The 220,634-nt window shown below is 63.0% G+C and carries 233 protein-coding genes, 2 tRNA genes, 1 pseudogene and 1 riboswitch (2 of these 237 running past the window's edge); of the genes and pseudogenes, 95 read left to right on the top strand and 141 right to left on the bottom strand.

The features are described 5' to 3' along the window. Positions 1-1,797, bottom strand: the 5' portion of a protein-coding gene (locus ACLGL5_RS20440) for an oxidoreductase (RefSeq protein WP_069091907.1). It extends 249 nt beyond the left edge of the window; only the first 1,797 of its 2,046 coding nucleotides appear in the window; its start codon is at positions 1,795-1,797; the stop codon falls past the left edge of the window. A gap of 139 nt (positions 1,798-1,936) precedes the next feature. Here ACLGL5_RS20440 and queF point away from each other — a divergent pair, with 139 nt between their 5' ends. Beyond that, complete coding sequence (queF, locus tag ACLGL5_RS20435) at positions 1,937-2,398, top strand: preQ(1) synthase (RefSeq protein ID WP_010915503.1); 462 nt, start codon at positions 1,937-1,939, stop codon at positions 2,396-2,398. A gap of 6 nt (positions 2,399-2,404) precedes the next feature. On the opposite strand, the gene ACLGL5_RS20430 is transcribed toward queF, so the two are convergent. Continuing rightward, positions 2,405-2,989: a YqhG/Tai3 family protein gene (locus tag ACLGL5_RS20430; RefSeq protein WP_038646147.1), complete on the bottom strand. Its 585-nt coding sequence runs from the start codon at positions 2,987-2,989 to the stop codon at positions 2,405-2,407. 45 nt (positions 2,990-3,034) lie between these two features. Here ACLGL5_RS20430 and ACLGL5_RS20425 point away from each other — a divergent pair, with 45 nt between their 5' ends. Further along, a complete protein-coding gene (locus tag ACLGL5_RS20425) occupies positions 3,035-4,900 on the top strand; it encodes a class I SAM-dependent methyltransferase (protein ID WP_083246713.1) in 1,866 nt (621 codons plus the stop codon). Between the two features lie 342 nt (positions 4,901-5,242). Here ACLGL5_RS20425 and ACLGL5_RS20420 read toward each other — a convergent pair whose 3' ends face one another. The 4 genes from ACLGL5_RS20420 to ACLGL5_RS20405 all read right to left on the bottom strand — a co-directional run bounded on the left by ACLGL5_RS20420 (position 5,243) and on the right by ACLGL5_RS20405 (position 10,342). After that, entirely contained in the window at positions 5,243-6,226 is a 984-nt protein-coding gene (locus tag ACLGL5_RS20420) for a right-handed parallel beta-helix repeat-containing protein (RefSeq protein ID WP_083246711.1), read from the bottom strand. 296 nt (positions 6,227-6,522) lie between these two features. After that, positions 6,523-7,002, bottom strand: a complete 480-nt coding sequence (locus tag ACLGL5_RS20415; protein ID WP_019857504.1) for a DUF3828 domain-containing protein — start codon at positions 7,000-7,002, stop codon at positions 6,523-6,525. A gap of 96 nt (positions 7,003-7,098) precedes the next feature. Beyond that, positions 7,099-8,748, bottom strand: coding sequence for an ABC transporter substrate-binding protein (locus ACLGL5_RS20410; RefSeq protein WP_494372753.1), 1,650 nt, complete (start codon positions 8,746-8,748; stop codon positions 7,099-7,101). A 43-nt stretch (positions 8,749-8,791) separates the two neighbouring features. Next, complete coding sequence (locus tag ACLGL5_RS20405) at positions 8,792-10,342, bottom strand: trimethylamine methyltransferase family protein (RefSeq protein WP_494372752.1); 1,551 nt, start codon at positions 10,340-10,342, stop codon at positions 8,792-8,794. Positions 10,343-10,430: 88 nt separating this feature from the next. Between ACLGL5_RS20405 and ACLGL5_RS20400 the strand changes: the two genes are divergently transcribed. The 3 genes from ACLGL5_RS20400 to ACLGL5_RS20390 all read left to right on the top strand — a co-directional run bounded on the left by ACLGL5_RS20400 (position 10,431) and on the right by ACLGL5_RS20390 (position 13,608). Next, positions 10,431-11,333 (top strand): LysR substrate-binding domain-containing protein, encoded by a 903-nt coding sequence (locus ACLGL5_RS20400; RefSeq protein ID WP_019857500.1) that lies wholly within the window; start codon positions 10,431-10,433, stop codon positions 11,331-11,333. A gap of 66 nt (positions 11,334-11,399) precedes the next feature. Beyond that, the gene (gene mutL / locus ACLGL5_RS20395; RefSeq protein WP_069091905.1) at positions 11,400-13,289 is read left to right on the top strand and encodes a DNA mismatch repair endonuclease MutL; all 1,890 of its coding nucleotides are present in this window, start codon (positions 11,400-11,402) and stop codon (positions 13,287-13,289) included. A 4-nt stretch (positions 13,290-13,293) separates the two neighbouring features. Beyond that, positions 13,294-13,608 (top strand): DUF1905 domain-containing protein, encoded by a 315-nt coding sequence (locus ACLGL5_RS20390; RefSeq protein ID WP_069091904.1) that lies wholly within the window; start codon positions 13,294-13,296, stop codon positions 13,606-13,608. A gap of 81 nt (positions 13,609-13,689) precedes the next feature. On the opposite strand, the gene ACLGL5_RS20385 is transcribed toward ACLGL5_RS20390, so the two are convergent. Beyond that, complete coding sequence (locus tag ACLGL5_RS20385) at positions 13,690-14,583, bottom strand: DMT family transporter (protein ID WP_064984811.1); 894 nt, start codon at positions 14,581-14,583, stop codon at positions 13,690-13,692. 92 nt (positions 14,584-14,675) lie between these two features. Between ACLGL5_RS20385 and ACLGL5_RS20380 the strand changes: the two genes are divergently transcribed. Beyond that, entirely contained in the window at positions 14,676-15,602 is a 927-nt protein-coding gene (locus tag ACLGL5_RS20380) for a LysR substrate-binding domain-containing protein (protein WP_038646136.1), read from the top strand. Positions 15,603-15,627: 25 nt separating this feature from the next. Here ACLGL5_RS20380 and ACLGL5_RS20375 read toward each other — a convergent pair whose 3' ends face one another. Then, positions 15,628-16,032: a hypothetical protein gene (locus tag ACLGL5_RS20375; RefSeq protein ID WP_236952083.1), complete on the bottom strand. Its 405-nt coding sequence runs from the start codon at positions 16,030-16,032 to the stop codon at positions 15,628-15,630. Between ACLGL5_RS20375 and ACLGL5_RS20370 the strand changes: the two genes are divergently transcribed. Then, positions 16,022-16,345 (top strand): hypothetical protein, encoded by a 324-nt coding sequence (locus ACLGL5_RS20370; RefSeq protein ID WP_245307126.1) that lies wholly within the window; start codon positions 16,022-16,024, stop codon positions 16,343-16,345. The genes ACLGL5_RS20375 and ACLGL5_RS20370 overlap by 11 nt on opposite strands. Next, complete coding sequence (locus ACLGL5_RS20365) at positions 16,342-16,575, top strand: DUF2093 domain-containing protein (RefSeq protein WP_010915490.1); 234 nt, start codon at positions 16,342-16,344, stop codon at positions 16,573-16,575. Before ACLGL5_RS20370 ends, ACLGL5_RS20365 begins: the two co-directional genes overlap by 4 nt. Here ACLGL5_RS20365 and lpxK read toward each other — a convergent pair. The 6 genes from lpxK to ACLGL5_RS20335 all read right to left on the bottom strand — a co-directional run bounded on the left by lpxK (position 16,572) and on the right by ACLGL5_RS20335 (position 22,170). Next, complete coding sequence (gene lpxK, locus ACLGL5_RS20360; RefSeq protein ID WP_069091903.1) at positions 16,572-17,597, bottom strand: tetraacyldisaccharide 4'-kinase; 1,026 nt, start codon at positions 17,595-17,597, stop codon at positions 16,572-16,574. The two genes, ACLGL5_RS20365 and lpxK, sit on opposite strands and share 4 nt — an antisense overlap. Position 17,598: 1 nt before the next feature. Then, entirely contained in the window at positions 17,599-18,915 is a 1,317-nt protein-coding gene (waaA, locus tag ACLGL5_RS20355) for a lipid IV(A) 3-deoxy-D-manno-octulosonic acid transferase (protein ID WP_019857494.1), read from the bottom strand. Further along, positions 18,912-19,703 carry a lysophospholipid acyltransferase family protein gene (locus tag ACLGL5_RS20350; protein WP_069091902.1) on the bottom strand — a complete coding sequence of 264 codons (792 nt, stop codon included), beginning with the start codon at positions 19,701-19,703 and terminating at the stop codon, positions 18,912-18,914. The genes waaA and ACLGL5_RS20350 overlap by 4 nt, the downstream gene beginning before the upstream one ends. Before the next feature lie 5 nt (positions 19,704-19,708). Next, positions 19,709-19,954 (bottom strand): DUF4170 domain-containing protein, encoded by a 246-nt coding sequence (locus ACLGL5_RS20345; RefSeq protein WP_019857491.1) that lies wholly within the window; start codon positions 19,952-19,954, stop codon positions 19,709-19,711. Between the two features lie 76 nt (positions 19,955-20,030). Beyond that, positions 20,031-20,840 (bottom strand): 3'(2'),5'-bisphosphate nucleotidase CysQ, encoded by an 810-nt coding sequence (locus ACLGL5_RS20340; protein WP_069091901.1) that lies wholly within the window; start codon positions 20,838-20,840, stop codon positions 20,031-20,033. Then, positions 20,827-22,170, bottom strand: coding sequence for a TldD/PmbA family protein (locus tag ACLGL5_RS20335; protein WP_069091900.1), 1,344 nt, complete (start codon positions 22,168-22,170; stop codon positions 20,827-20,829). The genes ACLGL5_RS20340 and ACLGL5_RS20335 overlap by 14 nt, the downstream gene beginning before the upstream one ends. A 167-nt stretch (positions 22,171-22,337) precedes the next feature. On the opposite strand from ACLGL5_RS20335, the gene ACLGL5_RS20330 reads away from it, so the two are divergent. Then, positions 22,338-22,754: a VOC family protein gene (locus tag ACLGL5_RS20330; protein WP_069091899.1), complete on the top strand. Its 417-nt coding sequence runs from the start codon at positions 22,338-22,340 to the stop codon at positions 22,752-22,754. A gap of 25 nt (positions 22,755-22,779) precedes the next feature. On the opposite strand, the gene epmA is transcribed toward ACLGL5_RS20330, so the two are convergent. Continuing rightward, entirely contained in the window at positions 22,780-23,826 is a 1,047-nt protein-coding gene (epmA, locus tag ACLGL5_RS20325) for an EF-P lysine aminoacylase EpmA (protein WP_069091898.1), read from the bottom strand. Between the two features lie 129 nt (positions 23,827-23,955). On the opposite strand from epmA, the gene efp reads away from it, so the two are divergent. Next, complete coding sequence (efp, locus tag ACLGL5_RS20320) at positions 23,956-24,525, top strand: elongation factor P (protein ID WP_010915481.1); 570 nt, start codon at positions 23,956-23,958, stop codon at positions 24,523-24,525. A gap of 26 nt (positions 24,526-24,551) precedes the next feature. Here efp and ACLGL5_RS20315 read toward each other — a convergent pair whose 3' ends face one another. Continuing rightward, positions 24,552-25,451: an HNH endonuclease gene (locus ACLGL5_RS20315; protein WP_069091897.1), complete on the bottom strand. Its 900-nt coding sequence runs from the start codon at positions 25,449-25,451 to the stop codon at positions 24,552-24,554. Positions 25,452-25,619: 168 nt separating this feature from the next. Between ACLGL5_RS20315 and ACLGL5_RS20310 the strand changes: the two genes are divergently transcribed. Beyond that, positions 25,620-26,156 (top strand): dihydrofolate reductase family protein, encoded by a 537-nt coding sequence (locus ACLGL5_RS20310; protein WP_069091896.1) that lies wholly within the window; start codon positions 25,620-25,622, stop codon positions 26,154-26,156. Positions 26,157-26,169: 13 nt separating this feature from the next. Here the strand turns inward: ACLGL5_RS20310 and ACLGL5_RS20305 are convergent, their stop codons facing one another. The 5 genes from ACLGL5_RS20305 to ACLGL5_RS20285 all read right to left on the bottom strand — a co-directional run bounded on the left by ACLGL5_RS20305 (position 26,170) and on the right by ACLGL5_RS20285 (position 32,718). Next, positions 26,170-27,039 (bottom strand): patatin-like phospholipase family protein, encoded by an 870-nt coding sequence (locus ACLGL5_RS20305; protein WP_069091895.1) that lies wholly within the window; start codon positions 27,037-27,039, stop codon positions 26,170-26,172. Further along, positions 27,036-28,358 carry a M16 family metallopeptidase gene (locus tag ACLGL5_RS20300; RefSeq protein ID WP_027046715.1) on the bottom strand — a complete coding sequence of 441 codons (1,323 nt, stop codon included), beginning with the start codon at positions 28,356-28,358 and terminating at the stop codon, positions 27,036-27,038. The genes ACLGL5_RS20305 and ACLGL5_RS20300 overlap by 4 nt, the downstream gene beginning before the upstream one ends. 200 nt (positions 28,359-28,558) lie before the next feature. Beyond that, positions 28,559-29,947 carry a M16 family metallopeptidase gene (locus tag ACLGL5_RS20295; protein ID WP_038646121.1) on the bottom strand — a complete coding sequence of 463 codons (1,389 nt, stop codon included), beginning with the start codon at positions 29,945-29,947 and terminating at the stop codon, positions 28,559-28,561. 114 nt (positions 29,948-30,061) lie between these two features. Next, the gene (rsmD, locus tag ACLGL5_RS20290) at positions 30,062-30,616 is read right to left on the bottom strand and encodes a 16S rRNA (guanine(966)-N(2))-methyltransferase RsmD (protein ID WP_069091894.1); all 555 of its coding nucleotides are present in this window, start codon (positions 30,614-30,616) and stop codon (positions 30,062-30,064) included. Continuing rightward, positions 30,613-32,718, bottom strand: a complete 2,106-nt coding sequence (locus ACLGL5_RS20285; protein ID WP_069091893.1) for a pseudouridine synthase — start codon at positions 32,716-32,718, stop codon at positions 30,613-30,615. Before ACLGL5_RS20285 ends, rsmD begins: the two co-directional genes overlap by 4 nt. A gap of 241 nt (positions 32,719-32,959) precedes the next feature. Between ACLGL5_RS20285 and ACLGL5_RS20280 the strand changes: the two genes are divergently transcribed. Further along, a complete protein-coding gene (locus tag ACLGL5_RS20280; RefSeq protein WP_019857481.1) occupies positions 32,960-33,409 on the top strand; it encodes a nucleoside deaminase in 450 nt (149 codons plus the stop codon). 127 nt (positions 33,410-33,536) lie between these two features. On the opposite strand, the gene ACLGL5_RS20275 is transcribed toward ACLGL5_RS20280, so the two are convergent. From ACLGL5_RS20275 to ACLGL5_RS20255, 5 genes are all read right to left on the bottom strand, one after another. Beyond that, positions 33,537-34,214: a metal ABC transporter substrate-binding protein gene (locus ACLGL5_RS20275; protein ID WP_027046714.1), complete on the bottom strand. Its 678-nt coding sequence runs from the start codon at positions 34,212-34,214 to the stop codon at positions 33,537-33,539. A gap of 223 nt (positions 34,215-34,437) precedes the next feature. Beyond that, on the bottom strand, positions 34,438-37,419 hold the full coding sequence (ileS, locus tag ACLGL5_RS20270) for an isoleucine--tRNA ligase (protein ID WP_083246710.1): 2,982 nt from the start codon (positions 37,417-37,419) through the stop codon (positions 34,438-34,440). A gap of 283 nt (positions 37,420-37,702) precedes the next feature. Next, a complete protein-coding gene (locus ACLGL5_RS20265; RefSeq protein WP_069091891.1) occupies positions 37,703-38,506 on the bottom strand; it encodes a MipA/OmpV family protein in 804 nt (267 codons plus the stop codon). A 130-nt stretch (positions 38,507-38,636) separates the two neighbouring features. Further along, positions 38,637-38,849 (bottom strand): hypothetical protein, encoded by a 213-nt coding sequence (locus tag ACLGL5_RS20260; RefSeq protein WP_069091890.1) that lies wholly within the window; start codon positions 38,847-38,849, stop codon positions 38,637-38,639. A gap of 23 nt (positions 38,850-38,872) precedes the next feature. Beyond that, complete coding sequence (locus tag ACLGL5_RS20255) at positions 38,873-40,429, bottom strand: acid phosphatase (RefSeq protein WP_245307124.1); 1,557 nt, start codon at positions 40,427-40,429, stop codon at positions 38,873-38,875. Positions 40,430-40,565: 136 nt separating this feature from the next. Between ACLGL5_RS20255 and ACLGL5_RS20250 the strand changes: the two genes are divergently transcribed. Continuing rightward, complete coding sequence (locus tag ACLGL5_RS20250) at positions 40,566-41,120, top strand: HdeD family acid-resistance protein (protein ID WP_069091888.1); 555 nt, start codon at positions 40,566-40,568, stop codon at positions 41,118-41,120. Between the two features lies 1 nt (position 41,121). On the opposite strand, the gene ACLGL5_RS20245 is transcribed toward ACLGL5_RS20250, so the two are convergent. Together ACLGL5_RS20245 and ACLGL5_RS20240 are read right to left on the bottom strand one after the other, a co-directional pair. After that, entirely contained in the window at positions 41,122-42,102 is a 981-nt protein-coding gene (locus ACLGL5_RS20245) for a bifunctional riboflavin kinase/FAD synthetase (protein ID WP_038652499.1), read from the bottom strand. A 6-nt stretch (positions 42,103-42,108) separates the two neighbouring features. Then, entirely contained in the window at positions 42,109-42,969 is an 861-nt protein-coding gene (locus tag ACLGL5_RS20240) for a TIGR01459 family HAD-type hydrolase (RefSeq protein ID WP_069093381.1), read from the bottom strand. A gap of 296 nt (positions 42,970-43,265) precedes the next feature. Between ACLGL5_RS20240 and ACLGL5_RS20235 the strand changes: the two genes are divergently transcribed. From ACLGL5_RS20235 to ACLGL5_RS20225, 3 genes are all read left to right on the top strand, one after another. Further along, complete coding sequence (locus ACLGL5_RS20235) at positions 43,266-45,218, top strand: TadE/TadG family type IV pilus assembly protein (protein ID WP_019857470.1); 1,953 nt, start codon at positions 43,266-43,268, stop codon at positions 45,216-45,218. 190 nt (positions 45,219-45,408) lie between these two features. After that, positions 45,409-47,394 carry a TadE/TadG family type IV pilus assembly protein gene (locus tag ACLGL5_RS20230; RefSeq protein ID WP_171903279.1) on the top strand — a complete coding sequence of 662 codons (1,986 nt, stop codon included), beginning with the start codon at positions 45,409-45,411 and terminating at the stop codon, positions 47,392-47,394. Between the two features lie 200 nt (positions 47,395-47,594). After that, positions 47,595-48,227, top strand: a complete 633-nt coding sequence (locus tag ACLGL5_RS20225; protein WP_069091886.1) for a LysE family translocator — start codon at positions 47,595-47,597, stop codon at positions 48,225-48,227. 68 nt (positions 48,228-48,295) lie between these two features. On the opposite strand, the gene ACLGL5_RS20220 is transcribed toward ACLGL5_RS20225, so the two are convergent. Both ACLGL5_RS20220 and ACLGL5_RS20215 read right to left on the bottom strand, forming a co-directional pair. Continuing rightward, a complete protein-coding gene (locus tag ACLGL5_RS20220) occupies positions 48,296-49,120 on the bottom strand; it encodes a DUF2189 domain-containing protein (RefSeq protein WP_027046709.1) in 825 nt (274 codons plus the stop codon). Positions 49,121-49,530: 410 nt separating this feature from the next. Then, positions 49,531-49,731, bottom strand: coding sequence for a hypothetical protein (locus tag ACLGL5_RS20215; RefSeq protein WP_019857465.1), 201 nt, complete (start codon positions 49,729-49,731; stop codon positions 49,531-49,533). A 310-nt stretch (positions 49,732-50,041) separates the two neighbouring features. Between ACLGL5_RS20215 and ACLGL5_RS20210 the strand changes: the two genes are divergently transcribed. Together ACLGL5_RS20210 and ACLGL5_RS20205 are read left to right on the top strand one after the other, a co-directional pair. Beyond that, entirely contained in the window at positions 50,042-51,265 is a 1,224-nt protein-coding gene (locus ACLGL5_RS20210; protein WP_069091885.1) for a TadE/TadG family type IV pilus assembly protein, read from the top strand. 78 nt (positions 51,266-51,343) lie between these two features. Further along, positions 51,344-51,859 (top strand): CAP domain-containing protein, encoded by a 516-nt coding sequence (locus tag ACLGL5_RS20205; RefSeq protein ID WP_069091884.1) that lies wholly within the window; start codon positions 51,344-51,346, stop codon positions 51,857-51,859. A 96-nt stretch (positions 51,860-51,955) separates the two neighbouring features. Here the strand turns inward: ACLGL5_RS20205 and ACLGL5_RS20200 are convergent, their stop codons facing one another. From ACLGL5_RS20200 to ACLGL5_RS20190, 3 genes are all read right to left on the bottom strand, one after another. Next, a complete protein-coding gene (locus ACLGL5_RS20200) occupies positions 51,956-53,491 on the bottom strand; it encodes a DHA2 family efflux MFS transporter permease subunit (RefSeq protein WP_019857461.1) in 1,536 nt (511 codons plus the stop codon). A 301-nt stretch (positions 53,492-53,792) separates the two neighbouring features. Next, positions 53,793-54,971 carry an HlyD family secretion protein gene (locus ACLGL5_RS20195; protein WP_069091883.1) on the bottom strand — a complete coding sequence of 393 codons (1,179 nt, stop codon included), beginning with the start codon at positions 54,969-54,971 and terminating at the stop codon, positions 53,793-53,795. Next, positions 54,968-55,441 (bottom strand): MarR family winged helix-turn-helix transcriptional regulator, encoded by a 474-nt coding sequence (locus ACLGL5_RS20190; RefSeq protein WP_019857459.1) that lies wholly within the window; start codon positions 55,439-55,441, stop codon positions 54,968-54,970. Before ACLGL5_RS20190 ends, ACLGL5_RS20195 begins: the two co-directional genes overlap by 4 nt. 182 nt (positions 55,442-55,623) lie before the next feature. Between ACLGL5_RS20190 and ACLGL5_RS20185 the strand changes: the two genes are divergently transcribed. The 6 genes from ACLGL5_RS20185 to ACLGL5_RS20160 are packed head-to-tail and all read left to right on the top strand — an operon-like array spanning position 55,624 to position 61,476. Next, positions 55,624-56,268 (top strand): CDP-alcohol phosphatidyltransferase family protein, encoded by a 645-nt coding sequence (locus tag ACLGL5_RS20185; RefSeq protein ID WP_245307123.1) that lies wholly within the window; start codon positions 55,624-55,626, stop codon positions 56,266-56,268. A 35-nt stretch (positions 56,269-56,303) separates the two neighbouring features. Continuing rightward, complete coding sequence (locus ACLGL5_RS20180; RefSeq protein WP_494372751.1) at positions 56,304-58,088, top strand: bifunctional alpha/beta hydrolase/class I SAM-dependent methyltransferase; 1,785 nt, start codon at positions 56,304-56,306, stop codon at positions 58,086-58,088. Positions 58,089-58,101: 13 nt separating this feature from the next. After that, positions 58,102-59,442, top strand: coding sequence for a phosphatase PAP2/dual specificity phosphatase family protein (locus ACLGL5_RS20175; RefSeq protein ID WP_083246706.1), 1,341 nt, complete (start codon positions 58,102-58,104; stop codon positions 59,440-59,442). Then, positions 59,439-59,882 (top strand): hypothetical protein, encoded by a 444-nt coding sequence (locus ACLGL5_RS20170; RefSeq protein ID WP_069091882.1) that lies wholly within the window; start codon positions 59,439-59,441, stop codon positions 59,880-59,882. The genes ACLGL5_RS20175 and ACLGL5_RS20170 overlap by 4 nt, the downstream gene beginning before the upstream one ends. Then, positions 59,879-60,541: a lysophospholipid acyltransferase family protein gene (locus ACLGL5_RS20165; RefSeq protein WP_019857454.1), complete on the top strand. Its 663-nt coding sequence runs from the start codon at positions 59,879-59,881 to the stop codon at positions 60,539-60,541. The genes ACLGL5_RS20170 and ACLGL5_RS20165 overlap by 4 nt, the downstream gene beginning before the upstream one ends. Beyond that, positions 60,541-61,476, top strand: a complete 936-nt coding sequence (locus tag ACLGL5_RS20160) for a phosphatidate cytidylyltransferase (RefSeq protein ID WP_019857453.1) — start codon at positions 60,541-60,543, stop codon at positions 61,474-61,476. The genes ACLGL5_RS20165 and ACLGL5_RS20160 overlap by 1 nt, the downstream gene beginning before the upstream one ends. 19 nt (positions 61,477-61,495) lie before the next feature. On the opposite strand, the gene ACLGL5_RS20155 is transcribed toward ACLGL5_RS20160, so the two are convergent. From ACLGL5_RS20155 to ACLGL5_RS20135, 5 genes are all read right to left on the bottom strand, one after another. Further along, the gene (locus ACLGL5_RS20155) at positions 61,496-62,545 is read right to left on the bottom strand and encodes a FecCD family ABC transporter permease (protein ID WP_069091881.1); all 1,050 of its coding nucleotides are present in this window, start codon (positions 62,543-62,545) and stop codon (positions 61,496-61,498) included. Then, positions 62,545-63,492, bottom strand: a complete 948-nt coding sequence (locus tag ACLGL5_RS20150) for an ABC transporter substrate-binding protein (protein WP_069091880.1) — start codon at positions 63,490-63,492, stop codon at positions 62,545-62,547. The genes ACLGL5_RS20155 and ACLGL5_RS20150 overlap by 1 nt, the downstream gene beginning before the upstream one ends. Positions 63,493-63,539: 47 nt before the next feature. Beyond that, positions 63,540-64,328, bottom strand: coding sequence for an ABC transporter ATP-binding protein (locus tag ACLGL5_RS20145; RefSeq protein ID WP_069091879.1), 789 nt, complete (start codon positions 64,326-64,328; stop codon positions 63,540-63,542). Further along, the gene (locus ACLGL5_RS20140; protein ID WP_069091878.1) at positions 64,325-64,723 is read right to left on the bottom strand and encodes a DUF1636 family protein; all 399 of its coding nucleotides are present in this window, start codon (positions 64,721-64,723) and stop codon (positions 64,325-64,327) included. Before ACLGL5_RS20140 ends, ACLGL5_RS20145 begins: the two co-directional genes overlap by 4 nt. Before the next feature lie 90 nt (positions 64,724-64,813). Continuing rightward, a riboswitch (cobalamin riboswitch) is annotated at positions 64,814-65,019 on the bottom strand. Positions 65,020-65,230: 211 nt separating this feature from the next. Then, positions 65,231-65,878: a class I SAM-dependent methyltransferase gene (locus tag ACLGL5_RS20135; RefSeq protein ID WP_069091877.1), complete on the bottom strand. Its 648-nt coding sequence runs from the start codon at positions 65,876-65,878 to the stop codon at positions 65,231-65,233. A 287-nt stretch (positions 65,879-66,165) separates the two neighbouring features. On the opposite strand from ACLGL5_RS20135, the gene ACLGL5_RS20130 reads away from it, so the two are divergent. Then, positions 66,166-67,125, top strand: coding sequence for a DMT family transporter (locus tag ACLGL5_RS20130; protein ID WP_069091876.1), 960 nt, complete (start codon positions 66,166-66,168; stop codon positions 67,123-67,125). A 188-nt stretch (positions 67,126-67,313) separates the two neighbouring features. Here the strand turns inward: ACLGL5_RS20130 and ACLGL5_RS20125 are convergent, their stop codons facing one another. The 4 genes from ACLGL5_RS20125 to ACLGL5_RS20110 form a co-directional block, all read right to left on the bottom strand. Beyond that, the gene (locus ACLGL5_RS20125) at positions 67,314-68,303 is read right to left on the bottom strand and encodes a substrate-binding domain-containing protein (RefSeq protein WP_027046704.1); all 990 of its coding nucleotides are present in this window, start codon (positions 68,301-68,303) and stop codon (positions 67,314-67,316) included. Positions 68,304-68,372: 69 nt separating this feature from the next. Next, the gene (locus ACLGL5_RS20120; RefSeq protein ID WP_019857445.1) at positions 68,373-69,428 is read right to left on the bottom strand and encodes an ABC transporter permease; all 1,056 of its coding nucleotides are present in this window, start codon (positions 69,426-69,428) and stop codon (positions 68,373-68,375) included. Next, complete coding sequence (locus tag ACLGL5_RS20115; protein ID WP_064984857.1) at positions 69,428-70,945, bottom strand: sugar ABC transporter ATP-binding protein; 1,518 nt, start codon at positions 70,943-70,945, stop codon at positions 69,428-69,430. Before ACLGL5_RS20115 ends, ACLGL5_RS20120 begins: the two co-directional genes overlap by 1 nt. Continuing rightward, positions 70,942-71,970, bottom strand: coding sequence for a LacI family DNA-binding transcriptional regulator (locus ACLGL5_RS20110; RefSeq protein WP_038646046.1), 1,029 nt, complete (start codon positions 71,968-71,970; stop codon positions 70,942-70,944). The genes ACLGL5_RS20115 and ACLGL5_RS20110 overlap by 4 nt, the downstream gene beginning before the upstream one ends. A 217-nt stretch (positions 71,971-72,187) precedes the next feature. On the opposite strand from ACLGL5_RS20110, the gene ACLGL5_RS20105 reads away from it, so the two are divergent. Next, positions 72,188-73,021 (top strand): AraC family transcriptional regulator, encoded by an 834-nt coding sequence (locus ACLGL5_RS20105; RefSeq protein WP_069091875.1) that lies wholly within the window; start codon positions 72,188-72,190, stop codon positions 73,019-73,021. 153 nt (positions 73,022-73,174) lie between these two features. Here ACLGL5_RS20105 and ACLGL5_RS20100 read toward each other — a convergent pair whose 3' ends face one another. From ACLGL5_RS20100 to ACLGL5_RS20080, 5 genes are all read right to left on the bottom strand, one after another. Continuing rightward, a complete protein-coding gene (locus ACLGL5_RS20100) occupies positions 73,175-73,489 on the bottom strand; it encodes an antibiotic biosynthesis monooxygenase family protein (RefSeq protein WP_069091874.1) in 315 nt (104 codons plus the stop codon). 245 nt (positions 73,490-73,734) lie between these two features. Then, entirely contained in the window at positions 73,735-74,685 is a 951-nt protein-coding gene (locus ACLGL5_RS20095; RefSeq protein WP_027046703.1) for a bifunctional helix-turn-helix transcriptional regulator/GNAT family N-acetyltransferase, read from the bottom strand. A gap of 61 nt (positions 74,686-74,746) precedes the next feature. Then, entirely contained in the window at positions 74,747-75,892 is a 1,146-nt protein-coding gene (locus tag ACLGL5_RS20090) for a DSD1 family PLP-dependent enzyme (RefSeq protein ID WP_069091873.1), read from the bottom strand. Next, on the bottom strand, positions 75,889-77,169 hold the full coding sequence (locus ACLGL5_RS20085; protein ID WP_069091872.1) for a D-arabinono-1,4-lactone oxidase: 1,281 nt from the start codon (positions 77,167-77,169) through the stop codon (positions 75,889-75,891). The genes ACLGL5_RS20090 and ACLGL5_RS20085 overlap by 4 nt, the downstream gene beginning before the upstream one ends. A 12-nt stretch (positions 77,170-77,181) precedes the next feature. Beyond that, on the bottom strand, positions 77,182-78,369 hold the full coding sequence (locus tag ACLGL5_RS20080) for an MFS transporter (protein WP_064984862.1): 1,188 nt from the start codon (positions 78,367-78,369) through the stop codon (positions 77,182-77,184). Positions 78,370-78,493: 124 nt separating this feature from the next. On the opposite strand from ACLGL5_RS20080, the gene ACLGL5_RS20075 reads away from it, so the two are divergent. From ACLGL5_RS20075 to ACLGL5_RS20050, 6 genes are all read left to right on the top strand, one after another. Further along, positions 78,494-79,120, top strand: coding sequence for a TetR/AcrR family transcriptional regulator (locus ACLGL5_RS20075; RefSeq protein ID WP_069091871.1), 627 nt, complete (start codon positions 78,494-78,496; stop codon positions 79,118-79,120). Positions 79,121-79,297: 177 nt separating this feature from the next. Next, a complete protein-coding gene (gene groES / locus ACLGL5_RS20070; protein WP_010915433.1) occupies positions 79,298-79,594 on the top strand; it encodes a co-chaperone GroES in 297 nt (98 codons plus the stop codon). A 61-nt stretch (positions 79,595-79,655) separates the two neighbouring features. After that, a complete protein-coding gene (gene groL / locus ACLGL5_RS20065; RefSeq protein ID WP_441937842.1) occupies positions 79,656-81,311 on the top strand; it encodes a chaperonin GroEL in 1,656 nt (551 codons plus the stop codon). Between the two features lie 355 nt (positions 81,312-81,666). Next, positions 81,667-83,739: a TadE/TadG family type IV pilus assembly protein gene (locus tag ACLGL5_RS20060; RefSeq protein ID WP_245307122.1), complete on the top strand. Its 2,073-nt coding sequence runs from the start codon at positions 81,667-81,669 to the stop codon at positions 83,737-83,739. Then, entirely contained in the window at positions 83,736-84,341 is a 606-nt protein-coding gene (locus ACLGL5_RS20055) for a TadE/TadG family type IV pilus assembly protein (RefSeq protein WP_245307121.1), read from the top strand. Before ACLGL5_RS20060 ends, ACLGL5_RS20055 begins: the two co-directional genes overlap by 4 nt. After that, complete coding sequence (locus ACLGL5_RS20050; protein ID WP_064984863.1) at positions 84,338-84,778, top strand: TadE/TadG family type IV pilus assembly protein; 441 nt, start codon at positions 84,338-84,340, stop codon at positions 84,776-84,778. The genes ACLGL5_RS20055 and ACLGL5_RS20050 overlap by 4 nt, the downstream gene beginning before the upstream one ends. Before the next feature lie 2 nt (positions 84,779-84,780). Here the strand turns inward: ACLGL5_RS20050 and ACLGL5_RS20045 are convergent, their stop codons facing one another. Then, positions 84,781-85,389, bottom strand: a complete 609-nt coding sequence (locus ACLGL5_RS20045) for a TetR/AcrR family transcriptional regulator (protein WP_069091867.1) — start codon at positions 85,387-85,389, stop codon at positions 84,781-84,783. Between the two features lie 98 nt (positions 85,390-85,487). Here ACLGL5_RS20045 and ACLGL5_RS20040 point away from each other — a divergent pair, with 98 nt between their 5' ends. From ACLGL5_RS20040 to ACLGL5_RS20025, 4 genes are all read left to right on the top strand, one after another. Beyond that, entirely contained in the window at positions 85,488-86,216 is a 729-nt protein-coding gene (locus tag ACLGL5_RS20040) for a zinc-dependent alcohol dehydrogenase family protein (RefSeq protein ID WP_245307120.1), read from the top strand. Then, a complete protein-coding gene (locus ACLGL5_RS20035) occupies positions 86,132-86,497 on the top strand; it encodes a zinc-binding dehydrogenase (RefSeq protein ID WP_245307119.1) in 366 nt (121 codons plus the stop codon). The genes ACLGL5_RS20040 and ACLGL5_RS20035 overlap by 85 nt, the downstream gene beginning before the upstream one ends. A gap of 33 nt (positions 86,498-86,530) precedes the next feature. Beyond that, on the top strand, positions 86,531-86,974 hold the full coding sequence (locus ACLGL5_RS20030) for an OsmC family protein (protein WP_069091866.1): 444 nt from the start codon (positions 86,531-86,533) through the stop codon (positions 86,972-86,974). 92 nt (positions 86,975-87,066) lie between these two features. Continuing rightward, positions 87,067-87,372: a nuclear transport factor 2 family protein gene (locus ACLGL5_RS20025; RefSeq protein WP_245307118.1), complete on the top strand. Its 306-nt coding sequence runs from the start codon at positions 87,067-87,069 to the stop codon at positions 87,370-87,372. A gap of 14 nt (positions 87,373-87,386) precedes the next feature. Here ACLGL5_RS20025 and ACLGL5_RS20020 read toward each other — a convergent pair whose 3' ends face one another. The 8 genes from ACLGL5_RS20020 to ACLGL5_RS19985 all read right to left on the bottom strand — a co-directional run bounded on the left by ACLGL5_RS20020 (position 87,387) and on the right by ACLGL5_RS19985 (position 91,345). Then, on the bottom strand, positions 87,387-87,998 hold the full coding sequence (locus ACLGL5_RS20020) for a LysE family translocator (protein ID WP_069091865.1): 612 nt from the start codon (positions 87,996-87,998) through the stop codon (positions 87,387-87,389). A 105-nt stretch (positions 87,999-88,103) separates the two neighbouring features. After that, a complete protein-coding gene (locus ACLGL5_RS20015; protein WP_019857423.1) occupies positions 88,104-88,484 on the bottom strand; it encodes a YkgJ family cysteine cluster protein in 381 nt (126 codons plus the stop codon). A gap of 4 nt (positions 88,485-88,488) precedes the next feature. Then, positions 88,489-88,653, bottom strand: coding sequence for a hypothetical protein (locus tag ACLGL5_RS20010; RefSeq protein WP_083246704.1), 165 nt, complete (start codon positions 88,651-88,653; stop codon positions 88,489-88,491). Between the two features lies 1 nt (position 88,654). After that, positions 88,655-89,062: a hypothetical protein gene (locus ACLGL5_RS20005; RefSeq protein ID WP_010915422.1), complete on the bottom strand. Its 408-nt coding sequence runs from the start codon at positions 89,060-89,062 to the stop codon at positions 88,655-88,657. After that, positions 89,062-89,289, bottom strand: a complete 228-nt coding sequence (locus ACLGL5_RS20000) for a hypothetical protein (RefSeq protein WP_027046702.1) — start codon at positions 89,287-89,289, stop codon at positions 89,062-89,064. Before ACLGL5_RS20000 ends, ACLGL5_RS20005 begins: the two co-directional genes overlap by 1 nt. Positions 89,290-89,633: 344 nt before the next feature. Then, entirely contained in the window at positions 89,634-89,843 is a 210-nt protein-coding gene (locus ACLGL5_RS19995) for a cold-shock protein (protein ID WP_010915421.1), read from the bottom strand. A 458-nt stretch (positions 89,844-90,301) separates the two neighbouring features. Continuing rightward, positions 90,302-90,631, bottom strand: a complete 330-nt coding sequence (locus tag ACLGL5_RS19990; protein WP_019857420.1) for a YciI family protein — start codon at positions 90,629-90,631, stop codon at positions 90,302-90,304. Positions 90,632-90,676: 45 nt separating this feature from the next. Next, complete coding sequence (locus ACLGL5_RS19985; RefSeq protein WP_069091864.1) at positions 90,677-91,345, bottom strand: glutathione S-transferase family protein; 669 nt, start codon at positions 91,343-91,345, stop codon at positions 90,677-90,679. Between the two features lie 166 nt (positions 91,346-91,511). Between ACLGL5_RS19985 and ACLGL5_RS19980 the strand changes: the two genes are divergently transcribed. Continuing rightward, complete coding sequence (locus ACLGL5_RS19980; RefSeq protein ID WP_019857418.1) at positions 91,512-91,700, top strand: CsbD family protein; 189 nt, start codon at positions 91,512-91,514, stop codon at positions 91,698-91,700. A 58-nt stretch (positions 91,701-91,758) separates the two neighbouring features. Here the strand turns inward: ACLGL5_RS19980 and ACLGL5_RS19975 are convergent, their stop codons facing one another. Then, positions 91,759-92,892, bottom strand: coding sequence for a metallophosphoesterase (locus tag ACLGL5_RS19975; protein ID WP_069091863.1), 1,134 nt, complete (start codon positions 92,890-92,892; stop codon positions 91,759-91,761). Positions 92,893-92,952: 60 nt separating this feature from the next. Here ACLGL5_RS19975 and ACLGL5_RS19970 point away from each other — a divergent pair, with 60 nt between their 5' ends. After that, positions 92,953-93,180: a hypothetical protein gene (locus ACLGL5_RS19970; RefSeq protein ID WP_245307117.1), complete on the top strand. Its 228-nt coding sequence runs from the start codon at positions 92,953-92,955 to the stop codon at positions 93,178-93,180. A gap of 29 nt (positions 93,181-93,209) precedes the next feature. Here the strand turns inward: ACLGL5_RS19970 and ACLGL5_RS19965 are convergent, their stop codons facing one another. The 4 genes from ACLGL5_RS19965 to ACLGL5_RS19950 form a co-directional block, all read right to left on the bottom strand. After that, entirely contained in the window at positions 93,210-93,380 is a 171-nt protein-coding gene (locus tag ACLGL5_RS19965) for a hypothetical protein (RefSeq protein WP_245307116.1), read from the bottom strand. A 267-nt stretch (positions 93,381-93,647) separates the two neighbouring features. Further along, positions 93,648-94,769 (bottom strand): NAD(P)/FAD-dependent oxidoreductase, encoded by a 1,122-nt coding sequence (locus tag ACLGL5_RS19960; RefSeq protein WP_069091860.1) that lies wholly within the window; start codon positions 94,767-94,769, stop codon positions 93,648-93,650. A 56-nt stretch (positions 94,770-94,825) separates the two neighbouring features. Further along, entirely contained in the window at positions 94,826-96,367 is a 1,542-nt protein-coding gene (locus ACLGL5_RS19955; RefSeq protein WP_027046698.1) for an amino acid ABC transporter permease/ATP-binding protein, read from the bottom strand. Positions 96,368-96,463: 96 nt separating this feature from the next. Beyond that, positions 96,464-97,303: an ABC transporter substrate-binding protein gene (locus tag ACLGL5_RS19950; protein WP_027046697.1), complete on the bottom strand. Its 840-nt coding sequence runs from the start codon at positions 97,301-97,303 to the stop codon at positions 96,464-96,466. Between the two features lie 225 nt (positions 97,304-97,528). On the opposite strand from ACLGL5_RS19950, the gene ACLGL5_RS19945 reads away from it, so the two are divergent. Next, positions 97,529-98,617 (top strand): LacI family DNA-binding transcriptional regulator, encoded by a 1,089-nt coding sequence (locus ACLGL5_RS19945; RefSeq protein WP_069091859.1) that lies wholly within the window; start codon positions 97,529-97,531, stop codon positions 98,615-98,617. Between the two features lie 7 nt (positions 98,618-98,624). Here ACLGL5_RS19945 and ACLGL5_RS19940 read toward each other — a convergent pair whose 3' ends face one another. Beyond that, positions 98,625-99,233, bottom strand: a complete 609-nt coding sequence (locus tag ACLGL5_RS19940) for a TetR/AcrR family transcriptional regulator (RefSeq protein WP_069091858.1) — start codon at positions 99,231-99,233, stop codon at positions 98,625-98,627. Between the two features lie 94 nt (positions 99,234-99,327). Between ACLGL5_RS19940 and ACLGL5_RS19935 the strand changes: the two genes are divergently transcribed. Continuing rightward, complete coding sequence (locus ACLGL5_RS19935; RefSeq protein WP_069091857.1) at positions 99,328-100,110, top strand: NIPSNAP family protein; 783 nt, start codon at positions 99,328-99,330, stop codon at positions 100,108-100,110. 97 nt (positions 100,111-100,207) lie between these two features. Here the strand turns inward: ACLGL5_RS19935 and ACLGL5_RS19930 are convergent, their stop codons facing one another. Both ACLGL5_RS19930 and choX read right to left on the bottom strand, forming a co-directional pair. Continuing rightward, positions 100,208-101,044: an alpha/beta fold hydrolase gene (locus tag ACLGL5_RS19930; protein WP_069091856.1), complete on the bottom strand. Its 837-nt coding sequence runs from the start codon at positions 101,042-101,044 to the stop codon at positions 100,208-100,210. After that, positions 101,041-101,979: a choline ABC transporter substrate-binding protein gene (choX, locus tag ACLGL5_RS19925; RefSeq protein WP_494372750.1), complete on the bottom strand. Its 939-nt coding sequence runs from the start codon at positions 101,977-101,979 to the stop codon at positions 101,041-101,043. The genes ACLGL5_RS19930 and choX overlap by 4 nt, the downstream gene beginning before the upstream one ends. A gap of 84 nt (positions 101,980-102,063) precedes the next feature. On the opposite strand from choX, the gene betI reads away from it, so the two are divergent. Both betI and ACLGL5_RS19915 read left to right on the top strand, forming a co-directional pair. Further along, complete coding sequence (betI, locus tag ACLGL5_RS19920; protein WP_020628828.1) at positions 102,064-102,702, top strand: choline-binding transcriptional repressor BetI; 639 nt, start codon at positions 102,064-102,066, stop codon at positions 102,700-102,702. Between the two features lie 12 nt (positions 102,703-102,714). Continuing rightward, entirely contained in the window at positions 102,715-102,894 is a 180-nt protein-coding gene (locus ACLGL5_RS19915) for an SDR family oxidoreductase (RefSeq protein WP_494372955.1), read from the top strand. Between the two features lie 12 nt (positions 102,895-102,906). Here the strand turns inward: ACLGL5_RS19915 and ACLGL5_RS19910 are convergent, their stop codons facing one another. Then, complete coding sequence (locus tag ACLGL5_RS19910) at positions 102,907-103,872, bottom strand: LysR family transcriptional regulator (RefSeq protein ID WP_069091855.1); 966 nt, start codon at positions 103,870-103,872, stop codon at positions 102,907-102,909. Between the two features lie 110 nt (positions 103,873-103,982). On the opposite strand from ACLGL5_RS19910, the gene ACLGL5_RS19905 reads away from it, so the two are divergent. The 4 genes from ACLGL5_RS19905 (at position 103,983) to ACLGL5_RS19890 (ending at position 107,326) form a co-directional block, all read left to right on the top strand. Then, positions 103,983-104,483 (top strand): cupin domain-containing protein, encoded by a 501-nt coding sequence (locus ACLGL5_RS19905; protein WP_494372749.1) that lies wholly within the window; start codon positions 103,983-103,985, stop codon positions 104,481-104,483. Between the two features lie 268 nt (positions 104,484-104,751). Beyond that, positions 104,752-106,149: a class II fumarate hydratase gene (gene fumC / locus ACLGL5_RS19900; protein WP_038646004.1), complete on the top strand. Its 1,398-nt coding sequence runs from the start codon at positions 104,752-104,754 to the stop codon at positions 106,147-106,149. 177 nt (positions 106,150-106,326) lie between these two features. Continuing rightward, positions 106,327-106,749 carry a DoxX family protein gene (locus ACLGL5_RS19895; protein ID WP_069091853.1) on the top strand — a complete coding sequence of 141 codons (423 nt, stop codon included), beginning with the start codon at positions 106,327-106,329 and terminating at the stop codon, positions 106,747-106,749. 154 nt (positions 106,750-106,903) lie between these two features. Beyond that, positions 106,904-107,326 carry a DoxX family protein gene (locus tag ACLGL5_RS19890; protein ID WP_038646000.1) on the top strand — a complete coding sequence of 141 codons (423 nt, stop codon included), beginning with the start codon at positions 106,904-106,906 and terminating at the stop codon, positions 107,324-107,326. A gap of 21 nt (positions 107,327-107,347) precedes the next feature. On the opposite strand, the gene ppx is transcribed toward ACLGL5_RS19890, so the two are convergent. Continuing rightward, positions 107,348-108,883, bottom strand: coding sequence for an exopolyphosphatase (ppx, locus tag ACLGL5_RS19885; protein WP_038645997.1), 1,536 nt, complete (start codon positions 108,881-108,883; stop codon positions 107,348-107,350). Beyond that, the gene (locus ACLGL5_RS19880; RefSeq protein WP_494372748.1) at positions 108,883-111,084 is read right to left on the bottom strand and encodes an RNA degradosome polyphosphate kinase; all 2,202 of its coding nucleotides are present in this window, start codon (positions 111,082-111,084) and stop codon (positions 108,883-108,885) included. Before ACLGL5_RS19880 ends, ppx begins: the two co-directional genes overlap by 1 nt. Before the next feature lie 228 nt (positions 111,085-111,312). Between ACLGL5_RS19880 and ACLGL5_RS19875 the strand changes: the two genes are divergently transcribed. The 3 genes and pseudogenes from ACLGL5_RS19875 to ACLGL5_RS19865 form a co-directional block, all read left to right on the top strand. Beyond that, positions 111,313-111,558, top strand: coding sequence for a zinc-finger domain-containing protein (locus tag ACLGL5_RS19875; RefSeq protein ID WP_015318409.1), 246 nt, complete (start codon positions 111,313-111,315; stop codon positions 111,556-111,558). A gap of 19 nt (positions 111,559-111,577) precedes the next feature. Next, positions 111,578-112,816, top strand: a complete 1,239-nt coding sequence (locus tag ACLGL5_RS19870; protein WP_069091852.1) for an FAD-dependent monooxygenase — start codon at positions 111,578-111,580, stop codon at positions 112,814-112,816. A 15-nt stretch (positions 112,817-112,831) separates the two neighbouring features. Beyond that, positions 112,832-112,939 (top strand): annotated as a pseudogene (locus ACLGL5_RS19865) (hypothetical protein); the annotation flags it as partial. On the opposite strand, the gene ACLGL5_RS19860 reads toward ACLGL5_RS19865, so the two are convergent. The 7 genes from ACLGL5_RS19860 to ACLGL5_RS19830 all read right to left on the bottom strand — a co-directional run bounded on the left by ACLGL5_RS19860 (position 112,940) and on the right by ACLGL5_RS19830 (position 119,855). Continuing rightward, entirely contained in the window at positions 112,940-113,605 is a 666-nt protein-coding gene (locus ACLGL5_RS19860; protein ID WP_069091851.1) for a TIGR02117 family protein, read from the bottom strand. 95 nt (positions 113,606-113,700) lie between these two features. Next, positions 113,701-114,450: an amino acid ABC transporter ATP-binding protein gene (locus tag ACLGL5_RS19855; protein ID WP_031240865.1), complete on the bottom strand. Its 750-nt coding sequence runs from the start codon at positions 114,448-114,450 to the stop codon at positions 113,701-113,703. A gap of 76 nt (positions 114,451-114,526) precedes the next feature. Then, positions 114,527-115,684 (bottom strand): amino acid ABC transporter permease, encoded by a 1,158-nt coding sequence (locus tag ACLGL5_RS19850; RefSeq protein ID WP_494372747.1) that lies wholly within the window; start codon positions 115,682-115,684, stop codon positions 114,527-114,529. Positions 115,685-115,688: 4 nt separating this feature from the next. After that, positions 115,689-116,876 carry an amino acid ABC transporter permease gene (locus ACLGL5_RS19845; RefSeq protein WP_038645989.1) on the bottom strand — a complete coding sequence of 396 codons (1,188 nt, stop codon included), beginning with the start codon at positions 116,874-116,876 and terminating at the stop codon, positions 115,689-115,691. A 62-nt stretch (positions 116,877-116,938) separates the two neighbouring features. After that, positions 116,939-117,967: an amino acid ABC transporter substrate-binding protein gene (locus tag ACLGL5_RS19840; RefSeq protein WP_019857395.1), complete on the bottom strand. Its 1,029-nt coding sequence runs from the start codon at positions 117,965-117,967 to the stop codon at positions 116,939-116,941. Positions 117,968-118,349: 382 nt separating this feature from the next. After that, positions 118,350-119,210, bottom strand: coding sequence for a DUF2182 domain-containing protein (locus tag ACLGL5_RS19835; protein WP_069091849.1), 861 nt, complete (start codon positions 119,208-119,210; stop codon positions 118,350-118,352). A gap of 9 nt (positions 119,211-119,219) precedes the next feature. Then, positions 119,220-119,855: a DUF1326 domain-containing protein gene (locus ACLGL5_RS19830; RefSeq protein WP_019857393.1), complete on the bottom strand. Its 636-nt coding sequence runs from the start codon at positions 119,853-119,855 to the stop codon at positions 119,220-119,222. A gap of 351 nt (positions 119,856-120,206) precedes the next feature. On the opposite strand from ACLGL5_RS19830, the gene ACLGL5_RS19825 reads away from it, so the two are divergent. From ACLGL5_RS19825 to ACLGL5_RS19805, 5 genes are all read left to right on the top strand, one after another. Next, positions 120,207-121,388: a cystathionine beta-lyase gene (locus ACLGL5_RS19825; protein WP_494372746.1), complete on the top strand. Its 1,182-nt coding sequence runs from the start codon at positions 120,207-120,209 to the stop codon at positions 121,386-121,388. A gap of 228 nt (positions 121,389-121,616) precedes the next feature. After that, positions 121,617-122,696 carry an HPP family protein gene (locus ACLGL5_RS19820; RefSeq protein ID WP_069091847.1) on the top strand — a complete coding sequence of 360 codons (1,080 nt, stop codon included), beginning with the start codon at positions 121,617-121,619 and terminating at the stop codon, positions 122,694-122,696. A 94-nt stretch (positions 122,697-122,790) separates the two neighbouring features. Further along, positions 122,791-123,477 carry an RNA polymerase sigma factor gene (locus tag ACLGL5_RS19815; protein ID WP_171903278.1) on the top strand — a complete coding sequence of 229 codons (687 nt, stop codon included), beginning with the start codon at positions 122,791-122,793 and terminating at the stop codon, positions 123,475-123,477. A gap of 106 nt (positions 123,478-123,583) precedes the next feature. Continuing rightward, positions 123,584-124,108: a DUF4142 domain-containing protein gene (locus ACLGL5_RS19810; protein ID WP_069091846.1), complete on the top strand. Its 525-nt coding sequence runs from the start codon at positions 123,584-123,586 to the stop codon at positions 124,106-124,108. Next, positions 124,105-124,422 (top strand): cupredoxin domain-containing protein, encoded by a 318-nt coding sequence (locus ACLGL5_RS19805; protein WP_038645980.1) that lies wholly within the window; start codon positions 124,105-124,107, stop codon positions 124,420-124,422. The genes ACLGL5_RS19810 and ACLGL5_RS19805 overlap by 4 nt, the downstream gene beginning before the upstream one ends. Before the next feature lie 73 nt (positions 124,423-124,495). On the opposite strand, the gene ACLGL5_RS19800 is transcribed toward ACLGL5_RS19805, so the two are convergent. Then, on the bottom strand, positions 124,496-125,128 hold the full coding sequence (locus ACLGL5_RS19800; RefSeq protein ID WP_038645978.1) for a CGNR zinc finger domain-containing protein: 633 nt from the start codon (positions 125,126-125,128) through the stop codon (positions 124,496-124,498). Positions 125,129-125,388: 260 nt separating this feature from the next. Between ACLGL5_RS19800 and ACLGL5_RS19795 the strand changes: the two genes are divergently transcribed. From ACLGL5_RS19795 to ACLGL5_RS19785, 3 genes are read left to right on the top strand one after another with little or no spacing between them, the layout of a single operon-like run. After that, the gene (locus ACLGL5_RS19795; protein WP_019857386.1) at positions 125,389-126,231 is read left to right on the top strand and encodes an alpha/beta fold hydrolase; all 843 of its coding nucleotides are present in this window, start codon (positions 125,389-125,391) and stop codon (positions 126,229-126,231) included. A gap of 21 nt (positions 126,232-126,252) precedes the next feature. Beyond that, complete coding sequence (locus tag ACLGL5_RS19790) at positions 126,253-127,023, top strand: SDR family oxidoreductase (RefSeq protein ID WP_069091845.1); 771 nt, start codon at positions 126,253-126,255, stop codon at positions 127,021-127,023. Positions 127,024-127,033: 10 nt separating this feature from the next. Further along, entirely contained in the window at positions 127,034-127,312 is a 279-nt protein-coding gene (locus tag ACLGL5_RS19785; RefSeq protein WP_069091844.1) for a ScoMcrA-related endonuclease, read from the top strand. 39 nt (positions 127,313-127,351) lie between these two features. Here the strand turns inward: ACLGL5_RS19785 and ACLGL5_RS19780 are convergent, their stop codons facing one another. Then, positions 127,352-128,227, bottom strand: coding sequence for a crotonase/enoyl-CoA hydratase family protein (locus ACLGL5_RS19780; protein WP_069091843.1), 876 nt, complete (start codon positions 128,225-128,227; stop codon positions 127,352-127,354). A 79-nt stretch (positions 128,228-128,306) separates the two neighbouring features. On the opposite strand from ACLGL5_RS19780, the gene ACLGL5_RS19775 reads away from it, so the two are divergent. Together ACLGL5_RS19775 and ACLGL5_RS19770 are read left to right on the top strand one after the other, a co-directional pair. After that, positions 128,307-128,891, top strand: a complete 585-nt coding sequence (locus tag ACLGL5_RS19775; RefSeq protein WP_019857382.1) for a TetR/AcrR family transcriptional regulator — start codon at positions 128,307-128,309, stop codon at positions 128,889-128,891. Between the two features lie 59 nt (positions 128,892-128,950). Continuing rightward, a complete protein-coding gene (locus ACLGL5_RS19770) occupies positions 128,951-129,667 on the top strand; it encodes a hypothetical protein (protein WP_069091842.1) in 717 nt (238 codons plus the stop codon). On the opposite strand, the gene ACLGL5_RS19765 is transcribed toward ACLGL5_RS19770, so the two are convergent. From ACLGL5_RS19765 to ACLGL5_RS19730, 8 genes are all read right to left on the bottom strand, one after another. Beyond that, positions 129,605-130,474: a tetratricopeptide repeat protein gene (locus tag ACLGL5_RS19765; protein ID WP_069091841.1), complete on the bottom strand. Its 870-nt coding sequence runs from the start codon at positions 130,472-130,474 to the stop codon at positions 129,605-129,607. The genes ACLGL5_RS19770 and ACLGL5_RS19765 overlap by 63 nt on opposite strands. A 16-nt stretch (positions 130,475-130,490) precedes the next feature. Continuing rightward, the gene (locus ACLGL5_RS19760; protein WP_020628826.1) at positions 130,491-131,717 is read right to left on the bottom strand and encodes an anion transporter; all 1,227 of its coding nucleotides are present in this window, start codon (positions 131,715-131,717) and stop codon (positions 130,491-130,493) included. 128 nt (positions 131,718-131,845) lie between these two features. After that, positions 131,846-132,808, bottom strand: coding sequence for a glycosyltransferase family 4 protein (locus ACLGL5_RS19755; RefSeq protein ID WP_069091840.1), 963 nt, complete (start codon positions 132,806-132,808; stop codon positions 131,846-131,848). Between the two features lie 216 nt (positions 132,809-133,024). Beyond that, positions 133,025-133,813, bottom strand: coding sequence for a GGDEF domain-containing protein (locus ACLGL5_RS19750; RefSeq protein WP_019857376.1), 789 nt, complete (start codon positions 133,811-133,813; stop codon positions 133,025-133,027). A 178-nt stretch (positions 133,814-133,991) separates the two neighbouring features. Next, positions 133,992-134,213, bottom strand: coding sequence for a hypothetical protein (locus ACLGL5_RS19745; RefSeq protein ID WP_027046691.1), 222 nt, complete (start codon positions 134,211-134,213; stop codon positions 133,992-133,994). A 175-nt stretch (positions 134,214-134,388) separates the two neighbouring features. Then, positions 134,389-134,676, bottom strand: a complete 288-nt coding sequence (locus tag ACLGL5_RS19740) for a hypothetical protein (RefSeq protein WP_038645963.1) — start codon at positions 134,674-134,676, stop codon at positions 134,389-134,391. Positions 134,677-134,771: 95 nt separating this feature from the next. Next, positions 134,772-134,848 (bottom strand) — tRNA-Arg (locus tag ACLGL5_RS19735). Between the two features lie 46 nt (positions 134,849-134,894). Continuing rightward, a complete protein-coding gene (locus tag ACLGL5_RS19730; protein ID WP_015318428.1) occupies positions 134,895-135,200 on the bottom strand; it encodes an ETC complex I subunit in 306 nt (101 codons plus the stop codon). Between the two features lie 125 nt (positions 135,201-135,325). Between ACLGL5_RS19730 and ACLGL5_RS19725 the strand changes: the two genes are divergently transcribed. After that, a tRNA-Pro gene (locus ACLGL5_RS19725) sits at positions 135,326-135,402 on the top strand. 403 nt (positions 135,403-135,805) lie between these two features. Here the strand turns inward: ACLGL5_RS19725 and hdaA are convergent. From hdaA to ACLGL5_RS19710, 3 genes are read right to left on the bottom strand one after another with little or no spacing between them, the layout of a single operon-like run. Next, entirely contained in the window at positions 135,806-136,510 is a 705-nt protein-coding gene (gene hdaA, locus ACLGL5_RS19720) for a DnaA regulatory inactivator HdaA (protein WP_069091839.1), read from the bottom strand. Beyond that, complete coding sequence (locus tag ACLGL5_RS19715; protein WP_020628823.1) at positions 136,507-137,715, bottom strand: AI-2E family transporter; 1,209 nt, start codon at positions 137,713-137,715, stop codon at positions 136,507-136,509. Before ACLGL5_RS19715 ends, hdaA begins: the two co-directional genes overlap by 4 nt. Then, a complete protein-coding gene (locus ACLGL5_RS19710; RefSeq protein ID WP_019857371.1) occupies positions 137,687-138,244 on the bottom strand; it encodes a CDP-alcohol phosphatidyltransferase family protein in 558 nt (185 codons plus the stop codon). The genes ACLGL5_RS19715 and ACLGL5_RS19710 overlap by 29 nt, the downstream gene beginning before the upstream one ends. Before the next feature lie 205 nt (positions 138,245-138,449). Here ACLGL5_RS19710 and purM point away from each other — a divergent pair, with 205 nt between their 5' ends. From purM to ACLGL5_RS19690, 4 genes are read left to right on the top strand one after another with little or no spacing between them, the layout of a single operon-like run. Further along, positions 138,450-139,574 carry a phosphoribosylformylglycinamidine cyclo-ligase gene (gene purM / locus ACLGL5_RS19705; protein ID WP_019857370.1) on the top strand — a complete coding sequence of 375 codons (1,125 nt, stop codon included), beginning with the start codon at positions 138,450-138,452 and terminating at the stop codon, positions 139,572-139,574. Next, a complete protein-coding gene (gene purN, locus ACLGL5_RS19700) occupies positions 139,571-140,284 on the top strand; it encodes a phosphoribosylglycinamide formyltransferase (protein ID WP_064984901.1) in 714 nt (237 codons plus the stop codon). The genes purM and purN overlap by 4 nt, the downstream gene beginning before the upstream one ends. A gap of 12 nt (positions 140,285-140,296) precedes the next feature. After that, entirely contained in the window at positions 140,297-140,638 is a 342-nt protein-coding gene (locus ACLGL5_RS19695; RefSeq protein ID WP_019857368.1) for a hypothetical protein, read from the top strand. Beyond that, the gene (locus tag ACLGL5_RS19690; RefSeq protein WP_069091838.1) at positions 140,638-141,147 is read left to right on the top strand and encodes a SixA phosphatase family protein; all 510 of its coding nucleotides are present in this window, start codon (positions 140,638-140,640) and stop codon (positions 141,145-141,147) included. The genes ACLGL5_RS19695 and ACLGL5_RS19690 overlap by 1 nt, the downstream gene beginning before the upstream one ends. A gap of 46 nt (positions 141,148-141,193) precedes the next feature. On the opposite strand, the gene ACLGL5_RS19685 is transcribed toward ACLGL5_RS19690, so the two are convergent. From ACLGL5_RS19685 to ACLGL5_RS19665, 5 genes are all read right to left on the bottom strand, one after another. Further along, positions 141,194-141,433, bottom strand: a complete 240-nt coding sequence (locus ACLGL5_RS19685) for a DUF680 domain-containing protein (RefSeq protein ID WP_019857366.1) — start codon at positions 141,431-141,433, stop codon at positions 141,194-141,196. A 212-nt stretch (positions 141,434-141,645) separates the two neighbouring features. Then, positions 141,646-141,879, bottom strand: coding sequence for a DUF680 domain-containing protein (locus ACLGL5_RS19680; protein ID WP_019857365.1), 234 nt, complete (start codon positions 141,877-141,879; stop codon positions 141,646-141,648). A 386-nt stretch (positions 141,880-142,265) separates the two neighbouring features. Then, on the bottom strand, positions 142,266-142,493 hold the full coding sequence (locus tag ACLGL5_RS19675) for a DUF680 domain-containing protein (RefSeq protein ID WP_019857364.1): 228 nt from the start codon (positions 142,491-142,493) through the stop codon (positions 142,266-142,268). Between the two features lie 48 nt (positions 142,494-142,541). After that, positions 142,542-142,745, bottom strand: coding sequence for a DUF680 domain-containing protein (locus tag ACLGL5_RS19670; RefSeq protein WP_019857363.1), 204 nt, complete (start codon positions 142,743-142,745; stop codon positions 142,542-142,544). Positions 142,746-142,791: 46 nt separating this feature from the next. Then, entirely contained in the window at positions 142,792-142,995 is a 204-nt protein-coding gene (locus ACLGL5_RS19665; RefSeq protein WP_019857363.1) for a DUF680 domain-containing protein, read from the bottom strand. Positions 142,996-143,480: 485 nt separating this feature from the next. On the opposite strand from ACLGL5_RS19665, the gene ACLGL5_RS19660 reads away from it, so the two are divergent. Both ACLGL5_RS19660 and ACLGL5_RS19655 read left to right on the top strand, forming a co-directional pair. Next, a complete protein-coding gene (locus tag ACLGL5_RS19660; protein WP_019857362.1) occupies positions 143,481-144,152 on the top strand; it encodes a response regulator in 672 nt (223 codons plus the stop codon). Further along, a complete protein-coding gene (locus ACLGL5_RS19655; protein ID WP_069091837.1) occupies positions 144,139-145,497 on the top strand; it encodes a sensor histidine kinase in 1,359 nt (452 codons plus the stop codon). The genes ACLGL5_RS19660 and ACLGL5_RS19655 overlap by 14 nt, the downstream gene beginning before the upstream one ends. 13 nt (positions 145,498-145,510) lie before the next feature. On the opposite strand, the gene ACLGL5_RS19650 is transcribed toward ACLGL5_RS19655, so the two are convergent. The 10 genes from ACLGL5_RS19650 to ACLGL5_RS19605 form a co-directional block, all read right to left on the bottom strand. Continuing rightward, positions 145,511-146,389: an ABC transporter permease gene (locus ACLGL5_RS19650; RefSeq protein WP_019857360.1), complete on the bottom strand. Its 879-nt coding sequence runs from the start codon at positions 146,387-146,389 to the stop codon at positions 145,511-145,513. Positions 146,390-146,400: 11 nt separating this feature from the next. After that, on the bottom strand, positions 146,401-147,210 hold the full coding sequence (locus ACLGL5_RS19645; protein WP_038645810.1) for an ABC transporter ATP-binding protein: 810 nt from the start codon (positions 147,208-147,210) through the stop codon (positions 146,401-146,403). Positions 147,211-147,318: 108 nt separating this feature from the next. Next, positions 147,319-148,275: an ABC transporter substrate-binding protein gene (locus ACLGL5_RS19640; protein ID WP_441939346.1), complete on the bottom strand. Its 957-nt coding sequence runs from the start codon at positions 148,273-148,275 to the stop codon at positions 147,319-147,321. 261 nt (positions 148,276-148,536) lie between these two features. Continuing rightward, positions 148,537-149,313 carry a 4-hydroxy-tetrahydrodipicolinate reductase gene (gene dapB, locus ACLGL5_RS19635; protein WP_069091835.1) on the bottom strand — a complete coding sequence of 259 codons (777 nt, stop codon included), beginning with the start codon at positions 149,311-149,313 and terminating at the stop codon, positions 148,537-148,539. Positions 149,314-149,321: 8 nt separating this feature from the next. After that, positions 149,322-151,415: an ATP-dependent helicase gene (locus ACLGL5_RS19630; RefSeq protein WP_069091834.1), complete on the bottom strand. Its 2,094-nt coding sequence runs from the start codon at positions 151,413-151,415 to the stop codon at positions 149,322-149,324. A 111-nt stretch (positions 151,416-151,526) separates the two neighbouring features. Continuing rightward, positions 151,527-151,700, bottom strand: coding sequence for a hypothetical protein (locus tag ACLGL5_RS19625; protein WP_019857355.1), 174 nt, complete (start codon positions 151,698-151,700; stop codon positions 151,527-151,529). A gap of 290 nt (positions 151,701-151,990) precedes the next feature. Continuing rightward, positions 151,991-152,164: a hypothetical protein gene (locus tag ACLGL5_RS19620; RefSeq protein ID WP_236952089.1), complete on the bottom strand. Its 174-nt coding sequence runs from the start codon at positions 152,162-152,164 to the stop codon at positions 151,991-151,993. A 318-nt stretch (positions 152,165-152,482) separates the two neighbouring features. Next, positions 152,483-153,643 carry a M20 aminoacylase family protein gene (locus ACLGL5_RS19615; protein ID WP_069091833.1) on the bottom strand — a complete coding sequence of 387 codons (1,161 nt, stop codon included), beginning with the start codon at positions 153,641-153,643 and terminating at the stop codon, positions 152,483-152,485. Positions 153,644-153,647: 4 nt separating this feature from the next. Continuing rightward, a complete protein-coding gene (locus tag ACLGL5_RS19610) occupies positions 153,648-154,880 on the bottom strand; it encodes a Zn-dependent hydrolase (RefSeq protein ID WP_069091832.1) in 1,233 nt (410 codons plus the stop codon). Then, positions 154,877-156,085, bottom strand: coding sequence for a diaminopropionate ammonia-lyase (locus ACLGL5_RS19605; protein ID WP_069093375.1), 1,209 nt, complete (start codon positions 156,083-156,085; stop codon positions 154,877-154,879). Before ACLGL5_RS19605 ends, ACLGL5_RS19610 begins: the two co-directional genes overlap by 4 nt. Positions 156,086-156,187: 102 nt before the next feature. On the opposite strand from ACLGL5_RS19605, the gene ACLGL5_RS19600 reads away from it, so the two are divergent. After that, positions 156,188-156,667, top strand: a complete 480-nt coding sequence (locus ACLGL5_RS19600) for an Lrp/AsnC family transcriptional regulator (protein WP_019857350.1) — start codon at positions 156,188-156,190, stop codon at positions 156,665-156,667. Positions 156,668-156,695: 28 nt separating this feature from the next. Further along, a complete protein-coding gene (locus tag ACLGL5_RS19595; RefSeq protein ID WP_069091831.1) occupies positions 156,696-157,883 on the top strand; it encodes a flavin-containing monooxygenase in 1,188 nt (395 codons plus the stop codon). 13 nt (positions 157,884-157,896) lie between these two features. Here the strand turns inward: ACLGL5_RS19595 and ACLGL5_RS19590 are convergent, their stop codons facing one another. From ACLGL5_RS19590 to ACLGL5_RS19580, 3 genes are all read right to left on the bottom strand, one after another. Then, positions 157,897-158,700: an arginase family protein gene (locus ACLGL5_RS19590; protein WP_069091830.1), complete on the bottom strand. Its 804-nt coding sequence runs from the start codon at positions 158,698-158,700 to the stop codon at positions 157,897-157,899. A gap of 100 nt (positions 158,701-158,800) precedes the next feature. Continuing rightward, positions 158,801-160,906, bottom strand: coding sequence for a molybdopterin-containing oxidoreductase family protein (locus ACLGL5_RS19585; RefSeq protein WP_069091829.1), 2,106 nt, complete (start codon positions 160,904-160,906; stop codon positions 158,801-158,803). 217 nt (positions 160,907-161,123) lie between these two features. Beyond that, positions 161,124-162,026, bottom strand: coding sequence for a LysR family transcriptional regulator (locus tag ACLGL5_RS19580; protein WP_069091828.1), 903 nt, complete (start codon positions 162,024-162,026; stop codon positions 161,124-161,126). A 178-nt stretch (positions 162,027-162,204) separates the two neighbouring features. On the opposite strand from ACLGL5_RS19580, the gene ACLGL5_RS19575 reads away from it, so the two are divergent. The 3 genes from ACLGL5_RS19575 (at position 162,205) to ACLGL5_RS19565 (ending at position 165,330) form a co-directional block, all read left to right on the top strand. Next, entirely contained in the window at positions 162,205-163,485 is a 1,281-nt protein-coding gene (locus ACLGL5_RS19575; RefSeq protein ID WP_069091827.1) for a serine hydrolase domain-containing protein, read from the top strand. Between the two features lie 38 nt (positions 163,486-163,523). Next, positions 163,524-164,399, top strand: a complete 876-nt coding sequence (locus ACLGL5_RS19570; protein WP_069091826.1) for an NmrA family NAD(P)-binding protein — start codon at positions 163,524-163,526, stop codon at positions 164,397-164,399. Between the two features lie 103 nt (positions 164,400-164,502). Next, positions 164,503-165,330 (top strand): aldo/keto reductase, encoded by an 828-nt coding sequence (locus ACLGL5_RS19565; RefSeq protein WP_027046688.1) that lies wholly within the window; start codon positions 164,503-164,505, stop codon positions 165,328-165,330. 64 nt (positions 165,331-165,394) lie between these two features. On the opposite strand, the gene ACLGL5_RS19560 is transcribed toward ACLGL5_RS19565, so the two are convergent. After that, positions 165,395-167,272: an ABC-F family ATP-binding cassette domain-containing protein gene (locus tag ACLGL5_RS19560; protein ID WP_020628819.1), complete on the bottom strand. Its 1,878-nt coding sequence runs from the start codon at positions 167,270-167,272 to the stop codon at positions 165,395-165,397. 916 nt (positions 167,273-168,188) lie between these two features. On the opposite strand from ACLGL5_RS19560, the gene ACLGL5_RS19555 reads away from it, so the two are divergent. Then, the gene (locus tag ACLGL5_RS19555; protein WP_069091824.1) at positions 168,189-168,860 is read left to right on the top strand and encodes a Crp/Fnr family transcriptional regulator; all 672 of its coding nucleotides are present in this window, start codon (positions 168,189-168,191) and stop codon (positions 168,858-168,860) included. A 75-nt stretch (positions 168,861-168,935) separates the two neighbouring features. On the opposite strand, the gene ACLGL5_RS19550 is transcribed toward ACLGL5_RS19555, so the two are convergent. The 4 genes from ACLGL5_RS19550 to ACLGL5_RS19535 all read right to left on the bottom strand — a co-directional run bounded on the left by ACLGL5_RS19550 (position 168,936) and on the right by ACLGL5_RS19535 (position 171,551). Beyond that, complete coding sequence (locus tag ACLGL5_RS19550; protein ID WP_019857325.1) at positions 168,936-169,394, bottom strand: Ros/MucR family transcriptional regulator; 459 nt, start codon at positions 169,392-169,394, stop codon at positions 168,936-168,938. A gap of 152 nt (positions 169,395-169,546) precedes the next feature. After that, positions 169,547-169,750 (bottom strand): hypothetical protein, encoded by a 204-nt coding sequence (locus ACLGL5_RS19545; RefSeq protein WP_019857323.1) that lies wholly within the window; start codon positions 169,748-169,750, stop codon positions 169,547-169,549. Beyond that, positions 169,743-170,669, bottom strand: coding sequence for a DMT family transporter (locus ACLGL5_RS19540; protein ID WP_019857321.1), 927 nt, complete (start codon positions 170,667-170,669; stop codon positions 169,743-169,745). Before ACLGL5_RS19540 ends, ACLGL5_RS19545 begins: the two co-directional genes overlap by 8 nt. Positions 170,670-170,714: 45 nt before the next feature. Then, the gene (locus tag ACLGL5_RS19535; protein WP_019857320.1) at positions 170,715-171,551 is read right to left on the bottom strand and encodes a hypothetical protein; all 837 of its coding nucleotides are present in this window, start codon (positions 171,549-171,551) and stop codon (positions 170,715-170,717) included. Positions 171,552-171,663: 112 nt separating this feature from the next. On the opposite strand from ACLGL5_RS19535, the gene ACLGL5_RS19530 reads away from it, so the two are divergent. Both ACLGL5_RS19530 and ACLGL5_RS19525 read left to right on the top strand, forming a co-directional pair. Further along, positions 171,664-172,623, top strand: coding sequence for a LysR substrate-binding domain-containing protein (locus tag ACLGL5_RS19530; protein WP_019857319.1), 960 nt, complete (start codon positions 171,664-171,666; stop codon positions 172,621-172,623). An 80-nt stretch (positions 172,624-172,703) separates the two neighbouring features. Beyond that, positions 172,704-173,279, top strand: a complete 576-nt coding sequence (locus ACLGL5_RS19525; protein WP_027046687.1) for a GNAT family N-acetyltransferase — start codon at positions 172,704-172,706, stop codon at positions 173,277-173,279. Positions 173,280-173,302: 23 nt separating this feature from the next. Here the strand turns inward: ACLGL5_RS19525 and ACLGL5_RS19520 are convergent, their stop codons facing one another. Further along, positions 173,303-173,815 carry a DinB family protein gene (locus ACLGL5_RS19520; protein ID WP_019857317.1) on the bottom strand — a complete coding sequence of 171 codons (513 nt, stop codon included), beginning with the start codon at positions 173,813-173,815 and terminating at the stop codon, positions 173,303-173,305. Positions 173,816-173,882: 67 nt separating this feature from the next. Between ACLGL5_RS19520 and ACLGL5_RS19515 the strand changes: the two genes are divergently transcribed. Next, positions 173,883-174,575, top strand: coding sequence for a glutathione S-transferase family protein (locus tag ACLGL5_RS19515; RefSeq protein WP_069091823.1), 693 nt, complete (start codon positions 173,883-173,885; stop codon positions 174,573-174,575). An 83-nt stretch (positions 174,576-174,658) separates the two neighbouring features. On the opposite strand, the gene ACLGL5_RS19510 is transcribed toward ACLGL5_RS19515, so the two are convergent. After that, positions 174,659-174,931 carry a DUF2934 domain-containing protein gene (locus ACLGL5_RS19510; RefSeq protein WP_019857315.1) on the bottom strand — a complete coding sequence of 91 codons (273 nt, stop codon included), beginning with the start codon at positions 174,929-174,931 and terminating at the stop codon, positions 174,659-174,661. A 284-nt stretch (positions 174,932-175,215) separates the two neighbouring features. Between ACLGL5_RS19510 and ndk the strand changes: the two genes are divergently transcribed. After that, positions 175,216-175,638, top strand: coding sequence for a nucleoside-diphosphate kinase (gene ndk / locus ACLGL5_RS19505; RefSeq protein WP_019857314.1), 423 nt, complete (start codon positions 175,216-175,218; stop codon positions 175,636-175,638). Between the two features lie 60 nt (positions 175,639-175,698). Here ndk and ACLGL5_RS19500 read toward each other — a convergent pair whose 3' ends face one another. The 6 genes from ACLGL5_RS19500 to ACLGL5_RS19475 all read right to left on the bottom strand — a co-directional run bounded on the left by ACLGL5_RS19500 (position 175,699) and on the right by ACLGL5_RS19475 (position 180,824). Next, positions 175,699-176,463: a YbaY family lipoprotein gene (locus tag ACLGL5_RS19500; protein WP_069091822.1), complete on the bottom strand. Its 765-nt coding sequence runs from the start codon at positions 176,461-176,463 to the stop codon at positions 175,699-175,701. A gap of 95 nt (positions 176,464-176,558) precedes the next feature. Beyond that, positions 176,559-177,038, bottom strand: a complete 480-nt coding sequence (locus ACLGL5_RS19495; protein WP_069091821.1) for a molybdenum cofactor biosynthesis protein MoaE — start codon at positions 177,036-177,038, stop codon at positions 176,559-176,561. A 5-nt stretch (positions 177,039-177,043) separates the two neighbouring features. Further along, positions 177,044-177,301 carry a molybdopterin converting factor subunit 1 gene (gene moaD, locus ACLGL5_RS19490; RefSeq protein ID WP_019857311.1) on the bottom strand — a complete coding sequence of 86 codons (258 nt, stop codon included), beginning with the start codon at positions 177,299-177,301 and terminating at the stop codon, positions 177,044-177,046. A 1-nt stretch (position 177,302) separates the two neighbouring features. Next, entirely contained in the window at positions 177,303-177,899 is a 597-nt protein-coding gene (gene pgsA / locus ACLGL5_RS19485) for a CDP-diacylglycerol--glycerol-3-phosphate 3-phosphatidyltransferase (protein WP_010915213.1), read from the bottom strand. A gap of 97 nt (positions 177,900-177,996) precedes the next feature. Beyond that, entirely contained in the window at positions 177,997-180,063 is a 2,067-nt protein-coding gene (gene uvrC, locus ACLGL5_RS19480; protein ID WP_494372745.1) for an excinuclease ABC subunit UvrC, read from the bottom strand. After that, positions 180,060-180,824 carry an SDR family oxidoreductase gene (locus tag ACLGL5_RS19475; protein WP_019857309.1) on the bottom strand — a complete coding sequence of 255 codons (765 nt, stop codon included), beginning with the start codon at positions 180,822-180,824 and terminating at the stop codon, positions 180,060-180,062. The genes uvrC and ACLGL5_RS19475 overlap by 4 nt, the downstream gene beginning before the upstream one ends. A gap of 413 nt (positions 180,825-181,237) precedes the next feature. Here ACLGL5_RS19475 and ACLGL5_RS19470 point away from each other — a divergent pair, with 413 nt between their 5' ends. After that, on the top strand, positions 181,238-181,894 hold the full coding sequence (locus ACLGL5_RS19470; protein WP_019857308.1) for an outer membrane protein: 657 nt from the start codon (positions 181,238-181,240) through the stop codon (positions 181,892-181,894). A gap of 61 nt (positions 181,895-181,955) precedes the next feature. On the opposite strand, the gene ACLGL5_RS19465 is transcribed toward ACLGL5_RS19470, so the two are convergent. Next, positions 181,956-182,552, bottom strand: a complete 597-nt coding sequence (locus tag ACLGL5_RS19465) for a glutathione S-transferase family protein (RefSeq protein ID WP_027046685.1) — start codon at positions 182,550-182,552, stop codon at positions 181,956-181,958. Between the two features lie 458 nt (positions 182,553-183,010). On the opposite strand from ACLGL5_RS19465, the gene ACLGL5_RS19460 reads away from it, so the two are divergent. Together ACLGL5_RS19460 and ACLGL5_RS19455 are read left to right on the top strand one after the other, a co-directional pair. Continuing rightward, a complete protein-coding gene (locus ACLGL5_RS19460; protein WP_202360290.1) occupies positions 183,011-183,469 on the top strand; it encodes a hypothetical protein in 459 nt (152 codons plus the stop codon). Between the two features lie 519 nt (positions 183,470-183,988). Beyond that, the gene (locus ACLGL5_RS19455) at positions 183,989-184,300 is read left to right on the top strand and encodes a transcriptional regulator (RefSeq protein WP_038645770.1); all 312 of its coding nucleotides are present in this window, start codon (positions 183,989-183,991) and stop codon (positions 184,298-184,300) included. A gap of 108 nt (positions 184,301-184,408) precedes the next feature. Here ACLGL5_RS19455 and ACLGL5_RS19450 read toward each other — a convergent pair whose 3' ends face one another. From ACLGL5_RS19450 to ACLGL5_RS19425, 6 genes are all read right to left on the bottom strand, one after another. Then, positions 184,409-185,023: a LysE family translocator gene (locus tag ACLGL5_RS19450; protein WP_019857303.1), complete on the bottom strand. Its 615-nt coding sequence runs from the start codon at positions 185,021-185,023 to the stop codon at positions 184,409-184,411. Between the two features lie 238 nt (positions 185,024-185,261). Then, positions 185,262-186,098, bottom strand: coding sequence for a DMT family transporter (locus ACLGL5_RS19445; protein ID WP_069091819.1), 837 nt, complete (start codon positions 186,096-186,098; stop codon positions 185,262-185,264). Further along, positions 186,095-186,676, bottom strand: a complete 582-nt coding sequence (locus tag ACLGL5_RS19440) for a TetR/AcrR family transcriptional regulator (RefSeq protein ID WP_069093374.1) — start codon at positions 186,674-186,676, stop codon at positions 186,095-186,097. The genes ACLGL5_RS19445 and ACLGL5_RS19440 overlap by 4 nt, the downstream gene beginning before the upstream one ends. 134 nt (positions 186,677-186,810) lie before the next feature. After that, positions 186,811-187,263 carry a hypothetical protein gene (locus ACLGL5_RS19435; protein ID WP_069091818.1) on the bottom strand — a complete coding sequence of 151 codons (453 nt, stop codon included), beginning with the start codon at positions 187,261-187,263 and terminating at the stop codon, positions 186,811-186,813. 89 nt (positions 187,264-187,352) lie between these two features. Continuing rightward, positions 187,353-187,715, bottom strand: a complete 363-nt coding sequence (locus ACLGL5_RS19430) for a DoxX family protein (RefSeq protein WP_069091817.1) — start codon at positions 187,713-187,715, stop codon at positions 187,353-187,355. A 30-nt stretch (positions 187,716-187,745) separates the two neighbouring features. Continuing rightward, positions 187,746-188,168, bottom strand: a complete 423-nt coding sequence (locus ACLGL5_RS19425; RefSeq protein WP_019857298.1) for a VOC family protein — start codon at positions 188,166-188,168, stop codon at positions 187,746-187,748. Between the two features lie 205 nt (positions 188,169-188,373). Between ACLGL5_RS19425 and ACLGL5_RS19420 the strand changes: the two genes are divergently transcribed. Further along, positions 188,374-189,147, top strand: a complete 774-nt coding sequence (locus tag ACLGL5_RS19420) for an AraC family transcriptional regulator (protein WP_020628817.1) — start codon at positions 188,374-188,376, stop codon at positions 189,145-189,147. Between the two features lie 34 nt (positions 189,148-189,181). On the opposite strand, the gene ACLGL5_RS19415 is transcribed toward ACLGL5_RS19420, so the two are convergent. The 3 genes from ACLGL5_RS19415 to ACLGL5_RS19405 all read right to left on the bottom strand — a co-directional run bounded on the left by ACLGL5_RS19415 (position 189,182) and on the right by ACLGL5_RS19405 (position 191,368). After that, on the bottom strand, positions 189,182-190,030 hold the full coding sequence (locus ACLGL5_RS19415) for a 23S rRNA (adenine(2030)-N(6))-methyltransferase RlmJ (RefSeq protein ID WP_069091816.1): 849 nt from the start codon (positions 190,028-190,030) through the stop codon (positions 189,182-189,184). A 62-nt stretch (positions 190,031-190,092) separates the two neighbouring features. Next, positions 190,093-190,698: a hypothetical protein gene (locus ACLGL5_RS19410; RefSeq protein ID WP_038645766.1), complete on the bottom strand. Its 606-nt coding sequence runs from the start codon at positions 190,696-190,698 to the stop codon at positions 190,093-190,095. 19 nt (positions 190,699-190,717) lie between these two features. Continuing rightward, positions 190,718-191,368, bottom strand: a complete 651-nt coding sequence (locus tag ACLGL5_RS19405) for a TetR/AcrR family transcriptional regulator (protein WP_245307114.1) — start codon at positions 191,366-191,368, stop codon at positions 190,718-190,720. Between the two features lie 112 nt (positions 191,369-191,480). Here ACLGL5_RS19405 and ACLGL5_RS19400 point away from each other — a divergent pair, with 112 nt between their 5' ends. From ACLGL5_RS19400 to galE, 5 genes are all read left to right on the top strand, one after another. Then, complete coding sequence (locus tag ACLGL5_RS19400) at positions 191,481-191,951, top strand: carboxymuconolactone decarboxylase family protein (RefSeq protein WP_064984947.1); 471 nt, start codon at positions 191,481-191,483, stop codon at positions 191,949-191,951. A 106-nt stretch (positions 191,952-192,057) separates the two neighbouring features. Continuing rightward, on the top strand, positions 192,058-192,231 hold the full coding sequence (locus ACLGL5_RS19395; RefSeq protein ID WP_171903277.1) for a hypothetical protein: 174 nt from the start codon (positions 192,058-192,060) through the stop codon (positions 192,229-192,231). 33 nt (positions 192,232-192,264) lie between these two features. After that, a complete protein-coding gene (locus tag ACLGL5_RS19390; RefSeq protein ID WP_141700921.1) occupies positions 192,265-192,492 on the top strand; it encodes a hypothetical protein in 228 nt (75 codons plus the stop codon). A gap of 527 nt (positions 192,493-193,019) precedes the next feature. Further along, a complete protein-coding gene (locus ACLGL5_RS19385) occupies positions 193,020-194,060 on the top strand; it encodes a UDP-glucuronic acid decarboxylase family protein (protein ID WP_019857288.1) in 1,041 nt (346 codons plus the stop codon). Then, a complete protein-coding gene (gene galE / locus ACLGL5_RS19380) occupies positions 194,057-195,088 on the top strand; it encodes a UDP-glucose 4-epimerase GalE (protein WP_069091814.1) in 1,032 nt (343 codons plus the stop codon). The genes ACLGL5_RS19385 and galE overlap by 4 nt, the downstream gene beginning before the upstream one ends. A 1-nt stretch (position 195,089) precedes the next feature. Here galE and ACLGL5_RS19375 read toward each other — a convergent pair whose 3' ends face one another. The 4 genes from ACLGL5_RS19375 to ACLGL5_RS19360 form a co-directional block, all read right to left on the bottom strand. Further along, positions 195,090-195,503, bottom strand: a complete 414-nt coding sequence (locus ACLGL5_RS19375) for a hypothetical protein (RefSeq protein ID WP_069091813.1) — start codon at positions 195,501-195,503, stop codon at positions 195,090-195,092. 419 nt (positions 195,504-195,922) lie between these two features. Then, positions 195,923-196,522: a DUF995 domain-containing protein gene (locus ACLGL5_RS19370; RefSeq protein WP_083246696.1), complete on the bottom strand. Its 600-nt coding sequence runs from the start codon at positions 196,520-196,522 to the stop codon at positions 195,923-195,925. A gap of 375 nt (positions 196,523-196,897) precedes the next feature. Further along, positions 196,898-197,308, bottom strand: coding sequence for a hypothetical protein (locus ACLGL5_RS19365; RefSeq protein ID WP_223217757.1), 411 nt, complete (start codon positions 197,306-197,308; stop codon positions 196,898-196,900). Between the two features lie 303 nt (positions 197,309-197,611). Then, positions 197,612-199,486, bottom strand: coding sequence for a glycosyltransferase family 2 protein (locus ACLGL5_RS19360; protein WP_069091811.1), 1,875 nt, complete (start codon positions 199,484-199,486; stop codon positions 197,612-197,614). A 619-nt stretch (positions 199,487-200,105) separates the two neighbouring features. Between ACLGL5_RS19360 and ACLGL5_RS19355 the strand changes: the two genes are divergently transcribed. Both ACLGL5_RS19355 and ACLGL5_RS19350 read left to right on the top strand, forming a co-directional pair. Beyond that, complete coding sequence (locus ACLGL5_RS19355) at positions 200,106-201,029, top strand: glycoside hydrolase family 26 protein (protein WP_064985093.1); 924 nt, start codon at positions 200,106-200,108, stop codon at positions 201,027-201,029. A gap of 180 nt (positions 201,030-201,209) precedes the next feature. Beyond that, a complete protein-coding gene (locus tag ACLGL5_RS19350; protein ID WP_245307113.1) occupies positions 201,210-201,614 on the top strand; it encodes a DUF995 domain-containing protein in 405 nt (134 codons plus the stop codon). 78 nt (positions 201,615-201,692) lie between these two features. Here the strand turns inward: ACLGL5_RS19350 and ACLGL5_RS19345 are convergent, their stop codons facing one another. Together ACLGL5_RS19345 and ACLGL5_RS19340 are read right to left on the bottom strand one after the other, a co-directional pair. Further along, positions 201,693-202,142, bottom strand: a complete 450-nt coding sequence (locus ACLGL5_RS19345) for a DNA polymerase III subunit chi (protein ID WP_019857282.1) — start codon at positions 202,140-202,142, stop codon at positions 201,693-201,695. A 9-nt stretch (positions 202,143-202,151) separates the two neighbouring features. Further along, the gene (locus ACLGL5_RS19340) at positions 202,152-203,663 is read right to left on the bottom strand and encodes a leucyl aminopeptidase (RefSeq protein WP_069093373.1); all 1,512 of its coding nucleotides are present in this window, start codon (positions 203,661-203,663) and stop codon (positions 202,152-202,154) included. 355 nt (positions 203,664-204,018) lie between these two features. On the opposite strand from ACLGL5_RS19340, the gene lptF reads away from it, so the two are divergent. The 7 genes from lptF to ACLGL5_RS19305 all read left to right on the top strand — a co-directional run bounded on the left by lptF (position 204,019) and on the right by ACLGL5_RS19305 (position 212,005). Then, a complete protein-coding gene (lptF, locus tag ACLGL5_RS19335; RefSeq protein WP_019857280.1) occupies positions 204,019-205,221 on the top strand; it encodes an LPS export ABC transporter permease LptF in 1,203 nt (400 codons plus the stop codon). Then, positions 205,218-206,303 (top strand): LPS export ABC transporter permease LptG, encoded by a 1,086-nt coding sequence (gene lptG / locus ACLGL5_RS19330; protein ID WP_027046677.1) that lies wholly within the window; start codon positions 205,218-205,220, stop codon positions 206,301-206,303. Before lptF ends, lptG begins: the two co-directional genes overlap by 4 nt. Next, a complete protein-coding gene (locus tag ACLGL5_RS19325; protein WP_494372744.1) occupies positions 206,303-208,729 on the top strand; it encodes an LPS-assembly protein LptD in 2,427 nt (808 codons plus the stop codon). Before lptG ends, ACLGL5_RS19325 begins: the two co-directional genes overlap by 1 nt. 90 nt (positions 208,730-208,819) lie before the next feature. Next, positions 208,820-209,752 carry a peptidylprolyl isomerase gene (locus ACLGL5_RS19320; RefSeq protein ID WP_069091808.1) on the top strand — a complete coding sequence of 311 codons (933 nt, stop codon included), beginning with the start codon at positions 208,820-208,822 and terminating at the stop codon, positions 209,750-209,752. 13 nt (positions 209,753-209,765) lie between these two features. Beyond that, complete coding sequence (pdxA, locus tag ACLGL5_RS19315; protein WP_171903276.1) at positions 209,766-210,782, top strand: 4-hydroxythreonine-4-phosphate dehydrogenase PdxA; 1,017 nt, start codon at positions 209,766-209,768, stop codon at positions 210,780-210,782. Positions 210,783-210,807: 25 nt separating this feature from the next. Then, positions 210,808-211,647 (top strand): 16S rRNA (adenine(1518)-N(6)/adenine(1519)-N(6))-dimethyltransferase RsmA, encoded by an 840-nt coding sequence (gene rsmA / locus ACLGL5_RS19310; RefSeq protein WP_069091806.1) that lies wholly within the window; start codon positions 210,808-210,810, stop codon positions 211,645-211,647. 64 nt (positions 211,648-211,711) lie between these two features. Next, complete coding sequence (locus ACLGL5_RS19305; RefSeq protein WP_069091805.1) at positions 211,712-212,005, top strand: DUF1330 domain-containing protein; 294 nt, start codon at positions 211,712-211,714, stop codon at positions 212,003-212,005. Positions 212,006-212,011: 6 nt separating this feature from the next. Here ACLGL5_RS19305 and gmk read toward each other — a convergent pair whose 3' ends face one another. From gmk to fabD, 7 genes are all read right to left on the bottom strand, one after another. After that, positions 212,012-212,668, bottom strand: coding sequence for a guanylate kinase (gene gmk / locus ACLGL5_RS19300; protein ID WP_027053294.1), 657 nt, complete (start codon positions 212,666-212,668; stop codon positions 212,012-212,014). A 21-nt stretch (positions 212,669-212,689) separates the two neighbouring features. Continuing rightward, on the bottom strand, positions 212,690-213,580 hold the full coding sequence (locus ACLGL5_RS19295) for a YicC/YloC family endoribonuclease (RefSeq protein ID WP_069093372.1): 891 nt from the start codon (positions 213,578-213,580) through the stop codon (positions 212,690-212,692). Between the two features lie 155 nt (positions 213,581-213,735). Next, positions 213,736-215,001 (bottom strand): endolytic transglycosylase MltG, encoded by a 1,266-nt coding sequence (gene mltG, locus ACLGL5_RS19290; protein WP_019857270.1) that lies wholly within the window; start codon positions 214,999-215,001, stop codon positions 213,736-213,738. A gap of 102 nt (positions 215,002-215,103) precedes the next feature. Beyond that, positions 215,104-216,366, bottom strand: coding sequence for a beta-ketoacyl-ACP synthase II (gene fabF / locus ACLGL5_RS19285; RefSeq protein WP_019857269.1), 1,263 nt, complete (start codon positions 216,364-216,366; stop codon positions 215,104-215,106). A 34-nt stretch (positions 216,367-216,400) separates the two neighbouring features. Continuing rightward, positions 216,401-216,637 carry an acyl carrier protein gene (locus ACLGL5_RS19280; RefSeq protein WP_006203723.1) on the bottom strand — a complete coding sequence of 79 codons (237 nt, stop codon included), beginning with the start codon at positions 216,635-216,637 and terminating at the stop codon, positions 216,401-216,403. Positions 216,638-216,836: 199 nt separating this feature from the next. Further along, positions 216,837-217,574, bottom strand: coding sequence for a 3-oxoacyl-[acyl-carrier-protein] reductase (gene fabG / locus ACLGL5_RS19275; RefSeq protein ID WP_019857268.1), 738 nt, complete (start codon positions 217,572-217,574; stop codon positions 216,837-216,839). Between the two features lie 59 nt (positions 217,575-217,633). After that, positions 217,634-218,581, bottom strand: a complete 948-nt coding sequence (gene fabD, locus ACLGL5_RS19270) for an ACP S-malonyltransferase (protein ID WP_064984968.1) — start codon at positions 218,579-218,581, stop codon at positions 217,634-217,636. A gap of 279 nt (positions 218,582-218,860) precedes the next feature. Between fabD and ACLGL5_RS19265 the strand changes: the two genes are divergently transcribed. Beyond that, positions 218,861-220,634: the 5' portion of an LTA synthase family protein gene (locus ACLGL5_RS19265; RefSeq protein WP_069091804.1), read on the top strand. 155 nt of this gene lie beyond the right edge of the window; 1,774 of the gene's 1,929 nt are visible here — the first part of the coding sequence; it begins with the start codon at positions 218,861-218,863; its stop codon lies off the right edge, out of view.

Genomic DNA, 220,634 nt, shown 5'->3' with positions numbered 1-220,634 from the left:
CCCGCGCCAGCCATCGGCAAAATCCGAAGCGAGTTCGGCGACCAGTTGATTGCCCTCGCGCCGCACCGAGCGCAGGCGCGTGTTGATGGTGATGGTGACGCCTTTCTCCTGGAAAGCGCGCATATACGGCACGTGGTTCATGCCGCCCATTTCGGGGGCAAAGAAACGCTCCGGCGAAACCAGTTCCAGCCTCGCACCGCTGTTGGCGATCAGTTCGGCCGCACCCATGCCCTGATGGCCGCCATTGTCGTCAAAGAGCAGCACGTTCTCGGCGGGCTTGACGCTGCCGGCCATGATGTCCCAGCTCGACGTGACGAGATTGTCGCCGGCCGTCAGAGGCGGGTTTTGCGGTAGGCCGCCGGTGGCGACCACCACCACATCGGGCGCCAGTGCCAGAACATCATCCTTTTCCGCCCAGGTGTCGTAGCGGATCTCGACGCCGAGCCGGTCGAGTTCGGCCAGCCGCCAGTCGATGATGCCGATCAGCTCCTTGCGGCGCGGATTCTGCGTTGCCAGACGTACCTGGCCACCCGCTTGCGAGGATGCCTCCAGGATCGTGACTTGGTGGCCGCGCTCGGCTGCGACACGCGCCGCCTCCAGTCCGCCGGCCCCGGCACCGACGACGACGACTTTCCGCTTCGGCCCTTCGGTCTTGACGATGATATGCGGAATCTCAGCCTCGCGGCCGGTCGCCGCGTTGTGGACGCAGAGGGCCTCGCCGCCTTCATAGATGCGATCGAGACAATAGGTGGCGCCGACACAGGGGCGGATCTCGTGCTCGCGGCCCTCCATCACCTTCCTGATGATGTGCGGATCGGCAATATGCGCACGGGTCATGCCAACCATGTCTAGCTTGCCGGTGGCGATCGCATGGCGCGCGGTGGCGACATCGGAGATGCGCGCCGCATGAAAGGTCGGGAACTTCGTCGCCGCCCTCACCTCTCCGGCAAAATCGAGATGTGGCGAAGACCGCATGCCGGTAACCGGAATGACCTTGGTCAATGCCGCGTCGCTCTCGATCGAACCGCGGATGATGTTGAGGAAATCGACCTTGCCGGAGCCAGCCAGCCGCCTGGCGATCTCGATGCCTTCCTCCTTCGACAGGCCTTGCGAAAAGTCCTCGTCGGCGACCATGCGGATGCCGACGACGAATTTCTCGCCAACCGCTCCCCGCACCGCATCCAGCACCATGTTGGTGAAGCGCAGGCGATTTTCGAGCGAGCCGCCATACTCGTCGTCGCGATGATTGGTGGCCGGCGACCAGAAGCCATCCATCAAATGGCCGTAAGCCTCGAACTCGATGCCGTCGAGGCCGGCGGCCTGACAGCGCTGCGCGGCCGACGCATAGTCGGCAACGATGCGTTCGATGTCCCAGTCCTCGATGGTTTTTGGGAAAGCGCGGTGCGCCGGTTCGCGCACCGGCGAGGCCGAGAGCACCGGCAGCCAGTCGGCCTTGTTCCAGCCGGTGCGGCGACCAAGATGGGTGATCTGGATCATCACCTTGCAGTCATGCTCGTGGCAGGCCTCGGCGAGTTCGGCCAGCCAAGGCACGATGCGGTCATCATAGACATGCAGATTGCCGAAGGCAGCGGGACTGTCGCGTGAAACGATCGCCGAGCCGGCGGTCATGGTCAGCGCCATGCCACCTTTGGCCTTCTCGGCATGGTAGAGCCGGTAGCGTTGTTTCGGCATGCCGTCCTCGGAATAGGCCGGCTCGTGGCTGGTCGACATCACCCGGTTCTTCAGCGTCAAATGCTTGAGCTGGTAGGGCTGGAGAAGCGGATCGTTGCTGGTCATCGTCTTCCTGCGGTTTCAAATTGCGCTGGAGCAGCGGAGAGCTGCCGCATTTCCTATTTAAGCATCGGATTCGTCTGAAAACCGCTGCGCACGTTTCGGTCCGATGCTAATGAGCGGCAAATTCGAAGGAACCCCGCCCATGATCGACACCAAAACCCTTACCCAGCTCGGCGCGCACGTCGAGACGCCACAGAGCCCCGAAGCAGCGGTCCTGGAAACCGTGCCGTTTTCGCGCGGCGACGGCCCGCCGGCGATCGTGCGCTTCACCTGCCCCGAGTTCACCTCGCTGTGCCCGGTGACCGGCCAGCCGGATTTCGCCCATATCGTCATCGACTACGCACCCGATGCGGCTTTGGTGGAATCGAAGTCGTTGAAGCTGTTCATGACCTCGTTTCGCAACCACGGCGCCTTCCATGAGGATTGTACCGTCATGATCGGCCGTCGCATCGTGGCAGCAACCAAGCCGCTGTGGTTGCGCATAGGCGGCTATTGGTATCCGCGCGGCGGCATTCCGATCGACGTTTTCTGGCAGACCGGCGCTCCACCTGAAGGCGCCTGGCTGCCGGACACCGGCGTCGCCCCCTATCGCGGGCGCGGCTGAGCCCCCTCATTCGCACTGATACTGGCTGAGCGCCCATTCGCCGGTCACCGACAGAAGATCAGAAATCTTCCAGTCACCGCCAACCTTCTTGAGCTTCCATTCGAGACGGTGCTGGTGACCTTCGACAACGAACGCCACGACCACCTTGGCTTCGTCGTCGTTGACGGCCTCGACCGTGCGCAGGCTCCGGTCGATGGCGAGCTTGTCGTAGTCGGCGTTGTCGAGTGCCATGTTGGGGTCGAGGCATTCGCCCTCACCCGAAGCGCGCAGCGCGTCACTCTTGTCGAGCACGGTTTTCGCTGGATCGATGAAGTTCTTGCGTTCGGCTGGATCGAGTTCCAGCCCGGGATGTTCGTAAAAGGGCTTCACCACCGCCGTCGGCGATCCCGGCAGAACGGGCGCCGCCGGCGGCAACTCGACCGGCTTTTCCTGCGGCGCCGGCGTTGCGGCAGGAGGCGTAGCGTTGTTGTCTGGAGGCTGGCCGCCGGCGGACGGCGCGTTCGGCGGTGGTGAGCCGAACAGACCTTGAGCGGCGGCGGCGCAGGACCCAGTCAAAACGCACACGATCACCAGGGCCATAAGACGGGCCATCGCATCACTCCAGGCTTCGAACGGTCATGCGTTCAGGCCGGCGGAATGTCCAGCCTTTGGTCGTCGAAACCTGGTCACAAAGATGCAGAATTTGAGGAAGCCAACAAGCACGTCGAGGCGCACGGTTCGCGCGGCTGCCCGCGCGGAGCGTTCAAAAACAATCATTTCAGCGGAACCATCGGCGAATCAGGATCATCGGCAACGCAAACGACCCCAAAGCCTGCCGGCACCAAGAAACTTACAGCCATGTCTGGCTGGCGGGTTTGCGTATATTGTGCCAGTACCCTGGCAGGTTCCGTCAACAAGGAAGACCGTCTCTTGAACTATCTAGACGCCTTGGGGCTAACCCATGAAACGCTTCGGCCGGCCAACTATTGCGAGATCGGCTGCAGACTGGGCTATAGCCTGGCTCTGTCAAGAGTCCCGGCCATCGGCATCGATCCCGACTATGAGATCAAGGTCGCGTTGACCGCCCCCACGCGGTTGTTCAACACCACGAGCGACAGTTTCTTCGCACGCGACGACGTGGCGCAAATTCTCGGGGCACCCATCGATTTGGCGTTCATCGACGGGTTGCATCTTGTCGAATTCGCACTGCGCGATTTCATGAATCTGGAGAAGCATGCCAGCCCAGACAGCGTCATTGTCATTGATGACCTGCTGCCCCAGCACATGGATTACGCATCACGGCAACGCAACACAACTATCTGGACTGGTGATGTCTATCGCCTAATACCTATTCTTCGCCACTACCGGCCCGATCTGGACATCCGAGTTTATGATGTCGACATGAAGGGTTTCGGCCTGGTGACCCGGCTCGATCCGTCGTCGAACGTGCTCACCGCCAACTATGGCGCCATCGAAGCCGACATACTGGCTGGGAAGTGGTCATTTCCAACCGTCGCAGCCATCCGCGACCACATGCAACCACGCGCCACGGATCTGTTGGCTAACGATCTTGGGATCGTCGCGGCACAGCGCGCGGCCAAGGCTTCGATGCAATCGGACCGGCGCGCGGCGCCGGCATTGTCGCAGCGCAGGCCGCGCCTCTCGGTCATCATCTGTGCCTACGAGATGGCGCGCGAGGCCCCCCGCACGATCCTGTCCGCGACCGCTCCCTATCAGAAGGGACTGAGGTCGGATGAATACGAAGTCATCGTTGTCGACAACGGTTCAAGCACGCCGCTCACATACGACAATCTGCCGCCAAATGTGCAAATCGTAAGAGCACCAGACCCCAGGCAATCCCCGGTGTTTGCTCTGAATTGGGCTGCCCGCGAAATCGCCAAAGGGGAGATTTTGTTGTTTGCCATCGATGGCGCCCGCATATTCTCCGAACGGCTGATCGAGGAGACTGTAAAAGCTCATGACCGGATGGAGGATGCCTTTGTGTTCTCTCTGGCCTGGCACATTGGTCCTAAGGTGCAAATGGAGTCGGTGCCGGAAGGATATGGGGCAGAGATCGAAGACGGATTGATCCGTGCGGCGCGCTGGCCTGACGAGGCGGACGGGCTGTTCGGGATTTCGGTACTCGCCGGATCCTCAAGCAATGGTTTCTTCGGCGACATCACGGAAAGCAATTCTTTCTCGATAAGCCGCACGTCGTTCGACCGACATGGTGGCTTCGACGAACGTTTCACGTCCCCAGGCGGCGGCTTGGCAAATCTCGAGATATTTCGTCGCTACGTGACGCGCCCTGACGCGCGCAATGTCTGCCTGCTCAGCGAGGGGACGTTTCACCAGGTCCATGATTCGGTGGCGACCTCGGGCAAAAACAGGTGGGAGGCTTTTGCCGGCGAATACGAGGCAATCTTTGGCGGTCCCTATCTCAGACCTTCATATCATTGCTTTTATCAGGGAAAGCCCCGCGCCGGTATGGTTCCATTTATCCTGCAATCGCTTCAGGGTTGATTGCCGGTCGCCTGCGAACGCGATCGATCGGGTTTCAAGATGTTCCGTGCGGCTAAGCAGCCTGAAGGCTGCCAGCGCGGCGCCATGCAGCACCGAAACAAAGTGGCTAGATCTTTTCACCGTTTCACGGAAACGGCGAACTGCTCTAACTCTTTGTTTTGACGCAGTTCCCAGGGGAAAGCGCTACGCGCTTTTCCCAGGAAAACCGCACACACCTTTCCTGGAACTGTTCTCGCTGACGCACGCCCAAAGTCCGTGGAAAGCTTGGTCTTCAGGTCTTACTGCAGTCCACCGGACAGTGAGCACGGCCCGGTGGAATGATCTGTCATGCAACAAGAACGCTTATTGCAGCGGAGCGCCTCCAGGTCCAGGGAATGCCGTCAGCGGCGTGCCATCCGAGACATTTCCGGAAATCATGTTGTTCTTGAACGACTGCACCACACCCGATCCGCTAGCGCCGACACCGGTTAAGTTGGCGAACACGGTCGATCCGCCAAGAGTGACGATCGAACTGCCGGCGCCGCTGGCAGCCGCACCATTGGCATTCACGCCCACGCCGGCATTGGATGACACCGTCGTATTTGTTACCGTGGCGCGGACCGGGGAGGCTGCGGCAACCGTCTTCACGGTCACGCCGTTGCCGCCGTTCCCGCTGACCAGGCTAGCTGTCAACGCCATATTTATGGCCAAGGTGTTACCCGTCCCATCGACGGTGATGCCGGTGCCGTTGTTTGTGACCTCCGTTCGCGTGAACGCAGCGTTTATCCCAACGGCGCCGGTCGTCTTGATCAGAATGCCATTCGTGGCTGCCTCGGATATCCGGGTATTGCTGATATAGACTTCGGTAGGTCCGTTCGGCGCGACTTCCACGCCCTGGCCGGTGACCCGCTGGATGATCGAATCCTCGATATGCAGTTGGCCCTGACCAAGAAAGCGCACGCCATTTACGCCCGTGCCCACGCCATCGATATCCAGCCCCCTGAGATGCACAACGCTTCCAGCCGGAGCGTTGACAACGACGCCATTGGTTCCGGCGGAGAGAACCCCGCCTTCCGTATATACACAGTCGATCGTAATCGACTTGGTGATTGTCACCACACCGAAGCCACCTGGATCGAGGCAGTTGATCTCCCCGCTGACAGCCGTCTTCGAGATCGCGCCGGCAAAGGTCTTGCAAGGCGCCGTGCGGCTGCACGGATTGGCGTCGTCGCCGACGCCGGAAACCCAGGTCCGGGTCGCTTGAGCGGAAGCCGGCGTGGCGATCACCGCCATCGCCAAAGCGAGAAACAGCGATGATAATAGGTAGCCTAGAATTTTCATGATCATTCCCCCTAAATTGAACAAGAGATTCGTTCACAACCAAGCGGAGGAAGTCTAGCGCTTCGCCTTGTCAAAAGCAACGTGACGTCAAAACCGGATCGATGATTTGAATTTCTCGTGCGCGTGGCAATCCGCCAAGCTACGCAACCGCCATCATGCCATTGTTACATCGCCTTCACACTACATTCGAAGCGCTTGGCATTCCACGAAATTTAGAAAACTTCACGCGTCGGAGATGCCGAGCGCGACATGATTCCGCCGTTTCGACGCCCCCCCGGCCGGAACGGCCAACGCCCATGGCATCACTCCGGATCTTGGCCCGCCATGCATTCGAGCTGGCTCAGCGTCCAGCCGCTGGTCTTCGAAGCAATGTCCGATACCTTCCATTTGCCGTCGACCTGCTTCAGCGACCAGCGCATTTCGCGTTGCGAATCGTCTCCGTCCGAAAACAGCTTGAAGCTTGCCACCACTTGTGCCGCGTCGCCATCCACCGTCTCGGACAATTTCAGGGTTTTGGAGACGGTCTTCTGGTCGAAATCCTGCGCATCAAGACCGGGATCGAAGTCGATGCAGGCGACCTGGTCGGGATTCTTCTTGGTCGCCTGGTCGTTGAGATCGAACAGTTTCGTCACCGGCTCGACGAAACGATCCCGGTATTGTGCGTCGGCCTCGAATTTGACCGCCGGAACATAGAAGAACTTCACGGCGTCGGACGCCGGTCCGGCGAAGGCGGCCGCGGGCAAGGCTGTCGCGAGGGCGGCAAGGAGCACTGTCCGTCTCATGCAGGATCTCCGGCTTTTGATGGCTTGAAGCAATCAACACCACGCATCCTGCATACCGGCTTTTTTGCCGCTCATGAAGCCCCTGCCCGGCTCCTTTCAGCCGTCGAGCCAGACGTTCTGGAGGTCCATCTCGAAGGTCTGGTGGACGCCGTAGTTCTTCACCTTCTTGCTGGTGTGGCTATACAGCTTCTGCCAGAACGGCTGGATGATGACTCCGGAGTCCTGCAGGATCTGCTCGACGTCCTTCATCACCTCCTTGCGCTTGGCGACGTCGATCAGCGAGAGCGCCTGTTTGAGCTTGGCGTCGAAATCGGGATTGGAATAGGCCAACTCATTCCACGCCTCACCGCTGCGATAACCCAGCGCCAGCACCTGGACGCCGAGCGGACGCATGTACCAGATGGTCATCGAATAAGGATATTTCGTCCAGTCGTTCCAGAAGGTCGACCCCGGCAGCACCGTGCGCTTCACCTTGATGCCGGCATCGCGCAATTGACCGGCGATGGCGTCGCCGGTGTTCTTCTGCCAATCGTCCTCGATGGTGATCAGTTCGTGCTCGAAGTCGGCCTGACCGGCTTCCGCCATCAGTTTCTTGGCGCCGGCGGCGTCACGCTCCTTCTTGGGCAGGGGATAATATTCCGGATGGATCGGGCTGACATGATGGTTCTCGCCGACCGTGCCGCGCCCGGCATAGCCGAGCTGCAAGACGGCATTGTTGTCGACGGCCATCTGCAGCGCGTTGCGCACCCGCTTGTCGTCATAGGGCTTGTGCGTGATGTTGGTGCGGGCAACCAGTGTCGTTGCCGTCGCGACCTCGGATTTCTGCAGGCCCATCTTGTCGAGAATGTCGATGAAGTCGGCCGGGCTCTCGAAATTGAGGTCGATCTCGCCGGAATCAAAAGCGTTCACCGTGGCATTGAAGTCGGTGCCGTAGTCGACGAATTCGACGCCGTCGAGCGGCGTCTCGCCACCCCACCATTTGCCGTTCTCGCGGCGCTTCACCACCGCCTTCTGGCCTACATCGTAAGAGACGAGTTCGAACGGACCCGTCCCGATCGGCTTCTTGACCGGATCGGCGCCGTCGGCATCGAAGTTGCGGTGGACGACGAGCGCGGGATAATCGGTGAAGTTCGGGATCAGCGAAATGTCGGGTTCACTGAGCTTCAGCTTGACGGTGTGGTCGTCGACCTTGGTGATCGCGCCGTCCCGCGCCTTGCCGGTTTTTGCGTCGATCAGCGCGCCGACGCGTGCGGCCATCGAATTGCCGGCGACGCCTTTTTCGCACCAGCGCGCCAGATTGTAGGCGACGTCATCGGCATTGAAGGCATCGCCATTGTTCCAGGTGATGCCCTTGCGCACATGCAGGACATATTCGGTGGCGTCGTCGTTGATATCCCAGCTTTCGAGCAGCACCGGCTCGAAGGTGAATTGCCTGGTGTAGCGCACCAGCGGCTCCAGCCAGCTGCGCGAAATGTTGGCCAGTTCCACCCAGTCGTAGGTGCGCGGGTCCTTCTGCGCCTTGACCGACATCGAGACGCGCAGCGTGCCGCCCTTCTTCGGCTCCTCGGCCAGGGCCTGTCGCGGCGCGGCAAGGCCGATCATGCCATAGGCAAGAGCCGTCGATGCACCGAAGGCGCTCGCCAGCGCCAGGAACTCACGCCGGTCCATGCGGCCGGCGCGTGCCTCTTGCGCCATGGCCTCGATAGCGCTCGGGACGCGGTCGCCATTGCTTGTGAAAAATGTCATTTTCTTCCTCCCTTATGGTTCCCGTCGGGTCTTCGCCCTTTGGTCAACTCACCGTATCCGGCAGCTTCTCCTCGCGCCGCGCTATCAAATCCCTGAGACCTTCGGCAATACCCACGTCGAGCTTCGGTTCCTCGTAATCGGCAAGCATGTTGCGTGCTTTCTCGCGGCCGCGCGTGTCATGGTCCTTCGCCCCTTCGGCATTCCACTGTTCGTAGGAGTTGAAATCCATGATCGAGGGCATGAAGAAGGCGGACTCGAAATGTTCGAGCGTGTGCTGGGTGCCGAGGAAATGGCCCTGCGGTCCGACCTCGCGGATCGCCGCCATGGCCTCCTTGAAATCGTCGAAGGACACCCCGCCGGCGTATTTGTACCAGCCGACAAGCTGTTCGCAGTCGGTGGCGAATTTCGAATAGCCGCAAGTCAGGCCGGCCTCCAACCAGCCGGCGGAATGCCAGATGTAGTTGGCGCCGGACAGGATGGCGGCATGCATGAGCATGTTCAATTCGTATCCCGCCTGGGCGTCGTTCAGCTTCGAGCCGACATGGAAGCCGGACGTGCGCCACGGCAGCCGGTATTTCCGCGCCAGCGCGCCCATCAGATACATCATCTGGGCGGCTTCCGGCGTGCCGCCCATCGGCGCGCCGGTCTTCATGTCGACCGTGACCATGAACTGGCCGTAGATTTGCGGCGATCCTGGGCGGATAAGCTGGGTCAGCGCCACGCCGGCAAGCGCCTCGGCGTTGACCTGCGCCACCGCGCCGACGGCGGAAGCCGAGGTCGAAGCGCCGCACAGCGCGAAAGGCGCCAGGATCAGCGGCTGGTTGTGGCTCGCGTAGACCCGCATGGCGTCGATCATGGTGGCGTCCCATACCAGCGGCGAATTGCAGTTGGTGATTGCCACCAGCACAGGGTTGTCGCGGACGAACGCCTCGCCGAAGACGATGCCGGCCATTGCCATCGTGTCCTCGGCACGCTCCTTCGACGTCACGATACCCATGAACGGCTTGTCGGAATGCTTGAGCGCCGAGTGGATGATGTGCAGATGCCGTTTCGGCACCGCGATTTCCATCGGCTCGCAGATGACCGAACTCGAGGAATGCAGCGCCGGCGCCATATAGGCCATTTTGTGGAAATTGTTGAGGTCGGCGAGCGTGCCGTAGCGCCTGACATTGTCGAGGTCGCGGACGTAGGGCGCGCCATACATCGGCACGAAAATCGAGTTCTTGCCGCCGACGCGCACCGTGCGCTCGGGGTTGCGCGCATTGAGCGTGAACTCCGACGGAACCTTCGAGACGAGTTCCATCAACAGCGCGCGATCGATGCGGACGCGCGTCTCCCTGACATCGGCACCGGCCGCCTTCCAGAGCTCGATCGCGCCGTCGTCGCGGAATTCGCAGCCCACCTCCTCGAGGATCTTGAGCGATTCCTCGTGGATCAGTTCCACCGCCTCGTCAGGCACGATCTCATAGACGGGGATGTTGCGCACCAAGGTCGGAAAGGAAGCGATCGGTGCGCTTCTGAGCGCCTTGCGGCCAAGACGGCCACCGCCGCGGCGGTGGGTCTGTTCGGTCAATTCGACGGCCGGTACGTTCATGGAGCCTCCTTCTTCCCGCCACCACGTTAGCGACCCGAAATATGGCTGTGACGCTGGAAAATCCTGATCTTCTGTATAAGCTGTGCTTATGCGAAGCCTGCGCCACCTTCTGCCCTCCGCCGGCAGCCTGATCGTCTTCGAGGCGGCCGGCCGGCTGTCGAGCTTCACCGCCGCCGGGCGCGAGCTCGGCATGACGCAGGCCGCCGTCTCCTACGCGGTGCGCGGGCTGGAGGAGCAGCTCGGCGCCAAGCTGTTCCAGCGCCGCCATCGGCAGGTCAGCCTGACCGAAGCCGGCGAACGCTTCCACGCCGATGTCTCGCTGGGGCTATCGCATATCCGCAAGTCGGCCGAGGATCTCCGCCTGCAGGCGACCGGTGGCCATGTGACGCTTGCCGCGTCGACCGCCTTCGGCTCGTTCTGGATGATGCCGCGCCTGCAGCAGTTCCGTGACGAATTGCCGGGCATCGATCTGCGCATCCAGACCGCCGACCGCGACCTCGACATCATCGCCGAAGGCATCCCGCTGGCGGTGCGCGGCGGCGAGCCCCGGGACTGGCCGGACTACCATTCGCTGCCGCTTGCCGATGAGGAGATTTTCCCCGTCGCCGGCACCAGCTACCTGGCCAAGTTCGGCATGCCGAAGACCGTGGGGGAATTGGCGACGCACCGTCTCATCCATCTCGAGGAGCCGTATCGCGAGGCGGCGAGCTGGGACGAATGGTTCCAGTCGGCCGGCGGCAGCCTCGGCGACACCGCACGCGGCCTGCGCATCAATGATTATGGCCTGGTCATCCAGGGCGTGATGGAGGGGCAAGGAATCGCGCTCGGCTGGCGGCACCTTGCCGAGCGGCTGCTGGCGACGGGACTTCTGGTGCAGGTGACGGACCACGTGCTCAAGACCGGCAAAGCCTTCTATATCGTCTGGCCGAAGAACCGGGAACTCAGCGACAATGCCCGCAAGGTCAGGGATTGGCTGGCCGCGCAGGCATAAAACCGTTTCACGGTCCCACGCAGTTCGCCCTCGCCGGCACCACACGAATCCGCCTATACTGTCGCCATGCCCATTCGCCAGCTTTCCGAAACGATGATCAATCAGATCGCCGCCGGCGAAGTCATCGAGCGTCCGGCGAGCGTGGTCAAGGAACTGGTCGAGAATGCACTTGATGCCGGCGCCTCGCGCGTGGAAATCGTCACCTCAGGTGGCGGGCTGAACCTGATCCGCGTCACCGATGACGGCTCCGGCATCCCCCAACAGGAGTTGGCGCTGGCGATTGCGCGCCACTGCACCTCCAAGCTCGCCGAGGATATCAACGACATCCGCTCGCTCGGCTTTCGCGGCGAAGCGTTGCCCTCGATCGGCTCGGTGTCGCGGCTGTCGATTCGGTCGCGCACGGCGTTAGGCGACAGCGCCGCCGAAATCGGCATCGAGGGCGGCCGCGTCCTGCCCGTAAGGCCTGCGGCGGCCAATCGCGGGACCACGGTCGAGGTGCGCGACCTGTTCTTCGCCACGCCGGCGCGGCTCAAATTCATGAAGGGCGAGCGGGCTGAAAGCTCGGCGACCAGCGATGTCGTCAAACGCATCGCCATCGCCTTTCCGGCCGTGCGGTTCACGCTCGCCGGCTCTGACCGCTCGACCCTGGAATTGCCGGCGACCCATGACAGTCCGGAAGGCAGCCTGCGCCGCGTTGCCCAGGTGATGGGGGCGGAATTTCCCGACAATTCCATCGCCATCGACGCGATGCGCGAAGGCGTGCATCTGACCGGCCATGTGTCGATCCCGTCCTTCACCCGCGCCAACGCGCTGCAGCAATATGCCTATGTCAATGGCAGGCCGGTGCGCGACAAGCTGATCGCCGGCGCCATCCGCGGCGCCTTCGCCGATGTGCTGCCGCGCGACCGCCACGCGGTGACGGTGCTGTTTCTTTCGCTCGATCCGGCCATCGTCGACGTCAATGTCCACCCGGCCAAGGCCGATGTGCGCTTCCGCGATCCGGGCCTGGTGCGCGGGCTGATCGTCGGCGCCATACGCCAGGCATTGGCCGATGCCGGCATTCGCTCGGCCACGACGGGAGCCGCAGGCATGATGGCGGCATTCCGGCCGGGTGCCGCACCCTACAGTCATGGCGGCCCGGCCAATGGCCATCGCAGCTACGAAGCAGCATTCCATGCATCCGGCTCCACCGGTTTCGATCCCTCACGCTCACCGCAGCGGCCGCTCGACATGCAATTCGAGGGTGCGGGCTTCGAACGCGCCAGCGCAAAGAATGGCGGTTTTGGCGAACCCGACCAGGCGGCTTTCGATACCGGTCCGCTTGCCAGCGCCGATGCGCGCGCCGGGCAGAGCGAGGCGGCGGAGACGCTGCTCGGCACGGTGCTCGGTGCGGCCCGCGCCCAGGTGCATGAGAACTACATCGTTGCCCAGACCAGGGATTCGCTCGTCATCGTCGACCAGCACGCCGCGCATGAGCGGCTGGTGTACGAAGCGCTGAAGAACGCGCTGCATTCGCGCCCCGTGCCCTCGCAGATGCTGCTTCTGCCTGAGATTATCGACCTGCCGGAAGAGGATGCCGAGCGGCTCGCCATGCATTCCGAAACGCTCGCCCGCTTCGGCCTCGGCATCGAGCGTTTCGGCCCGGGCGCCGTTGCCGTGCGCGAGACGCCGTCGATGCTGGGCGAAACCAATGTCCAGCAATTGGTGCGCGACCTCGCCGACGAGATCGCCGACAACGACACGGTCGAGACGCTCAAGGAGAGGCTGGACAAGATCGCCGCCACCATGGCCTGCCACGGCTCGGTTCGTTCCGGCCGGCTGCTCAAGGCCGAGGAGATGAACGCGCTGCTGCGCCAGATGGAGGCGACGCCCGGTTCCGGCACCTGCAACCACGGGCGGCCGACCTATATCGAGCTGAAGCTGGCCGATATCGAGCGGCTGTTCGGGCGGCGGTAAGCCTGTGGGCGGCGAACAGACGGTCCGGTTCCGGTTCGAAGCCGAGGTGATCCACTGGAGGGGCCCTTCGCCATACTTCTTCGCGCCGATACCCGAGCAGCATTGCGACGAGATCAAGAAAGTCGCGAAGTTCGCGACCTATGGCTGGGGGGTGATACCTGTCGAGGCGACTATTGATGGCTTTATGTTCGCCACATCCCTGTTTCCCAAGGGCGGAAGCTACCTTTTGCCCCTGAAGGACGACGTCCGGCGCCAGTGCAATCTAACGGCAGGCGATTCGATTTCCGCTTCCATCGCGATACACCTTCGCGGCCGATAACGCGGCCCGCGGGCGATCCTCTTGATCGATGGTCTGGCGCGGCTCTCGTCTTGATTCGGGAAAGGCAGCCAACCCTTTGGTCTAACGCTTCAAATTCACTACGATGACGCCGCCGAGTGCCAGCGCGCCGCCGAGGATGCCGAGTAGCGTCGGCACTTCGCCCAGCCAGAAGAAGCCGATCAGGGCAGACATAGGCGAAACCAGATAGAGGAAGTTGGAGGCACGGGCGGCCGGCAGACGCGACAGCGCGGTTGCCCAGGCGGCATAAGCGATCAGGCTGGGCACGATGCCAAGAAAGATGACGGCGCCGAGACCGGCGGTGTTGGCCACGGCTGCCTGCGCGAAACCGCTCGGCAGAAAGGGGGACAGGCAAAGTGCGCCAAGAATCATATTCGAGGCCGAGATGGTCAGCGGGTGATGGCGGGCAAACAGGGGCTTCTGGACGATAGTGTTGACGGCCGAACAGAGCGCGGAGCCAAGCACGAGCAGTGCACCAGCATTGAAATGCAAGCCTTGTCCGTCTGACATTGCTATGACGCCGATGCCGGCGAAGGATATCGCCGTGCCAGCCCAGGCCCACCTTGAAAAGCGCTCGCCGAGCAGCGCCATCGCCATGATGGCGGTGAAGATCGGGCTGACATTGATGATGAAGCCGGCGGCTCCCGCCGAGACGGTCAGCTCGCCGAAATTGAGCATGACAGTGTAGAGCGCGACGAAAATTGCCCCGCCAAAGACGAGGCGCCACACCTCGTCGAGCCTGGGCAGTGCCGGGCGCTTGACGGCAAGGAAGATCGCCGCCGGCACCGCGGCGATGGCAAAGCGCAGGGAGCCCAGTTCCAGCGGCCCGAAGGCGGCAAGGCCGGCGCGGATGGCCGGAAAAGCGGAGGCCCAGCCGACCACCGTCAGCGCCACGGCGATGGCGGCCGTGGTGTCCATCCGCTGTGTCTGATTCAACGTGCCCGTCATCGCGCTCATCTCACCGTCCTCATGCTGTTCCCGTCCTGGAGGCCACAAAACGCCTTTTCCCGCCTGTTGACAAACGACCAAATCGAGGATCACCTGTGACTATGGATCACAGCTCAGACACAATGGTGCCGCTCGAAACCCTGCGTGCCTTCGACGCGGCGGCGCGAACCGGCAGTTTTTCGGCGGCCGCTGAAAAGCTCAACATCACCCATGGAGCCATCAGCCGGCAGATTGCCAAGCTCGAGGACTGGCTGGGCCTGAAAGTGTTCGATCGCGGTGCGCGCGGCGTAACGCTGACGATCGAAGGCAACCGGCTGCATCTGCGCACGTCGGAGGCTTTCGCGCTGATTTCGAGCCATTCCGACCGCTGGGTCGAGCCGCGCGGCACGGCGGTGGTGCGGCTGACCTCGATCCCCTCGGTGAGCGGGCTGTGGCTGATGCCGCGCATGGCGGCACTGGAAAACAATCCCACCAAGCTGCGCATCGTGCTCGATGTCGACATCCGCCAGGCCGACCTTGCCGATGAAGGCATCGATCTGTCGATCCGCTGCGGCCGCGGCGGCATTCCCGGCCGCGTCTCGGTGCAGCTGTTCGAGGAGCATGTCTTTCCTGTCGCGTCACCGGAACTGGCTCGCGAGATCGGTCGCGGCGACCCGGCCCGGTTGCTCAAATTCCCGCTGATCAACGATTCCGACGCCTCCGGCTGGCGCGCCTGGTTCGCCGCGCAAGGCATGGATTATCGCCCACGTCCGCAAGATCGCCGCTTCGAGGACTACAATCTGGTGCTCGACGCTGCCGCCTACGGGCTCGGTATTGCGCTGGCGCGTCCGCCGCTGACCGGGCATCAGTTGCAGTCAGGCCGAATCACCGCGGTCGACGAGCGCACCGCGCTCAATCCAGTGTCCTATTGGCTCGACCGGCCGCTGGGGCGGCCACGCACCGCAGCGGCCGACCTTGCCCGCCGTATCGCGCAGCAGGCCGGATTGGCGCCGGACAAGATCGAGGCGTTCATCGAAGCCGAGCGATAGGTCTGCCGGCCTATCTCCGATTCGTTCAGCGAAGCAGCAGCAGAACGAATCCGAACATCATTGCCAACAAACCGGTTATGATCGAAACAAAGCCGATCCTCACCAGCAGGCCCTCGGGATTGGGTGTCGCGGCGGCGTGAGATTGATTGGCTGGCCTTCGCCGTCCCGACGGCATCCCCATGGCGGCGGCGTTTTGCGGCACCGGAACCTGCTGCGGGATAAACGACAGCAAGGACACCCCGGCGGCCCTGGCGGGTGCGTTGTCATTGGCCGTTACCGAAGGCGGCACGGCGCCGCGCTGCGTTTCGGCTTCGGGCGCTGTTCTCCTCGCCACGGTCGTTGCCAACACCGCCTCGTCGCGTGTGTCGAGTTGGGCCTGATAGGCCTCCACGATGCCGGGAGAAGCAATCTGCTGCGATTTGACGGCCATCGGCGCCGCCGGCATCGCCAACAAAGCGGGCGCCGTGCGTTGGGCGAACAAAGAGGGCGCGGCGGGCTGGACCAGTTCCCTGACCAGCGCCGTCCTGACCGGATCGGCTTTCGCCGACGGCACGGGTTGCGGCGTCATCGCCTCCTTGAGCAAGGAAGCCAGGCGGGCGGAAGAAATATCCATCATGCCCCCGATAAAAGCGCTTTTCGCACCTGTCCTAGCGCCTCAGCATTGTCCGAGGCTTGTCGCAAGCTTGACCTTGGCGGCGATTTGTGGCGATGAAATCTGTATGAACCTCGGCACCACCGCATGATGAACCGTTTCGAAGGCCCGGGCGGCAAGGAAGCCCGCATCCGCTACCTGGATGGCGATTTCCAGGTCACCAGCCCCGGCTCGTTCGTGCGTTGCGCGGTGACCGGGGAAAACATTCCCTTGGATGAGCTGAAATACTGGAGCGTCGCCAGGCAGGAGCCCTACGTCAACGCCACCGCTTCGCTGCGCCGCGAGATCGAGGTGCATCCTGAGCTGCGCAAGCGCAGCTAACCCCTCAGCTTGCGCTGCCGCCAGGCATCGAGCGTTTCCTCGATGATGCGTTCGGGCACATGGTCGAGCTCGAAAACCGTGTCGATTTCCATCACATCGAGCCTGTCGAGAAAGTCCTGTGAGGCGCCGTGGCGCAACCGGGCGGCGTCCTTGGCCGTGGTGATGAGAACCAAGCCTTCGGCGCGCGCCGTCACCGCCAGTTCGGCGAGTTCGTCCTCGGCGTAGAAATGATGGTCCGGAAAGGGTTTTGAGAGGGCCACCTCGCCGCCGGCCTCGCGCACCGTGTCGAAGAATTTGTCGGGATGGCCGATGCCGGCGAAGGCGAGGAACCGTTTGCCGGCAAGCCCGGCCTTGCTGCTGGGCTCGGTATGCGCCTCGAAGATCGGCCGGCCGGCGCGCGCCGCCTGGCGCACCACGGCGTCTGCGGCGGTGCCCTCGCCCATCTTCAACAGCCCGCTGGTGAAGACCAGCTGGTCAACGATCTTTGCCCTCAGCGGACCGCCCGGAATGACGCGGCCATTGCCGATGCCGTAGCGGGCGTCGACCACGATCAGCGCGTAGTCGATATGGATGCGCGCGCTCTGAAAGCCGTCATCCATGATCAGGAAATCGCAGCCGTGCTTCGCCATGAGCAGCCTGGCGCCGGCGGCGCGGTTCGGCGTCACCGCGACCGGCGCGTGTTCGGCCAGAAGCAGCGGCTCGTCGCCGACATGCTTGGCGGCATCGTGATGGGCATCCACGACATGCGGCTCGGCGAAGGAGCCGCCATGGCCGCGCGACAGGAAACCGGGCTTCAGCCGCATGCGCTTGGCCTGTTGGGCGAGCGCGATAGCGACCGGCGTTTTGCCGGTGCCGCCGACGGTGAAATTGCCGACGCATAGGACCGGCGCCTCGATCTTCTCGCGCCTGGCCCGCCGCATGCCGCGCCCGGCGACCATCGCATAGACCGCCGACAGCGGCGACAGCGCCAGGACTTTCCAGTCCGGCTCTTCCCACCAGAATGGTGGTGCTTCGGAGGCCACGCTAGCGCCCGTTGGCGCCCTTCAGGCGCGACTTGACGACCAGCGGCTGGATGTAGGGTTCGAGCGATTTCAGCGTGCGTGCCAGCGCGCCGCGCATCTCGTCCACGGTCGCCACCCCTGCCGCCATCATCTCGTGGCGCGCCACTTCGTTGGTCAAAAGGAAGTTGACGGCGCCGGCCAGCATGTCGCGATCACGCACCAGCTTGGCGCCGCCGCTGTCGATCAGCCGCTGATAGGCCTCGCGGAAATTCTGCACATTGCGGCCCGCCAGAACCGCTGTGTCGAGCATGGCCGGTTCGAGCGGATTCTGCCCGCCCTCGGAGGTCAGCGAGCGGCCGACGAAGGCGATTTCGGTCAACCGCAGATAGAGCCCCATCTCGCCGATCGTGTCGCCGAGCAGGATATCGGTGTCGGGCCCGATACGGTCGCCCTTGCTGCGCCGCGCGACCTTCAGCCCCATGCCGGAAATCTGCGCGGCAAGGCTTTCCGCGCGATCGGGATGGCGCGGAACGACGATCGTCAGCAGGCCGTGGTGACGCTTGTGCAGCGTCGCATGGACTTCCGCCGCGACCACTTCCTCGCCGTCATGGGTCGAGATTGCCGCCCAGGTCGGGCGGCCGCCGATCTGCCGCTGCAAGGAGGCCAATACCCGTTCGTCGACCGGCGGCGGGTTGGTGTCGACCTTGAGGTTGCCGGAAACGGTGACCGGCCGGGCGCCAAGCGCGCGAAAACGCTCGCCGTCGACATCGGACTGGGCAACGACATGGGCGAGATTCTCGAACAGCGCCTCGGCGATGTTGGCGCGTTTCTTCCACGAAGTGAAAGAGCGGTCGGACAGCCTGCCATTGACCAGTACCTGCGGCACGTGGCGCGCGCCAAGCTCGAGGATGGTCATCGGCCAGATCTCGGATTCAGCGATAATCGCCAGGTCCGGCTGCCAGTGATCGAGAAACCGGCTGACCGCCGGCTTAAGATCCAGCGGCACATATTGGTGGATGATGCGGTCGCCGAGCCGTTCGTCGGCGACCTGGGCCGATGTCACCGTGCCGGTTGTCAGCACGATGTTGACGCCGTAGTCGAGAATGCTTTCGACCAGCGGCACCACGGCTATGGTCTCGCCGACGCTCGCGGCATGGATCCAGATCACGGGCCCTTCGGGACGCGGGCGGCCGGCGACGCCGTAGCGCTCGCGGCGACGGTGGCGGTCTTCCTTGCCACGCGAGGTGCGCCAGGCGACATAGGGCCCGACCAGCGGATAGGCTGCGGCACCGGCGAAACGGTATGCCGTCAGCATGGCGCGCGCCCAGCGACCGCTCATCGCCGGCCATCCACGAGACGGTAGGCCTCGGCCGTCGCGGCATTGAGAGCGGTGGTGATTTCCTGGCGCTTGCGCTCCATTTCGGCGTCATCGGCGTCGGCCGCGACAAAGATCGGCGCGCCGATGGTCACGGCGGAACGGCCGAAAGGCAGGTTGATGGTGGTCTTGTCCCAGCTCTTTTGCAGCACCTTGCGACGGCTGGTGGCGATGGCGACAGGCAGCAGCGGCCGGCCAGAGAGGCGCGCCAGGAGAACGATACCGAGCCCTGCGTCGCGCGGCGTGCCATGCGGAATGTCTGCGATCATGGCGACGTTCTTGCCGGCGGTGAGCGACTTTTTGAGGGCAATCAAGGCCTTGGCCCCACCCTTGTCGAGATGCCGGGCATTGTCGCGCCCACCGGAACCGCGCACCGCCTCGATGCCGAATTTCTCCAGCATCAGCGCATTGAGCTCGGCATCGGCGCTGCGCGACACCATGGCGACCAGCGGCTTGCGCTTGGGGTAGTAGGCCGGCGTCAAAAGATGCTGGCCGTGCCACAGGGCGATGATGCCTGGCTCGAATTCGGCATAGGCGCCGCCCGAAAAGCGCGCCGAACCGGCGACCAGGGGACTGGTCAGGCGAACCAGGCGGACGAACTGTGCGAGCAGGCTGGCAATGGCGTTCTTGACGAATCGCGACTGCGCGAGCGGCTCGCGCACCTTGCGCCAGAACGTCTTGGTCGCGCGGCTGCCGCCCCTGCCAGTCGGCGCGGCGTCGCTGGCTGGCCCTTTCGCCAGGTCATGCTCCATCGAAGTCAACCGGCAGCCTTGTTGTCGGGGTCCAGCAGACGGTGCAGATGAACGACGAAATAACGCATATGGGCATTGTCCACGCTGGCTTGCGCCTTGGCCTTCCACGCCGTGTGCGCGGATTGATAATCGGGATAGATACCGACAATGTCGAGCCCGTCGAGATCGCGGAATTCGGTGGTCCCAAGCTTCTTCAGTTCGCCGCCGAACACCAGATGCAAAAGCTGTTTCTTCCCGTCTTCCGCGGTCATGTCGGTCCTTCACATATTGTGAGTTTGTGACAGGTCTAGACCAAAGCCGCCGACTTTGGAACCTGCGAATGTGCTTTCACGCGTCCAGCCCGGCGATGACATCGACGAGCACCGCCAGCAACTCACCGCTGCCGGCCGCGAGCGCGCCGTGGCGGGTCACCTCGCCGGCATAGAGCGGCGCGCGGCCATGCGGGTCGAGCAACTGGCCGCCGGCCTCGCGCAGGATCAGATCGGCGGCGGCGATGTCCCAGTCATGCGCATTCGGCTTGACGAAGGTGGCGTCGAGCGTGCCGTTGGCGATCATCGCCAGGCGATAGGCAAGCGAGGGGCTGTAGGGCGCCCGTACCAGCCGCTTCTGCCAGCCGGCCGGCATCAGGTCGATCAGCTGCTTCACCCCTGAAATCTCGGCCTTGTCGCCAAGCGTACGCACGCCGATGCGCTTGCCGTTGCGGAATGCGCCCTGGCCGGGCAGCGCCCAGTAGGTCTCGTCCATTGCCGGGCATTCGAGCACGCCGGCAAGCGTGCGGCCCTCTTCGACCACGGCAACGCTGACGCACCAAGTGCGCTGTCCCTCGAGGAAGCCGCGCGTGCCGTCGATCGGATCGACGACGAAGGTGCGGCGTGCTGAAAGCCGCGCCGGATCGTCGACTGTCTCTTCCGACAGCCAGCCATAATCCGGCCGCGCCGCCAGCAGCGTGCCGCGCAGATAGGCGTCCGCTGCATGATCGGCTTCGCTGACCGGCGAGGTGCCGCCCTTCATCCAGACCTGTGGGCTGTTGCCGAAGTACTGCATGGCGATCAGGCCCGCCTCGCGGGCGGCATCGCGCAACAGCGGCAGATCCCCAATGGTGCCGGAGGGGGCAGCGGTCAGTTCAGGCTCCGGCAAGGGTCATGCCTTCGATCAGGAGCGTCGGCGCGGCGGTGCCGAAATTGCGGTCGAGGTCATTGGCCGGCACCATGTTGAGGAACATCGTCTTCAGGTTCGAGGCAATGGTGACTTCGGCGACCGGATAGGCCAGTTCACCGTTCTCGATCCAGAAACCGGAAGCGCCACGGCTGTATTCGCCGGTCACCATGTCGACGCCCTGGCCGAACACTTCGGTGACGTAGAAGCCGCTCTTGAGCGACTTGATCAAATCCTCCGGCGAGCGTTCGCCCGGCTCGATGGCGAGATTGGTGGAGGACGGCGAGACGGAAGAGCCGCTGCGTGAGCCGCGGCCGTTGGTGATCAATCCCAGTTCCCGCGCCGCCGAGGTCGACAGGAACCAGTGGTTGAGCACGCCCTTTTCGACCATGAGAAGCTTCTCGCCCTCGACGCCCTCGCCATCGAACGGGCGCGAGGCCTGGCCACGCGGCCTGAGCGGCTCGTCTGTGACGGTGATGGCCGATGCGGCCACCTGCTTGCCCATCATGTCGCGCAGGAACGAGGTCTTGCGCGCAACGGACGCGCCGTTGATGGCGCCGGCAAGATGGCCGGCGATGCCACGCGCCACGCGCGGGTCGAACACCACGTCGACCGGCCCGGTCGTCGCCTTGCGCGCGCCGATGCGGCGCACGGCGCGTTCCCCGGCCTTGCGGCCGATATCTTCCGGCGCGTCGAGATCGGCAAAATGCTGGCGCGAGGAAAATTCATAGTCGCGCTCCATGCCGGTGCCCTCGCCGGCGATGACGCTGGCCGAGCGCGAGAAGCGCGAGCCGACATAGTGGCCGATGAAGCCGTGCGAGGTGGCCAGCACGATACCGCCCAGCCCGGCACTGGCGCCGCTGCCGGCCGAATTGGTCACGCCCTTGACGGCAAGTGCCGCCGCTTCGGCCGCAAGGGCTGCTTCCTTCAACTGGTCGGCCGACACTTCGGTGGCGTCGAACAGGTCGAGATCGCGCATTTGCCTCGCCAGCAGCGCCGGATCGGCCAGACCCTGATTGGGATCCTCGGGCGAGACCTTCGCCATGGCAACGGCGCGCTCGGCCAGTGCGCGCGGGTCGGATGCGGCAGTGGCCGAGACGCTCGCCACTTTCTGGCCGACGAAGACGCGCAGCGAGACATCCTCGGCCTCCGACGATTCGGTGGCCTCGACCTTGCCGAGCCGTACCGACACGCCGGTGGAGCGGCCGCGCACGGCAACCGCATCGGCGGCATCGGCGCCGGCCTTCTTGGCGGCCTCGACCAGCGACGCGACGCGGTCGGTCAGTTTTTTAGCGTCTGATGTATCGGCCATGCCTGTGATCCTGCTTGTCGCGGCCAGCTTGCGGCCGCGCCCCCCATCTATTGTTCCGGTCCGGCTTGTGCAATGGCACAGGCTTCAATCAAAATGCATCGCCACATGGTTCCCGTCGCGAACCCTGTGACGCAAAATCAGCCCGCAGCCCGCACGGAGCATCCTTCATGACGCCTTTCCATCTCGCCTTCCCGGTCCGTGATCTCGATGAAACCCGCACTTTCTATGGCGAAGTGCTGGGCTGCGCGATCGGCCGCTCGTCGGCGACCTGGGTGGACTTCGATCTTTACGGCCATCAGATGTCGGCGCATCTGCGGCCGCAGGCCGCGCAAGCCGCCAGCGACGGCAAGGTCGACGGCATTCTGGTGCCGATCCCGCATTTCGGCGCCGTGCTGCTGATGGACGACTGGCGGCGCCTGGCGACCGGGCTGGAAGCGCGCGACGACATAGACTGGCTGGAACGGCCAATGGTCCGCTTCAAGGGCGAGCCCGGCGAACAGGCGACCCTGTTCATCCGCGACCCCTCCGGCAACGCCCTGGAATTCAAGGGTTTTCGCTCGCTGGAGCAGGTTTTCGCGCACTGAGGTTGGGCACTACGCTGCCTGTGGCTCAAGAGCCGGCGACCGGCGTCCAGATCACGTCCTCTACTTTCTGGGCGCCGGTGGCCAGCATCGCCAGGCGGTCGAAGCCGAGGGCGATGCCGCTGGCCTGCGGCATGATGGCAAGGGCGGCGAGAAAATCCTCGTCCAGCGGATAACGCTCGCCATAGATGCGCTCTTTCTCGTCCATTTCGAGGATGAAGCGACGTCGCTGCTCCTCGGCATCGGTCAGTTCGCCGAAGCCGTTGGCGAGTTCGACGCCGCAGCAATAGAGCTCGAAGCGCTCGGCGACGCGCGGGTCGCGCGGGCTCGGCCGGGCAAGCGCCGCCTCGGCGACCGGGTATTCGCACAGGATGGTGGCGCGGCCGAGGCCGAGATTAGGCTCGATCTTTTCCACCATCACGCGGCTGAACAGGTCGGCCCAGCTGTCGTCGGGCGCCGTGCGCAGGCCGGCCTTGGTCAAGGCGGCGTACAGCGCGTCCCGGTCGGTGCCGACATCGGCGGCGACAGTGGCCAGGAGATCGATGCCGGCGTGGCGAGAAAAGGCGTCCGCCACCGTCAGCCGTTCCGGCTCGGCGAACGGATCGCAGTCGCGGCCCCGGAAGGAAAGGCGCGCCGCCCCTGCCCGCGTCGCGGCCAGCGCCAGCAGATCGGCGCAATCGCGCATCAGGCTCTCATAGGTCTCGCCCACCCGGTACCATTCGAGCATGGTGAATTCGGGATGATGCAAGGGGCCGCGCTCGCGGTTGCGGTAGACCGGACCGAGGCTGAAAATGCGCTGTTCACCTGCGGCGAGCAGCTTCTTGCAGGCGAATTCCGGCGAGGTGTGGAGATAAAGCGGCGCACGCGCGCCGTCCGGCCCGACCGCTTCCGTGGCGAAAGCCGCCAGATGCGCCTCATTGCCGGGCGAGACCTGCAGCGCCGCCGTTTCCACCTCGATGAAATCGTTGCGGGCAAACCAGTCGCGCAGAGCGGCCGTGAGGCCGTTGCGCAGCATCAGGCGCGGGCGCCGGTCGGCGTGAACGTCAGGCGTCCACCAGGGCGAAGCGGCGGTCATGGGCGATTTGAAGGCGTGCGGGCGCGCGCCATGTCAGTTTGCAGTGAGGGCTGGCGGTTCGCGCCAAGATGCGCTACCAGCGCCGCACAAGCCGGCAAACGCCCACTAACTCTCGCAGGATTTAAAACCGTGGTGAAAGTCATCGCCAGTTCGCTCCGCAAAGGCAATGTCGTCGACAAGGACGGCAAGCTTTATGTGATCCTCTTTGCCGAAAACATCCACCCAGGCAAGGGCACGCCCGTGACACAGCTCGACATGCGCCGCATCGGCGACGGGGTGAAGGTTTCGGAGCGCTACCGCACCACCGAGCAGGTGGAGCGCGCCTATGTCGAGGAGCGCGAGCACACCTTCCTCTACGCCGACGGCGAAGGCTTCCACTTCATGAACCCGGAAACCTACGACCAGGTGGCGGTGAGCGAAGCCGTGGTCGGCGACGCAGCACCCTATCTACAGGAAGGCATGCCTGTGCAGGTCTCGCAGTTCAACGGCATCGCGATTTCCCTGGTCCTGCCGCAGCGCGCCACCTTCGAAGTGGTCGAAACCGAGCCGACGACCAAGGGCCAGACGGCATCGTCCTCCTACAAGCCCGCCGTGCTTTCGAATGGCGTGCGCACCGCAGTGCCGCCGCATATCGCGCCGGGTACCCGCGTGGTGGTGATGACGGCGGATGGGTCCTATGTGGAGCGAGCGAAGGACTGAGGGTTACTCGGCGCGTCAGCGAAGCACTACTGCTTGAAGCAATGCTCGCGGTGCCATTGCAAGAAATGAGGATGCGGGCGTTCGAGCGGCCGGCGAGGCGGAAGCGCACGGCGGGTCTTGTTCACGAACCCTTGCACGCTCTCGAGGTCATTGACCTGCCGCGAGATCAGGATTTCCAGATCGTCGGAGAGGCTGATCAATCCGCGATCGAACATCCAATGCGCAGTACCTGATAATGCGAGCCCATTGTTGACGACATCGGGCCCGTTCGCTTCGACGGGTCGAATATGTGCCGCGGCAACTTCTGCCCGACCACCGCCATTTATCAACTTCAGTCCCGTGATCGCGCAGCGCTCATCATAAGCGCGCAAGACGATGCGACGGAAAATGCGGTCTCGCACGATTCGCGATCCAATGTAGCTTATGCGGTCGCGGCTGTGCTCGAACTGGAATGGCGCTTCTTCATCCTGAAACCCGGATGAAATGCCGATTTCATCGACGTGTGGCAGCAACGGCTCGCGGGTGTCAACGCCGAGATCGAGGATGCGGTTGAAGTCGCTCGGACTGATCGGCCGGACGGCCGATTGAGCGCGACCAGAAATCCGTCCTTGTTCGTTAAGCAAACCTCGCTCAACTAGCCCGTCCATCCCGTTGAATGGGACGGGATCGGCAAAATCGAGGTATGATCCCGGCTCAATCAGCGCGAGATACATGCCGGACGCCACAGGATCAGGGATAACCTGTTGGACTTTGGCGAGGGCGAAATAGCCACGGGTATCGTCTACTTTGCTAGGTTCATAGTAGATGATCCAATCGCCGACGCATGCTTCCACACGGCGTAGATACTGGCTGGGGAACTGATATCGCTCAGCAGGGCTGTCATCGTAGATCGAATCTGAGCGATGGATGAAGACCCCGAATCCCATGATCTTCCTGTAGCTTTGGGGATATCCGCTGAGATGTATCACCAAAATTCGACTTTGGACTCTCGTTTAGACCAGAGAAACACCTTCACCGACAAACCACCCCGATTTTTTCAGAGCCTGTAGCAAACGCCCCATGTGGTTCGTCCTTTGGGCGAAGAGGAGAACGCCATGAGAAAACTCATCGTCACCGAATTCATCAGCGTCGACGGCATTGCCGAGGTCGAGAAATTGCCTGGCGTTACCTGGAATGACGAGATGAACAGGTTCAAGGAGGATGAACTTGCCGACAGCGGCGCCATGCTTTTGGGGCGCACGACCTATGAGATCTTTGCCGGTTCATGGCCCAAGGAAACCGGGGATTTTGCCGACCGGTTCAACGCGCTGCCGAAATACGTCGCCTCCACGAGTTTGAAGGCGCTCGACTGGAAACCGGCCGAATTGCTCACAGGCTCGTTACCGGAAGCGGTGAGGACGCTGAAGCAAGGCAGCGGCGGCAACATCTATGTGCATGGCAGCCTCAGCGTCGCGCAGGAATTGCTGCGCCACGGGCTGGTCGACCGCGTCAGGCTGCTCAGCTATCCCGGCGCCGTCGGCCAGGGCAAGCCGCTGTTCCCGCCGGGCGAACAAGTGCCGCTCGAGCTGATCTTGGCCACGCCGTTCAGCAACGGCGTTGTTGCGTTGGAGTATGCGCCGGCGAAGTCTTAGCCGGCCTCACCACTCACCCGGCCTTCTTCCCTCGCCTCCGCTTGATGGCGGCGCCATTGCGCGCCTCCACCACCCGCTCCACCTCGCGCTTCAGCTGATCCTTGATGTCAGCCGTCTCGTTCATCAGCGCATCGATCTTCAGGAAATCCAGCACGCGGTATTTCGACACCGCCGGGCGGACCAGAATGTCGGGGCGGCACTGTTTCAGCTTGTTGGCGATAATCGACTGCATCATCAGCTGCGTGGCGCCGAACATCAGGTCGACGGAGGTGGGGTGCTTGCGGTCGGCCTCTTCCGGCGCACCGACCACGTCGACGCCGATGATGATGTCGGCGTCGTTCTCGATGAGATCGAAGGGCACGGGGTTGTAGATGCCGCCGTCGATCAGCAGCCTGCCGTCGCGCGTCACCGGGCGGAACACGGCGGGAATGGCGGCAGAGGCTGCAAGCGCGGAATGCAGGTCGCCTTCGTCGAACACGGCGAGCTTGTGGCCGAAATAGTCCGTCGCGGTCACCTTCAGCGGGATTTTCAGTTCGGCGAAAGTTTCGGGAATGGCCTCGGGCAGGAATGCCTTGAGGATACGCTCGACATTGAACTGGCTGACCCGGATGCCATTCTGCATGGCCTCCGCGATGGTGCCTGGCCGCGCGCGCCACATGCGGCTCGCCACTTCGGCGCGGCGGCCGAGTATCGAGCGGGCATAGTCGTGGATCTCTTTGCCGGTCATGCCCGCGGCCATGCCGGCGCCCATGATGGCGCCGATCGACGAGCCGGCGATCGCCACCGGCTTGATGCCGAGCTCGTCCAGCGCCTCGATGACATGGATATGCGCCAGGCCGCGCGCGCCGCCGCCGCCGAAGGCTATGCCGAATGTCGGGCTCATCCCTTGCCGGCTCCGGCCAGCGGCGGCCCGACCACCATGATGGTCGGGTCGGCCGTCAGCAGCTTTTTCGCCGCCGCCTTGACCTGGTCGAGGGTCACCGCGTTGATGTAGCCGGCGCGACGCTGCATGTAGTCGATGCCGAGATCGTCGAGCTGCAATTCGACCAGCGTCGCGGCGATGGAACTCGAAGAGTCCAGATTGGTGATGGCATAGGCGCCGATGAGATATTTCTTGGTCGCCGCCAGTTCAGCTTCGGTCGGGCCTTCCTCAGCCAACTGCCTGGCGACGTCGCGCACGATGCCGAGCGTCTCGGACGCGCGGTCCGAACGCGTGCCGGTGGTGACGATCAGCGCGTTGGCATGGTCCTGGTTGACCAGCGAGGAATTGACGCTGTAGGCCAGCCCGCGCTTTTCGCGCACCTCCTCGAACAGGCGCGAGGTGAAGGTGCCGCCGCCCAGGATCTCGTTCATCAGCACGGCGGGGAAGAAATCGGCCGACTTGCGCTTCACGCCCGGCCAGGCGAGCTGCAGCGAGGTCTGCGGCAGGTCGTAATTGACCTCGACGCGCTGCGCCAGCTTCGGCTCGACATCGGAGACCGGGGCGAGCGCCTGGTCCTTCGGCAGATCGCCGAACACCATGTCCAGCTTCTTCTTCAGCGTCTCGGCATCGATGGCGCCGACCACGGCGACATGCAGGCCGCCGCGCGCGAACACCGCCTTGTGCAGGGCCTTCAGATCGTCCTTGGTGATGGCGGCGATGCTCTGCCTTGTGCCTTGGTCGGAGCGCGAATAGGGATGGTCGCCATAGACGGCGCGCGCCCATTTGTTCTGCGCCACCGTGTCGGGATCATTCTCGTTGGCGATGATGCCGGACAGGATCTGGGCGCGGATGCGGTCGATCGGCGCCTGGTCGAAGCGCGGCTCGTTGACCGCCAGCCGCAACAGGTCGAAGGCCTCGTCGCGCTGCTCGGCCAGCATGCGCATGGAGCCATAGACGCCGTCGCGGGTCTCCTCGAAGCTCATCTCGGCGCCGGCATCGTCGAGCCTGACCTGGAAGGCTTCCGAATCGAGGGATCCGGCGCCCTCGTCGAACAGGCCGGTCATCAGATTGGCCAAGCCCTCCTTGCCCACCGGATCCTGCGTCGAGCCGCCGCCGAAGACGAAACGGACGGCGACGATCGGTACGGAATAGTCCTCAACCAGCCATGCGGTGATGCCTTTTGGGGAGGTGACCTGCTGGATATCCATCGCGCGCGCGGCAAGCGCGGGCAGGATCAGGAAAAGGATGGAAAGGAAGAGGGTTGCGAGGGCGGTGGCCACGCGCGGTCTTCCCTTCTCCCCTTGTGGGAGAAGGTGGCCTCGCGAAGCGAGGTCAGATGAGGGGTGTTCCAGCTTGGCAAGGACGGCGATCCGGCACGCACCCCTCCTCCGTCTCGGCGCTGCGCGCCGATCCACCTTCTCCCACAAGGGGAGAAGGGAAGGCGCCGTCACCGCCTCGCGCATATGTGTCGAGTTCATCATCAATTCCCCGCCTGTTGCTGCGGCAAGAGATAGCCTGATGTCGAGCGGGCCAGCACCAGATAGCGCGCGGCGACGGCCTTGACCTCGTCCGCAGTGACCTTGCGGATGCGGTCCGGCCATTGCTGAACATCCTGCACGTTGCCGCCGGTGGCCAGCGTCGAGCCATAGATTTCGGCCATGGAGTCCTGCTTGTCGCGGGCAAAGACCATCGACCTGATATAGCGGTCCTTGGCCTTTTCCAGCTCATCCGGCGTGACGCCGCCGCTGGCGATGCGCGCCACCTCCGCATCGACCGCGGCCTCGACGTCGGCCAGCTTGGCGTCGCCGCGCGGCGCGCCATAGACGGTGAAATTGGTGTCGTCGAGCATGGTGCCCTGGAAATACGCGCCGGCATTGGAAGCGATGCCTTGCTTGACCACCAGCGCCTGGTAGAGCCGGCTGCGGTTGCCGCCGCCGAGGATCTCGGCCAAGAGGTCGAGCGCCTCGGCCTCGCCCGGCTTGGCGGTGTGGTAGGACGGCACCACCCATTGCGTCGAGAAACTCGGCACGCTGACGCGGGCGTCGGTGAGCGTGACCGTGCGCTTGGTGTTCTGCTCCGGCTCGACCGGGCGGATGCGCGGCGGCAGGTCCGGCCCGCGCGCCACCTTGCCATAGGTCTTTTCGGCCAACGCCTTGACCGTCTCCGGCTCGACATCGCCGGCCACGATCAGGACGGCGTTGTTGGGCCGGTAGTATTTGTCATAGAAAGCGACGGCGTCGGTGCGGTTGAGCTGCTCCATCTCCTGCATCCAGCCGATGACCGGAATGCGATAGGGCTGGTTCTGCCACAGCGTGGCATCGACTTCCTCGTCGAGCACCGCCTGCGGATTGTTGTCGATGCGCGAGCGGCGCTCTTCCAGGATGACGTCGCGCTCGGTCTTGATGACGTCGTCGGTGAGGATGAGGTTGCGCATGCGGTCGGCCTCGAAACCCATCATCTGCTCAAGCGCCGAGGGCGCCACCGTCTCGTGGAAAGCGGTGTAGTCGTAGGAGGTGAAGGCGTTGTTGGAGCCGCCAATGTCGGAGACGGCGCGGTCGAACTCGCCGGAGGCGTGATTTGTCGTCGCCTTGAACATCAGATGCTCGAAGAAATGGGCGATGCCGGATTTGCCGGGCGGCTCGTCGGCGCTGCCGATCTTGTACCAGACCATATGGGTGACGATCGGCGCGCGATGGTCGGGAATGACGACCACCTCCATGCCGTTATCGAGCAGGAAATCCGTCACCTTGAATTCGGCCGGCGTCTTGTCGGGCGACGCGCTGCTGTCGGCCAGCACGGGGCCGGTGAGCGTGAAGGCCAGCGAGGTTGCCAGCAGTGTCGTCCGCAGCCATTCAGCCCTGGATGTCATCAATGGCTCCGGTTTTCTCTTCAAGACGATAGGCAAGGTGCTGGCGACAAGCAAAGTGATTTGTTGTTGCCGGCAAAGGCGGCGGCAAAGAGGCCACCGCTCGATGCAGGCGTGTCACGCAGCCTCGATGAAGCGGATGATGGTCTCGCCATAGTTGCGCTCGTCCAGCACCGAAAAGCCGGGACCCGGCTCGAAGGGAGCCGCCGCCGTCTCCTCGACCACGCAGAGCGCGCCGGGGCGCAGCCAGCCGCCGGCTCTGGCAGACTGCAGCGCGCGCTCGCCCAGCCCCTTGCCGTAGGGCGGGTCGGCGAAGACCAGGCCGAACGGCGCCAGCGTGCCCGCCTCGCCAAGGCCGGTGGCGTCGCGGCGAAAGATCTTGGTGCGTCCGGTCAGGCCGAAGGCCTCGACATTGTCGCGGATCAGGCCGCGGCCTTCGGCCGATTCCTCGATGAAAACGCCATAGGATGCGCCGCGCGACAGCGCTTCCAGACCAAGCGCCCCGGTGCCGGCGAACAGGTCCAGGACGCGCGCGCCGTCCAGCTTTTCGGCAAAGCGATGCGCCAGCACGTTGAAGACGGCCTCGCGGGTGCGGTCGGTCGTCGGACGGATGGCGCTGCCGCGGGGCGTCGCCAGTGGACGCCCACGAAACTCACCGCCGACGATCCTCATCTTGTGCGGGGACCCTTGGGACCGCCACGCGGCCGTTCACCGCCAGCCGGACGCTCGCCACGCGGCTTGCCGAACGGCTTTGCGCCGCCTGGTTTGCCAGCGGGCTTGCCATAGGACGGCTTGAACGAGGCCTTGCGCGCCTTGGCCTCCGCCGCCTTGGCGGCGTCGGCTTCCGCCCTGCCCTTGCCGATCGGCCGGGCCCCTGGCGCCATCCAGACATTGGCCTTGCGCTGGCCGGGCGGCTCTATCGGCCGCTGCTCGCGCTCGGATTTCTTGCCGCCAAAACCGCCACGAGGCTTGTCGCCGAAGCCACCGCGCGGTTTGTCGCCGAAACTGCCACGTGGCTTGTCGCCAAAGCCGCCGCGTTCGGGCCGGGACCCGCGTTCGCCAAAGCTCTTTTCCGGCCTCTCGCCTCTGTCGGGACTGGTCGACAGCTTGCCGAGCGCCTCGTCGCGGCTGCCTTCGCGGCGCTTGCGGTTCTTGATCAACCCGCCCTCGCCGATCGGCCGGCGCTCGCCGTCGCGCGTGAATTTCGGCCGCTCGGGTTCCGGCTCGCGAACTTCAGTGCGCCGCACCGGCTTGTTGGAGAACGGTTTTGCTATCTCTGCGTCGAAATTGGCGCCGGACTCCTCCACCAGGCGCTCGCCAAGCTGGTCGCGCAGCACGCGGCCCTTGATCTCCAGCACATGGCCCTCGGGAAGATCCTCGAGCTGGAACGGCCCATAGGAAATGCGGATCAGCCGAGTCACGTCGAGACCGAGCGCGCCGAGGATGTTCTTCACTTCGCGGTTCTTGCCTTCGCGCAGGCCGATCGTCAGCCAGGCATTGGAGCCCTGCTCGCGGTCGAGGCTGGCTTCGATGGCACCGTAGAAGACGCCATCGACGGCAATGCCTTCGCGCAGACCGGTAAGCGCGCTTTCCTCGACCTTGCCGTGGACGCGCACGCGGTAGCGGCGCAGCCAGCCTGTGGCCGGCAGTTCGAGCACGCGCGACAGGCCGCCATCATTGGTCAGCAGCAGCAGGCCTTCGGTGTTGATGTCGAGGCGGCCAATGGTCATCAGCCGCGGCAATTCGGCCGGCAGCACGTCGAAAACGGTCTTGCGGCCTTCGGGGTCACGGTTGGTGGTGACGACGCCGGCCGGCTTGTGGAACAGGAACAGGCGCGTGCGTTCGATCGGCGGGATCTCCATGCCGTCGAGATGGATGATATCGCCAGGCATCACATTGAAGGCCGGCGAAGTCAGAGCGCGGCCGTTGACCTTGACGCGGCCGGCGGCGATCAATTCCTCGGCGTCGCGGCGCGAAGCAAGCCCAGCGCGTGCCAGCCGCTTGGCGATGCGCTCGCCGGCCTCTTCCGTGGCCTCCGCGGGACGCGGGCGCGGCTTGAAGCCGGCCGATGCCCCTTGGGGCCGATCGCTGAAATCACGCTTGGGGCGGTCACCGCCAAAGTCGCGCTTGGGGCGGTCGGCAAAGTCACGCTTCGGGCGATCGCCGAAATCACGCTTGGGACGGTCGAAACGCTTTTCGCCGCCCTCCGCCGATGCGGCAACCGGACGATCGCCGCGCGGCGCATATGGCTTGCGCGGCCCTTCGCGCTTCTCGTAGGGCTTGCGCTCGCCTTCAGCCGCCATGGGACGGTCGCCGCGCGGCGCATAGGGTTTGCGCGGGCCTTCGCGCTTCTCATACGGCTTGCGCTCGCCCTCAGCCGCCATGGGCCGGTCGCCGCGCGGCGCATAGGGTTTGCGCGATCCTTCGCGCTTTTCATAGGGCTTGCGTTCGCCTTCGGCCGCCGTCGGACGGTCGCCGCGCGGCGCATAGGGTTTGCGCGGTCCTTCGCGCTTCTCGTAGGGCTTGCGCTCGCCCTCAGCCGCCGTCGGTCGATCGCCACGCGGTGCGTAAGGCTTGCGTGGGCCTTTGCTGAATGGCTTGTCGCCGCCCTTGAAGTCGCGCTTCGGCCGTTCGCCCTCGGCGGCCATCGGCCGATCGCCGCGCGGCGCATAGGGTTTCTTGGCGCCGAAGGATGGCTTCCTGTCGCCTCGCGGAGCCGCAGGTTTCTTGCCCGGGCCTTTTTGGCGCGGAGATTTCTTGTCGTTGTCGTCCATGTGGCCTTTGTCCGTTTGCGCTGCTACAGCGTGGCGCATCCTTTCGGGCGCGCAACGAACGCTGTAGCACTTTGATTTGGCGCATGATCTTTTCCGAAAATCGAGTCCGATTTTCGGGTTGATGCGCTCCATAACAGGATCGCGGGAGTTTGTCAGGGAAAAGTGGGAACCGGTTTTCCCGGGAAGACAAACGAAAACCAAAAGCCAGGAGTGGCGAGGAGATAATCGGAATGGAAACCGCGTGAAGCGGCCGGATTTCATGGCGCTGGCGCTTGAGGAGGCCGAAGCGGCAGCCTTGCGCGGCGAAGTGCCGGTCGGCGCCGTCGTCGCCAACGGCAGCACCGTCGTTGCAAAAGCCGGCAACCGCACCCGCGAGCTTGCCGACCCGACTGCGCATGCCGAGATGCTGGTCATCCGCGAAGCCTGCGGCAAACTCTCAAGCGAGCGGCTCACCGGCCACGATCTCTATGTGACGCTGGAACCTTGTGCCATGTGCGCCGGCGCAATCGCCTTCGCCAGGCTACGCCGTCTCTACTTCGGCGCCGCCGACGAAAAGGGCGGTGCGGTGGTCAATGGCGTGCGCTTCTTCGCCTCGCCGACCTGCCACCACACGCCCGACATCTATCCGGGTATGGGCGAGACCGAGGCTGCCCTGCTGCTAAAGGATTTTTTCAAGGAACGTCGCGACTGAACCGCGCCGTTCCGCCCGAAAGGGCAGCGTGGCCGTTCTCAGGCTCTTTGTCTTGACGCAACTCCGTAGTGAAAGCGCTACGCGCTTTTCCCGGGAAAACCGCTTCACACTTTTCCTGGAATTGCTCTTACAGGGACGGCAACCAGTCGAACCAGCCGGACTTCTTGCCTTCCGCCTCTTTCTTCAGGCGGCGTTCCTTCTTGTATTCGTCCTCGCCGAGTTCGTTCTGCGGCGCGGTGCCGGCCGCGACACGATAGGCCAATGGCGGCTCGCTCAGATATCTGCGGGTATTGGGGTCGCCCTGCTTGCTCGCGGCAAGACGACGCTGGATCTCGGCGGCGCGGCCCTTGTCGGAATCAGCGGGTGTCCAGGCCGGCGGGTGGCTGGAGCCTGAATCCGCCATCGCCTTCTTGACCGAGGCCGGATCGGTCTGCACATCGTCGACGATCTCAGCCTGATAGTTCGGATCATTCTGGTGGGCGGTGGCGTCGGCGCGCAGGCGCGCGCGGCGCTGCTCGGGCGATTCGGGCCATTCGGCGCTTGCCGTCTCGATGCTTTCCTGAGGCGCAGGCAGCGCTTCCTTCTGTCCGGGAGCGGGCTTCACCAAGGTGGGGCGTGGCTTGTAGTCGATCGGATCCTTGCGCTTCGGCGCGAAGGAAACGGCGCCGGTGAGATCGCCGGCCAGCTGTTCGGCAGCGGTCTTGTCGGTGCCATAGGTCGGAGAACCCATGCAGCCGGATAGAGCGAGGCCCGATGCGACAAGCGGCGCCAGCAGCGCAAGGCGCGCCTTATATCTCTCGGTCATGCCAAAAAGTCCCACTCTAGACAGCCTCTCGATCGCCACCAGTCTTGTGACCGGTCCCCATCGTCCAAGCACTTGCGACGGAAATCCGGCGACAATTTGTCTTCCGGAGTTTCGCGTGTTTACCTCAACCGCTCGTTAAGGGCAACGCACGGGCGGATTTGCACCGCCCGGCGTGGCATTTGTGCACTATTGATCGCGCGGCAAAGTTTCGGGCGACATGCACCTAGAGCCGGCCGAGCGCCTTCAGCTCATGCAGCACGGCGGCATCACGCGCGGAGACATCGGGAAAGGCAGGATCCTGCCCGACATCGGCCGTGTAGCGCCAGGAACGCGCGCATTTGACCAGGCCGCGGTCCTCGGCTTTCTCGACCACCACGGCGACGCCCTTGACATCGTCGAGGGTGAAGGCGCCTTCCGGCGCCTGGCCATGGGCAATGACGAGATCGCTGGTGATCGCCATCTCGGCCATGTCGATGTCCGATATCGCCGCTTCGAGCGCTGCGTCGTTGATGGTGACGACCGGCACCGCTTCCAGTGAGGAGCCGATCACCTTCTGGGCACGCGCGATCTCGAGCGCGCCGGTGACGACGCGGCGCACCTGCCGCACCTTGCGCCACTTTTCCGCCAGCGCCTCATTCTTCCAATCCGCCGGAATTTCCGGGAACTGGTCGAGATGCACCGAAACGGCATCGGGATGACGGTCGAGCCAGGCCTCTTCCATGGTGAAGGGCAGCATCGGCGCCAGCCATTTCACCAGGCAGTCGAAAAGATTGCGCACCACCTGCACCGAGGCCTTGCGCTTCACGCTTGACGGTCCGTCGCAGTAGAGCGCGTCCTTGCGGATGTCGAAATAGAAGGCCGACAGCTCGACCACCATGAAATCGATGAGCGCGCGGGTGATGCGCTTGAACTCGAAGGCGTCGTAGCCCTGGCGCACCACGTCGTCGAGTTCGGCCAGCCGATGCAGCATCAGCCGCTCAAGCTCCGGCATCGCTTCCAGCGGCACGGTCTCGCCATCGTCATGGGCGAGCGTGCCCAGCATCCAGCGAATGGTGTTGCGCAGCTTGCGGTAGGCGTCGATATTGGTCTGCAGCACGTTCTTGCCGAGCCGCTGGTCTTCCCAATAATCCGTCGTCACCACCCATAGGCGCAATATGTCGGCGCCCGACTGCTTGATGACGTCCTGCGGCACCACCGTGTTGCCGAGCGATTTCGACATCTTGCGTCCGTCCTCGTCCATGGTGAAGCCATGGGTGACGACGGTGTCATAAGGCGCCCTGCCCCTGGTGCCGCAGCTTTCGAGCAGCGAAGAGTGGAACCAGCCGCGATGCTGGTCGGACCCTTCGAGATAGACGTCGGCCGGCCATTTCAGGTCAGGGCGATCCTCCAGCGTGAAAACATGCGTCGAGCCCGAATCGAACCAGACGTCGAGGATGTCCATCACCTGCTTCCATTTGGACGCATCGTGATTACCGAGGAAGCGTTCCTTGGCGCCGGCGGCGAACCAGGCGTCGGCGCCCTCTTCCTCGAAGGCGTCCATGATGCGCTGGTTGACCGCCGCGTCCTTCAGAACGTTGCCGTCCTCATCGGCGAAGACGGCGATCGGCACGCCCCAGGCGCGCTGGCGCGACAGCACCCAGTCGGGGCGCTCCTCGATCATGGCGCGGATGCGGTTCTGGCCCGCAGCCGGCACGAAGCGCGTGTCGTCGATGGCCTTCAAGGCGCGGCTGCGCAGTGTCGTGCCGTCGCCGAGGTCCTTGTCCATGTAGACGAACCATTGCGGCGTGTTGCGGAAAATCACCGGCTTCTTCGACCGCCAGGAATGCGGGTAGCTGTGCTTCAGGCGGCCGCGCGCGAAGAGCGCGTTGCGCTTGATCAGCTCGTCGATCACGGCCTGGTTGGCGTTGCCCTTCTTGCCATTGTCGTCGATGACACGCGCGGCCCCGCCCTCGCGATCCGGGCCGAAGCCTGGCGCGTCCCTGGTGAAGAAGCCGGCATCGTCGACAGTAAAGGGGATCACGGTGTCGATGCCACGAGTGCGCAGTTGGGGTGCGGCGTCCATCCAGGCGTCAAAATCCTCGCGCCCATGGCCAGGCGCGGTGTGGACGAAGCCGGTGCCGGCATCGTCGGTCACATGATCGCCCGCAACCATCGGCACCGGGAACTCGTAACCGCCGCCGAGACCCTTGAACGGGTGTGAAAGCACAAGATTTCCAAGCTGTTCGGCGCTGACATCGTGAAGGCGCTTCAAGGTGACCTTGGCCTTGGCCTGGCTTTCCTCGGCCAGCGCGTCGGCGAAGATCAGCTTCTCACCCGGCTGCGGGCCAAAGGCATTCTCGGCCGCCGTCACCTCATAGAGCCCGTAGGCGACGCGCGGCGAATAGCTGACGGCGCGGTTGCCCGGGATGGTCCAGGGCGTCGTGGTCCAGATGACGACATGGGCGTCCAGCAGATCCAGCGACCGTCCGCTCAGGTCTGGATTGAGCTCCGCCGGCTGCCCGTCCACGACATTGGCGACGACAAGATTGGCCACCGGAAACTTCGCCCAGATCGTGTCTGACTCATAGTCCTGATACTCGATCTCGGCTTCGGCCAATGCGGTGCGCTCGACGACGCTCCACATCACCGGCTTCGAGCCGCGATAAAGCTGGCCCGACAGGGCGAATTTCAACAGTTCGCCGGCGATGCGCGCCTCGGCATGGAAAGCCATCGTCGTATAGGGATTCTTGAAGTCGCCGATGACGCCAAGCCGCTGGAACTCGCCACCCTGCACCGTGATCCAGTGCGCGGCGAACTCACGGCATTCCTTGCGGAATTCGTTGACCGGCACCTCGTCCTTGTTCTTGCCCTTGGCGCGGTACTGCTCCTCTATCTTCCACTCGATCGGCAGGCCGTGGCAGTCCCAGCCAGGCACGTAGTTCGAATCATAGCCGCGCATCTGGAAAGAGCGGGTGATGACGTCCTTTAGGATCTTGTTCAGCGCATGGCCGATGTGGATATTGCCGTTGGCGTAGGGCGGGCCGTCATGCAGCACATATTTCGTGCGGCCGGCGGCACTCTCACGCAGCTTGGCGTAGAGGTCCATGTCCTGCCAGCGCTTGACCAGCACCGGCTCCTTCTCAGGCAGGCCGGCGCGCATCGGGAAATCCGTCTGCGGCAAATAAAGCGTCTTGGAATAGTCGATCGTTTCAACAGTGTCGGTCATTGATCTGCCATCTGCGTAGCCCGTCGGCACAAAGCCGGGCGTTGAAGTCTTTGATTGACGCACATCGTTCCCAAAACCGGACCCACTTTTGGGCGATATGCGTCGATGTTCTGAAAAAGCGCGAGGGCGCGCGCGAAACTCCCGGCGGTTCCGGCGGCGCTCAGGCCACCTGGAACACCGGGCCAGTAATTCGTATCGCGATCGCGAAAAGGCGCGAAAAGCTCATCATGGCGTGGCTTTTAGCGGAGATGGACGCAGGAATAAAGCGTCTCGTTCGATTCGCCTACATCTTGAAGTCGAAGCGATAGGTGGTCGACACACCGACCATGAACTGGTTGCGGTCGCCGCGCTCCCTGACCAGGCTGGAATCGGCTGCCGGCCCCTCCAGGCGCGAATATTCGCCGAACAGGCTGGCTGTCATCGGATCGGTTACCTTCCAGGTCACCGCGCCGCCCAGGCCGACGGATTTCAGGCCGCCACCGGGATTATACTGGCTCAGGCCCGAGGCCACGGCTTCCTGCGCGTTGACGCCATAATAGGCGTCGAAATAGTTCGCCGAAGCAAAGGACACGCGCGGGCCGCCCGAAATCCTGACCGTTGGCGTCACATCGTAAAAGGCGTCGGCGGCGATATCGGCGACAAAGCCGTTATGGGCACGGATGCCATGACGCAATTCGGCGCGCGCGCGCATCCAGTCCGTCGGATAGAATTCGAAGAAGCCGCCGACTTCGCCACCCCAGCGCACCGGATCGAGTCCCTCGAGTTCGTCGTCGCTGCTGCGCGAAAACAGGAACTTGCCGGTCAGGCCGGCGCGGACTCCGCCATCATCGACCAGCGCCAGCGAAATATTATCATTGCGCGAGGTGAAGCGAGCCTGGGGACCGGCCTTGCCCAGGGAGATGATGGGCTGGGCGCTGAGCATGTATTCCTTGCCGCCCTCGAAATTCGGCGCGACCATGCCCGTGGCGCCAACCGTCAGGTACCAGTCGCCGGACAGCCAGCCGAAGGGGCCGTCGCCGGCCTCGGCCGCGGAAGCGCCCAGCAAGGAGGCCGTCAGAAGCAGCGGAATCGCTCGGACAATACGCATCGATACCCCATACGCGAAACACGCCGGAACAAACACCCGGCATCGCTCAAGCCATGGCGCCAGTTCGGTAAAATTTGACTTAACATCCGTAACAGTTGCGTCGGCCAACCGTGTGTCCGGCCGCGCCGGATCAGACGCGGCGCGGCGCGGTCGGCAGGTCCAGCAGCCCTCTCACGGCCTTGCTGCCCTTGCCGGCAATGCGGGCCGATCCGTCGTCACCCACCTCCACCGTTGCACCGTTGGCAAAGCTTAGCGACCAGCCGTCGCCCTCGGCGTTACGGCGGCGGTCGGTAAGCTCGATGCCGGCAGCGGTGACAAGGGCGACGATCCCGTCAGCGTTCATCGTTTTCCTACCGACACGGGCCTTCACTTGAGGTCGAGCCCGGCGGTAAGATCGCCGAGCGGCGGTTCGCCATGCGCGGCGACGGCCCTGTCGCGAACCACGATGCCGTGCAGCACCGGCAGTTCGAAGCGCTCGGTGATGAAGCGCAGGATCGAAGTCGTGTCATAGGGCGTCTGATCGACATAGCCGTGCTTGGCGAAGGGCGAAACGATGATGGCGGGGACGCGTGTGCCCGGCCCCCAGCGGTCGCCCTTGGGCGGAGGGACGTGATCCCAGATGCCGCCATTCTCGTCATAGGTGACGACGACCAGCATATGCGGCCATTGCGGGCTTTTCTCCAGATGGGCGACGACGTCGGCGATATGGCGATCTCCGGCCTCGATGTCGGCATAGCCGGAATGCTCGTTGAGATTGCCCTGCGGCTTGTAGAAGGAGACCTGTGGCAGGGCGCCGTCGTCGATCGCCTGGATGAAGCTAACGCCGCCCAGCCCACCGTCGCGCAAATGTTCGCGCCTGGCTTCGGTGCCCGGCGCGTAATTGGCATAATAGTTGAACGGTTGATGGTGGTACTGGAAATTCGGAACCGGCGACTTGTTGCCATGGTCGAGCGTGTACTGCCAGGCGCCCGAATACCATGCCCAGGTGATGTGCTTGAGGCTAAGCATGTCGCCGATGGTCGGCTCCGTCTGGGGCGGCAGCGTGGTGGGCTTGGCCGGATCCGCAAGGAGCGGATCGCCGCCAGGCGCCGGATCGGTGCCGCTCGGTTGGTACGGCGGCTGCATCGTGTTCACCGCATGGAAGTCCGGCGTCAGATTGCCATCGGAGACAAATTTCGGAATGCCGTCGCGCGCCGATTTCGGCGAATTGTCGGCGATCTTCAGCGCTGTGCCGCTATCATCCGTCACCGAAATCGACGGTTTGGCCGGGCTCTTGTCGGCATCGGCGTAGTAAGGCGCACAAGCGCAGATCAGCCATTGGTGGTTGAAAAACGAGCCGCCGAACCCACCCATGAAGAAATGATCGGCCAGCACGTATTTCTGCGCGACCGCCCACATGTCGGTCTTGGAGGCGTCCCAGTTGCTCATCGGCATGGCGCCTGAATCGGCCCAGGCAACGAACATGTCGTTCTTGCCGCCGTCGATCTGCATCTGGTTCTGGTAGTAGCGATGCCAGAGATCGTGCGTTGTGACGCTGAGCGGAACGTTGAAACCCTTCGCGTCGTTCACGGTGAACGGCGCGTTTGGAAGGTGCTCGGTCATCGCCTGCGTCACCGGCGGCGTGACGCCCTTGGCGGTCAGCCCGTCCCACACCGGCGGCAGTTCGGACAGCACCGAGCCGTCACGGTCGCGCTGCTGCAGGCTTTCCTGGCTGGCTTTGTCGATGCCTTCGGCACCGGGAAAATGGCCATAGAGATTGTCGAAGGCGCGGTTCTCGGCGAAGATGACGACCACCGTTTCTATCTTGGTGATGCCATCCGGCGGATCGCCGGGCTGCGCTGCGAATGCGGGAGCCGCATTGGCAGCGAACAGGGCGAAAGTTGAGGAAAACAGGGCGAGCCCATGGGATCGCTTCATTGTCATACCTCCCTGATGCAAAGCGGGATGACACCAGCTTCGCCGCGCCTTTGCAATAGCCACCGCGCTGGACGGGTAGTGCCATTGGGATTACCTTCCTTCAACCGCAGGATGCGCGGCCATATGTGGAGGGAAATGGATCATGACCTTGCACCGCGATACACTGAAGAACGCGATCGGCCAGACGCGGGAAAAGTGGGGGTGGTTTGTTGGTCTGGGCGTGGTGCTGCTGATCCTCGGCGGCATTGCTTTCGGCAATCTGTTCATCGCCACAGTTGCTTCCGTCTATGTCGTCGGCTGGCTGATGCTGGTGGCCGGCATCATCGAGATCATGCATGCTTTCGGGGTCAAGACCTGGGGCCGCTTCTTCTACTGGCTGCTCAGCGGGCTGCTTTATGCGGTCGCCGGATTTTTCGCTTTCGACAATCCGCTGCTGGCCTCGGCGGTGCTGACCTTCCTGCTGGCCGTTGCGCTCGTCGCTTCCGGCGCGCTGCGGGCCTGGGTCGGCTACAGCCACCGTCCGGAACAGGGCTGGGGCTGGATCGTCGCGGCAGGCCTCATCAGCGTGCTTGCCGGCCTGATCATCGCCATGGGGTGGCCGGTCAACAGCCTGTGGGTGCTCGGACTGTTCCTGGCGATCGACCTGATCTTCCAGGGCTGGACCTTCATCGCGGTCGGCCTGGCGTTGAAAAAGTAAGTCAGAAGGCAATCGCCGCGTCGAGCTGCGAAAGCGGCTTGACGCCGGCAAGCAGCGCCCGGGCCTCGGCTTCATCGCGCTTCATCTGCACCACCAATGCATCGAGGCCGTCGAATTTGATCTCGCTGCGCAGGAAGCCGAAGAACGAGACCTCGCAGGTCTCGCCGTAGAGATCGCCGGAAAAATCGAAGACAAAGGTTTCCAGAAGCGGTGCGCCGTTGTCGTCAACGGTCGGGCGGCGGCCGAAGCTGGCGACGCCGTCATGCAGCGTGCCGTCGGCGCGGCGGAAGCGGACGGCATAAATCCCTTCCTTCAGAGTCGCTTCCGGTGAAAGCCTCATGTTGGCGGTGGGAAAGCCCAGCGTGCGGCCGAGCTGCTGCCCGCCGATCACTTCGGCCTCGACCGTGAACCGATAACCCAGCAGACCGGCGGCCTCGACTACCTCGCCATCGCAGAGCAGGGCCCGGATCCGGCTCGACGAAACTACCTCGGCGCCCTCGTCGCGAAAAGCGTCGACGAGCGTGACGCCAAAGCCATGGCGCTCGCCGGCTGCCATCAGATAGGCCGGTCCGCCCTGGCGGTCCTTGCCGAAATGGAAATCGAAGCCGGTCACGGCGTGGGTGATGCCGAGCGTCCTCTCCAGTACGTCGGTGACGAAGGCTTCCGCCGACAGCGCCGCGAAGTCGCGCGTGAACGGCTGCTCGACGAGCGCGGCAAAACCCAGCAAGGACAAGAGCCGCGCCTTCATCGGCGGCGGCGTCAGCACGAACAGCGGCATGTCGGGTCTGAAGACCTTTCGCGGGTGCGGTTCGAAGCTCAGCACCAGGGCCGGCACTTCGCGCCGCACAGCCTCGGCCAGCGCCCGTTCGAGCACCGCCTGATGACCACGGTGGACGCCATCGAAATTGCCGATCGCGACAACGCCGTCACGCAGATCGGCAGGCAGCGGCGCGGTCGCGGTGAGATGCTGGAAGCCTACCATTGCCACCTACTGCAGTCTGACCATGACGGCCACGGGACGATAGCCGTGCCGCTCCAGAAAGAGCCCGAGCTTGGCCGGATCCGGCCGGGATGCATCGCCATAGTCGCGGGCATGGATGCCGCCGGAAACATAGAGAACGTCGAAACCATTGTCGGCCGCCCCCTTCACATCGGTCATCACCCCATCGCCGATGGCCAATACCCGAGAGCGCTCGACCGGCCGGCCAAGCACCTCCGCCACCTCCTTCATCGCAAGATCGTAGATCGGCGCGTAGGGCTTTCCGGCGATCAACGTGCGGCCGCCAAGCTGGGCATAGTCGCGCGCCAGCGCGCCGGCGCACCAGATGATGCGTTCGCCACGCTCCACCATGATATCGGGATTGGCGCAGATGAATGGCAGGTTCCTGGCACGCAACCGGCGCAGAAGGTCGGCATAATCCTCAGGCTTCTCGACCTCGTCATCGAACAGGCCGGTGCACACGACGCCGGCGGCCTCGAATTCCTCGACGAGGTCGACATCGAGGCCGTCATAGAGCGTCAGATCGCGGTCGGCGCCGATATGGAAGATCTTGCGTGGGCCTTCCGCGATCAGGTCGCGGGTCACGTCGCCCGAGGTCACCACACGGTCGTACGCCGACGGCGGAACGCCGATCGCACTCATCTGAGCCACGACATCGGCGCTGCGGCGGGGCGAATTGGTGATGAGAACAACGGGAATGCCGGCTGCCCTTGCCCTGGCCAGCGCCACCGCAGCTGCCGGGAAATGCCATTCGCCATTGTGCACCACGCCCCAGACATCGCAAAGAATTGCCGAATAGGCTTTTGAGACGTCTTCAAGCGAGCCGACGATGTCAGGCGAATCCGCCATGCCGTTTCCTTCGATATGAGCGTTGCGAGTGCGGCGGCCGACGGTTCGCCGCAGCGGGTTCGAATTATCCGAACCGATCCGTGCTGTCATCAGCTTTCACCCGGAGATCGACGCGAAGGGCGAACTGTGCGCCCGATCGGGCTATCCGTTGGCACCCAAAGCCACCACTGGACAGCATATGGTTAACGCGCGTTGAAAGGGCGGCTCGACCTTGGACATATTACGGCAACGTGAAATTTAACGATTTATGACACGATCCCCACCGATTATCGATTTGGCGGGGGTATTTTGGAACAATGATCCGGAGATTCGGAAGCGATCGGCGTGGCAATTACGCGCTCATGACTGTCGTCGCCATGGTACCGCTCATGGGTGGCCTGGCAATCGGCGTCGACTATACGGAAATGACGCGGCAGCGACAAAACGCCTTGAACGCCCTGGACGCGGCCGGCGTCGCCACTGCCCAGCAGATCGTTGCCGGCGCCAGCGACACCGATGCCAAGGCCTACGCCAAGAATTTCTTCGAAGCCAATCTCGCGCATATCGATCCAGCCAACACCACGCTCGCCGTGACGCTGCCCAATAACAACGCAGGCGGCGGCACCTTGAAGCTCTGCAGCACCTTGACCTACAAGCCCTACTTCCTGCCGACTGCAAAAGTGCTGGTGGGTGGCAGCGCCGCCAACAGCGACATCAGCTTCGGCGCATGCTCCGAAGTCCGACTGAAGAATACGCTGGAAGTGTCGCTGGTGCTCGACAATTCCGGCTCGATGACGGAACTCGGCAAAGGATCAAACAAGGTACGCTTCGACCTTCTCAAGGATGCCGCCAAGCAGCTGGTCGACCAGTTGGCTGGCCAGGCGCAGATGATGAAGCAGGTCACCAACCCAGTCCAGTTCAGCCTCGTTCCCTTCGCCGCATCGGTCAATGTCGGCCCGGGCAACGCTTCGGCATCCTGGATGGACACCACCGGGATTTCGCCGATCCATCACGAGAATTTCGACTGGGCGAGCATGAGTTCGACCTATTCGTCCACCAAGTATGCCCAGAACATCGCCGGCGTCTGGTACGCCAAAGGAAGCGGTTGGGACGCAACCCAGAAGGACCTGCCCCTGACCCGCTTCTCCATCTACAACCAGATGAAGCGCACCGCCACTGCCACCTATGTCGCGCAGTTCAAATGCACCGCCACCTACTCCAATGGCTCATGCAAGACTTGGCAAAGCGGCTACAACTATACCTATGGAAGCGTCGCTTCCTGGGGCGGCTGCGTCGAATCTCGACCGTATCCTTACAATGTCAACGACACCGAGGGGGCGACCGGGACGCCGGCGACGCTGTTCGTGCCCATGTTCGCGCCCGATGAAACCGATCTCACCGACAGCAACAACCCACCTCGCCCCGCCAACAACAATTGGCTTGCCGACGGGTCGACGGGCACGAGCGCGGTACGTCAGCGCTACATGCCGAAATATTTTACCGACCCGGGCACCACGGTTACTCCAGCCTACGGCATGGATGCCGGCCCCAACACGAGTTGCAGCACGACCGCGATCACGCCTCTGACCGACGTTTCCACGACAACCGGAGCGAACACAGTCAAGGCGGCCATCGACGCCATGGCCGCCGACGGCGCCACCAATGTTCCGGAAGGCATGGCCTGGGGCTGGCGGACCCTTTCCAGCACTGCCCCGTTCACCGAAGGCAGACCCGAGACAGAAAGAGGCAACGACAAGGTTCTGATCGTCCTGACCGATGGTGCGAACACCTATTACACACCAACGTCGGTGACGGCTCAGAGCTACTCTGGAACCAACTGGAACTATGGCGGCAACGATCTGGCGGGCAGCAAGGCCATCTATTCGGCGCTCGGCTACATCGTACCCTTCAGCAACGCCTACACCTATGGTCGGATGTTTCTTGGCACCAGCAACAGCGTCAGCAAGACCGACTATTCCAACGCCAACTACACCAAGGCGATGAACGAGTACTTCACCACGCTGTGCAGCAACGCCAAGGCCGCCAACATCATGGTCATGACCATTGCGCTCGACCTCGATGCCACCAAGACGGCGGAAAAAACACAGATGGATGCGCTGAAAGCCTGTTCGTCGGATTCCCGCTTCAGCAAGGATCCGACCGATCCGAGCAAGCCGATGAAACTGTTCTGGAATTCGACCGGAGCGACACTCTCCGACGATTTCAAGGCGATCGGCAATGAACTGTCCAACCTGCGCATCGTCAGCTGATCGCCAAACTGCGAACGCCCTGCCCCGACAGGGCGTTTGCCTTAGACCGGATCGGGGCCGCAGGCTTGCATTGGTTAGCGGTTGGTGAAGCGTCGACCAAGCAATAGAGCGGTTTCCCAAACCCGGCCTTCAGCGTTTTGTGGAAGGCTGGCGTCAATCGAGAATCCGCCGGCGGGGGCCGCTGCAAGTCATGCATGAACTTTGGCGTCAGTTCGGCCGCGACCGGCGCGGCAACTATGCTCTTATGACTGTCGTGGCGATGGTACCGCTGATGGGCGGCCTGGCGATCGCGGTCGACTTCACGGAAATGAACCGCGAAAAGCAGATGGTGACGAATGCGCTCGACGCCGCCAACTTCGCCACGGCGCGCCGGCTGACGGAAGGCGCGACCGACGACCAGTTGAAAGCCTATGCGCTCGACTTCTTCAACGCCAACCTGAACGATGTCGATCCGGCCAGCGCGACGCTCAACGTCACCTTGCCCAGCAACACCAGCGGCGGCGGCCTGCTCACGATGACGGCGCAGCTTGCCTACAAGCCTTATTTCTATCCTGCCTTCGCCCAGCTCGTCGGCAAATCGGCAACCGATGCGAATCAAAGGATCAACTTCAACGTCACTTCCCAGGTGCGGCTGAAGAACACGCTGGAAGTTGCTCTGGTGCTCGACAATTCCGGATCGATGACCACGCTCGGCACGGGCTCAGGCCAGAAGCGCATCGATCTTCTCAAGACCGCGTCCAAGCAGCTGGTCGACACGCTGGCCCAGCAGGCGGTCATGATCAAGCAGGTCGACAAGCCGGTGCAGTTTGGCCTCGTGCCCTTTGCCGCTTCGGTCAATGTCGGCCCCGCCAATGGCAACGCTTCGTGGATGGACACGGAGGGCCTGTCGCCGGCGTCGAACGAGAATTTCGACTGGTCGACACTGAACGCGGCCAACAAATACGCCCAGCAGACCAACGGCATCTGGTACAAACGCGGCACTGGCTGGGGCAGCGAGGAAGGGCAGATGCTGACCCGATTTTCACTCTACCGGGACATGAAGGTCGTCACCAACCACGAGCGTGTCGTCAACAGCAAGCGGGTGGTTTGCGACGAATACAATTCGAACAACACCTGCAAACGCAGCCACGACGAATATGACTACATCGATTCCTACGGTCCGTTCGCCAGCTGGCAAGGCTGCGTGGAGGCCCGGCCCTATCCCTACAATGTCAACGACGCATCGCCGTCCGGCGGCTCGGCCAACACAGGCATAGGCGTCGGCGATCCGGCAACGATGTTCGTGCCGATGTTCGCTCCGGACGAACCCGGCAATCACTGGAAGCTCACGCAGGATCCCGACGAGGCCGCCCCGGTGACCTACGGCGCGGTGAATAGCTGGTGGAATGACGATCCTACGAGCAGCACCGGTCAAGCGCGGCAGCGAAACATGGCCAAATATTTCCAGCCACGGCCGATCGATGCGCCGGCGCTGCCCGCCGGCAACGGCCCGAACTACAGTTGCACCACCAATCCGATCACACCACTGAGCGATGTGAGCGTCGCCGATGGGGCCACCGCGATCAAGGCGGCGATCGACCTAATGCAGCCGAATGGCGGCACCAATGTTCCCGAGGGCATGGCGTGGGGCTGGCGGGTGGTCTCAAGCGGCGAACCGTTCACGCAAGGGCGCCGGGAAACGGAAAAAGGCAATGACAAGGTGGTGATCGTGCTGACCGACGGCGCTAACACCTACTACACGCCGTCCTCGCTTGGCTATTCGGACCCCGCCAACTCGAAATCGACTTACGCGTCCTACGGCTATCTCAACCCCGGCTACAACGGCACCTCGATCGGCCGCATGTTCATGGGCACATCGGGCGCCATCGGTCAGTTCGACTATTCGAACGGCAACTACACCAATGCGCTCAACGAACAGATGGCAACGCTTTGCAACAACGCCAAGGCGGCCAACATCATGGTGATGACGGTGGCGCTCGACCTATCGACAAGCCAGGCCAGCGACAAGCTGGCGATCAATGCGCTGAAATCCTGCTCATCGGACTCGCGCTTCCGCAAGGACCCGACGGATCCGAGCAAACCGGCGAAGCTGTTCTGGAATGCGACCGGCGCCAGCCTGTCGAACGACTTCAAGGAAATCGGCAACGAACTGTCGAACCTGCGGGTGGTCGGCTAAGGCACGCCGCGTCGAAACGGCGCTTTGGGTCCTTCTTATGCATGTCGTTGTCCCGAAACCGGAGGCGCTTTGGAGCGACATGCCGTAACCGCTCCTCTGGCGCAACGCCTGGTGCCGGCAAGCCCTTGCGGGCGCCTGCCGTGACAGGCAGATATTGGCGGCTCGCGGGATCGCATCGCGGGCGTGCTTGGGGACGAACAATGCCCGATACCGCCAACCATATCGCCTTCGCGCTGGTCTGCCTCGGCATGGTGCTGACGCTAGGCCCGAACATGATCTACCTGATCTCGCGCTCGCTGTCGCAAGGGCCGAAGGCGGGACTGATCTCGCTTGGTGGGGTCGCGGTCGGCTTCCTGTTCTATGTGCTGTCGGCGGCGTTCGGCATCACGGCGCTGCTGCTCGCCGTGCCCTATGCCTACGACGCGCTGCGCTTTGCCGGCGTGCTCTATCTGCTGTGGCTTGCCTGGCAAGCGGTGAAGCCGGGCGGACGTTCGCCGTTCCAGGTGCGAGACCTGCCGAAGGACGGGCCGCGCAAGCTGTTCGCCATGGGGCTGATGACCAATCTGCTCAACCCCAAGGTGGCCGTTCTCTATCTGTCGCTGCTGCCGCAATTCATCAGCATCGGCAAAGGCCATGTGCTGTCGCAGCTGTTGGTTCTGGGTGCGACGCAGATCTCGATCAGCCTGACCGTCAATGCCATCATCGCGGTGACGGCCGGTTCGATCGCCACCTTCCTTGCCGGACGGCCATTGTGGCTGGTTATCCAGCGCTGGATGATGGGGGGCGTGCTGACGGCGCTGGCGCTGAAGATGGCGACCGACGCGCAGCGCTGAGTCCCTCCAGCCGGGCATGATCTTTCCCAAAACCGGTTCCGACTTTTGGAGATCATGCTCTAGTCTAGCTACATCGGCCGGCGGATCGGCCGGATCTGTGCCGGCTCGATCACCTTGCGGTAGAGGTGCCAGGTGGCATGGCCCAGGATCGGCATGACCACGGCCAGCCCGGCAAACAGCGGGATCGAGCCGATCACCAGAAGCACGGCAACCAGCAGGCCCCACAGTGCCATCTGCAACGGGTTTGCCATCACCGCCCGGGCCGAGGTTTCGATTGCCGAGACGGCACCGACATCACGGTCGAGCAGCAACGGAAAGGCGATCACCGTTGTGGCCAGCACCACCACGGCAAAGACAAAACCGGCCGCATTGCCAAGCAGGATCAGGGTCCAGCCCTTGCCCGTCGTCAGCACGTCGCGGACAAAGGCGCCGATCGAGGCCGGCGGCTGGTCTCCGAACAGGCTGGTGTAGATCGATTGCGCGGTGAACAGCCACAACAGGAACAGTGCAAACAGCATGATGCCGATGACCGCGATCGACGGCAATGCCGGGGAACGGCGCACGTCCAGTGCATGGCGCCAATTCGTGTTCATGCCGAGCTCGCGCCGGCGGCTGATTTCGTAGAGCCCGATCGCGGCAAAAGGCCCGACAAGGGCAAAGCCCGACATCAAGGGATAGACGAGCTGAATGGCGTTGGAACCCGAGCTCCACTGGGTAAGGATCAGGCCGACGATCGGGTAGATCAAACACAGGAACACGTAGTGGGACGGTTTTGCCCAGAAATCCTCGGCGCCGAGCCTGAGCGCATCCCAGAGATCCGCCGTGGTGATGCGGCGCACCGCGGGCTGCACATGCATCCCGTAGGCGTCCGCCATGACATGAAAGCCGGCCATAACCATCCTCCCGTGTGTCGGGGGCGGTCACCGCCGTGATGGCCGCCCGCAGCTGCCACTAGTAGATGTGGCAGCATAGCCGATTTGCCAGGGGTTGTCGCCGAATCGATGGCCTTGGTCAGGTCCTCACGGGATTGTCATCGCCTGCCGGCATAAGCCGGCCGCGCGGAATCTACTGCCGCGCGTTGAAGACCGCCTCGATATGGGCCGTCCGGATCGACGAGGAAGGGGGCATAATAATTTGGACCTATGGCGATCAATTGCCGCTGCGCACCCTGAAGACATTGACCTCTACGAAGTTAGTATCTGCGGATAGCCAGCGTACAAGACGACATCAGCCTCACTGTCAGGCGCCGAACGCAACGGCGGCAGCCGACGCAGCCCAGCGTTCGCGCGGGATCCGCTGAAGTCTATTCGGTCTTCGGCGGTACTTCCTTTTTCACGACTGTCTGAGCGTCCGTAGCCTTGGACATGTCAGCCTTCTCGACGCTCGCTGTCGTCGTCTGTGTGTCGACTGACGCCGATACCTTCGAGTGATGATAGGCGCAGTCTGCCGAAGCGGCGGACACGGAGAGGCCCAGTGCGGCAGCGATAGCGAGGAACGTTTTCATCGTCTTTCTCCTCTTTCATTGCTGACGCAGCGTAACCCGCTTGGCCCTGTCCGCAAAATCACATTTGGCCATTCGTCCATTCCGCGGCCGTTGTTCTGTCGGCCATATTGTCAGCCAATGCTTTGGCGTTTCTACGGGTCACGGCGTTCCCGTGGGTGACGTCGGCTGTAGTCGGGCCCCAGGCCCGGGGCGTCACTATCACGAGCCGCCTCGCCTCATTTTTAGAACCTATGCATTTTAGCGATTGCTTACATTTCTCTTAGATATCCCGGGCGTATCACCTGGGCATTGCAAACCTTGGCGGCGGACGATGTTCACATTGAGAGGCTTCTGGTCTTCGAAGCGCGGCAACTTTGCCATGGCGACCGCCATAGCGATGCTGCCGATAATGGTTGTGGTGGCCGGCGCGATCGATCTGACGGGCACGAGTGACGACGCCGCGCAATTGCAGAACTCGCTGGACGCGGCTGGACTTGCCGTCGGCACGAAGTACCTGCCCAGTATGGCCGCGAGTGATGTAGAGGCACTTGGGTTGACATTCTTTTCTGCCAATTTGAGCCTCGCCGACCAGCAGGAATATGCAGACAGCGTCTCGGCTTTTTCGGCAACCGCCAGCGGCGACCCGAGCGCCTATTACATCTCGCTTTCGTCCAGCATCAACCGTCCGAGCTTCATCAATGGCGCGGCCCCATGGCCAGCTCACCGCTCGGCCACGGTCAAGATGAATCCCGGTGCGCAGGCCTGCGTTCTGGCGCTCGATCCACATGCGTCGGCCGCAATAAGCCTGCAGGGCTCGACCGATGTCTCCATGAGCAGTTGCGTCATCGCGGCAAACTCGGATGCGTCCGATGCTGTCAGCAGGGGCGGTTCCGCGCAGATTTCGGCGGGCTGCGTCTCAACTGTCGGCGGCACTTACGGGCTTTCGCCGCCAAGCGCCAATCTCACCTGCGGAGCCCCACTCGAACATCAATATGCATCTTTCGATCCTCTGGGGGACGTCGTTCCTCCCCCTTACACATTGTGCCTGCCGATCCCGAACGGCAGAACCTATACGCTGTCGCCTGGAACCTATTGCGATAAGACGTTGTCGGGAAACATCACGCTCAATCCGGGCGTCTACATCTTCCGTGGCGTCACCCTAAAACCCGGCGGCAACGGCAGCCTGACCGGTCAGGGCGTGACCTTATTCCTCGTGGAGGGCTCACAGATCACTATAAATGCCAATGAACAGGTGAATCTATCACCACCCACCAGCGGTCCCTACGCCGGCATCACCATTTTCGAGAACCGCGGCAACACCTCGGCCCTGACGCTGAATGGCGGTGCAAATTCCGCGATCAGCGGGTTCGTCTATGCGCCGGACGCGGCGATATCCTTTGCCGGCAACTCAGATATGAGCGGTCAGGGCGACTGTCTGAGGCTTGTTGGCTCGACCGTGCAGATGACCGGAAACTCATCCATCAAAACCGACTGCACGGCCGTGTTTGGAAATCGCGAGATGTATGCCAGCCGCCTCATCACGCTTGTGAAATGAGCGGCTAACCCGCATTTCCATCTCAGATTTTACCGCCCTGCCCGGCAAAAGCCATGATCGCCACTATGTCAGTTGGGCATGACAATCGCGAAAACTGCAAACTCGCCAATCCCGCCTCCGAACAGGCGCACGTTGCTCAAGGTCGCCGGCCTTGCAGCCATTGCCGCGCTTTCCGCCTGCAGCACCGTCTCTGTACCGACGGGCGAAGGCGCAGGCGTCTCTTCCTCCGCCACGGCTACTCTGTCGGGCTTGCGCGCCTCAGCCGGGCTCGGCCCGCTGGCGCCGGACGCCCAGCTCGAACAGGCGGCGCTGCAACAGGCCGGCTATATGGCAGCGCGCGAGCGCATGAGCCACACCACGGGCTGGGGCAAGGATTTCGCATCGCGCATGAAGGACAATGGCGTGCGGGGCGCCGCGGCCGAGAACATCGCCGAAGGCCGCTTCGACCAGCAAAAACTGTTCGACATCTGGATGCATTCGCAGGGCCACCGGCGCAACATACTCGATCAGGATTTCAGCCGCTTCGGCCTCGCCTATGTCCGCGACGGGCGTGATCCCAACCTGCGCTATTGGTCGCTGGTACTCGGCAGGTAGCGTCTTGCTGGGGCCGTTTCGGCTATTCGCCAGCACCAACCGGCACGCCAATCCCAATCCATATTGACGGCAGGCGGACCGCCCGCCGCCGCCGGCTCAGTCCATATGCGCCGCAGGTGCGCCGCCGCCGGCCGGACCAGCCTTTGGCTTGCGCAGCAGGAAGACGAACGGAATGGCGGCCAGCGTCATCACCATCAGTATTTTGAAGTCGTTGACGTAGGAGATCATCATCGCCTGGAGATTGACCATGCGATCGACCTCCGACAGCGCCATCGGATCGCCGCCCGCGGCCGCCGGCGAGACGGCCCAGAGATTGGGATTGAACGGGTTGATGAAGGCCGAAAGCTCGGCGTGATTGATTTGCGTGTTGCGCACCAAGAGCACCGTCACGACCGAGACGCCTATCGATGAGCCGAGATTGCGCACCAGGCTGAAGAGCGCGGTTGCGTCGGTGCGGTAGCGTGCGTCAAGCGTGGCGAAGGCGACCGTCGACAGCGGCACGAACACCATTCCCATGCCCAGGCCCTGGATCACGCCGGAGCTGATGATCAGCCAGTTATCCATCTGCGGGGTGAAGCTCGCCATGGTGTAGAGCGACTGCGCGGTCAGCAGAAAACCGATGACGACGAGAATCCTGGCGTCGATCTTTCCCATGATCCGCCCGACGACGAGCATCGAGATCATCGTGCCGATACCACGCGGACCGATGACGATGCCGATGGTGATGGTCGGATAGCCGAAGATGGTCGAAAGCATCGGTGGCAGCAGCGACATCGAGGCCAGGATGAGCACACCCATGACGAAGATGAACGCCAGCCCGGTCACGAAATTCTGGTCGAGAAAAATCTTCGGATCAATGAAAGGATGGTCCGCGGTCATCGTGTGAATGATGAACACCCAGAAGCCGGTGATGGCCAAGCCGAGTTCGATCCATATCTCGACCGAGGAAAACCAGTCGACCTCGCCGCCGCGATCCAGCATCAGCTGCAGCGCGCCGACGCCGAGCGATATCATGGCAAAGCCGAAGAAGTCGAAGCTGCGCACCCGCCGGGCAACGGCCGGCAGATAGGCCGCCATGCCGAGGAAGGCGACGATGCCGACCGGCAGATTTATGAAGAACACCCAGCGCCAGTTGAAATTCTCGGTCAGCCAGCCGCCCAGCGTCGGCCCCAGGATCGGTCCCAGCATGATGCCGGCGCCCCAGATGGCCATGGCCTGGCCGTGGCGCTCCTTGGGATTGATGTCGAGCAGGAATGTCTGCGACAGCGGCACGATGGCGGCGCCGAACACGCCTTGCAGCAGCCGGAACAGCACAATAGTTTCAAGGCTCCATGCCAGGCCGCACAGCATGGAGAAGATGGTGAAGCCGACCACCGCCGTCAGGAACAATTCCTTGCGGCCGAAGCGGTCGGCGAGCCAGCCGGTGACCGGCGTCATGATGGCGGCGGCGACGATATAGGAGGTCAGCACCCAGTTGATGTTGTCCGGGGAAGCGCCGAGGTCGCCCGTCATGGTCGGCAGGGCGACATTGGCGATGGTGGTGTCGAGCGCCTGCATGATCGTCGCCAGCATGAGCGCAACCGTGATCAGGCCGCGATGCGGCACTTCTCGAAATGGTTCTGGCGTGCTCATGATGCGGAACTTCCAGCCGGTAACAAAAACGATGTACACAGGGGTTTCCGGGCGGCAAAGCCTTCCGTTGAGAGACCTTCATCGCGGTGGGACGCGGTTATCGATGTGGGGGTTACATCGACCGAAAGTCTCTGATGAGCGGATGCCTGCCGCCCGGAAACATGAGGACCGAAGGGTCCGTGTCGAAGATTTCAGATTTCAGCCAGGCCGCGACGCGGCTTGAACCAAACGCTGATCCTTCTCACTCCTCCCCCCAGACCAATCCTTGGCTGTCCGCCGCCACCTGCCAGGCGCCGCGGACTTACTGCACGACCTCGCCAGCCGTGGCGTGGCCGAATATGGCGGGAAAGCCGCGGGCAACGCCGGTATCGACGGTGACCGAGGCGCTCATGCCGGTCCGCAGCGCCATCTTGGCGTCGGGATCGGTCAGTTCCAGTCGCACCGGGATGCGTTGCGTGACCTTGACCCAGTTGCCGGTGGCGTTCTGGGCGGGCAGCAGCGAGAATTCTGCGCCCGTTCCCGCACCGATCGCCTTGACCGTCGCCTCGAAGGTCTTGCCCGGATAGGTATCGACGACGATCTCAGCCTTCTGGCCCGGCTTCATGTTGGTGAGCTGGGTTTCCTTGAAATTGGCATCGATCCAGGTGTCGTCGGTCTCGACCAGCGAAAACAGCGGCGTGCCGGAGCCGACGAACTGGCCGACCTTGAAGGACGAGGCCTGGGAGATGACGCCATCCGCGGGCGCCTTCACCGTGGTCCGCGCCAGGTCGTAGGCGGCCTTGTCGCGCGCGGCGAGCGCGGCCATTACGGTCGGATGCTTGTCGGTTTCGATATCGGGATTGCCGCCGAGCGCGGCCTTGGCGCTGATGATGCCCTGCTGGGCGACGGCGACCTGCTGCTTTGCCTTGTCGAGATCGTTGCGGGCCTCGTCCAGAGACGATTTGGCGTTGATGCCCTTCTGCGCGAGATCGGCGGCGCGGTCATACTGCGACTGGGCATAGTCGACCTCGCTGCTGGCGGACTTCTCCTGCGCCATCGACTGGCTGTAGGCGGCGCGCAGCTGCTCGACATTGAGGCGCGCGGCGGCAACCGCGGCGTCGGCCTGGGCAAGCGCGATCCGGTAAGGCTCGGGATCGATGGTGAACAGAAGGTCGCCCTGCTTGACCATCTGATGGTCTGTTATGGCAACCTGGACGATGCGGCCGGCCGTGTCGGAGGCGATCGACACCTTGGCCTGCTGCAGATTGGCGTTCTCCGTCTCCTGATAGCGGCCGCCGGTCACCCAGACATAGCCGCCACCGATAACCAGCGCCGCCGGCAAGACAAGCATCAGGAAGAAGCGGCCCATGCGGCGCCTCTTCTTCGGCGCCGGGACCGGCTGCACGGGAGGAGCGATCGCGACAGGAGCGGCGGCCGGCTGGGCCGGCGCTTCCATCTCCACCTTGGCGGCGTTTTCGTCGACTTTGGCTACCGCGTTCATGCTGCTGCGCCTTTCGTAGGCTCGACTTTTTCCGAGGTATCGCCGTCGGCGAGATTCTGCGCCATCGCATCGAGCGCCCTGATCAGGACGCGACGGTCCTCCGGCGAAACGCCGACGAGCGATTCCTCATAGACTTCGCCGGCCAGGCTCTTGACCTCCGCATAAGCGGCGCTCGCCTTGGCCGTCGGGAAGATCATGCGCACGCGGCGGTCGGCAGCGTCGGCGCGGCGCTCGATCCAGCCGCCCTCCTCCATCCGGTCGACGAGGCGCGAGACACTGATCGGCTCGATTTCGAGCAATTCCGCGAGCCGGGCCTGGGTGACGCCCTCCTCCTTTGCGACACGCACCATCAGGCGCCATTGCGCCGACGACAGGCCGAGCCCGCTGGCGCGCGTCTCGAAACGCTTGCGCATCAGGCGCTGCACGTCGTGGATCAAAAATCCCAATCTGTCGATGCCATCAGAAACCATGAGCGATATATATAATAAGCGTGCTTACTATTCAAGCACCGTGTCGTTCAGAAGCCGGCAAATGTGCATGCCCACCCCGACAGTCGACGATTGGTCGACGCCTCAGCAACCGATGCGCGGCAGCCGGGCAGTGAGAGTCGCCGTTTTGGGCGCTGCAGCCGCTGGTCGCGTATGACATATTCATGTACAGCGCAGGTCAGGATCGGGGGATCGACGCCATGCCGACGCTTTACGCGCTCAAGCCGGCTTTCCAAGGAAGACTGCGGCCGCTGGTCAACCAGCTGGCGGCGAACGGCGTCACCGCAAACAGCATCACCATCCTGGCGGCCCTGATGTCGATCGTGGCTGGAGCGGCCATCGCGATCCTGCACGAATGGCGCTGGCTGCTGCTACTCATTCCCGTGGTGCTGTTCGTGCGCATGGCGCTCAATGCGGTGGATGGCATGCTGGCACGCGAACATGGCCAGGCTTCGACGCTCGGCATGTATCTGAACGAGATTTGCGATGTCGTTTCGGACCTGGCACTCACCCTGCCTTTCGCGGTCTTTCCGCTGTTCAGCGCATGGGGCGTCATCGCCTTCGCCATCGCCGCGGTGCTGGCCGAGTTCGCCGGCGTGCTCGGCATCGCCGCCGGGATCGGGCGCAACTATGCCGGTCCGTTCGGCAAGAGCGACAGGGCGCTGGCGCTGGGCGTGGTGGCGGTCCTGTGCGCTGCCGGGCTGTGGCCGGTATCCATCGCACCTTTTGTGTTTCCGGCCATGGCAACGCTTTCGCTGCTGACCGCCATAAACCGGATACGCGCCGGTCTTATTGGCAGCGCCAGCTGAGCACCGGGCTCGCCATGCCGCCAGAGGGGAAGACGATGATGCACGGACCAATTGCAGCGGTTGCGGAAAGCCCTGGGCGGCAGGCACAAGAACGTGTCTTCCACAGCCATGACGGAACGGAAATCTTTTACCGGTTCTGGCCGGCGGCCTCCGCTGATGCCGAGGGCGCTGTGGTGCTCTTCCATCGCGGCCATGAGCATGGCGGCCGCATGGCCCATCTCGTCGACGAACTGCAGATGCCGGATCATGCCTTCTATGCCTGGGATGCCCGCGGCAATGGCCGTTCGTCCGGTGAACGCGGCTATGCCCCGTCCTTCTCGGCGCTGGTGCGCGACATCGACTGCTTCATGCGCGAGATCGCCGCCAAGGATGGCTTCGCAACGCAGGACATCGCGCTGATCGCGCAGTCCTTCGGCGCCGTGCTTGCCGCCGCCTGGGTGCACGACTATGCGCCGAAACTGCGCGCCATGGTGCTGGCCTCGCCGGCCTTTTCGGTCAAGCTCTACGTGCCCTTCGCCAAGGAGGGCATCGCGCTCTGGCAGAAGCTCAAGGGCCGTTTTTTCGTCAACTCCTACGTCAAGGCGAAATTCCTGACCCACGATCCCGTGCGCATCGCTACCTTCGAGAGCGACCCGCTGATCACGCGGCCGATCGCCTCCAACATCCTGGTCGAACTCTACCAGCACGCCGCTCGCATCGTTTCGGACGCCCGCGCCATGACCGTGCCGACGCAACTTCTGCTTTCGGGAAGCGACTGGGTGGTGCGCCACGCCCCGCAGCACGAATTCTTCGTCAATCTCGGCAGCCGGACCAAGGAACGCCACGTGTTGCCGGGCTTCTTCCACGACACGCTGGGCGAGCGCGACCGGGCACAGGCCCTCGACCTGATCCGGCCGTTCCTGACCAGGCAGTTCACGACGCCGGACGCGCCCGTTGACCTCAAGCAGGCGGATATTGCCGGATACACGCGCGACGAGGCCGAACGGCTTGCCTCGCCACTGGATCTGTTGTCGCCCAGGGGCCTTTATTGGGCATTCAGCCGCGCCTCCATCCGCATGGGCGCCTGGGTTTCGTCGGGCATGAAGGCCGGTGTCACCACCGGCTTCGATTCCGGCTCGACGCTGGACTATGTCTATGAAAACGAGGCACGAGGGCTGACGCCGCTTGGCCGCTTCGTGGACCGCATCTTCCTGGAGGCCATAGGCTGGCGCGGCATCCGCCAGCGCAAGCTGCATCTGGAAGAACTGATCGGCACCGCGCTATCGACACTCAAGGCCGCCGGCCGCGCCGCCCACATTCTCGACATCGCCGCCGGCCACGGCCGCTATGTTCTCGATGCGATCGTCAAGAGCCCCGATCAGCCGGCAAGCGTGCGCCTGCAGGATTATTCCGACCTCAATGTCGGGCTTGGCCGCAAGCTGATCGCCGAGCGGCAATTGCCGGCCAGCGTCTCGTTCCGGCGCGCCGACGCTTTCGATGCCGACATGCTCGCCGCTATCGATCCGGCGCCGGACCTCGCCATCGTTTCCGGCCTCTACGAACTGTTCTCGGACAATGCGATGATCGCCCGCTCGCTTAGCGGACTGGCCCGCGCCATGCAGCCGGGCAGTCTGCTCATCTACACCAACCAGCCCTGGCATCCGCAGCTCGAGATGATCGCGCGCAGCCTGACGTCCCATCGCGGCGGCCAGGCATGGGTCATGCGCCGGCGCACGCAAGGTGAGATGGACCAGCTCGTCGAAGCCGCCGGTTTCGAGAAGCTCGATCAACGCATCGACCAATGGGGAATCTTCACCGTCTCGGTCGCACGGCGCCTGTAGGACCCGCCGAGGCATGCCGACTGACCCTGAAGCTTCGCAATCCGCAGCCATCGTCGCCGCCGAACCCTATGGCCGTGTGATTGTCAGGGCTGCATTGTGGCTGGCGTTCCTGGCGCCGTTCTTCTACCTGACCTATGGCTTGGCCAACTGGCTGGCGTCGCGGCGCGACGACGTCGGCAGCATCGTGTTCTCCTGGGAACACAGCATCCCGTTCGTCGCCTGGACCATCGTGCCCTACTGGTCGATCAACCTGTTCTACGGCCTGTCGCTGCTCCTTAACGACAACCGGCAAGGGGTCGACCGCCTGGCCGGCCGCTATCTCACAGCGCAACTCGTCGCCGTCACCTGCTTCATCCTGTTCCCGCTGACCGCGACGTTCGTGCGGCCGGAAACGACCGGCCTGCCGGGCTTCATGTTTGCCGTGCTTGGCGGCTTCGACAAACCGTTCAACCAGGCGCCCTCGCTGCACATCGCCCTGCTGGTGATCATCTGGGACCATTGGCGCCACCGCCTCGGTCGCCTTCTCCTGCCGCTCTGGCACGGCTGGTGCTTCCTGATCGGCGCCTCGGTGCTGACGACCTGGCAGCATCATTTCATCGACATCCCCACCGGCGCGCTGCTCGGTTTTTTCGCGCTCTGGCTGTTTCCGCGCAACGGCGAATTGCCGTTTTCAGGTGCCCTGCCGACCAGCGATGCGAAAGCCCGCCGGCTGGCACTGTTCTATGCACTGGGCGCCGTCCTTGCGCTGGCCGCCGCCGCGTTCGGCGCGTTCTTTTCAGGCGTCGCGCTCTTCCTGCTTTGGCCAGCCTTGGCGCTGGCCATCGTCGCGCTTGCCTATGCCGGGGCCGGTTCGAAAGTGTTCCAGAAATCCGCGGATGGCAGCATCACGCTTGCATGCCGCCTCCTGCTCCTGCCGTACCGTCTTGGCGCCAGGACAAACATATGGGCCTGGACGCGCAATCTTGCTCCGCAGGTGGCGGTTGCCGACAGCGTCTTTCTCGGGCGTTTTCCCACTGCAAGCGAGGCCAGCGGCTTCGGCACGGTCATCGACCTCGCCGCCGAACTTGAAAGGCCGGCGGGAGCGACTTGCCGCTGGATCGCCTTTCCGATGGTCGACCTGTTGCCGCCGCCGTTGATGGTGCAGCAACAGGCAGCCGGCGCGCTGGAGAAAGCGCGCCGCGACGGCACGGTGCTTGTCTGCTGCGCGCTCGGTTTCCAGCGCAGCGCCGGCGTCGTCGCCGAATGGCTGGTGGTGACCGGCAGAGCCAGGACGCCGGCCCGGGCTCGCGAGATGCTAAGCGCCGCCGGCCGGCCTGTTCATCTTGTCGAGGCAACGGAGCGGGCGGCATCATGACCGGCAATGCCTATCAGCAAAGCATCGATCGCTTCGCCGGCATGCTGATGCGGCAGGCCGCGTGGCCGGCCGCAATCGTTCTGGCCGCAAACATGCTGGCGCCCTTGGCCGCCCGGGCGCGCGGCGCCTTCGAGACCTTGCCCGCCGCCGTGGCGCTGTCGCTCGCTGCCGTCAGCGCTGTTGCCGTGCTGGCGCTGTCGGCGCTGCTGGCATTCGACGCGCTGCTGTTCCGGCTGATGGCCAGCCATGCCGACATGTCTTCCGCCGGCGCCGCGGTGGACGACATGCTGGCGCGCATGCGCCTGAAGCTGCTGCCACCTTCCCCACGTTCGCTCGACGAACGCATGGCCGGCACGCGCCGGCTGCTGACCAGCCAACGCATAGCCCTTGGCCTGTTCGTCGCGATGCTTCTGGCGGCCGGATTTTGGGCGCCGCGATGAACAAGCTCTCGCTCACGACCTTCACCCTGCTGCAGACTGTGACCTCCGTCGGCCTCTCGGCGCTGGCCTGGGCGGTAACCGGCGTGCGTCCGATCTGGAATGGCAGTCTGCCGTCGGACAAGCAGCGCATCTATTTCGCCAATCACACGAGCCATGGCGACTTCATCCTTTTGTCGGCGTGCCTCAACGAAAAGGAGCGCGCGATCACCCATGCCGTGGCTGCCGGCGAATATTGGGGAAAATCGCGGCTGCGCCGCTTCATCGCAGAAGACATGCTGTCATCCGTGCTCATCAACCGGCAATGGACGAAGCCCGAAGAAAACCCGATCGAGATCATGCTGTCGGTTCTCGACCAGGGACACTCGCTGATCCTGTTTCCCGAAGGCACCCGCAACATGACGGATGAGCCGCTGCTGCCTTTCCGCTCCGGGCTCTACAATTTGTCGATGGCACGGCCTCAGGTCGAGCTGATCCCGTGCTGGATCGAGAACATGTCGCGCGTATTGCCCAAGGGCCAGTTCCTGCCGGTCCCGCTTTTGTGCCGCGTCGTCTTCGGCGCACCGGTGGCGGTGGCCCCCGGCGAAGAGCGGCGCGCCTTTCTCGACCGAGCCCACGCCACGCTTCTAGCGCTCAACCCGCGTCCCGAACGAGACGATTGATGCGCCACGACATCTCGATCCTGATCATCGGCCTGCTGGCGGTGCTGACCACCGCCAGCATTGTGGCCGCTATACTTTCGGCACGGGCGCCGAAACCACTCAGTTCGACTCTGGTCAATCTCACCCAACGCATCAATGCCTGGTGGGTGATGGTCGCGCTGATGACGGTCGCCTTCTTCTTCGGCCGGTACGGCCTGACCATCCTGTTCGCGCTGATTTCCTTCGCCTCGCTGCGCGAATTCGTGACGCTGACGCACACGAGCCGGAGCGACCATTGGGTGCTGCTCGGCATGTTCGGCATCATCATTCCGTTTCAGTACTGGCTGGTCTGGACCGCCTGGTACGGGCTGTTCGTCATCTTCATTCCGGTCTACTGCTTCCTGCTGATGCCGGCCATCACCGCGTTGCATGGCGACACCGAACGCTTTCTCGAGCGGATCGCCGCGCAGCAATGGGCGGTGATGATCTCCGTCTATTGCGTCAGCCATGTCCCAGCACTGCTGACGCTCGACGTGCCGGGCTTCGAAGGCCGCAATTTGCTGCTGATCGCCTTCCTGATCATCGTCGTGCAAGGCAGCGACGTGCTGCAATACATCTTCGGCAAGCTGTTCGGAAAACACCGGTTTTCGCCGACCGTATCGCCGTCGAAAACCTGGGAGGGCCTGATCGGCGGAGTGGTATCGGCGAGCCTGCTCGGAGCTCTGCTGTCGTTCGTGACGCCATTCACGCCCCTGCAGGCGGCGTGTGTCGCCTTCGTCGTCTGTTCGATGGGGTTTCTGGGTGGGCTGGTCGCCTCGGCCATCAAGCGCGACCAGGGTGTCAAGGATTGGGGCCATCTCATCGAAGGCCATGGCGGCATGATGGACCGTACCGACAGCCTGGTCTTCGCTGCCCCGATCTTCTTTCACATCGTGCGCTACTTCTGGACAGTCTGAGACGGCAAGCTCTGAGCCGTCAGAGCCGGTTTCGCACGACCAGCGTGACGACGAAGAAGGCGCCGAGCGAACTGGTGATGATGCCGATCGGCAGTTCCTGCGGCGGCAGCAGGGTTCGCGCCAGAAGATCGCTTGCCAGCAACAGCACCGCCCCGAACAGCGCACAGCTGGCGATCAGCCGCAGATGCAAGGGACCGGCCAGCGGCCGCGACAAATGCGGGATCATAAGCCCGACAAAGCCGATGACGCCGGCGACCGAGACGAGAATTGCCGTCGAAAAGGCGGCAACGAGAAACGTCGTCCTGCGCATCCGCGCCACCGGCACGCCAAGGCTTTCGGCGGCACTTTCACCCGCCAGGAAGGCGTCCGGCCTGCGATGGTTCCACAGCCCGTAGGCCGCGATCGTGCCGGCGCCCAATGCGCCCAGCCAGACATTGTCCCAGCGCGCCAGCCCGAGCCCACCCATCGTCCAGAACAGCACCGAATGGGCGGCGCGCTGGTCGCCGGCAAAAACCAGATAGTTGGTCAAGGCCGTGAACAGGAAGGAAACGGCAAGGCCGGCGAGGATCAGCCGTTCCGGCCCCTGCCCCCGCACCCGCGCGACCAGCAGCAGGACGATGCAGGCGGCCAGTATGCCGCCGGTGAAGGCCGCGACCGGCAAGGTCCAGATGCCAAAACTGTCACCAAAGACGGTGATGACGGAAACAGCACCGGCCGCCGCCCCCGACGACAGGCCGAACAGGAAGGGATCGGCAAGATCGTTGCGGGTCACCGTCTGCAGCAAGGCGCCTGTTATGCCGAGGCCGCTGCCGACACAGACCGCCAGGATCGTGCGCGGCAGCCTGAGATCGACGACGATCTTGCCGACCGGGCCCGACACCTGGTGCTCGTTCAATCCGACGGCATGGCCAAGCGAGGCGATGACGTCAGTCAGCGGGATCAGTGTCGAACCATAGGCGATTGACAGCAGCACGAGGGCGACGACCGCTACCGTGCCCGCCACTGTCGCCAGCGCGAACGCCTTGTGCCCTGAAAGCGCACCGGATTTATGCCCAGGGGCAAGAAGCATCAGAACGCTTCCGGATGCATCGCCTTGGCGATCTTGCCGATCGCCTCGATGTTTGCCGGGCCGGGCGTCAGTTCGGCATAGCGGAGCGCCACGAAGCGCTCGTTCTTGACCGCGTCCGTCTCCTTCATCGCCGGGTGCGCCTTGAGGAAGTCGAGCAGTTTCTTGTAGCCGCCGCCATCCTGGTAATCGAGCAGGATGAGGAATTGCGGATTGCGCGACGCCACGGTTTCCCAATCCGTGTTGCCCCAGCTGGTGTCCATGTCGGCCATGATGTTGTCGCCGCCCGCCGCTGTGATCATGGCGCTCGGAATGGCGAATTTTCCGGCGGTGAACGGCTTGTCCTCACCTGAATCATAAAGGAACACCCGCGTCCCCTTTGCGCCGCCGACCTTGGCAGTGATATCAGCGAGCTGCGCCTTCCAGCCGGCAACAAGTTTTTTGGCTTCGGTCTCCTTGCCGAAGATCTTGCCCAGCTTTTCGACATCGCCATAGAGCAGATCCATCGAGGCAGCCGGACGGTTCTTGTCGAGATGGACGCAGCTTTCGGTCAGCACCAGCGTCTTGATGCCGTGCGGGGCGAGCGTGTCTGGCGTCACGTCGCCGCCCGGCTTCATGCCATAGTACCAGCCGGCGAAGAAGAAATCGGGCTCGACGGCGACGAGGTTTTCCAGCGTCGGGTATTTGGGCGCCAGTTCGGGAATAGAACCCTGCTCGGCCTTGAATTCGGGGCCGACCTTGTACCATCCGGTGATGCCGGTCAGGCCGACGATCGACGGCTGCAGCTTCAGCGCGAAGGCCATCTCGGCCATGTTGAGATCATGGATGACGGCGCGTTTGGGCGGCGCGTCGAAGGTCAGCGGCTTGCCGCAGCTGTCGACGGTGACCGGGAAGGCGAACGCTGACGAAGCCAGCAGCGAGAAGACGAGCGACTGGGCGAGACGTTTCACGGATTTTGCTCCTCGGTTGAACAATGTCGGATCAGGGATGGGGTCGATCAGGATGGCGGCGCGGAGCGGTTCGGAACATCGAAGACCGTGAGTTCGCGGTCTTCGGTCGGATGGCGCAGGCGAAACACGTCGACGCCGAAAATCTCGCGGATCAGCTTTTGGGTCAGCGCCTCGCGCGGCGCGGCAAGCGCATGCAGCCGCGCTTCGTTCATCACTGCGACCCTGGTGGCGAAGGGTGCCACCAGTGCCAGATCGTGCAGCACCGCGATCACCGTCATGCCGAAGCCGGCAATGAGTTCGAGCAATTCGCCACGGGCGCGCGGATCGAGATGGTTCGTCGGCTCGTCGAGGAACAGCACCTTCGGTTGCTGCGCGATGGCGCGCGCCAGCTGGGCGCGCTGGCGTTCGCCGCCCGACAGCGAGCCGATCGTGCGGCCAAGCAGCGGCAACAGGCCGGTCCGGCGCAACGCGTCGACGACGATGTCGCGCTCCTCGCTCCTGCGCCTCAGTCCGGCATGCGGGACGCGGCCGAGCTCGACATAGTCGATCACCGCCAGCCGCGGGTCCGGCTGGTCGGTCTGGCCGACAACGGCGACGTGCAGGGCCCGCTCGGCGGTCGAGATCCTGTCCAGGCGGCGCCCGCCAAGCTTCACCTCGCCGGAACTTGGCCTGAGCATGCCCGACAGCATGCGCAGCAGCGTGGTCTTGCCGGCGCCATTGGGGCCGATGATGGCAAGGCGATCGCCTGTGGCCACCGACAGGCTGACGGCGCGGACCAGATCGCGGCCATTGGCCATCGCGCAGAGGTCGCGTGCATGGAGGAGCGGCGCTGTCATCGGCTGTTGACCGCAAACTTGGCCGGCCCGGGAATACGAGCCAGCGTCTTGCCCGCCAGCCGCGGCGGACGCTGTCCGGAATTGCACCAGCCGTCGGCGAGCGAGGCGTAAAGCCTGGCAAATCGCACGAGATCGCCGGCGTCGGCCTCGGCGTCGATGGAGCCGAAGAGATAGGAAGCCTTGCCTGGCGCCTGGAAGGCCACGGTCAGCGGCCGCGCACAGCCCGCCATGCATTCGACGCCTTCGATCGTGAAGCCATGCGCCACAGCGGGTTCTTGGCAGGCCGCGAGCCGGGAGCGCAGATCGGCACACAGGCTTTCGCCCGACCTGATGCCGGTCGGGACGTCACGGCAAAGCGTGCACACGATGATGCGGTGATCGATGGCGCCGGCCAACTTCCGTCACTTTCCAAAACTGGCGACGGAAGGATGCTGGCGAGCCGGCCGACTAGACCGACGTCCACGTCTCCTCCCGGCACACCCCGTCCGGTCAACTCAGTGATGGCAGGTCTCCTGGCTCGCGGGTCTCGGCGCAATCCTGCCTTCCCAGCCTTGCCGGCCAGTGGCATGTCGGATCTTGCTCACCGCTTACAGTTGCGGGGGCAGCCACGGTCTCGACCTCTGCGGGTCTCACCGTGTTCCCTTTTCACCCCTTGCCTTTCGGCGCGGGGACCATCACGCACCCACCGTAGATTTCCATCGATCGCATCGCAATGAGTTTTTTGCGATGCCGCCGCACTTCATTCGATATGTAATAACATTACCTTTGAGGCGATATTTCGCGACGATGTCAACCCCCTGTCGTTGCGCAATAAGTCTTCGGCGGTACCTCGGTTTTCAGCCGCGAGCGGTCACCAGGCAGGAGGCATGACACCTGGCCGCGGTCGCCGAGGGAAACCGGCGCTACAGCTTTCTAAAAAAGCCTGACAGAATATTTGGACCCGCTTCGCCTGGCCGCAGTCTGATCCCGTCTTCAAAGCAATTCAGCATCACGCATTCGAAGCCGTAATGCGCGAGGAGCGCCACCAGCGAGTCACGGTCGAAATGGTGCAGGTGCTCGTTGGGCAGACGCATGCGCCACGTCCGGAACCACGCATCGCCATCGGCGCCAAGTTCACGCCAGCGGCAGTAAGGGACGGCGATGGCCAGGTGGCGGGTCTGAAGGCGGGCGAGGAAACCCAGATCCGGAATGTGCTCGAGCACGTCGAACATGGCGACGAGATCCCACGAGCCGGCGAGCGCCTCGTCCCAATCGACAAAGCGGACGCCCTCGGGCAGCGGAAATTTGGTGATGTCGCAGCCGGCACAGTCGGCAACCCCGGTAATCTTGGCGGCCTCAATGAAGGTGCCGGTGCCATAGCCAATCTCCAACACGGACCGCGGTATCTCACCGGTGATCCCCAGCACCCAGCCAAGCCGCTGATAGCCGAGCTTGATGGTCCGGTCGCTCAGATCCTCGTAATAGGAAATGTATTGCTTGTCGTATGTGATCGGCGTGGCGTCGATCTGGTGGATCACGCCGAAGCGGTCGAGGTTGTAGTTGTCTAGCACTCGCGGCGCCCCCGGGATTTCGAATGCTTATATGGCGGAGTTGAACGCAAGGTAAGCGGTTGGGGCGGGATGCCAAATCCTGGCAGGAGCGCGACCAGAACTAAATGTCACATTTGGGTCGACTGCCAACCGCCACTGCCAGGCTATGCAACGCGAAAAGCTGACACGCGACCTCCCGATACCAAAGTAAAAGCGTACGCGACCTCACCCTTCAAAACGGATGCACGACCCAACGACGCAGGCTATGTTACCCCGTCGGCAGACGTCATCGAAGGGGAGGACATGACATGCAGGCAATGCCGATAGCGCATCAAGCCGCGCAACCCGCGGTCGGCCCCATATCCTCCTTGACCGGCTATCCGGCCGCCATCCTGTGCTGGCTGCTTTCGGCTGGTGTCTATATCGCGGCCAAATGGGTGGCGCCTGAAATGCCGCCCTGGGGCCTCTGCTTTTGGCGGCTGACGCTTGCCTGCGCCATCCTACTGCCGATTGTGCACCGTCATCACGACGCCATGATTGGGCTTTTGCGAACTCGCGCCTTGGAGGTCGTCGCCGTAGGGGCGATCGGCCTCACCCTATGCCAGGGTATGATCTACCATGGCCTCAACGACACCAACGCCACCACGGCCGGCATCATCATGGCGCTTTCGCCTGTCATGACGATGGTGCTCGCGCGTTTCGTGCTTGGCGAACCGCTCGGATTGTGGAAGTCGCTTGGCGCGCTGGTTGCGCTCGCCGGAATGATTTTCATCGTTGCCCACGGGAACCTGACGGCGCTGCTGCAACTCGAGTTCAACGCCGGCGAGTTGTGGATCGTCGGCAGCGCGTTCTGCTGGGGCCTGTACACCGTGCTTTTGCGCCGTGCCAAATTCGGCATCGAACTCCTGCCGATGGTCGTGCTGCTGCTCGGCGCCGGTGCGCTGGTCGCGTTGCCTTTCCATTTGTGGGAATTGGTCAACGACGAACGCTCCGTCATGAACGTCCACAGCATTCTCGCGCTCGCCTATCTGGCAGGACCCGGCGGCGCCTTGATGTACTATTTCTACAACAAAAGCGTGGAAACACTCGGCGCGAGTCGGGCGAGCATGCTGCTCTACCTGCAGACGGTGTTCGTCGCCATGCTTGCCTATCTGCTGCTCGGCGAGGACTTGCACGATTACGATCTGGTCGGTGCGGCCTTCATTGTCGCCGGCATCGTACTCGCCACCGTAGTCAAACCCAGGCCAGCTCAACCACGCGTGGCGTAGAAATCTTGCGAGTGGCGGCGAAGCCGTTAGCGCCTAGACGACCCATGTCGGCCTTTGATGGACGGCGATAGCCGTTCGAATGACCGAAATGCTGCATGAAGTTGCCATTCTTCGACAGTCCCTCCCAAAACGAACAAGGCCCCTTCCGGGGCCTTGCATATCAAGCTCAATGCCGGGCTCTCCGCCCCTCACTTCCCCATCAGTTGCTTGGCATTCTCCGCCGTGATCGCGGTCGTTTCCACCGTCACCGTTGGTTCCACCGAAGTCGCGCAGTCGAGCAGGATCTTCTTCGACATCTCGATCGCTTCCTTGGCGCCCGTCGGGTAGGTGAAGGTCGCCGCCCAGTCGCCTTTGGCGACGGCCTCGATGCCGCCGGCCGGTCCGGGCAGGCCGTCGGTGCCGATGATCTTGACGTCCTTGCCAGCTCCCTTGGCGGCAAGCAGCGCGCCGGCCGCCATCATGTCGTTGGAGGCATAGAGCACCTTGATGTCGGGATGCGCCTGCAGCATGGCGGCAAAGGCGGTCTGGGCTTTGTCCGGCACCCAGTCGGCGGCCTGCTCGGCGACGACCTGGATCTTGGCATTCTCCTTGACGCCGTCCTTGAAGCCGTTCAGCCGCTCAACCGCCGGCGTCGAGCTCGGCAAGCCTTCCAGCACCGCCGCCTCGCCGCCATCCGGCAGCAAGGTCTTGGCGGTGTATTTGCCGGCCTCGAGCGCGATCTTGTAATTGTCGCCGCCGATGAAGGCGGTGTAGTCCTTGCCGGGATCGCCGACCGTCTTGCGGTCGAGCTCGATGACCGGGATGCCGGCATCCATGGCGCGTTTCACCGCCGGCGTCAGCGGTGCCGCCTCGAAGGGCGAGATCAGCAGCAGATCGACCTTCTGGGTGATGAAATTGTCGACCTGCGAGGTCTGCGTGTTGACGTTGCCGGCGCCGTCGGCGATCTGCAGCGTGAAGCCCGGCACGGCCTTGGCCGCCGCGGTCAGCTCGTCATTGACGTGCTGACGATAGGGCTCGGCATTGTTGGCCTGCGAAAAGCCGATGATGAACTGGCCGTCCTTGGCGCAGGCCTTGACCATCGGGTCTGCAGCCTGGGCGGATCCCGCAATGCACAGGCCCGCGCCTGCCAGAAGCACGGCGTGAAGCGTGCGCCTCGTTCCTTGTCTTGTGGTCTTCATACTCACTCTCCTCCTCGTCGGGCCGGGGGCCAGACCTTGGTTGACTTCGACTTTGTTGCCGCCTTCCTCCTAACGACCCAAACCCTCGCGGCGGCGAACGAGGGATTGAAGCACTGCCGCCAGCACGATGATCGCGGCGGTCGCGAGTAACTGCATTGCCGGCGTGATGTTGTTGAGCTGCAGGATGTTGGCGAGCGCGCCCAGCATGATGGTGCCGGCCACGGTGCCGACCATCGAGCCGGCGCCGCCAAACAGGCTTGTGCCGCCGATGACCACGGCGGCGATGGCTGTCAGTTCGTAGCCCATGCCGTCATTGGCGCTGCCGAAATTGAACTGGCCGGCGTGCACGATGCCGGCCAGAGCCGAAGCAAAACCGGTGATGGCATAGACCGAGATCTTCACCATCGAAACGGGCACGCCGGAAATGCGCGCCGCGCGCTCGTTGCCGCCAACGGCAAAGACATAGCGGCCGAAGCGCGTCGTGTTGAGCACGATCGTTGCGATCGCGGCAAAGACGATGAAGACGATGGTGGCGACCGGCACGGTGTTGTTGAACAGCCGCTCTCCGAGGATCGCAAACACAGGCGGTGCCAGGCCCGGCCCGTCGCCATAGGAAATATTGATGTACTGGTTGCCCGAGACGACCAGCGCCAGGCCGCGCGCCGCCTGCAAGCCAGCAAGCGTGACGATGAACGGCTCCAGCCGAAAGCGGGTGGAGATAGTGCCCTGGATGGCGCCGAAGACGATGCCCATGACGAGCACGGCGAGGATGGTGGGAATGAGCCCGAATCCACCCGAGATCATCATCGACGCGGTGACGACGCTGGACAGGCCGAGCACCGCGCCAACCGACAGGTCGATGCCGGCGGTGATGATGACGAAGGTCATGCCAATGGCGATGATGCCGGTTTCCGACACGGCGCGCACGATGTTGGCGATGTTGTCGGGATCGAGGAACAGGATCTGGCCGTGCCGGCGCGGCGAGAAGATGATGCCGCCGATCGCCACCACCACCAGGCCGATCAGGCTCTGGAAGCGCACCACAAGGGCGAGCGGATCGCGATGCTTGGGCGCTGCCGCCGGCACAGCGGGGCTCGCTGTCACCGAAATCTTCTGTTCAGACATCAGGCCTCCCTGCCATTTGCCGCGTCAAGCACCGTGTGCTCGTCGACGCCGCCGATGAATTCCGCCACGTTGCGCCCTTGGCGCAGCACCACGATCCGGTCGCACAGGCCGATGAGCTCCGGCATCTCGCTGGACGCAACCAATATGCCGAGCCCCTGCGCCGCCAACTGCCTCAGCCGCGCGTAGATCTCGCCCTTGGCACCGACATCGACGCCGCGGGTCGGTTCGTCGAGCAGCAGCAGCCGGGGATTGCCGAGAATCTCCTTGGCCAGCACCACCTTCTGCTGGTTGCCGCCGGACAGCGCGCCGACGGCGATGTCGGGATTCTTCGGCCTGATATCGAACTGGCCGAAGGACTGCTTCACCGCATCCGCCTGGCGGCGCTGCGACATCAGGCCGAAGGGCGAGATGCGGCGGATCACCGACATGACCAGGTTGAGGCCCACCGCCATTCTGAGCATCAGCCCGCTGCCGCGCCGATCGTCGGTGACGAAGGCGATGCCGGCCGCGCGGGCCGCCCTGATCGAATCCAGCCTTACAGGCCGGCCATTTATAGCAACCTCGCCTTCCCAACGGCCGGACAGGCCGGTGCCATAGAGCGCGCTGAGCAGTTCGGTGCGCCCTGCCCCCATGATGCCGGCCAACCCGACGATCTCGCCCGCCTTGACGTCGAGCGAGACGCCGCTCGGCGGCTGCCAGCCGGCGCTTTCATGGGCGAGCCTGAAGCTGGCATCACGCAAGCTGAGCAGTGTCTTGCCGGCCTTCGTCGACCGTTCGGGATAAAGCTCATCCAGCGGCCGGCCGACCAGAAGCCGGACCAGTTCGGCCTGCGGCGCGTGCGGCTCGGTGACGCCCGCGACGCGACCGTCGCGCATGACCGTCACCCGGTCGGCGATCTGCGGTACCTCCTCGAGGCGATGCGAGATGTAGACGATGCCGACGCCGCTGGCGGCGAGCTTGCGCATGATGTCGAACAGCCTGTCGACCTCACCTACCGTGAGTGCGGCCGTCGGCTCGTCCATGATCAGCACGCGCGAGGCGTAGGACAGCGCCTTGACGATGGCCACGACCTGGCGCTGGCCGATCGACAGGTTCGCCACCATGCTGGCCGGATCGATGGCCAATTCGATGGCTTCGAGACGCTTGCGCGCCTCGCTGCGCATTGCCGGCACGTCGAGGAAACCACCGGGCCGCATCAACTCGCGGCCAAGGAAAAGGTTGGCGGCGACGTCGAGTGTCGGCACCAGGTCGAGTTCCTGGAAGATGGTGGCGATGCCGGCCGCCTGCGCCTCGCGCGGGTTGTTGAAGGCTACCTGCTTGCCGTCGATGTGGATGGTGCCCTCGTCCGGCGTGTAGACGCCCGACAACAGGTTCATCAGCGTCGATTTACCGGCGCCGTTTTCGCCAAGCAAGGCATGGATCTCGCCCGCCTTGAGGTCGAAGTCGACGCCGCGCAGCGCCTGGACGCCGCCGAAGCGCTTGACCGCACCGGTGACGGAAAGCAGCGGCGCACTCATGCTGACCTCATGGGGCTGACCTCATGGGGGGCCGGCCTCGCGCAGGACTCCCGCACCTGCAGCGCCGCCCGCAGCCGCACCGCCTGCGGCTCCAGGTCGGTCGATGCGATGCGAGCGCACAGCAGGGCGGCCGCCTGCCGTCCGATCTCGGTGCATGGTTGCGCGACCAGTGTCAGCCGCGGCTCGAAGCAATCGGCCCATTCGAAGTCGTCGAAGCCGGCGAGCGACAGGTCGCCGGGGATAGAGAGCCCCCTCTCGCGGATGGCGCGAACTGCCCCGATGGTCGTCATGTTGTTGCCCGTGACCAATGCGGTGGGCGGCGACGGCAGAGACAGGATCGCATGGGTCGCTGCGGTCGCGCTCGCCGTGTCGACATTCTCCGGCGAGACATAGTGCGGCAGGCATTCAAGTCCATTGGCGACCAGCGAGGCGCGAAAGGCCTCGACGCGTTCGCGGGTCGTCGCCAGACCCGGCTGGCCGGCGATGTAGCCGATGCGCTTGTGGCCGAAGGCGGCGACATGATCGATCAGCGCGCGCATCGATGACTGGTTCTCGACACCGATCTGGTCGAAACGCTCGTCGGCGAAACGATCGATGAGCACGCAGGGCAGCTTCTTCTCGGCCAGGTAATCGATGGCGCGCTGCGGCGCGCCCGACGGCGCCAGGATTACGCCGTCGACGCGACGCTGGTGGAAGGCGCGCACCACCGAAAGCTCGCGGTCGGGGTCCTCCTGAGTGTCGGAGAGGAAGACCATGAGGCCGAGGCGCGCGCATTCGGCCTCCACCGCACAGATGATATCGGTGAAATAAGGGTTGGAAATCGCCGAGATCGCCAGGCCGACGCTGTTGGTCGAGGCGACTTTCAGCGACCGTGCCAGCTCGTTGGGCTGGTAGCCCATCGCGGCGATTGCGTCGTTGATGAGCCGGGCCTTCTCCGGCGAGACGAAGCGGGTGCGGTTGATGACATGCGAGACGGTCGAAACCGATACGCCGGCGCGGCGCGCGACCTCAGCCATTGTCGGCATGGCAACTCAAATGGAGTGCTGGCAAGCGCTCCTCCCTGATGATGCGTTCCAGTCCGCTCTCATTGGCTTTGGCGGATTTCGATGGACCATAATGTCATCGAAACGTTTGCGCAATCGATTCGATGACTTTGTTCGACCAAATTCGCGCGCTGCGCAATTTCGATCAAATTGTCACGCAAGAAAGCGGCAAGATGGTCCGGCCAAATGCGAGAAGCCCATGAACCCGACCGAGAAAGCGCTGTGGTTTGTCGAAAGCCATCTGCCTGAGGCTGTAACACTCGACGACGTCGCCCAAGGCAGCGGCGTGTCGCGCTTTCATGTGACGCGCGCCTTTGGTGCCGCTACCGGCCGCTCCGTCATGGGCTATATGCGCGCGCGGCGCTTGAGCGAAGCGGCGCGCAGGCTGGCCGACGGGGCGCCCGACATTCTCTCGGTGGCGCTCGATGCCGGCTACAACTCGCATGAGGCCTTCACCCGCGCCTTCCGCGACCAGTTCGGCACAACGCCGGAGCTGGTGCGGGCGCAAGGCTCGACCAAGACCCTCGACCTCGTGGAGCCGATCCTGATGGACCAGTCCTTTCTTGCCAAGCTCGAGCCACCGCGCTTCGAGACCAGCCGGCCGTTCCTGATCGCGGGGCTGGGCGAACGCTACAGCTGCGAGACCAGCGCCGCCATCCCGATGCAGTGGCAACGCTTCGGCCCCTTTATCGGCAACATTCCGGGCGAGACCGGTGACGTCGCCTATGGCGTCTGCGTCAACGGCGACGATGCCGGCAATTTCGACTACATCGCCGGTGTCGAGGTCACAGACTTTTCCGACCTTCCCAGGGAATTCAGCCGCGTGCGCATACCGGCGCAGAAATATGCGGTGTTCTCGCATCGCGAGCACATTTCGACCATCCGCCGCACAGTCAACACGATCTGGAACAAATGGCTGCCGGCCTCCGGGCACGAGATAGCGGACGCGCCGGAATTCGAACGCTATGGCTCGGAGTTCGATCCGCGCAGCGGCAATGGCGGGTTGGAGATCTGGATACCGGTCAAGTCCTAGGGCGTTTCACCGTTTCACGGAAATGGCGAACCGCTCTAACTCTTGTTTTGGAGCAATTCCGGACGGAAAACCGCTGCACACTTTTCCTGGAATTGCTCTGGTATCGAGCAGATCTTACCTTGGCATGGGCCAAGGTACGATCCGCCGCTTCGCCTACTCCACGGCGAGAGCGACCTCGTAGAGGCCGGGATGAGCCTGACCCAAGGCCCGGTTGCGGTCGAGAAAACCGTTGCTACGCAGATGCTCGAAGACCCGCGGCATGGCCGCCTGATCCCGCGCCTGGGCGTAGTTGACGACCCGCGTGCCGTCGAGACTTCGGTGCAGGCTGGCGGACATCCAGCCAGGAATGCCTCGGCAACTCATTGCCGTCTCCCGCAGCAAGTCGATCAGCGCCTGCTGTCCGCCTTCAGGCACGGTGAAGACATTGATCTGGGTGATGACGCCGGTGTCGGCGCGAATGATGGGCATTTTGCTTCTCCTTCGTTGGCGCCTGGCAAACGAAGGAACGCCGATCAGCGAAGACCCCGAACGCCAAGCCCGGCGTAAAGCACGCGGTGGGCTTGCCGCGGGTTCCCATATTGGATGGGAACGGAGCTTCCAGCTTGTGGAAGGGAGCGGGCTTACCATATGCCGCTCCAGGGTCCTTTTCGACCCGCGTTTCATATCATCGACGCAAGGCGCCAACAACCGCGCGTCGTGCCGGACGGCGTTCGCTAGAGGTCGAGATCCCAGGTCTGACCGACCAGATCCTTGCCGAAGGAATGGTGGCGCTCTTCATCGATCAGTTTGAAGCCGGCGGCCTGGTAGATGCGGCGCGCCGAGCCCAGTATATCGTTGGTCCAAAGCGTCAGCGTCTTGTAACCCTTGGCCCGCGCGAAGGCGATGCACTCATCGACCAGACGCGCGCCGATGCCAAGGCCGCGTGCCGAAGGCTCGACATAAAGCAATCTGAGCTTCGCCACCTCGGGCGACTTGCGCACGACGAAGACCGAACCGACGACCTCGCCATCGCGCTCGGCGATCCAGCTGCGCTCCCATTTCGGGTCGAAGGATTTGACGAACGCCGCGAGGATTTCGGCGACCAGCGCCTCGTAGGTTTCATCCCAGCCATAATCCTGCGCGTAGAGCAGGCCTTGCCGGCGGGTGATCCAGCCGATGTCACCGATCTGCAGCGGCCGCAGCAGATAGGGGATTTTCGGCTCGGCGCTTTCGTCCAGCAGCGCCTGGACCGTCCGCATCGACTTCACCAGCCGGTCCTGCTCCGAAGCGGGCAGCCGATCGAGCAAGGCGGCCACCTGGTCATGCGAACCCTTGTTCAGCGGCGCGAAGGCATTCCTGCCCGCCGGCGTCAGCGCAATCGAGGATTGCCTGGCATCCGAAACCAGCGTCGACCTGGAGATGAGGTCATCGCGTTCGAACTTCTTCAGCAAACGGCTGACATAGCCGGCGTCGAGACCGAGATCGCGCCCCAGGTCGGTCGCGGTCAAACCGTCGCGATGCGCCAGCTCGTAAAGCACACGCGCCTCGGTCAGCGAGAAGGCGCTTTGCAGCAGCCCTTCGTCGAGCAGGCCGATCTGGCGGGTGTAGAAGCGGTTGAAAGCCCGCACCGCATCGATCAGGTGCTTGTTGGGCGCTTCGTTGTTGGGCTGATGGTGAATTGTCATGGTCATCTCCTGCCTTCACAGGATCAATCGTTTACTTGACGGAGTCAACTATATGATGTGATCACATCATCGGCAAGACCGGCCAGCGATCGACGATCCTGCCCTGGGAAAGCACCGCGATCGGCCCGAATTGCTGCAGCACGGCCTCGCTCTGCGTCGGCCGCAGGAACGCATAATCGCCGGGCATCACAGTGGTGTCAGCCGGCAGACCCATGAATTGCTGGTTGGACGACAGGCCGAGCAGGCCATTCGTCCTCATGCCGTCGGGAAAGACCGGCTCAGCCATCCACTTGCCGCCATAGAGGTAGCAGCCCTTGCGCGGGAACCGGCCGAGTGCCTGCAGCAGGCGGGTAACGGCCGGCGGGCCCGGCAGCATCGGCTCGACCATTTTCAGGATCGGCGTCGCGATGAAGGCGGCCGGCTGGAAGCCGTCGAGGCCGGCTGTGTCGAAATCGCCGGGCAGCACGAAGGCCGACCCCATCGACACTTCATTGGCCATGACGCCATCATGAAGCAGCGCGGTCTTGCTGCCGCCAATGTTTAGGATGCGGCGCTGGTCCGGACCGAGGCGCGCCACGAAAGCGGCGGCCCGCTTCGAAGCCTGCGCCAACGCCTTGGCCGGCCCGCCGAACAGGCCGGGAATGTGCGGCGCATGCGCCTCATAGGCCATGACGCCTTCGCAGCGCAGCTTTTTGTGGACCGACACCTGCTTCAGCGCCCGCGACAAGGCCCCCGGTTCGGCGAAGCCGCCGCGATGCAGTCCGACATCGATCTCGAAGGCAATGCGGAGCTCGATATCGAGTTCGATCGCGAGAGCGCCATATTCCGCCAGTCGTTCATCACTGTCGATCAGCCAGCAGACACGTGACCAGTCGGCGCCACCCTTCACCAGTGCCGCCCTTGCCGTCCCGACTGGCATCGGTTTGCCGTACAGGAGACCCGCGTCCGGAAACGCCTTCAGCACCGCCTCACTGATCGGCGGATGGAAAGTCATGAAGCGGTCGGTTCCAAGCGCCTTGCGGATATGCGCAAGCAGCGGCAGGCAAGCGAGCGACTTGTCGACCAGCCGCACGGCAAGGCCGGGCGCCAGTCTCTCTCCCACCAGCGCAATGTTGCCGTCCAGCCGGTCGCGGTCGAGCAGCAGGCAGGGTTGGAAGATGCCGGCTTGCTTCAGCGCCTGCGAAAGCGTCGCGAAATAGGCGCTCATGGCTCGATGCCGAACAGGCCGGCCATGTAAGGCGAGACGAAGCGGTTTTGCGGATCGATGTCGCGGCGCACCGCCATGGCGTCGTCCCAGCGCGGATAGAGCTTCTTGAAGTCCGCCGCCTTCAGGCTGTGCATCTTGCCCCAATGCGGCCTGCCGCCATATCTGCGGAAGATCGGCTCGGCCGCCTGCATGAAGGGCAGCGGATCGCTCGCGGCGTCATGGTGGATGGCGATCGAGCAGGTCGGCCTGTTGTAGAAGGGCGATAGCCAGAACGGATCAGCCGCGACGCTGCGCACCTCCATCGGGAAATAGACTTCGGGGAAGCGTTTTTCGGTCAGCTCGATGATTTCGGCCAGCGCCTTCGGCCCCTCCTCGAACGGAAGGTGATATTCCATCTCGTTGAACTTGGTCTGGCGGTCACTGGCATAGACGTTGAGCCAGTCCTGCACATAATCCTCGGACGGCACTTTCGCGACCGCGCCAAGGATCAGCCGGCGGCGCAGTGACGGCAGCCAGGCAAGCCCGGTGCGCAGCCGGCGCAGCGTGCGCAAGGAGCCTTCGTCATCGTCGGTCGGGCGCGCGGTGGTCGCCTCGGTGCTGAAGTCGCTGGCGATAAACTGCGCGTAGCCAGAGAACGGAATGTAGTAGAATTCGGCCGAGCGATGCGCGGTCATCATCTTTTCGAAGTCGCGCAGCATGTCGCCGATCGGCAGCACCCATTTGCGGCGCCGCAGCCGGTAGGTCGCGATGTTGTTCAGCGTCACTTCGCTCAAGACACCGAACGCACCGAGCGCGACGCCTATGGCGTGGATCATATCCTGATCCCCTGCCCTGGTGACGTCGCGAACCTTGCCAAGCCCGTCGACGATCTGCACCGTCTCCAATTGCGTATGATAGGCGCCGAGCGTCGGCCCCGAGCCATGGGTAGCGGTCCCCAGCGCGCCGCCGATCGCCTGGCGGTCGATGTCGCCCATATTGGGCAGGCCCTGGCCGATGCCCTGCAGTATGTGCATGAGCGGACCAAGCCGCGTCCCTGCCTTCACGCGTGCCCGATGCCTTTGCGCGTCATGCGAGACCAGCCCCTCCAGCCTCTCCAGGGACAGGATGGTGCCTTGCGACTTGACCAGCGGCGTGAAGGAATGTCCCGCGCCAACGACGCGGATTGGGCCGGGCGCGGCGCGAACGAGATCGCCGAGTTCGCCCGCATCGGCGGGGCTTGCGATCAGCCGGGGTTCAGCGGTGACAAAGCCCGACCAGTTGCTCCAGATGTTCGACATGCTGCCCTCCGCTCAGGCAACGGCGCGGCGACGCCGCGACACGAGGATGAACAGGCCGAGCAAGGCGACACTGGCAACGGCGCTGGCGGCGGCGAATTCCGGAACCGGGCGAAAATCCTTGCCGTCGATGAGCAAGGATGCCGCGATCGGCCCGATCGCCAGGCCAAAAAGCTGTGCCGCCGGCACCAAGAGCACGGCGGTGCGCGTCTCGTCGGCGGTGATCGCCAGCCGGATCTGGTAGGGCACGATGAACAGGAGGATGAAGCCCATGGCCAAGGCGGCCATCCAGAATGTGATAAGGTCGGGTCCGCTGGCGAGAACCAGCGAGCAGACCAGCGCGACCACACCGATCGCAGCAACGGCAAGGCGGTAGTCGATGCGCGCTTCGAACGCGGTCGCCATCATCGCCCCCGAGACCTGCGCCGCGAGGCTCGCCGAGACGATCAGGCCGACGGTGCGGCCATCGATGCCGAATTGGGTGCCAAGCGGTTCCAGAAACGCCCAGACCGCGCCGAAGAACATGAAATAGCAGAAGACGCACAACAGCGCGGTGATCGAGGGAGCCGTCAGCACATTGGTCAGGTTCTCGTCCTTGGGCAGGTCGGCGTAGTCAGCGGGGACGACGAAGGCGACGATGAGCGACAGGACGCAGACGACCGCGAGAATGAGGAAGCCGCCGGCCGATCCGGCGGCCGGGATGACATAGAGCGCCAGCAGCAGGGCAAGCGCGCATTGCGCCAGCGTCTGCATGGTGACGAAAAAGCCGCCGATGCGTTCGGCGCGCCGCGAACGGGCGATCAATTCGGTGGCGACCGCGACCAGCCCGCCTTCCGCAAGCCCGGCCAAGGCGCGTGCCGCCATCAACGCATTGGCGCCGGCGGCATAGGCCGTCCAGACATGCGCCAGCGCCAGCAGGAGCAGCAGCACCGCGCTTTTCCAGTGCATATTGCGGGCCGACAGCAGCATCGCGACGATCGCCGAACCGATCGCGATGGCGATCATCTCGGCGGTGGCGACCAGCGCCAGTTCGTCGCCGCTGACATGTCCCTCGGTGTAAAGGGCGCCGAGCAGCACTGGCTGCAGGCCTAGGATGAGCAGACCGACCGAGCCGATCCACAGGGCCGAAGCAAGCTGCCCGCCGGTCGGATTGCCGACCAGCCAGTCGCCAGTGCCAGTGTGCCCGGCATTTGTCGAAGTCAAAGGCGCCTCCCAACGTCCTTGCCGCGCGGCAAAAAAGCTGACAATCTGTCAGCATTTCAGAAACTGATACTTGATCATATTTTTTGTCAACCAGAATTTGGCAATTCGTGCGAAAGACCGGTGCATGGTGGAAGTAAGGCGAACAGCGACCGAACCGAGGCGCAAGCCCAAGCAGGAGCGCAGCCGCGAGCGCATCGACGCCATCCTGTCGACGACGATGCGGCTAATCGGCGAGAAGGGCATCGACGCCGTCACCATGAAGGAAGTCGGCGCGTTGGCAGGCGGGCCGATCGCCACCGTCTATCACTACTTTCCCAACAAGTCGGCGATCCTGGCGATGCTCTATGAGCGATTTTCAGAGGTGAGCCGTGCGCGATTGACTGATATCCTCGCCGATGTCCGCGAAGCCAAGGACGTCATCGCCGCCGCCGACCGGTTGCTCGACGACTACCTCGGCCGCGTCGCCGGAGATCCGGCCATCCAGGACCTGCAGAACGCCATCCAGGCCGACAAGGCGCTCAAGAATCTAGACATCGCCGAAACCCGGCATCAGGCCAAGATGTTCTGCGACCATGTCACCGCCTTGATCGAGCCGGGCAAGCATGAACAGTTCGAACGCATGGTTCTCTTGATCTTCCAGCTCGCCGGCGGTGTGGTGCGCCTGGCGCTCGCTCAGGGCGAAGCGGAAAGCCGCCAAACCGTCGAGGATTACCGGTCGATCATCCACACGCAGTTGCGGTTGTTTCTCTAAGCCCCAATCCATGGAAAAAATTACCGCCTTTCGAGGCTGCCGCGCGCCTTGACTCTCGCAGGTCGGCGGCCTATTTCAGCCCCACGTTAGCACTCGCCCTTGGTGAGTGCTAACTATATGTCCGGCTTCGCCGGACGGAGGAACTGTTTCTCACCGTTCTCACTCGAGGAAGAAAAAATGGCAAAGTCGAAGTTCCGCCCGCTTCATGACCGCGTGGTCGTTCGCCGGGTCGAATCCGAATCCAAGACCGCCGGCGGGATCATCATCCCGGATACGGCGAAGGAAAAGCCGCAGGAAGGCGAAATCATCGCCGTCGGCTCCGGCGCGCGCGACGAAAGCGGCAAGCTGGTCCCCCTGGACGTCAAGGCTGGCGACCGCATCCTGTTCGGCAAGTGGTCGGGCACCGAAGTCAAGCTCAATGGCGAAGACCTTCTGATCATGAAGGAATCCGACATTATGGGCATCATCGGCTGATCATCGGCCTCACCGTCAACTGAATTCCGGGCTTTATCCCAAGCCCTGCCAGGAGCTAAAAATGGCTGCTAAAGACGTAAAATTCTCCCGTGATGCCCGTGAGCGCATGCTGCGCGGCGTCAACATCCTCGCCGACGCGGTGAAGGTCACGCTCGGCCCCAAGGGCCGCAACGTCGTCATCGACAAGTCGTTCGGCGCGCCGCGCATCACCAAGGACGGCGTCACCGTCGCCAAGGAAATCGAGCTTGAGGACAAGTTCGAGAACATGGGCGCTCAGATGGTCCGCGAAGTTGCTTCGAAGACCAACGACATCGCCGGCGACGGCACCACGACCGCGACCGTTCTGGCGCAGTCGATCGTCCAGGAAGGCCACAAGGCGGTTGCCGCCGGCATGAACCCGATGGACCTGAAGCGCGGCATCGACCTCGCCGTCACCGAAGTCGTCACGGCGCTCGGCAAGGCTGCCAAGAAGATCAAGACCTCCGAGGAAGTTGCCCAGGTCGGCACGATCTCGGCCAATGGCGACGAGTCGGTCGGCAAGATGATCGCGGAAGCGATGCAGAAGGTCGGCAACGAAGGCGTCATCACCGTCGAGGAAGCCAAGACCGCCGAGACCGAACTCGAAGTCGTCGAAGGCATGCAGTTCGACCGCGGCTACCTCTCGCCCTACTTCGTCACCAACGCCGACAAGATGGTTGCCGATCTCGAGGACGCCTACATCCTGCTCCACGAGAAGAAGCTCTCCAACCTGCAGGCGATGCTGCCGGTTCTCGAAGCCGTCGTGCAGACCTCCAAGCCGCTGCTCATCATCTCGGAAGACGTCGAAGGCGAGGCCCTGGCCACGCTTGTCGTCAACAAGCTGCGTGGCGGCCTGAAGATCGCCGCGGTCAAGGCTCCGGGCTTCGGTGATCGCCGCAAGGCCATGCTGGAAGACATCGCCATCCTCACCGGTGGCCAGGTCATCTCGGAAGACCTCGGCATCAAGCTCGAGAATGTCGGCCTCAACATGCTCGGCCGCGCCAAGAAGGTGTCGATCTCCAAGGAGAACACCACCATCGTCGACGGCGCCGGCAAGAAGGCCGAGATCCAGGGCCGCGTTGCTCAGATCAAGCAGCAGATCGAAGAGACCACTTCGGACTACGACAAGGAGAAGCTGCAGGAACGTCTCGCGAAGCTCGCGGGCGGCGTTGCGGTGATCCGCGTCGGCGGTGCGACGGAAGTCGAAGTCAAGGAAAAGAAGGACCGCGTTGACGATGCGCTGAACGCGACCCGCGCGGCCGTGGAAGAAGGCATTGTTGCCGGCGGTGGCGTGGCCCTGCTGCGCGCTTCGGCCAACATCAAGGCTGCCGGCGCCAATGCCGACCAGGCTGCTGGCATCAACATCGTGCGTCGCGCTCTGCAGGCTCCGGCTCGCCAGATCGCCTCGAACGCCGGTGCGGAAGCATCGATCGTTGCCGGCAAGATCCTTGAGAACAAGGGCGCGACCTTCGGCTACAACGCCCAGACCGGCGAATATGGCGACATGATCGCCATGGGTATCGTCGATCCGGTCAAGGTCGTGCGCACGGCTCTCCAGGACGCGGCCTCGGTCGCCGGCCTGCTCGTCACCACCGAAGCCATGATCGCGGAGGCTCCGAAGAAGGAGTCGGCTGGCGGCGGCATGCCTGGCGGCATGGGCGGCGGCGGCATGGGCGGCATGGGCGGCATGGATTTCTAAGAAGCCCATAAAGCACGCCGATGAACTAACATTGCTCAAGCCCGCAAGCGGGCTTGAGTGGCGGCATGGATTTCTAATCCAGGCCACCTGGCTTATTATGCATACGGAAAGGGCGGCAGCGATGCCGCCCTTTTTTCATTGCTTCCTGCAACGATAGCGACCATCGAGGTCCGCACCGCTAGACGGCGCAACTGTTCTCATTCTCGAGAAATTTTCCAGCAAAATCAGAGGCTTAACTACGCTTTGACGGCGCTAGGTAAATTTGTCAGACAATATTCTTTAACACATTCGCGATTACTAAAGGGCGGGAGCACGGCGAGGTTGCTCCTGCGTGTGGCGTGTCGGGTACCCATCGATGCAAATTTTCCGGCGATTTTTGCGGAACCGCGACGGCAACGTGCTGATCATCTCGGCACTGGTGATGCCGGTCCTGATCGGCATGGCCGCCCTGGTGACCGAATATGGCGCAGCACTCGTCGAGCGGGCCGATAATCAGCGAGTCGCCGACCTGTCGGCCTATGCGGGCGCCCTCGCCTATAACGTGAACAAGTCCACCTCGCAGATGACGGCCACCGCCGTCGGCGTCGCGGTGCTCAACGGCGTTCCTGCCGCCAATGTACAGGTCAACCTGGTCGCCTCCCCGAAGACGACCGGTGTCAACGCCGTTTCGGTGTCGATCAACACCTACAGGACGCTGTTCCTGGCACGCGTTCTCAACGATCGCCAGCAGTTGCAGATCTATGCCAATTCGGTGGCCGAGCTTGGCGTGCAGCCGCAAACGCCCGGATGCATGCTCGCGCTCGACGGCACACAGACCGGTCTGACGCTGAGCGGCGGCACTTCGATCTCGGCGCAGAAGTGTACCGTCTCTTCCAACAACACGGTGACCGTCCCCTGCGGCACCAGCATTTCGGCGCTCGGCGTCAACTACAATTCCGCCGCCGCACCGAGCCAGCCGTGCAGCGGCATCACCGGCCCAGGCGGGGCGACCGCGGTGATCACCAAGAAATCCACCCCCGACCCGCTCGCCGGCAATGCCGCGGTCACGGCCGCCGTGGCCCGTATTGCAACGGTTGCCGCGCTTTCGACGACGGCCGCGCCAACAGCGCCCACCACTCCCAACGGCAACAACATCGACTTCGGCTGGAACACAGGCTCGACCCAAGGCCAGGCGAACGCGCTCGGCTGCACCGCCAGTTGGGCATCGTCGTCGTCGACATGGGCGCTGAACTGCGGCAGCAAGACCACGGTCAACCTGGGCACCATCACCATCGGCGGCGGCATCAACCTCAACTTCGCCACAAGCGGCGCGGCAACGACGGTTTACAATATCGCCGGCGATCTCACGACCAGCGCCACCACCAATTTCGGGCCAGGCACCTACAACTTCGCCAAGACCCTCACCACGGCCGGAACCACCACGTTCGGGACCGGCACCTACAATTTCGGCAAGCAGGTGACAACAGGCGGAACAACCACCTTCGGCGCCGGCAGTTTCAACTTCGCGAAGGGGCTGACAACCGGCGGCGGTGCCACCACGACATTCGGCGCCGGCACCTTCAAGATCGGCCGCAGCGACAACACCTGCAATGGCTCGGGGCAGGTCAGCATCTGCAACACCTCCACCTTGACCTTCGGCGGACCGAGCACCTTCGAGCTCCCCGGCGGCTATACCAACACCGGAACGCTCACCTTCGGCTCGGGCACGACCAATTCCTACAAGATCGGGCCAGGCAGCAATGGCGACGCGATCACGCTCGGCGGCGGTTCGACAACGATCATGGCCGATGCGACTGGCGCCAGCAGCGTTTTCCAGGTCGTCGGCAATGTGAATGGCGGCGGCGGCGGCAGTTGCTTTGTGGTGCCGGCCGCGGCGCAGCACGACATCGCCGGCAACTTCATCGGCTCGGGCGCCATCCTGCTCGGCGCCGGTGTCTACACCGTGGATGGCTATTTCGCACTGGGCGGCAATGGCGGCGGCAGCGCCAACTGCAACGGCAGCACGATCAGCGTCAGCGGCGCCAATGTGACGCTTGTCCTGTCGGGCAAGGCCAAATCCAGTTCGGGAAGTTGCAACGGCTATGTCTTCTGCGTGGCCGCCGGCTACAGCAACATCGTGCTCACCGCACCCCAGTCGGGAGCGACGGCGAAGCTGGCGGTGATCGGCCCCACCGGCAGTTCCAACACCGGCGGCGCGACCTTCGCCGAAGGCGGCTCCAACGCCCAGATATCGGGCGCATTCTATTTTCCCTACGGCCCGATCATCATGAATGGCGGATCGAGCGTGCTGGGGTCGAACACCGACCCGAGCAAGTGTCTGCAGATGATCGGCTCACGCATCACGCTGTCGGGCGGCACTACGGCTGCATCGGAATGCATTGCCGCCTCGAGTGCCGGTGGCAGCAGCAAGGTGAGCCTCGTGCAATGAGACAGCAGTCACACCCCGACCCCGGCTTGTTGGCCAGCTGGCGCTTCGCGTTCACTGACTTCCTGCGGCGCCAGAACGCCGGCGTGTCGGCGGTCGAGTTCGCTTTGGTCAGCCCCGTGCTGCTGGTCATCCTGGCCGGAACCGTCGACATAGGCGGCTCATTGAAGGCCAAATTCGAACTGAGCTCGGCGCTTTCGGCTGGTTCGAACTATGCGCTGCTCAATGGCGACAAGGTCAATTCCACCGGCGGCGGCGCGCTGGCCGGCAACATTGCGACGGTGGTCACCAGCGGCCTGAGCGGCAATGGCGGCAGCATTCAGGTCGTCATCAACAACGGTGCGGCACTTGCCTATAACGCCACCACGTCCACGGCCACCCAGAGCGGCACGGCCGCCAATGCCGATCTCTGCTATTGCCCAGGCAGTTCCGGTGCCGTGGCCTGGAGCACCCCGATGGCATGCGGCAGCATCTGCAGTGGCGGCGGCATTGCCGGGAAATTCGTAACGATCACGGCCAGCAAGCCCTATACGCCGCTTTTCGGCGGCTTCGGCATCGTCAGCAACGGCAACATCACCGTCAAGGCCGTGGTGCAACCGCAATGAGCCGTCGCCGATCCTTCCTGCGCGACAAATCCGGTGCCAACGCCGTTGAGTTCGCCTTGCTGTCTGTACCGTTGCTGATGGTGCTGATGGGCACGTTCGAGTTCGGCCGCATGTACTGGGCCCAGCATGTGCTGAATGAGATCGCCGCGGCAGGGGCGCGTTGCGTCGGCGTGCTGCAGAGCGGATGCACGCAGAACGGCGTCTACAACGCCGCCAGCGCCATCAGCTATATCAGCAGCAGGGCGGCAACCGACGGCATCGTGCTCAGCAACGCCAACATCGCCGTCAGCAACAACACCACCTGCTCGGGCCTGTCCGGCTTTTCGAGCGTCCAGGTTTCCTACAACTTCACGACCGTGCTACCGGCCTTCCTGACGTCGCTGGCGAACGGCCCGAACCTCAGCGCCAGCGCCTGCTTCCCGAACCAGGGGGCTTGACTTCAGACACCGGCCTCCGCGCGCTGCCGTGCCTCGCCGGCAAGCACCGCGGCTTCGATCAGCGCCGCGACCTCGTCCGCCACCGCCTGTAGCGGGGCGCGGTCTCGGGTGGCGCGGGCGATGACCATCAGCCCTTCCAGCGACGATTCAACCAGCAGCGCCAGAGCGTGGGCGCGGCGTTGGGGCACTCCGGCCCTGACGAAGGCCTCACGCAACAGGCCTATCCACTGCTCGAAGGCCGCGCGGCACAAATCCGCCAGCTCCGGCACGTCGGTCGGTGAGTCCAGCACGACAGGCGCGATCGGACAGCCGAGCGAAAACTGGTTGTCTTCCAGCATGCGCCCCACCGCCTGGTAGATATGATGGACCGCCACCGCCGGATCCCTTTCGGCCGCCAGCGCTTCGCCCAGCCTCGCCGTCACCCCGGCAACACTGTCACGCGTCACCTCGATCACCAGTTGGTCCTTGCCGCCCGGAAAATGGAAGTAGAGCGAACCGCGCGGCGCGCCGCTGGCGCTCAATATGTCGTTGAGCGAGGTGCCGTGATAGCCGCGCTGCCGGAGCAGCAGCGCGGTCTTGTCGAGTATGCGGGTGCGGGTGTCGTTCGCCATGTCAACCTCTGTCAGCAGCGATCATTATAGGCCTTGCATCGAATATGACAATCGGTCTACATAATATGTAGATCAGTCTACATATCGGAGGCAAAATTATGCGCAGCTATCGTCTTGACGGGTCGGGCGGAACCGAATGCCTGGTGATGCGCGACGAGCCAGAGCCTCGGCCGAAACCGCATGAAATCGTGGTCCGCGTCCGTGCCGCCTCGCTGAACCGCCGCGACACGATGATCCTCAACGGCACCTATCCGCTTACGCCGCGCCAGGGCATCGTCCCCCTGAGCGACGGGGCTGGTGACGTTGTCGCCATCGGCGATGCCGTCACCCGCTTCGCCGTCGGTGACCGTGTCACCGGCAGCTATTTCGCCCGCTGGATCGACGGCCACATCAACGCCGGTCTCATCGACCAGCTCGGCTGCACGCTGGACGGCATGTTGGCGGAATACGCGGTTCTCGACGAACAATGGGCGGCGCGCCTGCCCGATCATCTCGACTGGCATGAGGCGGCTACGCTGAGCTGCGCCGGCGTGACCGCCTGGAACGCGGTGACGAGTGCCGGAATTCCAAAGCCAGGCCAATGGGTTCTGGTCATCGGTTCGGGTGGCGTCTCGCTCTTCGCACTGCAGTTCGCCAAGCTGCTCGGCTGCCGCGTCGCCGCCGTCACCTCGCGCGCAGAGAAAGCCGACAGGCTACGGGCGCTGGGCGCCGACCTTGTGATCTCGACGTCGGATATGGCCGAATGGGCGGGCCCGTCCGTGACCAGACCGGCGGCATCGATCTCGTCGTCGAGACCGGTGGCCCGGCGACCTTTGCGCAGTCGCTGATCGCCAGCACGCTTTACGGACACATCGTGCTTCTCACGCTGCAGGATGCGAAAGGCGGATCGATCCAAATCCCGGCGGCACTCTACCAGCGCAGCCTCGCCACCATCAGCCGCCTCTTCGTCGGCAACCGGAGCAATCTCGAAGCCATGCTGCGCGCTGTTTCGCAGCACCGCCTGCGGCCCGTCATCGACAAGGTCTTTGCCTTCACCGAGGCCCGCGATGCCTATCGCTATTTCCAGCAGGGCGACGTCTTCGGGAAGGTGGTCGTCGACGGCGCCTGACCCGTCAATGTCTCAAACCTAAGGAGAACGGCAATGACAATTCGCGAAGCCTCGGCGAAGTGGCAAGGGACGCTGAAAGAGGGTTCAGGCAGGGTGAGGCTCGGCAGCGGCGTCTTCGAAGGCGCCTATTCCTTCCCGTCGCGTTTCGAGAACGGTCCAGGCACCAACCCGGAAGAGCTGATCGCCGCGGCGCATGCCGGCTGCTTCTCGATGGCCCTAGGCGCCATACTGGGCACAGCCCAGCATATACCGACGAGCATCAGCACCGTCGCCAAGGTGCATCTCGGCGCAACCGCCGCAGGACCGACGATCACCCACATCGAGCTTGAGACGCAAGCCGAGATTCCGGGTCTTGCTCCGGATGAATTCCAGAACCTCGCGGAGAGGGCGAAAACGACATGCCTTGTTTCGCGCGCCCTGGCTGGCGTGGCCTCCATCACGCTCAAGGCCGAGCTCATCGCGACCACGGCACAGTAACATCAGGAGGACGAGATGAAGGACAGCATTATCACCCCCATCCAGACGACCGCTCCGGACAGACGGCCGAGATCATACGGCGCTTCAACGATGTGTTTCAGCTGCACGACCCGTCCGCACTTCCCGAACTGATTGCCGAAGAGTGCGTCATCGAAAACACCGCGCCGGCGCCGGATGGCGCCCGTCATGCGGGACGGCAAGCCTGCGTCCAGCTGTGGTCGGCGATCGCCACCCAGCCGGACACGCGCTTCGACCTCGAGGAGACCTTTGTCGCCGGCGACCGGGCGACCATCCGCTGGCGCTACTGGATGGCCGACGGCAACTCCGTCCGCGGCGTCAATCTGATGCGTGTAGAGGACGGACGCATCGTCGAGGCGATGGGCTATGTGAAGGGATAGTTGGCCGGTCGCCGCTACCGATCAGCCAATGCCAGCTTGGCGCCGAGCATGACAAACGCACCGGCGAAGGTTCGCCGCATCCAGGTCAGCACCATTGGCCGCGAGGCGACATGGCTCCGGATCGAAGCGGCGAAGATGCCGTAGCCGACGAAAACCACGAAGGTCAAAAGCATGAAGACGGAGCTGAGCTCCAGCATCTTCGACAGCGCATCGGGCTCGGTGGTGCTGACGAATTGCGGCAGGAAGGCGAAGAAGAAGATCGACAGTTTCGGGTTGAGCACGTTGACGAGGATGCCGGTGGCAATCACCTTGCCGGCCGAGCGCGGCGCGACATTGTCCTCGACGCTGAGGCCGCCCTTCTCCTTCAGCGTGTTCCAGGCCATATAGAGCAAATAGGCGACGCCGAGATATTTCAGCGTCTCGAAGGCGACCGCGCTGGTGTGCAGCAGCGCCGCAAGGCCGGTGATGGCGGCGGCCATGTGCGGGATGATGCCAAGCGTGCAGCCGAAGGCGGCAATGATCGAAGCCCGCGCACCGCGCGAAAGTCCGGCGCTCAGCGTGTAGAGAACGCCGGTCCCGGGCGAGGCCACGACGATCAGCGACGTCAACAGAAACTCGATGCTCACGATGGTTTCTCCATGGCCTGCCCGACATGGAAGCTATCGGGTGGCGCAAGGTGAGGCAAGCGGCGGTGATTGGCGTTTCCTTGCGCCGCAAAGCGGGGGATGGAACTACCCCACCGCCAGCCCGTGCGCGGCCCTTGCCATCAGGCACTCCTCGTCGCCAGGCATGCAGGCACGGCACACATCCGGCCGCGTTTCATAGATGCCGCAAGCGGTCGACTTGCCGACTTCGCCGGTCAGGGCCGAACAGCGCACGCCCTCACAGCGCATGCCGGACAGGTCGAGGGCTACATATTTTTCAGGGATGCGGTCGAGCTGCGCATCGTCCTCGGTGGAGAAGCGCGGCCACTCGGCCGAATAGGAACAGCACGCGCCGCAGCTCTGGCAGTCGAAGAGCGGTGCGGCGTCGCGTTGTGAGGAAAGGCTTGCGGCAGCGACGAGGGCGAGCAGGCCCGGCGCGGCAGGATTGCGATCGGCGTCCCGCGGCAAGGCGCTATTTCTTCTTGCCTGTCTTGCGCGCCGGCGATTCGACCGGTGACTTGAACAGATCGGTCGCGGGGTCGGCGGCTTCGCTGGCTTTCGCGGCCGCCGGCTTGGCCGGCTTTGTTGCGGGAGCCGGTGCTACCGGCTGGTCCTTGGCGGAGAATTTGATGGCCATGTCAGTCCTCGTCGGCGAAACGCGATGATGGGGCGCGCGGATTGCGCAAGCGGCCGATCAGCGCCGAAACCGCCGTGATGTTCATTTCCTCGGGCGACCAGTTCCTGGCTTCCGCGATGTGATGCGGCGCCAGTTCGCGATGCGTGCTGCCGCTATAGGCGGCATCCTGATAGGTGACCCGCTCCAGGGTCTTCTTGTCCTCGCGAACGTATTCGATCAGGTAGTTCGGGGCCTCGGCGCGGCCGCGCACGCCGACGCGCACCTGGGCATCGCCATGGGCACGCTTGCAGCGTTCGAGCTTCTCCAGCACACGGCGAACATATTCGACCGGCTTGTCCAGGGTTTCGACCATGTCGGCGATGGTCGCATCGGCCGCGATCGGCGTTGGCGGTACGCGCTTGGTGGCCATCAGCGTTTTCCGGCTCGTTTCGGCTGCGCCGCGAGTGCAGCGGCTGCCGCCATCTCTTCCGCTTCCTTTTCCAGGCGCAGCTCGCGCAAGCGGGCGGTCTTGGCTTCCCGCGCCTCGCTGACGGCATCGCGCTCGGATAGGATGCGATTGAGCGACATCGACTGGGTTTGCGTCTTGCTGAACAGCGACACCGCCGGATCGGCGGCGGTCTTCGAATGGGCGGTCAAAATCTTTCTCCTGTCAGGAGCCTGGTGCCGATAGGGCGAGACCGGGTCTTCGGTCGGGACCACGCACAAAGCAACACGGCATCGGGTTCAAAATTGCTAAGGCGTCCCTTAGCACGTTCGGCCCGATGCGCAGCGCATTTTCGGTGGCAGCAAGCGTAAAATGAAAAAGGCCAGGCACCGCCTGACCTTCCCTGGAGCGCCGCGCACCCTTTTTGGATGCACAAGGCAAACCCCTCATGCGCATGATGTGTCTTGGAAACTCAGGTTTCCAAGACCACGCGCCAGAATTCGCCCTTCACCAGTGCCAGTACATCCGTGGTCACCGGGAGGGCTGAATTCGTTCTTCAGGCCGCCTTCAACTGGTCGGCGGACATCTTGCCCGACTTGTTGTCGCGGACCATCTCGTAACCGAGCTTCTGGCCCTCGACGATGTCGCGCATGCCGGCGCGCTCTACGGCCGAGATGTGGACGAAAACGTCGGCCGAGCCGTCGTCAGGCTGAATAAAACCAAAACCTTTGGTGGCGTTGAACCATTTAACTGTGCCGGTGCTCATAAACGAACCCTTTCCATGGCAAATATTCGGTAATCGCAGTGCGACTGCACAGCGATTTTTGTCTCGATTTTTGATGGGGAAGTTCGTCAAAGGCGCGCATGCGTGCGCGGATAACAAAAGTCAGTCAAACAAATATCGACATAGTTCTTCTAGACTGCTTTTGCCGCCGAGTCAATTTCTGGTTTTCCAAAAGCCCAGATTCAATTTCAGGTTGTCACGCGAATAGAGCCTCAACTGATGAACGGCAGAAAGATCAGCCTCCCGCAAAAAACCACACAACCCTGGAACCAATCCCACGCCAGCGCATTTCTTTGGGTCAGCAATTTCAGAGAGCAATCTCAGGGATGCTGACAAAAGGACGCCTCCCGCACAATAACCGGTGCGAGGGGCGTTCTTATTTGTGCCTGAGATGCTCGAGGCGCTATGGCCGGGGCCGGGCCGTTAGCTCGCGGTGTTGCCTACATAATCGTGCTGATCATCGGCAGAATCTCGTAGCGGAAGCCGCGGCCTGACCTTGCCACTGGATCGCCATCGGTCACCGCCTTTGCCTCGGCCTCGCTGCCGGCACGCAGGATCAGCAGGCCCCAAGGGCCGGCCGGATCGGCGACCGGGCCAGCCAAGATCATGGTGCCCTCGCACAGCTTGGCGCGCAAATAGTCGGCATGCCGGCTCATCAGCTCCCTCTCCTCGTCCGTCATGGTGAAGGCGAAGTCTGGCCGCGGTGGGATCAGCCGGCAATGGAAGATCCTTGTCGTCGCGGCTTCACGTGGTGCTTCGTTGCTGGCCATCGATCCTCCTCCAGAGCGAAATCTTATTGCCGACCTTTGTTCGGTCTATTCGTCCGGCGCCGGCTCCGGCCATGGCTCCTCCGCCGCCTCTGCATACCAGTGCCGCATCGCCGGCATTGCCAGCACGGCGTCGACATAGGCCCTGGTGTCGGGCGCGAGCTCGCCGCCATAGGTGTCGAAGCGGGTGACGACCGGCGCGTACATGGCATCGGCCGCGGTGAAGTGGCCAAACAGGAATGGACCGCCCTTGCCGTATTTCTCGCGGCACTCACGCCACAGCGCCTCGATGCGTGCCCGCTGCACCTCCCCTTCGGCGTCGAGCGGCTTGTGCCCCTTCGGCCGCCGCAAATTCATCGGCCAGCCATAGCGCACCTCGCGAAAACCGGAATGCATCTCGGTCGCCGCCGCGCGCGCCAGGGCACGGGCGCCGATATCGGTCGGCCAGAGCTTTTTCTCGGGAAACAGGTCAGCGAGATATTCAAGGATGGCAAGGGTTTCCCAGACGATCGTGCGTCCTCCCTGCAACGGCTTGTGATTCAGGACTGGCACCTGACCGGTCGGCGACACTTTCGCCAGATTGGCAAAGGTCTCGGGCGTACGCAGCCGCACAAAACCTTCCTCGAACGGGATCTCCAGATGCCTCATCGCCACCCATGGCCGCAGCGACCACGAGGAGAAGCATTTGTTGCCTATGTAGAGCGTGAATTCCGCCATTTTTCTCCCCATTCGCGCGGTGCGTCCGCGCAACCTATCCTGCCAGCCTTGCCACCGGAAGCGGGTCCGCGCAGCCATCTTGTTCCACGACCACACCTGGAACTTAACCGACACCGGTCCGTTTGTTCCCGGCGGACGAATTGCCCCGAATTCAAACTCCCGGGAGATGCGGAACATGGTGAACAAGGATCAGGTCGCCGGTCTGGCCAAGCAGGTCAAGGGCTCGGTCAAACAGGCTGCCGGCAAGGCGACCGGCAACAGGCGGACCCAAGCCGAGGGCATGGCCGACAAGGTCGCCGGCAAGGTGCAGAAGGCCTATGGCGACGTGAAGGACAAGGTCAAGAAGGCGTTCTGATCCCGCATCGAGACATGTCGTGGCCTTTCGGAAAGGCGGCCGCCAAGGGCCGCCTTTTTCACGTGCTCCAGCCCTTGCTGAAGGCGTTGGTGAAGTTGACCCCGCCTTGGTCGTCGGTCGCCTCGCCCAGCGCCACGTCCATGCCATCGCTGGTCACCCGGGCCACGGCGAACCCTCCCATATAAGCGGCCTTCGGCTTGAACAGGTCGAGCCCGTCACGGCGGTAGATCAGCGGTGTGTCATGCTGGTGGCCGTGGAAAATGCCGACGACATTGTAGCCCTTCAGCACCGCCAGCAGCGCCTGTCTGTCGGCCTCGCCCCACCAGTGCGGCGTACCGGCGCCCTTATCGTCGTAGGTGCGCTTGGCGGGATCCCATCGCTCCGTCGAAAACGTGTCCCAGCCGTAGTGCTGGAACAGGATGACGGGGCGGCCATCCGACGCATAGGTCGCCAGATCCTGCTTGAGCCAAGGCAGGCTCGAGTCGGCGCCGTGACCGGTGTCGCCGGTGAAACGATGCGTCTGGACGAGGTGCAGGCCGCCCCAGTCCCATGAATAGCAGTCAGTGTCGACATCGTAGCTGGTGGCCGGCACCGGTGGCTTGAAGAACACGCCGGGGCGGTGGTTGACCTCGACATAGTCGCGCAATTCACGCCGGTACCAGTCGACATGGTGCGGCGGACCGTTCTGGTCGAGATCATGGTTGCCGAGCCCGACATAGACCGGCATGTGGACGCGATCCGGGCCAACGCCTTGGCTATAGCGCTGGCTGAACTGAAGCAGTTGCGTGCCCTCGCTCGGCTGGGTGATCTGGCCACCGCCATCGTCGGTGATGTCGCCGCCGACGACAAGACCGAGCGGCATGCCGATCCGGTTGCCGGCCGAACGCAAGCCGGTGGCGACGCCGTTGATCTCGGCCGGCCAGTGCTTGTCATTGATGGCGTTCAGCGCCGCGACATTGCGCAGCAGCGCGACGTCGGTCTTGCCCTCCTGCTGGCAGTTGGGGCTGAGGCCGCTTGCCATGCGGCAGGCATGGACATCGGCGATGAACAGGAAGGTGGCGTCGATGGGCTGGATGCGCTGCCCGGTCTGGCCGAACGCCGGGCGTGAAAGCGCGCCGGCCGCGGCAAGACCCGCAGCCTGCATCAGAAAGCTGCGACGTGAAAGCAATTTTGGCGACCGGTGATTCATCATCGGCGGAATTTCAGCACAAGCGACGTCCGTCCGTCCAGTTTCGGCAATATCGCGGCTGCCTTGACCATCGACATCGCTATGAACGTCTGCCACTTCTACCTGCGCTTGTATTCGCAAGAAACGGGGAAAGCCATGAAGAGCGCGCTTATCGGCATGGCATTGGCGGTTTTGCTGCCGGCAGGTGTTACGTTGCCGGTCCATGTGTCGATGCGAAGTCCGCGAAAAACGGGTTCATCCTGGCACGGCCAGGCATTCAAAGCGAGTTTCGGCCCGTCGCCGGCGGGATGATCTCCGTCGCCAACACCTATGAGTCGCAGTCACCGCAAAAGCAGTTCCTGTTCGCTGGCCTGATCGAGGTTTTTCGCGACAGCGACACCGGCCGGCTGGCAATGATCCCGTTTTCCGACGTGCGATCCGCTGAAGGCGGGAACCAAGAGCACGATCGAGTTCGTCGAGCTGTCGCCGGACAGGCAGCCGAAGGCCGCCAAGACGCTGACGCTGGTCGTCAAGGGCAAGGAAACCTTCGGCCTGGGCGGCTGCATATACAACGTTCTGGCTGTCAAGGAGACCTTCAAGAACGGAGCCGGCGAGACGCTCGATACGTTCACCGCGCTCTATGCGCCCGATCTGCAGGCGTCCCTTGCCCGGCGCTATGATGAAGGCACCAGCGCGGAATCGGTCAACGGCTACGAGACGATCAAGCCGCTGGCCGAGTAGAGGTCCATGGCGTGCAAGAAGCCTTTGGACTGGTCTGATCAAAAGCGGCTTGGACGGAAGTTCGCAAGCAGCGGATGCTCAATGCCGCTGGCGATCTCGCCGGCAAGCAGCTCGCCCGCGATCAGGCCAAGCGTTGCGCCGCTGTGGCTGAAGGCAACATAATATCCCTGGATATCCTTCAACTGGCCAAAGACCGGCTCGCCGTCTCCGGGGATCGGCTTGGGTCCGACACCGTAGCTTTGCAATTCCAACTTCGGATGTCCCTCGATAACATTCGAGGCTTCGTTGAGAAGCCCCTGAATGGTCGAAGCCTTTACGCTATAGGTGCCGTCCGAATTGACCACCACCTCTTCTTCAGACCAGGCGGAATCGAGCGCGAGGGCTCCGTCCGGCGTCGGCCGGATGGCGACGCGCGGCGTGTTGAGCACGGCCCGAAGGGGCAAGTCGACCGGCTTGGTCCTGACGAGCAGCGCGATCGGCGTCCCATCGGCGATATACTGGCGGGAGTCCGCAACCATTCGCGGCACATCGCCGCCGGTCGCCAGGAGTACCGCGTCGGCAGCAAGGCTGACGCCGCTTGTCGTAGTGACGCCGGTGGCACGACCGTCGACGACCGTGACCGCTGCGCTTCCGGCATCGGTGACCAGTTGCCCGCCACGCTCCACGAACTCCGCAATCAATATCTCGATCAGCGACGGCAGGTCGACCCAGCCCTCGCCGGGATTGAAGATCGCGCCTTGAGGTGTGACGGCGCTTGCTGCGACACCTGGCGTGACTGAGGCTATGGCGTCCGCGGACAGATGTTGCGCGTCATAGCCGAGGTCTTTTTCATGGGCGAAGACATCGTCGATCTCGTTCGAGGCGTCATCCGCGTCCCATGTCAGGCCACCGTCGAAACGCAGCCAGGCGGCATCCGGGTATCTCGCCGACAGCGTCCGGTAGCGGTCGATACCGATCATGCGCAGGCGATGATATTCAGCCGATCGCTTGCGCGCGGAATTGAGCCAGGCGAGCGAACGGCCGGAGGCTCCCTTGGCGAGCGGTCCATCATTGACCAGGACGGTTTGGATGCCGAGCCTTGCAAGATGAACGGCCGAGGAGACGCCGAAAATGCCGCCCCCGACAACAACGACCTTTGAGACCGAACGTGGTGTAGCCATGGGATATTCTTTCACTGGTGAGGTTGGATTGGAGCCGTCTCGGGGCTCATGCGCGATCAAAGCACTTCGGCAAGGAAGTGCTTCAGACGCGTACTTTTCGGCGTGTCAAAGATCGCGGCAGGCGTGCCGACCTCGATGACGCGGCCTTCATCCATGAAGGCGACCTGATCGGCGACTTTGCGGGCAAAGCCCATTTCATGCGTCACCACGACCATTGTCATGCCGCGCCGGCCTAGGTCCGCCATCAGGTTGAGAACGCCCTTCACCAGTTCGGGATCGAGAGCGCTCGTCACCTCGTCAAACAGGATGACCTCCGGGTCCATTGCCAGCGCACGGGCGATTGCCACACGCTGCTGCTGTCCGCCGGAAAGACCGCCGGGACGATGGTGTTTGCGGGCGGCAAGGCCAACATCAGCCAGGCGCGCCTCGGCGATGCGCTCGGCCTCCTGCACCGGAATGCCCTTGATCTTGGTCAGCGACAGCATGACGTTTTCCAAGGCCGTGTGATCGGGAAACAGATTGAAATGCTGGAAAACCATGCCGACACGCCGGCGCAGTTTTTCAGGCTTCATTGCCAGTATGCTCGCGCCGTCGAGCAGCACGTCCCCGCCTTTGGGTTCGACCAGGCGATTGAGGCAGCGCAGCAGGGTCGACTTGCCCGACCCTGAGGGGCCGATGACACAGGTGACCGTCCCCGGTTTGACCTTCAGGCTGACCCCCTTGAGGACATCGAGATTGCCATAGGCCATGTCGAGACCGGTGATGGTGAGACTGCCGCCCTTGAAGCGGGGAAGCGCAGCGTTGCCTTCAGGGCCGGCCTCGGAGCGCGGGCGGCTGATGGCGCTCTCCAGTTCGCTCACTTCGGCGAGGCCGCTGGTGACGAGGCCGGCCTTTTGCTTTCCGACGCGCAGCGAATTGTCGATGTAATTGACCACATGGGTCAGCGGCACGGTGATGACGAGATAGAAAACACCGGCCAGAAGCAATGGAGAGAGGTTTCCGGTGACCACCGCCTGGTCCTGACCGACGCGGAAAATCTCGCGCTCCGACGCGAGCAGACCGAGAAAGTAGACAAGGCTCGAATCCTTGACGTTGCCGATGAACTGGTTGACCAGGGCCGGCAAGACGCGGCGGATGCCTTGCGGTATCACGATCAGGCGCATGCCTTGGCCGTAGCTCATGCTGAGCGCCCGGCAGGCCTCCATCTGCCCGCGCTCGACGCTCTGGATGCCCGAGCGGAAGATTTCGCCGATATAGGCGCCGGCGATCAGGCTGAGGGCGAGAATGCCAAGCGGATAGGGCGAAGGGCCAAAGATTTCACGGCCGATGCGGGCAAAGCCCTGGCCTATCAGCAGAATCGTGACGATCGCCGGAAGGCCACGGAAAATATCCGTGTAGACCCGGGCGGGAATGCGCAGCCAACGCGATTGCGAGATGCCCATGACTGCCAGGATCATGCCAAGAATGACACCCAGCACCGTGGACGCGGCCGCAAGGATCAAGGTGTTCTTCAATCCGATGGTGATCATGCTGGGCAGCACGTCCGCCATGGCCTGCCAGTCGAGGAAACTGCGCCGCAAGTTTTCAAGCCAGTCCATTCGCCCGCCTTTCGGTTGCGCTGTCCGCATCGTCCGCCATCAAGCGCGGAAGCGTAAGGTCCGGCCGCCGACTTTTGTGCCGGCGGCCGGGTGCGGTTACTTCTTGGGGAGATACTGGTCAGGCATCGGCGAACCGGGGAACCACTTCTCGTAGAGCGTCTTCCAGGTTCCGTCCTGCATGGCCGCGTGAAGGGCGGTGTTCAAGGCGCCACGGAACTTGTCATTGCCCTTGCGCACCACGAAGCCGGCCGGGGCATCGAAGGACGGGATGTTGATTGCGATCTTCAGGCCGGGATAGCGCTCGCCATACTGCTTGGCGGCCTCATAATCGAGGAAATGCGCGTCGACAGTTCCATTGTTGAGTGCTGAAACGGCGGAGTTGTTGTCGGGGAATTTGACAAGGTCGGTTCCGACAAAGTTCTTCGCCGCGTAGATTTCCTGGAGCGTCCCCTGCACGACGCCGAGGCGCTTGCCCTTGAGCCCGTCGGCCGACGTGATCGCCTTGTCCGAGGTAAGCACAGAGAGATAGCCCGCAAGATACCCGTCGGAAAAATCGACGGTCTTCTTGCGCGCTTCCGTCGTGCCGATCGCCGCGACCGCGACGTCGAAGCGTCCGTTCGCAACCGAAGGCATCAGCGCCGAGAATTCCTGACCGGTGAAGATCACCTGGTCCGGCTTGAATCCAAGGCGGCTGGCGACGTTGCGGAACAATTCGATGTCGAAGCCGGTGAACGTGCCATCCGCCTGGGTGAAAGCGTAGGGTTTGGCATCGCCCATCGTCCCAACGGAAATGACTTTCGCATCAATAAGACCATAGGGATTGTCATCCGCGGCGGCTCCCGAAGCCAATCCGGCGCCGATGCCCATGGCCAAAAGAGCCACCACACCGATCCGGATCGGTGACATCAACGACTTAAGAATTCCTGTCCTGCTCATGTCTTCTCTCCACTCTGAAGGTCTGTTCTTGTTGGTATTTATGTCGAGCCCGCGCTTGACATCGCCCGCCACCGCGACCGCTGCATGTGCAGGATGTCCCGTTACGCCTACCGGCTCGCAATTTTCTTCAAAGAGACCGGTCTCTTATTGATTGAGACCGGTCTCTTTGATAATCGTTATCGCCAGATTGACCTTCCGTCAACAACTCTTGTAGTCGTTCATCCGATGAAAAGAACCGCGCCCAAGACCCCGTCGATAACGGTGAGCGATGTCGCCCGGGCGGCAAACGTATCAAAAGCGACAGCCGCGCGCGTGCTCGGCGGATACGGCGTCGTCAGCGATACGATCCGCGCGGACGTCATGGCCGCGGCCAAGGCGCTGGACTACCGTCCGAACGAGTTGGCTCGCAGCATGACGACCGGCCGGTCGGGCATCATCGGGGTGGTTGTCGGCGACATCGAGAACCCGTTCTTCAGCCTCGCGGTGCGCGGCATCAGCGATGCGGCAAGGGCAGCCGGGTTCAACGTCATTCTGGCCAATTCCGGCGAGAGAATCGACGTTGAGAAGGCAGCCGTGCGGCTGTTGATCGGCAAGCGCGTCGACGGGCTGATCGTCACGCCATCGGAATCGCGTGACATCTCGCACTTGCGCGACATCCATCGTTCAGGCCGGCCGCTTGCCTTGCTTGACAGGGCGCTGCCCGATCTGGACGTCGATACAGTCACGGTCGACGATCGCGGCATCGCCATGCGGGCGACCCGCATTCTTGTGGATGCCGGACACCGCAACATCGCCTATGTGACCGCGGTCGACGCCAAAGGGCATGAGTACCGCGATCTCGGACAGATCTACACCTCGTCGGTTCGCGAGCGCATCGACGGGTTCCTCACAGTGTGCCGGGATGCCGGGATCGATCGGCCAGAACGCTATGTTCGGCTTGGTGCAACAAGCCCCGCCGAAACGCGCAGGGTGGCCGACGCGGTGCTGACCGCGCCAGATCGGCCGACGGCAATCCTTGCATCCGACAGCGTCATAGCGCTGGAGATATTCAAGGTGATCCGCCAACGCGGCTTGCGGGTTCCCGAGGACATTTCGCTGATCACCTTCCATGATGCGGACTGGACGAGCGTGACAACGCCACCCATTACCGTCATCGACCAGCCCGTCTACGCGCTTGGCAAGAGTGTCGCGGAATTGCTCATCCGGCGGTTGAAGGGAGATCCGCGCCCTGCGGAAAGGCTCATTCTGCCAACATCGATCTTCGAGCGCGGGTCGGTTGGCCCGCCCTCGAACGCCATCGTCAAGCGCGCGTAGCTGCTGCTCAGGCTTGGCCGAGTGCCGCCAGACAGTCGCGCAATGGGCCTGCGTCCTGCGCCGTCTTGGCCATTGACATGGCGCCGGAATAGCTGGCGACGGCAAGTGCCGCAAAATGCTGGGGATCGATGCCTTGCTCCCTGCCCTGCTGCTGGTCGGCTTTGATCTTGTCGGCGATCGCCTGGCGCCAGGCCGCGAAGATGCCGGCAAGGGCAGCGCGGAAATCCGGATCGGCGAGCGACAGTTCATGCGCCAGATTGTTGAGTGGGCAGCCGCGCACGAAACCCTGCTGGTCCAGTTCCGCCGCGACAGCCTCGAACACGGCCTGCACCCCTTCGCGCGCCGAAGCCGCCGTCTTTACCGGCGCGATCCATGTCGCCTCGACCGCTGCCGCCACGCGCTCTTCGATCACCGCCATCGCCAGCGCCTTCTTGGTCGGGAAGTGATGATGCAGCGCGCCGCCGCTGACCCCAGCCGCCGTCATGAGGTCGCCGAGGCTGGACGCGTGATAGCCGCGCGCCTGAAACGCGGCCTCGGCAACATCGAGCACTTTCCTGCGCATGCCCTCGGGGTCGTTGATGCGGTATCGTGGCCTTGGGCCTGGTCGATTGGTCATCTCTGCTGACATTGCGCGACAATAGCAAGTTGACAAAACAGGACAACCGGTTTGTTTATAAACAGGATGATCACCCTGTTTTTGGAGACTGCCGATGAACCTGCCCCTGAACGCCGCTCCACAGGCCCCAATGCTTGCCTCACCCGTCGTCGAGTTGAGGCAGTACACCTTGAACCCCGGGCAGCGTGAAACCCTGATTGCCCTCTTCGACCGGCAGTTCATCGAGAGCCAGGAGGCGACTGGAATGACTGTCATCGGCCAGTTCCGCGATCTGGACCGTCCGGACATGTTCGTCTGGCTGCGCGGCTTCGACAGCATGGATGTCCGCAAGGAGGCGCTGGCCGCCTTCTACGACGGCCCGGTCTGGACAGCGCACCGCGACGCGGCCAATGCGACGATGATCGATTCCGACGATGTGCTGTTGCTGAAGCCGGCATGGCCGGGCGCAGGCTTCGACCTGTCAGGGCTTCAGCGGCCGGCTTCTGCCGAGCAGGAAAACTCCAGCAATGAGAACCGTTTGGGCGGTATTGTTGTCATCCGGATTCATCATTTGCGATCGGAAGCAGAGACCGGATTCGCCAGTCGCTTCGCGGTGGAGGCGGCACCCATGATGAAGGCGCACGGCGTACGCCTGCTCGCCGCCTTTGTCATGGAACATGCTCAAAACAGTTTTCCGCGGCTGCCGGTGCGGGCCAGCGAAAACGTCTTCCTTTCCATCGCCCGGTTCGACGGCACCGAGGCGCATGCAAGCCAGGAAGCCGCCCTCGCCGCCGCGCCGGCATGGCAGGCCTTCTGGCAAACCGCTCATCTTGATCTGGCCAAACCAATCGAGACCTTGCGGCTGTCGCCCACGTCGCGATCCCTGGTCGGGCGTTAGAGCAATTCCAGGAAAAGTGTGAACGGTTTTCCGTCCGGAATTGCGTCAAAACGAAGATTTAGAGCAGTCCGCCGTTTCCGCGAAACGGTGAACTGCTCTAGGCTTCGAATGCCTCGATGATGGCCCGAGCGACAAAGGCCGGGTCCTCCCAATGCGGGTTGTGGCCACATGCCTCGGCACGCAAGAGGCGTGCCCCAGCCAAGCAACGCGACAGCGCCTGCTGGTGCGCCTCACCGAACAGCGGGTCGCACCCGCCGGCGATTATCAGCGTTGGGGTTCGCACTCCCTGCGCCGCACTCGTCAGGTCGGCGCGGCAAATCTCCTCCAGGATGGCGCGCCAGCGCGCCGCGGGCATGGCCGATGCGTCTTTCGCCAGGCCGGCGAGAAACGCCTGGGGCACGCCGGGCCGGCAGGCATGCCACCAGTCATAGAACGGGTCGGTCGGCGATATCGGGTCGCGCAGGGCCTGCACACCCGCGACCAGTGGATGATCCGATGCGAAATCGGGCTTCAACGTGCCGGCCATGACCACCAGTCCGCCGATGAGTTCCTTGTACCGCGCAGCCAAAGCGATGGCCACCATGGCGCCCAACGAATGGCCGACGACAACAGGCTGATCGAGTTGCAAATGCCGGATCAGGGCCGCAATGTCATCGGCGAAGTCGGCGATGCCGAAGCCCTTGCCCGGCGACGACGCGCCATGGCCGCGTAGATCGGGCATGATCAGCCGGCGGCCGGCCAGATGCGGCGCCAGGAGCGAAAAGCTGCGGCTGGTGTCGGTGAAGCCGTGCACCAGAACCAGCGCCGGCTCGGCGCCCGAGGTCTCGACATAGGCGATCTCCAGGCCGGCTGGATTGATGAATTGCTTGCGGTCGGCCCAGGCGTCCTGCTCCGCCCAGGCATCCGGGGCCGCTTCCAGCGTGACCGATGTCACAGGCCGAGCTTCTCCTTGACCGCGGCAAGGCCGGGCTTGCCGTCGAAGGTGGTGACGCCGGCGAGCCAGGCGTCGAGGCGGCCCTTGTTCGCCGTGATCGCCTTCAGCGCCCCGTCCTCCGGCTTCATGCCGTCATTGATGAGGTAACCCATGCCGACATTCTCGAAATCGATGTCGAAGGCGAGGTTTTTGAGGAACTGCGCGACATTGGGGCATTGCTGCAGATAGCCCTTGCGCACCTGGGTCGTGACCGTCGCGGCGCCGAAATTCGGGCCGAAGAACTTGTCGCCGCCGGTCAGATATTTGAAATCATACATAGTGTTCATCGGATGCGGGGCCCAGCCCTGGAAGACGATGAACTGCTTTTCCTTGATCTCATAGCCGACCTCGGAAAGCATGCCGGCCTCGCTCAACTCGACCACGTGCCAGCCGTCGAGACCGAGCGATGGATCGGCGATGGCGTCCATCATCAACTGGTTGGAACCGGGCTCGATGCCGTACATCTTCTTGCCGAACTTGTCGGCGAATTTGTGCAGGTCGGCGAAGTCCTTGACGCCGGCATCCCAGACATAGGTCGGAACGGCGAAGGTGTATTTTGCGCCCTCGAGATTGACGCGGACATTCTCGACCGAGCCATCCTTCTTGTAGGGCTCGTAGTAGGTGACCATGGCCGGGTCCCAATAGCCGAGGAACAGGTCCAGATCGTTGTTCTTCATGCCTTCGTAGATGACGTTGATGCCAAGCACCGAGCTTTGCGGCTGGTAGCCGAGCGCATCGAGCAGGACGTTGGCGACGCCGGTGGTGAAGGCAAGATCGTTCCAGCCCGGTTCGGCCATGCGGACCGCCCTGCACTGCTCGGCCTCGGCTGCCTGAGCCGCATGAACACCCAGCGTCAGGGCTGCAATACAGACGCCATTTGCAAGCATGCGGACCATTTAGATTCTCCTCGTCATCAGTGATTTTGACCAATTGGTCTTTTTATTGTCCCGCCGGTCAATTCTTGATCTGCACGGACGAAAATGTCAACGTGGATTCGCAATGCCTGGATGGAAGCCGTGAAACTCAAGCGTCTCAGCGACATACGCCGCAAGGAGTTGCGGCAGGCCGCCTTCGCGGTGCTGGAGCGCGAAGGCATTGCGGGTGCTACCCTGGAAAAGGTGGCCGCCCATGCCGGCGCCTCCAAGGGCATCGTGCTGCACTATTTCCGCAACAAGCAGGAATTGTTCGAGCATGCGATGCGGGAGGCCAACGCCGTGCTACGCGACGCCGTGGTCGCCCGGCTTCGCCAGGCGCGCACGCCGATGGAGCGGCTCGATGCGGTGATCGACGGCAATTTCGAGGAACATCTGTTCCTGCCGCCTCTTTGCCATGCCTGGCTTTCGCTGTGCGCCGAGGTGCCGCGCGACGAGAAGCTGGCGCGTATCCAGAAGGTGCTGCACGCGCGTATGCGTTCGAACTTGTTGTCCGGCCTGCACGGCCTTGCCTTGCCCGGCGAAGCCGACGAAATCGCGCTTGGCGTCACCGCGCTGATCGACGGGCTTTGGCTGCGGCTCGGCCTGGAACCAGGCAGCGTCTCGCGCGAACAGGCGATCCGCCAGGTCAAGGATTTCGTCGCCGCGCGCCTGGCCATGCACCAGCCTGCGACCGTCGGCGCGTAGACCTGCCCTGGTCTGCCAGCTGGCCGTACTTGTCCCATCCGAGCATCGGGAGCCGGAGAACGCAGCTATCCGCTGGGCCGCATCGGCCGCCCGGACGACCTCGCCGGCATGGCGGTTTATCTCGCCAGCGACGAGGCGGCCTGGACGAGCGGTGGCATTTTCGCGATCGACGGCGGGTACACGGCGGGGTGAGCTACCCGGCCGCTAGGCGCCGACAATTTCAGTGGCGACGCTTTCCAGAAATCCAAGAGCCCCTATCGCCTCCAGGATCTGGTTGCGAACCCAGCGATGAGGCGGCTCGTCGTCGTGGCGCGCGTGCCAGTACATCCTGACTTCAGGAACAGAAATGGGAAGTGGCGGTTCAAAGATGACGAGGGGCAAAGTCTTCGCGGCCCAAACCGCGAACTGCCTAGGAACCGCGGCGAGGTAGTTTCCGTTTGCCACTGCCAATGCGACAGCCTGAAAGTGCGGCAGTGCCAGGCTTACACGACGCGTTCGCCCGATCTTGCGAAGCGCCTCGTCGGTGGAGCCCGACATCGAGCCATCGATAGAGCGAAGGACGTGCGGCAACTCGCAGAAAAGCTCGATCGGCAGAGGCTCGCCTTCCGCGATCCCCGCCTGCCTGATCGCAGCGTTGTCGTCCGCGGCGATGACAGCGAATGGTGAATGGAACAGGGGCGTGCTTGAGACCCAGTCGGAGACCTCCAGCGGACGCTCGAGCGCTGCGTCGATTTCATCGTCCTGAAGCAGCCGCGAAACGTCGCCGCGAGCACTGTCCAGAAAGCGGAACGACACGCGAGGCGCTATCACAGCGATGCGTGCCGCCAGAAACGGCATCAGCAGCATGGAGAAGAAGTCTGCCCCCATGAGCGTGAAGGTTCGGTCGAGTTCCGCCGGTTCGAAGTTTCTTGACGACTGGAAGACACGTTCGATTTCGCGAAGTGCCGCGCGCAACGGCTCCGCAAGGCTCTCGGCGCGCGGCGTCGGCATCATTTCATTGCCGCGTCGCACGAACAACTGGTCGTTGAGGATATACCGCAAGCGATTGAGCGCAGCGCTGACGGCTGGCTGGCTGAGGCCGATCTGCTCGCCGGCACGCGTGACGCTTCTTTCCCGCAGGAGTGCGTCGAACACCTTGACGAGATTGAGGTCGAGCGCGTTCAAATTCATCAGATCAATTCGCCCCATACGATCATTCGATTTCCGTTGCCGGCATGTCTTTGGTTAGGTCGTCGTCGGCACAGCCCAGTCGGCACAGGCAACAGAAGGATCAGACAGCCATGACAATGACCCCCGGGACCATCACAGGCAAGGAACTCCTCTGGTTCAACAACACGCTTGTCGCGATCCACGTCTCATCGACCGCAGGAGAAGACGGCATCTGCGTCGTCGAGCATCGCATGCCTTACGGCGACTCTCCGCCGCTGCATGTGCATCGTCGGGAAGACGAAGTGTTTTACATCCTGGACGGAAGATTGCGCTTTCAGATCGACGGCCGCGAACGCATCGCGGACGCCGGCGAAACCGTCATTGCACCGAAAGGCCTGCCGCACACCTACCGGGTTGAGTCGCGCGAAGGGGCGAACACCCTGACCATCACACGCGGTGCGGATTTCGAAACGCTTCTGCGTCAGGCGGGCCGCCCCGCCAAACAGCCGGAGTTGCCGCCGCAAATGGAACCGACGCCGGAACTCATCGCGGCACTGGTGCAGCTCTGCGCAAAGAATGGCATCGACGTTGTTGGTCCGCCGCTAGAGCAGGATGATTTCAGGTCGAATTGACCTGAAATCTGAATCTGCCTCTAACTCAAAGAGATAGAGGCGGATGCCATCCGAAAACCGCTTCACACTTTTCGGCATCATGCGCTGGCCTGATTGGTCGTTCAGGACATTCACCTCGGCAAGCCGACGCGCGCCTCCGCACTCTTTCCTTAGGGGAGAAGGCGGAGGCGTTCCTTCAACCGATTTGCATCCGTCTCGCGCGCAATCTCCGCTTGAAGCCATTTGTGCAACGCGATACGCCGTTGCCGACTTCGACAAGGAGAGACCCGTGACCGCTGCAAAGACCAGAACCGAAACCGATACGTTCGGCCCCATCGAGGTTGCCGCCGACCGTTATTGGGGCGCCCAGGCGCAGCGTTCCCTGGGTAATTTCAAGATCGGCTGGGAAAAGCAGCCGGCTTCGATCGTGCGTGCGCTGGGAGTGGTCAAGCGCGCCGCGGCCGAAGTGAACATGGAGATGAAGCGGCTCGATCCGGTCGTCGGCAAGGCGATCGTCGACGCCGCCCAGGAAGTGATCGACGGCAAGCTCAATGATCATTTCCCGCTGGTGGTCTGGCAGACCGGCTCGGGCACGCAGTCCAACATGAACGCCAATGAGGTGATCTCCAACCGGGCGGTCGAGATGCTGGGCGGGGCGATGGGCTCGAAGAAGCCGGTGCACCCAAACGACCACGTCAATATGAGCCAGTCGTCGAACGACACCTATCCGACGGCCATGCATATCGCCTGCGCAGAGCAGGTCGTCCATCATCTCATCCCGGCGCTGCATCATCTGCACAAGGCGCTGGACGCCAAGGCCCGGGCCTTCAATCACATCATCAAGATCGGCCGCACCCATACGCAGGATGCCACGCCGCTGACGCTGGGCCAGGAATTTTCCGGCTATGCGGCGCAGGTCGCCTCCTCGATCAAGCGCATCGAAATGACGCTGCCCGGCCTGCAGGAACTGGCGCAAGGCGGCACCGCCGTCGGCACCGGCCTTAACGCGCCAGTCGGTTTTGCTGAAAAGGTGGCCGATCGCATCGCCGCCATCACCGGCATCGCTTTCGTCACCGCGCCGAACAAGTTCGAGGCGCTCGCGGCACATGATTCCATGGTGTTCTCGCACGGCGCCATCAACGCGGCGGCGGCAGCACTCTTCAAGATCGCCAACGACATCCGCTTCCTCGGTTCAGGCCCGCGCTCGGGCCTCGGCGAATTGTCGCTGCCGGAAAACGAACCCGGCTCCTCGATCATGCCGGGCAAGGTCAATCCGACCCAGTGCGAGGCGATGACGCAGGTCTGCGTACAGGTGTTCGGCAACAATGCGGCGCTGACCTTCGCCGGCAGCCAGGGCCATTTCGAGCTCAATGTCTACAATCCGCTGATGGCCTACAATTTCCTGCAGTCGGTGCAGTTGCTTGCCGATGCATCGGTCTCCTTCACCGACAATTGCGTCGTCGGCATCGTCGCGCGGGAGGACAATATACGTGAATCACTGAACCGCTCGCTGATGCTGGTGACGGCGCTGGCGCCTACCATCGGCTACGACAACGCCGCCAAGATCGCCAAGACGGCGCATAAGAACGGCACCACGCTGCGCGAGGAAGCGCTGGCCACGGGGCTGGTCAGCGAGGCCGATTATGACCGGCTGGTGCGCCCGGAGGACATGACGCATCCGGGGTAAGGTGCTTTTCGGCGGGAGAATTTACTCCCGCCCCCGCATCACCCGATACGAATTTCGCGCTTTTTCGCCGTTCACGGAAACGGATAACCTGTGAACAATGTGTCGCCGCATCAGCGGCTTTGGTGAACAGTCGGCATCGTCTATCTCAGGGTCATTCAACCCATTCGGAGAGACACCATGTCCATCAACACTTCCGCCGCAGGCGCCGGCACCGCGTCCAACAGCTCTGTCACCATCCTGCTTGGCCGCATCCTGCTCGCGGTCATTTTCCTGCTTTCCGGTTTCGGCAAGCTCACCGCCATTTCCGGCACCGCTGCCTACTTTGGCGGCCTCGGCCTGCCCGCTCCGACCGCAACGGCTGTGGTCGTTGGCCTGATTGAACTGCTCGGCGGCCTCGCCATCCTCGTCGGTTTCCAGACCCGTGTCGCTGCCTGGGTGCTCGCGATCTTCACCGTCGCCACCGGGCTGGTCGCCCATACCGCCTGGGCCGACCAGATGCAGATGATCCAGTTCCTCAAGAACCTCGCCATCACCGGCGGCTTCCTGCTACTGGCCTCATCGGGCGCGGGCGCCTATTCGATCGACGCCAAGCGCGGCTGAACCTTCCCTCCCAAGCCTCGACAAAGCGGCGCGGAATTTTCCGCGCCGCTTTTTCGTTGTCTGGAATAGCCGGTCCGGTTTCGGCGGAGGCCTCACAGGCGTAGACTTCGGGCAGCCGGCTCGAGCCCAGAGGGCGCCGGCAAGGGAGGTGGTCATGACCCGCGATGCATTGCTTCTGGTTTCGCGACTGCTGTTTGCCGTGCTGTTCGTACCATCCGGCTTCCAGGCGCTCGCCAACATTGCCGGCACATCCGATTATTTTGCCGGCCTCGGCCTGCCGCTGCCGACGCTCGCCGCCTGGGGCACGGGCCTGTTCGAGCTGATCGCCGGCTTGCTGATCCTCATCGGGTTTCAGACCCGGATCGTGGCGCTGCTTTTGGCGGCCTTCTGCGTCGTTGCCGGCTTCATCGGCCATCACGGCCAAGGGGCCGGCGATGCGATGCTCGCCTTCCTGCACCAGCAGATGCTGATGAAGGACATTGCGATATCAGGCGGCTTCCTGGCGCTGGCCATGGCCGGCGCCGGCGCCTGGTCGGCGGACGGGCGCGGTTTCGCTATCGGTGCTGACGTAACCTGAGCCTCAGTCAGCAAGAACGCCCTATTTGACGGACACGCTCGGTCCACCCTCCACCGCCAGCACGAGCCTGCGGTTGGTGATCCGAGCCAACTGCGCCAGGCGGCCGGCCGGCCGCTCGCCATAGAGATCGGAGAGCGATGCCGGCAACACCAGCGCCAGCACGCCGTTGGCGCGCTGCTCCCATTTCAGCCTAGGCATGATGCCGGGCATCGAGGCCGTCAGCAGGTAGACCACCCGCATCATCGCCGCCAGCACGCGAGCCCGCTCGAGATAGCGCGGCGTAGCCAGCGCCTTGATTTCAGGTGCGATGGATTCGTTGAAGATGCCGTCGTGACGATAGGCGTTGGCCAAAGCCAGGAAGGCCCGGCCGGGATGGTCGACGCCGAAGAAAGAGGCGTGCGCTATGATGTTGAGCGATTGCCTGCCCCGATATTCCGGGTGCGCGCGCCAGCCGATGTCGGCCAGCAATGCGGCAGCGTGGCGGTAGCGCGCCTCGTCCTCGGTCTCGTCGATGCCGAAGGCCGCGAAGGATTTGGCCGTCCAGTCGACCAATTCATGCGCATGGGTGAACGAGCGCGAGCGCAAACGGGCGAGTTCCTCGGACGCCGAGATCAACGGATCGGCCTTCTGCTCGGCCTCGTCGAGCAGCGAATAGAGGAAGCCTTCGCGCACGCCGAGCGCCGAGACGATGATCTTCGACGGCTGCATCGCCGCCATGATCTCCTGCAGCACGATGGCGCCATAGGGCAGCAGCGAGCGGCGGTTCTTCGAGACGCCCTCGATCCCCTTGACCTTCTCGATCTCGGCCTTGGCCACCTGCTTGAGAAAATTCGTCGCGCTGTCGGCCGACATCTCGTAGTGGTGCATGACGCCAAGCGGGTAGTTGGTCATCTCCATGTGCAGGCGGGCGAGGTTTCGCCAGGTGCCGCCGACGGCGTAGAAGGGCCGGCCCTGCCCGCCTTTCAACAGCTTCGCGCGCGCCAGTTCGTCGCGCGCGATCTTCTGTGCCTGGGCAAGCGAGTTCTTCGCCATGTCCTGCAGGCGCAGGCCGCCGAGCGGCAGCGTTATGCCGTCGCCGATCGCCTCGCCATTGACGTCGACCAGTTCGAGACTGCCGCCGCCCAGATCGCCGGCGATGCCATTGGCCGGGTGGAAGCCGGAGATGACGCCGAGCGCCGAATAGTAGGCTTCCTGGCGGCCGCTGATCACGCGGATCTCGGTCTTGAGGACCTCTTCGGCGCGATGGATGAAATCGGGACCGTTGATCGCCTCGCGCGCGGCTGCCGTGGCCAAGACATACATATGCTCGGCGCCCGCCTGATCGGACAGCGCGCGAAAGCGGCGGAACTCTTCCATCGAGCGGGTCACCGCCTCGGGGTCGAGTTTTCCGGTCGAAACGATGCCACGGCCAAGACCGGCGAGCATCTTTTCGTTGAACAGCATGGTCGGCGAGCGCGCCAGCCCCTCATAGACGACGAGGCGGATCGAATTCGACCCGATGTCGATGATGGATAGCGGTCGGCGGTCCTGCAGCCGGCCCTGGGAATCAGACAGCATCAGGTGGACGCTGCAGCGTTCTTCTTGCGGCGCTTGAACTGCGCAATGCGCTTGGGCGCGTGCGACTTCAGCGCGTCACCCCGTCCCGACAGGCTCGGATTGGTCATGAAATATTCCTGCGCGTTGAACGGTTCCTCGCCCTCCTCAAGCACCACGCGCCGGGAGGTTCCATCAGCCAATACGTCGAAACTTTGCTGATTGTCCATGATATTGCCCAGCATGATCTGGCCCAAAACCTGTTCATGCACAGTTGGATTGGTGATCGGCACCATGGTCTCGACGCGACGGTCGAGATTGCGCGGCATCAGGTCGGCGGAGGAGATATAGACGATCGCCTCGTCTGAGGGCAGGCCATAGCCATTGCCAAAACAATAGATGCGGCTGTGTTCGAGGAAGCGGCCGACGATCGACTTGACCCTGATGTTTTCCGACAGGCCCGGCACCTGCGGCCGCAGGCAGCATATGCCGCGCACGACGAGGTCGATCTCAACCCCGGCGCGGCTGGCATCATAGAGCGCGTCGATGATGATCGGGTCGACCAGCGCGTTCATCTTCATCCAGATGCGCGCCGGCTTTCCCTCCAGCGCATGGGCGACTTCGTCGGAAATGTGGTGCAGGATGCGGTTGCGCAGCGTGAATGGCGAGATAGCTAGCCGCATTTCGGCGGTCGGCTCGGCATAGCCGGTGATGAAATTGAACAGCTGGGCAACGTCGCGGGCGATCGTCGGATCGGTGGTGAAAAAGGACAGGTCGGTGTAGATACGCGCGGTGACCGGATGGTAGTTGCCGGTGCCCAGATGCACGTAGTTGCGCAGCTTGCCGTCCTCGCGCCGCACCACCAGCGACATTTTCGCGTGGGTCTTCAATTCGAGGAATCCGAACACGACCTGCACGCCTGCGCGCTCGAGGTCGCGCGCCCAGCGGATGTTGGCTTCCTCGTCGAAGCGCGCCTTTAGCTCGACCAACGCGGTCACCGACTTGCCGGCTTCGGCCGCGTCGACCAGCGCGCGCACGATCGGGCTGTCGTTGGAGGTTCGGTAAAGGGTCTGCTTGATCGCCACCACTTCGGGATCGGCCATGGCCTGGCGCAGGAACTGCACGACGACGTCGAAGGATTCGTAGGGGTGGTGGACGATGATGTCCTTCTCGCGGATAGCGGCAAAGCAGTCACCGCCATGCTCGCGGATGCGTTCGGGAAAGCGGGGATTGTAGGGCGTGAATTTCAGGTCGTCGCGGGGAACAGCGACGATCTCGGAGATCTGGCTGAGCGCCAGCGGACCGGTCAAGACGCTGATGCGGCTCGACGAGACGCCGAGCTCGCCGGCCACGAAATCGCGCAATTCCCCAGGCATCAGCCTGTCGAACTCGATGCGGATCACCGAGCCACGGCGCCGCCGCTTAAGCGCCGTCTCGAACAGGCGCACCAGATCTTCCGACTCTTCCTCGACCTCGATATCGCTGTCGCGGATGATACGGAATGTGCCGGAGCCCTTGACCTCGTAGCCGGGGAACAGCTTACCGATATAGAGACCGACCGCCTCCTCCAGCGGGATGAAGCGAACATGGTGCTTGCGATCGGGAAGCCGGATGAAGCGCTTCAGCGCCACCGGCAGGCGCAGAAGCGCGCTCATCTCCTCGCCATTCTTGCGGTGGCGCAGCTGCAGCGCCATCGAGAAGCCGAGATTGGGAATGAACGGGAACGGATGCGCCGGGTCGATCGACAGCGGGGTCAGCACCGGAAACACCTGGTCCTGGAAATGCTCTTCCAGCCAGACCTTCTCGTCCTTGGTCAGCGCATCGCGCGTAATGCTCTCGATGCCTTCCTTGTTGAGCAGCACGGTGAGCGCCGAAAGGCTCTTCTGCTGATCTTCCTGCAGCCGCTCGACCTCGCGCAGCAGCTGTTCGAGCTGCTGTTCGGGGGTGCGGCCGTCGGGGCTTTTCAGCGTGATGCCTTCGCGCACCTGGCCGGCGAGGCCGGCGACGCGCACCATGAAGAACTCGTCGAGATTGGCCGCCGAAATCGACAGGAAGCGAACGCGCTCCAGCAGCGGATGGTGGGTGTTCAGCAATTCCTCGAGAACGCGACGATTGAATTGCAGCCAGGAAAACTCACGGTTGACGAAGCGATCCGGGTTGCCGCCCTCTGAACTGGCCACCTCGACATTGACGAATTCGCTCTGCACCGGCTTCAGTTCGTTCATTGTCCCTGCCCACAACCGTTCCCTTGGAGCGCCGCCAGATGGCGATGAACGCTCTAACATGCCTTCGTAAAGCGTTATCAGTCGCGGAATCGCTTGGTATCCGCGGTCACACGCTTAATCGGCTCAACTTATCCTCTGACAGGCTTTTGCGACAGTTTCATTTCATCGATCTTGCAAAGAGACCTGTTATGATCCAGATGCATGCGAGACTGCGTTAAGGAGACGACGATGGCAGGCGGTTCCATTCCCCATTTCCAGAACGATGCCGGCCATCCGGCGATCGACATCGGGGTCAAGGAATTCATGTGCACGGGCGCCAATCCGCCTTTCGACCACCCGCATGTGTTCCTCGACATGGGCGACGACAATGAGAAAGTCTGCCCCTATTGCTCGACGCTCTACCGCTACTCGCCGAAGCTGAAGGCAACGGAAACGCTGCCGGCAGGCTGCCTCTACATCGACCAGGCCGCTTGATTCTTTCCCGACGGACCTGATGGACGACCAGCGCTCTCGGCAAATCGTCATCGCCGGAGCGGGCGTCGCGGGCCTGACCGCGGCACTTGCTTTTGCCAGACGCGGCTATCCCGTGCAGGTGTTCGAGCAAGCGCCGCGCCTGGAAGCCGTAGGCGCCGGCCTCCAACTTTCTCCCAACGCGACACGCATCCTGCGTGACCTCGGCGTGCTCGACCGGCTGCTGCCGGCGACGGTGCGGCCGGAGGCCGTGATGCTCAAGGATGCCAGGACGTTACGCCAATTGGCGCGTGTGCCGTTGGGACAATCGGGTGAAAGCCGCTGGGGCGCTCCCTATCTCGTCGCCCATCGCGCCGACCTGCAGAGTGCGCTGATGGCGTGTGCGGCAGAGATGCCTGATATCCATCTCACGCTCGGGGCGCGCGTCGAAAAAATTGCGACTGGCAGCCGTGGTGTGACGGCGACCGTCGAGATCGGCGGCAATACGGCAGAGGAACAGGGCTCCTTGCTGGTCGGCGCCGATGGCGTCTGGTCGTCGGTGCGCGGGCTTGTCGATGCAAAAAGGATGGCATCGCCAAGAAGCCGTTTTTCGGGAGAGCTGGCCTGGCGCACCACCGTCGCGGCCGACAGCGGCGCCGGGCAAGCCTTTGCCGCGATCGGCGCGGCCGATTGCGTCACGACTTTCCTGCATCCGGGTTTCCATATGGTCGCCTATCCCGTCAGCAAGGGCGACGCCTTCAATCTCGTCGCGTTCACCAAAGGCGAGCGCATCGCCGAGGGCTGGTCCGGCCGTGCCGATACCGGCATCCTCGCCGCCGCCATGCGCGGCACCGCGCCAGGGCTCGTGAAGTTGGTGGAGCAGGCCGGCCCGTGGCTGACCTGGCCGCTGCATACCGTGGAGCAGAAGCAGCCCTGGACAATGCCAGCCGGCATCGCGCTGATCGGCGATGCCGCGCATGCGATGACGCCGTTCGCTGCACAGGGCGCGGCAATGGCGATCGAGGATGCAGCGACGCTCGCCACTCTGGTCACCGACTTTCCCGCCGATCCGCGACAGAGCCTCACCATCTGGGAAAATCTGCGGCGGCCGCGCGTGGAGAGGGTCCTCAAGCGCGGTGCGCTCAACCGGCTTGCCTGGCACGCCCGAGGTCCGGTGGCACTGGCCCGCAATGTGGTGCTGGCGGCACGGCCGGCGGAGAAGCTCGCCGCCGACCTCGACTGGCTTTATGGCTGGGAGGAGCAGAGGGTCGTCAGGCGGTAGGACGTCGACTCTGATCTAGTCGCATGGTTCAAGGGGCGCGCGCCCGATGGTCGCGGTTATCAAAGCGCGATCAATAAGGCATTGCGCGAATATGTGATGAAGCAGGACCGTAAAGCCGATTAGCTAATTATACAGCCGCAACGACCATCCCAGCGACACCGGCAACGGGTTCCACCAGCCGGTCCGCAGGCCGGCGGTGCGCAACGCGGCGGCGGTCCAAGTGTTGCAGCCGACCAGTGCGTTGAAATGACCGTTCGCCTCGTAGAAGCGGTCGAAGCTGGAGTAGGCCGCATTCTCGATGACGATCGGGCCGCCAGGCCCCTGCTGAAAACTGGCTGCGATAAAATCAAGCAAGGCCGTGAACTGATCATCACCAATGTCGAAGCCGGCGACATCGGGATGCGGTTCGACGATAGCGCCGGCGACATCGACATGCATGACCGAGGCGTCGAGGGTCAGCGCCTTCATCACCGGAACGGCCTTGAGCTCGGACCACGTCGGTGTTTCCAGATAGAAGGCGCGGCCGCCCCAGCCGAAGACGATGTAGCGCACCTCGGGCGCATCTGACGGCAGCCCGGCGTCCACCAGGAAGTGGAAGCGCTTGCGTACGGCGTCGTCCACTGGAATGGCGATATCGGTATGGATCGGGTTCTCCAGCACCAGTATATGCCGCGTGCCCTCGCCCGCCGACGCCGCCGGCCAGAGCGGGCGCGGCACCAGCGTGCCGAGGGTCGCCGCAAGCACGATCGCGGCCAGCACCATGGAGAGGAAACGCAGGACTTTTCTCATCGATGACGCCCCCGCCGCCAATCGCATCACCCGTTCCACAAGCAAAGAGCCCGGCCGCGTTGCGGCCGGGCTCTTGCGCTCCAGTTTGGACCCGCTCAGTGCAGGATCTGGCTGAGGAACAGTTTCGTGCGCTCGTGGCGCGGGTGGTCGAAGAACTCGGCCGGCGTGTTCTGCTCGACGATCTGGCCCTGATCCATGAAGATCACCCGGTTGGCGACTTTTCGCGCAAAGCCCATTTCGTGGGTGACGCACAGCATGGTCATGCCTTCCTCGGCCAGACCAACCATGGTCTCCAGCACTTCCTTGATCATTTCCGGGTCGAGCGCCGAGGTCGGCTCATCGAACAGCATGATGCGAGGGTTCATGCACAGCGAACGCGCGATGGCCACGCGCTGCTGCTGGCCGCCAGACAGCTGGCCGGGATATTTGTTGGCCTGCTCGGGGATTTTCACGCGCTTGAGGAAATGCATGGCGATTTCCTCGGCCTGTTTCTTCGGTGTCTTGCGCACCCAGATCGGCGCAAGCGTGCAGTTCTCCAGGATGGTCAGATGCGGGAACAGGTTGAAGTGCTGGAACACCATGCCGACCTCGCGGCGCACCTCGTCGATCTTTTTCAGATCGTTGGTCAACTCCTTGCCATCGACGATGATCTTGCCCTTCTGATGCTCTTCCAGCCGGTTGATGCAGCGGATCATCGTCGATTTGCCGGAGCCCGACGGGCCGCAGATGACGATGCGTTCGCCGCGCATCACTTTGAGGTTGATGTCCTTCAGCACATGGAACTCGCCATACCATTTGTGCATGGCGATGATGTCGATGGCGACATCGGTGGTCGAGATGTGCATCTTGGCGGCGTTGACCTTGATCTCTTCGGCGCTGACGGCGTTTTCGGTGGCCATGACGGGTCCCCTTATTCTTTTGTTAGCGTTTGTGGCCGGTGTCGAGCCGGCGTTCGGTGTACATTGAATAGCGCGACATGCCGAAGCAGAACAGCCAAAAGACAAAGGCGGCGAAGACGAGACCGGATTTGGCGGTCTGCGCCGTTGCCCAGTTGGCGTCGGAAAAATTCTGCTTCACGATACCGAGCAGGTCGAACATCGAGATGATGAGGACCAGGCTGGTATCCTTGAACATGCCGATGAAGGTGTTGACGATGCCGGGAATGACAAGCTTCAGCGCCTGCGGCAGCACGATCAGTCCCATCTTCTGCCAGTAACCGAGGCCGAGCGAATTGGCGCCCTCGTACTGGCCTTTCGGAATAGCCTGCAGCCCGCCGCGCACCACTTCGGCCATGTAGGCGGCGGCAAACAGCGACACGCCAATCAGCGCACGCAAATATTTGTCGAAGGTGACGCCGGCCGGCAGGAACAGCGGCAGCATGACGCTGACGAAGAACAGAACGGTAATCAGCGGGATGCCGCGCACGGCTTCGATGAAGACCACGCACAACATCTTGACGATGGGCATCTTGGAGCGCCGGCCGAGCGCCAGCACGGTTCCCAGCGGCAGCGACACCGCGATGCCGACGAAGGAAAGGCTCAGCGTGATCAGCAGCCCACCCCAGCGCGAGGTTTCGACATGCTGCAGGCCGAATACGCCGCCGACCAGCAGGAAGAACGAGACGATCGGCAGTACCAGGAACAGCAGGATGGCGTTCAATCCCTTGCGCGGCACACGCGGGATCAGCATCGGCACCAGCAGCGCGGTGAACAGGATGGCGACCAAGATCGGCCGCCAGCGCTCCTCGACCGGATAGGTTCCGAACATGAACTGGCCGAACTTGGCATTGACGAAGGCCCAGCAGGCGCCGCTCCAGCCATCCGGCTGAATGCCGCCTTGCGCGACGGTCGCGCAGACGGTGCGGTCCGGCCCTGTCCACACGGCGTTGATGAACGCCCAGTTGATGATTTGCGGCAGAACCCAGGCGACGATGACGATGCCGAGGATCGTGAGGATGGTGTCGCCAACCGAACCGATCAGGTTCCTGCGCACCCAGGCGCCGGGGCCGCTGACGCTGGCCGGTGCAGGCTGCGCCAAGGCCATTTCGGTGCGCACCCAGGACATATCGTGTTCCTGCATGGCTCTACCTCTCCACCAGCGCCATTCTGGCGTTGACCACGTTCATGACGGCGGAGGTCACCAGGCTGAGTATGAGATAGGCGATCATCATGATCAGCACGCCTTCGACCGCCTGTCCGGTCTGGTTCAGCACCGTGCCGGCGGTCGCCGTCAGGTCGGGATAGCCGATGGCGATCGCCAGCGAGGAGTTCTTGGTCAGGTTGAGATACTGGCTGGTCAGCGGCGGGATGACGATACGCATGGCCTGCGGCACCACAACCAGCCGCAAGATCGACCCGGACCGCAGCCCAAGTGCCGCGGCCGCCTCGGTCTGGCCCTTGCTGACGCCCCTGATGCCGGCGCGCACGATTTCGGCGATGAAGGCGGCCGTGTAGCAGGACAGCGCCAGATAGAGCGACAGGAACTCCGGCTTGACCTGAAAGCCGCCGGTCAGATTGAAGGTCGATTGTTTGGGAAGATCAAAGCTGAGCGGAAAGCCGCTCAGCACATAGGCGAGCACCGGCAGGCCGACGATCAGCGCCACCGAGGTCCAGAACACCGGAAATTGCTGGCCGGTCGCCATCTGCCGCTGACGCGCCGTGCGGGCGACGAACCAGGCCATGGCGATGCCGACAAGGAGGGCGACGAAGATCAGCCAGGAACCCTCGCCCCAGACTGCGCGGGGAAAGTAGAAGCCGCGCTGGTTGAGGAAGGAGCCGAAGGGCAGATGATAGCTGTCACGCGGCGCCGGCAGCACGGCAAGCACGCCGGAATACCAGAAGAAGATGACCAGCAGCGGCGGGATGTTGCGGAAGATCTCGACATAGACCGTGCAGATCTTCTGGATCAGCCAGTTCTGCGACAGGCGGCCGATGCCGATGACGAAGCCGATGATTGTGGCGGTGATGATGCCGGCCACGGCGACGATGATGGTGTTGATCAGGCCGACGACGATGGCGCGGCCATAGGTCGAGTCCGACGTATAGGCGATCGGCGTATCCGAAATGTCGAACCCGGCTCTGCCCCTCAGAAAACCGAAGCCGGAAGCGATGTGCAGGCGCTGCAGATTGTCGATGACGTTCTGCACGATCCACCAGACGGAGCCGAACAGGACGATGACGACCAGCGTCTGGAAGAAGAGACTGCGTATCTTCGGGTCATTGATGAAGGAAGCCCTGCTGGACTCCTCGCGAAGAACTTCCTGCGATGCCATGTGCCCGTCCCCTGAAAAGAGAAACCGGAAGGCAGATATCTGCCTTCCGGATCACATTTCGGTCAGCGGATCGGCGGAGCGTATTGCAGGCCGCCCTTGGTCCACAGCGCATTGATGCCGCGCGCGATCTTGAGCGGGCTGCCCGAGCCGACATTGCGATCGAACATTTCGCCGTAATTGCCGACGGCCTTGACGATATTGACGACCCAGTCATTGGAGACGCCGAGATCGGTGCCGATCTTGGTGTCGGCTTCCTGGCCGAGAACGCGCTTGATCTCCGGGCTGGCCGAGTTCTTCATTTCATCGACATTGGCCTTTGTGATGCCGAGTTCCTCGGCGTCAAGCAGCGCGAAATACGTCCACTTGACGATGTGGTACCACTGGTCGTCGCCTTGGCGCACCGCCGGTCCGAGCGGCTCCTTGGAGATGATCTCGGGCAGCACGACGTGATCGGCCGGCGAGCCCAGCGTCAGGCGGATACCGTAAAGGCCCGACTGGTCCGTGGTGTAGACATCGCAGCGGCCGGCGTCATAGGCGGCGTTGACCTCTTCGAGCTTCTCGAAGACGACCGGATTGTACTCCATCTTGTTCGCCTTGAAGTAGTCGGCGAGGTTCAGCTCTGTGGTGGTGCCGCTCTGCACGCACACGGCCGCGCCCGAGAGCTGGAGCGCCGAATTGACGCCAGGCAGCTTCTTGGCGTTGATCATGAAGCCCTGGCCGTCATAGTAGGTCGTGCCGATAAAATTCAGGCCAAGCGCCGTGTCGCGATTGATGGTCCAGGTGGTGTTGCGCGACAGGATGTCGACCTCGCCGGACTGCAGCGCGGTGAAGCGCTCCTTGGCGCTGAGCGGGGTGAACTTGACCTTGGTGCCGTCACCGAAGACGGCGGCCGCGACAGCGCGGCAGAAATCCGCGTCGATGCCCTGCCAGTCACCCTTGTCGTCGGGCGCCGAGAAACCGGCCAGACCCGTCGAGACACCGCATTGGATGAAGCCCTTCGCCTTGACGGTGTCGAGCGTCGTCGCCGACGCGGCCGACCCCATAAACCCGAGCGTAGCGGCGCCAAGGATGCCGATAGCAATATGTTTCATGACCCACAGACCCTTTTCTGTTTTCAGGCAAAACCTGATCTTTTTTCCCGTGTGAACGCAGCTCCCATTCCAGCCCATTCCCGGAATCCCGCATCGTAAGCGACGCGCCGCCTCCCATTCACGAACAGCATCGAAGGCGATAATTCCTGTGAGGTCAAGGGAAATGACCGAATCCGAACGTCTTTGAAAATCGATTGCCTGAAATGCCCGAATTGCAGACAAACGCAGCCGCAATTTAGTCACGGCGCTAATAAAGTCGGCAAAGCGCATTCATCGCAAATGCGGGTCAGCGGCGAAATCCATAACTGGCACGAGCTTGGCGTCCCTGATCTGGATACCGGATGAATTGGCAAGTCCGAAGACTGTCATCGGATCTGCGCCGTCAAAGTGCGCGAGACATCAACCACACGCCGGCGGCCACCATCAGCGCGCCCGAAATGCGCGAGATCAACGGCCCGCTCGTAGCCATCTTTTCCAGGAGAACGAGGATGGCGATACCGGCAATCCACAGGATGTTCATGACGCCGCCGACGAACAGCAGGGCCATCAGCGCCCAGCAGCAGCCCAGACAATAGAGGCCGTGGTCGACACCTAGCCGAATCGCGCCGACCGGCGCGGAACGGAACCCGCCATGGCTCATCAGGAACCCGATCGGCCCCTGACATTGGCGCAAGCAGACGCCCTTGATCGGCGTCCATTGATAGAGGCCGGCGGCGATCAGGACGAGGCCGCCGAGGATCGTGCTGTCGGTCGCCATCGAGGGGTCGAGCAGGGCCAGGCGGCCGAGCAGCCATTGCGCGACGGTCGCGGCGATGCTGAAGACGATCCAGACGGCGAGATAGCCGGTAAAAAACCATCCGGTCGAAGCGATGGGGCGGCCATCCGCCTGCGCCTTGCGGCCGATGCCGGCATAGAGCAGCAGCAGCGGCGCGACCGAAGGCGTCATCATGCCGACCATCATCACCGCCCACATGGTGAAGATGAAGGCGAAATCGGCGGGTGCCCAGGCCCGGAAACCGGGCGCCACGGCGGCGCCCATATCCATGCCACCCACGTCGATATTCGACATGTCCATTGCGGCCATATCGCCGCTCGCTCCAGCCGGCATCGGGGATGTGGGCATGGCCATGTCGATGGCGAGCCACAGCACATAGGCCCAGGCGAGCACCGCAATCACGACGAGCGCGGCCATCACGACCGTGCGGTCGCGCCGCAGCACCGCCTCTAAGGCCGTGTCGCCCATTGGATCAGCTCAATGGACGACGCCGCTCTGCGTGAGATGCAGATTGGCAAAATGACTGTGCGTATCGGCCACCTCGAACTTGATCGGGCCTGTCGCCTTGGTCCAGCCGCGCCCGATCTCGGCCATTGCGTATTCGGAGCCGTGCGGCAGGTCGATGCGTGCCCGATGCTCGGCGCCGGTGACCGGATTCTTGATCGGCTCGCCATGACCGTCGGCTACGCCCTCGACATGCAGGCGTCCGGTTCGCGCGTCGACGTCGACCTCGAAGTCGATCGGGGCAAAGATCGGGTCATGGAATTTCTCCAGCGTGGTCGAGAAGACCTCGAATATAGTCGCGCCTGGTTCGGTGTCCTGTCCGCCGAGTATGCGAAGCAGCGCTTCACGCTGGGCCTCGCTCGCCCTCTCGTCGACAACCACCGCTGCTTCGCCGCCGCCCTGATGGATGGCGCCGGGCCAGCGGAAAATCCCGACGAGCCGCAATCCATCAAGTTTGGTGGCTCCGTGATGCCCGCTCTCGATTTCGATGCCGGTAACCGCCTGACAGAAGCCGTGTGTGGGCATGGCGTTGAACTGGCATGGGCAGCCATAGGCGCAATTGCAGTTGACGAATTCGCGCGCCTTCATTGTCCATTTGACTTTGGCCATGGCATTCCTCCCCTTGCCGCGCTCTGTGAGCGCGATACCCGGACCGGGGGGATCAGGAGGTAACCGGCCAAAAACCGTCCGGCAGCATCTGATCGAGGCAATCCGGCGATTAATATTAGAAATCTATTATATATGTTTCATAGCAGCCTACAATAGGTTGACCGGGGCACGATCGGCTCCGCCGACAATCATTGCCGCCCCTTGGCCGGCCCGTTTCAGGGCCTCGCCACAATGCCGTTCAGCCGGAGAATTGGCATATTCGAAGTCTATCCTTGGCGAAGGCTGGGCGGTTGCGCGGTCCACGACGCCGCACTATGGCTAGCGCCTTGTCAAACAAGGCGAAGACGAAGAATGGCTAAGGACGGCAACGAGCAGGGTTCCGGCAAAATGGGCATCAACACGCGGTTGGCCCATTCGGGCAACAACCCTCACGACTATTTCGGCTTCGTCAATCCGCCTGTCGTGCACGCCTCGACCGTGCTGTTCCGCAACGCCGCCGCAATGGCTGGCCGCAGCCAGAAATACACCTACGGCACGCGCGGCACGCCGACGACGGACGCCCTTGCCCAGGCCATCGACGCCCTGGAGGGATCCGCCGGCACGATCGTGGTGCCGTCGGGCCTTGCGGCGGTGACCATTCCGCTGCTCGCCTTCGTATCGGCCGGCGATCACCTGCTGATTGTCGACAGCGTCTACCATCCGACCCGTAATTTCGCCGACACGATGCTGAAGCGGCTCGGCGTCGAGGTGGAGTACTATGATCCTCGTATCGGCGCTGGCATCGCCGCCTTGATCAAGCCCAACACCAAGGTGGTGTTCACGGAATTGCCGGCCTCCAATACGTTCGAGGTGCAGGACATCCCGGCGATCGCCAAGGCGGCGCACGCGGCCGGCGCTATCGTGATGATGGACAACACCTGGGCGACGCCGCTCTATTTCCGGCCGCTCGACCACGGCGTCGACATCTCTATCCACGCGGCGACGAAGTATCCGGCCGGCCATTCCGACGTGCTGCTGGGCACGGTCTCGGCCAATGAGAGCCACTGGGAGCAGCTCTACGAGAGCTTCTGCACGCTCGGCTGCTGCGCGGGACCCGACGATGTCTACCAGGTGTTGCGCGGTCTGCGCACCATGGGCGTGCGCCTTGAGCATCACCAGCGCAGCGCGCTGGCCATCGCGTCGTGGCTCGAAGGCCAGAAGGGCGTGGCGCGCGTGCTCCATCCTGCCCTTCCCAGCCACCGGGACCACGATCTGTGGAAGCGCGACTTTTGCGGTTCGAGCGGCATCTTTTCCATCGTGCTCGCCGGCGGCGGCCAGAAGGAGCAGCACGCTTTCCTCGACGCGCTCAGGATATTCGGCCTCGGCTATTCCTGGGGCGGCTATGAGAGCCTTGCGGTGCCGGTCTGGCTTGGCGACCGCGTCGTTGCAAAAGGCCCTTATGAAGGCCCGTTGATCCGCCTGCAGATCGGTCTCGAGGATGTAGACGACCTGAAAGCCGACATTTTGCGCGGTCTGGCCGCAGCGACGGCCTAACCGGCGCGCACGGACTGACTGCCGGGCAGAATCAGCAGACAGCCGCAAGGCCTTGGCGCTGATGACAAAGCGCGAGCCGCTCGCGGCATCCCATTGCTGCGCGTCGCGCAATACTATTCTCCCGGGCCGCTGCTTTCGGGATTTGTTTGACTTTCAAATCCGCGGGTTCTGCCGCATTGCGTGCTGCACTGGTACCCTCGTCCAATCCCATTTGGTCACAACCCTGCCATGGCCTTTCGTCTTTTTGTCCCCATCCTTGCCGGCGCGACGCTGCGAGAGCGGCTGCTGGCCTGTATCGGCGCCACGATCGGCATCGCGCTGACCGGCGTGATCAGCGGGCTGGCAATGGGCGGCGGCCCGCATGTGGCCCTGCTGGTGGCGCCGATGGGCGCCTCGGCCGTACTTCTCTTCGCCGTGCCCGCGAGCCCGTTGGCGCAGCCCTGGTCGATCATCGGCGGCAATTCCATATCGGCGCTGGTGGGCGTGACGGTGGCGCATTTCATCCATGATCCGGTCATGGCCTCGGGCCTCGCCGTGGCGCTCGCCATCGCGGCCATGTCGTTCACGCGCTGCCTGCATCCGCCGGGCGGCGCGGCGGCGCTGACGGCGGTGCTCGGCGGGCCGGCCGTAGTCAGCGCCGGCTTCCTGTTTCCGTTCGTGCCGGTGGCCCTGAATTCGATCATCCTAGTCACGCTCGGCCTGCTTTTCCACAGGCTGGCGCGGCGCGACTACCCGCATGTCGCCGCCCCCGCAGCCAACAGCCACGGGACGGCCGATCCGCCGGCGCAGCAGCGCGTCGGCTTCCAGCCCGAGGATATCGACGCGGCGCTGACCACGCTCGACGAAACCTTCGACATCGACCGCAACGACCTCGAACGGCTCCTGAGGCAAGTCGAGCTGCAGGCCATGGTGCGCTCACACCGGACGCTGCTTTGCCAGGACATCATGTCCCGCGACGTGGTTTCGGTGCCCGAGCAGGCCACCGCCGACGAGGCGCGCCAGCAACTGCTCGATCACAACATCCGCACCTTGCCGGTGGTCGGCGCGGATGCAAGGCTGGTTGGCGCCGTCGGCCTGCGGGAGCTGACGAAGGCGACCGATACGGTGAAGGGTGTGATGTCGAAGGCCGGCACGGCTTCGCCCGAGACACCGGCGATGAGCCTGCTTCCCTTATTGACCGACGGCCGCAGCCACGCCGTGGTCATCGTCGACGGTGAGCGGCGCATTCTCGGCCTGATCACCCAGACCGACCTTCTGGCGGCGGCAGCGCGCGTGCAGGCCGCAGACAAAGGACTGGCGGCGGCTTAAAATAGCGGAGCCAGCTTGCCGAAATTCGGGAACCTTTTTTCGGCGGGCGCGTCCAACGTGCAGTCAAGCGTCTGCTCGGGGAGATCCGGTCGCGATGAGCAAGCTCGCAATACCCGTCAAAATGCCCGGGGTGGCCGAGGCTCTTTCCGGCGACTTGATGCTTGTACAGCGAGCCCTGGCGCGCGACGCGGGCGCCTTCCGCACGATCATCAAGACATACAACCAGCGGCTCTACCGCATCGCGCGCGGAATACTGCGCAACGACGCCGAAGCCGAGGACGTCGTCCAGGAGGCCTATGTCCGCGCCTTCGCCAATCTGGCGACATTTCGCGGCGACTCTTCGCTCGCCACCTGGCTGTCGCGCATCGTCATCAACGAAGCGCTCGGCCGCCTGCGCAAGAGGCGCCGCACCGTGGCGATGCCCGAAAATCCGGAAGCGCAAATCATCCGCTTTCCCCTCAACCCCAGCGACGACCCGGAGCGGACGATGGCGCAGCGGCAGATTCTCGCACTTGTCGAACGGGCGACCGACAGCCTTCCCGACATCTACCGCATGGTCTTCGTGGCCCGCGTCATCGAGGGCCTGAGCATGGAGGAAACCGCCGATCTGCTCGGCGTGCGGCCGGAGACCGTCAAGACAAGGCTGCACCGGGCGCGTAGCCTGTTGCGCAAGGCGCTGGACGACGAGATCGGCCCGGTCCTGCTCGACGCCTTCCCCTTCGCCGGCCGCCGCTGCGAGCGGTTGACCAAGGCCGTGATGGGGCAGCTGGGCCTGGAATGATCCCGTCGCGATTTTGCGGGAACGTTTTTCCCGGCCGCGCATCCAATCGGCGTCAACTGGAAATGTAAGCCCGGCGCTTCCTCGCGGCCGGGCGAAGGAGGATGCCATGTTCACCCGATATACCGCCGCCCTTGCCGCCCTGCTTTTCGTCAGCGCTGCTCCGTTCGCGCAGGCCGCGGACAAGCCGACCGACCCGCAGATCGCCCATATCGCCTACACAGCCGGCGTCCTCGACATCGAGGCGGCCAAGCAGGCGATCAAGACATCGAAGAACAAGGAGGTCGTCGCCTTCGCCAAGGACATGGAGCGCGACCATGAGGCGGTGAACAAGCAGGCGCTCGATCTGGTCAAAAAGCTCAAGGTGAAGCCCGAGGACAACGCCACCAGCCAGGCGCTGACCAAGGCGGCGGAAGAAGAACGCGCCAAACTCGCCAAGCTGAAGGGCGCGGCTTTCGACAAGGCCTATATCGAGAATGAAGTCGCCTATCACAAGCAGGTCAATGGCGCGCTCGAAACGCTGCTCATCCCTTCGGCCAGCAATGCCGAATTGAAGAGCCTGCTCGAGACCGGCCTCAAGATCTTCCAGGGGCATGAGCAGCACGCCGAACATGTCGCCGGCATGCTGAAATGAAAGCGGGCGCCTTGATCCATCTGCCATGGGTGGCCGCTCTGACGCTTATGGCGGCGCCGGCGGCGGCCGCAACCATAGAGGTCACCATCGACAAGCTCGTCTTTTCGCCGGCGACCGTCGAGGCGAAGGTCGGCGACACGATCGAGTGGGTCAACATGGACGTGTTTGCCCATACGGCCACCGTCAAGGGCGGCTGGGAGGTGATGATCCCGCCGAAGAAATCGGCGAGCCTGACACTGAAGGCGGCGGGAGCGGTCGACTATTTCTGCCGCTTCCACCCCAACATGAAGGGTCATGTGAACGTGGCGCCGTGATGCCATCGGGGGCTGGCGGCGCAGAGCCGCCAGCTTCACGGCGTCGGTCCAATTTTTGCAGAAGCCGTCGCTGCTAATCGTGATGCGCCTTGACGCGGTGACGATGCGCGGCCTGCTTTGCCCGGTTGCCGCACTGCGCCATGCTGCACCAGCGGCGCCGATGGCCGCGGGTGTGGTCGACGAACAGCAGCGTGCAGGCCGGACCCTCGCAGGCTTTCACATGTGAGAAATCCTCGCTGCAGACGAACCGCGCCAGCGCTTCGCCGATCGGCAGCAGAAGCGCCTCGGGCGAGCGCCATTTGCGGGCCATCTGAAGCCGAAAAGGAATCTCGCTACCCGCAGGCATGTCCTTATCGGCTAGGACGACGATCCGGGTAAAGCTCTCGTCGCGCTCGAGCAGGCGGTTGAGCGGATCCAATTGCGCAAGATCCTGCGCGGCCAGCGGACGCCCCTTATGTTCGCGCACGAACCCGCGAAACCATTCCCTTAGGCGGCGTGCCTGGTCGGCGACCTTGTCGAGTTCGCCCGGGAGAGCTTGCTTGCGCATGTCTCCAAGCGCTTCGGACGGCGCCAGCCGCGCCTGTTCGACCCAATCCAGCAACCCCTCGCCATCCTTGATCCAGTCGACAGGGGTATCGAGCGGCGTCGCAATCGAATTGAGGAAATCCAGGCCGAGCGCGTCACCGACAAAGATCGCAGGGGTCATCGTAACTCCAATCGCGCATCGGTCCCGCCGAGCGCCCTGAACACAAATCAGTGATAACCCCTTCAAGGCCAATTGACAAGTTACGTTCATATCCCGTAACCGTTCTATATGTGTTTATCAGGTTACTCATCAACTCGACCTAAAAAGAGCCAGCGCGTGCCGGCGAGATGCGAACCTGAGCCCCATAAGGGGGCTTGCCCACCCTCAATTGCGATAACCTTCCCAATGCCGATTTTTCGGTTACAGCAATGGAGAGAACCATGACCGCCTACCGCAATGCCGATGTCGACGGCTTCAACATCTTCTATCGCGAAGCCGGCACACCAGGCGCACCGAAACTGTTGCTGCTGCATGGCTTCCCGAGCTCGAGCCACATGTTCCGCGACCTCATTCCGCTGCTTGCCGACCGCTTCCATATCGTAGCGCCCGACCTGCCGGGATTCGGCCGCTCCGACATGCCGGCGCGCAGAACATTTGCTTATACGTTCGACCACATTGCCGAAATCATCGACCGCTTCACCGAAGTGGTCGGCTTCGACCGTTATGCGCTCTACGTGTTCGACTATGGCGCGCCGACGGGCTTCCGGCTGGCGGTGAAGCACCCCGAGCGCATCGCCGCGATCATCTCGCAGAACGGCAACGCCTATGAGGAAGGCCTGAGCGATGGCTGGAACCCCATCCGCGCCTATTGGCACGACCCGTCGCCGGCCAACCGCGAGGCGTTGCGCCCTACCTTCAAGCCGGACGCGATCGCCTGGCAGTACACGCATGGCGCGCCGGCGGATCTGATCTCGCCCGACGGTCATTCGCTCGACAGCTTCTATTTCGGCCGGCCGGACGCCGAGGAAGTGCAGCTCGACCTGTTCGGCGACTACAAGAGCAATGTCGCCCTTTACCCCGCCTTCCAGGCCTATTTCCGCACCCACAAGCCACCGTTCCTGGCGGTGTGGGGCAAGAACGATCCATTCTTCCTGCCGCCCGGCGCCGAAGCGTTCAAGCGCGACATGCCGGACGCGGTGGTGCGTTTGCTCGACACCGGCCATTTCGCACTGGAAACGCATGCCAGCGAGATCGCCAAAGCGATCCTCGATTTCCTGCATTGACCTGAAAAGAGGAGACTTGCCATGTCGAATTCCGTCGCCATCGTCACCGGTGCCAGCCAGGGCATCGGCCAGGCCATCGCCATCCGGCTGGCGCGGGATTTCTCAGGCCTTGTGTTGGTCGCGCGCAGCCGCTCAAAGCTCGAAGAAACCGCCGAGGCCGTTAGGGTAGCGGGCGCGAAAACGCTGGTCATCGATGCCGATCTTGCCCGGCCCGAAGCCGCCAAGGCGGTGGTCGATCAGGCGCTCGCCGCCTTCGGCCGCATCGATGCGCTGCTCAACATCGCCGGTGCCGTGCCGCAGATTGACCTGTTCGACATGTGCGACGAGCAGTGGGATGCCGGCCTGGCGCTGAAACTGCACGGCGCCCGCCGGCTTACCGTCGCGGCGTGGCCGGCGCTGAAAGCCGCCAAGGGCGCCGTGGTGCTGATGTCGGGCAATTCGGCACTGTTTCCCAAGGCGCCCTATGCCGCCGTCGGCACGATCAATGCGGCCATCGTCGCGCTGGCCAAGGCCTTCTCCGACCGCGGCATCGCCGACGGCGTGCAGGTCAACAGTGTGTTGCCCGGTCCGGTGATGACCGGCCGCCGGCGCTCCTATCTCGAACACTGGGCGCAGCTGCACAAGGTGAGCGTCGAGGAGGCGACGGCCAACTTCCCGAGAGAAGCCGGCATTGCCCGCTACGGCGAGCCGGAAGAGATCGCCGAGCTGATGGCCTTCCCGGTGTCACCCGCCGCGCGCTGGATGACCGGCTCGACGCTGCGCATGGATGGCGGCGAAGTGAAATCGATCTGAGGAGGATGGCATGATTGCCTGGAACAGCGTGACCCGCGCCCATGTCATGCGGGCGATGGAAGAGTATGACCGGCTGGGGCCTGAGCGCTTCTTCGCCGAGCATGGCTTTGCCCCGACCACGACCTACGATCTGGTGGCAGACAACCGCCTCTATCCACCTAAGGCGATCCTCGGCACTGCCTACGAATTCGCCACCGGCAAGAGGCTGGCATCGGGTGACTTCGAGGGCGGCAAGAGCGGCGCGGTGAAAGTGCTGGGGCAGTTGGGGTTCATCGTCAGGGCGAAGTGACGGCCGTCAGGCAGCGACGCTGCACCTCGACATGACGCCTCATCTCGACGCTTTGCACTGCCCCGCAACCTGGTCGAGCCGCAGCGAGGCGCGCCTTGCCTCGTCCGGCCTTGTGATATGCGTCCAGGAGCCGTCGTAGCTGGGCCCGCGCCGCTCGATCCAGGCGGCAAGGCCTTCCCTGAGATCGGCGGTCGGGGCCATGCGGGCGAATTGCTCGGCCTCGACCAACAGCCCTTCGGCGATGCTGAGGTTGATGCCGCGGGCCACCGCAGTGAGAATGCCGGCGAGCGCCGCCGGCGAATGCGTGACGATGCGGCGGGCAAGATCGTGCGCTGCCGGCATCAGCTCGGCATGCGGCACAATCTTGTTGACGAGGCCGAGTTCGGCCGCTCGTTCAGCCGAAAAGGTTGCGCCCGTCAAAAGCAGTTCCAGAGCGCGCTTGCGCCCGGCGAGCCGCGGCAGGCGCTGCGTGCCGCCGAAGGTCGGCGGCATTGCGAGGTTGATCTCCGGCTTGGCGAACAGGGCGCGGTCGCTGGCGATGGCCAGCGGCACGGCCTCGGTGATCTCGCAGCCTCCGCCGAAGGCAATCCCGTTGACAGCGGCGATGATGGGTTTGCGGAAGGCTTCGAGCCTTGCCGTCAGTCGCTGGCCGCGCAGGACGAAGTCGCGCAACGCCACATCCGTGCCTGCGGCGACACTCGATGAGAATTCGTTGATGTCGCCGCCGGCGGAGAAGGCACGTTCCCCTGCCCCGGTCAGGATGACAGCGCGGACCGCATTGTCGGTCTCTATCGTGTCGAGAACCGCGAGCAGGCGATCGATCAGAGCATAATTCAGCGCGTTGAGCTTTTCCGGGCGGTTGAGGGTGAGAACGCTCACCCCGTCGCGGGTCTCGTTCAGGATAAGATCGGCCATTGTTCTTCCTTTCCAGATACCACGGAAAGGGATCATGCTTTCGATTGCGTGTATATTCACTAGTCGGTATACACGCCTGATGTCTGAAGCCATCATCCCGACCCGCAAACGCATCGTCGATGCCGCCACAAAACTGTTCTATGCCGAAGGAATCGGTCGCGTCAGCGTCGACGCCGTCGCCGAAAAGGCAGGCCTCACCAAGCGGACGCTCTACTACCACTTCAAGAGCAAGGACGACCTGATCGCCGCCTATCTCGACGGGCGCGACCAGCCCAATCTGCGGCAGATGGCCGGCTGGTTCGATGTCGCGGAAGGCGGCGCGGACCGCAAGGTCGAGGCGATCTTCAGCAATCTGGCGCGGGTTGCGCGCCACCCGAAATGGAAGGGATGCGGCTTTCTGCGCACGGCCGCGGAACTCGCTTCGATGCCCGGCCATCCGGCGGTCAAGGTGGGGTCGCGCCACAAGTCGAATTTCGAGGCATGGCTGGCCGGCGCATTGTCCGACCACGGCGTCGAGGAGCCGCAGGCCGTGGCACGCGAGATCGTGCTTTTGATAGACGGCTCGTTCTCGATCATGCTGGTCCACCGCAATCCCGATTACATCGCGGCAGCCGGCCACGCCGCGGCGACGCTTGTTCGGGCGAGATCGCAGAACAAGGACTGACCAACCGTGGCTTGGAACGCAGCCGGCAAGCATGGTATCGCAATGCCAGGGAGGCGGTAATGCGTATCATCTTTCGATGTGATCCAATGTTGATCGAGCATTTGCCGCGCCCGATCCCGGCGCGCGGCGCTCTGCCGGAATGGCTGCGCGCCATGCCCGCCACCGCCTATTCGGCGATCCACGGCCGCGAAATTCGCACGCTCAAGCAATGCCCACCCGTTGTCGATGCGATGACCTATGGCTTCATGGTCCTGCTGCCGTGCGACGTCGTCGTCGACAAGGGCACCTTTTCGTGGGACTGGCAAATTCCAGAACCGGTCACGCAGAACCACCCAAGAGCGCCATTGAGCTTCCACACGCCGGGGCAGCTCGCTGGCAGCCCGTTTGCTACGCCCGGCCAAGCCGCCCTCAAATTCAACAGCTTCTGGACCATCGATGTCGAGGACGGCTGGTCGCTGTTCGCGACGCATCCAGTCAATCGCGAGGATCTTCCTTTCAGGCTGGTGACCGGCTTGGTGGATTCCGACCGGTTCAGCGATGGCGGTATCAATTTCCCGGCGGTCTGGACGGAACCTGGGTTCTCCGGTGTGCTCGCGAAAGGAACCCCGGTCGCACAGTGCTTTGCGGTTCCGCGGGCGGCGCCGCAGCTGGAATACGAGGTGTTCGACGAAGAACGGCAGGCGTCTTATGCGCGCACGGTCGCTAGTGTCCTGTCAACGCCTGGTGTCTACCGTAAGCGGTTCCGCGCCCGGCGGGGGCGCTCCACTGGCGAGTGAGCGACGCAGTGCTTCCTCATCAAGCCACAGCCGACCACTCGGTGCCGATGTAAGCGCCATGGCGATGACGCCGAACGTGGATGGGCGCAGACGATAGGCCGTTGAATACGCCAGCATCGCCCCATCGAGATCGCCAGTTTCCTGCAAGACGACGCCCAGATTGAAGGCAGCCTCCGGGGTATCGGGGCTCATTTCCAGCACGCGTCGATAGGCCTGGGCGGCGGCGCCGAACTTGCGCATATCCTGACGCACCAAGCCGAGATCAAACCAGGCAGAAGGATGCCCGCCGCCGGCGACGGCGCGTTCGAGGAAGCCCTCTGCCTCGACAGACGCACCGCGTTGCCAGGCAAGGCGTCCGAGGCGCGCCGTAGCCTCCTCGGATTTCGGATCCCGTTGCAAGACAAGTGTCCACCATTCGCCCGCGGCCAAAGCATTGCCTGCCTGATCGAGGGTGCGTGCCCGCTCGATCAGTATTTCCGCCTGTGATGACAGCTTTGCCGCGCGATCCAGCTGTTGCAACGCTGCTTCGAACCGGCCGGCGGCCCGGGCAATCCTGCATGCGAGAATCAAGGCGGGCACATTATCCGCATGAGCAGCCAGACTCGTCTCGATGCGCGTGCGAGCCCCCGACAAATCCGCCCTGGCGAACAGGACCGCCGCCAGAAGATGGCAAAGCGCCGGATCGTTCGGGTGTTGCTTCAGGCCTAACTCGCACAGCCGCATTGCCTGGCCGTGATTGCCGGAATTGAAAGCGGCCACCGCACGTCGGATCAGATCGCCGCTTTCGGCTTGATTCGTATTCGTCACCGCTTTGCCACTCCCGCTAGAACCCCAGCGCCAGCCATGCCGTGCCGGCGACGAGCGTGACCAGCGTCAGCGGCAGGCCGACCTTGAAGAAGGCACCGAAGGACAAGGGGGTGCCGGCAGCCTTGGACTGCTCGGCGACGATCAGGTTGGCGACCGAGCCGAGCAGCGTGAAATTGCCGGCGAGCGTTGAACTCATCGCCACCACCAGCCATGCCCGCTCGGGGTTTTCCAGCCCAGGTATGAACGGTCGCAGCGCCAGCACCGCCGGAACATTGCTCATGATGTTGGAGAGCACCGCGGTGAAGCCTGACAGGCGCCAGACATCGTCGAGGCCGAGATTCTTGGCCGAGGCGATGAGATCCGGCGTCAGCAACGTCCTTTCGGCGCCGGCGACCACCACGAACAGACCGGCGAACATGAACAGCAGCGGGCCATCGATCTCACGGTAGATGCGGTCGGGCTTGATGGCGCGGGTGAGCAGGAGAATGGCGCCGCCGATCAATGCCGCCTTGGCAACGGGGACGCCGGCGAAGAAGGCGATGGCCAGCCCGATGCAGACGATCACGGCCTTCAGCACCTGCCCGCGATGCATGCGGCCGCGCGAGATATGCGGCGCCAATTCGGCGGTGCGGGTGAATTCGGCGCGATAGACAATGCGCACGATGACGATGACCGCGATGAGGCCGAACAGGGCGACCGGCGCCAGCGCCGCCGAAAAAGCGGGATAGGAAATGCCCGACAGCGCGCCGATAACCATGTTCTGCGGATTGCCGGTGATGGTGGCGACGCTGCCGCAGTTCGACGCGGTGGCGGTGGCGATCAGATAGGGGATCGGGTTGCGATTGATGACGCGAGTGACGTGCACGACGATCGGCGCCATGACCAGGCAGATGGCGTCGTTGACCAGGAAGGCCGACAGCACGCCGGTCAGCAGCGTCACCATCACCAGGAGCATGAAGGGCGCGTGCGCGTGTTCGATGGCGATGGCGCCCAGGCCACGAAAGGCGCCGGAAACCTTCAGATGCGCCACCACGATCATCATGCCGAGCAGAAGCGTGATCGTGTCGAAATTGATGGCGCGGTAGGCGTCCTCCATGCTGATCGCGCCAATGGCGATCATCGCGGCGCCGCCAAGCAGCGCGATGCCCGCCCGGTCGAGACGCAGGCCGGGGATGCGGCCGATGGCGACGCCGGCATAGGTCAGGACCAGGATCAGCAGTGCCGCCGCGCCCATCAATGTCATTGGTAAGAAGCCCCGCTCGATCTGGTGGCGCCGATGCGGTCCGCCCGGTGATTCTTTTGCATGCCAACTTTGGCGATGTCGAGATTGATGACAAACGGAGTGGCAAGCTGTCGCCGCGGGCGGTACCGCTAACGCCGATAGAAATCCAGCCGCTGTTGCAACGCCTGCGGCGAAAACAGTCGCTGGACGGTCTGCCGCGCCTTGTGGCCCACGTCAGTCCGCAGCGCCGGATCGGCCTTGAGCTCGGCCAGGATTTGCGCCGCCTGCTGCGTCGTCTCGAAGAGAAAACCGTTTTCACCATGGTTGATATGGTCGGCATAGCCGCCATGCGAATGGCATACCACGGGTAAACCGCAGGCCATCGCCTCGAACACCACGCGGCCGAATGTCTCCACATGCGAGCCGGTGCGATAGTAGAAGACGTCGAGCGTCGGCAAAAACTGCTCGGCGGCAAACTGGCCCTGCGGCAGGAGTTCGAGTTGCGGATGCGGCGCGAGCCTGCCCTTGAGCGGCATGCCGCCCTGGATCCGCAACGCAACGCCGTCGGCCAGCAATGCCTCGTAGAGCACCACATCGTCGGCATGATGCTTGTCGTCCGTGTCGCGGCTTAGCCGTCCCACCGTGAACGGACCGTCCGGTCTTGCCGGTCGTGGTGAAAAACGCTCGATATCGATCGGCGACGGATGCACGACGCCTTCGACCTGCAGCATGCGCTTCTGGAATTCCGAGATCAGCACCAATTCGGCGCCGGGCCAGCCCAGCAGGCGCGGCATGCCGGTCGTCAGCCCGATGATCTTCGGGTGAAAGGTGTTGAAGACATAGATCAGCCGGCGTGGCCGTCGGATCAGGTAAGGCCACACCTTGTTACGCCAATGCGCACCGAGGAAGACATAGGTGCCGCCGTCCGGCACCTCGCGCCTTGCCGGCGAGACGCGACGAATCGGAAATTGCCGCATCAGTTCACCGGACACGCGCGAAGAGGTTGCCCAAAGACGCACCTGCTGGTCGGCGCTCAACAGCCGATATAGGTCCAGGGTTTCGCGCTCGCTGCCGCCAAACGGGTTCTGAAAGCCGTTGAACAAGTGGATCATGATCGCCGCGCTTGCCTGGCCCGGGCCGTCCCGTCACTCGTTGCCGGCACCGAAACAGGTCGTGACCTGCGCCGGCGGCCCGGAAGACCGAGGAGATCAAGAAAGCAGAAATGTCTCTGGCGATGCCCAATACATCACCTTAGCCGGAGGAAGCACACCGGCAAGACGGCGTCAAGGAAGCGGCGACCCCAGCCTTCACGCGCAGCAAGGCTGCGGTCAATGCACCGTGGCGACGCTGGACTGAGAAACCAGGGTGGCTTCCGCCGGGTCGAAACTCACCTGATCGCGGCCATTCGACTTGGCGGCATAGAGCCGTCTGTCAGCGGCGGAAAATATGGCCTCGTAAGTCGTCGGCCCGCTGAAGCTGGTGCCGCCGATGCTGACGGAAAGCGGACAGGCGCGGCCGCCGGGCGAAAAGTCCATTTCACGAATCCGCCGGCGGATGCCTTCGGCAACCAGCCAGGATTGCGAGGGGTCGACACCGGGAAGAAACACGCCAAACTCCTCGCCGCCGATGCGGCCGACGATATCGCTGCCGCGCAACTGTCCCTTGATCGCCTGCGCGATCAACTTGAGCGCCTGGTCGCCACAGTCATGACCGAGGCGGTCGTTGATAGACTTGAAGTGGTCGGCGTCGATGATCAGCAGCGCGCCGGAACGGGTCTGTTCCTGCTTGCGGGTCTCCTCGAGATAGGCCTCGACCAGCATCGAGAAGGCGCCGCGATTCAGCACCGCCGTCAGGCTATCGGTGGCGGCGATGACGCTGAGGTCGCGCTGAGCTATCGCCAGCTGGCGGATCTTCCACATGAGAAAAAACAGAAACGACCCGCCCAGTACCAGGGGCAGCATAAGGTCCGTCATTTGGGCGCGCCAGACGGCCTCGGGCGAGAGATAGGGGAAATTGAAAGAATCGACGAAAAACGCCACGGCGATGAAGAATGCCGTGCCGGCGGCGGTGACAGCGATCACCCTGCCCCAGCTGGTCGGCGACAGGTCGAGCTTCATCCCATTCTACTCCGTTAGCCGTCGCTACTATGACGCACCAACGCAAACAAATTGATAAGACTTTCCCTTCAATTCGAGATCAGGGAGCCGGAGCATGCTCGCCCAATGAACAGCCGTGCTCCGGCGGTGAACGCAAGCCCGCTGACTAAATTTCGCGCGATGCGGGGAATTTATAACGTCAACGATTCGGCGCCGGTCCACTTGCTTCGACAACGAAGGATGCCGCGATCAGGTCGTCGGCATCCAGCTGTAGCGACCCGTCGCCCGGCCCCATGATGGCAGCGACCTTATGGAAGGTCTTCATCTCATGCTCGGAAATTTCGGCATCCTGCATTCTGGCTCTGAGTTGAGCGATACGCCGTCCCAAGGCAGGGGACGTTCCAATTTCACGTTTCGACATGGCCTTGTTTTCTCCTCCCCCAACCCGCGCTTGTTTTGCCCCGCCCGTTCGCCGGCCCACACATTGCGTTTTATGAGGCCCCGCGAATACAAGGCCCCGAACGCCTGATAATGGGCTAAGGTTCCAGCCTCGGCGGATCACGAAATAATTCCGGGTCGCCCCACGCAGCTTTGCTCTATTGTCCGGCCGTCAGCACCATGGTCACGGTGGAGCTGCGCGCCTCAACCCGCTCCAGACAACGACCCGGAATGTTCGGCCACCTCGCGGCGGCGCATTCCTTGTCGGTGACGGCAACGGGTTCGCTGCGCTGTACGTCGGCGGCTTGGGTCGCCGTCGATGCGAAAAGAACAGTCTGCGTTATCAGAGCCGAGAAAACGGCAACCTGGAACAGCACGGCGGCGAAGGCGATCTTCTTGAGCATGCGACGAAACGCGCTTGCAAGCGTCAGGTTCCCGCCGGTCATTTCTTACGGCGAGCCTGCACCGTGCCGGCGCGGCAGAAAGCGAACCGACATACCTTTGACAGGAAGGAAATAACCTCGCAAAATCATCGATTTATTGGCGATCCCGACAGGATTCGAACCTGTGACCATCGGCTTAGAAGGCCGGTGCTCTATCCAGCTGAGCTACGGGACCGCTGGCCGGCCGAAGGGGCCGGCTGGATATCTGGCGCTGGCGCCGTTCAATGCGTCCAGGGCGTCCTGCGGTCATAGCGGAAATTCTCCGCATAGGAAATCTGGCGGCGCTTGGTCTCTTTCGGCTCCTCGACACGGAAGGCAAGACCTTCCTTTTCGGCGTAGGCCACGGCCTCTTCGCGGGTGTCGAAGGTCAGCCTGATCTGGCTTCTCATGTCTCCCGACGTCGTATAGCCCATCAGGGGATCGATCTTCTTGCGCATCTCGGGGTCGAACTCCAGCACCCAGTGGCCGGTCTTGGCCTTGCCGGACTGCATCGCGGTTTTGGCTGGGCTGAAAATGCGCGCGGACATGGCCACCTCATGGTTGTGCAAGGCAGCATCGCCGCCCCTTCGCCCGTCATTACTGCGCAATGCGCATGGCGGCAAGGTTTTTGCACTTGCCATGTAACACCGAAATGAATAGGCAACAGACCGTTCGGAGTGTAGCGCAGGCTGGTAGCGCATCTGGTTTGGGACCAGAGGGTCGGGAGTTCGAATCTCTCCACTCCGACCATCTTCTTCGTATCCGCCGCGCCAAGGCGCCGCCGCCCGCCACGAGAGCCGGCAGATTTGTCGTGCCTTTGGTCGGATACACGCTCCAGGCCCCGCCTACGCGACGATACGCGTGCCGGTCCAGTTCTGCCGGATGACCGCCGCCACTCCACCCGACTTCAAGTCTGGAGCGCGCCTCCTATGTCGGTCGTGGATAGATCGAGCCCGGTATACAAGAGCGGCTGGAAGGCAAGCTCGCCGGGCGAGAACCCCAAACTCATTCCCGGCGAGCCTACAACCTGATTTGGAACGCGATCAGGACCGGGGTCAGCCGGCAAACTTTGTGCAGCAAGATAGATGCCAGCTGCTCTGTCCCGAAATGGGACATGCCCAGCGTCTGCTGGTGGTCGAGGCATCGCGATCGGCTAAATCTCGAACTCGCGCTGCCCCTCGTCCATGGCGTTGATCGTTTCAGCGGCGAGCGCGCGGGTGATCGGCATCTTGCGCTCGAGCGCGGTGCGGTCCAGCCGCTCCACCACGCGCATGGCTGTCGCCAGCGAGCGCTCGATGCGCCGCACCAGATATTGCACGACATGCGGTTCGACCTCGACCTGGCGGTCGGCGAACAGTTTGGTGATGACACCGGCCAGCAGCAGGTCGTCGGGCTCGTGGATCTCGACCGTCGCCGCCGCCTTCAGCCGCGAGGCCAGATCGGGCAGCGACACACCCCAGGCCGAGGGAAAACGCCGCGCGGTCAACAGCAGCGTCGAGCCGGCGCCGCGGACCGCATTGATCAGATGGAACAGGCCTTGTTCGTCGACCGCGCCGGCATCGACATCGTCGATCAGCGCCGGCCGGGCGCCGAGACTGGCGATGCTGTCGCCGATGCGCCGGGCGTCGACGGCGACCGCATTGGCGCGCACACGCCAGATGGCGGCCAGATGCGTCTTGCCGGAGCCGGCGGGGCCTGCCAGCACCACCACCGGCGAGGGCCAGTCCGGCCAGCGATCGACCAGTGCCGCCGCCTGGTTGTTGGTGCCGGAGACGACGAGTTCATCGCGCGAATAGCCGGTGCCGTGGCCGAGATCGAGCGGCAGCTGGCGCGGCGGATCGGTTCGTTGGGCGGTCACTTCGAGCGACGTGGTTGGGTGCGGTGGCCGCCGCCACGATCGGCCGGCAGCGGCGGCGCGGCCTCTGTCGCGTGGCCCTTGTAAAGCGGCGATTCGAGATAGCGGGCGATAGCGAAGCGCACAAGAACGGCGACGGCGGCGGAAGCCGGCACGGCAATCAGCAGACCGACAAAACCGAACAGCGCGCCGAAGGCAAACAGGGCGAACATCAGCCACACCGGATGCAGGCCGACGCTTTTGCCGACCAGCCTGGGCTGCAGGATGTTGCCTTCGATGAACTGGCCGATGAAGAAGACCACGGCGACGGCGACGATCATCGTCCAGTCCGGCCAGAACTGGACGAAAGCGACGCCGACGGCCAGCACCAGCCCGGTCAGCGAGCCGACATAGGGGATGAAGGAGATGAGCCCGGCGAACAGGCCGATGAGGATGGCGAAATTCAGCCCGGTCAGCGTCAGACCGGTGGCGTACATGGCGCCCAGCACCAGGCATAGCGTGCCCTGCCCGCGCACGAAGCCAGCGGTCGCGGTGTTGATGTCGCGCGCAATGGCGCGCACGGTCGCGACGTTGTCGCGCGGCACCCAGCTGTCGATGACCGCCACCATGCGGTCCCAGTCGAGCAGCATGTAGAAAGCGACGACCGGCGTCACCACGAACAGGCTGACCACCGAGACCAGCGCCACGCCCGAACTCCAGATCGAGGTGAAGACCGTGGTGAGCAGGCCGAAACCCGACGTCAGCAGCGAATTCAGCCCATCGCGCAAGCCATTGGCGTTGACGCCGAATTTCTGCTCGAGCCATTTCGGATCAAAGGAGGTGATCAGGCTCTGCAGCCGGGTCAGGTATTCCGGCAGTTTGCCGGCGAAATCGGCCATCTGCGTCGCCAGGACCGGGATGAGGATGACAAAGGCCAGCACAAGCACGATGAGGAAGGTGATGAGAATGACCACCGTCGCCATGAAACGCGACAGGCCAAGCCGCTGCAGCCGGTCGGCGACCGGATCGAGGAAATAGGCAAGCACCATGCCGGCGACGAAGGGCAGCAGAATGTTGCTGAACATATAGAGGAACAGCGCAAGGGCGGCGACGCCGGCCACCCAGAAGGAGATCTGCCGGCGGAACGCGGAGACCGCGGCAAGATCGGCAGCCGCGGCCTCGATCACCGCCGCTTCTTCCTCAGATGTCCGGATTGGAGCCTTCGCCATAGCCGCTCATATGCCTCAGCCAAGCCACGAGATAGGCCGCGGCCGAAGCCACGGTCAAGACCCCGGACAGCAATATGAGGGCTGGCCGCAGCGGGTCGAGGTGCATGGCAAAGGCGAGTTCGCCCAGCACGACCGCCGCCAGCACGATCTGGATGGCTGTATTGGCCTTCGACACCAGGAACGGCTTTATCTCGACCGGATGCGCCATCACCGTGGACAACAGGACCGCGCAGACGATCAGCGCATCGCGCGACACCATGGTGACGACCAGCCACAGCGGCAACTGCCCGATGAAGCCCATGACGACGAACACCGAAACCAGAAGCAGCTTGTCGGCCACCGGATCCAGATAGGCGCCGAGTTCGGACTGCTGGTTGAAACGGCGGGCAATGAAGCCGTCGACGCCATCCGAGACGCCGGCGATGACGAAGCCGGCAAAGGCCCAGTCCCAGCGGGCCTGCAGCATGGCCAGCACCACGGCAGGCACCAGGAGAAGGCGCAGGATGGTGATCAGATTGGGGATGGTCAACTCATTGTCCCGCCATGCGCTGTTTGGAGATAGATGAAGGAGATGGAGAGCCGCCACAAGGGACAGTTCGTTCCAGGCGCGAGCGCCAAACCCGATGCCATTCTATCCACGCTTTTGTCAGGTCAAATGGCGCTCGGCTCCGCCGTTATCCTTGCGGACCGAAACCGTTCATGCGAAGAGCCCGCAAACGAGCAGGAAAATTGCGATGAGCAAGCGCGACACAAGCCAGCGCAAAACGGGCCAGCCCAAAACGGGCCAGGCCAAAACGAGCAAGCGCAGGAACGGGCTCACCTATGCCGAGGCCGGCGTCGATATCGATGCAGGCAATCTCATGGTCGAGAAGATCAAGCCGCTGGTGCGTGCCACGCGCCGGCCCGGTGCGGATGGCGAGATCGGCGGTTTCGGCGGGTTGTTCGACCTCAAGGCGGCCGGCTTCACCGATCCGGTGCTGGTCGCCGCCAATGACGGCGTCGGCACCAAGCTCAAGATCGCCATCGATGCCGGCAAGCACGACACGATCGGCATCGACCTCGTCGCCATGTGCGTCAACGACATCGTCGTGCAGGGTGCGGAACCGCTGTTCTTCCTCGACTATTTCGCCACCGGCAAGCTGGACCCCGACCAGGGTGCGGCGATCGTCGGCGGCATCGCCGAAGGCTGCCGGCAGGCCGGCTGCGCGCTGATCGGCGGCGAGACGGCGGAAATGCCCGGCATGTATCACGGCAAGGACTATGATCTCGCCGGCTTTGCCGTGGGCGCGGCCGAACGCGGCCAGCTTTTGCCCACCGACGACATCGTCGAAGGCGACGTGCTTTTGGGTCTCGCGTCCTCCGGCCTGCATTCGAACGGTTTTTCGCTGGTACGCCGCATCGTCGCCGCCAGCGGCCTGGCGTGGAGCGATCAGGCGCCGTTCAACGACGAGGCGACGCTGGCCGAGGCGCTGCTCGAACCGACCCGCATCTACGTCAAGTCGATCCTCAAGGCGATCCGCAACACGCATGGCATCAAGGCGCTGGCGCACATCACCGGCGGCGGTTTCCCGGAGAACATTCCGCGCGTGCTGCCCAAGGATTTCTCGGCCGAGCTCGACCTGGAAGCCATAGACGTGCCGGCGGTGTTCTCTTGGCTGGCCAAGAGCGGCGGCGTGGCGCCGGAAGAAATGATGCGCACCTTCAATTGCGGCGTCGGCATGATCCTGGCGGTCGCCTCCGGCCAGGCGGCGCAGGTCGCCGCCGTGCTGCAGGAAGCCGGCGAGACGGTGACGCCGATCGGCCGCATCGTGCCGCGCCGCGATGCCGGCGTCATCTATCGGGGCTCGATCGGCCTATGAGCACGCAGAGAAAACGCACTGTCGTCCTGATATCGGGACGCGGCTCCAACATGACCGCGCTGATCGCGGCGGCCAGCGACCCGGCCTTCCCGGCCGAGATCGTCGGCGTGATTTCCGACAAGGCCGACGCCGCAGGCCTCGGCATCGCCAAGGCGCGCGGCATCGCCACGCAGGTCATTGCCCGCGCCAACCATGGCAGCAAGCAGGCGCATGACGCGGCGATCGACGCTGCACTCACGGCCTTCAATGCCGAGATCGTGGCGCTGGCCGGCTACATGCGCATCCTCTCCTCCGGCTTCGTCCAGAAATGGCAAGGCCGGATGATCAACATCCACCCTGCCCTGCTGCCGGCGTTCAAGGGCCTCGACACCCATGCTCGCGCGCTGGCCGCGGGCCTGCGCATCCATGGCTGCACCGTGCATTTCGTCACATCAGAGATGGACGACGGGCCGATCATCGCCCAGGCGGCCGTGCCGGTGATGGTCGGCGACAATGCCGATACGCTGGCTGCCCGGGTGCTGAAGGCCGAGCACCGGCTCTATCCGCTGGCGCTGGGGCTGGTCGCCGAAGGCAAGGCGCGCATGGAGGCCGGGCGCACGGTGCTCGCCCACTTTGCCGACGATGCCGACAACGGCACCTCGGTGGTGATGGCGCCCGATCCGCTGCGCGAGGAGGCCGATCTGGAACATCTGGCGCGGATTACGCCCTGAGGGCCGAGGCCAATGGGCGTTTTCGACAGTGCGATCCGGACGAGAGGCGACCTGGCCGGCGTTTTCGAATATGACGAGGCGGGAGACCCGCAAAACGCCACCGCATATTTTTACCTCTATCGAGCCCAAGGAGACGAGTCAGGCTCCGTCGTTGATACAATTCACATACGATCGGGCTCTTGGGCCATCAGCGGATCGGATATCGTCGTCCGGTGGGATAAGGATGAGCGGCGCGTCGGGTTGTTTATCTTCGGTGCCCTTGCCGCAGCTTTCGACACTGAAGCCGGCACCAAGCACGGCGGCGGATATGGCAGAGACTTTCATGCCGATATTCCCTGGTCGGGCTCAAAATGATGAAACAGCTACTCCTTCTGCGCCACGCCAAATCGAGCTGGGACGACCCTGCTCTCGATGATGTCGACCGGCCGCTGGCCGAACGCGGGTTGAAGGCGGCCAAATTGATAGGGCGGGAGCTTGCGGCGCGCGACTGGCTGCCGGACCAGGCGCTGGTGTCGTCGGCTCTGCGCACCCGTGATACATGGCGGCTGGTCGCCGTGGAGCTGCCGGCGCATCCCCGGGTCGTGTTTGCCGAAGCGCTCTACGAGGCTTCTGCGGCGGATATTCTGAGCCAGATTCGTCAAGTCGACCCATCAAGCGGCTGCCTGGCGGTGGTCGGCCACAATCCGGGCTTGGAGGATCTGGCGAAACAGCTTGCCGGATCAGGCTCGGAGGCCAAGGCCCACAAGAGGCTCGAGGAAAAGTTCCCCACGGCAGCCATCGCGCGCTTTGTCTTCGACGGCGACTGGTCTGGCTTGTCGGTCGCCCGACTGACGCATTGCCTGCGCCCCAAGGATCTGAGCTAGAAGTCCTGCCGGGCATGCGGCGGGCAAGCCCGCCGCGCCCGAAACCTCAGTTGCCCCAGATACCCTGGCCGGGTTCCGGCCAGTCGGTGGTGGTCTTCATCCTGGTATCGCCCGCCTTGTGCCCGGCCATATCAGTGTTCTTGACCGCGCTGGTGGCGGCGTGATCCACGCCGGCAATCGAGGCAACCGGCTGGTTGGCATTGTCGGAGCCGTAGTGGTCACTGCCGGCAAGGGCGCCGCCGGTCGCAATGAAGATAGCGGCGGCAGCGAGAGCAATCTTGTTCATTTCAATCTCCTGGTTTCTCCGTTAGGCGGCGTCTTGGGAGGACGGTTCCGCTGGGAATAAGACCCGAGGCCATCCGGTTTTATTCCCGGACGCGGAGCTTTCCCTCTGCTGCTCAAACCGATGCCAGCCCGTGCCTGCCCTGCTGCGCAAAAAACAAGAGCGGCGGGCCGAACCCACCGCTCTTTGTCATCGAGGCCTGCTTGAGCGTTGGCTTAGTTGCCCCAGATCCCCTGGCCGGATTCCGGCTGGACAGAATCAGGCGTCAGCTTGAAGCCGTGATGCTCGACCGGCTTGCGGATCGAGGCCGTGTGGCTGTGGTCGATGTTGCCCGCAGGCGCTGTGATGGCCGGCTGGTTGACGTTGTCCGAGCCATAATGGTCGCTACTGGCAAAGGCGCTGCCCGTGGCAACGAGGATGGCAGCAGCGGTAAGTGCAATCTTGGTCATTTTCTTTACTCCAGTATTCCTAGTTCTGTCCGTCTAGTGGCGTGCCCTTGGGAGGAATTTCGCGTCGCTCGGACAGGCTGGAAGTGGGTTTTTCGTTCGCCGACTTCCAATCACGAAGATGTTCCATCACGCGCGAGATCCGGACCTTGAATTTTGGCCAAGGGTCAGGTGTAAGAAAATTTATTAATAAATATCATATGGTTATCGGAAGGCGCCCGTGCACATTGTGGCGATTTGTCGAGTCGGCGTTGACCGTCCGCTCACGGTTCGTCAACATTATTTGAACCGATCGGTTCGATTTCAGATCGGTACAATCGCATGCATAAAAAACAAGAGCGGCGGGCCAGGCCCACCGCTCTTTGTCGTCTTCCGGGGGGTTGAAGGAATTAACGGCCCCAGATGCCCTGACCCGACTGAGCCGGGACGTCGGCATTGGCGTCGCCCTGTGCCTTCAAAGACTTCACGATCGAACCGGTATGCGTGGTGTCGATGTTAGAGGACGACTGGCTGACAGCCGGCTGGTTGACATTGTTGGATCCATAATTGTCGCTGCCGGCAAAAGCGGCGCCCGTGGCGACGAGGATGGCAGCGGCGGTGAGAGCGATCTTGGTCATTTTAAGTACTCCTGAATTGAAGTTCGGGTTGATATCGGCAGTCGCGATTTAGCGGCCGAAGAGGTTGCGGTCGGCGCCCTGCGGAGCCTGGGCCTGGACGGTCGCGGTCGACTTCGAGGTCGAAGCGGTGACCGAATGATCGACAGCGGCGGCGGGCTGGTTGACGTTGTTGGAGCCGTAGTTGTCGCTGCCGGCGAAAGCGGTGCCCGTGGCGACGAGGATGGCGGCGGCGGTAAGAGCGATCTTGGTCATTTTAAGTACTCCTGAATTCAAATTAGGTTGATCTCGGCAGTCGCGATTAGCGGCCGAAGAGGTTGCGGTCAGCGCCCTGCGGAGCCTGGGCCTGGACGGTCGCGGTCGACTTCGAGGTCGAAGCGGTGACCGAATGGTCGACAGCGGCGGCGGGCTGATTGACGTTGTTGGAGCCGTAGTTGTCGCTGCCGGCAAAAGCGGTGCCCGTGGCGACGAGGATGGCGGCGGCGGTGAGAGCGATCTTGGTCATTTTCTTTACTCCAGTATTTATCTGTCCTGTCCGTCTAGTGGCGTGCCCTTGGGAGGATTTTCGCGTCGCTCGGACCACCCCGAAGTAGGGAATGCCTTTTGGGATTACCAGTCGCGTCGACTTTGCAGGATTTGCTTATATTATAGACAATGCATATTGCATTGCAGCAATTTCTGCGCGATTTACGCAATGATTTCAGCTCATTAGGCTCAGCGTCCCCAACCAAACCGGAGTGTTTTCGGAGGCCATTGTTCACCGTTTGCGGTACAATCTGTCAATCAGAACCGAACCGTTCGGTTCGATTTGCGGGTATGGATTGACAGATTTGAAGCGGCAAGGGTCTGCAGTTATCCCTCGCCAAGACCGCATTTGTCTTGCGTTGAGATCGATACTGTCGCTCATTCAGGAGAGATCAGGGGTGCCGCGGTCATCAAGCCAAGGCGACCCGCTGGAAGGCCGCAAATGGGATCGGGACTGTCATAGATATGCGACTGCTGCTCGTTGAGGACAATCGCGAACTGGCCGACTGGCTGGGAAAGACCTTGCGCCAGGCGAATTATGTAGTCGACATCGTCCATGACGGCGAGGATGTCGAGCACGCGCTGGCGGCGGGCGACCATGCACTCGTCATCCTCGACCTGGCGCTGCCGCGCATGAGCGGCCTGGAGGTGCTGCGCTTGCTGCGGGCGCGCGGCAACCGGGTGCCGGTGATCGTGCTGACCGCCAATGCCAGCCTCGACGGCAGGGTCAAGGGCCTCAATGAAGGCGCCGACGACTATCTGGCCAAGCCATTCCAGATCGAGGAGCTCGAGGCCCGTATCCGGGCGCAGTTGCGCCGCGCCAATGACCGCACCGCGCCTGTCGTTGCCTGCGGCGATCTCGTCTTCGACACCAACACAAGGCTGTTTTCGCTCGCCGGCGAAGCACTGGCGCTCACACCCCGCGAGCATGCGGTGCTGGAGCAATTGATGGTGAAGGCCGGGCGCACGGTGAGCAAGGCAGCACTTTCGGCGGCGATCTATGACTTCGAGACCGATGCCGACCCCAGCGCCATCGAGATCTATGTGCATCGCGTGCGCAAGAAGCTCGAAGGGTCGCGGGTCCAGATCGCCACCTTGCGTGGCCTCGGCTATCTCTTGCGACATGAAGATCAATAGCCTCCGCCTGCAATTGTTGGCATGGGTGGTGCTGCCGCTGGCCGGACTCGCCACCATCAATCTGTGGACCAGCCATGGCAGCGCGCTCGCCACCGCTAACCTGGTCACCGACCGAATGCTGCTCGGCTCGGCTCGGACCATCGCCGAGCAGGTCGCCATGACCGACGGTGTGCTCGATGCCACGATACCGCCGGCAGCGATCGAGATGTTCGATACGGGCGACCGCGACAGCGTCTACTACCATGTCAAGACTGCCAGAGGGCGGCTGCTGACCGGCTATCCCAATCTGCCGGAGGCATTGACGCCGTCCAGCACCGAGGCAACCTATCGCGATCACCGGCTGCGGCTGCTTACCTTCAGCCAGGGTGTGGTCGGCGCCGGCGAGGATTCGCCGATATCGGTTACCGTCGGCGTCACCCTTGCCGGACATGACGCGATGGTGCGGCGACTCTGGTTTGGCGCCTTTGCCCAGCAGTTGGCGCTGGTGGCGATCGCCGGCTTGTTCGTGCTGCTTGGCCTGCATCGCGGCCTGGCGCCGCTCATCAGGCTGCGCGACGCGGTGCGTTCGCCGAACCGCAGCGACCTCGATCCGATTGAAGTGCGGGGCGCGCAGAGTGAAATCCGGCCGCTGATCGATGCGCTAAACGCCTATATGGCACGCGTGCGGGCACAGATGGCGTCGCAACGCCGCTTCGTCGCCAATGCCGCGCACCAGTTGCGCACGCCACTGGCGCTGCTGTCGACGCAGGCGAGCTACGCGCTGCGAGAGACAGTCCCCGATGCCCGCCACGAGGCACTGGTGGCCTTGCAGGCAAGCTCCGGCCGCCTGGCACGGCTTGCCGAACAACTGCTGACCTTGTCGAGAGCCGAGCCGGGCAGCCGACGGCCGCGTGCCGACCGTGTCGACCTGACCGAAGCGGCTCGCCAGGTTCTGGAAACCCATGCGCCGATCGCCGTCAGCCGCAACGTCGATCTCGGCCTTGAGGAGGCCGGTCCCGTGCCGGTCATCGGCGACGGCACCATGCTGCGCGAGATGATCGTCAACCTCGTCGACAATGCGCTGCGCTACTCCTCGTCAGGTGGCAGCGTCACTGTGAGGCTGGCGGCCCTCGATGGCGAAGCCGTACTGACGGTCACCGACGACGGGCCTGGCATCCCGGTGGAAGAGCGGGATCACGTGTTCGAGCGCTTCTATCGCATCGCCGGCTCGACCGAGGAAGGCAGCGGGCTGGGGCTCGCCATCGTGCGCGAGGTTATCGAAAACGCCGGCGGCCGCGTCACCCTGCGGGATGGCGCGGCCGGCGGTCTGGTGGTTGACGTGAGGTTGCCGCTGGCAAGCAGCTAGCCCATGTCGCCGCTCATTGCGTCTCATGCAGCGGCTGGGGACGCCATTTCGCCAGGCGATCCTCGACCATGGTCATCAGATATTCGGCGCCGAGCGCCACCACCATGACAATGACGATTGCCGCATACATGCCGGCGGCGTCGAAGGATCCCTTGGCGATATTGATCAGCAGGCCGATGCCATAGCGCGAGCCGACGAATTCGCCGACGATCGCACCGATGATGGCAAAGCCGAAGCTGACATGCAGGCTGGCGAAGATCCAGCTCATCGCCGAAGGGACGATGACCGAGCGCGTCAACTGCCAGTTGGAGGCTCCGAGGATACGGGCATTGGCAATCATTGCCCTGTCGGCCTCCCGCACGCCCTGGAATGCATTGTGGAAGACAACGAAGAAAACCATGACGAAGGCAAGCGCCACTTTCGAAGCGAGGCCAAGGCCGAGGATCATGATGAAGATCGGCGCCAGAACCACGCGTGGGATGGAATTGATCACCTTGATGTAGATGGAGAAAATGTCGGCGGCCATCCGGTTGCGGCCGAGCGCGACGCCGATGATGATGCCGGCTACCGAGCCGGTCACGAAGCCAATGACCGACTCTTCCATGGTAACATAGAGATGATACCAGAGCGGCCCCTCGGACGTTCCTTCCGTCGTCCATTCATAGAGCCGCTGCGCGATCGCGCTCGGCATCGCGTAGAAGAACGGATCGATCCACGCCAGGCGCGCGGCAATCTCCCACAAGCCGAGAAAGGCGACCAGGATGGCGACCCGCCAGAATATGACGGTGCGGCGGCGGCGCTGCGACGCCTTTGCCGCGGCCGCTTCGATTTCCGCGTCGGAAGTGCCAGGCTTGAATGCCCCTGCCCTGATGTCGATGGCGGCATCTGTCATGGCGTTCCTCCTCAGGCCGCCGCGCGTGCATAGCTGGTCTCGACCTCTTCCTTGAGGTCGGCCCAGATGGTGCGCGAGTAATCGATGAAGCTTTGTTCGTAGCGGATGTCGGCGACGACGCGCGGGCGCGGCAGGTCGATCGTGTAGACCGACTTCACGGTGGCCGGCCCGGCGGTCAGGACATAGACCTTGTCGGCCAAGGCAATCGCCTCTTCCAGGTCATGGGTTACGAAGACCACGGAAGCCTTTGCTTCGGACCAAAGGCGCAGCAACTCCTCATGCATCAGCACGCGGGTCTGCACGTCAAGCGCCGAAAACGGCTCGTCCATGAGCAGGATCTCCGGACCGTTTATGAAAGTCTGCGCCAGCGCCACGCGCTTGCGCATACCGCCCGAAAGCTGGTGCGGATAATGCTGCTCGAATCGCGACAGGCCGACGCGCGCTAGCCAGTCTCGCGCCGCGGCCATGGCTTCGGACTTGGCCTTGCCGCGAAAGAGCGGACCAGCCATCACGTTGTCGATCACGGTTCGCCACGGAAACAGGGCATCGCTTTGGAAAACAAAGCCGATGCGCGGGTCTATCCCTTTGACCGGCGCGCCCATGACACGAACTTCGCCAGCACTTGGGCTTGCCAGTCCGGTCACCAAGTTGAGGGTGGTGGATTTTCCGCAGCCGGTCGGGCCGACAACGGCGACGAATTCGCCGCGCTGTACGGTCATGGTGAAGTCGCGCAGTGCCGTCAGCGATTTGCCGGTGGGTGAAAGGAAACGCCGGCTGACGTTGATCAGCTCGATCGCCGGTGCATTTTTTTCAATAGCCATGGTGGAACTCCTGGATAAGAGCAGACGCCCGCCGTCGGCCCCAAGGCCGCCGGACGTGAAAAACTGACGGGTGCCGGCGCGATGGCTTCATCGCGCCGGCACGGCCTGCTACTTGGCGTTCTTGACGAATTCCGAGGTGTAGGTCTTGGCAAGGTCGATCTGCTTGCCCTGCAGTTCCTTCTTGAAGGCTGAAAGAACCGTCAGCACTGTCTCAGGTCCACCCTCGGGCATGATCCCGTCGGGGGTGAACATCGCCTTGCCGGCATCGAGGGCCTTCACATAGCCTTCCTTGTCGCCGACATAATAGTCCTTCGGCATCTTGTCGGCGATCTCGGCGCCGCTATGCGAATTGATGAACTTCTGCGTCTTGACGAAAGCGTTGGCGAGCTTCTGCACGATGTCCTTGTGCGCTTCGACCCAATCTGTCTGCATATAGAGGGAGGCGGCCGGGTAGGTGCCGCCGAGCGCGGCCTTGGTGCCTTCCATCGTGCGCATGTCGATAAGGACTTTGGCCTCACCAGTCTTCAGCAGCCGCGTGATCGTCGGTTCGGTCGTCATGCCCGCCTGGATCTTGTCCTGCTGCATGGCGGCAATGAAGGTGTTGCCGGCGCCGACCGGAACCGAAGTGAATTCGCCGAGCTTCAAGCCGTTCTTGACGGCCAGATATTCGGTAAGAAAATTCGTCGATGAGCCTAGACCGGTCACGCCCAGGCTCATGCCCTTGAAGTCGGCGGGCGACTTGATCTCGGGATGCTTGGTCGAAACGAGCTCGACCTCGCCCGGCGCCTGGCTGAACTGGACGATGGATTCGACGAATTTGCCCTTGGCCTGCAGATCGATGCAGTGATCATAAAAGCCGACAACTCCTTGCACGGCACCGGCAAGCATCTCGTTTTCGGCGTCGACCCCGGCCGGCTCATTCAGCAACTCCACGTCGAGACCCTCGTCCTTGAAGTAGCCCAGTGCTTCGGTCAGTTTGGCTGGCAGGTAAATCTGCTTCTCGTAGCCGCCGACCATGATGGAAACTTTGTCGGCGGCGTGTACGGACGGCGCTGACAAGGCCATGGTGGCGACGAGTGCGGTTGTGGCGGCTGAATCAAGCAGAATTCGCGCGAGCGACATGGCCTCTTCCCTTCGTTCGTTTCCCGCGCCCCTCTCTCTCCCATCGCGTTTGCGCGACAATATGGGGGCGCCGGACAAGAGTTATGGCACCAACCTTTCATCCAGCTTTCAGGGTAAAGCCGAAAATGACGGCAAAGCTTACGGATCAGTAAGCCGTGGCCAGCAGGCCGTCGCGGCGTCGTGAAAATGCCCGCCGTGCCAAGTTCAGCGGTCAAACCCAAGCACGTCGCGCATATCATATTCGCCGGGCGAGCGTCCCGACACCCAAAGTGCCGCGGCGATGGCGCCACGGGCGAACATGGTGCGGTCGCCGGCAGCGTGCGACAAGGTAACAAGCTCGCCTTCGGCACAGAAGCTGGCGCTGTGTTCGCCGATGATGCTGCCGCCGCGAACCACCGCAAAACCGATCTCGCCGGCTGGCCGCGCGCCGGTGACGCCGTCGCGGACGCGCCTGGCGACCGCGTCCAGTTCGACGCCGCGTCCACCGGCGACAGCCTGTCCCAGCATCAGTGCGGTGCCTGACGGCGCGTCGATCTTGTGGCGATGATGCGCCTCGAAAATCTCGGCGTCCCAATCTTCGGGGGCGAGCGCTCTCGCCGCCCGCTCGACCAGTCCGACCAGCATGTTCAGTCCAAGCGAAAAACTGCCGGAGCGGACGATGGGAATCGTTTTCGCGGCATCGGCTATATCAGCCAGTTCGCCCGCATCGAAACCGGTCGAACCGATCACCAGGGCCGGTCCGCCCCAATTTGCGCAAACCCTCGCCAGATCGGCGGAGGCGGCGGGCGTGGTGAAATCGATCACCACATCGGCCATGGCAAGCGCCTCGTCGCGGCTCGCCAGCCCGTCGCCGACACTGCTTGGGCGATGGAAGCGGGCAGCAAGCGCGAGCCGCGGATCGGCCTGCACGGCCTCCGCCATCTGCCGCCCCATGCGGCCCAGCGCCCCGGCGATGGCGACCCTGATCGGCGGTTGCACCATGATCTCGGCTATTTCCACATGCCGCGCATGCGCGCGCCGATGTCGACGCGCACCTCCGGCCGGGGCGCCCTGCTTTGCGCCGCCTGTGCGCTCGGCCAGGACATCTGCTGGAACGCGGCGAGGATCGAGGCCGGGATGAAGCGGGTGCGTGAGGCGTAGAGGTGACGGTCGCCGCGCGCGGCCTGGCCATGGGGAAAGAAGCGCTGCGGCATGACCAGGTTGAGGCTATCCTTGGCCCGCGTCATCGCCACATAGAGCAGCCGGCGCTCCTCCTCGATATCCTCCTTGGTGCCGACGCCGAGATCAGCCGGAATGCAGCCATCGACGGTGTTGAGCACGAAGACGTTCTTCCACTCCTGGCCCTTGGCCGAGTGGATGGTCGACAGGATCAGATAGTCCTCGTCGCGATGCGGCGGCCCCGCCTGGTCGCTGGTCGCGTCCGGCGGATCGAGCGTGAGTTCGGTCAGGAAGCGTTCGCGCGAGGCGTAGCCAGAGCCGATCTGCTCGAGCTGCAACAGGTCGGCGCGACGTGTGACGGCATCCTCATGGATGCGTTCCAGATGTGGCTCGTACCAGAGCCTGACCTGTTCGAGATCGGCCGGCCATTTGGCGCCGGCCCGCAGGCCGGAATAGAGCGAGACGAAACCCGGCCAGTCATCTGCAGCGCGTTGCGGCGGCCGCCAGCCGGCCAGCCCCATCGCCTCGTCCAGAGCCGATGTCATCGTCTCGACAATCTGCGCGGCAGCCGAAGGGCCAATGCCCGGCATCAGTTGCAGGACGCGAAAGCCGGCGACGCGGTCGCGCGGGTTTTCGGCAAAACGCAGCACCGCCAGCACATCCTTGACATGGGCGGCATCGAGGAATTTCAGGCCGCCGAACTTGACGAAGGGAATGTTGCGCCGCGTCAGCTCGATCTCCAGCGGCCCGCTGTGATGCGAGGCGCGAAACAGCACTGCCTGCGATTTCAGCGCCGTGCCAGCTTCTCGTTCGGCCAGAATGGTATCGCAGACGAAGTTGGCCTGCTCGACCTCGTCGCGGACGCTCACCAGCCTTGGCTTGTCGGTGGATTTGCGCTCCGACCAAAGGTTCTTGGTGAAGCGCTCCGAGGCCTCGCCGATCACCGCATTGGCGGCGGCCAGAATGGTTTCTGTCGAGCGGTAATTGCGCTCCAGCATCACCACATCGGCGGCCTGCGCGAACTGTTTTGGAAAATCGAGGATGTTGCGCACCTCGGCGGCGCGGAACGAATAGATCGACTGCGCATCGTCGCCGACCACCGTCAGCCCGGCGCCGTCGGGTTTCAGCGCCATCAGGATCGAGGCCTGCAGCCGGTTGGTGTCCTGGTATTCGTCGACCAGAACGTGGTCGAAACGCCCGCCCAGATGCGCCGCTATTTCCGGCTCGGCCGCCATCTGCACCCAGTAGAGCAGCAGATCGTCGTAATCGAGCACGTTCTGCGCCTGCTTGGCCTCGACATAGCCGGCGAACAGTTGCTTGAGCTGATCGGTCCAACCGGCGCACCAGGGAAAGGCGGCCCCCAGCACTTCGCCGAGCGGCGCCTGCGCGTTGACGGCGCGCGAATAGATGGCAAGGCAGGTGCCCTTGGTTGGAAAACGCGCTTCCGTTTTCGAGAAGCCAAGTTCGTGGCGCACGAGGTTCATCAGGTCGGCGGAATCCTCGCGATCATGGATGGTGAAGGCCGGGTCGAGGCCGATCTCCAGCGCATAGTCGCGCAACAGCCGGGCGCCGATGCCGTGAAAAGTGCCTGCCCAGGTCAGCGCATCGGTGATGACCGCGGCGTCGCGGCCGAGCACCTCGCCAGCGATGCGCTCGACGCGCTTGGCCATTTCGGACGCGGCGCGCCGCGAAAAGGTCATCAGCAGGATACGGCGCGGGTCGGCACCCCTGACGATCAGATGGGCGACGCGATGCGCTAGCGTGTTGGTCTTGCCCGAGCCGGCGCCGGCAATGACCAGCAAGGGCCCGGCGATCTTGCCGTCGCCATGCTCGACGGCCTGGCGCTGGGCGTCGTTCAGCCGCGCGAGATAGGCGGGCTGGGGAGTCGGTTCCACAAATGTCGAATCATGGGCGGCGAGGTTCATCGCCCATCAAGCATCGTTTCCGCTTTGTTCGCAACATGCAAGCGGCGCGACGGACCCTTGATTTTGATGCAATTCCCAACGCAAAGCGCTGTGCACTTTCCTGGAATTGCCCTACCGCCGGGGATCGACACCCATGGCCGCCGATTGGCGGCGCAAAGCATCGCGGTCACTTCTCGACGCGGGCAGCAACAGGGGATCGACGTCGCCGGGCACGTCATCGATCATCTTGCGCGCGAGGCGATAGGCGAGAAAGGCGAATGTACCTGCCAGAAGCAAACGGATCATGCCGCGGTTCTCCTCTGATGAGGGTCAACCGGAAACATGACGGTTTGTTCCATCACGCGAAGTTCGCAACCAAACCGATGGCGCGTCGTTGAAAGGGTGGAGGCGACAGCGATGAAGAAGCTAGGATTAGCCCTCATTCTGGTGGTTTTGGCTGTCTCGGCCTGCGACAACAAATTGCCACCGACCAAGGCCCCTGGTGCCGAACAGAGCTCTCACGCCAGCGATCCTGTCATGGACACGGAGACTGTCAGCAACTGAGATAGTTCCGGTGCAATGAGGACCGCAAAACCTCAATGCATTGCAGCGATGCATTCTTCAAGCAGCTCAAGGCGGAACTTGGCATTGCGCAGTTCGTGGCCGGCGTCCTGCTGCAACTGACGGCCTCGGGCCGGCGATGCCACTGTGAGGTTTCTTTCCAGTTCGGCGATGCGCGCACGCACCTGCCGCGCCTCGTCCTGACGCAACGCCTTTATCCAGCTCCGCCCGCGCATCCGTCTTCCCGCAACAGCCCAAATACCGGCACCTTCCATGCCATAAAGACGCTAACGCCCTGCAAGTGCGAATATTCTAAATTTAATGGATGCTAATTTAGAAGGAGATCGGCGCGGGAAGAAGGCCGGCGCCGCTTGGGAGGAGAAGGCGCCGGCCAAGCGGATAAATCAGGTCCGCCGCACCATACAAGGTAGCTGAGTCTTGCCCCTGCGTCATGCGGGATCGCGGATTTCGGCCTTTTCCAGGCGTTTTCCACCGGCAAAGGCGTGCCGACGAGGGTCCGCAGCCGATCAAAATCCGAGCCGTTGCCTGGCGATGGCGGCATGGAAACTGGCTCCGAACACCAGCCCTTCATCATTGAAGTCATAGCTGGAATTGTGCAGCGGCGCCGAAGCCTCGCCATTGCCGAGGAAGACGAAGCAGCCCGGCACGTGATCGAGGAAACGGGCAAAATCCTCCGACGCCGTCACGGGCTCGCGGGCAATCGCGATATTGCCGGGCTCGAAGACATTTTTGGCGGCGGCGATGGCCGCCTCGACCAGTTCGGTATCGTTGTGCAAGGGCACGAATTCCCTGGTGTAATTGACCTCGGCGGCAACGTTGTAGGCGGCCGCGGTGCCCTCGGCGATGATGAGCATCTGGCGTTCGATCTCCGCGCTGACTTCGGGGCGAAAACTGCGCGCATCGCCGAGGATGCGGGCAAGACCAGGCAGCGCATTGCGGGTGCCGTCGGTGATCAGTTCGGTCACAGAAACCACGGCTATGTCGGTCGGGCTCAGGCGGCGCGAAACGATGGTCTGCAGATTGGTGACCAGCGCGCAGGCGGCGACCAGCGTTTCGTTGCCCGAATGCGGCCGTGCCGCGTGGCCGCCGAGCCCCTTGAGCACGATCTCGAAATTATCCTCGGCCGACATGACCGGGCCGGCACGGGTCTCGAAGTGCCCAACGGGAAGGCCGGGCATGTTGTGCAGGCCAAAGATCTCGTCGAAGGGGAAGCGCTGCATCAGGCCGTCGTCGAGCATGGCCAGCGCGCCCCTGCCCCACTCCTCGGCCGGCTGGAAGATGAAGCGCACGGTGCCGTCGAAACCACCCTCGCCCGCCAGCAGCTTTGCCGCGCCAAGCAGCATGGCGGTGTGGCCATCATGGCCGCAGGCGTGCATGATACCGGGATTGACGGAGCGGTAGGGCGCGCTTGATTGCTCCGCGATGCGCAGCGCATCCATGTCGGCCCGCAACGCAATGGCGCGGTTGCCGCTGCCGCGCTTCAGCGTGCCGACGACGCCGGTGCCGCCGACGCCCTCGGCGACATCGTCCAGGCCGAATTCCCGCAGCTTGGCCGCGACGAAGGCCGCGGTGCGTTTCTCCTCGAAGCCGAATTCGGGGTGCGCGTGCAGGTCGCGCCGCCAAGCGGTCATCTCGCGCTTCAGCGTTTCTGGATCGAGTTTAGCCATGTCTTCAGCCCTCGAGTTCGGCAAGTTCAGCGACCACATCAAGCAGGATGTTGGCGCCGGCAACAAGCTCGGCATCCTCGGTGTGTTCATGCGGGCTGTGGCTGATGCCTCCGGCGCTCGGCACGAAGATCATCGCCGCCGGCGCGATGCGCGCGATCATCTGCGCGTCATGGCCGGCGCCCGAGGTCATGCGCCGCGAGGCAAGCCCGCGCTTCCTGGCAGCAGCCTCGATCAACTCGACGACCTGCCCATCGAAAACAACCGGCTCGAAGCGGGCCAGCCGTTCGACCGACACGGTGATGCCCTCGGCGGCGAGCTGTTCGAGAAAGGCGGCCAGCGACGCCTCCTGTGCTTGCAGGCTCTGCTCGTCGGGATCGCGCAGGTCGACCGTCAAGACGGCGCGCGATGGGATGACATTGATGGCGTTCGGCTCGAAGCGCATCGTGCCGACGGTGGCAACGGTCGGCGCGTTGGAGGCCGCGGCAAGGTCATGCAGGAAGGTGACCACGCGTGCCGCGGCATATCCGGCGTCGCAGCGCATCGACATCGGCGTGGTGCCGGCATGGTTGGCGACGCCATCGAGGGTGATGCGCTGCCAGGAGATGCCCTGCAGGGTTTCCACCGCGCCGATCGGAATGCCTTCGCGCTCCAGGACCGGCCCCTGTTCGATGTGCAGTTCGACATAGAGGTGCGGCTTGAGAAAGCCAGGTTCGCGCTCGCCGGCGTAGCCGATGCGGACGAGTTCCTGCCCGAGCGTGCTGCCGTCGGTGCCGACAGCGGCGAGTGCCGCCTCGACATCGACGCCGCCGGCATGGACCAGCGACCCCATCATGTCGGGGGAGAAGCGCACGCCCTCCTCATTGGTGAAGGCCGCGACGGCGAGCGGGCGCAACGGCGAGAGACCCGATGCCTTCAGCGTCTCGATTACCTCCAGCCCGGCAAGCACGCCGTAGCAGCCATCATAGATGCCGGCGTCGATGACGGTATCGACGTGGGAGCCGATGAGCAGCGGCGCCTCGCCTACATTGTCGGCACTTTGCCAGATGCCGAAAATGTTGCCGATGCGGTCGATGGCGACGTCGAGCCCGGCCTGGCGCAGCCAGCCGACAAAGAGGTCACGGCCCTGCCTGTCGGTGTCGGAGGCGGCCAGCCGGGTCAGCCTGCCCTCGCCGTCGCGGCCAACAGCGCCAAGTTCGCGGATGCGGCCAAGCAGGCGCTGCGCGTCGACCGCGATCATGGCGTTGCCTCGGCAACGAGCTTGCCGGCCAACACATCAGCAGGGCTCATGCCAACCAGTTCGGCATAGCGATGCGGGTCGGTGGCGCCTTCGGTGTTGATCACCAGCACGCGGGATTTGCCGTCGAGGCCAAGATCGGCCCTGTTTTCGGCCATCGCCCGGATCAGTCCGGCAAGACCGACCCCGCCGCTCTCGCCGGCAACGATGACCGGATCGCTGCCGGCAGGCAGGGCCAGCCGCCGCATCGCGCCGACCGCGTCGCCCTCGTCCACGGCCATGAAGGCATCGGCGGCGCGCGCCAGCACGCGCCAGGCGACCTGTGAGGCCTCATAGCATTCAAGCATGGCCATGACCGTCGGCTGGTCGTGCGCCACCTTGACCACATGCCCTGCCCGGGCAGCCGCGACAACGCAGGCCGCGCGCGCTGGCTCGACAACGATGAAGGTCGGCCTGGCGTCGCCGAGCACGATGGCGAGATGGCCGGCCACCGCCGCGGCAAGGCCGCCAACGCCGGCCTGGACGAAGACATGGGTTGGCGGTTCGCAGAGCTGGCGCAGCGCTTCGCGCACGATCGCCGTATAGCCTTGCATCACCAGGCCGGGAATCCGCTCATAACCCGGCCACGACGTATCCGACACCACGCTCCAGCCCTTCTCGGCCGCGACCTGTGCCGCTTGCCTGACGGAATCGTCATAATTGCCATCGACGCGAACCATCTCAGCGCCGTAGCGGGCTATGGCAGCAATGCGTCCGTCGCTGACGCCGGCATGGACAAAGATCACGGCCCTGGCGCCGGCAAGCTCGGCGCCTTGCGCGACCGAGCGGCCGTGATTGCCGTCGGTGGCGCAGGCAAATGTCATCTTCGCGGCGACCGAGCGAACATCGGCACGATCGAGATCCTCGATATCGACGGGGCGGCCAAGGCGCTTGCCTGCCTCTTCCAACACCAGGCGGAAGACAGCATAGGCGCCGCCCAGCGCCTTGAAGCTGCCCAGGCCGAGACGAAAGCCCTCATCCTTGACATGCAGCGCGGCGAGGCCAAGTTCGCCCGCCAGCGCCGGCAGCGCGTGCAGCGGCGTCATCGCGTGATTGTCGCGATGGGCAAGAAAGCGCTCGACCGTGTCCGCGCCCGCGATCCCGAGGGTTTCGGCATCGGTCGCATCAAGCGGCTCACCGTGCAAGGCATTGCGATTGGGCAGGAACACTGGCGCCTCCTTGGCAGTCAGCGACAACATATTGCAGGACAGGCGCAAAGAGCGCTGTAATTGAGCCTGCGAAATGCAAGTTTGTTTCACCGGGATACCGCATTGCCTCCATCATCGCCTCCGCTCGACAGTTTCGATCTCGCCATCCTTGCCATCCTGCAGCGCGACAACACGACGCCGCAGCGGCTGATCGGCGAAGTGGTGAACCTGTCGGCACCGGCGGTGCAGCGCCGCATCAAGCGCATGGAGCAGGCCGGCGTCATTGCAAGCAATGTCGCAATCATCGAACCCGCGGCGGTCGGCCAGCCCATCACCATCTTCGTCGAGGTGGAGCTGGAGAGCGAGCGAACCGAGCTGATCGACGCGGCCAAGCGGCAATTCTCGCAAACGCCCGAAGTGCAGCAGTGCTATTACGTCACCGGCGAGGCCGACTTCATCCTCGTCATCACGGTGGCCGACATGGGCGCCTATGAGGCGCTGACTCGAAAGCTGTTCTTCGGCAACAACAATGTCCGGAAATTCCGCACCTTCGTGGCCATGGACCGCGTCAAGGTCGGGCTGACGGTGCCGTTGCCGGATTGAGCCTTGCCGGCAGGCAGGCTCCACCGCCATGCTTTTGACATTCTCAGGACGCGAATTGAGCTGGGAGGCGTGCTTGGACCGCACCACGACAGTAGCGATCATCGGGGCCGGGCCGGCGGGCCTGGCGGTTGCCGCATGCCTGCGGCAGGCCGGCGTCGACTTCATCATCATCGAAAAAGAGCAGCAGGCCGCCCCTGCCTGGCGGCGCCATTACGAGCGCGTCCATCTGCATACGACCAAGCGCTATTCGTCGCTGCCCTTCGTGCCCTTTCCTAAACACTATCCGCGTTATGTGCCGCGCGCTCTCTTCGTCGACTATCTCGATGCCTACGCGCAACGCTTCGACCTCAGGCCCCAGTTCGGAGAAACGGTGAAAGCGGTCACCCGGGACGGTCGCGGCTGGCGTGTGGACGCGCCATCCGGACCGTTGCGCGCCAAACATGTGGTGATCGCGTCAGGCTACAATGCCGAGCCCTTGCGGCCCGGGTTTGCCGGTCTCGACACTTTCACGGGCAAGACATTGCACAGCGCGGACTATCGCAATGCCAAACCGTTCGCCGGTCAGTCGGTGCTGGTCATCGGCATGGGCAACACCGGCGCGGAGATTGCGCTCGATCTGGCGGAAAACGGTGCACAGCCGACCATTTCCGTACGCGGCGGCGTTCATATCGTGCCGCGCGAACTGTTCGGCGTGCCCATCCAGATGGTCGGCATGGCTGCGCGCCTGGGGCCGCAACGCTTCAACGATGTTCTTTTCCCGGTCATTCTCGACGTGGTGCTGGGCAGGCTGGAAAAATACGGGCTCAAACGGCCGGGACAAGGACTGCTGGAACAGATTGCGATTGCATCGCGCATTCCGGTGATCGATGTAGGCACCATCGGCAAGATCCGCGAAGGCGCGATCAAGGTCGCGCCCGATATCGCCGAGATTTCGCAACGCGGCGCCCGTTTTGCCGACGGCAAACACAGCAAATTCGACGCGATCATCTTCGCCACCGGCTACCGGCCGGGCTATGCCAGATTTCTCGAGCCCGGCATCCAGCCGGACCGCAGTGGCGTTACCCCCAAAGCCTCGGATCTCGGTCTCTACCTCATTGGTTTCCACAATGCAGTCACCGGATTGCTGCGCGAGATCGGGATCGAGGCGCAGGCGATCGCCGACGATATAAGGCACCGGCTGAACAGGAAAAAGGCTTCCGAAATCCTGCCGGTGTGATCTGCGGCCTGCCCTATCCCGGTGCAGTCTTCAGCATCATGCCGGCGATCTCCTTCGTCAGCTTGGAGGCGACAAGCGCCGTCATGTTGGAGAGATCCTGGCTTGGATTGTATTCGACAATATCGGCGGCCACGATCGGCTGGTCGATGCCTTGAATGAGGTTGATGACCTGCCGGGTCGACAGCCCGCCGGGCTCGCGGTGCGAGACGCCGGGTGCAAAGGCGGGGTCGAGCCCGTCGAGATCCATCGAGACATAGACTGGTGTTGTGAGGTCGAGCCGCAGGCCCTCGCTGACATGGCGCGCCTCGACCACCTCGATGCCGAAGCGCCCGATCTGGCCGCGAAGGTCGTCGTTGAGGGTGCGCAGGCCGATCTGAATCAGCCGGTCGGCCAACCGCTCCTCCATGATGCGGGCGAAGGACGAGGTGTGGGAGCGCAAATTGGCCTGATAGGCAGGATAGATATCGGGGTGTGCATCGATTTGGACGATCGTCAGGCTAGGGTGGCGCCGCCGCACGGCACGCAGAACCGGCCAGGCAATGGCGTGATCGCCACCCAGGCTGATCAGCGGATGGCCGGCATTCAGCGCGCGTCCGACCTCGCTTTCGATGCGTTCCCAGGGGTCGCCGGCGCCGGCAAAGTCGATGTCGCCATGGTCGAGGAAGCGATCCGTCAGATCGAAGCCGGTTTCGCTCCACGAACTGTGGGCGTCGCCAGGCAGCTCCCGCCTGATCAGCGCTGGGGCGTCGGCCGAGCCGCGCAGATGGGACGAGTTCTCGTCATGCGGTATTCCCAGAAGCGAAATCGCGCCTGTCATCGACGTCCTCCCCGATGCAGAGAGAGCCTCTATACCGGTACGAGTTGGCCGTTGCGACGAGAGCTGGTTGGGCCAGGTCCGTGCCAGGGATTGAGATCGGCTAGGCCTTGCGCAGCCAGACCTTGTTGTCGTGGAAGGCGGCGCCGCCATAGGGCGCCGGCGCATCGGCTCCGGTCAGCACGTTGATGCCCTCGCCGCGCTCATGCGCGCTGTTCGGCCAGATGCCTTCGGCGATCACCACGCCGCGCTTGATGCCGTCGAAGAATTTCGCGTGCAGCACCAACTCGCCGCGCGGGTTGCCGACCTCGACACGGTCGCCGTCGGCAAGCCCAAGATCCGCCGCGTCGTCGGGATGGAGGAGCAATGCCGGCCTGCCTTCCTTTTCCTTCGACACCGGCGTTTCGGCAAAGGTCGAGTTGAGGAAGTTGCGCGCCGGCGAGGTCGTCAGCCGGAACGGATGCGCCTCGTCGGCCACTTCGATCAGGTCGACATGGTCGGGAAACTCTGGCAGGCGCTCCACCGGTCCGAACAGGCCCATGCTCTTCGGCGGCCGGTTGGGAGCCGCCTGGCCGGTCCAGTCGGCGCGGAAGCGAAATTTACCATCCGCATGGCCAAACCCGTTGATAAAATGTGCGGCCTCGAAATCCGGCTGCAGATCGACCCATTTCTGCTCTTTCAAGCTGTCGAAACTGCCCAGCCCACGCTTGCCGAGAATGATGTCGATGTGCTGCTGTTCTGTCAGGCCGAAGCCCGGGCGGTCGGCGACGCCGAGGCGCTCGGCCAGTTGCTCGATGACGAAATGGTTGGTGCGCGGCCCTTCCGGTGGCTCGATCAGCTTTGGCCCGAGCGTGATGTGCTGGTTGCCGCCGCCCTTGTAGACGTCGTCATGCTCCAGAAACATCGTCGCCGGCAGCACCACATCGGCCAGCCTGGCGGTGTCGGTCATGAACTGCTCGTGCACGCAAGTGAACAGGTCGTCGCGCAGAAAGCCCTGCTTCACCAGCCGCTGCTCAGGCGCGACATTCACCGGGTTGGTGTTCTGGATCAGCATCGCCGTCACTGGCGGTCCGCCGTAGAGCGCGTCGCCGGCGCCAGTCAGCACCGGACCGATGCGCGAATGGTCGAGATAGCGGATGGACGGATCGCGCATCCTGGTGCCTTCCAGCACCTCCTGGTTGAGCTTGAAGATGCCGGAATTCGAATGGAAGGCGCCGCCGCCCTCATACTGCCAGCTTCCTGTGACCGCGGCGATGCAGGAGGCGGCATGCATGTTGACGGCGCCGTTACGCTGGCGGGCAAAGCCGTAGCCGAGACGGAAATAGGTTTTCCTGGTCGTGCCAACGAGGCGGGCAAAGGCTTCGATCTCGGCGACCGATAAGCCCGTGATCTGGGCCGCCCATTCAGGGGTTCGCGTCCTAAGATGCTCTTCCAAACCCTTCGGATCGTCGGTGTATTTTTCGAGATAGGCACGGTCGGCCAGGCCTTCCCTGAACAGCACATGCATGACCGCGCAGGCCAGCGCGCCGTCGGTGCCGGGTTTCAGCACCAGGCCCATGTCGGCCTGCTTCATCGTCGCGTTTTCATAGACGTCGATGACGACGATTTTAGCGCCGCGTTCCTTGCGCGCCTTGATGGCATGGGTCATCACATTGACCTGCGTGACCACGGCATTGGTGCCCCAGATCACCACGCAGTCGGATTTCGCCATTTCGCGCGGGTCGGGCCCACGCAAGGCGCCCGCCCCCATCATCCAGCCAGTCCAGGCGAGATTGGTGCAGATCGACCCGAAGAAGCCCGAATACTTCTTGGCATGACGCAGCCTTTCGATGCCGTCGCGCTGCACCAGCCCCATCGTGCCGGCATAGAAGTAAGGCCAGACCGTCTCCGAGCCGTATTTGTCTTCGGCCGCGATGAACCTTTCGGCGACGAGGTCGAGCGCGGCCTCCCAGCTCGCTTCCTGCCAGACGCCGTCGCCTTTTGCGCCGGCGCGGATCAGCGGCTTCAGCAAGCGGTCGGGGTGGTGGACGCGGTCGGCATAGCGCGCGACCTTGGCGCAGACGACGCCGGATGTGTAGGTGTTGGCCTTGGCGCCATGGACACGGCCGATGCGGTTGCCGTCGAGCAACTCGACCTCGAGCGCGCAGGTGGACGGGCAATCATGCGGACAGGCCGAATGGCCGATGCGAAGCTTGGCGTGCTGGTTCATGGGGGATGTTTAGCTGGTTCCGAACGTGGCGTGTAGGGCCAGTTTTGCCCATAGACTGCCTTTCGGGGATGCCTTTTCTACCCGATATGTGGCGACTTCCACCCGATGTGTGGCGACGCATTGCAAGCACCGCATCCCGCACAGCGTATGTGGCGCCGGACATGCGCTGCCTGCTTCGATCCATAGTTCCATCGACATCGATGGCCTCCGGTATCGATTACAACCCAACGGCAATCTCCTGGATAAAATCCAGGAATGCCCTGACCTTGGCCGGCGGCAGATGGCGTGATGGGTGGTAGGCGTAGAGTGGGTAAAGTTCTTCCGACCACTCCGGCAGGATCGGCACGAGGTCTCCCCGTGCCAGGAACGGCGACAGGCCGATGGCGAGGCTTTGGAAAATGCCTTGGCCCGCGACGCAGGCCGTGACCGCGACGGAAGGATCATCCAGCACCAGACGGCTTGGGATCTTGACCTCGACGATCTCTCCGCCTCGGTGAAACTCCCATGGAAAAGGAAGGCCGGTCTGGGGATCGCGGAAGAGAAGCGCCTCGTGGTGGACAAGGTCGTTCGGCGATCGCGGCTCGCCATGCCGTTCGAGATAGGCCGGCGCCGCAACCGTCAGAATCTGGGCTTCCAGGAGTTTGCGCACGATAAGGGACGACGCATCGGGCGGCCCGAAGCGTATCGCCACGTCCACGCCGCTCATCATCTCCTCGCGATAGTTGCTGGTCAATAAATCCAGCACGAGCAGTGGATAGCGAGCGAGGAACCGCTGCAGCCCGCCTGCGAGCACCGTGCGTGCGAACCACGGGTCCACCGATACGCGCAGCCGGCCGCGCACCACCGCCGCCGCGCCCGCGGCCTCGGCCGCAGCCTCATCCAAGCCTGCGAGCAGCGGCATCACCTGCGCATGGAAGCGCCGGCCTTCCTCGGTCAGGCTGACCTCGCGTGGATTGCGATCGAAGAGCCGCACGCCGACCCTGGCCTCCAGACGCGCGATGGCCCGACTTACCCCCGATGGCGTCAGGCCGAGCATCTCCGCGGCACGGGCGAAGTTCCCGGCCTCCGTGACCGCTGCCAGGACCCCGACGCCGGTGAGAAGCCGCGTGTCGAAAACCATTCGATCTCCCTTCGCCTACACCCCGATGACGAGGATCGGTGATTTCTAGTCATCATAACACTGATCTTAATGCGCGTGAATCACTGGATGGCGAGACGTACAAGCATGGCGTCACCGCAGTGCCGGCCGAGAGAGGCTGAGCAGGTCGGATTTCCTTCGATCCGGAAAGGAGTTAGCCATGAATCACCTCACACGCAGAACGATGCTTCAGCGCGGCGGAATGCTGGGGGCCATCCTGGCTCTCGATGCGGTCAGCCCCGCTCTGGCCAAGACAACGCCAGCCGGTTCGTCGATGCGGTTCAAGGCGATCGACGCCGCCCTGCGCGAAGGCGTTTCGAAGAACGACGTGGCCGGCGTCATCGCCGTCGCGGCGACGCCGAAAGGCATGGTCTATGAGGGTGCCTTCGGCAAGGCGAACACTGCAACGGGGGCGCCGATGACGCTCGACACGGTGTTCTGGCTGCTGTCGATGACCAAGGCTTTCACGGCTACGGCCTGCATGCAGCTGATCGAGCAGGGCCGCCTCAATCTGGACGACGACGCGGCGAAATACCTGCCTGAGCTGGCCTCGCCGCAGGTTCTTGACGGCTTTGCCGAGAATGGAACGCCGCGACTGCGGCCGGCCAAGCGCGCGATCAAGGTGCGCCATCTGCTGACGCATACTTCCGGCTACACCTACTCGATCTGGAGCGAGGCTCTGACCCGCTACGAGAAGGTGACGGGCATGCCCGACATCGCGACCTGCAAGAACGCAGCTTTCACCGCCCCGCTCGAATTCGAACCCGGCGAACGGTGGGAATACGGCATCAGCATGGACTGGATCGGCAAGCTCGTCGAAGCGGTGTCCGATCAGTCGCTCGAAATCTACTTCCGCGAGAACATCTTCGCGCCGCTCGGCATGAGGGATTCAGGCTTCCTGATCGGCACCAAGCAGAAGCGGCGCGTCGCCACCTTCCACAACCGCGGGGCCGATGGCGGGCTGGAGCCGGCGCCCTTCGAGATGCCGCAACGGCCGGAGTTCTTCATGGGCGGCGGCGGTGCCTTCTCGACACCGCGGGACTATATGGCCTTCCTGCAGGCACTGCTGAATGGCGGCGCGCTGCATGGCGCGCGAATCCTGCGTCCGGAGACGGTCGCCATGATGATGCAGAACCAGATCGGCGAGCTGAGCGTCCAGGAGATGCGCTCGGCGCAGCCGTCCTATTCCCGCAGCTTCGACCAGTTCCCGCAACAGCCGCATAAATGGGGCCTGTCCTTCGACATCAACACGCAGCCAGGACCGAATGGGCGCTCCGCCGGCAGCATCTCCTGGGCAGGTCTGCTCAACTGCTACTTCTGGCTCGACCCGGTGAAGCACGTCACCGGCGCGCTTTTCACCCAGGTCCTGCCCTTCTACGACGAGCGGGTCGTCGCGCTCTACGGCGCGTTCGAGCGCGGTCTCTATGCCGGGCTCGCCTGAACCCCTGGCGATCGACACCAACCTTTTGGAGAACCACCATGTATGCAATCACCGGAGTAACCGGCAAGGTCGGCGGCGCGCTTGCGCGCAGCCTTCTCGCCGAGGGATTGCCTGTCCGCGCCGTCCTGCGTGACGCGGCCAAGGCAGCGGAGTGGAGACGTCGCGGCTGTGATGTCGCCTTGGCCGAGATGGACGATGCGGCAAGCCTGGCCTCGGCCTTCAGGGAGGCTGCGGGCGTCTTCATCCTGCCGCCCTCCGAGTTCGATCCGGAACCCGGCTTTCCCGAGGCTATGCGCGTCATCTCGGCCGTGACCGCTGCCTTGGCCGAGGCGCGTCCCGGCAAGGTGGTCTGCCTGTCGACCATCGGCGCGGACGCGCCGCACGAGAACCTGCTGACCCAGCGCACGCTGATGGAACAGGCGCTGGACGGGATCGGGCTTCCGGTCACCTTCCTAAGGCCCGGCTGGTTCTTGGAGAATGCGCTCTGGGACATTCCCTCGGCGCGTGACGAAGGCGTGCTGCGCAGCTTCCTGCAGCCGGCCGACAGGCCGTTGCCGATGGTCGCGACGCAAGATGTCGGGCGCCTGGCCGCCGTGCTGCTTCAGGAGAATTGGATCGGGACGCGGGTCATCGAACTGGAGGGGCCTGTCCGCGTCTCGCCCAACGATCTCGCCCGCGCCTTCGCCACGGTGCTGGAGCGCCCGGTCAAGGTCGAGACGGTGCCACGCGAGAGCTGGGAGCAAATCTTCCGTTCCCAAGGTACGCAAAATCCGTTGCCGCGGATCCGGATGCTTGACGGCTTCAACGAGGGCTGGATCGAGTTCAGCGACCAAGGCCGGTCGGCGATCAAAGGGACAACGACGCTCGATAGCGTTATCACCAACCTCGTCGCGGCGAGCCGGTCAGCCACCTGACACGGTCACGATTTGGCGCATGGACTTGCGAACCAGTCGCTGGCGCGAAGCGGTGGCGGTCGCCCGTGCCCTGCCATCGCCACAGTTTCGAAAGGAAATCATCATGGAATCGATCATCACGCAGGGCGTTGCGATCCCGCGCCTCGGTTTCGGTACGTTCCGCATGCCAGGGGACGACGCCCAGCCGGTCGTCGAGAGCGCCATTGCGCTCGGCTACCGACATATCGACACCGCGGCGATGTACGAGAACGAAGCCGCCGTCGGCGCCGCCATAGCAGCGTCCGGCGTGAACCGGAACGAGCTCTTCGTCACGACGAAGGTATGGCACGACCAACTTGCGCCGGATGCGTTGCGCCGGGCCTTTGACATCAGCCTGGGCAAGCTGAGGCTCGACCATGTCGATCTTTACATGATCCACTGGCCGTCCAAAGACTTGGACATCAAGGCGACGCTGGAAGCGTTGATGTCGCTGCGGGAGCAAGGCCTCACGCGTGCGATCGGCGTGTGCAACTTCAACCTGCCGATGATCCGCCGCGCCGTGGAGGAGATCGGTGCGCCGATCGCGAGCGTCCAGCTCGAATACCACCCATTCCTGTCGCAGGACCGGATGCTGTCCTACCTGCGGGGCAACGGCATCCCCTTGACGGCCTACGCGCCGCTCGCCCAGGGCCGGGCCGCCAGTGACGCAACGCTCGCCGGCCTCGGGCGCAAGCATGGCTGCAGCGCAGCGCAGATGGCCATCGCCTGGCTTCTGGACCAGGAGGGCGTCATCGTGATCCCGAAAGCCGCGCGCCCCGAAAGCCAGAAGTCCAATCTCGATGCGCTCGGCATTCGGCTCGACGATGAGGATCGCGCGACGATTGCTGCTCTGCCGAAGGACCAGCGCTTCGTCCGGCCACCCTTCGCACCCGATTGGAATGCCGCTGCATGAAATCGCGGCATGGGGCTGGCGCTGTGATCGGTCCCAATCGCGGTTTGCGACGAGGTCGGCCGCCCTACTCCGCCGTGCCTTCCTCATACTCGGCCGACATGGTCAGCCATTTTTCCTCGTGGCCGGCCAGCGTCTGGGCGAGCTGCGAGCGCTCCTTGGCCAGGCGCGTCGCCGTCGAGGGATCCTTTTCGTAGATCGCCGGATTGGCCAGTTCGTCCTCGATGCCGTCGATGCGTTTGCGGATGCGGTCCATCAGCGCTTCTGTGGCGCGGATTTCCTTGGCCAGCGGTTCGAAGGCGGCGCGGCGCGCCGCCGCATCGCGGCGGCGGTCGGCTTTTGACGCCTTGTCGGCCTCGCGCCTGCCGCGGCGGTCGCCGGACACGCCGGTGACCAGCGTCTTGTAGTCCTCCAGGTCGCCCTCATACGGATTGACCGCCCCGTCCTTGACCAGCCAGAGCCGGTCGGCGGTCGCCTCAAGCAAATGGCGGTCGTGCGAGATCAGGATGACAGCCCCGGGAAATTCGTTGAGCGCATGGATCAGCGATTCACGGCTGTCGATGTCGAGATGGTTGGTCGGCTCGTCGAGGATGAACAGGTTCGGCCCCTCGAAGGCCGACAAGCCCATCAAAAGCCGTGCCTTCTCGCCGCCGGACAAGTCCTTGGCTGGCGTATTCATCTTCTCGGTCGTCAGACCGAACTGGGCAACACGACCGCGCACCTTGGACTCCGGCGCCTCCGGCATCAGCCGGCGGACATGCTCATAGGCGTTTTCCTCCGGACGCAGATCGTCGAGCTGATGCTGGGCGAAGATCGCCACCTTCAGCCCGGGCGCCACCGTCATCGTGCCGCTCTCCTGCTTGAGCCGGCCCGACAGCAGCTTGGCGAAGGTCGACTTGCCGTTGCCGTTGGCGCCAAGCAGCGCGATGCGGTCGTCGGCGTCTATGCGCAACGTCATTTTCTTCAGGATCGGCTGGCCTTCGGTGTAGCCGACATTGACGTTGTTCAGCGCCACGATCGGCGAGGCCACGGTCTTCACCGGTTCGGGAAAAGAGAACGGCCGCACCGAATCGTTCACGATCGCCGCGATCGGCTTCATCTTTTCCAGGGCCTTGATGCGTGACTGCGCCTGTCTGGCCTTGGACGCCTTGGCGCGGAACCGCTCGACGAAGGATTCCATGTGCTTGCGGGCGGCCTCCTGTTTGACGCGACCCTTTTCCTGCAATTCCTTCTGCTCGGTGTATTGGCGCTCGAACTGATCGTAGCCGCCGCGCCAGAAGGTCAGCTTCTTCTGGTCGAGATGAACGATCGAGTTGACGGCACGGTTGAGCAGGTCGCGATCGTGCGAAATCAGAAGCACGGTGTGCGGGTATTTCGACACGTAGTTTTCCAGCCACAGCGTGCCTTCGAGGTCGAGATAGTTGGTCGGCTCGTCGAGCAGGAGCAGATCAGGCTCTGAAAACAGCACGGCGGCCAATGCCACGCGCATGCGCCAGCCGCCGGAGAAGGACGAGGCCGGCCGGCGCTGCGCCGCGTCGTCGAAGCCGAGGCCGGCGAGGATGGTTGCCGCGCGGGACTCGGCCGAATGAGCGTCGATGTCGGCCAGCCGCATGTGGATGTCGGCGATGCGGTGCGGATCGGTGGCGGTCTTTTCCTCTTCGAGCAGCGCCGTGCGTTCGAGGTCGGCCTTGAGCACGATCTCGATCAGCGGCTCCTCGGTTCCCGGCGCTTCCTGCGCCACCTGGCCGATGCGCGTGTTCTTCGGCAGGCTGATCGAGCCGGTCTCGGAGGGAAAATCGCCGGTGATGGCCTTGAACAGCGTCGTCTTGCCGGTACCGTTGCGGCCGACAAGGCCGGCCTTGGTGCCGGCCGGCAAGGTCAGCGAGGCATGGTCGAGAAGCAGGCGCCCGGCCATGCGGAGCGAAAGGTCGTTGATGATCAGCATGGCCGCGCTTTTGCACTGGACATCAACGCTTCGCAAGACCTTCCGGGCCAGTTGGCCGCACAAGGCCTGAAACACAGGCGGGAGCGCGAGGCGAATGGTGGCCTTGTCCGTGAAATTCGTGCCTGTCCTCGACGACCGCCGAAGGCCTGATCGCGAAACGCGCCTGCGCTCATCACCGGAAAATCCTCGAAGGCTAAAGGCAAAGTCTATCGCCACACTGTCCGCGCCGTGGTGGTCAATATTGAACAGACGGGCGCCCGACGCGCGTCCTACGCTTCACGAGCTGACGAAACCGGACTGCCCCCCAACCACGTTTGGTTACGACAGCAGAACCCCGGCCGGGGATTTTTCAGCATGGCAAAGGAAACGGCTCGGCATCAATCGGAAAACCGGGTCCGCCCGAATGAACCAAGGCGGCATGGAGATTTGAGGATGCCCACGCTTCCGTTGGCGCTCAAGATCGCAGACGCCGTTTCCGATGCCCAGCGGCGTCGGCGCAGGCTGGACATAGCAGCCGTTGCCAGTCTGTTGCTCGACGCCCATCCCGAGGCTGGGCATAGTTTGATGGAAATTGCCGACACATTGCGGGATGAAGTTGCATCCCAAGGAACCTTGGCACAGGGAACTGCAGCGACGTCTTGTTAGCATCGACATCGCAGGCCGACTTCCCAACCATTCCGAACACTGCGGCGGGCGTGCCTTACGTGACGAAGCCCCGGCCAGGGACTCTTCAAGACGCCAGGAGATCGGGGGAGGAAGACCCGAATGACGCCGACCGCATTTGGATAGTCTTCGCAGCGGGCCGCGTCTGGTCAATATTGACCGGTTTCGCGAGATATCGGATTCTGTTTCATCAAGGCTGAAGCCTCGTCAGCATCGTGATAAAATCCAATCTGGTCAGTGGATGGGGTCATTGATGGAAGGAAGATCAGATCAGCCGTTCGACCCGAAGGTTTTTCTGGCGAAAGCAGATCTCGGGCGCACCATCACACGCTATGGACCCAACCAGAAGATATTCTCGCAAGGCGATGTCGCGGCTTCGGTCTTCTACATCAATGAGGGCCAGGTCAAAATCAGTGTCCTGTCCGAACAGGGAAAGGAAGCTGTCGTCGCCATAATGGGGACCGACGATTTCTTCGGCGAAGGTTGCTTGGCCGGCCAGACCCGGCGCATGGCAACGGCGGTTGCGATGACCGATTGCGAGATCATGCAGTTGGACAAGAAGGCGATCATTCGCGTCATTCATGATGAGCCGGCCTTTTCGGAAATGTTCATCGCGCATCTTCTGACACGAACCATCCGTGTCGAAGAGGATCTGGTCGATCAGCTTTTCAATTCGAGCGAAAAGCGCCTGGCACGGGCACTTCTGCTGCTTGCAAATTTCGGCAAGGAAGGAAAGCCAGAACCCATTCTCGGCAAGGTCAACCAAGAGACGCTTGCCGAAATGATCGGCACAACGCGACCGAGAGTCAGCTACTTCATGAACAAGTTCCGCGACCTCGGATTCATCGAGTACAATGGGAAACTCGTGGTGCACAGTTCGTTGCTGAACGTGGTTCTGCACGATCAACCACAAATCAGACGGTGAACCCGGAAGGGCAAAGCCGCCTTCCGGGTTCTATTGGCTGTCGCGTCTAGGCCAACTGGCCGGGGCGCTTCCCGCTTAGCCAGCCGCCTTGCGCTTGGCTCCCTTTGCCACGGCAGCCGGTGCGGCTGCCGGTTTGCGGCCAAGTCCCGTCGACTTTGCCAGCGCCGACCGGGTCGCCGAGTAATTGGGAGCGACCATCGGATAGTCCGGCGGCAAGCTCCATTTGGCCCGATAGTCGTCCGGGCTCAGACCATAGTCTGTCCTGAGATGTCGCTTGAGCGACTTGAACTTCTTTCCGTCTTCCAGGCAGATGATGTAGTCGGGAAACACCGACTTTTTCGGGTTTACGGCCGGAACCAGGCTCGGGCTTTCTACGACGACCGCGCCAGCCAACTTTCGAACCGAGGCGCTGACGCTGGCAATCAGGTCAGGCAGGCCGGAAGCTGGTAGCGGATTGTTGCCTACATAGGCCGAGACAATATCGGCCGTTAGCTCTATAACGGTCTTATCCTCGATATTTGACAATTCTTTCATCCTATTTGCGAGAAAGTCATCCACCCCAGCGAAGACTTCGTCGACGTATCTCTTTAACCGCGTCCCCCCAACGGCCCGCCAAGTACCAAAACGAATCAAGACTTGGCGTCAACTATCTTTATGGGAAATGCACGCTGCGCAATTTAGAAAATCTAATACTTGGAAGCAGCAGACTTGGTCGTCCGGGTATCGGCCAATATCTCAAGAATACGCCGCCAACGGGCACAGCGCCCGAAATCCTTCTGCTCAATTGCCTTTTCGGCCTTCATCGCCGCGTAGAGCGGTGCTTCGGCACCAAATTCCTTGATCAGCCAATGCGCTTCCTGCCTGGCGAGACGTTCATTGTCGTCAAACATAGTCTTGCGCCTCCGAGCGCTCCAGTCCGACCGCGATACAACTGCCGATGACGAGGACGGCCCCGGCAATGGCGGTTGTCGTCAACCGTTCGCCGGACAGGGTCAGCAGCAACGTCGAGGCAATCGGCGTGAGATAAGCGACGACCGCGACCTTGCCGCTGCCTTCGAGCTTCAAGGCCCGCGACCAAAAGTAATAACCCAGCCCCATCGGACCGGCGCCGAGATAGAGTCCCAGGGCGAGATCGACGCCGGAGGGCCAGGCGACGCCTTCGCCAGCGGACCAAAAAAGCGTCAAGGCGACACCGACCAGCGACGAAGGCAGCAGCAGGCGATCGGGCGAAGTGGCGAGCCGTCCCACCATCACCGAATAGAAAGCCATGCACAGCGCAGATCCAAATGCGGCGAAATAGCCGACGATATCGCCCTGGAACCAGCTGCTCTCACGCCCTCCCGAAATCACTAGCGCAACACCCACGAAGCCAAGGGCCGCGGCAAGACCCAGCAAGACCGGGCGCCGGGGATTGTCGAAGGCGATCACTGCCGCGGCGACCATCAAGGGCCAGGTGTAGGCCACGAGATTGGCTTCGATCACCGGCATCGAGGCGAAGGCGATGTATTGCAGCACCATGGTGCCGACCAGACCGATGAATCCGACCGCGAGAGGTGCGAGTGCCGCCCTTGGCGCCATTGGCGGCGCTTCCTCGCGGCTCATGAACCGGATCAAGGCGAAGACCAATGCAGCTCCCGCAAATTGCAGGAACTGAACTTGCGATACCGGATGGGTTGCCAGCAGGGATTTGCCGACCAAAGCATTGGTCGACCACAAAGTCACCGCGCCGGCAGCAAAGAGCAGCGCGGATATCGAGCCTGATCCATGCCAAAACAATCGGCCTCGGGCTCTATCCCTGTGTTGGACCATGATCTCGTCCGAAGACCGGCTCCCACTTTTCGGGATTATGGTTGACTACCATGATTCCCTGGCTCCGCCCGAAACCTGTGCTTCGGCGGCCGGGGTGGGCGTCGGATGTTCCGCCTCGAACCGGCGATAGGCCGGCAACTGGTTGGTCCAGACGTCTTCAGCCAGTTCGTTGACCCATTCACGGTCGTGATCATTGTCGGCGGCGAGATAGAACATGCGGTTGTCGTCGACATAGGGCTTGGCCACCGAACGCTGGTTGAGCACTAGGGTGACGCGCTCGCCATACTGGATCGGGGCGGTGCGATGCAGGACGCCAAGGAACTGCCCGAGCGTCGCGTAGTTCATCTTGTGATCGATGCGCATGATGCGGTTGCGCGGGATCTCGCGGCCGGATTCGAGGATGGCGCGGCCGGTCTCGGAATCGTCGCAATAGATTTCGAGATGGCCGCCGACGAGCGGATCGCTGATCGACAGCGGAATGAGTTCGGTAACCGGAACGCCGTCGCAATGCCATTCGACGGCGCCATCCCTGGGATTCATGAAGGTGACGGTCGAACCGACGATCGACAGCGGATAGGGCTCAAGTTTCGTGCCCATCATGTCGGACAGCCGCTCGAGGCGCAGCTTGTCGTGCAGCAACTCCTTGATTTCGGGAATGAAACGGTCGGCGCCGGTGATGAAGGTCAGGTCGAGGTGCTTGTGCACGGCGTGGCTGTCCTTGAGCTTCAAGGCGGCCTCCTCGATTGCCGCGAGCAGCGCCGGGTCATAGCCATGCAGATACTGTGCAACGCCGAAACTCGACACTTTCCAGGCGGTTTCGTGGCCGATAATGGCCTCGCGGCTCATCGCATAGCGCAGATCGGGTATGGTATGTGCGTTCATTGTACTTCTCCAAGTGGGGGGCAAACACTTGGTTAACAGTCGATTAAATTAGCACCCCCTGTAAAATTAGGAATGCTGGTGCTAGTGTAAGCCCAGCTTAAGGTCGAAGCCGGTGCGTTTGCTCAGTCAGGTCAACCTCAATTCGCTGAAAATCGTGGAGAGTGCTGCGCGCCACGGGAATTTCACGCGAGCCGGAGAGGAGCAGTTCATCACTGCGTCAGCGGTCAGCCAGCGCGTCAAGAGCCTGGAGGATCAGTTGCGCTTCAAGATTTTCCAGCGCGGTGGCAATGCGGTGTCGCTGACGCCGGAAGGCGAGACCTATGTCTCGCGCGTTCGCGAGGCGCTGGAGCGGATCGTCGCCGCCAGCATGGAAGCGACCGGGCAATCGCAGGAACATGTGCTGAAGATATCCGTGCTGCCGACCTTCGCAGCACGCTGGCTGTTTCCGCGCCTGCCGGAGTTCCAGCGGCGACATCCCGATATCGTGATGCGGGTTTCGACCTCCTACGCGACGCATGAGTTCTCGACCTCGGATTTCGATCTCGAAATCCGCTATGGCGACGGCCATTTCAACGGGCTGCCATCCGATCTGCTGTTTCGGGAGGACCTGACACCGGTGTGCAGCCGCAAACTGTTCCATGAGGTTCTCGGCGACAAGCCGGTGTCCAAGGTGGAGCCTGACGATCTCAGGCACTTCACCCTTCTGCATTCCGACACCTGCACCCAGAACTGGCAGTCCTGGCTTGGCTTTGCCGGTGCCAGCTTCGTGCTCAGCGAGACCAAAAGCATCTATTTCGACTCGTGCATGATGTCCTATGAGGCCGCCAATGCCGGAATGGGCTTTGCCGTGGCCAACCGTGCCTATATGGCCAGCGACATCCGCGCCGAAAGGCTGGTCGCTCCCTTTGCCGTCCACCATCCGAATACCGCCGGCTGGTATTTCGTCTCCCCCCAGAAGTGCTTTGCCGCACGTAAGGTGCTGCTGTTCAAACAATGGGTCATGGCGGAAGCGGCTTCGACGCAACGCCAATTGGACAGTGAAATCCGCGACCTGGCTACCGAAGCTGTCTGAAATTCGTATCAGCGCCCAATTGTCCCCCGATGACCGCCGGTCAGAAAATTGAGAGCCATCGGTTAATGGACGTCCAATCCATGCAACCCGTCCTGGCCGGCAAGATTGTGGAACTCAAGCCGCTTCAGCCGGGGCATTCGCAGGGCCTTCTGTGTGCGGCCGCGGACGGTGAGCTGTGGAACCTCGCGGCCACCGTGGTTCCCGGGCCAGCCACGATCGATGACTATGTAGCCTGCGCCCTGGCTGGACGACGGGCCGGGACCGTCATGCCTTATACAATCGTGCTGCGCGGCACGGGAGCGATCTGCGGGAGTACGCGGTTCTGGAAGATCGATCGCATGAACAGAAAATTGGAGATTGGGCACACGTGGCTCAGCGCTTCGGTTCAGCGATCAGGGGTCAATACCGAGGCAAAGTACCTTCTCCTGGCCCATGCCTTCGAGGTCATGGCGTGTGTGCGAGTGCAGTTCACCACCGATGAACTCAATGACGCATCGAGAGCGGCCATTCTGCGGATAGGGGCAAAGCAGGAAGGGATCGTTCGCAACGAGCGGATCATGCCAGACGGCAGGAAACGCAATTCCGTGCGGTTCAGCATCATCGATTCCGAATGGCCTGACGTGAAGGCCATGCTTCTGCAGAAGATGCGACGGTAGTCGGCGCAGGCCGTTCGCCCGGATCAGGCGAAAGCCCTGCCCTCTTCGGTACGCTGGAAATGCGCCAGATCGAGCGGCACGGAAGGACGGCCGAGGACAGTCAGGATCATATGCGCCTGGCCGCGATGATGGGTCTGGTGGTTGAAGACATGCGCCAGCGCGGGCGCAAGACGCTGCGAGACGGTGCGCATGTCCGACAGGGTCATATAGGTGAAGCGGCCCGACAGCGCCTTGTCGCTCAAGCCGGAGAGCCAGTCGATGATCCGCCGGTCCTCGGCCTCGCGCGCCGTCCTCAGCTTGGGCAAGGCCCGATGCAGTATGGCATCCAGCGCCGTCGGCGCGTCGCCCTCGCCGGTGAAGCGCTTCATCCAGATGCGATCGGCGGCGAGCAGATGGTTGAGGGTGCCCATCAGCGAGCCGAAGAAGGCGCCGACGTCGCGATTGAATTCCTCTTCATCAAGGTCCGCGGCGGCATCATAGATGCGGCCATTGGCCCATTGATTATACGCCGCAAACATCATGAAGTGCTGTTTCATCTTTTCTCCCGCCGCCCCGTTTCGGGGTGTCGCGAGCGATACCTAGACCGCAAAGAGACCCGCGCCAATGACCATTCTGCTTTATGAGCTCGTCGGGCGTGACGAGAGCCGTCCGTTCAGTCCGCATTGCTGGAAGGCGACAATGGCGCTGGCCCACAAGGGGCTCGATATCTCGACCGCGCCGACGCGTTTTCTCGAGGTGCCCGCCATCGAGGGCGGCGCCTCGAAAACCGTTCCGGTGATCCGCGACGGCGACAAGGTCGTCATCGATTCCTTCTACATCGCGCTCTATCTCGAGGACGCCTATCCGGACCGGCCGACGCTGTTTGGCGGCGACGGTGGCAAGGCGATGGCGCGCTTCATCGAGCGCTGGTCGCAATTGACCATCCATCCCTACGTCACCACTGCGGCGCTCGTCGACCTCCATGCCATGCAGGACGAAGAAAACGCCGTGTATTTCCGGCAGAGCCGGGAGCAGCGCTTCGGCAGGCAGCTGGAAGATGTCGTCGCGGCGCGCGATGCCGGCCTGGCGGCGTTTCGGACTTCGCTCGAACCGCTGCGCTCGATGCTGGGCTACCAGCCTTTCATCGGCGGCGCCTCACCGCTGTTTGCGGATTACATCGTCTTCGGCGCGCTGCAATGGGCGCGCATCGCCACGCCCTACCAGCTGCTTGAAGACAGCGATGCCGTGGCGCAATGGTTCGCGCGTTGCCTCGACCTGCATGGCGGGCTGGGACGAAAGGTTGCGGCAGCGGCCTGACGGCCGCAAGCGCTTGCCCTGCCCGCAAGGCAGATTGGACGCGCCGTCCATCCGTGGCGAGAATCAGCGGCAGGACAGCGGGCCTACTTGGCCGCCTTCTTTGGCTTGCTGGTCTTCGGCTTGCTGGCTTTCGCGACAGCTTTCTCTTCCTTTGGAGCGGCTTTGGCCTTGCTGGCGCCAGATGCCTTCTTGGCCGGCTTCTTGGCTGCCGACGGCTTGCCCGCATCTTCCCGATCGATATCGGCTGCCGCCTGGTGCCAATGGCGTTCGTGGTGACCGGCCGGTTGCCCCTCTTCCTGCCAGATCTGATGTGCGCGGTTGCGAATGCGCTCCTGACGATCGTCTGCCATGGTCATGTTGTCTCCATTCGGGCCGACTTCAGCGCGGCGCCGACGCGTGACTATAGCAAGCAAAGCGTTGCTGTGCAGCCGTCTGATGTCGCCTGACGGCTTGCCGGCCTGACATACATGTGCGTAGCGCTCCGGCCCTTCGATCCCCGCTTTGGGCACTCGTCATTCTGAAAGCCAGGCAATCGGCTTTCCGTCCGCTTCGCGGACCGCTCCTCACCCCTTGGCAATGGGCCGGGCGGCTTGTATAGAGCCCGCCACTCTCAATTCCATTTCTCAGACAAGGAAACCCCATGGCGCTCGAACGCACCTTTTCCATGATCAAGCCGGACGCGACCCGGCGCAACCTCACCGGCGCCATCACCCAGATGCTCGAAGACGCCGGCCTGCGCGTCATCGCATCGCGCCGCGTCTGGATGAGCCGCCGCGAGGCGGAAGGTTTCTACGCCGTCCACAAGGACCGTCCCTTCTTCGGCGAACTGGTCGAGTTCATGTCGTCGGCTCCGACGATCGTCCAGGTGCTGGAAGGCGAGAATGCCATTGCCAGGAACCGCGAAGTGATGGGCGCCACCAACCCGGCCAACGCCGCCGAAGGCACCATCCGCAAGGTCCACGCGCTGTCGATCGGCGAGAATTCGGTGCACGGCTCCGACGCGCCGGAAACCGCCGCGCAGGAGATCAAGTACTGGTTCTCGGACACCGAGATCGTCGGCTGAGCCGATACTGCAAAATCTCATGCAAAAGGCCGGCGCTTCGCCGGCCTTTTCATTTGGCGATCAGCTCGCGGCGCTGAAGCGCAGGATTTCGCGGCCGTCCTTGTCCGATATGGCGAGCTTGCCGGCATCGACCTTGTAGGACGCCGCCTTGGCCAAGGCATCGAACAACGCCTTTTCCTCGGCCATCACCTCCGGCGCGCAGGCCTTGTAGGTCGAGCCGATGTCGCTGATGGCGATCGCTTGGCCATCGACCTTGGCGGTGGCGAAATAGGTGTTGCAGGGGCCGCTGCCGCCCGCCTTGCCAGCCTCGCTGACCCTGAGCGTCGCCTGCGGCGCGGTGATGGCGCCAATGCCATCGACGTAGTCGAGCACCCAGAGCTGGCCAAAGACGGAAGCCGCCGGCTCGGCGCCTGACGCCACCATTTTCAGCATGATGGTCTGCGGCGCGTCAGTCAGCGGGTCCAGCTGATGGCGCACATCGGAAATGAACATCAACTTGCCGTCAACGGTGATCCGCGCCTGCAGCGCATAGGTCATCTGCGACCGGACCACCGAAGGATCGAACTTGATCTCGAAGCTGATCGGCACCTGGCCGGCCGGCTTGACCGTCTGCTCGCCGATGATCTTGCCCGGTGCATCTGCCAGTGAAACATCGGCAAGCTGGACGGAAAGCACGGCGCTGGGCGGCAGGGCGATGCGTTCGCGATAGATCACCTCGCCCCTCACCGCCTTTTCGGCGGCCACGGACAGTTCCGGTACCGCCAGGATGCCGACGACCAGAGGCACGAAACCGAAGACGAAGAACTCCGCGAACCTGTCCAGCATGACCACCTCCCTTGCCCGGACTGCCAATCCCCGGGGCTGATCAACCTCACGCAATTGGCCAAAGGATTGCGGTCAATACATGGCTGCGACTGGATTTATTCGGACGGTGACTTCCAGCGCTTTGCCGCCTGGGCGTCGGTTTCCTTGGCCTCGACCCAGCCACCTTCGGAACCATCGGCGCGATGCTCCTTCTTCCAGAAGGGCGCGCGCGATTTGAGGTAATCCATGAGAAAGTTCGCCGCTTCGAACGCGGCCTGGCGATGGCCGGAGGCGGCCACCACCAGCACGATATTCTCGCCCGGACGAACCTTGCCATGGCGGTGGATGACGGTGAGGCCCTGCAGCGGCCAGCGCTCGACCGCCTCGGTGGCGATAAGGCCGATCTCGGCCTCCGCCATGCCGGGATAATGTTCGAGCTCCAGTGCCGAGAGCGCGCCCTGCTCATCGCGGCAGAGGCCGGAGAAAGAAACCACCGCGCCAATGTCGCTGCGGCCTTGCGTCAGTCCGGCGATCTCGGCGGCGACGTCGAAATCCTCGCGCTGGATGCGCACGGTCGGCACCAGGACGGCCGACATGGGTGTCAACCTCCGGTCATCGGCGGGAACAGCGCGATCTCGCGCGCGCCCGATATCTTTTCGCGGTGGTCGACATGTTCCTGGTTGATGGCAACGCGGATCACGTCGGGATATTGCAGCGCGTGTTCGTAGCCCTCGCCGCGCGATTGCAGCCAGCGCAAAAGGTCGGCGACGGTCTCGATGCCGGCGGGCAATTCGACATCCTCTTGAGGCATGCCGATCCGTTCGCGCACCCAGGCAAAATAGATAAGGCGGGTCGTCATCTCACTCGTCCATGATGTGCTTGAGGCCGGCGCGGAAATAGTCGTAGCCGGTGTAGAGCGTGACGAGTGCGGCGATCCACAGCAGCACAAGACCGGTCTGCGTCGTCAGCGGGAAGATCTTGTCACCGGCCGGTCCTGCCAGCAGGAATGCGATGGCGACCATCTGGATGGTGGTCTTCCACTTGGCAAGCTGCGTCACCGGCACCGAGACCTTGAGTGCCGCCAGATATTCGCGCAGGCCGGAAACCAGGATTTCGCGGCACAGGATGATGATGGCCGCCCACAGCGACCAGCCGGCGATGCCGGCATGGCGATCGGTGTCGGCCGCCAGCAGCAAAAGGCAGGTCGCGACCAGCAGCTTGTCGGCGATCGGGTCGAGCATCTTGCCGATATTGGAGGTCTGCTGCCAGGCGCGCGCAAAATAGCCGTCGAAATAATCGGTGACGGATGCCAGCAGAAAAATGACCAGCGCCGACCAGCGGGCGAAGTCGCTCGATTTCAGATGGCCTTCGAGAAAAAAGCACAGCACCACCAGCGGCACCGCGATGATGCGGGCGTAGGTCAGCATGTTGGGCAGGTTGAACGCGCGCTGGGCCATATCTGGTGGACTCTTTCTGCCTGCGTACTCAAATCAGAAGCGAATGTAGGGGGTCAACAGGCCAGATTCGACTGGCCAGCTGAAAGTGCCGAATTTTTCAACTTTCGTGAAAATGATTGTAGACCAGTTTGGCGACCTGTTCGGAAATACCGTCGACTTTCCTCAGATCCTCGATCGCGGCACGGCTGACGGCCTTGGCGGTGCCGAATGCCAGCAGCAGCGCGCGCTTGCGGCCGGGGCCGATGCCGGCGATCTCGTCGAGCGGGCTTTTGACCATCTCCTTCTTGCGCCGCGCGCGGTGAGAGCCGATGGCGAAGCGATGGACCTCGTCGCGCAGCCGCTGGACGAAATAGAGCACGGGGTCGCGCACCGGCAGCGAAAAAGAATCCCTGCCCTTGACGAAAAAGCGCTCGCGGCCGGCATCGCGGTCCTGCCCCTTGGCGATGCCGATCGCCACGACGCGGTCCTCGATGCCGAGATCGGCGAGAATCTTGCGCACGGCCGTCATCTGGCCCTGGCCGCCATCGATCAGGATGACGTCGGGCCAGGCCGGGAAGCTGTCGGAGATGTCGTCTTCGACATCATCGCCCGCTTCCACCGAAGCCGCGTCGTCGGGCGCGACATCGCCATGCTCCTTGAGCAGTCGCGAAAAGCGCCGCTCCATCACCTCGCGCATCATGCCGAAATCGTCGCCCGGAGTGATCTCGGTCGAGCGGATGTTGAATTTCCGGTACTGGTTTTTCACGAACCCTTCCGGTCCCGCGACAACCATGGCGCCGACGGCATTGGTGCCCATGATGTGCGAGTTGTCGTATACCTCGATGCGCACCGGCGGCTTGGCCAGGCCGAAGGTCTCGGCGAAACCGGCAAGCAACCGTCCTTGCGTCGAGGTTTCGGCCAGCCTGCGGCCCAACGCCTCCCGCGCATTCTGCAGGGCGTTGTCGGTCAGGTCCTTCTTCTCTCCGCGCTGCGGCACAGAGATCGCAACCTTGCGGCCGGCGCGGGTCGAGAGCGCCTCGGCCAGCAATTCCTGGTCCTCGACGCCGTGCGACAGAAGGATGGCGCGCGGCGTCGGCTTGTCGTCGTAGAACTGCGCCAGGAACGAGCCCAATACCTCGGCCGCTTCCAGGGCAGGATCGGCCTTCGGGAAATAGGCGCGGTTGCCCCAGTTCTGGCCGGTGCGGAAGAAGAACACCTGGATGCAGACCTGCCCGCCTTCCTGATGGATGGCGAAGACATCGGCCTCGTCGACGGTCGCCGGGTTGATGCCCTGATGGCTCTGCACATGCGACAGGGCGGCCAGCCGGTCGCGATAGATGGCGGCCCGTTCGAAATCGAGGTCTTCAGATGCCTGCTGCATGGCGGCTGAAATCTCGGTCTTCACCTTCTGGCTGCGGCCGGACAGAAAATCCTTCGCCTCGGCGACCAGTTCGGCATAGCCGTCATGCGAGATTTCGCCGGTGCAGGGGCCGGCGCAGCGCTTGATCTGATACAGCAGGCACGGCCGCGTGCGGTTCTCGTAGAACGAGTTGGTGCAACTGCGCAGCAGGAAGGCGCGCTGCAGCGAATTGATGGTGCGGCCGACGGCGCCGGCCGAAGCAAAGGGGCCGAAATAGTCGCCTTTCCGCGACCGCGCGCCACGATGCTTGTAGATGCCGGGCGAGACATGGTCGCCGGTCAAAAGGATATAGGGAAACGACTTGTCGTCGCGCATCAGCACGTTGAATTGCGGCCGCAAGCGCTTGATAAGATTGGCTTCGAGCAGCAGCGCCTCGATCTCGGTGCGGGTGACGACGAATTCCATCGTCGACGTCTCGCGCACCATGCGGCCGATGCGGTTGGTGTGGAACCGGCCTTGCGCGTAGTTGGTGACGCGCTTCTTCAGGCTGCGCGCCTTGCCGACATAGAGCACGTCGCCTGCGGCGTTCATCATGCGGTAGACGCCGGGTGCGTTGGGCAGCCGTTTGACCAAGGTCTGGATCACCTCGGCGCCGACCATGCCTTCGGCATCGCCGGCATGCGGCGTCCAGTCGATGGCGGTGAAGGCGACATCCGGGCCTGTCGGTTCGACGATCTCCTCGAGCGCCTCGTCCTCGAGGTCGATTTCGGGAGGCAGGTCATCGGCGCCGCCACGCGCCTTGTTTTTGTGATCCAAAGGACTCATTCCGTCATGCCTGTCACATCGGGCGTCTGCCATGCAAGATGCTGGCCGCCATCGAGCGCGATCATCTGACCGGTGACCGAGCGCGCATCCCAGAGATAGCGGATGGTGGCGCCGAATTCCGGCAATTCCGGGCCGCGCTTCAGGATCAGGCCAGCGAGCTGTGCGCCAAAATCGGTATCGTCCTGGCGCACATTCTTCAGTGTCGGGCCAGGCCCGATCGCGTTGACGCGAATGCGCGGGCCGAGCGCCTGCGCCAGCATCTGGGTCTGGGTCCACAAAGCCGACTTCGACAACGCGTAGGAGAAGTAGCGTGGCGTCGGCCTCCAGACGCGCTGATCGATGATATTGACGATCAGCCCCTCGCGCCCTTCAGGCAAGGCGCGGGCGAAATTCTGCGCCAACAGCGCCGGCGTTTTCACGTGGATCGCAAAGTGGCGGTCCCAGGCCTGCCAATCGAAATCCTCAATGGAATCGTCGACGAAAAGCGAAGCATTGTTGACCAGCAGAGAGATTGGACCCAGCGCGGCCTCCGCCTTGCCGACGAGGCCGCTGACGGCGCTCATGTCGGTCAGATCCGCCCCAACCACGGTGGCGCGGCCGCCGGACTGATTGATCCCCGCGGCCAAGGCATCCGCCTCGTCGTGCGAGCGATTGGCGTGGATGGCGACGGCAAAGCCATGGCCGGCGAGGTCTTCGACAATTGCCTTGCCGATCCGTTTCGCCCCGCCCGTCACGAGGGCCGCGGGAGTGGCTTTGCTCATCTGCTGTCAATCCTCGATTTCGGGCCGAAAACACGACGCCGACGAAATATGGCCCGGCATGCGTTAAACGGCATTCGCACTTGGGGCAGCATTGTGGCGAAACGCCCGGTTCGGCATGCCGACTCGTCTTGGAGTCGGAACCGCCGGAACGCAATATAGGATGCTGGACTCCTTGCACCAAGCGGTGTGCAGCGCAGCATGAAATGGCTGCTGACATTTCGCTGTTGCGAAGATGCAACGTCAAGGTTCCGCCTCATTCGCGCCGGGTAATGACCCAAGTTCAGGTTCGCTTCAGCCGCATTTTGACACGACATTTGGAACCGACGAACGCCAGATCCGTTTCACCCCCCGGACGGGTTGATGGCGATCGTGAGAAACAAGCCTGTGTCCTGTGGCTTAAGGAGTAAAGAACAATGCAAGCCAATCTCAAATTCGCACGGCCGCTGGCCGTCGCGCTCGGGCTCTTCGCCCTCGGTGGTACTGCCTATGCCGCAGACGTCGTCCAGGAAGAGCCCCCGGCACCCGCTCCGGTTGCCGAACTGCCTGTCGCATCCTGGGCTGGCCCGTATGCTGGTCTTAACATTGGCTACGGCTTCAGCGGCCGTACCAAGGAGAAGGATTTCGACGTTTCGACCGGCACAAAGGGTTTCGTCGGTAGCGTCTTCGGCGGCTATCAGTGGCAGCAGGAGAACTTCGTGTACGGCGGTGAAGCCGAACTCGGCTACAACGGCGTCAAGGGTGACGACAACGGCATCAACTCGAAGGGCGGCTTCGAAGGCTCGCTGCGTGCCCGTCTCGGCTACGCCGTGACCCCGGAAATCCTGCTCTATGGCACCGGCGGTCTCGCCGGCAGGAGCCTGAAGGTGGAAGACTCGGTCATTCCGGCCAGCGACACCGCCACGATGATCGGCTGGACCGCCGGCGTCGGCACCGACATCAAGCTGACCGACAACGTCTTCGGCCGTGTCGAGTACCGCTACACGGACTTCGGCTCGAAGAGCTTCGATGGTATCGGCAAGGTCAAGGCGACCGACAACCGCGTCACTTTCGGCCTCGGTATGAAGTTCTAAGTCGTTCAAGCCACGACACGAAAAAGCCGGGCCTCGCGCCCGGCTTTTTTATTGCCGGTGCTCAGGCCGGAACCGCCGACTTCAGCTCCGGAAATTTTTCGTCGAAACGCGCTGCCCAGCGGGTCAACCGGCCACGGCCTTTTTCCCATTTGCCGGCGAAACGCAGCGCGAGATAGCCGAGGCAGGCACGCAACGCCATCTGACCGGCAGTGATCTTCTTCGGCAGTTTCGGCGGATTGGCATTGAGCAGATCGAGCGCGGCGGTGATCTTCGTCCACTGCCGGTCGAGCCAGGGCTGATAGACCATCTCTTCGGGCCGGGTGCGGCGCTCATAGACCATCGACAGCGCGCAATCGCAGATGCCGTCGGCCAGCGCCTCCAGCACCTCCGCCTCCAGCCGCTTGTCGGGATTGCGCGGAAACAAAGCGTTCTTCGAAATCCGGTTGAGGTGCTGGATGATGGCGCGGCTGTCGTGAACAGAACGGCCATCGTCGAGCACCAGCGCCGGGATCTTGCCGAGCGGGTTGGCGCCGATCAGTTCGGCTGGTTTGTCCTCGGTCTTGACCGGCACCAGATCGATCGCGACCCCGGCATAGGCCGCGGCCATCCTTACCTTGGAGCTGTAAGGAGAGGTGGACGCATAGAGCAGCTTCGGCATGATCGGTTTCCTGTTTGCAGGCGCCCAGTGTTGACTGGACAGGCACTTGCGATCAACCGCCAGAGCGCGAAAAAACAGCAGCCAGAAACCGATGGCGGTTTCCGCTCCAGACATCACGGACAAGCCCACGGACTGGTACGCCGAAACACGCGCAAACGATGACGGCAGGTTGACGGGATTCAAACCTGCATTCATCCCACGAACCCGAAGCATCGCACCCGGGCCTTCGCCGACCGCGGCAAGGAGACGATCCAAAGAGCGAGCGAGGCAGCCAACCGGCGCCTCGCTTTGCTTGCCCCTCGATCCCATCCCGATGTTCAGCCCTCAAGGCTGAACCCCGCTGCCGGACAGCTTCGATCCAGAGCGTCAGAGCGTCCTTGCGAACCCCGAAGGGATACGCGACGCCCCAACGACTGGTCTACTTCTTGGCCGGAGCCTTCGCCTTCGCAGGCGCTGCCTTGGCCTTCGGCGCGGCGGCTTTCTTCACCGCGGGCTTTGTCGCGGCCGCCGCTGCTTTCGCGGCCGGTTTTGCCGCCGCCTTCGCGGCGGGCTTTGCCGCTGCCTTGGCGGGCGCTGCTTTCTTGGCTGCGGGCTTGGCCGCGGGCTTCGCCGCTGCCTTGGCCGCCGGCTTCTTCGCCGGTGCTGCCTTCGCTGCCGGCTTTGCCGCTGCCTTGGCGGGCGCTGCCTTCTTCACTGCCGGCTTTGCCACAGCCTTGGCCGCCGCCGGCTTCTTGGCCGGTGCTGCCTTCGCCGCAGGCTTTGCCGCCGCCTTCGCAGGCGCTGCTTTCTTCACTGCTGTTGCGGCCTTCGCCGCGACTGCTTTTGCGGGTGCTTTCTTTGCCGGTGCCTTGGATGCCGGCGCTTTAGATGACTGCTTAGCCATGTCATGCCCCTTCACGTTATGCCGTTGGCCGTGAATGACCCCGGCGCGCAATGCATATCTGACTCGCGGCTCGCTAGCCAGCGAAGCAATGGTATGATTTTCTCAGCTTAAATTTTGGTTGAGATCGACACACGATCGCACTCGTCATCGCAAAAATCCGCTGCTGATCTTCCGATACCGCCAGCAATTTCACTCCGGCATTCTCGATGCGAACCCACCATGAAGCCGCGAAGATTAGCGAGCAGCTTCACGCATGATCTTTGGCCGCGAATATCACGACCTGCCACCTCATCGAAGCAATCATCTTCTACGAGCGAGCGATCCATGCGGATCACGAGCGCGATGCGACGACCGATCTGAAGATCACCTTGTCAAGCGTAGTTCCATCGCCATCGGCTGATTGACAGATAACTCTGCAAGACAGAGTATTCTGCGCAAAGTCAGGAGCTGGCGATTTGATTTCGATCACACAAAGGCAACAGACAGGACCGCAGCCCGTAATCGCCGAGCCACGTTGCGACGTTCCTGGGCTTTGCCGCAGTAGAGCCTATCGGTGAGCGCCGACGACATCATCCATCAAAGCATACGGCTCAGGATCATGGCCATCCTGAACACGTTGGAAAGGCGCGAGGCGCTGGACTTCACCCAGTTGAAGGCCATGATCGAAACGACCGACGGAAATCTCGGAGCGCACATCGATACGCTGGCCAGAGCGGGCTATGTCGATGTCGAGAAGCTTTTCGTCGGGCGACGGCCGCAGACCCGGGTCAAGGCAACGACGATTGGGCGGCGAGCCTTTCGCGGCCACATTGCTTTTCTTCGCAAGATCATCGATCAGGCCGAAGCGACGCAACGCAGGAAATAAGCGCTGCGACAGAGCGATCTCCAACTCTATGCGTTGACGCAATTGCCAAGGGGAAAGCGCTATGCGCTTTTCCCGGGAAAACCGTTTCACACTTTTCCAGGAATTGCTTTAGCGCGTGGCGACCACGGCAACGCCGGCGCCGATCATGACGCCGCCTGCCGCGCGGTTGACCCGGCGCACGATCCTGGGCGTGCGCAACAGACTGCGGGCACGGCCGGCGAGGAGGACATGCCCGCCGATCACCACAATCTCGACAGCCAGGATCACCGCGATCAGGATGCCGAGATGCGCTGATGTGAGCGAGGCCCCGACGACGTTGGGCAACAGCGCCACGTAGAACAGCGGCATTTTCGGATTGCCGAGATTGAGCGCGACACCCGTGGCGAAGATCGTCAGCAGCCCGCGCCGCCCTGAGACGGGCTGCAGCTCCGGCACGACGGGCACGGCCGTCCACAGCTTGATGCCCATCCAGATCAGATAGGCCGCTCCGCCGTAGCGAAGCACCGTCATGACGATTGCCATCTTGGCGGCAATGATCGACAGGCCGAAGGCTGCGAGCATCAGGAAGATAAGGATGCCGACCACCGTGCCGGCGCCATAGGCGATGCCCGACGCGGCGCCGCTGGAGATCGTGCGGGCGACGATGGTCATGTTGTCGGGGCCAGGGCTGGCGGCGAACACGAAGAAGGCTCCCGCAAAGGCAATGATGGTGGCAAGGTCCATGACGGTTCCCGAAAGTGACGTGTTGCTCTCGGGTGTTCAGGTTAGCCGATTTGCCTGCCGCCGACAGCCCGAAAGTTCAAGGCCTTCGTGACGCCAGCAGCGCGGCCGCGGCGGATGCCGCGCCGAACAGGCAGGTGCCGCTCCAGCCCCACACCGCATAGGCAAGTCCTGCGAGACCTGAGCCGCAGGCACCGCCGAGAATCATCGTCGCGCGTGCCGGCAGGCGATTTGATTGTCGTTACGATTGATAAGCGAGGCAGATGGCGCCGAGCGCGACTACGGCGCAGGCGCCGACACGGCGGGGCGTCAGCGTCTCGCCAAGAAACAGCCGGCCGATGAAGGCCGCGAAGACGACGCTGGTCTCGCGAATCGCGGTGATCGGGCCGGCCGGCCCGAGCGCGAAGGCCGCCACCACGACGCCATAGGCGAGAAGCGCGAACAGGCCGCCGCCCAGTGCCTTCCAGGTTTCCGGCGCCCGCGGGTCGACAGCAAGCCGGCCGCGGCAAGCAACGAAGGTCGCCGGCAGCAACGCACCATAGGCCAGCAGCACCCAGGCCGTGTAGGCGCCGACATTGCCCGCCGCACGGACGCCGATCGCATCGACCGTCGCATAGGCGGCGATGATTGCTCCCGTTGCCAGCGCGTAGAGGATCGATGTCGTGGCGGCCCTTCCGCGTCCAAGCGACAGACCCATGATGCCGCCACCGACCAGGCCAACGCCGACGGTCTCCAGAACGGTGAGCTGCTGGCCGGCGAGCAGGAAGCCGCCAAGGGTGACGAGCAGAGGCACGCTGCCGCGAACAATCGGATAGACCTGTCCCAATTCGCCGTATCTGTAGGCAGCCACCAGGAACACGCTGTAGCCGACCTGCAGGCAGGCCGAGAGGGCGACATAGAGCCAGGCCGATGTGGCTGGAAAACCGTTGAAGATGGCCAGCGGAACGGCCAGCGCCGTGCTGGAGAAGCTCATGACGGTGACGGTCCACAACCTGTCGGCGCCGGTTCGCAGGAAAGCGTTCCAGCTCGCGTGCAGGATCGCCGCGAAGAGCGCGAGCCCGATGACCAGCGGGCTCATTGCTTCCTGCGCGAGGCGGCGACGACGTCCAGGGCGGTCTTGCGGGCTTCACGCAAGGCGGTGTCCGCCTGCCCCATCTGCGCCATCAGGGTGGCGCCTTCGATCAGCATCAAAAGCGTCGCCGCCACGTTCTCGGCCCGGCCGCGCGGCAGCACCTCCGACAGGATCGACCGCATGCGCTGCCTCAAGCCATTCTTCTGCCTGGCGACAGCCTCGAACACCGGGTGACCGGGATCGCCGAACTCGGCCAGCGCATGCGCGAACAGACAGCCGTGGAAATCCGGGCTGCGGAACCAGCGCCCATGCCAGTCGAATATCTCTGTGATCTTCTGCTCCGGCGTGATGCTCTTCTGGGCAAGCTGGTTGAGCTGATCGTCAAAACGCCTGGCGCGATAGTCGAGCACGGCGACGATCAGCTCGTCCTTGCTGGGGAAATGCCGGTACATCGTCATCTTGGCCACGTCGGCCTCGGCGATGATCCGGTCGATGCCGGTGGCATGGAAGCCGGCGCGCTTGAACAGCGCATAGGCGGTTTCGACAACATGCTGGCGTTTGTCGGAGACAGGCGACGGTGTCATGATGCGCACCATGTGATGAGACAGGTCTGTCTCATACTCATGTGACGAATCTCACTTTCTGTCAACACGGCACAAAAAACGCCTGCGGCTGATCGAGCCGCAGGCGCCAAAGCAGTCGGGAAGGAAGGCTGCGTCTAGCGCAGGATGCGGCAGCGGCCGTTATAGACCATCCAGCGGTCGAAGCCCGAGACGCAGAACTCGACATTGTCGCCGATCGAGGCGAAGCCCTGGCCTTCCTCGATCAGGTACCAGATGGTGCGGTCGCGTCCGTCGGAGAGACTGACGGTGGCGCCGCAATAGCGGCGGCCGATCGGCCAGATGTCGTTGGCCGGCAGATAGCGATGCTGGTGGATGCGCCGGAAATCGGTGATCTGCACATCAGGCAGATGCGGCACGTGATGCACCTGATGGGAGAAGCGGCTGGTGATCTTGCTCAGCACCCAGGGCTGGCCGCAGACGCCGCCATCGTCATCGGAATAGACGGCAAGGTCGGCCGCCTGCGCCGCCTGGGTGATACCGAGAGGCGCGGCAAGCGGGGTGCAGAGCGAAATCAGGGCGGCAAGTGCGGATTTGGCGAAGCGAGTCATGGCAGCCTCTCAAGGTCGATTGCGCGCACTGTGCGGATTCGCTCGGCGGCGGTCAAGCGGTTGCCGAAACAATGGTTTCCAGAACAAGACTAGACGGTTGCCGCAAGCAGCAATCCGCCAATAACGGCGAAATTGACCAGAAAGGCGGATCGCGACGTTTGCCGTTCCAGGCCCTCACAGGCCCAGAACCGCAGCAGGAGCATGTTAGCCGCCAGCGTAAACACGACCAGTGCGCCGGCGGCGAAAGGCACCGCAATGCCCATGGCAAGCAAGGAGCCGGCGACGATCTCCAACGCCGAACCCGCGGCGAGCAGGAAGGCCGGGGCCGGAAAGTGCCGGCCGGCCAGATACTCGGTCATTGCCTTGAACTTCACGAAATGTTCGACGCCGGCCCATACAAACACGCCGCCGATCAGAAGCTCGCCCAGCGCCTGAACCGTTTGAGCGAACATGCCAACCTCCTGCCAGATGCCTGCCAGGGTTCAGTCCTCGGGAAGAAAGGCAGGGTTGAAGACGACTTCCCAGAGATGGTCATCCGGATCCTGAAAATAGCCGGCATAGCCACCCCAGAACGTGTCCTGGGCGGGCTTGACGGCGCGCGCGCCGGCGCTGATGGCCTGCGCCATCACGGCATCGACCTCGGCCTTGCTCGTGACATTGTGACCGATGGTGAATTCGGTCGGGCTGCGGCCGGTTTGAGCGACGCCGGCGTCATGGGCGATGTTGGGGCGTTCGAAGATCGCGAACTTCAAGCCGTTCCGCAGATCGAAGAAGGCGACAGCGCCGTGCTCGAACTCCTTGCCGATGATGCCTTCGGTCGGAAACCCCAGTCCGTTTCGGTAGAATTCGAGCGACGCCTCCAGATTATCGACACCAAGCGTGATGACACTGATGCGAGCTTTCATTTTGGTTTCTCCTTTCTATATTCTGGGCTTGAATGGTATCGGTTACCTCGGCGCCGATGTGGCCGCGATGACACCGAAAAGCTTCGTGCAGGTTTGCCATGGCGAGAGCGGCCCGCATTGAAGATTTCGGCCAAAATGGCCCCGGACCCGAATGGCGAGCGAACGAGAAGACCAAGGGCCGAGCAGACTGACGAAAGCTTAAGGGATGGAAGCTGTACTGGCGCAGACCACCGGCTTTTTCCAGGAACGCCCCGCAGACAGGCGGCTGGCTGCCACTTTCGCGTCCGTCTGGGTTCACCGCATGCGGGACCGGGACGCTCCACCTGTCTTGATAACGCCGGACGCCACGATCGACCTGCAGTGGATCGACGGCCGGTTCCGGATCGCGGGACCGGACCGGGAGCCGCAGATCGAGACACTGCCGTCAGGAGCGACGATTGTCGGATTGAGATTCCGGCCAGGGGCGGCCGCCGGCTGGCTAGGCGTGCCGGCCAACCGGATCTTGGGAGAGCGCCTCGACCTCGGTGACCTCTGGGGTGTGCGGGCGCGCCATCTGGCAGGCAACGTCCGCGCCACGCCCGATCTCGCGAGCATGGTGGGACAATTGGAGAAGGCAATCGGCGCGTACACGCAAAACCAGCATGCGCCCGATACGGTCATGGGCTTTGCCTTTGACGTCATCGACCGGGGTCTGCCAGCCGACAAGCCGCTGGTGCCGTTCCTGCTGCGCACCTTGCATATGAGCGAGCGGACGCTGCGTCGCCGTTTCGAAGAGAGTTTCGGCTACGGCCCAAAGACGCTCGACCGCATCCTGCGCTTTCATCGCTACCGGCGCTTGAGGCAAACGTCAGGCGACGCTTCAACCGCGGTGCTGGCGGTCGAAGCCGGCTATTCGGATCAGGCTCATCTGATACGCGAGAGCAGGCGATTGTCCGGCGTCACGCCATCTGCGCTCGCAGACGCCTCTTCGAGACGATAGCAGCGCCGCCCGACGAGGCCGAAGCCGAGGCCGCCTACTCTCCCGCCAGCCATTCCAGCGACCAGTGCGCCGGCTTTTCCACGGCGAGCAGTTTGTGCAGGGTCGGCAGCACGGTTCGCAATTCGCCTTCCAGCGTGAAGGGCGGGTTGACCACCACCATGCCGCTGCCATCGAGGCTGGGTTCCAAAGAGGCCGGCCTGATCTCGAATTCTATGTCGAGGATTTTCGGGATGCCGGATTGCTTCAGTGCCTTCCTGAAGGCGATCACCGCCTTGCGGTCCTTGATCGGATACCACAGCGCATAGATGCCGCCGGGCCAGCGCTTATGTGCCCTTATGAGGCCGTCGACGAGGCGGCCGAACTCGCCCTCCTCCTCGAAGGGCGGATCGATGAGCACCAGGCCGCGCTTCTCCTTCGGCGGCAGATGCGCTCCGAGCGCCAGCCAGCCATCGAGTTCCATCACCCGCACCTGGAAGTCGCCGGCGAATTCCGCCTTCAGCTTGGCGGCGTCTTTCGGGTGCAGTTCGATCGCCGACAACCGGTCCTGCTTGCGCAGGAGATGGCGCGCGAGCAGCGGCGAGCCCGGATATTTCTTCACGCCGTCCCCGGGATTGAGCGACCGCACCGCGTCCAGATAGGGCGTGAGCAGCGCGCCCGCCCTGGTATCGAACGAGGCATCGATCAGCCTGCCGATGCCGCCCAGCCACTCGCCGGTCTTCTGTGCCTCGACCGAGGACAGATCGTAGCGGCCAATGCCGGCATGGGTGTCGACGACGCGAAATGCCTTGTCCTTCTGCTTGAGATATTCAAGCAGAAGCGTCAGCACGACGTGCTTGACGACATCGGCGAAATTTCCGGCGTGGTACGCGTGGCGGTAATTCATGATCTGCTGCCGTTACGCATGTCGTTGCCCCAAAACCGCTGCACATTTTTGGGCGACATGCGTCAACCCCTGCCCCAGCGCGGTGGCGGCGGCTGCGAGTTCGGATTGTCCGGCCGGCCGCCACCCGAACGCCGGGACAGCAGGAAGCCGATCAAGCCGACCGCCATCAGGGCGAAGCCGATCGGCCGCGCACGCCCGTCGGTTTCGCCGACACCGGAGCGCAAGATGAGATCGACCGCTCGCATCGGGATGTCCTCGGCGTCGCCCGGACCGACAGTGAAGACATAGGGACCGGAATTGACACTTGCGATGACGCCTGCGTCGTCGCGAAAGATCTTGTCGGGCAGCTGCGGGCTGGCCTGGCGCGGATTGTCGACATGGTTGAACTGCAACGTCGAGGCAAGCACCGTGCGGCCATTGGTGGCGGCGGTCAGCGTCAACACAGTGCGCTGCTGCGAGACGATGCGTTCGGCCCGCGCGGTGAGGTCGACCAGGACGCGGACCGGGGCGTCGCGGCTTGAGAGCGACACGGTCAACGGCTTGAAGCGGCCTTGCTCATAGACCCGCCAGGTGCCGATCTCGCGGCCGGAAAAATTGGTCATCGCCCAGGGATAGATGAAGCCGATGCCGGTGCCGGCAAGCAGGATCAGGACAAACAGAAAGCGCATTCAGACACTCACCTCGTATTCACACCTTGCCGGACAACTGGCCGGCGCCGACACCGTCGCGCAGGCGTTCCATCTCGTCCAGCAGCATGTCGAGGCCGAGCTCGAATGTCTTGTCGAATTCGGCGGTACCGAAAAAGCGCCCGGCGGCCATGACGTTGGGAAAATCCCGGGCCAGTTGCTCGTCGCTGACCGTGTTTACCGCCGACGGACCTTTGGCATAGCCCGCATTCTCATCCAGCACGGCACCCATCAGATAGTAGCCGACGGCGCGAAACAGCCGCGCGCTAAGTTCGGTGTCGAAACCGCCATCCCTGAACAGGCTCAGAATGCCGTTCAGCCAGGCAAGGCAGATCGGCGAGTTCATCCGGTAAGTGACAAAGAAGGTGGCATAAGCGGGATGGTCGCGGCCGATACGGCGAAAATCCTCGATGGCGATGCGCATTCTTTGCCGCCACGGAAGGCCGGCGTCGGGCATTTCAAGAGCACCGACCAGCCGGTCGACCAGCGCTTCGTGCAAATGCGCCACCGAAGGAAAATGGTGGTAGATGCTCATCGCCTCGCAGCCGAGCGCCGCCGCCAGCTTGCGCATCGAAAAGCCGGCGAGTCCCTCCGTCTCGATCACCTCGAAGGCCGCGTCCTCGATCATTTCGCGCGACAGGCGCCCGCGCATTCGCTTTTTTTTGATTGATGTGTCCATTGCACCGATTGACAACTTACACTGTAAGGTTCATTTTCCACATTACCTTACATCGTAAGGCTAACAAAGACCAGAGGAGAATGTCATGTCTAATTATCGCATTCTTTCATCCGTGCTTTCGTCGATACACCACGGTTGCCTGCTCGCCGCCACCGGCTGTGCGCTGGCCCTGGTCGCGGCACCTGCCTATGCCGACGACTATGATGCAACGCTAAAGGATATCCAGTCGACCATGGGCGGCGTACCGAGTTTTGTGAAGCAGTTTCCGAAGGCCGGTCTGCCCGGCGCCTGGGCCGAGGTCAAGGCCATCGAACTCAGCGACAAGACGGCACTGCCGCCAAAGGTCAAGTCGCTGATCTCGCTTGCAGTGGCGGCGCAGATTCCGTGCAACTATTGCATCTGGTCGGATACGCAGGACGCCAAGCGCGCCGGCGCCACCGACGAGGAGATCCAGGAAGCCGTGGCGATGGCCGCGCTGACCCGCCATTGGAGCACCATCTTCAACGGCATGCAGGTCGATTTCGACACATTCAAGAAAGAGATGGGCGGGCAGTAGGCTATTCGGCCTGGAAGCGGTCGGCCGCCTCCAGGTCGATCCATGCCCAACCGACAAAAGGACAATGCGACCGTTTTGTCGTGCCCCGCCAGGGGATGGCCCGCGGATGCGGACCATCCCCTGGCTCAGGCATTTTGCGACCGGTTTTGCCGAGGTGCCGCTGCTTGCATACGCGATCGCGCAATGGACGGCGCTCTCTACCTATGCGCTCAATGCCATTGTGGAAATCATCCATGTTTCGGCATCGAATGGACGCTGGCGCCTTTCCCGACCAAAATGACCGTTGATCCCCGCCATGCGAATGAGAGGCCTTATGCACAAAGCCTTTGAGCAGTTCGATGGAACAAAATCGCGGTCCAAATCCGCCGTGATGCAGCGGTTTTCCATTCAGTTTTTGGCTCTCGGCTTTCTCTTGGCTATAAATGGCTGCGATGCCTCCGATTTTCGTAGAGAAATACTGGCAAAGTATTCACATCCCGACGTTTATGTTTGTAGCCCAAGCGGCTTTGGCCAGCAGTCTCATTGTGAACTGAAAATTTGACATCTGCGGGGATCGCCCAGGTCTGTTCTTCATGTAAGTATATTTCCTCGGACGCAGACCGATACCCGCGATGGAGTGGCGGCGTCGGCATTCTCAGCCCCGGCATTGTATCAGCCGCCAATCCAAACCATTGACTTGCAACGAGTATCTCCCCGAGCGCTTACGGTCCGACGTTGCGAAGCCGAGCCTAGCTGAGGGTTAACCATCCGCAAAATGTTATAGTTAAGAAAATACTAATTTAGTTGACTATGGCCTCCGCAGGTATATTTTTGATGCGTTGGGATGTGCAATTTGGGCGAGCAATCGACGATGATGGCACTGTACGTGTGATCGCGATTTTGGGGCGTGGAGACGGGTGAGCGGCAGCACTTAAAGCGTGCGGCGCCGACTTGGCGAGCCCAGAGGACAATTAGCGCACATCAATGAACAGCGAATCCGCTGATGCGGAGGGTTTGTCACGTTCTGAAGGCGTCGCCGGGCTGTCGTCCCGGCGCGGCGATAGCGTGCGGGTTGCGTAGGGGAAAAGCATGAGCAAGGTCTTCAAGGTTCTGAAGCTGGGATCCGGGATCGGTCAAAGGGAGCCGCACCAAAAACGACGTCGCGCCCTGGTTGCCGGGGGCGCAGGCTTCCTGGGGTCGCATCTGTGTGAACGCCTGTTGCGGGACGGATATGACGTCGTCGCGCTGGATAATTTCCACACCGGCAAGAGATACAATCTCAACACCCTTCTGCGCGATCCCAGATTCACCTGCATCGAGCACGACATCGTCGATCCGCTGCCGGCCGGCCTTGAGGTCGACGAGATCTACAATCTCGCCTGCCCGGCCTCTCCGCCGCACTACCAGGCTGATCCGATCCATACGTTCAAGACAAGCGTGCTCGGTTCTCTGAACCTTCTGGAACTCGCGCGCCGGAGCAATGCCAAGATATTCCAGGCCTCGACTTCGGAGGTATATGGCGACCCGTTCGTGCACCCACAGCCCGAGAGCTATTTCGGCAACGTCAACACGCATGGACCACGGTCCTGCTATGATGAAGGCAAGCGTTCGGCCGAAACCCTGTTCTTCGACTATTCGAGGACATATGGGCTCGACATCCGCGTTGCCCGCATTTTCAACACTTACGGCCGCCGCATGCAGCCCGATGACGGGCGCGTGGTCTCGAACTTCATCGTCCAGGCGTTGCGCGGCGAAGACCTGACGGTCTATGGCAGCGGCCTGCAAACCCGCTCCTTCTGCTACGCCGACGATCTCATCGAGGGTTTCATCCGGCTGATGAATGCGCCGCATGCGCCCGCCCATCCGGTCAATCTCGGCAACCCCGGTGAATTCACCATCATGGAACTCGCGACGCTGGTCGTCGGCTACACCAACTCCAGATCGAAGATCGTGCACCGACCGCTGCCGATCGACGATCCAAGGCAGCGCAAACCGGATATTTCCTTCGCCAGGGACAATCTCGGTTGGGAGCCGAGGATCAACCTGGCCCAGGGGCTCGCCCATACCGTCGACTATTTCGACACCCTGCTCTACGGCAGCCGGATGATCACCGGGGCCGCGGCTTCATGAGCCGACCGGCGATCCTGGTGACAGGTGGGGCGGGCTTCATCGGCAGTCACACCTGCAAGCTGCTGGCCGCCGCCGGCTATCTGCCCGTGGCTTTCGACAATCTTTGCCGCGGCAACCGGAAATCCGTCGCCTGGGGTCCGCTTGTCGTCGGCGATATCCGGGATCGGGATGCGTTGCGGGCGGCGATCGGGACGTACAGGCCGACATCGGTCATCCACTTCGCGGCGCTGGCCTATGTCGGGGAATCCGTTCAAGAGCCGGCCGACTATTATTCGACCAACGTGACCGGAACCATTGCCGTGCTCGACGCGGCACGTGAGCACGCCATCGACAACATCATCTTCTCCAGCAGTTGCGCTACCTACGGTGTGCCGGAGGCGCTGCCCGTTCGCGAGACCTCCTTGCAAAATCCAATCAGCCCTTACGGGCGCACCAAGCTGATGGGAGAGCAGATCATCGGCGACTATGCGTCCGCCTATGGGATGAAATTCGCGATCCTGCGCTATTTCAACGCCTGCGGCGCCGATCCCGACGGCGAGCTCGGCGAGTGGCATTCACCCGAAACGCATCTGGTTCCCAGGGTGCTGATGGCGGCGTCCGGCATCATCGACGAGATCGAGGTCTTCGGCACGGACTATGACACACCGGACGGAACCTGCGTGCGCGACTATATCCACGTCAGCGACCTGGCCAGTGCCCATCTGAAAGCGCTCCAGCACCTCGAGGGCGGCGGACAAAGCCTGGCGGTCAACCTTGGCACAGGGCGCGGCGTATCCATCAGGGAGATCATACAGGCGGTCGGCCGGATAACCTCAAGACCGGTTCCGGCCGTCTTCAAAAACCGGCGCCCGGGAGATCCGGCGGAGCTCTATGCCGATCCGGGCAAGGCGCGTGCGCATCTTGGCTTTGTGCCGCAGCTTTCCGACATCGACACGATCGTCAGGACGGCGGCCCCGTTCTTCGGATTGCGGACAAAACCGGCGGACCTGCCGCCAAGCAAGGCGGCAGCATCCCTCGCTGCTGGCTAGATCAGAGATAGCGCGGATGGCAACTGGCGCGCTGACCAAATCCGCTGGGGCTGCAGATATAGGGCGAATTGCCCGGAAACGACCCACCAATGACAGGGTTGTAAGCGATCTTCGCGGGTCCCGGCGTGCCGATTTTGATCGGCTGTGGTGATACGAAAGCGTAGTCAATTTCGGTCGACCCTGTCGTGCTCGTCATCAGAAGCTCAGGCTCGACTCTAAGCGAATGAACCGCGGTCATGGCGTAGAGCGGCAGGACCGCGGGTTTGCTGCGGACCGGATGAACCACAGGCTTGAAAGCGACCGCATCGGTTTTTGTCGCATCCAGGGCCTGGCAACCCGAGATCATCGCCACGGCCGCAACAATGCGTAGACTATATATGCCTGGACGAAATGCGCCCATTGCGGAATTGCTCATCACGTATCCCCTCTTATCAAGCCAAGGGCGAGGTGCGGCACTCTATGCTGTCGTTGCCTTCACGCCGCTGAGTAGCCACCTGCCACTTAGGAATCACGCCGAATATTAGACAATGCTTATTAAACAAATCGTGCGATTGGGCGCAACCTCTCGCCGTTTTATAGGATTAAATGCAATTCATCGAAGAGTGCGCCAGCAACTCCGGTCGGACCCCACCCTCACCCTTCACGATAAGTGATTCGTAAGTTCCCGGACAGGCTCCCACCAGGCAGCCTGCCGTCGAACCAGAGACCGGTTTGACGGTCTGCCCAACCTGCCACAATGGGACGGAGCAGGATCGCGAAAATCGCCGGCCGCGACAAACTTTCATTCCGGCCACGCCGCAAGGCATCACCGGCTCAGTATGGCTGAAACATGACCTAATTCTTGGAATCGATCAGCTTGCGGGTCTCTTCGAACTGCGCGCCCTTGGTGTCGCCCACTTCGAATTTCCGGTATTCATCGGAAAGGTCCTCGGGGGTTCGTTTGAAACTGTACCAGTCCCCGTCCGGATCCTTGCGCTGCTCAATGGCCCCGCCCCTGACGCGGTGGCTATAGCAGATCCGCTGCTGCTTGCCCTTGTAGCTCTTGGATCGCCAGGCGGCGTCCATGCACATCTTGCCGTCCTTCGTCACCAGCCACCTGCCCTCGGCGACAGAGGCTGAATCCTGCCCCGAAGTCCAGGCCCGGAAGGGGCGGCCGGTCTGTCCAAAATAGGCAGCTCCATCTTTCCACAGCCACGTGCGGTCGGTGTAGAGACGCTGCAGCTCGAAAGCCGTCGGCACGGTGGCGGCGGCTTCCGCGGGCTTGGCGTTCTTTTCGTTGGCCGCTTGAGCCGCTCCGGAAAGCGCCAACTGACCACAAACGACCAGCAGGGGCACAAGCCAGGCGTGTCTGGCAGACTGGCCGCCTTCCCGCTCACGACTTATGCAAGGCCAAGGCAATCCGGTCGAAACTGTCAGCGCAATCAGCAGTCGCATTTCCGTTTTTCGTACCCCGATCCAGCATAACGCCGACACGACCATGACTCAGAACACCCCGCCCGGAGCGTTCTCTCCATCGACACAACGCTGGATTTCCCAGGTCGCGCGGTCAGCAGTTGGCTTGCGAGCATTAACAGTCGGGCAAAGACCGATGTCAATCTTTTGCACCGCAATGAGGAGCCATAGGTCGACGGATCGATAAGCCGCAAGACAGGCCGGCCCGAGACTTTCGACGTCAAGCCACGAGGGCCGATCGAAGACGCTTGTCGATTGGTATCGGCGCGAATGGAAATCCGGGCGCAGGAGGTGCTGGCGCGACCCGTGCCGCCTGACCTCTCACGCCCGGATTCCGGCCCCCCAACTCAACTCTTGTTAGCGCGCGCGGCAAGTCGCGCGCTGGCCAAATCCGCTTGGACCGCAGATCCAGGGCGAATGGCCCAGGAGCGGGCCGGCGCTGCCCAGCCTGTAAGAAACCTTCACCGGCGCCGGCGTGACGATCCTGGCCGGCTGCGGCCGGACGAAGGCGGCGTAGGCCGTTTCAGTCGTGCGCGTCACACTGGTCATCTGCATGAGGCGCTTGTGGTGGAACACGCGAACCTGCTTCTTGCCGACGGTGTGAATCTTCTTGGCGGATGCATGCACCATGGGCGTGCCAGCGAGTGAGCCGGTCGTGGTCGCGTCCATGCTCTGGCAACCGGAAACGATCGAGATCAGTGCAATGGCGGCTATAGACCAGGCATTTTTTCTGCCCTTGGCAGCCAAATCCCTCATCAACTTGTTCATCACCTATCCCCTGCCGAGAAATGCAAGTCGATTGGACGCGGAGATATTTTTCTTTGGTGTCTTCCACGCCGCGTGAACAGCCAACCGCCATTCACATCATGTTCGAATATTAGAGGATACTTATTAAAATTCGCGCAAACAGCATGGTCAGTGCCGCCTTTCAGCGCTCGATCGGATATTATTAAAATTTGATCTTATTTGCTCGTGCCTGAAGCCGCATCATGTCACCGGCCGGCAATCGAAGCCATCCATCAAGGGGAATGTAGTGCAGGAGAACTCTTTGCGCGCGGATGAAGCTGGGCGTCAGCGCCGCGTTTCCCAACCCGGATCGAAGTAGAAATTGCGGGTGCCGATGTTGCCCTGGCCGGCGCCGGAAACCACATAGGCGATGCGGACGATGCGGAAGCCGCCCGCTCCCTGCTGCAGCCCGTAGACGCCTTCCATGCCCCGATCGTAAAAACCCGCGGTCGGCACGGCAAGCGCCAGCATCGCCAGCGATGCCTGAAAGACGAGTTTCGCGGCATTCGCGCGCAGCGGGATCCTGTTCTCGATGACATGCCTCACGACGATGACCAACACCAGAAGCCCGTAAAGGAAGGCGTTGAGGGCAGCGAACCAGTAGAAGCCGGTGGCGTCGAAGGGGTGGTCGACGAGCAGGACAGGCAGCGCCGCACCGACCGCCAGCACCACGTAGGGAACGAAGGCGCGCAGCGGAATCAGGCTCTTTGGGCCACTGCCCTTTGGCGTGACGCGAAAATCCACGAACGACTTGGTCAGATAGTCGCGCAGCGACGACACCGTTCCGGCCAGCACCCACGGCCAGCGGGCGAAGAAGAGGAACAGCGTGCCTTCCCAACTTATCGTCTTGGCCGTCATCGGTCGCGAGAGGCCGAATGCCTTCAGCATCATGACCAGGCCAACTAGGGCGCCGGCGTTGGGCAGGTAGTAGAAGAGGAAGTCGGCATACATGACATTGGCAAAGTTGCGCCCGGTGAACAGCGCATACATCGGCATTGCGTACATCAGCAGCGCAAAGACGGCGAACAGCGGATACCAGAGCTGGCAGAACAGGAACTGGAACCGCAGTCTCGGCGACAGCTTGGGAAAGTATGTGGGCGAATATTCGAGCAGGATCGTCATCAGGCTGCGCGACCACTGGAATTCCTGGGTCACAAGATCGGCAAAGGTTTGCGGGCCGTCGCCATGGGCAATAGCGTCCATCGCATGCACGCCGCGCCATCCGGCCGCGTTGATCAGCATCGAGGTGGAGTGGTCCTCCGCCAGTTCCGGGCCGAGACCGCCCGCCTGCTTCAGTGCCTTGGTCCGCACCGCATAGTGTGAGCCGATGCAGAGCGGCGCCCCGCCGCCGGTATGGCCGGATTGCAAGGGGCCGTGGAACATCCCTTCCGGAAACAGCCGGCCGCGCGCCGACCAGCTTTCTGCGGCATTGTTGTCGCAGATGCTCGGCGCCGAGACATAGCCGACCGCGGGATCGGCGAAGGGATAAAGGATTTCCCTGAGATAGGTCGGCGTCGGCACATGGTCGGCGTCCATCTGCGCGACGAAATCGTAACGCTCATAACCATAGTGGTCATAGAAGAAGGCCAGGTTGCCTTCCTTGCAGCGGGTGCGGCGCGGCCATGTCTTGCGGTGGTAGTCTTCCCTGCCGCGCCGCGTCGATATCAGCACGCCGCGGGCATCGCACCAGCGGACCGTCTCCTCGGAAGGATCCTCGTCGGCCAGCCAGGTGTCATGCGGATAATCCTGCGCGAGCATTGCTTCCAGCGTGCGCGCGACCACGGCGAAGGGTTCGGATGGAGCCTTGGTCACCACCATGGCGACTCGCGAACTCTTTGGGACGCTGTAAAGCTTTGAAGGTTTCCGTGACGCGTGCACGTTGAGCAGGAAGTACATCGGCATCAAGGTCAGCCAGGCCAGCACGAGTGTGGCGAAGGTGAACGATCCGATGTGTTCGATATGTTCCGGCTTCAGCCACCAGGCCCAGAAAAAACCGAGGGTGGCGAACCAGAAAGCCAGGCCTGTCCGCAGGATCCATTGCTGGATCGGAGAGAGTACGGGCACGAGAAAAGGAGCCTTCTCAGCCGAGACGGCCGGAATTGACCCGGGCCGCTTTGCCCGTCTGCCCGTACGGCTGACGATGCGTACGTCTAAACTCATGTCCCTACACGCCGCCACTTAGGGCTGCAGCCAACGACCGCTGCAAGGCCCTTAAATCCCCGCGGGCAGAATCGGCGGTCGCTCCGTTAGTGTCAACTAAATTAAATGCTGCTTAACCATTCTTCTTGAACGTTGGTTAACCTAACCCCTTGAACGGGAGCCCAAACTTTCGGCACGAGGCCAATGGACGGCTCCGGAATAGACGTTCGGTGAAATTTTTCAGCGTTGGAAAATAGCTGATGGGGCCAAAGGCGCCCGGTGGGATTCCGGCAAGGTGGCCCGTTAACCATGCCCAGCGAATCATGGTTAAGCAACCGTTAATTGTACTTGACTCTCTATGGCGACCGGCTCTTAAATTAGCCCGGGATGATATATCGGAATATGACGCGAATTTGTGAGTATCGCGGCGAACCTTTTCTCTTGAGCTCCTCGTGCCGGCGTCTTGAGAGATGATCTTCTTGGCGGGAATCCGTGCGCAGCACTCCCGCCAATCGTCGCTCCGAAATCCCGCAGATTCCGCCGATAAAGCCGATCGGATTTGGATGGTTGCGTCGATCACGTGTCGACGCGTGGGCGAGGCTTCGACTTCCGCAGGATGTCGAAGCCATGGGAGATTATCATGAAACATATCGCAGCAAGTGCGCTTGCAATCGCGTTGGCCTTGGGCGGCAGCGCCGCGTTGCCGACTTCGGCGGACGCCGGCTCGGCAGCCGCGACGGATCCCGTTCAGACGAGCAGCGCCGCGTCGGCGTTCGGATCCTATGACCCTTACGGCGACTTCAGCGCCGACAAGACCGCCAGCATCGAGGAGTTGTTCCTACCCTGGGAAGACGTCGATCTGACGACCCTTCCCTTGGCCGATGCCTATGCCCTTCAGCGAAACCGGTCGCTCTTGATCACCATCGAGCCTTGGACCTGGTCGAAGGATTGGCGCATCACCCCGAACGAACTGCGCGACGGCATATTGAGCGGCAGATATGACGCCAACATGCAGGCGATCTGCAACCTGGTGGGGGCCATGAAGAGCCCCGTCACCATTCGTTGGGCGCAGGAGATGGAAGACAAGAACGGCCGCTTCACCTGGGCCAACTGGGCTCCCAAGGATTGGATCGCCGCCTACAAGCGCGAGGTCGATCTCTGCCGCAAGGCTGCTCCGGCCGCCAAATACATGTGGTCACCCAAAGGTGAAGAGGGTCTGGAGAAGTACTACCCCGGCGACGACTATGTCGACGTCATCGGCCTGTCGGTATTCGGCCTGCAGAAAAAGGACAATGAAGAAGCCGGTCGTGACCGTACCTTCGCCGAGACGCTGAAGCCCGGATATGACCGCGTCGCGGGTTTCAACAAGCCGGTCGTGGTGGCGGAACTCGGTTATGTCGGCAAGCAGGAGTACGTCTCGCAGTGGGAGGCCGATTCCCGCAAATCCTATTCGGAGTTTCCGGCCCTGACCTCGGTGGTCTACTTCAACCAGAAGGAGGTGTGGCCATGGTTGGGTGGCTATGGGCTACCCGACTGGAGGGTTACTCAGCATGTCCTCCCCTAGGCGTACTCTGTCAGGGTCGAGTGCAAGCGTAAAAACTGAGTGTACGTAAATTGTAGGGGTGGGGTCGTGAAACGAATATTGGGGAATTCCATTGGAACGGCACTTGCCTGTTCCATAGCCGTCCTGGCTTTCCAGCTTCCGGCAACAGCCAAGACGGCGTCGCAAACCGCCGACCTGGCCATGAAGGCCGAGGCGGTGCCCGACGAGGGCATCTATCAGATGTACCAGAACCGTTCATGGCTCTGGGGTCGAAATGGTGCGGGCTATTTTGCCGCGCAGCGCCGTCAATTCAGCGCCTGGACTTCGGACAAGGGCAAGCGGGGTTACGGTGACGGCATCTGGTTCATTCCCGGCGGCGGCAAGGTTTGCTTCCGGGCAAAATGGCATGGCGCGGGAGGCGACTCCAACGCCCTCACCTGCTTCGAGCATCGTCAGGCCGGCCGGGTGATCTACCAGCGCAAATTACCGGATGGCGACTGGTACGTCTTCAGGAGTTCGCATCGCAACCTGGCGGACGAGTTCATGAAATTGAAACACGGCGACTACGTCAGCTGGAAACAGAAACGGATCAAGGCCCGCGACTAGAGCCTTTTCATCCGCGGCACATCGCTGACCAAAGCGCATCGTGTTGATGCGCTTTGGGTCTTTCTTTCATGCATGGCATCAAGCCTTGCGCTCCCAGCGGCGGTCCGATGTCTGCTGCCAGTAGGTCACGGCATGGCCCGCGTCCTTCATCGTCTTCCAATGCCCCCTCGCCGCCTCGACCTGGGCGGCGTCATGGCCATCGAACAGGAACACGGCACGCTCGTAGCCGGCAAGGTCGGACGGTACCGCGCCGTCGACCAGGAACCTTATCTTGGCTTCGTTGGGATTGCCGTCGCCGGTGGTCAACAGGATAGGCTGCTCGCCGGGATAAGCCTCGCGATCGGTCGCGTGCGCCAGGAAAGAATCATCGCGGAACGTCCATAGATGCTGGTCGAGTGCGTCGCGCCGTTCCTCGGTGCCGGTCTGCACCACGGCGCGCCAGCCACGATCGACGCTGCGCTCGAGCAGGCCTGGCAGCGCCTCCTCCAGGGTCGATTCGGTCAGATGGTAGAACAGCACGTCGGCCATGGATCGTGGTCAGCTCTCGTAGTGATCGCGCACCAGCCGGTCGAGCAGCCGCACGCCGAAGCCTGAGCCCCAGGACTGGTTGATCTCATTCGACGGCGAGCCCATGGCGGTGCCGGCAATGTCGAGATGCGCCCAGGGCGTGTCCTTGACGAAACGCTGCAGGAATTGCGCCGCTATGATGGCGCCGCCATAGCGGCCGCCAATGTTCTTCATATCGGCGTTCTTGGAATCGATCAGCTTGTCGTATTCGGCGCCGAGCGGCATGCGCCACAGCCGCTCCTGCGTCGCCTGCCCTGCCGCCGCAAGCCTGTCCGCCAATTCGTCATTGTTGGAGAACAGGCCGGCATAGTGGAGGCCGAGCGCGACCATGATGGCGCCGGTCAGCGTCGCCAGATTGACCATGAATTTCGGCTGGAAGCGGTCGTTGCAGTACCACAGCGCGTCGGCCAGCACGAGACGCCCCTCGGCGTCGGTGTTGAGCACCTCGATGGTCTGGCCCGACATCGAGGTGACGATGTCGCCGGGACGCTGGGCATGGCCATCGACGGCGTTTTCGACCAGGCCGATAATGCCGACGACATTGGCCTTTGCCTTGCGCGCGGCCAGCGCATGCATGAGGCCGGTCACGGCGGCAGCGCCACCCATATCCCCCTTCATGTCCTCCATGCCCGAAGCCGGCTTCATCGAATTGCCGCCGGTGTCGAAAGTGACGCCCTTGCCGACGAAAGCGATCGGGCCGTCCTTGGGCTTGCCGCCGTTCCACTGCATGACGGCCATGCGCGCGCCGCGGGGCGAGCCTTGCGCGACGCCGAGCAGCGAGCCCATGCCGAGCTTCTTCATCTCCTTCTCGGTCAGGATCTCGACCTTGACGCCGAGCGTCTCGAGTTCCTTGGCGCGAGCCGCGAACTCGACCGGTCCCAGTATATTTGCCGGTTCGTTGACAAGGTCGCGCGCCAGAAGCACGCCGTCGATCACCGCCTCGGCATCGGCGAAGGCTTTCTTGGCGCCTGCCGGGTCGGCGGTGTGGATGGTTATCTTGGCCGGCTTCTTCGGATCAGCCTTTGTGTCATCCTTGTCCTTGCCGGTCTTGTATTTGTCGAAGGAATAGCTGCGCAGGAGGATGCCTGCCGCAAGGTTGGCGGCGTCCTTGCCATCAATCGAAGCGCCGGCAAGGTCGAGCACCACGGCGACGTCGGTTGCCTTGCGCAGCGACGCCGCAATGGTGCCACCAAGTTTCAGCCAGGCATATTCATCGAGCCCCGCCGCCTTGCCCGCGCCGATCGCGACCAACCTGTCGAGCGACGCTCCTTCCGGCGCCAGTATCTCGACGACGCCGGCGAACTTGCCGGTGAATTCGGCCACCGGGAAGGCCCGTTCCAGCGTCTTGCCGGGATCGTAAGCCCTGGCCGCATCGCCCAGGCCGCCGTCATCCGCCGACAGCACGAAGACCGTGCCCTTCCGGTTCGCCGCCGTCTGCGGCGCGGCGAATTTTGCAAAGGCGATCGATGGTCTCGGGTTCATCATGTCCTGCTTTCGGGGATGGCGTGCGAAGCGTTTGAAGCGATCCGCGACATTTGGTCGTTTTCCGGCATTTGGCAAGACTTTGCCAAAATGGCTACCCATATGACAGTTGGAATCGATGGCGATTCGTCGCGGCACGGCCCCGCTTCATGCCGCAACCTGTTGTTAACCATCGATGTTCGTCCTTTCTTATCCATTCCCTCCGACACTCCGATCCATTGCGGCGCGCGACGTGGGACGGGAACCGGATCGCCTGCCTGATCGAGCCTATCGGAGCCAGTTGTGCGGGCGTCGCCGGGCAGCTACCCTTAGCGTGGTGGCATGATGCCGTTCGAGAAAATCGAGTAAAGCCTTCATGAAGGTCGTTGAACGCTACATCATGCGCCGCGCTTTCGTGGTCTTTCTGGCAGCGCTGGTCTGGACGCTGGCCATCGTGTGGACCACGCAGGTGCTGGCCAAGATCGACCTGGTTACCGACAGCGGCCAGTCGTCGCTGACCTTCTTCGAGGTCGCCGCGCTTATTCTTCCCTCGATCATTCCGATCGTCGTGCCTTTCGCGCTGGTGGTGGCGGTCGCACAGACACTCAGTGTCATGAATTCGGATTCCGAACTTGCCGTCGTCAACGCCGCCGGCGCATCGCGCTGGACGATCGTGCGGCCAATCATGCTTCTGGCCCTTGCGGCGAGCGTATTTTCCTTTGCGGTCGACAACGGCATCGACCCCTATGCGCGGCAGAAGAACCGCGCTTTGGTGGCGCAATCGCGCGCCGATCTGTTGTCGCTGATCATCCAGGAGGGCACATTCCGCAAGATTGAGGATGGGCTGTTCCTGCAGATTGGCGAGCGGCTTCCGGACAATCGGCTGGGCGGCATCTTCGTCGCCGATTCGCGCGAGGAAGGCGTCAATCTCGTCTACTATGCCAAGACCGGCAGCGTCGTCGAACGCGGCGGCGAAAAGGTGCTGATGATGAATGACGGCGTCATCCACCGCAAAACGCTGACCGGCGACCTCAGCGTCATCCGGTTCACCTCCTATGCTTTCGACATGTCGGCCTTCATGGCGGCGGCCTCCGAGGTGACGCTGCTGCCGAAGGACCAGACCACCCAGTACCTGCTCAATCCCAACGTCAACGACAAGCTTTATCAGCAGGCCCCTCAGCAATACCGGGCCGAGATCGACCAACGATTTTCGGAATGGCTGTATTCCATGGTGTTCGCGCTGATCGCTCTGGCGGTCGCAGGGGACGCGCGCTCGCATCGCGAGGCTCGCGTCAATCCTTTAATCACGGCCATCACCATATCCCTCTTCGTGCGCTGGCTGGGTTTCTTTGCCGCAAGCAAGGCCGATGAAGTGCCGCAATATGCCTACATGGTCTATGGCGTGCCCATAGTGGCCTCCGCGGTGGCGATCTGGTTCATCGTCTCCAACCGGACCATGGAACTGCCGGTGGCCTGGGCGGACTGGATGACAAATCTGGCCAGCCGAGTCGGCGACAGCTGGAACGCCCTCAAACTGCGCTGGTCCAGGCGCGGCACCTCAGGTCAGGGGATCGGCTGATGGGCTGGACGCTGGGTCGTTATTTCTTTTTCCGTTACGTGACGATCACGATCTGGTTCTTCCTTGGCCTGCTGGCGCTGGTGTTCCTGATCGATTTCACCGAGCTGTCCGGCCGCACCACCGGTCTGCCCGGCTTCACCTACGGAACGGCGGTGGCCATTTCAGGCCTTCGCATGCCGATGATCATGCTGCAGACCGTGCCGTTTGTCGGCCTGTTCTCGGCGATGGCAACTCTGGTTTCGCTCAACCGCCGCTACGAACTGGTCATCGCGCGGTCCGCCGGCGTTTCCGCCTGGCAATTCCTTTTGCCATGCTGCATCGGCGCGTTGCTGTTCGGCTTTGTGTCGGTCGGGCTCATCAACCCGCTGGCCGCGCATGCTTTCTCCTTGTCCGAACAGATCGAAACCCAGTTGCGCTCCGGCAAATCAAATACGGTTTCGGCCGACGCCGCCCCCTGGATTCGTCAGAAAACCAGCACCGGCGACACCATCATCGGCGCGCGGGCCATCCTCGACCAGGGCCTGGAGATGGCCGACGCAGTCTTTTTCGTCCTCGACCAGCAAGGCAACATCGTCGAGCGCAAGGACGCCGCGCGCGCTTACCTGCGGGACGGCTATTGGGAATTGCAGGATGTGAAGACCTTCAGGAACGGCACCATCCAGCCCGCGGCAAGCGATCGTGTGCCGACCAATCTGAAGCCTGAATTCGTGCAGGAGCGGCTGGCGCGCCCGGAGACCATCCCGTTCTACGACCTGCCCGGAAAAATCGAGGTTGCCCGTTCCTTCGGCCTCAAGGCAAATGCGTTTGCCATGCAGTTTGATTCGCTGGTGGCGTTGCCGTTCCTCCTCGTCGCCATGACGCTGATTGCGGCAACAGTTTCAATGCGATTTGCGAGGATGGGACAATCGGCAACGATGATTCTGGGTGGCGTCGTTGCCGGGTTTCTGCTTTATGTCGTTTCGGTGCTGGTGAAGGCATTCGGCGTGGCGGGGTTCGTGCCGACTGCCATAGCCGCCTCGGTGCCAGTCGTGGTAGCTATGTTCTTCGGGGTGACTTTCCTGCTATACAAGGAAGACGGCTAGTGAGGGAGGCGTTTTTGCCCAGCAGCAGGCAGGCCCATTTGGCGCGCCTTTATGCGGCGAGCGCCTTGGCGTGCCTGCTTGCCTGCGCCGTGCCGTTGCCTGCGTTGGCGCAGGAAGTCGGCAAGATGGCGACCAACGTTCCGTCCGGCTCGCAGATGCTGCTGGCGGCCGACACGCTGGTCTACAACAACGACAACCAGACGGTGACCGCCGTCGGTGGTGTGCAGATCGACTATGGCGGCAACCGCCTCGTCGCCCAGAAGGTCATATACGACCGCAACACCAAGCGGATGGTTGCCACCGGCAATGTTGAAATCGTCAACAGCGACGGCACCAAGATCAATTCGCAGCATATCGATATCACCGACGATTTCGCCGACGGTTTCGTCAATGCGCTGCGCGTCGAAACCATCGACAAGGCCTATTTCGCCGCTGAGAGCGCCGAGCGCATGGGCGGCGTGCTGACCACCTTCCACAATGGCGTCTACACCGCCTGCGAGCCGTGCGAAGACAAGCCAGACAAGGCTCCGACCTGGCGCGTGAAAGCCAGGAAGATCATCTGGAATGGCGAGAAGAAGACGGTTCGCTTCGAGAATGCGAATTTCGAATTCTTCGGCTTTCCGCTCGCCTATCTGCCGGCTTTCGAGATCGCCGACCCGACGGTGAAGCGCAAGAGCGGCTTCCTGATCCCGGGCATCAGCTACAACAGCCATCTGGGATACAGCGTCAAGGTTCCCTACTATTTCGCGCTTTCGCCGACATATGACCTGACGGTGTCGGGAAGCGGCTATACCAAACAGGGTTTCCTCGGTGAGGCCGAGTGGCGCCAGCGCTTCAACAATGGCGAATACAGTTTGAAGATCGCCGGAATTCAGCAGCGCGATCCGGACGCCTTCATCGACCGCGCCGGGCGCAACGTCAATTCGGGCACGGCGGGCGATCCCAACAAACTCCGCGGCATGATGGGCACGCAAGGGCAGTTCGCTATCAACGAACGCTGGAATTTCGGCTGGGATGTGCTGCTGCAGACCGACAAGAACTTCTCGAGCACCTACAACATCGACAAGTACAATGGCAGCACCCATCAGTCGACGGTCTACCTGACCGGGCTCAATGGCCGCAACTACTTCGATGTGCGCGCCATGCACTTCGATGTGCAGGAAAATACACTCAACAGCAATATTGCCGCGCGCAGCAACCAGCAGCCCTGGGTGCTGCCGTCGCTTGACTACGCCTATATCCCCGACGCGCCGGTGGCCGGCGGCCAGCTGTCGCTCAACGTCAACACGCGGGTCTTCCGCCGCGATGAACTCGACCAGACTTTCAACGTTCCTTACAATGCCGGCACGCCCGTGCAGCGCGTGCGCGGCATCGAAGGCGAATCCGGCCGCCTCACCACCGAGGCCGAATGGAAGCGGACGTTCGTAACCGACGACGGGCTGGTGCTGACACCGCTGCTGGCGCTGCAAGGAGACGTCGACTACGTCAACGCGTCATCGGGTTCGCTCGCGGCCGTCAACCAGATGGCGACCAATCCGCTGATAAATGCCAACGACGATATGCGCTCGTCGTTCGCCCGCTACATGGCAACCGCCGGGCTCGAGATGCGTTGGCCGCTGCTGTTTTCCATGGCCAGCGGCTCCAGCCACGTCGTCGAGCCGATGGCGCAGCTGTTCCTGCGTCCGAACGAACAATATGTCGGCGGCCTCGCCATTCCGAATGAAGACGCCCAGAGCATGGTGTTCGACGCGACCACCCTGTTCGAGCGCGACAAATTCTCCGGTTATGACCGCATCGAAGGCGGCTCGCGCGCCAATGTCGGCTTCCGCTACTCGGGCTCCTATATCAACGGCTGGGGCACCAATGCGATTTTCGGCCAATCCTACCAGATCGGCGGCGAGAACTCCTTCGCTGCGCCGGATCTGGTCAATGTCGGCGCCTATTCGGGCCTTCAGGACACCAAGTCCGACTATGTCGGCCTGTTTGGCATCAGCAGCCCGAACGGGTTCGCGGCTTCCGTCAGCGGCCGCTTCGACGAACAGACTTTCGAGGTTCGCCGCGCCGAGGTGAAGGCAGCCTATTCAGGCCTGCCGGTGTCGCTCAGCGCCAAGTACGCTTTCATCCAGGCCCAGCCGCTTTACGGTTTCACGACCGACAGGCATGAGGTGACACTCGGTGCGTCCACGCATCTTGCCGAAAACTGGCGCGTGTTCGGGACAGGAACCTATGATCTGCAGCAAAGCCTGCTGGTCAAGGACGGGGTCGGTTTCGCCTACAACGATTCCTGCTTCACCTATCTGATGACGTACTCGCAGTCGCGCGACCTGAACACCAGGGAAGTGACGCAGAGCATCGGCTTCAACCTGTCGTTCCGCACCCTTGGCGACTTCGGCTCGTCGACCAGCGCTATCGACACCATCCAGTAGCCGGCGAGACATCGTTTCGCCGCATAGGGCTGGCACGGATTCGCGCACCCGGAAGAGGACGAAATTGGGCGGAACCGGGATAGAATTGGGATGCTAACGATGAGGAAATACCTCTTTTCAGCAGGGTTCGCGCTGCTTGTGGCGGCGACATCCGTGTCGATGACGGTCATGACGCCGCCGGCTTTTGCCAGCGCGATCAAATACGTCGTCAACGACGTACCAATCACGTCGGGCGATATCGCGCATCGCGCCGCCTTCCTGAAGCTGCAGCGCAAGAAGGGCGATGCCGCCCAGGAAATGATCGACCAGACGCTGCGCCTTGCCGAAGCCAAGCGACTTGGCATACGCATCAGCGACGCTCAGGTCGAGGCGGCCTACCAGCGCTTTGCCACCAACAACAAGATGCAGCTCAGCCAGCTTGATGGCGTGATGGAAAAATCCGGCGTCGGCAAGGATCATTTCAAGGAATTCATCCGTGCCCAGATGGCCTGGAACCAGGCTTTGAGCGCGCGTTACCGTTCCGGTGAAGGCGGCAGCGTGACCGAGCAGGATGCGGTCAGGCGCATGCTCGACAAGGGCGGGGCCAAACCGAGCGCCACCGAGTACATGCTGCAGCAGGTCATCTTCGTCGTCCCGGCATCTGAACGCAGCGCGACGCTGGCCAAGCGCAAGCGCGAGGCCGATGCCATGCGCGCCCGCTTCAACGGCTGCAACACGACGCGCGAATTCGCCAAGGGCCTGCTCGACGTCACCGTTCGCGATCTGGGCCGGGTGCTGGCGCCGCAACTGCCGCCGGACTGGGCCGAGCAGATCAAGGCGACCAAGGTCGGTGGCGCGACCACCACGCGCGAGACCGAGCGTGGCGTCGAGTTCATCGGCATCTGCTCGTCGCGCGAAGTGTCCGACGACAAGACGGCCCAGATGGTGTTCCAGAGCGAAGGCTCCAGCGACAAGGCCGCCGACGAACTCAGCAAGAAATATGTCGACGAGCTGAAGGCGAAAGCCCGCATCGTCAAGCGCTGACGTGAAGAGCGCAATGACCGCGCTGGCGCTAAGCGTCGGCGATCCGTCCGGCATCGGCCCCGAAATCGCCATCGCCGCCTTCCTGGCGCGCGAGGCGGTCGCCCTGCCCGCCTTTTATCTTTTGGCCGATCCGGCGCTGATCGCCTCACGGGCAAGCCGGCTGGGCGTGTCGTTGCCGATCGTCGAGACGACACCGGCACAGGCGGCGCAGGCTTTCGCCCGCACCTTGCCGATCGTTCCACTGGCGGCCCGGTTCATCGACAGACCCGGCCGGCCGGATCCGGCCAACGCGGCCGGAACCATCGAGGCGATCGATCGCGCTGTCGCCGCCTGCCTTGCCGGCGACGCCGCCGCCGTGGTCACCTGTCCGATCGCCAAGAAGCCGCTCTATGATGCCGGTTTCCGCTTTCCCGGCCATACCGAATATCTGGCGCATCTGGCGGCCCGGCACAGTGGTGTCCAGGCAATGCCGGTCATGATGCTGGCAGGCCCGGACCTTCGCACGGTTCCCGTCACCATCCACATCGCCCTGGCCGAGGTGCCGAAGGCCCTGACCACAGCACTGATCGTCGCGACAGCGCGCATCACCGCGGCCGACCTCGCCGGCCGCTTTGGCATCGCCAGGCCGAGGCTGGCCATTGCCGGCCTCAATCCGCATGCCGGCGAAGGCGGTTCGATGGGCTTGGAGGACGAGCATATCGTGCGGCCGGCGGTCGACATCCTGCGCGCCGAGGGCATCGATGCTTTCGGCCCCCTGGCGGCCGACACGCTGTTCCATGCGCGGGCGCGGGCAGGCTACGATGCTGCACTTTGCATGTATCACGACCAGGCGTTGATCCCGGCCAAGACGCTGGCCTTCGACGATGCGGTCAACGTCACGCTCGGCCTGCCTTTCATCCGCACGTCGCCAGACCATGGCACCGCCTTCGATATCGCCGGCAAGGGCATTGCACGGCCGGACAGCCTGATCGCCGCATTGAAGCTCGCCAGAACGCTCGCCGACACCGACAAAAAGGCCGCGGCCGCATGAGCGCCTCCGTTTGGGGTCCTAACGCATGAGCATCGACGGGCTGCCGCCGTTGCGCGATGTCATCGAGCGCCATGGGCTGCAGGCGAAAAAGGCGCTCGGCCAGAACTTCCTGCTCGACCTCAATTTGACCGGCAAGATCGCCCGCAGCGCGGGCGACCTGACAAACACCACGGTGATCGAGGTTGGTCCTGGCCCCGGCGGCCTGACAAGAGCGCTGCTTTCCAACGGCGCCCTCCGGGTTGTCGCCATCGAGCGCGACGAGCGCTGCCTGGCGGCATTGGCCGAAGTCTCCGCTCACTATCCCGGCCGGCTGGAGGTGGTTTCCGGCGATGCGCTGAAAACCGACTTCGCCGCCCTCGCCTCCGCGGCCGCCGGAGCCAGCGGTCAGGTACGGATCGTGGCCAATCTGCCCTACAACATCGGCACTGAATTGCTCGTGCGGTGGCTGACGGTCGTGGACTGGCCACCCTTCTACGCCTCGATGACGCTGATGTTCCAGCGTGAGGTTGCCCGGCGCATCGTCGCCGAGCCGGGCAGCGACGCCTATGGCAGGCTTGGGGTGCTGGCCGGCTGGCGCACGAAGGCCAGGATCGCCTTCGACGTGCCTCCCCAGGCCTTCACGCCGCCGCCCAAGGTGACCTCTTCGGTGGTGCATCTGGAGCCGCGCGTGACGCCCCTGCCCGCTGACGTCAAGAAACTCGGCCGCGTCACCGAAGCCGCCTTCGGCCAACGCCGCAAGATGCTGCGGCAGAGTGTGAAGAGCCTCGGCGGCGAGGCCTTGCTGGAGCGTGCGGGCATAGATCCGACCCGCCGCGCCGAAACGCTCAGCGTCGAGGAATTCGTCAGGCTGACCAATTCTGTTTAGCGCCGGTCTGGAATTGCGACGATGCAGGAATAGATAGTCCGGCGAGCATGCCGGAGAAACCTAAATGCCTGCCTATATCATTTCCGATGTCACCATCCGCGACCAAGACGCATTCCAGACATACCGCTCGCGTGCCGCGGCTTCCATTGCCCATTATGGCGGGCGCTATCTCGTACGCGGTGGCCAAGTGGATACGCTGGAGGGCGAGTGGCATCCCACACCGCTGATCGTTGTCGAATTTCCTGACATTGAGCAGGCACGGCGCTGGTACGCATCCGCCGAGTATGCTGCAGCGCTGGATGTGCGCGACGCCGCGCTCAGCCGCCATCTGATCCTGGTCGACGGCATGGCGGCCTGACGCCAATCAGACGGTTTTCTCGTCCAGCAGCCCTGAGACGAAATCGAAGAGACCTGGCCGACGGTCGCGCCGCAATCGTTCGGCGACAACAATACCGCGCACCTCGGCGAAGGCGCGGTCGAGATCGTCATTGACGATGACGAAATCATATTCCTTCCAGTGCTCGATCTCGTTGCGGGCATTCTTCAGCCGCGTCTCGATCACCGCTTCCTGGTCCTCGGCGCGTCGCTTCAGGCGGGCCTTCAATTCCTTCATCGATGGCGGCAGGATGAAGATCGAGACGATGTCGGCGCGCATCTTCTCCTTCAGCTGCTGTGCGCCTTGCCAGTCGATGTCGAACAGCATATCGCGGCCCTGCGCCAGCGCCAGTTCCGCGGGCTCGCGCGGCGTCGCATAGCAATTGCCGTGCACCTCCGCCCACTCGAGCAGCGCATCGGAATCACGCAACCGTTCGAACTCGCGCATGGTGCGGAAATGATAATGGACACCCTCGATCTCTGAGCCGCGGCGCGGTCTGGTGGTGACCGAGACCGACAATTCGAGGCTGGAATCGCTTTCCAGGAGGTTGCGCGCGATCGTCGACTTGCCGGCCCCGGATGGCGACGACAGGACGAGCATCAGCCCCCGGCGGCGGATGCGGGATCCCAAATCCCTGGGAACCATCGGTTCCTTGGCGACCATCGGCTACTCCAGATTCTGGACCTGTTCACGAAACTGGTCGACCACCGCCTTCAGCTCCAGCCCGATCGCGGTGACGGCTGCGGCGTTCGACTTCGAACACAGCGTATTCGATTCGCGGTTAAATTCCTGTGCCAGAAAATCGAGCTTCCGGCCGACGGCGCCGCCGCCCTCAAGCAGCGCCCGGCCAGATGCGACATGCGTCTTCAGCCGATCGATCTCTTCGCGAATATCAGCCTTGGTGGCGAGGAATGCCGCCTCCATGTGCAGCCGGCTCGCATCCAGATTGACGGACGCGTCGATCAGCAGCCTGACCTGCTCGGCTATGCGTTCACGGATCGCCGCCGTCTCGCGGGACGGATCCGCCTCCGCGCGCAGCGTCAGTGCCTCGATGGCGTCGATGTGGCCAGACAGCAGCAAAGCCAGGGCCGCACCCTCGCTTTGCCGTGCCTGCTCGAGTCCTTTCAGCGCGACGTCGAGCGCAGCCATGATGGCGCTGTCGAGCGCGGCGCGCGCCTCTTCGGTTTCCACGGTTTCGGGAATGTCGAGCACGCCACGCAGCGACAGCAACCCGTCTGCCGTCGCGGGAGCAACGCCGAACTGTTCCTGCAGCCGCTTGGCGAGACCCGCAAGGTCCTTCAGGAACGCCTCGTTGACGACGGGTTGCGCCTGCGTGCCGGCGGCGCGGCCAATGGTCAGCGTCGCCTGGAAATTGCCGCGGGCAAAACGCTTCTGCAGCGTTTGCCTGACCGCCGGTTCCAGCCGCTCGAAACCTTGCGGCAGCCGCAGCCGCACCTCGACGCTCTTGCCGTTGACGGACTTGACCTCCCAGGCGATCGAGGTCCCGTCATGCTCGGCGACCGCACGCGCAAATCCGGTCATGCTCTGTAAATTCATGTCGCCTGCACATCCCTGGCGCATCACCCCGAAACCAGTTTCCGGACAGGGCAAGTGCTGTTTGAAAATAACCCCGCCGTAGGTGCGTCGAAATCGGACGCGTGGCGTTCCTTCAAATGTCAGGCTGTCGCCTTTCGGGCAATGCCTTTCTTCGCCTATTGGGCATCGCCCGCATCGCCGCCGGCGTCGCCATTGTCGCCACCAGTGCTGCCGTCGGCAGGTTTGTCGGTAGCAGGCTTGTCGGCGTTGCCGTTTGCACCAGCGGGAGCGGCGGCCTTGGCCGCGTCATCGGCCTGCTTCTTCTGCAACGCACGATATCGGGCGACGTTCTCATTGTGCTCGTCGAGCGTCGCAGCAAAGACGTGACCGCCCGTGCCGTCGGCGACAAAATAGAGATCGTCGGTCTTCGATGGATTGGCCACGGCCTCAAGCGCTGCGCGGCCCGGATTGGCAATGGGCGTCGGCGGCAGGCCGTTGATCATATAGGTATTGTAAGGCGTCTGCTTCTGGATGTCCGACTGGTAGATCGGGCGGTCAGCGGGCTTTCCCTTGCCGCCGAACAGACCATATATGATGGTCGGGTCGGATTGCAGGCGCATGCCCTTGGCCAAGCGGTTGAGGAAGACGGCGGCGACGCGCGAACGCTCGTCACCCTTACCGGTTTCCTTCTCGACGATCGAGGCCAGCGTGACGAAGTCCTCGATATTGGCCAGGGGCAGGTCCGGCGCGCGCCGCTGCCAGACCTCGTCGACCAGTTTCTTCTGGTCGGCCACCAGCTTGTCGATCATCTGCTGACGCGTCGCACCGCGCGTGAAGCGCAGCGTGTCGGTGGCAACGCTGCCCTCGGGAGGCGTTGTCGCCGGCATGTCGCCGCTCAAGGCGGGTTCATCGGCGATACGCTGCAGAGCCTGCTCAACCGTCAGCCCTTCAGGAATGGTCAGCGAGTACATCACCGACTTGCCGCTTTTCAAAAGCTCCATGATGTCGCGCATGGATGCCCGGGGCTTGATTTCGTATTCGCCGGCCTTGAGCGCGGAATCGTTGCCGAAAGCACGCACGCCAAGGCGGAAGACGCGGGCGTCGCTGATCAGTCCACGGCGCTCAAGCTGGTCGGCGATGTCCTGGACGCCGGTGTTCGGCTTGACCAGGAAGGTGTCGCCATTGGCCGATGGACCGGGTTCAGTGAATTCCTGCTTGCCGAAGTAAAGTGCCGCGCCCGCGGCCAGAACCATCAGCATCACCAGGGAGATGACGAAGTTCATGAACACCACGACCTGGCTGCGCGAAGCGCGCGAGCGCTTCGGCGGCGGCGTTCCGGCTTCCGGCCGCAAGGCCTCGCTGGCTGTCTTCGGCACGATCGGTCCGGTATTGTTCGCCGGCCGTTGCCCGACTTCTCCATTGCCCGCCGGATTTGTGGTCATCTCGCCCTACCGTTTGATCTCTCAACGAATCCCCTGCGGCAGAGTAGGGGCGAATATGGCAAAATTGACGACATGCCGAAGCATCGCCCGGCAGCCGGACGATCAGCCATTGTAGCGCTGGAACACAAGCGAAGCGTTTGTACCGCCGAAGCCGAAGGAATTGGAGAGCGCCACGTCGATCTGGCGGGAGCGAGGCTTGTTCGGCACCAGGTCGATCGCGGTTTCGCGCTCCGGGTTGTCGAGATTGATGGTCGCGGGCGCGACATTGTCCCTGATCGCAAGGATCGAAAAGATCGCTTCGGCGGCACCCGCCGCTCCCAGGAGATGGCCGATCGACGACTTGGTCGACGACATCGAAATCTTCGACGCGGCATTACCGACAAGCCGCTCGACTGCGCCGAGTTCGATCGTGTCGGCCATGGTCGAGGTGCCATGCGCGTTGATGTAGTCGACATCGGCGGGCGCAAGCCTGGCCCGGTTCAGCGCCGCGGTCATGCAACGGAAAGCGCCATCGCCGTCTTCAGCCGGTGCGGTGATGTGATAGGCATCGCCGGTGAGGCCGTAGCCGGTCACCTCGGCATAGATCTTGGCGCCACGCGCCTTGGCATGCTCGAGTTCTTCCAGCACCACAACGCCGGCGCCCTCGCCCATGACGAAGCCGTCGCGGTCACGGTCATAGGGACGCGATGCCGTTTGCGGCGTGTCATTTCGCTCGGTCGACAGCGCCCGGCAAGCAGCGAAACCGGCGATTGACAGCCTTGTCACCGGCGCCTCGGCACCGCCGGCGACCATGACGTCGGCATCGCCCCACATGATCAGGCGGGCCGCATCGCCAATGGCGTGCGCACCGGTCGAGCAGGCCGTGACCACGGCATGGTTCGGGCCTTTCAGCCCGTGCCGGATCGAAACCTGGCCGGAGACGAGATTGATGATCTGGCCGGGGATGAAGAAGGGGCTGATGCGGCGCGGACCGCGCTCCTTGAGGATTATCGCGTTCTCGGCAATGCCCTCGATGCCGCCGATGCCGGAACCGATGAGCACGCCTGTGGCGCATTGTTCTTCGTGGGTCTTGGGCTCCCAGCCGGAGTCCTTCAGCGCTTCGTCGGCGGCCGCAATCCCGTACAGGATGAAGTCGCCGATCTTGCGCAATTCCTTCGGCTCGAGCACGGCCTCGGGATTGAAGGTGGCATTGCTGCCGTCACCACGCGGAATGACGTGGGCGATCTTGCAGGCAAGATCCTCCACCTCGAACTCGGTGATGCGCTTGGCCGCGCTGCGGCCGGTCAGAAGTTCCTTCCAGCTGTGCTCGAAGCCCATGCCGAATGGCGACAACAACCCAAGGCCCGTGACGACGACACGCCTCATCGCAGGTCCTCCCCAGTGATGACTGCGGAAAGCGTCAGGCCGAAGCCTTGTCGATGTACTTCACCGCATCGCCGACGGTCAGGATGGTCTCGGCTGCGTCATCGGGAATTTCCACGCCGAACTCTTCTTCGAACGCCATGACGAGTTCGACCGTGTCGAGGCTGTCAGCGCCCAGATCATCGATGAAGCTCGCCTGCTCCGTCACTTTGTCGGCATCGACGCCAAGGTGCTCGATGACGATCTTCTTGACGCGCTCTGCGGTGTCACTCATTTGGGGCATCCTCGTCTTTTGTTTGTCTGTCTTCGTTAGCGGGCAGAATGCCGCTAATCAAGCTGAAAGATGGTCCTGCCGGAAACGCAACGGCCACGAACCGGTTTTTGCCCGAACCGCCGGGTTGCGGGCCGCATTACACGAAAAATGGCTGAGGTCCAAGGTGAAATGGTCTCTTTTCACAGGCCCGCCATATCCGTCAAATCATGGCCATGCCGCCATTGACATGGATGGTCTGGCCGGTGACGTAGGCGGCTTCGTTGGAGGCGAGGTAGGCGACGGCGGACGCCACTTCAGCACCCGTGCCCATGCGGCGCGTCGGTATCGCCGCCATGATCGCCTCTTTCTGCTTGTCGTTGAGCTTGTCGGTCATGGCCGATTCGATGAAGCCCGGAGCAACGCAGTTGACGGTGATGTTACGGGTAGCGATCTCCTGCGCCAGCGATTTGGAGAAGCCGATCATGCCGGCCTTTGAGGCGCAATAGTTGGCCTGGCCGGGATTGCCTGTCACGCCGACCACGGAGGTGATGTTGATGATGCGGCCATGGCGGCGGCGCATCATCGGATGGGTGAGTTCGCGCGTCAGCCGGAAAACGGCAGTCAGGTTGACCTCGAGCACTGAGTCCCAATCGGCGTCCGACATGCGCACGAACAGGCCGTCCTTGGTGATGCCGGCATTGTTGACCAGTATGTCGACGCCTTCGAGTTCGGCCTCCGCCTTCTGGCCGAGCGCCTTGACTTCGTCGCGGTTCGACAGATTGGCCGGAAACAGCTTGACCCGGTCGCCGAGTTCGCCTGCCAAGGCCTCCAGTTTCTCGATGCGGGTGCCGTGCAGGCCGACAATGGCGCCTTGCGCATGCAGCACGCGGGCAATCGCCTCACCGATGCCTCCGGATGCGCCGGTGACGAGCGCCTTGCGGCCGGTCAGTTCGAACATTTTCGTCTCCTGATCTGAGAAAACACCCTTCACACGGGTGGGGTCAAATCGCCAGTGGATTATGCGAATGTGGCCAGGGCGGCCTCGACATCGGCCGGCGTGCCGACGGCAGATGTCGCGATGTCGCGGTTGATGCGCCGTGCCAGGCCCGACAGCACCTTGCCGGCGCCGATCTCGTAAAGCGTGGTGACGCCGTTGGCGCCGAACCATTCTACCGTTTCGCGCCAGCGCACGCGGCCGGTGATCTGCTCGACCAGGCGCCGGGCGATCTCTTCGGGATCGCTGGTCGGGGTCACCGTGACGTTGGACAGCACAGGCACCGCCGGCGCATGCTTCGTCACACCGGCGAGCGCGTCGCGCATGATATTGGCCGCCGGCGCCATCAGCGCCGAATGGAAGGGTGCCGAGACCTGCAGCATCAGCGCCCGCTTGGCGCCCTTTTCGGTGCACAATTTGGCGGCCAGTTCGACTGCGGCCTTGGCGCCGGAAATGACCAGCTGGCCGCCGCCATTGTCGTTGGCGATCTGGCAGACCTTGCCGGAGCCTTGCGCAGCCTCGGTGCAAGTGGCTTCGACATCCGCCTGCTCCAGTCCGATGATGGCCGCCATGGCGCCTTCGCCGGCCGGCACAGCCGCCTGCATGGCATTGCCGCGAATGCGCAGCAACCGAGCCGCATCGGCGACGGAAACGAAACCGGCGGCGGCAAGGGCCGAATATTCGCCCAGCGAATGGCCGGCGACATAGGCGACCTTGTCCTTCAACGAGAAACCGCGCGCTTCCAGCGCCCTGATCGCCGCCAGCGAAACCGCCATCAGCGCCGGCTGCGCGTTGGCCGTCAGCGTCAAGGTCTCTTCCGGACCTTCCCATATCAGCTTCGACAGGTTTTCGCCGAGCGCGTCGTCGACTTCCTGGAAGACCCTGCGCGCCTCGGGAAAGGCGTCGGCGAGATCCTTGCCCATGCCGACAGCCTGGCTGCCTTGTCCCGGAAAGGTGAATGCGACGGCCATGCGTGGCTCCCGAAGACTGGTTTTACTTGACCTGATAACACGAATTTTCCCTGCCTGTGGCGCAAGGCAGGCCGCCAAGTCAAGCCCGGTTCAACCCGGCCCCAGTTCCGAACCGTACGCCGAGTGCCTGTTCCGAAAGGGCTTTTTGGCGATCACTCCTGATGAAAACCGCTCACGAATCGTTCGCTGGCTCTTCTTATTTCCGCCACAGGCGCTAGCTTTGCGTGACAATTATATGACAATCGCGTGACTTGGGTTGTCGCCGGGTGGGAAGTTAAAGTGGCAAAGAGTTCAAAACGCGCCAGCAAAGCTGCGCCTCAATTCCTGGAAGACGATCCGTCCACCGGCTATTTGCCGGGCCGGAGATGGCCGGTCGTCCGTTACGGGCTGATAAGCCTGGCGATCTCCGCCATCCTGGTGTTCGCCATCGAATTGATCGTGCGCGGTGACGTCGCCGGCACCGTTTTATTCTTCCTGCAGCCGCTCAAGCCGGGCTGGACCACCATCGTCGTGTTCGCGCTGATCCTCATCGGTCTCGACGCCGTTCTGGGACGCAGCCATCAGAGCCTGATGATCGTCGGGCCCTTGACGCTGGCGCTGGCCTTTGTCGGCCATCAGAAATCGCATTATCTCGGCGATCCGCTCTACCCGACTGACTTTCTCTACGCTCGCCAGATCTTCGCGCTGCTGCCGCTTCTGGTGCGTGACCGGCCGATGACCGCGCTCGCCATGGTCGCCGGCATCATCGCCGGCCTGTCGCTGCTCGTCTATGGCTGGCGGCTGTGGCGCCGCAAGGTTCCAGCGCTCAGCCACAAGGGCCGCCTTGCCCGGCTGACGCTGGCGGTGCCGCTGCTCGCCTTCTTCGTCTCGATCATGGACTATGCCACCTTCTCCTGGACCAGGGATCGGCTGCAGATCATCCCGATCATGTGGGACCAGAAGGAAAACTACGCCTCCAACGGCTTTGCGCTCGCCTTCGCGCTCAACGTGCCGATGGCGCATGTCTCGGCACCGCCGGGCTATACGGACAAGGCGATCAAGGCGATCGACCGGCCGCAGACGACGGCCTCGGTGCCCGATGAAAAGCCCGACATCATTATCGTCATGAGCGAATCCTTCTGGGATCCGACCAGGCTGCCCGGCGTCACCATCACGCCGGATCCCATTCCCACCGTGCGGGCATTGCGTTCCGGTTCGATGTTCTCGCCTGAATTCGGCGGCATGACCGCCAACATCGAATTCGAGGCGCTGACCGGCTTTTCCAACGCTTTCCTGCCGGCTGGCAGCATCCCCTACCAGCAATATGTGCGCACGCCGACGCCTTCCATGGCGACCTTCCTGAAAAGCGAGGGCTACAGCGCGCGTGCCATACATCCCGGCACCAACTGGTTCTGGAACCGTGGCGCGGTGTACGCCGATTTCGGCTTCAACGATTTCAAGTCGGAAGAGACGCTGCCGCCCATGGAAAAGCGCGGTCCGCTGGCATCCGACGCGGCGATGACGGACGAGATCATCCGCGAAGCCGACGCCAGCAACGACCCGGTGTTCTTCTTCGCGGTCAGCCTGCAAAACCATGGCCCCTATGAACCGAACCGCTATTACAACCCGACCCACGCGGTTCAGGCGCCGATCAGCCAGTGGGCGCGCGACTCGCTGTTGAGCTATGCGGAGGGTTCAGCCGACGCGGACCGGGGCCTTGAACGGCTGATCGAATGGGCCAAGAAGCGGGAGCGGCCGACGATTGTCGCCTTCTTCGGCGACCATCTGCCGCCGCTCGGGCCGGTCTATGTCGAGACCGGCTTCCTCAAGGACAATGTCGCGCCGCGCAAGGAGCCGACGCCGCAGGCCGCCCTTGACCATCACGAAACGCCACTGATCATCTGGTCGAACCGGTCCGGTCCGGTCGCGAACCTCGGCACGGTGAGCCCGGCATTCCTGCCCTATCATATCCTGACTGCCGCCGGCATCACCCATCCCTACTATACGGGCTTCCTGGGCGAGATGCGGGAGCGCTACCGCGTCGTCGACCGCAACCTGCTTCTGACCCCGGCCG

The organism is Mesorhizobium sp. U510, assembly GCF_059180695.1.
The sequence above is the reverse complement of the archived record's forward strand: the minus strand, read 5'-3'. Positions and strand labels throughout refer to the sequence as shown.

Bases quoted from the DNA above. Each gene is read 5' to 3' on its own strand.
- ACLGL5_RS19345 (WP_019857282.1), bottom strand. From the start codon at position 202,142: ATGGCCGACGTGCTGTTCTACCATCTGACCGAATCGACCCTGGAGGAG.
- ACLGL5_RS19835 (WP_069091849.1), bottom strand. From the start codon at position 119,210: ATGGGCGACACGGCCTTAGAGGCGGTGCTGCGGCGCGACCGCACGGTC.
- ACLGL5_RS20090 (WP_069091873.1), bottom strand. From the start codon at position 75,892: ATGAGCGCCTATTTCGCGACGCTTTCGCAGGCGCTGAAGCAAGCCGGC.
- ACLGL5_RS19940 (WP_069091858.1), bottom strand. From the start codon at position 99,233: ATGACCAATCGACCAGGCCCAAGGCCACGATACCGCATCAACGACCCC.
- ACLGL5_RS19840 (WP_019857395.1), bottom strand. From the start codon at position 117,967: ATGAAACATATTGCTATCGGCATCCTTGGCGCCGCTACGCTCGGGTTT.
- ACLGL5_RS19320 (WP_069091808.1), top strand. From the start codon at position 208,820: ATGCTAACGATGAGGAAATACCTCTTTTCAGCAGGGTTCGCGCTGCTT.
- ACLGL5_RS19670 (WP_019857363.1), bottom strand. From the start codon at position 142,745: ATGACCAAGATCGCTCTTACCGCCGCCGCCATCCTCGTCGCCACGGGC.
- ppx (WP_038645997.1), bottom strand. From the start codon at position 108,883: ATGCTGTCTGATTCCCAGGGCCGGCTGCAGGACCGCCGACCGCTATCC.
- ACLGL5_RS19805 (WP_038645980.1), top strand. From the start codon at position 124,105: ATGAAAGCGGGCGCCTTGATCCATCTGCCATGGGTGGCCGCTCTGACG.
- ACLGL5_RS19760 (WP_020628826.1), bottom strand. From the start codon at position 131,717: ATGACATTGATGGGCGCGGCGGCACTGCTGATCCTGGTCCTGACCTAT.
- ACLGL5_RS20420 (WP_083246711.1), bottom strand. From the start codon at position 6,226: ATGATCATGAAAATTCTAGGCTACCTATTATCATCGCTGTTTCTCGCT.
- ACLGL5_RS19420 (WP_020628817.1), top strand. From the start codon at position 188,374: ATGGAAGCTGTACTGGCGCAGACCACCGGCTTTTTCCAGGAACGCCCC.
- ACLGL5_RS19630 (WP_069091834.1), bottom strand. From the start codon at position 151,415: ATGAACCTCGCCGCCCATGATTCGACATTTGTGGAACCGACTCCCCAG.
- ACLGL5_RS19945 (WP_069091859.1), top strand. From the start codon at position 97,529: ATGAAAAGAACCGCGCCCAAGACCCCGTCGATAACGGTGAGCGATGTC.
- ACLGL5_RS20045 (WP_069091867.1), bottom strand. From the start codon at position 85,389: ATGGCGAACGACACCCGCACCCGCATACTCGACAAGACCGCGCTGCTG.
- ACLGL5_RS20405 (WP_494372752.1), bottom strand. From the start codon at position 10,342: ATGAACGTACCGGCCGTCGAATTGACCGAACAGACCCACCGCCGCGGC.
- ACLGL5_RS20275 (WP_027046714.1), bottom strand. From the start codon at position 34,214: ATGACCGAGAGATATAAGGCGCGCCTTGCGCTGCTGGCGCCGCTTGTC.
- ACLGL5_RS19775 (WP_019857382.1), top strand. From the start codon at position 128,307: ATGTCTGAAGCCATCATCCCGACCCGCAAACGCATCGTCGATGCCGCC.
- ACLGL5_RS19955 (WP_027046698.1), bottom strand. From the start codon at position 96,367: ATGGACTGGCTTGAAAACTTGCGGCGCAGTTTCCTCGACTGGCAGGCC.
- ACLGL5_RS20155 (WP_069091881.1), bottom strand. From the start codon at position 62,545: ATGCTTCTTGCCCCTGGGCATAAATCCGGTGCGCTTTCAGGGCACAAG.
- ACLGL5_RS19610 (WP_069091832.1), bottom strand. From the start codon at position 154,880: ATGATCGCGGTCGACGCGCAGCGCCTGCTTGGCCGCATCCGCGAACTT.
- ACLGL5_RS19280 (WP_006203723.1), bottom strand. From the start codon at position 216,637: ATGAGTGACACCGCAGAGCGCGTCAAGAAGATCGTCATCGAGCACCTT.
- ACLGL5_RS20265 (WP_069091891.1), bottom strand. From the start codon at position 38,506: ATGCGTATTGTCCGAGCGATTCCGCTGCTTCTGACGGCCTCCTTGCTG.
- ACLGL5_RS20190 (WP_019857459.1), bottom strand. From the start codon at position 55,441: ATGGTTTCTGATGGCATCGACAGATTGGGATTTTTGATCCACGACGTG.
- pgsA (WP_010915213.1), bottom strand. From the start codon at position 177,899: ATGGCCCAGCGCGCGTTCAACCTGCCCAACATGCTGACCTACGCCCGC.
- ACLGL5_RS19470 (WP_019857308.1), top strand. From the start codon at position 181,238: ATGCAAGCCAATCTCAAATTCGCACGGCCGCTGGCCGTCGCGCTCGGG.
- ACLGL5_RS20415 (WP_019857504.1), bottom strand. From the start codon at position 7,002: ATGAGACGGACAGTGCTCCTTGCCGCCCTCGCGACAGCCTTGCCCGCG.
- purM (WP_019857370.1), top strand. From the start codon at position 138,450: ATGAGCAAGCGCGACACAAGCCAGCGCAAAACGGGCCAGCCCAAAACG.
- ACLGL5_RS20205 (WP_069091884.1), top strand. From the start codon at position 51,344: ATGACAATCGCGAAAACTGCAAACTCGCCAATCCCGCCTCCGAACAGG.
- ACLGL5_RS19875 (WP_015318409.1), top strand. From the start codon at position 111,313: ATGGCAGGCGGTTCCATTCCCCATTTCCAGAACGATGCCGGCCATCCG.
- ACLGL5_RS19905 (WP_494372749.1), top strand. From the start codon at position 103,983: ATGACAATGACCCCCGGGACCATCACAGGCAAGGAACTCCTCTGGTTC.
- ACLGL5_RS20180 (WP_494372751.1), top strand. From the start codon at position 56,304: ATGATGCACGGACCAATTGCAGCGGTTGCGGAAAGCCCTGGGCGGCAG.
- ACLGL5_RS20060 (WP_245307122.1), top strand. From the start codon at position 81,667: ATGCAAATTTTCCGGCGATTTTTGCGGAACCGCGACGGCAACGTGCTG.
- ACLGL5_RS19625 (WP_019857355.1), bottom strand. From the start codon at position 151,700: ATGATCCGTTTGCTTCTGGCAGGTACATTCGCCTTTCTCGCCTATCGC.
- ACLGL5_RS20095 (WP_027046703.1), bottom strand. From the start codon at position 74,685: ATGACAATTCACCATCAGCCCAACAACGAAGCGCCCAACAAGCACCTG.
- ACLGL5_RS19400 (WP_064984947.1), top strand. From the start codon at position 191,481: ATGTCTAATTATCGCATTCTTTCATCCGTGCTTTCGTCGATACACCAC.
- ACLGL5_RS20425 (WP_083246713.1), top strand. From the start codon at position 3,035: ATGTCCAGCCTTTGGTCGTCGAAACCTGGTCACAAAGATGCAGAATTT.
- ACLGL5_RS20430 (WP_038646147.1), bottom strand. From the start codon at position 2,989: ATGGCCCGTCTTATGGCCCTGGTGATCGTGTGCGTTTTGACTGGGTCC.
- ACLGL5_RS19510 (WP_019857315.1), bottom strand. From the start codon at position 174,931: ATGACCATGGCAGACGATCGTCAGGAGCGCATTCGCAACCGCGCACAT.
- ACLGL5_RS19445 (WP_069091819.1), bottom strand. From the start codon at position 186,098: ATGAGCCCGCTGGTCATCGGGCTCGCGCTCTTCGCGGCGATCCTGCAC.
- ACLGL5_RS19550 (WP_019857325.1), bottom strand. From the start codon at position 169,394: ATGAAAGAATTGTCAAATATCGAGGATAAGACCGTTATAGAGCTAACG.
- ACLGL5_RS19475 (WP_019857309.1), bottom strand. From the start codon at position 180,824: ATGAGCAAAGCCACTCCCGCGGCCCTCGTGACGGGCGGGGCGAAACGG.
- ACLGL5_RS19580 (WP_069091828.1), bottom strand. From the start codon at position 162,026: ATGGTTTTCGACACGCGGCTTCTCACCGGCGTCGGGGTCCTGGCAGCG.
- ACLGL5_RS19355 (WP_064985093.1), top strand. From the start codon at position 200,106: ATGAAACATATCGCAGCAAGTGCGCTTGCAATCGCGTTGGCCTTGGGC.
- choX (WP_494372750.1), bottom strand. From the start codon at position 101,979: ATGGTCCGCATGCTTGCAAATGGCGTCTGTATTGCAGCCCTGACGCTG.
- ACLGL5_RS19730 (WP_015318428.1), bottom strand. From the start codon at position 135,200: ATGTCCGCGCGCATTTTCAGCCCAGCCAAAACCGCGATGCAGTCCGGC.
- ACLGL5_RS19750 (WP_019857376.1), bottom strand. From the start codon at position 133,813: ATGAAGCTCGACCTGTCGCCGACCAGCTGGGGCAGGGTGATCGCTGTC.
- ACLGL5_RS19990 (WP_019857420.1), bottom strand. From the start codon at position 90,631: ATGGCCAGCAACGAAGCACCACGTGAAGCCGCGACGACAAGGATCTTC.
- ACLGL5_RS19655 (WP_069091837.1), top strand. From the start codon at position 144,139: ATGAAGATCAATAGCCTCCGCCTGCAATTGTTGGCATGGGTGGTGCTG.
- ACLGL5_RS20330 (WP_069091899.1), top strand. From the start codon at position 22,338: ATGACGCCTTTCCATCTCGCCTTCCCGGTCCGTGATCTCGATGAAACC.
- ACLGL5_RS20225 (WP_069091886.1), top strand. From the start codon at position 47,595: ATGCCCGATACCGCCAACCATATCGCCTTCGCGCTGGTCTGCCTCGGC.
- ACLGL5_RS19450 (WP_019857303.1), bottom strand. From the start codon at position 185,023: ATGGACCTTGCCACCATCATTGCCTTTGCGGGAGCCTTCTTCGTGTTC.
- ACLGL5_RS19950 (WP_027046697.1), bottom strand. From the start codon at position 97,303: ATGAGCAGGACAGGAATTCTTAAGTCGTTGATGTCACCGATCCGGATC.
- ACLGL5_RS19435 (WP_069091818.1), bottom strand. From the start codon at position 187,263: ATGACTCGCTTCGCCAAATCCGCACTTGCCGCCCTGATTTCGCTCTGC.
- ACLGL5_RS20230 (WP_171903279.1), top strand. From the start codon at position 45,409: ATGCATGAACTTTGGCGTCAGTTCGGCCGCGACCGGCGCGGCAACTAT.
- groES (WP_010915433.1), top strand. From the start codon at position 79,298: ATGGCAAAGTCGAAGTTCCGCCCGCTTCATGACCGCGTGGTCGTTCGC.
- ACLGL5_RS19385 (WP_019857288.1), top strand. From the start codon at position 193,020: ATGAGCAAGGTCTTCAAGGTTCTGAAGCTGGGATCCGGGATCGGTCAA.
- ACLGL5_RS19565 (WP_027046688.1), top strand. From the start codon at position 164,503: ATGGAATCGATCATCACGCAGGGCGTTGCGATCCCGCGCCTCGGTTTC.
- ACLGL5_RS19785 (WP_069091844.1), top strand. From the start codon at position 127,034: ATGATTGCCTGGAACAGCGTGACCCGCGCCCATGTCATGCGGGCGATG.
- ACLGL5_RS19980 (WP_019857418.1), top strand. From the start codon at position 91,512: ATGCGGAACATGGTGAACAAGGATCAGGTCGCCGGTCTGGCCAAGCAG.
- ACLGL5_RS20305 (WP_069091895.1), bottom strand. From the start codon at position 27,039: ATGAGCCCGACATTCGGCATAGCCTTCGGCGGCGGCGGCGCGCGCGGC.
- ACLGL5_RS19755 (WP_069091840.1), bottom strand. From the start codon at position 132,808: ATGATCCACTTGTTCAACGGCTTTCAGAACCCGTTTGGCGGCAGCGAG.
- ACLGL5_RS19500 (WP_069091822.1), bottom strand. From the start codon at position 176,463: ATGCTGGACAGGTTCGCGGAGTTCTTCGTCTTCGGTTTCGTGCCTCTG.
- queF (WP_010915503.1), top strand. From the start codon at position 1,937: ATGATCGACACCAAAACCCTTACCCAGCTCGGCGCGCACGTCGAGACG.
- ACLGL5_RS20055 (WP_245307121.1), top strand. From the start codon at position 83,736: ATGAGACAGCAGTCACACCCCGACCCCGGCTTGTTGGCCAGCTGGCGC.
- ACLGL5_RS20285 (WP_069091893.1), bottom strand. From the start codon at position 32,718: ATGGACGACAACGACAAGAAATCTCCGCGCCAAAAAGGCCCGGGCAAG.
- ACLGL5_RS20005 (WP_010915422.1), bottom strand. From the start codon at position 89,062: ATGGCCACCAAGCGCGTACCGCCAACGCCGATCGCGGCCGATGCGACC.
- ACLGL5_RS20035 (WP_245307119.1), top strand. From the start codon at position 86,132: ATGGGCGGGCCCGTCCGTGACCAGACCGGCGGCATCGATCTCGTCGTC.
- ACLGL5_RS19540 (WP_019857321.1), bottom strand. From the start codon at position 170,669: ATGGTCCAACACAGGGATAGAGCCCGAGGCCGATTGTTTTGGCATGGA.
- rsmA (WP_069091806.1), top strand. From the start codon at position 210,808: ATGAGCATCGACGGGCTGCCGCCGTTGCGCGATGTCATCGAGCGCCAT.
- ACLGL5_RS19465 (WP_027046685.1), bottom strand. From the start codon at position 182,552: ATGCCGAAGCTGCTCTATGCGTCCACCTCTCCTTACAGCTCCAAGGTA.
- dapB (WP_069091835.1), bottom strand. From the start codon at position 149,313: ATGGTGCAACCGCCGATCAGGGTCGCCATCGCCGGGGCGCTGGGCCGC.
- ACLGL5_RS20130 (WP_069091876.1), top strand. From the start codon at position 66,166: ATGCAGGCAATGCCGATAGCGCATCAAGCCGCGCAACCCGCGGTCGGC.
- ACLGL5_RS19665 (WP_019857363.1), bottom strand. From the start codon at position 142,995: ATGACCAAGATCGCTCTCACCGCCGCCGCCATCCTCGTCGCCACGGGC.
- ACLGL5_RS19305 (WP_069091805.1), top strand. From the start codon at position 211,712: ATGCCTGCCTATATCATTTCCGATGTCACCATCCGCGACCAAGACGCA.
- betI (WP_020628828.1), top strand. From the start codon at position 102,064: ATGTCAACGTGGATTCGCAATGCCTGGATGGAAGCCGTGAAACTCAAG.
- ACLGL5_RS19845 (WP_038645989.1), bottom strand. From the start codon at position 116,876: ATGGCATCGCAGGAAGTTCTTCGCGAGGAGTCCAGCAGGGCTTCCTTC.
- ACLGL5_RS19870 (WP_069091852.1), top strand. From the start codon at position 111,578: ATGGACGACCAGCGCTCTCGGCAAATCGTCATCGCCGGAGCGGGCGTC.
- ACLGL5_RS20310 (WP_069091896.1), top strand. From the start codon at position 25,620: ATGAGAAAACTCATCGTCACCGAATTCATCAGCGTCGACGGCATTGCC.
- ACLGL5_RS20295 (WP_038646121.1), bottom strand. From the start codon at position 29,947: ATGACATCCAGGGCTGAATGGCTGCGGACGACACTGCTGGCAACCTCG.
- ACLGL5_RS19850 (WP_494372747.1), bottom strand. From the start codon at position 115,684: ATGCAGGAACACGATATGTCCTGGGTGCGCACCGAAATGGCCTTGGCG.
- ACLGL5_RS19650 (WP_019857360.1), bottom strand. From the start codon at position 146,389: ATGACAGATGCCGCCATCGACATCAGGGCAGGGGCATTCAAGCCTGGC.
- ACLGL5_RS19800 (WP_038645978.1), bottom strand. From the start codon at position 125,128: ATGACCCCTGCGATCTTTGTCGGTGACGCGCTCGGCCTGGATTTCCTC.
- ACLGL5_RS19740 (WP_038645963.1), bottom strand. From the start codon at position 134,676: ATGACCGGCGGGAACCTGACGCTTGCAAGCGCGTTTCGTCGCATGCTC.
- ndk (WP_019857314.1), top strand. From the start codon at position 175,216: ATGGCGCTCGAACGCACCTTTTCCATGATCAAGCCGGACGCGACCCGG.
- ACLGL5_RS20195 (WP_069091883.1), bottom strand. From the start codon at position 54,971: ATGAACGCGGTAGCCAAAGTCGACGAAAACGCCGCCAAGGTGGAGATG.
- ACLGL5_RS20165 (WP_019857454.1), top strand. From the start codon at position 59,879: ATGAACAAGCTCTCGCTCACGACCTTCACCCTGCTGCAGACTGTGACC.
- ACLGL5_RS20100 (WP_069091874.1), bottom strand. From the start codon at position 73,489: ATGCCCATCATTCGCGCCGACACCGGCGTCATCACCCAGATCAATGTC.
- ACLGL5_RS20350 (WP_069091902.1), bottom strand. From the start codon at position 19,703: ATGGAGCATGACCTGGCGAAAGGGCCAGCCAGCGACGCCGCGCCGACT.
- ACLGL5_RS20335 (WP_069091900.1), bottom strand. From the start codon at position 22,170: ATGGCCGATACATCAGACGCTAAAAAACTGACCGACCGCGTCGCGTCG.
- ACLGL5_RS20010 (WP_083246704.1), bottom strand. From the start codon at position 88,653: ATGGCCATCAAATTCTCCGCCAAGGACCAGCCGGTAGCACCGGCTCCC.
- ACLGL5_RS19745 (WP_027046691.1), bottom strand. From the start codon at position 134,213: ATGTCGAAACGTGAAATTGGAACGTCCCCTGCCTTGGGACGGCGTATC.
- ACLGL5_RS19405 (WP_245307114.1), bottom strand. From the start codon at position 191,368: ATGCGCGGGCGCCTGTCGCGCGAAATGATCGAGGACGCGGCCTTCGAG.
- ACLGL5_RS19535 (WP_019857320.1), bottom strand. From the start codon at position 171,551: ATGAACGCACATACCATACCCGATCTGCGCTATGCGATGAGCCGCGAG.
- ACLGL5_RS20385 (WP_064984811.1), bottom strand. From the start codon at position 14,583: ATGAGCGCGATGACGGGCACGTTGAATCAGACACAGCGGATGGACACC.
- ACLGL5_RS20315 (WP_069091897.1), bottom strand. From the start codon at position 25,451: ATGGGATTCGGGGTCTTCATCCATCGCTCAGATTCGATCTACGATGAC.
- ACLGL5_RS19555 (WP_069091824.1), top strand. From the start codon at position 168,189: ATGGAAGGAAGATCAGATCAGCCGTTCGACCCGAAGGTTTTTCTGGCG.
- ACLGL5_RS20170 (WP_069091882.1), top strand. From the start codon at position 59,439: ATGACCGGCAATGCCTATCAGCAAAGCATCGATCGCTTCGCCGGCATG.
- ACLGL5_RS19350 (WP_245307113.1), top strand. From the start codon at position 201,210: ATGAAGGCCGAGGCGGTGCCCGACGAGGGCATCTATCAGATGTACCAG.
- ileS (WP_083246710.1), bottom strand. From the start codon at position 37,419: ATGACCGACACTGTTGAAACGATCGACTATTCCAAGACGCTTTATTTG.
- ACLGL5_RS20375 (WP_236952083.1), bottom strand. From the start codon at position 16,032: ATGGCCGTCAAATCGCAGCAGATTGCTTCTCCCGGCATCGTGGAGGCC.
- ACLGL5_RS19895 (WP_069091853.1), top strand. From the start codon at position 106,327: ATGTCCATCAACACTTCCGCCGCAGGCGCCGGCACCGCGTCCAACAGC.
- ACLGL5_RS19675 (WP_019857364.1), bottom strand. From the start codon at position 142,493: ATGACCAAGATCGCTCTCACCGCCGCTGCCATCCTCGTCGCCACGGGC.
- ACLGL5_RS19520 (WP_019857317.1), bottom strand. From the start codon at position 173,815: ATGAAACAGCACTTCATGATGTTTGCGGCGTATAATCAATGGGCCAAT.
- ACLGL5_RS20240 (WP_069093381.1), bottom strand. From the start codon at position 42,969: ATGGCGGATTCGCCTGACATCGTCGGCTCGCTTGAAGACGTCTCAAAA.
- ACLGL5_RS19795 (WP_019857386.1), top strand. From the start codon at position 125,389: ATGACCGCCTACCGCAATGCCGATGTCGACGGCTTCAACATCTTCTAT.
- ACLGL5_RS19495 (WP_069091821.1), bottom strand. From the start codon at position 177,038: ATGTCGGCCGTCCTGGTGCCGACCGTGCGCATCCAGCGCGAGGATTTC.
- ACLGL5_RS19440 (WP_069093374.1), bottom strand. From the start codon at position 186,676: ATGACACCGTCGCCTGTCTCCGACAAACGCCAGCATGTTGTCGAAACC.
- ACLGL5_RS20120 (WP_019857445.1), bottom strand. From the start codon at position 69,428: ATGTCTGAACAGAAGATTTCGGTGACAGCGAGCCCCGCTGTGCCGGCG.
- ACLGL5_RS20160 (WP_019857453.1), top strand. From the start codon at position 60,541: ATGCGCCACGACATCTCGATCCTGATCATCGGCCTGCTGGCGGTGCTG.
- ACLGL5_RS20245 (WP_038652499.1), bottom strand. From the start codon at position 42,102: ATGGTAGGCTTCCAGCATCTCACCGCGACCGCGCCGCTGCCTGCCGAT.
- ACLGL5_RS19790 (WP_069091845.1), top strand. From the start codon at position 126,253: ATGTCGAATTCCGTCGCCATCGTCACCGGTGCCAGCCAGGGCATCGGC.
- ACLGL5_RS20050 (WP_064984863.1), top strand. From the start codon at position 84,338: ATGAGCCGTCGCCGATCCTTCCTGCGCGACAAATCCGGTGCCAACGCC.
- ACLGL5_RS20040 (WP_245307120.1), top strand. From the start codon at position 85,488: ATGCGCAGCTATCGTCTTGACGGGTCGGGCGGAACCGAATGCCTGGTG.
- ACLGL5_RS20085 (WP_069091872.1), bottom strand. From the start codon at position 77,169: ATGTCGAACATCTGGAGCAACTGGTCGGGCTTTGTCACCGCTGAACCC.
- ACLGL5_RS19590 (WP_069091830.1), bottom strand. From the start codon at position 158,700: ATGACAGGCGCGATTTCGCTTCTGGGAATACCGCATGACGAGAACTCG.
- groL (WP_441937842.1), top strand. From the start codon at position 79,656: ATGGCTGCTAAAGACGTAAAATTCTCCCGTGATGCCCGTGAGCGCATG.
- ACLGL5_RS20175 (WP_083246706.1), top strand. From the start codon at position 58,102: ATGCCGACTGACCCTGAAGCTTCGCAATCCGCAGCCATCGTCGCCGCC.
- ACLGL5_RS19575 (WP_069091827.1), top strand. From the start codon at position 162,205: ATGAATCACCTCACACGCAGAACGATGCTTCAGCGCGGCGGAATGCTG.
- ACLGL5_RS19615 (WP_069091833.1), bottom strand. From the start codon at position 153,643: ATGGCTAAACTCGATCCAGAAACGCTGAAGCGCGAGATGACCGCTTGG.
- ACLGL5_RS19295 (WP_069093372.1), bottom strand. From the start codon at position 213,580: ATGAATTTACAGAGCATGACCGGATTTGCGCGTGCGGTCGCCGAGCAT.
- ACLGL5_RS19660 (WP_019857362.1), top strand. From the start codon at position 143,481: ATGCGACTGCTGCTCGTTGAGGACAATCGCGAACTGGCCGACTGGCTG.
- ACLGL5_RS19695 (WP_019857368.1), top strand. From the start codon at position 140,297: ATGGGCGTTTTCGACAGTGCGATCCGGACGAGAGGCGACCTGGCCGGC.
- ACLGL5_RS20345 (WP_019857491.1), bottom strand. From the start codon at position 19,954: ATGACCGCGGAAGACGGGAAGAAACAGCTTTTGCATCTGGTGTTCGGC.
- ACLGL5_RS19425 (WP_019857298.1), bottom strand. From the start codon at position 188,168: ATGAAAGCTCGCATCAGTGTCATCACGCTTGGTGTCGATAATCTGGAG.
- ACLGL5_RS19770 (WP_069091842.1), top strand. From the start codon at position 128,951: ATGCGTATCATCTTTCGATGTGATCCAATGTTGATCGAGCATTTGCCG.
- ACLGL5_RS19595 (WP_069091831.1), top strand. From the start codon at position 156,696: ATGCTTTTGACATTCTCAGGACGCGAATTGAGCTGGGAGGCGTGCTTG.
- ACLGL5_RS19375 (WP_069091813.1), bottom strand. From the start codon at position 195,503: ATGAGCAATTCCGCAATGGGCGCATTTCGTCCAGGCATATATAGTCTA.
- ACLGL5_RS20185 (WP_245307123.1), top strand. From the start codon at position 55,624: ATGTACAGCGCAGGTCAGGATCGGGGGATCGACGCCATGCCGACGCTT.
- fabF (WP_019857269.1), bottom strand. From the start codon at position 216,366: ATGAGGCGTGTCGTCGTCACGGGCCTTGGGTTGTTGTCGCCATTCGGC.
- ACLGL5_RS20145 (WP_069091879.1), bottom strand. From the start codon at position 64,328: ATGACAGCGCCGCTCCTCCATGCACGCGACCTCTGCGCGATGGCCAAT.
- gmk (WP_027053294.1), bottom strand. From the start codon at position 212,668: ATGGTTCCCAGGGATTTGGGATCCCGCATCCGCCGCCGGGGGCTGATG.
- ACLGL5_RS20255 (WP_245307124.1), bottom strand. From the start codon at position 40,429: ATGACAATGAAGCGATCCCATGGGCTCGCCCTGTTTTCCTCAACTTTC.
- ACLGL5_RS20030 (WP_069091866.1), top strand. From the start codon at position 86,531: ATGACAATTCGCGAAGCCTCGGCGAAGTGGCAAGGGACGCTGAAAGAG.
- ACLGL5_RS19395 (WP_171903277.1), top strand. From the start codon at position 192,058: ATGCGGACCATCCCCTGGCTCAGGCATTTTGCGACCGGTTTTGCCGAG.
- ACLGL5_RS20250 (WP_069091888.1), top strand. From the start codon at position 40,566: ATGACCTTGCACCGCGATACACTGAAGAACGCGATCGGCCAGACGCGG.
- ACLGL5_RS19815 (WP_171903278.1), top strand. From the start codon at position 122,791: ATGAGCAAGCTCGCAATACCCGTCAAAATGCCCGGGGTGGCCGAGGCT.
- ACLGL5_RS19560 (WP_020628819.1), bottom strand. From the start codon at position 167,272: ATGCTGATCATCAACGACCTTTCGCTCCGCATGGCCGGGCGCCTGCTT.
- ACLGL5_RS19390 (WP_141700921.1), top strand. From the start codon at position 192,265: ATGCACAAAGCCTTTGAGCAGTTCGATGGAACAAAATCGCGGTCCAAA.
- ACLGL5_RS20400 (WP_019857500.1), top strand. From the start codon at position 10,431: ATGCGAAGCCTGCGCCACCTTCTGCCCTCCGCCGGCAGCCTGATCGTC.
- pdxA (WP_171903276.1), top strand. From the start codon at position 209,766: ATGACCGCGCTGGCGCTAAGCGTCGGCGATCCGTCCGGCATCGGCCCC.
- ACLGL5_RS19975 (WP_069091863.1), bottom strand. From the start codon at position 92,892: ATGATGAATCACCGGTCGCCAAAATTGCTTTCACGTCGCAGCTTTCTG.
- galE (WP_069091814.1), top strand. From the start codon at position 194,057: ATGAGCCGACCGGCGATCCTGGTGACAGGTGGGGCGGGCTTCATCGGC.
- ACLGL5_RS19525 (WP_027046687.1), top strand. From the start codon at position 172,704: ATGCAACCCGTCCTGGCCGGCAAGATTGTGGAACTCAAGCCGCTTCAG.
- ACLGL5_RS19860 (WP_069091851.1), bottom strand. From the start codon at position 113,605: ATGAGAAAAGTCCTGCGTTTCCTCTCCATGGTGCTGGCCGCGATCGTG.
- ACLGL5_RS19960 (WP_069091860.1), bottom strand. From the start codon at position 94,769: ATGGCTACACCACGTTCGGTCTCAAAGGTCGTTGTTGTCGGGGGCGGC.
- ACLGL5_RS20210 (WP_069091885.1), top strand. From the start codon at position 50,042: ATGTTCACATTGAGAGGCTTCTGGTCTTCGAAGCGCGGCAACTTTGCC.
- ACLGL5_RS19685 (WP_019857366.1), bottom strand. From the start codon at position 141,433: ATGAACAAGATTGCTCTCGCTGCCGCCGCTATCTTCATTGCGACCGGC.
- ACLGL5_RS19570 (WP_069091826.1), top strand. From the start codon at position 163,524: ATGTATGCAATCACCGGAGTAACCGGCAAGGTCGGCGGCGCGCTTGCG.
- epmA (WP_069091898.1), bottom strand. From the start codon at position 23,826: ATGACCGCCGCTTCGCCCTGGTGGACGCCTGACGTTCACGCCGACCGG.
- ACLGL5_RS20220 (WP_027046709.1), bottom strand. From the start codon at position 49,120: ATGGCCGGCTTTCATGTCATGGCGGACGCCTACGGGATGCATGTGCAG.
- ACLGL5_RS19985 (WP_069091864.1), bottom strand. From the start codon at position 91,345: ATGGCGGAATTCACGCTCTACATAGGCAACAAATGCTTCTCCTCGTGG.
- ACLGL5_RS19645 (WP_038645810.1), bottom strand. From the start codon at position 147,210: ATGGCTATTGAAAAAAATGCACCGGCGATCGAGCTGATCAACGTCAGC.
- ACLGL5_RS19640 (WP_441939346.1), bottom strand. From the start codon at position 148,275: ATGGCCTTGTCAGCGCCGTCCGTACACGCCGCCGACAAAGTTTCCATC.
- ACLGL5_RS19545 (WP_019857323.1), bottom strand. From the start codon at position 169,750: ATGTTTGACGACAATGAACGTCTCGCCAGGCAGGAAGCGCATTGGCTG.
- ACLGL5_RS19515 (WP_069091823.1), top strand. From the start codon at position 173,883: ATGACCATTCTGCTTTATGAGCTCGTCGGGCGTGACGAGAGCCGTCCG.
- ACLGL5_RS19430 (WP_069091817.1), bottom strand. From the start codon at position 187,715: ATGTTCGCTCAAACGGTTCAGGCGCTGGGCGAGCTTCTGATCGGCGGC.
- ACLGL5_RS20125 (WP_027046704.1), bottom strand. From the start codon at position 68,303: ATGAAGACCACAAGACAAGGAACGAGGCGCACGCTTCACGCCGTGCTT.
- ACLGL5_RS19825 (WP_494372746.1), top strand. From the start codon at position 120,207: ATGGCTAAGGACGGCAACGAGCAGGGTTCCGGCAAAATGGGCATCAAC.
- ACLGL5_RS19995 (WP_010915421.1), bottom strand. From the start codon at position 89,843: ATGAGCACCGGCACAGTTAAATGGTTCAACGCCACCAAAGGTTTTGGT.
- ACLGL5_RS20075 (WP_069091871.1), top strand. From the start codon at position 78,494: ATGGTGGAAGTAAGGCGAACAGCGACCGAACCGAGGCGCAAGCCCAAG.
- ACLGL5_RS20115 (WP_064984857.1), bottom strand. From the start codon at position 70,945: ATGAGTGCGCCGCTGCTTTCCGTCACCGGTGCGGTCAAGCGCTTCGGC.
- ACLGL5_RS19365 (WP_223217757.1), bottom strand. From the start codon at position 197,308: ATGAACAAGTTGATGAGGGATTTGGCTGCCAAGGGCAGAAAAAATGCC.
- ACLGL5_RS19415 (WP_069091816.1), bottom strand. From the start codon at position 190,030: ATGAATTACCGCCACGCGTACCACGCCGGAAATTTCGCCGATGTCGTC.
- mltG (WP_019857270.1), bottom strand. From the start codon at position 215,001: ATGACCACAAATCCGGCGGGCAATGGAGAAGTCGGGCAACGGCCGGCG.
- ACLGL5_RS20410 (WP_494372753.1), bottom strand. From the start codon at position 8,748: ATGACATTTTTCACAAGCAATGGCGACCGCGTCCCGAGCGCTATCGAG.
- ACLGL5_RS19880 (WP_494372748.1), bottom strand. From the start codon at position 111,084: ATGAACGAACTGAAGCCGGTGCAGAGCGAATTCGTCAATGTCGAGGTG.
- ACLGL5_RS19810 (WP_069091846.1), top strand. From the start codon at position 123,584: ATGTTCACCCGATATACCGCCGCCCTTGCCGCCCTGCTTTTCGTCAGC.
- fabG (WP_019857268.1), bottom strand. From the start codon at position 217,574: ATGTTCGAACTGACCGGCCGCAAGGCGCTCGTCACCGGCGCATCCGGA.
- ACLGL5_RS19690 (WP_069091838.1), top strand. From the start codon at position 140,638: ATGAAACAGCTACTCCTTCTGCGCCACGCCAAATCGAGCTGGGACGAC.
- ACLGL5_RS19780 (WP_069091843.1), bottom strand. From the start codon at position 128,227: ATGGCCGATCTTATCCTGAACGAGACCCGCGACGGGGTGAGCGTTCTC.
- ACLGL5_RS19360 (WP_069091811.1), bottom strand. From the start codon at position 199,486: ATGAGTTTAGACGTACGCATCGTCAGCCGTACGGGCAGACGGGCAAAG.
- ACLGL5_RS19370 (WP_083246696.1), bottom strand. From the start codon at position 196,522: ATGCGACTGCTGATTGCGCTGACAGTTTCGACCGGATTGCCTTGGCCT.
- mutL (WP_069091905.1), top strand. From the start codon at position 11,400: ATGCCCATTCGCCAGCTTTCCGAAACGATGATCAATCAGATCGCCGCC.
- moaD (WP_019857311.1), bottom strand. From the start codon at position 177,301: ATGACGACCCGCCTTATCTATTTTGCCTGGGTGCGCGAACGGATCGGC.
- lptF (WP_019857280.1), top strand. From the start codon at position 204,019: ATGAAGGTCGTTGAACGCTACATCATGCGCCGCGCTTTCGTGGTCTTT.
- ACLGL5_RS19890 (WP_038646000.1), top strand. From the start codon at position 106,904: ATGACCCGCGATGCATTGCTTCTGGTTTCGCGACTGCTGTTTGCCGTG.
- ACLGL5_RS19680 (WP_019857365.1), bottom strand. From the start codon at position 141,879: ATGACCAAGATTGCACTTACCGCTGCTGCCATCCTCGTTGCCACGGGC.
- ACLGL5_RS20260 (WP_069091890.1), bottom strand. From the start codon at position 38,849: ATGAACGCTGACGGGATCGTCGCCCTTGTCACCGCTGCCGGCATCGAG.
- uvrC (WP_494372745.1), bottom strand. From the start codon at position 180,063: ATGAGTCCTTTGGATCACAAAAACAAGGCGCGTGGCGGCGCCGATGAC.
- ACLGL5_RS20380 (WP_038646136.1), top strand. From the start codon at position 14,676: ATGGATCACAGCTCAGACACAATGGTGCCGCTCGAAACCCTGCGTGCC.
- ACLGL5_RS20235 (WP_019857470.1), top strand. From the start codon at position 43,266: ATGATCCGGAGATTCGGAAGCGATCGGCGTGGCAATTACGCGCTCATG.
- ACLGL5_RS19830 (WP_019857393.1), bottom strand. From the start codon at position 119,855: ATGGCCAAAGTCAAATGGACAATGAAGGCGCGCGAATTCGTCAACTGC.
- ACLGL5_RS19715 (WP_020628823.1), bottom strand. From the start codon at position 137,715: ATGGCGAAGGCTCCAATCCGGACATCTGAGGAAGAAGCGGCGGTGATC.
- ACLGL5_RS20365 (WP_010915490.1), top strand. From the start codon at position 16,342: ATGATGAACCGTTTCGAAGGCCCGGGCGGCAAGGAAGCCCGCATCCGC.
- ACLGL5_RS19820 (WP_069091847.1), top strand. From the start codon at position 121,617: ATGGCCTTTCGTCTTTTTGTCCCCATCCTTGCCGGCGCGACGCTGCGA.
- fabD (WP_064984968.1), bottom strand. From the start codon at position 218,581: ATGGCCGTCGCATTCACCTTTCCGGGACAAGGCAGCCAGGCTGTCGGC.
- purN (WP_064984901.1), top strand. From the start codon at position 139,571: ATGAGCACGCAGAGAAAACGCACTGTCGTCCTGATATCGGGACGCGGC.
- waaA (WP_019857494.1), bottom strand. From the start codon at position 18,915: ATGAGCGGTCGCTGGGCGCGCGCCATGCTGACGGCATACCGTTTCGCC.
- ACLGL5_RS19585 (WP_069091829.1), bottom strand. From the start codon at position 160,906: ATGAACCAGCACGCCAAGCTTCGCATCGGCCATTCGGCCTGTCCGCAT.
- rsmD (WP_069091894.1), bottom strand. From the start codon at position 30,616: ATGAGGATCGTCGGCGGTGAGTTTCGTGGGCGTCCACTGGCGACGCCC.
- ACLGL5_RS20110 (WP_038646046.1), bottom strand. From the start codon at position 71,970: ATGCCGACAATGGCTGAGGTCGCGCGCCGCGCCGGCGTATCGGTTTCG.
- ACLGL5_RS20215 (WP_019857465.1), bottom strand. From the start codon at position 49,731: ATGAAAACGTTCCTCGCTATCGCTGCCGCACTGGGCCTCTCCGTGTCC.
- ACLGL5_RS19855 (WP_031240865.1), bottom strand. From the start codon at position 114,450: ATGCACATCTCGACCACCGATGTCGCCATCGACATCATCGCCATGCAC.
- ACLGL5_RS19340 (WP_069093373.1), bottom strand. From the start codon at position 203,663: ATGAACCCGAGACCATCGATCGCCTTTGCAAAATTCGCCGCGCCGCAG.
- ACLGL5_RS19410 (WP_038645766.1), bottom strand. From the start codon at position 190,698: ATGCGCTTTCTGTTTGTCCTGATCCTGCTTGCCGGCACCGGCATCGGC.
- ACLGL5_RS20200 (WP_019857461.1), bottom strand. From the start codon at position 53,491: ATGAGCACGCCAGAACCATTTCGAGAAGTGCCGCATCGCGGCCTGATC.
- ACLGL5_RS19910 (WP_069091855.1), bottom strand. From the start codon at position 103,872: ATGAATTTGAACGCGCTCGACCTCAATCTCGTCAAGGTGTTCGACGCA.
- ACLGL5_RS19935 (WP_069091857.1), top strand. From the start codon at position 99,328: ATGAACCTGCCCCTGAACGCCGCTCCACAGGCCCCAATGCTTGCCTCA.
- ACLGL5_RS20105 (WP_069091875.1), top strand. From the start codon at position 72,188: ATGAACCCGACCGAGAAAGCGCTGTGGTTTGTCGAAAGCCATCTGCCT.